This window comes from Paenibacillus sp. MABNR03 (assembly GCF_050455445.1).
GTDB classification, from domain to species: Bacteria; Bacillota; Bacilli; order Paenibacillales; family Paenibacillaceae; genus Paenibacillus; species Paenibacillus xylanilyticus.
In genome coordinates this window covers 1,095,755-1,326,440 of the sequence record NZ_JBCIYR010000001.1, presented here as the reverse complement: position 1 = coordinate 1,326,440, position 230,686 = coordinate 1,095,755, and the positions used below count along the sequence as shown (strand labels likewise).

Annotated in this window: 188 protein-coding genes and 5 pseudogenes (2 of these 193 cut by a window edge); 117 read left to right on the top strand and 76 right to left on the bottom strand. The window is 43.0% G+C overall.

The features are described from left to right. Together AAIH57_RS05670 and AAIH57_RS05665 are read left to right on the top strand one after the other, a co-directional pair. Positions 1–219, top strand: the end of a protein-coding gene (locus AAIH57_RS05670; protein ID WP_175398580.1) for a glycoside hydrolase family 32 protein. 1,368 nt of this gene lie to the left of the window's left edge; only the last 219 of its 1,587 coding nucleotides appear in the window; its start codon lies off the left edge, out of view; its stop codon occupies positions 217–219. Between the two features lie 503 nt (positions 220–722). Then, a complete protein-coding gene (locus AAIH57_RS05665) occupies positions 723–1,208 on the top strand; it encodes a hypothetical protein (protein WP_175398579.1) in 486 nt (161 codons plus the stop codon). A 166-nt stretch (positions 1,209–1,374) separates the two neighbouring features. Here AAIH57_RS05665 and AAIH57_RS05660 read toward each other — a convergent pair whose 3' ends face one another. Next, positions 1,375–2,460: a DUF3626 domain-containing protein gene (locus AAIH57_RS05660; RefSeq protein WP_430020878.1), complete on the bottom strand. Its 1,086-nt coding sequence runs from the start codon at positions 2,458–2,460 to the stop codon at positions 1,375–1,377. Positions 2,461–3,572: 1,112 nt separating this feature from the next. Here AAIH57_RS05660 and AAIH57_RS05655 point away from each other — a divergent pair. Both AAIH57_RS05655 and AAIH57_RS05650 read left to right on the top strand, forming a co-directional pair. Continuing rightward, positions 3,573–4,154: a hypothetical protein gene (locus AAIH57_RS05655; RefSeq protein WP_430020876.1), complete on the top strand. Its 582-nt coding sequence runs from the start codon at positions 3,573–3,575 to the stop codon at positions 4,152–4,154. 85 nt (positions 4,155–4,239) lie between these two features. Next, a complete protein-coding gene (locus tag AAIH57_RS05650; protein WP_430020874.1) occupies positions 4,240–4,710 on the top strand; it encodes a GNAT family N-acetyltransferase in 471 nt (156 codons plus the stop codon). A gap of 418 nt (positions 4,711–5,128) precedes the next feature. Here the strand turns inward: AAIH57_RS05650 and AAIH57_RS05645 are convergent, their stop codons facing one another. Continuing rightward, entirely contained in the window at positions 5,129–5,950 is an 822-nt protein-coding gene (locus AAIH57_RS05645) for an oxidoreductase (protein ID WP_430020872.1), read from the bottom strand. A gap of 161 nt (positions 5,951–6,111) precedes the next feature. On the opposite strand from AAIH57_RS05645, the gene AAIH57_RS05640 reads away from it, so the two are divergent. From AAIH57_RS05640 to AAIH57_RS05615, 6 genes are all read left to right on the top strand, one after another. Continuing rightward, a complete protein-coding gene (locus AAIH57_RS05640; RefSeq protein WP_127537185.1) occupies positions 6,112–6,762 on the top strand; it encodes a TetR/AcrR family transcriptional regulator in 651 nt (216 codons plus the stop codon). Positions 6,763–7,033: 271 nt separating this feature from the next. Continuing rightward, positions 7,034–7,948 (top strand): phosphotransferase, encoded by a 915-nt coding sequence (locus tag AAIH57_RS05635; RefSeq protein ID WP_430020870.1) that lies wholly within the window; start codon positions 7,034–7,036, stop codon positions 7,946–7,948. Positions 7,949–8,627: 679 nt separating this feature from the next. Then, on the top strand, positions 8,628–9,107 hold the full coding sequence (locus AAIH57_RS05630; protein WP_430020868.1) for a hypothetical protein: 480 nt from the start codon (positions 8,628–8,630) through the stop codon (positions 9,105–9,107). A 133-nt stretch (positions 9,108–9,240) separates the two neighbouring features. Then, a complete protein-coding gene (locus tag AAIH57_RS05625; RefSeq protein ID WP_430020866.1) occupies positions 9,241–9,420 on the top strand; it encodes a hypothetical protein in 180 nt (59 codons plus the stop codon). A 539-nt stretch (positions 9,421–9,959) separates the two neighbouring features. After that, the gene (locus AAIH57_RS05620; RefSeq protein WP_430020865.1) at positions 9,960–10,934 is read left to right on the top strand and encodes a phosphotransferase enzyme family protein; all 975 of its coding nucleotides are present in this window, start codon (positions 9,960–9,962) and stop codon (positions 10,932–10,934) included. 232 nt (positions 10,935–11,166) lie between these two features. Further along, positions 11,167–12,069, top strand: coding sequence for an AraC family transcriptional regulator (locus AAIH57_RS05615; RefSeq protein ID WP_430020863.1), 903 nt, complete (start codon positions 11,167–11,169; stop codon positions 12,067–12,069). Positions 12,070–12,586: 517 nt separating this feature from the next. Here the strand turns inward: AAIH57_RS05615 and AAIH57_RS05610 are convergent. Beyond that, on the bottom strand, positions 12,587–13,063 hold the full coding sequence (locus AAIH57_RS05610; RefSeq protein WP_430020861.1) for a hypothetical protein: 477 nt from the start codon (positions 13,061–13,063) through the stop codon (positions 12,587–12,589). 263 nt (positions 13,064–13,326) lie between these two features. Between AAIH57_RS05610 and AAIH57_RS05605 the strand changes: the two genes are divergently transcribed. Together AAIH57_RS05605 and AAIH57_RS05600 are read left to right on the top strand one after the other, a co-directional pair. After that, entirely contained in the window at positions 13,327–13,605 is a 279-nt protein-coding gene (locus tag AAIH57_RS05605; protein ID WP_430020860.1) for a recombinase family protein, read from the top strand. 720 nt (positions 13,606–14,325) lie between these two features. Continuing rightward, positions 14,326–14,760 carry a hypothetical protein gene (locus AAIH57_RS05600; protein WP_430020858.1) on the top strand — a complete coding sequence of 145 codons (435 nt, stop codon included), beginning with the start codon at positions 14,326–14,328 and terminating at the stop codon, positions 14,758–14,760. Positions 14,761–15,219: 459 nt separating this feature from the next. On the opposite strand, the gene AAIH57_RS05595 is transcribed toward AAIH57_RS05600, so the two are convergent. Continuing rightward, positions 15,220–15,627, bottom strand: a complete 408-nt coding sequence (locus tag AAIH57_RS05595; protein WP_430021338.1) for a hypothetical protein — start codon at positions 15,625–15,627, stop codon at positions 15,220–15,222. A 579-nt stretch (positions 15,628–16,206) separates the two neighbouring features. Here AAIH57_RS05595 and AAIH57_RS05590 point away from each other — a divergent pair. The 16 genes from AAIH57_RS05590 (at position 16,207) to AAIH57_RS05515 (ending at position 31,306) form a co-directional block, all read left to right on the top strand. Next, positions 16,207–16,557, top strand: coding sequence for a PadR family transcriptional regulator (locus AAIH57_RS05590; protein ID WP_175398567.1), 351 nt, complete (start codon positions 16,207–16,209; stop codon positions 16,555–16,557). Beyond that, positions 16,554–17,228 carry a permease prefix domain 1-containing protein gene (locus tag AAIH57_RS05585; protein WP_430020856.1) on the top strand — a complete coding sequence of 225 codons (675 nt, stop codon included), beginning with the start codon at positions 16,554–16,556 and terminating at the stop codon, positions 17,226–17,228. Before AAIH57_RS05590 ends, AAIH57_RS05585 begins: the two co-directional genes overlap by 4 nt. Next, a complete protein-coding gene (locus AAIH57_RS05580) occupies positions 17,225–17,779 on the top strand; it encodes a DUF4825 domain-containing protein (protein WP_430020855.1) in 555 nt (184 codons plus the stop codon). The genes AAIH57_RS05585 and AAIH57_RS05580 overlap by 4 nt, the downstream gene beginning before the upstream one ends. Positions 17,780–17,969: 190 nt before the next feature. Next, positions 17,970–18,443: a DinB family protein gene (locus AAIH57_RS05575; RefSeq protein WP_430020854.1), complete on the top strand. Its 474-nt coding sequence runs from the start codon at positions 17,970–17,972 to the stop codon at positions 18,441–18,443. 178 nt (positions 18,444–18,621) lie between these two features. After that, the gene (locus AAIH57_RS05570) at positions 18,622–19,194 is read left to right on the top strand and encodes a histidine phosphatase family protein (protein ID WP_430020853.1); all 573 of its coding nucleotides are present in this window, start codon (positions 18,622–18,624) and stop codon (positions 19,192–19,194) included. Between the two features lie 99 nt (positions 19,195–19,293). Beyond that, complete coding sequence (locus AAIH57_RS05565; RefSeq protein WP_430020852.1) at positions 19,294–19,716, top strand: VOC family protein; 423 nt, start codon at positions 19,294–19,296, stop codon at positions 19,714–19,716. Positions 19,717–20,032: 316 nt separating this feature from the next. After that, the gene (locus AAIH57_RS05560; RefSeq protein ID WP_430020851.1) at positions 20,033–20,407 is read left to right on the top strand and encodes a winged helix-turn-helix transcriptional regulator; all 375 of its coding nucleotides are present in this window, start codon (positions 20,033–20,035) and stop codon (positions 20,405–20,407) included. A 756-nt stretch (positions 20,408–21,163) separates the two neighbouring features. Next, positions 21,164–21,826, top strand: a complete 663-nt coding sequence (locus AAIH57_RS05555; RefSeq protein WP_430020850.1) for a nitroreductase family protein — start codon at positions 21,164–21,166, stop codon at positions 21,824–21,826. Positions 21,827–22,258: 432 nt separating this feature from the next. Beyond that, the gene (locus AAIH57_RS05550) at positions 22,259–22,684 is read left to right on the top strand and encodes a MarR family winged helix-turn-helix transcriptional regulator (protein ID WP_175398576.1); all 426 of its coding nucleotides are present in this window, start codon (positions 22,259–22,261) and stop codon (positions 22,682–22,684) included. Between the two features lie 471 nt (positions 22,685–23,155). Beyond that, positions 23,156–24,124: an NAD(P)H-dependent flavin oxidoreductase gene (locus AAIH57_RS05545; RefSeq protein ID WP_430020848.1), complete on the top strand. Its 969-nt coding sequence runs from the start codon at positions 23,156–23,158 to the stop codon at positions 24,122–24,124. A gap of 114 nt (positions 24,125–24,238) precedes the next feature. Next, complete coding sequence (locus AAIH57_RS05540) at positions 24,239–24,427, top strand: hypothetical protein (protein WP_430020847.1); 189 nt, start codon at positions 24,239–24,241, stop codon at positions 24,425–24,427. Beyond that, on the top strand, positions 24,412–25,770 hold the full coding sequence (locus tag AAIH57_RS05535; RefSeq protein ID WP_430020846.1) for an NtaA/DmoA family FMN-dependent monooxygenase: 1,359 nt from the start codon (positions 24,412–24,414) through the stop codon (positions 25,768–25,770). The genes AAIH57_RS05540 and AAIH57_RS05535 overlap by 16 nt, the downstream gene beginning before the upstream one ends. An 881-nt stretch (positions 25,771–26,651) precedes the next feature. Continuing rightward, positions 26,652–27,077, top strand: a complete 426-nt coding sequence (locus AAIH57_RS05530) for a MarR family winged helix-turn-helix transcriptional regulator (RefSeq protein ID WP_175398573.1) — start codon at positions 26,652–26,654, stop codon at positions 27,075–27,077. A 394-nt stretch (positions 27,078–27,471) separates the two neighbouring features. Next, positions 27,472–28,611 (top strand): NtaA/DmoA family FMN-dependent monooxygenase, encoded by a 1,140-nt coding sequence (locus AAIH57_RS05525; RefSeq protein WP_430020845.1) that lies wholly within the window; start codon positions 27,472–27,474, stop codon positions 28,609–28,611. A gap of 68 nt (positions 28,612–28,679) precedes the next feature. After that, the gene (locus AAIH57_RS05520; RefSeq protein ID WP_430020844.1) at positions 28,680–30,119 is read left to right on the top strand and encodes a DHA2 family efflux MFS transporter permease subunit; all 1,440 of its coding nucleotides are present in this window, start codon (positions 28,680–28,682) and stop codon (positions 30,117–30,119) included. A gap of 155 nt (positions 30,120–30,274) precedes the next feature. Next, on the top strand, positions 30,275–31,306 hold the full coding sequence (locus AAIH57_RS05515) for an aldo/keto reductase (RefSeq protein ID WP_430020843.1): 1,032 nt from the start codon (positions 30,275–30,277) through the stop codon (positions 31,304–31,306). Positions 31,307–31,728: 422 nt separating this feature from the next. On the opposite strand, the gene AAIH57_RS05510 is transcribed toward AAIH57_RS05515, so the two are convergent. Both AAIH57_RS05510 and AAIH57_RS05505 read right to left on the bottom strand, forming a co-directional pair. Continuing rightward, positions 31,729–32,085 (bottom strand): hypothetical protein, encoded by a 357-nt coding sequence (locus tag AAIH57_RS05510; protein ID WP_430021337.1) that lies wholly within the window; start codon positions 32,083–32,085, stop codon positions 31,729–31,731. Then, the gene (locus AAIH57_RS05505; RefSeq protein ID WP_430020842.1) at positions 32,048–32,212 is read right to left on the bottom strand and encodes a hypothetical protein; all 165 of its coding nucleotides are present in this window, start codon (positions 32,210–32,212) and stop codon (positions 32,048–32,050) included. Before AAIH57_RS05505 ends, AAIH57_RS05510 begins: the two co-directional genes overlap by 38 nt. Before the next feature lie 231 nt (positions 32,213–32,443). Between AAIH57_RS05505 and AAIH57_RS05500 the strand changes: the two genes are divergently transcribed. The 4 genes from AAIH57_RS05500 to AAIH57_RS05485 all read left to right on the top strand — a co-directional run bounded on the left by AAIH57_RS05500 (position 32,444) and on the right by AAIH57_RS05485 (position 37,420). Beyond that, positions 32,444–33,205: an SDR family oxidoreductase gene (locus tag AAIH57_RS05500; RefSeq protein ID WP_430020841.1), complete on the top strand. Its 762-nt coding sequence runs from the start codon at positions 32,444–32,446 to the stop codon at positions 33,203–33,205. A gap of 1,355 nt (positions 33,206–34,560) precedes the next feature. Beyond that, a complete protein-coding gene (locus AAIH57_RS05495; RefSeq protein ID WP_430020840.1) occupies positions 34,561–35,484 on the top strand; it encodes a tyrosine-type recombinase/integrase in 924 nt (307 codons plus the stop codon). Between the two features lie 83 nt (positions 35,485–35,567). Then, on the top strand, positions 35,568–36,380 hold the full coding sequence (locus tag AAIH57_RS05490; protein WP_110756241.1) for an Rpn family recombination-promoting nuclease/putative transposase: 813 nt from the start codon (positions 35,568–35,570) through the stop codon (positions 36,378–36,380). A gap of 305 nt (positions 36,381–36,685) precedes the next feature. Continuing rightward, positions 36,686–37,420, top strand: a complete 735-nt coding sequence (locus tag AAIH57_RS05485; RefSeq protein ID WP_430020839.1) for a Fic family protein — start codon at positions 36,686–36,688, stop codon at positions 37,418–37,420. Between the two features lie 430 nt (positions 37,421–37,850). Here AAIH57_RS05485 and AAIH57_RS05480 read toward each other — a convergent pair whose 3' ends face one another. After that, positions 37,851–38,168: a hypothetical protein gene (locus AAIH57_RS05480; RefSeq protein WP_430020838.1), complete on the bottom strand. Its 318-nt coding sequence runs from the start codon at positions 38,166–38,168 to the stop codon at positions 37,851–37,853. Positions 38,169–38,482: 314 nt separating this feature from the next. Here AAIH57_RS05480 and AAIH57_RS05475 point away from each other — a divergent pair, with 314 nt between their 5' ends. After that, the gene (locus tag AAIH57_RS05475) at positions 38,483–38,893 is read left to right on the top strand and encodes an RNA polymerase sigma factor (protein WP_430020837.1); all 411 of its coding nucleotides are present in this window, start codon (positions 38,483–38,485) and stop codon (positions 38,891–38,893) included. Between the two features lie 213 nt (positions 38,894–39,106). Here the strand turns inward: AAIH57_RS05475 and AAIH57_RS05470 are convergent, their stop codons facing one another. After that, positions 39,107–40,147, bottom strand: a complete 1,041-nt coding sequence (locus AAIH57_RS05470; RefSeq protein ID WP_175399131.1) for an NAD(P)-dependent alcohol dehydrogenase — start codon at positions 40,145–40,147, stop codon at positions 39,107–39,109. A gap of 68 nt (positions 40,148–40,215) precedes the next feature. Continuing rightward, a complete protein-coding gene (locus AAIH57_RS05465; protein ID WP_430020836.1) occupies positions 40,216–41,256 on the bottom strand; it encodes a zinc-binding alcohol dehydrogenase family protein in 1,041 nt (346 codons plus the stop codon). A gap of 188 nt (positions 41,257–41,444) precedes the next feature. Between AAIH57_RS05465 and AAIH57_RS05460 the strand changes: the two genes are divergently transcribed. Both AAIH57_RS05460 and AAIH57_RS05455 read left to right on the top strand, forming a co-directional pair. Next, positions 41,445–41,870, top strand: coding sequence for a winged helix-turn-helix transcriptional regulator (locus tag AAIH57_RS05460; protein ID WP_430020835.1), 426 nt, complete (start codon positions 41,445–41,447; stop codon positions 41,868–41,870). A gap of 303 nt (positions 41,871–42,173) precedes the next feature. Next, positions 42,174–42,331: pseudogene (locus AAIH57_RS05455) on the top strand (LLM class flavin-dependent oxidoreductase); the annotation flags it as partial. Positions 42,332–42,678: 347 nt separating this feature from the next. Here AAIH57_RS05455 and AAIH57_RS05450 read toward each other — a convergent pair. Further along, positions 42,679–43,554: an SDR family NAD(P)-dependent oxidoreductase gene (locus tag AAIH57_RS05450; RefSeq protein ID WP_430020834.1), complete on the bottom strand. Its 876-nt coding sequence runs from the start codon at positions 43,552–43,554 to the stop codon at positions 42,679–42,681. Between the two features lie 588 nt (positions 43,555–44,142). Here AAIH57_RS05450 and AAIH57_RS05445 point away from each other — a divergent pair. The 3 genes and pseudogenes from AAIH57_RS05445 to AAIH57_RS05435 form a co-directional block, all read left to right on the top strand. Then, positions 44,143–44,262 (top strand): annotated as a pseudogene (locus AAIH57_RS05445) (AraC family transcriptional regulator); the annotation flags it as partial. Between the two features lie 1,921 nt (positions 44,263–46,183). Beyond that, positions 46,184–46,561, top strand: a complete 378-nt coding sequence (locus AAIH57_RS05440) for a MerR family transcriptional regulator (protein ID WP_175398559.1) — start codon at positions 46,184–46,186, stop codon at positions 46,559–46,561. A gap of 282 nt (positions 46,562–46,843) precedes the next feature. After that, positions 46,844–47,587: an SDR family oxidoreductase gene (locus tag AAIH57_RS05435; RefSeq protein ID WP_175398558.1), complete on the top strand. Its 744-nt coding sequence runs from the start codon at positions 46,844–46,846 to the stop codon at positions 47,585–47,587. Positions 47,588–48,448: 861 nt separating this feature from the next. On the opposite strand, the gene AAIH57_RS05430 is transcribed toward AAIH57_RS05435, so the two are convergent. After that, the gene (locus AAIH57_RS05430; RefSeq protein WP_312884377.1) at positions 48,449–48,607 is read right to left on the bottom strand and encodes an IS110 family transposase; all 159 of its coding nucleotides are present in this window, start codon (positions 48,605–48,607) and stop codon (positions 48,449–48,451) included. A gap of 402 nt (positions 48,608–49,009) precedes the next feature. Between AAIH57_RS05430 and AAIH57_RS05425 the strand changes: the two are divergent. The 7 genes and pseudogenes from AAIH57_RS05425 to AAIH57_RS05395 form a co-directional block, all read left to right on the top strand. Further along, a pseudogene (locus tag AAIH57_RS05425) lies at positions 49,010–49,186 on the top strand (TetR/AcrR family transcriptional regulator); the annotation flags it as partial. Positions 49,187–49,189: 3 nt separating this feature from the next. Continuing rightward, positions 49,190–49,603, top strand: coding sequence for a hypothetical protein (locus tag AAIH57_RS05420; RefSeq protein ID WP_430021336.1), 414 nt, complete (start codon positions 49,190–49,192; stop codon positions 49,601–49,603). A gap of 81 nt (positions 49,604–49,684) precedes the next feature. Beyond that, entirely contained in the window at positions 49,685–50,707 is a 1,023-nt protein-coding gene (locus tag AAIH57_RS05415; RefSeq protein ID WP_430020832.1) for an MBL fold metallo-hydrolase, read from the top strand. A gap of 108 nt (positions 50,708–50,815) precedes the next feature. Then, positions 50,816–51,865: an aldo/keto reductase gene (locus tag AAIH57_RS05410; RefSeq protein WP_175398555.1), complete on the top strand. Its 1,050-nt coding sequence runs from the start codon at positions 50,816–50,818 to the stop codon at positions 51,863–51,865. A gap of 955 nt (positions 51,866–52,820) precedes the next feature. Further along, entirely contained in the window at positions 52,821–53,924 is a 1,104-nt protein-coding gene (locus AAIH57_RS05405) for a colicin E5-related ribonuclease (protein ID WP_430020831.1), read from the top strand. Positions 53,925–53,962: 38 nt separating this feature from the next. Then, on the top strand, positions 53,963–54,388 hold the full coding sequence (locus AAIH57_RS05400; RefSeq protein ID WP_430020830.1) for an SMI1/KNR4 family protein: 426 nt from the start codon (positions 53,963–53,965) through the stop codon (positions 54,386–54,388). Positions 54,389–54,790: 402 nt separating this feature from the next. Further along, positions 54,791–55,351 (top strand): pyruvate kinase, encoded by a 561-nt coding sequence (locus AAIH57_RS05395; protein ID WP_430020829.1) that lies wholly within the window; start codon positions 54,791–54,793, stop codon positions 55,349–55,351. A 1,026-nt stretch (positions 55,352–56,377) separates the two neighbouring features. Here AAIH57_RS05395 and AAIH57_RS05390 read toward each other — a convergent pair. Beyond that, complete coding sequence (locus AAIH57_RS05390; protein WP_430020828.1) at positions 56,378–56,917, bottom strand: cupin domain-containing protein; 540 nt, start codon at positions 56,915–56,917, stop codon at positions 56,378–56,380. Between the two features lie 330 nt (positions 56,918–57,247). Here AAIH57_RS05390 and AAIH57_RS05385 point away from each other — a divergent pair, with 330 nt between their 5' ends. Next, positions 57,248–57,325 (top strand): hypothetical protein, encoded by a 78-nt coding sequence (locus AAIH57_RS05385; RefSeq protein WP_244908241.1) that lies wholly within the window; start codon positions 57,248–57,250, stop codon positions 57,323–57,325. A 75-nt stretch (positions 57,326–57,400) separates the two neighbouring features. Continuing rightward, positions 57,401–57,604 (top strand): hypothetical protein, encoded by a 204-nt coding sequence (locus AAIH57_RS05380; RefSeq protein ID WP_310140507.1) that lies wholly within the window; start codon positions 57,401–57,403, stop codon positions 57,602–57,604. A gap of 1,339 nt (positions 57,605–58,943) precedes the next feature. Here AAIH57_RS05380 and AAIH57_RS05375 read toward each other — a convergent pair. From AAIH57_RS05375 to AAIH57_RS05360, 4 genes are all read right to left on the bottom strand, one after another. Then, a complete protein-coding gene (locus tag AAIH57_RS05375; protein WP_430020827.1) occupies positions 58,944–60,065 on the bottom strand; it encodes an alpha/beta hydrolase in 1,122 nt (373 codons plus the stop codon). A 427-nt stretch (positions 60,066–60,492) separates the two neighbouring features. Then, positions 60,493–61,347 carry an oxidoreductase gene (locus AAIH57_RS05370; protein WP_430020826.1) on the bottom strand — a complete coding sequence of 285 codons (855 nt, stop codon included), beginning with the start codon at positions 61,345–61,347 and terminating at the stop codon, positions 60,493–60,495. Between the two features lie 70 nt (positions 61,348–61,417). Next, a complete protein-coding gene (locus AAIH57_RS05365) occupies positions 61,418–61,786 on the bottom strand; it encodes a MerR family transcriptional regulator (protein ID WP_062329858.1) in 369 nt (122 codons plus the stop codon). A 179-nt stretch (positions 61,787–61,965) separates the two neighbouring features. Continuing rightward, positions 61,966–62,652: a TetR/AcrR family transcriptional regulator gene (locus tag AAIH57_RS05360; RefSeq protein WP_245683780.1), complete on the bottom strand. Its 687-nt coding sequence runs from the start codon at positions 62,650–62,652 to the stop codon at positions 61,966–61,968. A 143-nt stretch (positions 62,653–62,795) separates the two neighbouring features. On the opposite strand from AAIH57_RS05360, the gene AAIH57_RS05355 reads away from it, so the two are divergent. The 8 genes from AAIH57_RS05355 to AAIH57_RS05320 all read left to right on the top strand — a co-directional run bounded on the left by AAIH57_RS05355 (position 62,796) and on the right by AAIH57_RS05320 (position 76,257). Next, positions 62,796–63,764 carry an aldo/keto reductase gene (locus AAIH57_RS05355; RefSeq protein ID WP_430020824.1) on the top strand — a complete coding sequence of 323 codons (969 nt, stop codon included), beginning with the start codon at positions 62,796–62,798 and terminating at the stop codon, positions 63,762–63,764. A 782-nt stretch (positions 63,765–64,546) separates the two neighbouring features. Continuing rightward, positions 64,547–65,224 carry a response regulator transcription factor gene (locus AAIH57_RS05350; protein WP_249913638.1) on the top strand — a complete coding sequence of 226 codons (678 nt, stop codon included), beginning with the start codon at positions 64,547–64,549 and terminating at the stop codon, positions 65,222–65,224. Then, positions 65,221–66,276, top strand: coding sequence for a HAMP domain-containing sensor histidine kinase (locus tag AAIH57_RS05345; RefSeq protein WP_062329864.1), 1,056 nt, complete (start codon positions 65,221–65,223; stop codon positions 66,274–66,276). Before AAIH57_RS05350 ends, AAIH57_RS05345 begins: the two co-directional genes overlap by 4 nt. A gap of 312 nt (positions 66,277–66,588) precedes the next feature. Further along, on the top strand, positions 66,589–69,093 hold the full coding sequence (locus tag AAIH57_RS05340) for a glycoside hydrolase family 3 protein (RefSeq protein ID WP_430020823.1): 2,505 nt from the start codon (positions 66,589–66,591) through the stop codon (positions 69,091–69,093). A 6-nt stretch (positions 69,094–69,099) separates the two neighbouring features. Then, the gene (locus AAIH57_RS05335; RefSeq protein WP_430020822.1) at positions 69,100–70,128 is read left to right on the top strand and encodes an alpha/beta hydrolase; all 1,029 of its coding nucleotides are present in this window, start codon (positions 69,100–69,102) and stop codon (positions 70,126–70,128) included. An 815-nt stretch (positions 70,129–70,943) separates the two neighbouring features. Continuing rightward, entirely contained in the window at positions 70,944–72,119 is a 1,176-nt protein-coding gene (locus AAIH57_RS05330; RefSeq protein ID WP_430020821.1) for a pectin acetylesterase-family hydrolase, read from the top strand. 483 nt (positions 72,120–72,602) lie between these two features. Beyond that, complete coding sequence (locus AAIH57_RS05325; protein ID WP_430020819.1) at positions 72,603–75,089, top strand: glycoside hydrolase family 3 protein; 2,487 nt, start codon at positions 72,603–72,605, stop codon at positions 75,087–75,089. A 52-nt stretch (positions 75,090–75,141) separates the two neighbouring features. Next, complete coding sequence (locus AAIH57_RS05320; RefSeq protein WP_430020818.1) at positions 75,142–76,257, top strand: pectin acetylesterase-family hydrolase; 1,116 nt, start codon at positions 75,142–75,144, stop codon at positions 76,255–76,257. A gap of 330 nt (positions 76,258–76,587) precedes the next feature. Here the strand turns inward: AAIH57_RS05320 and AAIH57_RS05315 are convergent, their stop codons facing one another. Further along, positions 76,588–78,264: a sensor histidine kinase gene (locus tag AAIH57_RS05315; protein ID WP_430020817.1), complete on the bottom strand. Its 1,677-nt coding sequence runs from the start codon at positions 78,262–78,264 to the stop codon at positions 76,588–76,590. 232 nt (positions 78,265–78,496) lie between these two features. On the opposite strand from AAIH57_RS05315, the gene AAIH57_RS05310 reads away from it, so the two are divergent. The 5 genes from AAIH57_RS05310 to AAIH57_RS05290 all read left to right on the top strand — a co-directional run bounded on the left by AAIH57_RS05310 (position 78,497) and on the right by AAIH57_RS05290 (position 86,263). Further along, positions 78,497–80,203, top strand: a complete 1,707-nt coding sequence (locus AAIH57_RS05310; protein WP_430020816.1) for an extracellular solute-binding protein — start codon at positions 78,497–78,499, stop codon at positions 80,201–80,203. 186 nt (positions 80,204–80,389) lie between these two features. Then, positions 80,390–81,331 carry an ABC transporter permease gene (locus AAIH57_RS05305; RefSeq protein WP_430020815.1) on the top strand — a complete coding sequence of 314 codons (942 nt, stop codon included), beginning with the start codon at positions 80,390–80,392 and terminating at the stop codon, positions 81,329–81,331. Positions 81,332–81,342: 11 nt separating this feature from the next. Continuing rightward, positions 81,343–82,215: a carbohydrate ABC transporter permease gene (locus tag AAIH57_RS05300; protein WP_430020814.1), complete on the top strand. Its 873-nt coding sequence runs from the start codon at positions 81,343–81,345 to the stop codon at positions 82,213–82,215. 47 nt (positions 82,216–82,262) lie between these two features. Further along, entirely contained in the window at positions 82,263–83,435 is a 1,173-nt protein-coding gene (locus AAIH57_RS05295) for an alpha/beta hydrolase (protein ID WP_430020812.1), read from the top strand. A 17-nt stretch (positions 83,436–83,452) separates the two neighbouring features. Continuing rightward, the gene (locus AAIH57_RS05290) at positions 83,453–86,263 is read left to right on the top strand and encodes a glycoside hydrolase family 3 protein (protein ID WP_430020811.1); all 2,811 of its coding nucleotides are present in this window, start codon (positions 83,453–83,455) and stop codon (positions 86,261–86,263) included. An 82-nt stretch (positions 86,264–86,345) separates the two neighbouring features. Here the strand turns inward: AAIH57_RS05290 and AAIH57_RS05285 are convergent, their stop codons facing one another. Further along, entirely contained in the window at positions 86,346–87,956 is a 1,611-nt protein-coding gene (locus AAIH57_RS05285) for a response regulator (RefSeq protein WP_430020810.1), read from the bottom strand. Between the two features lie 249 nt (positions 87,957–88,205). On the opposite strand from AAIH57_RS05285, the gene AAIH57_RS05280 reads away from it, so the two are divergent. The 17 genes from AAIH57_RS05280 (at position 88,206) to AAIH57_RS05200 (ending at position 119,124) form a co-directional block, all read left to right on the top strand. Continuing rightward, complete coding sequence (locus AAIH57_RS05280) at positions 88,206–89,258, top strand: family 43 glycosylhydrolase (RefSeq protein WP_249912593.1); 1,053 nt, start codon at positions 88,206–88,208, stop codon at positions 89,256–89,258. 24 nt (positions 89,259–89,282) lie between these two features. Then, complete coding sequence (locus AAIH57_RS05275; protein WP_430020809.1) at positions 89,283–90,638, top strand: alpha/beta hydrolase family protein; 1,356 nt, start codon at positions 89,283–89,285, stop codon at positions 90,636–90,638. Between the two features lie 16 nt (positions 90,639–90,654). Further along, the gene (locus AAIH57_RS05270) at positions 90,655–91,749 is read left to right on the top strand and encodes a pectin acetylesterase-family hydrolase (RefSeq protein ID WP_430020808.1); all 1,095 of its coding nucleotides are present in this window, start codon (positions 90,655–90,657) and stop codon (positions 91,747–91,749) included. A gap of 545 nt (positions 91,750–92,294) precedes the next feature. After that, positions 92,295–93,875, top strand: a complete 1,581-nt coding sequence (locus AAIH57_RS05265) for a carboxylesterase/lipase family protein (protein WP_430020807.1) — start codon at positions 92,295–92,297, stop codon at positions 93,873–93,875. A 642-nt stretch (positions 93,876–94,517) separates the two neighbouring features. Beyond that, positions 94,518–95,624: a pectinacetylesterase family protein gene (locus AAIH57_RS05260; protein ID WP_249912589.1), complete on the top strand. Its 1,107-nt coding sequence runs from the start codon at positions 94,518–94,520 to the stop codon at positions 95,622–95,624. Positions 95,625–96,165: 541 nt separating this feature from the next. Beyond that, the gene (locus tag AAIH57_RS05255; protein ID WP_430020806.1) at positions 96,166–97,872 is read left to right on the top strand and encodes a hypothetical protein; all 1,707 of its coding nucleotides are present in this window, start codon (positions 96,166–96,168) and stop codon (positions 97,870–97,872) included. 458 nt (positions 97,873–98,330) lie between these two features. Continuing rightward, positions 98,331–99,881 (top strand): tannase/feruloyl esterase family alpha/beta hydrolase, encoded by a 1,551-nt coding sequence (locus AAIH57_RS05250; protein ID WP_430020805.1) that lies wholly within the window; start codon positions 98,331–98,333, stop codon positions 99,879–99,881. Between the two features lie 70 nt (positions 99,882–99,951). After that, on the top strand, positions 99,952–101,556 hold the full coding sequence (locus AAIH57_RS05245; protein WP_430020804.1) for a carboxylesterase/lipase family protein: 1,605 nt from the start codon (positions 99,952–99,954) through the stop codon (positions 101,554–101,556). 143 nt (positions 101,557–101,699) lie between these two features. After that, the gene (locus tag AAIH57_RS05240; RefSeq protein WP_430020803.1) at positions 101,700–103,139 is read left to right on the top strand and encodes a hypothetical protein; all 1,440 of its coding nucleotides are present in this window, start codon (positions 101,700–101,702) and stop codon (positions 103,137–103,139) included. Positions 103,140–103,413: 274 nt separating this feature from the next. Next, a complete protein-coding gene (locus tag AAIH57_RS05235; RefSeq protein WP_430020802.1) occupies positions 103,414–104,346 on the top strand; it encodes an ABC transporter permease in 933 nt (310 codons plus the stop codon). Positions 104,347–104,357: 11 nt separating this feature from the next. Beyond that, entirely contained in the window at positions 104,358–105,230 is an 873-nt protein-coding gene (locus AAIH57_RS05230) for a carbohydrate ABC transporter permease (RefSeq protein WP_430020801.1), read from the top strand. Positions 105,231–105,405: 175 nt separating this feature from the next. Next, positions 105,406–107,559, top strand: coding sequence for a glycoside hydrolase family 3 N-terminal domain-containing protein (locus tag AAIH57_RS05225; RefSeq protein WP_430020799.1), 2,154 nt, complete (start codon positions 105,406–105,408; stop codon positions 107,557–107,559). 113 nt (positions 107,560–107,672) lie between these two features. Further along, the gene (locus AAIH57_RS05220) at positions 107,673–110,306 is read left to right on the top strand and encodes a glycosylhydrolase-like jelly roll fold domain-containing protein (RefSeq protein WP_430020798.1); all 2,634 of its coding nucleotides are present in this window, start codon (positions 107,673–107,675) and stop codon (positions 110,304–110,306) included. Positions 110,307–110,771: 465 nt separating this feature from the next. Further along, a complete protein-coding gene (locus AAIH57_RS05215; protein WP_249912583.1) occupies positions 110,772–111,800 on the top strand; it encodes an alpha/beta hydrolase in 1,029 nt (342 codons plus the stop codon). A 715-nt stretch (positions 111,801–112,515) separates the two neighbouring features. After that, positions 112,516–114,975 (top strand): glycoside hydrolase family 2 TIM barrel-domain containing protein, encoded by a 2,460-nt coding sequence (locus AAIH57_RS05210; RefSeq protein ID WP_249912582.1) that lies wholly within the window; start codon positions 112,516–112,518, stop codon positions 114,973–114,975. Between the two features lie 333 nt (positions 114,976–115,308). Then, a complete protein-coding gene (locus AAIH57_RS05205; protein ID WP_249912581.1) occupies positions 115,309–118,137 on the top strand; it encodes an alpha-L-rhamnosidase in 2,829 nt (942 codons plus the stop codon). 57 nt (positions 118,138–118,194) lie between these two features. Next, entirely contained in the window at positions 118,195–119,124 is a 930-nt protein-coding gene (locus AAIH57_RS05200) for an AraC family transcriptional regulator (RefSeq protein ID WP_430020796.1), read from the top strand. 130 nt (positions 119,125–119,254) lie between these two features. Here the strand turns inward: AAIH57_RS05200 and AAIH57_RS05195 are convergent, their stop codons facing one another. Further along, positions 119,255–119,680 carry a TetR-like C-terminal domain-containing protein gene (locus AAIH57_RS05195; RefSeq protein WP_430020795.1) on the bottom strand — a complete coding sequence of 142 codons (426 nt, stop codon included), beginning with the start codon at positions 119,678–119,680 and terminating at the stop codon, positions 119,255–119,257. 206 nt (positions 119,681–119,886) lie between these two features. On the opposite strand from AAIH57_RS05195, the gene AAIH57_RS05190 reads away from it, so the two are divergent. The 6 genes from AAIH57_RS05190 (at position 119,887) to araA (ending at position 127,443) form a co-directional block, all read left to right on the top strand. After that, the gene (locus AAIH57_RS05190; RefSeq protein WP_430020793.1) at positions 119,887–121,038 is read left to right on the top strand and encodes a pectin acetylesterase-family hydrolase; all 1,152 of its coding nucleotides are present in this window, start codon (positions 119,887–119,889) and stop codon (positions 121,036–121,038) included. Between the two features lie 76 nt (positions 121,039–121,114). Next, positions 121,115–122,053, top strand: coding sequence for an alpha/beta hydrolase (locus tag AAIH57_RS05185; protein ID WP_430020791.1), 939 nt, complete (start codon positions 121,115–121,117; stop codon positions 122,051–122,053). Between the two features lie 353 nt (positions 122,054–122,406). After that, entirely contained in the window at positions 122,407–123,930 is a 1,524-nt protein-coding gene (locus tag AAIH57_RS05180) for an FGGY-family carbohydrate kinase (RefSeq protein WP_430020790.1), read from the top strand. 40 nt (positions 123,931–123,970) lie between these two features. Continuing rightward, positions 123,971–124,849 carry a class II fructose-bisphosphate aldolase gene (locus AAIH57_RS05175; protein WP_430020789.1) on the top strand — a complete coding sequence of 293 codons (879 nt, stop codon included), beginning with the start codon at positions 123,971–123,973 and terminating at the stop codon, positions 124,847–124,849. A 35-nt stretch (positions 124,850–124,884) separates the two neighbouring features. After that, entirely contained in the window at positions 124,885–125,934 is a 1,050-nt protein-coding gene (locus AAIH57_RS05170) for an aldose 1-epimerase family protein (RefSeq protein ID WP_413036912.1), read from the top strand. Positions 125,935–125,949: 15 nt separating this feature from the next. Beyond that, a complete protein-coding gene (araA, locus tag AAIH57_RS05165) occupies positions 125,950–127,443 on the top strand; it encodes an L-arabinose isomerase (protein ID WP_413036911.1) in 1,494 nt (497 codons plus the stop codon). Positions 127,444–127,798: 355 nt separating this feature from the next. On the opposite strand, the gene AAIH57_RS05160 is transcribed toward araA, so the two are convergent. Further along, positions 127,799–128,185 carry a winged helix-turn-helix transcriptional regulator gene (locus tag AAIH57_RS05160; RefSeq protein WP_413036910.1) on the bottom strand — a complete coding sequence of 129 codons (387 nt, stop codon included), beginning with the start codon at positions 128,183–128,185 and terminating at the stop codon, positions 127,799–127,801. 149 nt (positions 128,186–128,334) lie between these two features. On the opposite strand from AAIH57_RS05160, the gene AAIH57_RS05155 reads away from it, so the two are divergent. Next, positions 128,335–129,291: an NAD(P)H-dependent flavin oxidoreductase gene (locus AAIH57_RS05155; protein WP_430020788.1), complete on the top strand. Its 957-nt coding sequence runs from the start codon at positions 128,335–128,337 to the stop codon at positions 129,289–129,291. A 150-nt stretch (positions 129,292–129,441) separates the two neighbouring features. On the opposite strand, the gene AAIH57_RS05150 is transcribed toward AAIH57_RS05155, so the two are convergent. Further along, entirely contained in the window at positions 129,442–130,653 is a 1,212-nt protein-coding gene (locus AAIH57_RS05150) for an MFS transporter (protein WP_430020787.1), read from the bottom strand. 204 nt (positions 130,654–130,857) lie between these two features. Between AAIH57_RS05150 and AAIH57_RS05145 the strand changes: the two genes are divergently transcribed. The 12 genes and pseudogenes from AAIH57_RS05145 to AAIH57_RS05090 all read left to right on the top strand — a co-directional run bounded on the left by AAIH57_RS05145 (position 130,858) and on the right by AAIH57_RS05090 (position 146,304). Further along, positions 130,858–131,784, top strand: coding sequence for an AraC family transcriptional regulator (locus AAIH57_RS05145; RefSeq protein WP_062319802.1), 927 nt, complete (start codon positions 130,858–130,860; stop codon positions 131,782–131,784). A 1,233-nt stretch (positions 131,785–133,017) separates the two neighbouring features. Continuing rightward, the gene (gene licT / locus AAIH57_RS05140) at positions 133,018–133,854 is read left to right on the top strand and encodes a BglG family transcription antiterminator LicT (protein WP_062319797.1); all 837 of its coding nucleotides are present in this window, start codon (positions 133,018–133,020) and stop codon (positions 133,852–133,854) included. 143 nt (positions 133,855–133,997) lie between these two features. After that, on the top strand, positions 133,998–135,893 hold the full coding sequence (locus tag AAIH57_RS05135) for a beta-glucoside-specific PTS transporter subunit IIABC (protein WP_430020786.1): 1,896 nt from the start codon (positions 133,998–134,000) through the stop codon (positions 135,891–135,893). Positions 135,894–135,915: 22 nt separating this feature from the next. Then, entirely contained in the window at positions 135,916–137,328 is a 1,413-nt protein-coding gene (gene ascB / locus AAIH57_RS05130) for a 6-phospho-beta-glucosidase (protein ID WP_430020785.1), read from the top strand. 95 nt (positions 137,329–137,423) lie between these two features. Continuing rightward, the gene (locus AAIH57_RS05125) at positions 137,424–137,957 is read left to right on the top strand and encodes a hypothetical protein (protein WP_430020784.1); all 534 of its coding nucleotides are present in this window, start codon (positions 137,424–137,426) and stop codon (positions 137,955–137,957) included. A 617-nt stretch (positions 137,958–138,574) separates the two neighbouring features. Next, on the top strand, positions 138,575–139,075 hold the full coding sequence (locus tag AAIH57_RS05120; protein ID WP_430020783.1) for a hypothetical protein: 501 nt from the start codon (positions 138,575–138,577) through the stop codon (positions 139,073–139,075). A 419-nt stretch (positions 139,076–139,494) separates the two neighbouring features. Beyond that, the gene (locus AAIH57_RS05115) at positions 139,495–141,474 is read left to right on the top strand and encodes an ATP-dependent nuclease (protein ID WP_430020782.1); all 1,980 of its coding nucleotides are present in this window, start codon (positions 139,495–139,497) and stop codon (positions 141,472–141,474) included. Between the two features lie 22 nt (positions 141,475–141,496). Continuing rightward, a complete protein-coding gene (locus tag AAIH57_RS05110; RefSeq protein WP_430020781.1) occupies positions 141,497–143,434 on the top strand; it encodes a UvrD-helicase domain-containing protein in 1,938 nt (645 codons plus the stop codon). Between the two features lie 91 nt (positions 143,435–143,525). Further along, positions 143,526–143,922 (top strand): annotated as a pseudogene (locus tag AAIH57_RS05105) (ring-cleaving dioxygenase); the annotation flags it as partial. Positions 143,923–144,138: 216 nt separating this feature from the next. Next, positions 144,139–144,384: a hypothetical protein gene (locus tag AAIH57_RS05100; protein ID WP_430020780.1), complete on the top strand. Its 246-nt coding sequence runs from the start codon at positions 144,139–144,141 to the stop codon at positions 144,382–144,384. 391 nt (positions 144,385–144,775) lie between these two features. Next, a complete protein-coding gene (locus AAIH57_RS05095; RefSeq protein ID WP_430020778.1) occupies positions 144,776–144,940 on the top strand; it encodes a hypothetical protein in 165 nt (54 codons plus the stop codon). Between the two features lie 524 nt (positions 144,941–145,464). Then, the gene (locus AAIH57_RS05090) at positions 145,465–146,304 is read left to right on the top strand and encodes a hypothetical protein (protein ID WP_430020776.1); all 840 of its coding nucleotides are present in this window, start codon (positions 145,465–145,467) and stop codon (positions 146,302–146,304) included. Positions 146,305–146,349: 45 nt separating this feature from the next. Here AAIH57_RS05090 and AAIH57_RS05085 read toward each other — a convergent pair whose 3' ends face one another. Further along, positions 146,350–146,691 carry a helix-turn-helix domain-containing protein gene (locus AAIH57_RS05085; protein ID WP_179264778.1) on the bottom strand — a complete coding sequence of 114 codons (342 nt, stop codon included), beginning with the start codon at positions 146,689–146,691 and terminating at the stop codon, positions 146,350–146,352. A 129-nt stretch (positions 146,692–146,820) separates the two neighbouring features. Between AAIH57_RS05085 and AAIH57_RS05080 the strand changes: the two genes are divergently transcribed. Then, positions 146,821–147,147 carry a hypothetical protein gene (locus AAIH57_RS05080; protein WP_430020775.1) on the top strand — a complete coding sequence of 109 codons (327 nt, stop codon included), beginning with the start codon at positions 146,821–146,823 and terminating at the stop codon, positions 147,145–147,147. A gap of 56 nt (positions 147,148–147,203) precedes the next feature. Here AAIH57_RS05080 and AAIH57_RS05075 read toward each other — a convergent pair whose 3' ends face one another. Next, positions 147,204–148,238, bottom strand: a complete 1,035-nt coding sequence (locus AAIH57_RS05075) for a tyrosine-type recombinase/integrase (protein WP_430020774.1) — start codon at positions 148,236–148,238, stop codon at positions 147,204–147,206. A 56-nt stretch (positions 148,239–148,294) separates the two neighbouring features. Further along, positions 148,295–148,555 carry a helix-turn-helix domain-containing protein gene (locus AAIH57_RS05070; RefSeq protein ID WP_430020773.1) on the bottom strand — a complete coding sequence of 87 codons (261 nt, stop codon included), beginning with the start codon at positions 148,553–148,555 and terminating at the stop codon, positions 148,295–148,297. A 130-nt stretch (positions 148,556–148,685) separates the two neighbouring features. Between AAIH57_RS05070 and AAIH57_RS05065 the strand changes: the two genes are divergently transcribed. The 4 genes from AAIH57_RS05065 to AAIH57_RS05050 are packed head-to-tail and all read left to right on the top strand — an operon-like array spanning position 148,686 to position 153,811. Then, positions 148,686–149,381, top strand: a complete 696-nt coding sequence (locus tag AAIH57_RS05065; protein ID WP_430020772.1) for a Tn7 transposase TnsA N-terminal domain-containing protein — start codon at positions 148,686–148,688, stop codon at positions 149,379–149,381. Continuing rightward, positions 149,359–151,335, top strand: coding sequence for a hypothetical protein (locus tag AAIH57_RS05060; protein ID WP_430020770.1), 1,977 nt, complete (start codon positions 149,359–149,361; stop codon positions 151,333–151,335). The genes AAIH57_RS05065 and AAIH57_RS05060 overlap by 23 nt, the downstream gene beginning before the upstream one ends. A gap of 17 nt (positions 151,336–151,352) precedes the next feature. Continuing rightward, positions 151,353–152,339: an AAA family ATPase gene (locus AAIH57_RS05055; protein WP_430020769.1), complete on the top strand. Its 987-nt coding sequence runs from the start codon at positions 151,353–151,355 to the stop codon at positions 152,337–152,339. Then, entirely contained in the window at positions 152,336–153,811 is a 1,476-nt protein-coding gene (locus AAIH57_RS05050; protein ID WP_430020768.1) for a hypothetical protein, read from the top strand. The genes AAIH57_RS05055 and AAIH57_RS05050 overlap by 4 nt, the downstream gene beginning before the upstream one ends. 779 nt (positions 153,812–154,590) lie before the next feature. Here the strand turns inward: AAIH57_RS05050 and AAIH57_RS05045 are convergent. The 12 genes and pseudogenes from AAIH57_RS05045 to AAIH57_RS04990 all read right to left on the bottom strand — a co-directional run. Continuing rightward, positions 154,591–154,948: pseudogene (locus AAIH57_RS05045) on the bottom strand (extracellular solute-binding protein); the annotation flags it as partial. A 135-nt stretch (positions 154,949–155,083) separates the two neighbouring features. Next, complete coding sequence (locus tag AAIH57_RS05040; protein ID WP_175398552.1) at positions 155,084–155,482, bottom strand: RDD family protein; 399 nt, start codon at positions 155,480–155,482, stop codon at positions 155,084–155,086. A 345-nt stretch (positions 155,483–155,827) separates the two neighbouring features. After that, positions 155,828–158,338 (bottom strand): WG repeat-containing protein, encoded by a 2,511-nt coding sequence (locus AAIH57_RS05035; RefSeq protein ID WP_430020767.1) that lies wholly within the window; start codon positions 158,336–158,338, stop codon positions 155,828–155,830. A 92-nt stretch (positions 158,339–158,430) separates the two neighbouring features. Next, the gene (locus AAIH57_RS05030; protein WP_430020766.1) at positions 158,431–159,846 is read right to left on the bottom strand and encodes a hypothetical protein; all 1,416 of its coding nucleotides are present in this window, start codon (positions 159,844–159,846) and stop codon (positions 158,431–158,433) included. Beyond that, positions 159,825–160,367 carry a sigma-70 family RNA polymerase sigma factor gene (locus tag AAIH57_RS05025; protein ID WP_175398549.1) on the bottom strand — a complete coding sequence of 181 codons (543 nt, stop codon included), beginning with the start codon at positions 160,365–160,367 and terminating at the stop codon, positions 159,825–159,827. The genes AAIH57_RS05030 and AAIH57_RS05025 overlap by 22 nt, the downstream gene beginning before the upstream one ends. 132 nt (positions 160,368–160,499) lie before the next feature. Continuing rightward, a complete protein-coding gene (locus tag AAIH57_RS05020) occupies positions 160,500–160,778 on the bottom strand; it encodes a hypothetical protein (RefSeq protein ID WP_175398548.1) in 279 nt (92 codons plus the stop codon). After that, on the bottom strand, positions 160,765–162,540 hold the full coding sequence (locus AAIH57_RS05015; protein WP_430020765.1) for a hypothetical protein: 1,776 nt from the start codon (positions 162,538–162,540) through the stop codon (positions 160,765–160,767). Before AAIH57_RS05015 ends, AAIH57_RS05020 begins: the two co-directional genes overlap by 14 nt. 4 nt (positions 162,541–162,544) lie before the next feature. Continuing rightward, positions 162,545–166,105: a DUF4132 domain-containing protein gene (locus AAIH57_RS05010; RefSeq protein ID WP_430020764.1), complete on the bottom strand. Its 3,561-nt coding sequence runs from the start codon at positions 166,103–166,105 to the stop codon at positions 162,545–162,547. A gap of 45 nt (positions 166,106–166,150) precedes the next feature. After that, complete coding sequence (locus AAIH57_RS05005; protein ID WP_430020763.1) at positions 166,151–167,341, bottom strand: VWA domain-containing protein; 1,191 nt, start codon at positions 167,339–167,341, stop codon at positions 166,151–166,153. Then, a complete protein-coding gene (locus tag AAIH57_RS05000; RefSeq protein WP_430020762.1) occupies positions 167,326–169,731 on the bottom strand; it encodes a DUF5682 family protein in 2,406 nt (801 codons plus the stop codon). Before AAIH57_RS05000 ends, AAIH57_RS05005 begins: the two co-directional genes overlap by 16 nt. Beyond that, a complete protein-coding gene (locus tag AAIH57_RS04995) occupies positions 169,719–170,819 on the bottom strand; it encodes an ATP-binding protein (RefSeq protein WP_175398544.1) in 1,101 nt (366 codons plus the stop codon). The genes AAIH57_RS05000 and AAIH57_RS04995 overlap by 13 nt, the downstream gene beginning before the upstream one ends. A 407-nt stretch (positions 170,820–171,226) precedes the next feature. Then, a complete protein-coding gene (locus tag AAIH57_RS04990; protein ID WP_430020761.1) occupies positions 171,227–172,204 on the bottom strand; it encodes an aldo/keto reductase in 978 nt (325 codons plus the stop codon). Positions 172,205–172,494: 290 nt separating this feature from the next. Between AAIH57_RS04990 and AAIH57_RS04985 the strand changes: the two genes are divergently transcribed. The 4 genes from AAIH57_RS04985 (at position 172,495) to AAIH57_RS04970 (ending at position 175,878) form a co-directional block, all read left to right on the top strand. Further along, complete coding sequence (locus AAIH57_RS04985; RefSeq protein WP_430020760.1) at positions 172,495–173,685, top strand: cytochrome P450 family protein; 1,191 nt, start codon at positions 172,495–172,497, stop codon at positions 173,683–173,685. 40 nt (positions 173,686–173,725) lie between these two features. Beyond that, positions 173,726–174,070: a ribosomal protein L7/L12 gene (locus AAIH57_RS04980; RefSeq protein WP_430020759.1), complete on the top strand. Its 345-nt coding sequence runs from the start codon at positions 173,726–173,728 to the stop codon at positions 174,068–174,070. A 168-nt stretch (positions 174,071–174,238) separates the two neighbouring features. Beyond that, entirely contained in the window at positions 174,239–174,523 is a 285-nt protein-coding gene (locus AAIH57_RS04975) for an ArsR/SmtB family transcription factor (protein ID WP_175398540.1), read from the top strand. A 173-nt stretch (positions 174,524–174,696) separates the two neighbouring features. After that, complete coding sequence (locus AAIH57_RS04970; protein WP_430020758.1) at positions 174,697–175,878, top strand: MFS transporter; 1,182 nt, start codon at positions 174,697–174,699, stop codon at positions 175,876–175,878. 91 nt (positions 175,879–175,969) lie between these two features. Here AAIH57_RS04970 and AAIH57_RS04965 read toward each other — a convergent pair whose 3' ends face one another. From AAIH57_RS04965 to AAIH57_RS04925, 9 genes are all read right to left on the bottom strand, one after another. Next, the gene (locus tag AAIH57_RS04965; protein ID WP_175398538.1) at positions 175,970–176,725 is read right to left on the bottom strand and encodes an SDR family NAD(P)-dependent oxidoreductase; all 756 of its coding nucleotides are present in this window, start codon (positions 176,723–176,725) and stop codon (positions 175,970–175,972) included. Positions 176,726–177,014: 289 nt separating this feature from the next. Next, positions 177,015–178,742, bottom strand: coding sequence for a ubiquinone-dependent pyruvate dehydrogenase (poxB, locus tag AAIH57_RS04960; RefSeq protein ID WP_430020757.1), 1,728 nt, complete (start codon positions 178,740–178,742; stop codon positions 177,015–177,017). A gap of 229 nt (positions 178,743–178,971) precedes the next feature. Next, complete coding sequence (locus AAIH57_RS04955; protein ID WP_430020756.1) at positions 178,972–179,733, bottom strand: SDR family NAD(P)-dependent oxidoreductase; 762 nt, start codon at positions 179,731–179,733, stop codon at positions 178,972–178,974. Between the two features lie 101 nt (positions 179,734–179,834). After that, on the bottom strand, positions 179,835–180,146 hold the full coding sequence (locus tag AAIH57_RS04950; RefSeq protein WP_430020755.1) for a Dabb family protein: 312 nt from the start codon (positions 180,144–180,146) through the stop codon (positions 179,835–179,837). A gap of 186 nt (positions 180,147–180,332) precedes the next feature. Next, positions 180,333–180,584 carry a type B 50S ribosomal protein L31 gene (locus AAIH57_RS04945; RefSeq protein WP_095287054.1) on the bottom strand — a complete coding sequence of 84 codons (252 nt, stop codon included), beginning with the start codon at positions 180,582–180,584 and terminating at the stop codon, positions 180,333–180,335. Between the two features lie 143 nt (positions 180,585–180,727). After that, positions 180,728–180,994: an HPr family phosphocarrier protein gene (locus tag AAIH57_RS04940; RefSeq protein ID WP_312884356.1), complete on the bottom strand. Its 267-nt coding sequence runs from the start codon at positions 180,992–180,994 to the stop codon at positions 180,728–180,730. Positions 180,995–181,162: 168 nt separating this feature from the next. Beyond that, positions 181,163–182,230 (bottom strand): NAD(P)-dependent alcohol dehydrogenase, encoded by a 1,068-nt coding sequence (locus tag AAIH57_RS04935; protein WP_430020754.1) that lies wholly within the window; start codon positions 182,228–182,230, stop codon positions 181,163–181,165. A 78-nt stretch (positions 182,231–182,308) separates the two neighbouring features. After that, entirely contained in the window at positions 182,309–184,447 is a 2,139-nt protein-coding gene (locus AAIH57_RS04930) for an alpha-glucuronidase family glycosyl hydrolase (protein ID WP_430020753.1), read from the bottom strand. Continuing rightward, a complete protein-coding gene (locus AAIH57_RS04925; RefSeq protein WP_430020752.1) occupies positions 184,444–186,663 on the bottom strand; it encodes a glycoside hydrolase family 52 protein in 2,220 nt (739 codons plus the stop codon). Before AAIH57_RS04925 ends, AAIH57_RS04930 begins: the two co-directional genes overlap by 4 nt. Positions 186,664–186,881: 218 nt before the next feature. Here AAIH57_RS04925 and AAIH57_RS04920 point away from each other — a divergent pair, with 218 nt between their 5' ends. Continuing rightward, entirely contained in the window at positions 186,882–187,796 is a 915-nt protein-coding gene (locus AAIH57_RS04920) for an AraC family transcriptional regulator (RefSeq protein WP_430020751.1), read from the top strand. Positions 187,797–187,906: 110 nt separating this feature from the next. Here AAIH57_RS04920 and AAIH57_RS04915 read toward each other — a convergent pair whose 3' ends face one another. Next, positions 187,907–189,307: an aldehyde dehydrogenase gene (locus AAIH57_RS04915; protein WP_430020749.1), complete on the bottom strand. Its 1,401-nt coding sequence runs from the start codon at positions 189,305–189,307 to the stop codon at positions 187,907–187,909. A gap of 99 nt (positions 189,308–189,406) precedes the next feature. Continuing rightward, positions 189,407–189,709, bottom strand: coding sequence for an ArsR/SmtB family transcription factor (locus AAIH57_RS04910; protein WP_430020748.1), 303 nt, complete (start codon positions 189,707–189,709; stop codon positions 189,407–189,409). Between the two features lie 248 nt (positions 189,710–189,957). Here AAIH57_RS04910 and AAIH57_RS04905 point away from each other — a divergent pair, with 248 nt between their 5' ends. From AAIH57_RS04905 to AAIH57_RS04885, 5 genes are all read left to right on the top strand, one after another. Next, positions 189,958–190,644 (top strand): GntR family transcriptional regulator, encoded by a 687-nt coding sequence (locus AAIH57_RS04905; RefSeq protein WP_430021335.1) that lies wholly within the window; start codon positions 189,958–189,960, stop codon positions 190,642–190,644. Positions 190,645–190,686: 42 nt separating this feature from the next. Then, positions 190,687–191,754: a mannonate dehydratase gene (uxuA, locus tag AAIH57_RS04900; protein ID WP_430020747.1), complete on the top strand. Its 1,068-nt coding sequence runs from the start codon at positions 190,687–190,689 to the stop codon at positions 191,752–191,754. After that, complete coding sequence (locus tag AAIH57_RS04895; protein WP_175398526.1) at positions 191,751–192,614, top strand: SDR family oxidoreductase; 864 nt, start codon at positions 191,751–191,753, stop codon at positions 192,612–192,614. The genes uxuA and AAIH57_RS04895 overlap by 4 nt, the downstream gene beginning before the upstream one ends. A gap of 240 nt (positions 192,615–192,854) precedes the next feature. Continuing rightward, positions 192,855–193,583 carry a DUF421 domain-containing protein gene (locus AAIH57_RS04890; protein ID WP_175398525.1) on the top strand — a complete coding sequence of 243 codons (729 nt, stop codon included), beginning with the start codon at positions 192,855–192,857 and terminating at the stop codon, positions 193,581–193,583. Between the two features lie 28 nt (positions 193,584–193,611). Next, on the top strand, positions 193,612–193,983 hold the full coding sequence (locus AAIH57_RS04885; protein ID WP_175398524.1) for a DUF4363 family protein: 372 nt from the start codon (positions 193,612–193,614) through the stop codon (positions 193,981–193,983). A 72-nt stretch (positions 193,984–194,055) separates the two neighbouring features. Here the strand turns inward: AAIH57_RS04885 and AAIH57_RS04880 are convergent, their stop codons facing one another. From AAIH57_RS04880 to rpmG, 6 genes are all read right to left on the bottom strand, one after another. Beyond that, positions 194,056–194,763, bottom strand: coding sequence for a M50 family metallopeptidase (locus AAIH57_RS04880; protein ID WP_430020745.1), 708 nt, complete (start codon positions 194,761–194,763; stop codon positions 194,056–194,058). A gap of 55 nt (positions 194,764–194,818) precedes the next feature. Continuing rightward, positions 194,819–195,286, bottom strand: coding sequence for a hypothetical protein (locus AAIH57_RS04875; protein WP_175398522.1), 468 nt, complete (start codon positions 195,284–195,286; stop codon positions 194,819–194,821). A gap of 170 nt (positions 195,287–195,456) precedes the next feature. Beyond that, positions 195,457–196,581, bottom strand: a complete 1,125-nt coding sequence (locus AAIH57_RS04870; protein ID WP_175398521.1) for a metal ABC transporter substrate-binding protein — start codon at positions 196,579–196,581, stop codon at positions 195,457–195,459. Further along, positions 196,568–197,461 (bottom strand): metal ABC transporter permease, encoded by an 894-nt coding sequence (locus AAIH57_RS04865; protein WP_430020743.1) that lies wholly within the window; start codon positions 197,459–197,461, stop codon positions 196,568–196,570. The genes AAIH57_RS04870 and AAIH57_RS04865 overlap by 14 nt, the downstream gene beginning before the upstream one ends. Further along, on the bottom strand, positions 197,407–198,114 hold the full coding sequence (locus AAIH57_RS04860; protein ID WP_430020742.1) for a metal ABC transporter ATP-binding protein: 708 nt from the start codon (positions 198,112–198,114) through the stop codon (positions 197,407–197,409). The genes AAIH57_RS04865 and AAIH57_RS04860 overlap by 55 nt, the downstream gene beginning before the upstream one ends. Before the next feature lie 49 nt (positions 198,115–198,163). Beyond that, complete coding sequence (gene rpmG / locus AAIH57_RS04855) at positions 198,164–198,313, bottom strand: 50S ribosomal protein L33 (RefSeq protein ID WP_024631975.1); 150 nt, start codon at positions 198,311–198,313, stop codon at positions 198,164–198,166. 199 nt (positions 198,314–198,512) lie between these two features. Between rpmG and AAIH57_RS04850 the strand changes: the two genes are divergently transcribed. Next, positions 198,513–199,553 carry a permease gene (locus AAIH57_RS04850; RefSeq protein WP_430020741.1) on the top strand — a complete coding sequence of 347 codons (1,041 nt, stop codon included), beginning with the start codon at positions 198,513–198,515 and terminating at the stop codon, positions 199,551–199,553. Positions 199,554–199,657: 104 nt separating this feature from the next. Beyond that, on the top strand, positions 199,658–200,656 hold the full coding sequence (locus AAIH57_RS04845) for a TIGR03943 family putative permease subunit (protein ID WP_430020740.1): 999 nt from the start codon (positions 199,658–199,660) through the stop codon (positions 200,654–200,656). A 151-nt stretch (positions 200,657–200,807) separates the two neighbouring features. On the opposite strand, the gene AAIH57_RS04840 is transcribed toward AAIH57_RS04845, so the two are convergent. The 6 genes from AAIH57_RS04840 to AAIH57_RS04815 form a co-directional block, all read right to left on the bottom strand. Further along, positions 200,808–202,109 carry a pyrimidine-nucleoside phosphorylase gene (locus tag AAIH57_RS04840; RefSeq protein ID WP_175398515.1) on the bottom strand — a complete coding sequence of 434 codons (1,302 nt, stop codon included), beginning with the start codon at positions 202,107–202,109 and terminating at the stop codon, positions 200,808–200,810. A gap of 305 nt (positions 202,110–202,414) precedes the next feature. Next, positions 202,415–203,122: a purine-nucleoside phosphorylase gene (gene deoD / locus AAIH57_RS04835; protein WP_430020739.1), complete on the bottom strand. Its 708-nt coding sequence runs from the start codon at positions 203,120–203,122 to the stop codon at positions 202,415–202,417. A gap of 136 nt (positions 203,123–203,258) precedes the next feature. Then, entirely contained in the window at positions 203,259–204,437 is a 1,179-nt protein-coding gene (gene deoB, locus AAIH57_RS04830; RefSeq protein ID WP_430020738.1) for a phosphopentomutase, read from the bottom strand. 29 nt (positions 204,438–204,466) lie between these two features. Then, entirely contained in the window at positions 204,467–205,657 is a 1,191-nt protein-coding gene (locus AAIH57_RS04825; RefSeq protein WP_175398512.1) for a NupC/NupG family nucleoside CNT transporter, read from the bottom strand. Positions 205,658–205,841: 184 nt separating this feature from the next. Next, positions 205,842–206,492, bottom strand: a complete 651-nt coding sequence (gene deoC, locus AAIH57_RS04820; RefSeq protein WP_430021334.1) for a deoxyribose-phosphate aldolase — start codon at positions 206,490–206,492, stop codon at positions 205,842–205,844. A 203-nt stretch (positions 206,493–206,695) separates the two neighbouring features. Next, positions 206,696–207,634 (bottom strand): sugar-binding transcriptional regulator, encoded by a 939-nt coding sequence (locus tag AAIH57_RS04815; protein WP_430021333.1) that lies wholly within the window; start codon positions 207,632–207,634, stop codon positions 206,696–206,698. A gap of 260 nt (positions 207,635–207,894) precedes the next feature. Here AAIH57_RS04815 and AAIH57_RS04810 point away from each other — a divergent pair, with 260 nt between their 5' ends. Continuing rightward, entirely contained in the window at positions 207,895–208,521 is a 627-nt protein-coding gene (locus tag AAIH57_RS04810) for an FMN-dependent NADH-azoreductase (protein ID WP_175398511.1), read from the top strand. Between the two features lie 87 nt (positions 208,522–208,608). On the opposite strand, the gene AAIH57_RS04805 is transcribed toward AAIH57_RS04810, so the two are convergent. From AAIH57_RS04805 to AAIH57_RS04790, 4 genes are all read right to left on the bottom strand, one after another. Then, entirely contained in the window at positions 208,609–208,959 is a 351-nt protein-coding gene (locus tag AAIH57_RS04805) for a hypothetical protein (protein ID WP_175398510.1), read from the bottom strand. A 133-nt stretch (positions 208,960–209,092) separates the two neighbouring features. After that, positions 209,093–209,755 (bottom strand): class II aldolase/adducin family protein, encoded by a 663-nt coding sequence (locus AAIH57_RS04800; RefSeq protein WP_430020737.1) that lies wholly within the window; start codon positions 209,753–209,755, stop codon positions 209,093–209,095. Positions 209,756–209,782: 27 nt separating this feature from the next. Further along, a complete protein-coding gene (locus AAIH57_RS04795) occupies positions 209,783–211,285 on the bottom strand; it encodes a rhamnulokinase (protein ID WP_430020736.1) in 1,503 nt (500 codons plus the stop codon). Positions 211,286–211,355: 70 nt separating this feature from the next. Then, the gene (locus AAIH57_RS04790) at positions 211,356–213,146 is read right to left on the bottom strand and encodes an L-fucose isomerase (protein ID WP_430020735.1); all 1,791 of its coding nucleotides are present in this window, start codon (positions 213,144–213,146) and stop codon (positions 211,356–211,358) included. 401 nt (positions 213,147–213,547) lie between these two features. Here AAIH57_RS04790 and AAIH57_RS04785 point away from each other — a divergent pair, with 401 nt between their 5' ends. After that, entirely contained in the window at positions 213,548–214,564 is a 1,017-nt protein-coding gene (locus tag AAIH57_RS04785) for a LacI family DNA-binding transcriptional regulator (RefSeq protein WP_430020734.1), read from the top strand. A 129-nt stretch (positions 214,565–214,693) separates the two neighbouring features. Here the strand turns inward: AAIH57_RS04785 and AAIH57_RS04780 are convergent, their stop codons facing one another. The 3 genes from AAIH57_RS04780 to AAIH57_RS04770 all read right to left on the bottom strand — a co-directional run bounded on the left by AAIH57_RS04780 (position 214,694) and on the right by AAIH57_RS04770 (position 217,443). Next, positions 214,694–215,587: an NAD-dependent epimerase/dehydratase family protein gene (locus tag AAIH57_RS04780; protein WP_430020733.1), complete on the bottom strand. Its 894-nt coding sequence runs from the start codon at positions 215,585–215,587 to the stop codon at positions 214,694–214,696. Positions 215,588–215,712: 125 nt separating this feature from the next. Further along, complete coding sequence (locus tag AAIH57_RS04775) at positions 215,713–216,432, bottom strand: SAM-dependent methyltransferase (RefSeq protein ID WP_430020732.1); 720 nt, start codon at positions 216,430–216,432, stop codon at positions 215,713–215,715. 30 nt (positions 216,433–216,462) lie between these two features. Continuing rightward, complete coding sequence (locus AAIH57_RS04770) at positions 216,463–217,443, bottom strand: Gfo/Idh/MocA family protein (protein WP_430020731.1); 981 nt, start codon at positions 217,441–217,443, stop codon at positions 216,463–216,465. Between the two features lie 176 nt (positions 217,444–217,619). Between AAIH57_RS04770 and AAIH57_RS04765 the strand changes: the two genes are divergently transcribed. Continuing rightward, on the top strand, positions 217,620–218,204 hold the full coding sequence (locus AAIH57_RS04765; RefSeq protein ID WP_430020730.1) for a bifunctional transcriptional activator/DNA repair enzyme AdaA: 585 nt from the start codon (positions 217,620–217,622) through the stop codon (positions 218,202–218,204). Then, on the top strand, positions 218,204–219,022 hold the full coding sequence (locus AAIH57_RS04760) for an SPL family radical SAM protein (RefSeq protein ID WP_430021332.1): 819 nt from the start codon (positions 218,204–218,206) through the stop codon (positions 219,020–219,022). The genes AAIH57_RS04765 and AAIH57_RS04760 overlap by 1 nt, the downstream gene beginning before the upstream one ends. Positions 219,023–219,108: 86 nt before the next feature. On the opposite strand, the gene AAIH57_RS04755 is transcribed toward AAIH57_RS04760, so the two are convergent. The 10 genes from AAIH57_RS04755 to AAIH57_RS04710 all read right to left on the bottom strand — a co-directional run. Beyond that, complete coding sequence (locus tag AAIH57_RS04755; protein WP_430020729.1) at positions 219,109–220,215, bottom strand: Gfo/Idh/MocA family protein; 1,107 nt, start codon at positions 220,213–220,215, stop codon at positions 219,109–219,111. A 98-nt stretch (positions 220,216–220,313) separates the two neighbouring features. Beyond that, entirely contained in the window at positions 220,314–221,039 is a 726-nt protein-coding gene (locus tag AAIH57_RS04750; RefSeq protein ID WP_430020728.1) for a ThuA domain-containing protein, read from the bottom strand. 64 nt (positions 221,040–221,103) lie between these two features. Beyond that, the gene (locus tag AAIH57_RS04745) at positions 221,104–222,276 is read right to left on the bottom strand and encodes a Gfo/Idh/MocA family protein (RefSeq protein WP_430020727.1); all 1,173 of its coding nucleotides are present in this window, start codon (positions 222,274–222,276) and stop codon (positions 221,104–221,106) included. 39 nt (positions 222,277–222,315) lie between these two features. Continuing rightward, a complete protein-coding gene (locus AAIH57_RS04740) occupies positions 222,316–223,362 on the bottom strand; it encodes a LacI family DNA-binding transcriptional regulator (protein ID WP_430020726.1) in 1,047 nt (348 codons plus the stop codon). Positions 223,363–223,626: 264 nt separating this feature from the next. After that, the gene (glpX, locus tag AAIH57_RS04735) at positions 223,627–224,703 is read right to left on the bottom strand and encodes a class II fructose-bisphosphatase (RefSeq protein ID WP_175398497.1); all 1,077 of its coding nucleotides are present in this window, start codon (positions 224,701–224,703) and stop codon (positions 223,627–223,629) included. A 724-nt stretch (positions 224,704–225,427) separates the two neighbouring features. Further along, on the bottom strand, positions 225,428–225,976 hold the full coding sequence (locus AAIH57_RS04730) for a (2Fe-2S)-binding protein (protein WP_175398496.1): 549 nt from the start codon (positions 225,974–225,976) through the stop codon (positions 225,428–225,430). Further along, positions 225,973–228,384: a molybdopterin cofactor-binding domain-containing protein gene (locus tag AAIH57_RS04725; RefSeq protein ID WP_430020725.1), complete on the bottom strand. Its 2,412-nt coding sequence runs from the start codon at positions 228,382–228,384 to the stop codon at positions 225,973–225,975. The genes AAIH57_RS04730 and AAIH57_RS04725 overlap by 4 nt, the downstream gene beginning before the upstream one ends. 96 nt (positions 228,385–228,480) lie before the next feature. Next, complete coding sequence (locus tag AAIH57_RS04720; protein WP_430020724.1) at positions 228,481–229,392, bottom strand: FAD binding domain-containing protein; 912 nt, start codon at positions 229,390–229,392, stop codon at positions 228,481–228,483. Positions 229,393–229,784: 392 nt separating this feature from the next. Continuing rightward, positions 229,785–230,432 (bottom strand): nucleotidyltransferase family protein, encoded by a 648-nt coding sequence (locus AAIH57_RS04715; RefSeq protein ID WP_175398493.1) that lies wholly within the window; start codon positions 230,430–230,432, stop codon positions 229,785–229,787. After that, on the bottom strand, positions 230,398–230,686 hold the 3' end of the coding sequence (locus AAIH57_RS04710) for an XdhC family protein (RefSeq protein WP_175398492.1). The gene runs 953 nt beyond the window's last position; the window shows 289 of its 1,242 coding nt (coding positions 954–1,242); the start codon falls outside the window, past its right edge — the gene reads right to left on this strand; its stop codon occupies positions 230,398–230,400. The genes AAIH57_RS04715 and AAIH57_RS04710 overlap by 35 nt, the downstream gene beginning before the upstream one ends.

The window sequence follows — 230,686 nt, the reverse complement described above, 5'->3', positions numbered from 1 at the left end:
CCTATGAAGCCAGAGCATGAACGAATACAATTGAGTATTTATGTTGATTGGGCTAGTGTCGAGGTCTTCGGCAATAAAGGAAAAGCAATCATCTCAGACATGATTTTCCCGGACTTGGAAAGTAGAGGGTTAGAACTCTATACTCTTGGCGGAGAGCTAAAGATTGTTTCACTTCAAATCAATGATCTGGTAAGCATCTGGGGAAATGCTACATTTTAATGGTTACATCCCAGTTTTCGGCACCCATAGGTGTCCAAAATAATGAATATAAGATACTTCAAAAATCAGTTGAAGCATTTGTGAAAAAAATTGAATTCTTAACCGCTAATTCTAATGAGATGAGACTAGCGGTTCTTTTTTTATAAAAAGAGTGAAGAGAGCAAATTAACATCAACAATGAACAATGGAACAATATTTTTGTCCTCCGATGTCGCGCGATAAGAACATTGTACCATTGCTGAAATGGACAAGAACTTTGTACCATTGCCGAAAAGGACAAAAACATTGTGTCATTTCGGATTAGGTAGGTATATAAACAGTTGGATGATGGAACTCATGTGGCTAGATAAAAGCCACAGAACTCAGTTCCATTGCTGAAACATGGTACCAATGTCGATTTTAATTCTTATCTGTTTAATTAAACTAACGGGCAGGATAGCATAATATCTTAGCAACCTTCCTCCATTTCCGAACGTCGATAACTGATGAAAAGGGGGATTATTATGAAAAAAATGATGATTACACTGATAGTCATTTGCTTCATTCTACCTGGCTGCTTTTCTAATCAAACGGGAAATGAGCCAGTGAATGTGAATAATAAAGAGAAACTTGTGATTGAAAACGAAAACAATCTTACTTTGGATAAAGTGACAGCCGCTTTAAAGACTGAGGGAATTGAAATGTTTATAAAAGAACTGAATAATGATTGGATATTAAATAACGTTCACGCAAACAGGTTTTCTGTGTCTCGACCAACTGTAAAAGAAGTTTATAAAGAGTACATTTCAGTGTACATTTTTAATTCAGAGACAGCTCGAAGAGAAGGTCTAAATGATTTCAATCATCAAAAGGAAAAGTATGATATGCAAATACCAAACATCTATGAATATAAAAATGTTCTTATTCTGTATTGGCATAATGAAACCGTAGACAATTCGAAGAATGCGAAATTTAATAAACAAATAGAAATGGCAATTCAAAAAATTTAAATTCAGGGGTTCGACATTAAACTAACGGTGGAACGTTAGTTCAATAACAACAAGAAAAGCAGTCGATCATCGTGATCGGCTGCTTTTGTTCAGCTAACGGGCAGATTAGCTTACCGAAGGGGAAGGGTACAGAATTGCGCCATCTCCACAGAAAATTGTTCACTTTTCACTTTTCCATCGGCTTCCCATATCTCACTAAAACATGCCAGAGTAATTTTAATTCTTGCAGAACTTCTTTGTAGGTTCCTCTATCTCTCCAATTCCTTGGATTTCGTTTCAAGTCCATAGCTGCAGAGCCAATTATATTTGCATCAATAAAATTTCTTTGCGCAATTCTTTTGGCTAGTGAGGGCATGGAAGGACCTCTAAAATTTATCGGGACCTCATTAACGGAAAGTGTAAAGCCCATGTGCCAGTAAAGATCAACTGAATACTTTAAACATATCTGCTCTAAGATTCGTCCTGTATGGGTGCCCTTAAATGAAGGATCTGCAACAAGCAACGTTACGTCTTCTTTAAGAAAAATGTCACCATGAATCTGAGCTTCGATATAGTGGTTAAGATTTCGGTTGGGCTCTTTGTTTGATGGATTTTGGAATGGTTTCTCAAGATTAACTAGCATATGGTCGATTAACTTCCGAACCGTCAGATCTCTTTCACCAATGGCAAAATCACTATGGAACGCATCCCTTATCAGAGCAGCCAAAATGAGGTCAAATTCCTCATACGTCCCTTTTTCCTTGGGGTCTTGGTGAGAATCCAAATAAGTATAAGTGCAACGATGAGAGACCTTGGGGGATAAAAGGAAATAACATGATCCAAAACGTGGGGCAGGCCCATCGGGATGTAACATGACATGAAGTGCCCCATACTTGGGCCGTTCGCTATTGGTTGAGCCATTTAATTGGTACGCTCCGCCAAACATTTTATTCTCCCAAACGTCACGTTCACCACCTGAAAATGCTGATACACTTCCATTCGATAGGAAAGTCTCAAACTGACTTTTGTAAATTCCCTGCTCAAGTAGTCCTTCAGCAACGCTTTTCATGGTCGGATCTAATCGATCTGGGTGAAAGTGTAGCGCAATACTTGCATGAGATTTTAGTTTATGGACAGCATCTTCAAATGTCTTCAGCTCGATGTTCGACATACGAAGGATTTCCCTAATGGTTTGCTCTGCCTCATTTTTGCGGCTTCTTGCATAATTTGTTACATACTCTTGAGCTAATTGCTGAGACCTCGATAATTCCATGGGCAGAAGATCCCTTCCCTTTTTATAGAATTATAATACATGGTGGGTAGTAAGGGAAACTTGCAGATAGAGTTATTATGCTAACGGGAAACTATAGTTTAATGATGACCCGAAGGCAGCAGACGACTAAAATCGGCTGCCTTCGCTACGCTAACGGGGGCAGGGTAATCAATAGGATATTAGTCTTTTATGGTAAGATCATAGAACAAGAAAAAAATAGTTAAAGTCATCCAACCAGAAGATTAATTCCTCTACGCAATTAAGTAAGCGAAAGAACCGAAAATTCCAGAAGTATGATTCAAAACACAGGCAGAGAGGTCAAGAAAGTCTCGACACTATAATTAATCCTTTTGGTACTTTTAATAAGGTAGCCAAGAAGGACACCTCCCTTTCCGAAAAGGAAACCGTTGATAATTTAGATGATGTCACTGCTGATACAAAACAGATTCTTCATTACGCCAATTACTTTGTAAAAACCGATTCTTAGAAAATGTATCAAAGATAGTAGTCTGTCTGCATACTATGCCTCTTTCTTTACAACAATAGTAAAAAAATTACTATATGCTTTATAAATATGGTTGGAGTCTGTCTCTAAAGAGCTGTACTCAGCAGACATATAAAAGATATTAAGTTATACCTTTTAGGATAGTAGCGAACGGAAAAATTATATTAGACTGTGACCTCATTCAGCTACCGGGCAGGTTAGTTGAAAGCTAATGATGCTGTTAATCGAAAAAGGTTGACCAATATAGAGGGAAGCTTTCTAGCTTTCTTCCGATCAAATTCTCTAAATCCTTGGATGCATTTCCTTCTTTACTGTGGTATGTATTTAAAAAATTTGTTTCTGTAAACCTTACAGTTCGGAACGAGTGTTAATTGGACTGAATAGAGGCGCCTGATAAAATGAATCCTGCTGACGTTCGATGTTTTCAAGGCCAAAAGGATTGTCGCTTTTGTTTAATTAACGATTAGATTACCGTAACTCTCCATGGATTGGTAACGTTTAGAATGTTAAGAGCACGGAAGTGTGGCTATAGAGTAAAAAGCCAATAAAGGATGAGGAGTGAACATTATAAAAAAGTACTCTGAGGGCGCCGAAAATATCGGGTTTCGTGGTTTTTATTATTAGTGGTTCAATAGGTCTGACGGTATCCCAAAATACAAATGCTAAAAATATGATTAATTCAAGTTACATAACGCCTATCAACTATCCTGAAAATGAACATGGACAGACATTCGGTACGATTAAAGATGCCAGTTCAGTTGAAATACTACCTGACTTAATCTATGCAGGAAGTGTAGACGACATTGCTGGATATGTCATGAAAACAGATTATCTTAGTGAAAGCACACAGATTGTCCCGCTTTTTGAAGTTGATGGGAAAACCATCATTGGTTCTATTTTTGTTGGTGCTAAGAAAACGTATTTTCCTAAAAACCGTAACGGACAAACTTTCGGTTCTGCCGTGGAGGCTGCTTCTCCAGAAACAGAACCTGAACTAATTGAGGCTATAGGTGTGGATGGTACAGAAGGATATGTACTGAAAAAGGACCTGGATGGTGAGCAACCCAGTACACCTGAGGAAGCCATAAGACAGCAGAACAGTAGAGCAGCAGAAGGACGCAATATTCCGCTGTATGATATGGATGGTGAAAACATGATTGGAGTGTTTCGTGTTGGGGGAAATCAATAATCTTGGGGTTCTTTTGCCTAGCGGTATGCTACCAAAATGATGTGTCGTATTGTTAACAAGCGTCTCAATAGGAGGTGTATATTTAATGGAGGTTTCATTATGTAAAGCAGATTTAAAAGATGCTGTGACTATTCATGAAATGAAAGTCAAGGCATTTATGCCCTTGTTGGAAAAATATCAGGATTTTGAAACAAGCCCCGCCAATGAAACCGTAGAAAGAATTATTACTCAAATCAATCAATCTTATACTGAATATTTCATAATTCATCATCTTGAGGTTGCTGTTGGGGGAATTAGAGTCGTGAAAAAAGATAATCAAATCTATAGTGTTAGCCCAATTTTTATACTGCCAGAACATCAAGGAAAAGGAATTGCTCAAAAAGTCTTTACAATGGTTGAGCAGATATATGATGATGCAAAGTCATGGAGATTGGGTACCATCTCACAAGAGAAAGGAAACTGTTATTTGTATGAAAAGATTGGCTATAAAAAAACGGGTGCAACAAAAGTAATTAACGACAAAATGACAATGGTATTTTATGAAAAGCATTTATAGATGAATAGCTATTGGATTAAGTTAACCGCCTTTCAGTGGGCGGTTAACTTTTTTATGAAAATCAACAAGGAAGTTTAACAAAGCATTTCAATGTAGAAGATGAAATCCTACTCATTACGTTTAAGTACTCCCAATATGAACAAATGTGAGTTATATCTCATTAAGAACCAAATAGGAAGAGATAAGATTCAACTAACGGGAAACGTTAATTCAATAGCAAGGAGCAGTTTACCGGTTGGAAGCAAGTTTTTAGAAATGCCTGTATTTACATCGAGAAGAGTGATTGGTCTCGCTCCATACTACACCTAATTTTTTGCGTGCTAAGGAAATGCGAGAAGGTACATGAGAATAGATATTAATGTGTAGGTCAGTTTATAAAAGTCACTTAATAAAGAGCGTGATGATTAGCGTCAAGCGATCATATGTTAAACGCTCGGTAAAGAATACGATCAAACATTCTATCCGACAAGATTCTTCTTACGAGTATAACCGGTCTGGCGTTGCCCGCTACGTATCTTGTTTTCGGTTTTTTGGATCGGATCGCCTTTGAAACCAAGTGTGCAATCCGAGTAGGAGGATAAACAGCACCGGGTTTTTTTAAAGCTTTTATAAAAGCATCGGCCATGATACTGTATGCCGTACTCCCTGATGTTGTCTGCACATGTTCAAATACAACCTCTGCCCATTCACTATCAGTAGCCCCCGGCTCAATGATAATGACATCAATTCCAAATGGCTTGACTTCCACGCGCAGGCAATCAGAGAATCCTTCCAGAGCATGTTTTGCAGCATGATACCAGGCACCAAGTAACGTATAAACTTTGCCGCCTGCAGACGAAGTGTTGATAATCTTCCCTGATTTTTGTCTTCTCATATAAGGAAGAACCAATTGTGTCAGACGACTTAATCCAAAAAGATTCACTTCAAATTGTCGTCTTGCTTCCTCCAGTGGTACATCCTCAACTGCGCCATAGGCGCCGTATCCCGCATTATTGAATAAAACGTCAATTCTTCCCTGCTCCCGAATGATACGATATACACCATTACTCATGGAGGTTTCATCGGTTACATCCATTGCTATAATCCGCGCGCCTTTGGATTCAATGTCCTTCATTTGCTCTATTCGTCGGGCGGCTCCATACACTATATATCCTTCTTGTAATAGTAACTCTACTGTGGCTTTACCTATACCTGCCGATGCTCCTGTGACCAAAACGACCTTTTGTTCATTCCTATTCATCGCACTCGCCTCCTGGATGATTGGTAATCGATAAACCGAATGTAGACCATAATAACCAGTAAGTAACGTGACGTCACGTTACTTACTGGTTATTATAAATTGCTAAATAGGGATGCGCAAGGTTTATATGCTATAATTTTTTTCGAAGGAGGCTCTAAGTGATGGAATTTAACCGGGTAAGAAATGATGAACAGCGAAAGATCAGGATAGAACAGATAAAAAGTGCGGCGATCAAGCTTTTTGATACAGAGGAATTTCATAAAATTGACCTAGCTAAAATTGCTAATGAAACGACCTTTACACGTGGGAATTTATATAAATATATCTCTTCCAAAGAAGAGATATATCTTCTGGTAGCGCTGGATGAGATTAAGGATTGGATGCGTGACATCAGACATACTTTTGACTCTGATATGACTCATGATATTTCAAATTTTTCACGCCAGTGGGCAGAAGTTTTGTATCGGCATCCACGGTTTTTAAAGCTTGTTTCTATGCTTTTTACCATGATTGAGAGAAATGTTTCTCTCGACAGACTTGTAGATTTCAAAAAGCAATATCTTATCACTATGATTGAGGTAAACAACGTCATTAAAATCATTTTTCCTGCATGGGACGTCAAAACCATTGATAAATTCATTCAGTTGCAATCCAATTATGTGATTGGACTATTCCCTTATACATCGCCGACGCCTATCCAAAAACTAGCCATGGAACAATCCGGAATGAATTATGAAGCTATAAATTTTGTTGATGATTTTTCCGAATTTGTTACCTTTACGGCAAGTTATTTGAACAGCAAATTGCATTGAGCATATTCATCCTTCAATACCTCAAACATTTTAGGATTCTACGGGTGCTTTATGTATTAATGCCGACTGTCCCCTTAAACTAAATCGTATCACATACTGTGGTAAATCGAAGAAGGTCGATTATGCTAACGGGAAACGATAGCGTTATAAAACAAAGAAAGCAGCTGATCAACGTAATCGGCTGCTTTTGTACAACTAACGGGTAGTTATGCGTAACTTCCAGGGAATGTAAACATCTAAATAACGTAAGTAACGAGGAGGCAGACAATTCATGGGAGGAACGAATGTATGGGATGCGGAGTGGGAGGTTAACGAAGAGCAGGCGCGGACGCTGATCGGCAGACAATTCCCTCGGCTGTCATCGAAGCAAGTAAAGCGATTGGGCTGGGGCTGGGACAATACGGTTTTTCTCATCGGTGACGAGTACGTGTTCCGGTTTCCAAGAAGAACGATTGCAGTTGGCTCGATTCGTATGGAAGGGAAGCTGCTGCCGAAGCTGGAGGCATATATGACCATCCCCTATCCGAAACCGTTGTTTTATGGCGAAGCAAGTGACGAATACCCAGCACCATTTCTTGGCTATGCCTTCGTGCCAGGAGATTTCCCAATCGGTTTGACGGAAGAACGCCGGGCTTTATCGGCAGAGACGTTGGCGAAATTTTTGCGGAGATTGCATGAGTTTCCGGTGCAGGCGGCGCTGAAGTGCGGAGTTCAGCAAGATCATCGAAACTTGACGGACATAGCATCGCGCAAAGTGAAATTGGAGGGCTTTCTATCGAAGGTGGTTGAACACTTGTCGCCGGAGGAGTCAGGTGTGATCGAAGCGTATATGAGCAGGCTGCAAAAGGACCGTGTCGAGGCGGTGAATGCACTGCTTCATGGCGATCTTCATTTCAAAAATATGCTTGTGAATGAGAACGGGATCGTTTCCGGCATCATTGATTGGGGCGATCTGAGCGTAGGACATCCGGCTTGCGATTTGAGCGTTGCTTATAGCTTTTTACCACCTTACGCTCGCGGCGTGTTTTTCGAAACGTACGGAGGAGCGGACGAGGAAACGAAGCTGCTGGCGCGGCTGATGGCGGTATACATCCCCATACTGATCTTAATGCAAGCGGTCGATGACGGGAATGTAGCGATTGCGGTAGAGGCGAAATCCAACATCATGCGGGCACTGTCGGATTAGGCTCATTATTTCGTTGCGGCTATGGGGCTAGGCTATCGGCACCATTTTGTCGTTTAATGGACGCGATAAGGTACGATCCGCCTTCTCTGATGCCGCTTTATGTTGAGGAACACGAAATTCAACAGAGTAAGTCATTGCGCTAACGGGAAACGATAGCTCAATAAATTCATGTGAAGTCAATCGTAATAGTGGTTGGCTTCTTTGGCTTTAATGATTTCATATAAACTACAGTTTAAAGTTCCTAACTCAAATTGTACATTTTGAGGTGTTACTTCCCGCAACCGATATTTCTAGTGATTTTTCATTCATAACGAACCTGAAACGGGCAAATTTCACACTTCTTCTAGGCGAAAAAGGAAAGTGTATGTAGATGGGTGCATTGGAAGCATAAGCTTGCCAAATGGCAAACGTATGGGTTAAGTCTCAATGTTGAGACTTAACCCAGGATCAGATATTTACCCATAAGTATGTCAGAAAATGCTTAGAAATTTGGTGTTTCGTTATAATTTAAATGTATTGGTAAGCATAAGTTTGCTATGAGTCGAAATTGGAAGCATAAAGTTGCCGTTAGTCCCCATTAGGACGACTTTTCATTTAACTAACGGGCAGGTTAGTTGAATGACAAGGGAATAACACACCGCACATAGAATACTTTATCTCTAAAAGGGAGGGGAACACATTGCATGATATGATGAATAAGAGACAATTTATTGGGATGACAGTTAAAGAACAACGTTCTGTAGTATTTAAGGTTAATAATCAAGAAGAATTTTTCCGTGGTGTTTCTAGAGAACTAAATGAGGGCTACCTATTTGTTGAAACAGAAGAAGGTATACACTGTAACTTTAAAATGGATGACATCATTGAGATTTATGCTATCAAGTCTTCATCTCCAAAGCATAGTGCTATCCAATCCCACAGTTTGATGAAAGGTAGTAAGGATGACCTTGAAAACCTGGTACTCCAGTTTGAAAGTTTAAATGACGATGTAAAGAAACAAATTACCTATTCTTTATCAAAAGTGCTTGGTAAGCAAGTGATCATTTCGAAAATGGATATAACTTCATACAATTTATCTGAAATTGAAATGATTGCTAACACGATAAATGGATATATACTCACTATTAAAACACTGGATATTCAAATCCGAATTTTTTGAAACATTGAACAATATGGATTTACCTCAAAAGACTTGTTTTGGGAAAGGGCTAGATCACAATCGAGAATAGCCAAAGGAAAGGAAAAATTATAACCGCTAAAATAGCTTTCAAAAATTCCTGGGAGATGAGTATGTGAAAGAAGGAATTAGAAATGTTCTGTTAGGTACTGTAGTTTTTGTTGTTGGCTTTTCCGTTATTATTCTTCTTACAAGCTCCGATATTGAAGCTGAACTTACATATTATGCTGCCATAGCATATGCTCTTTTATACTTAGCCAGTGTTATATCCTTTTACACCGCGGTAAAAAGATGAATCAATTAAAAAAGTGAAATTACTCATTAAGCTAACGGGAAACTATAGCTCATTAATACCTAGAAGGCAACTGATCATCGTGATCGGCTGCTTTTGTTAAGCTAACGGGCAGGTTAGCGCAACGAATTTGAAAATAAGATACGGTTCACTGCCTTGTGTCTAACAGCAAGTTTTCATTCGGAGCTTCCAATGTGACGCCGTTAACGTTTGTCAATTCACCGAATGGAATGACCTACGTCTTCACGACACGGCGAGCAAGCCGCCGGCGATTGATCGAATTGATTGGCACTATGAAAAACTCCGAAAACCCACTACACTTAAGGGTTTTCGGAGTTCTTTTAAATATTCGTAGTTAATCATTCAACTAACGGGAATCAATAGTTCCATAAAACCAAAGGAGGCCGCCGATCTACAGGACCGGCGGCTTTATTCGACTACCGGAGCAGTAAAGTTTAGCTATAATCGACTTTTATCACCATAAAATAAAGGTTACTTGGTAAAATTGTGAAGTTAAAATCACATTAACTGGAGTGGATACTATGCTTTCTGAAGAAGATTATGCGAAGGTAGCGAAAGAAGCTTTACGTCAATATCCAATCGTTTGGGAAAAACTTGTGTATCTCGGAAAGAGTGATAATGTTACATTTCAAGTTCAGACCAACGATGATAATCAGAAGTTTCTTATCAAAATCCATATCGCAACGATTTCCATTCAATCAAAAGGGAATATCGCATCAGAGCTTATTTGGCTTGAAGCTTTGGTTAAAGATACAAATCTCGTCGTACCTGCCCCTGTCAGAAATCTTCAAGGTGATCTGGTAACAGAAATATCAACTGATCTTAGCGAAAATACAATCATGGTGACTATTCATCATTGGATTAAAGGAAGCGTGCTGAAAAGAGAGCCAACAAGTAATGAAACTGAAAATTTGGCTCTCTTAATGGCGGCTCTACATAAACATTCTATGCAGTGGAATGCACCTGAAGCCTTTAATAGACCAATATACAATTCTGATCATTTATATTCATCACTTCATCAATTAAAACAGTTAGTAAATTTAGAGCTTATCTCAAGCGAAGTGTTTGTTCATGTGGAAGAGTCAGCACATAAAATAGCAAATGTGATACAAAATCATAAACGTTTGCCGAGTAACTGGGGAATTATTCATTCTGACCTTCATGAGAGTAACTATGTTTTTTATGAGGATACTCCTAGACCTATAGATTTTTCGAATTGTGGCTATGGCTTTTATTTATTTGATATGGCTGAAACATTTATGCATCTTTCATCTGAGAATAGGAAAGTATTTATTTCATCGTATAGCAAAGTAAATCAACTACAAGAGAATTATTTGGAGTTATTAGAAGCATTTTTTATTTGGTCAATAATTAGGACTTTCGCATTCCATTCTCTAAATTCAAATGAACAACAATCCTTAGCGGAAAATTTCCCATTAGTTATTCAAAACTATTTTAGGAAATATCTCAAAGGAGAAAATTTTTTATTAAACTAACGGGCAACTAAAAGAGTAGTTCTATTCAAAGAAACCACTCCATTGTCAGGAGTGGTTTTCACTATGTATACTTATGTAGACATTATGGTCAAATTGTATTTTGTGCTTAGATACATTGCGTGGAGCCGTATCATAAATAAGGGCAAGTTTTTTTTGCTGACTTTTTCGTGCAGAAATTGCAAGGTATTCATTTTTTATTTCCAATAAAATTACCTTGAAGGGAGGGAATACGATGGATTGGTTGGACAGGATGAATAATGCCATGGAATATATCGAAACAAATCTAACGAACACTATTTCATTTGATGAAATAGCACAGAGAGCCTGTTGCCCTACCTATCACTTTCAAAGAATGTTTCCATTTATTACTGGCGTATCGTTATCGGAGTACATTCGACGTCGTCGGTTGACATTGGCTGCATTCGAACTGCAGACAACAGACTCAAAGGTTATTGATGTTGCTATGAAATATGGATATGATTCGCCGGAGGCGTTTGCACGGGCCTTTAAGAATCTTCATGGTATTATGCCGATATCTGCGCGCGATACAGGCGTTTCTCTAAAAGCCTATCCTCGAATGTCCTTTCATATTTCAATAAAAGGGGATATCGAAATGAATTACCGTATTGAGCAAAGAGGCTCTTTTGAGATGTTTGGAGTATATGGATTTATAAATGAAGACCAGAAAACAGCGTTTTCTGAAGTTCCTCAATTCCGTATAAAATGTGATGATGATGGCAGCGTTGATCTTATGAACGACTTACTGGGACGTTTTGATGACACCATGTTACACGCCGCCCTTTACGATCACACTAAAGAATCTTTCAAATACATGGTCTGTTATCATTTACCTAAGGGTCTTGAAATTCCGGAGAGATTTACAAAACTTTCTGTCCCAACATTAACGTGGGCGATTTTCCCGGAGCCGCAATGTGATATGCAAAAACTATGGGAACGAATCTATTCTGAGTGGTTTCCGACATCTGAATACGAACAGGTTGAGGGCCCTAGTTTCGAAATGTATTATGGAATGGCACGGCATGGAAATGTTTCAGGAGAAATCTGGATACCGGTGAAGAAAAAAATAACGCTCTTACACGAGCGAAATGTAGGCGTTAACGAAGATGACAACTGAACAAATCTAGATTAATAAAGGGTCATCCCCACAAAGGATGGCCCTTTAACTTCCCGTTACAGACAGCGCGATGAACGTTGAATTATCTTCACTCTCTACGACTAACCTACAAATCCAAGTAATATATTCTGGTGAATTGTGGTTTTGAATAGCCACGGTTCGCCGCAACGACTCCCCTCCGTGAATAAGTGTTCCCTAATTGCAGGGGACCTTAAAATTCGCTTTACTTATGATACGGTGAAGCGTATCACGAATTAAAACAGTGATTAAGCTAACGGGAAACGTTAGCTCAATAACAATAAAAAAGTAGTCGATCATTTGATTGGCTGCTTTGGTTCAATTAACCTGCCCGTTAGCTTAATGAGGTCATCAGTCTAATATAATTTTTACGCTCGCTACTGTCCTAAAAGGTATACAGAAAAGGATCGTCAGCATTTTTGCAACGATCCCTATTTTCAGTCCCGCAAGTCGAAATCAGTGGATAGAACAGGTTATGTTTCAGTATTCAGTTGCAAAGCTAATTATCCGTATACTTCCTTTGGTGAATCGGCGTACCTTTAGTGACTTCACCTGTCGCTGTATTGATTTCTAGGGGTTCTACTAAAACCTTCCACCCATTGTCGCTTTTAAAAACTTTATAAGGGAGTGGTGGTGACTGTTCGTAGCCTTGTCCTGCATATTTTTCAATCACTGAAATCTCAACTTCATTACTATTGATCTGTTTGCTTCCCACAATTTCATACCCAGTAGTAGGATTGGTTTTAAAATCCTTTACATACCCTTCTTCACGACTTTTCTCATCCAAATAGTTTATATCTTTTGAATAGAACATCATTCCCTCGGCATCCCTAGCAATGTAAGCATCATAGTACTCAGTTGCTGCCTCCATCGGAGTTTGGGCAATAACTCTTTCCGCAGTTGTATTCGTCGCTACTAAAATAGAACCAGCAACAATTCCAGCAAGTAAAAGCGGTAATAATTTTTTTCCCTTCATGGATTGAAGACTCCTTTTCCTGTTATATTCCTAAATAACGGCAAATCTCCTTTAGGTTTACTAAGTATAACGTGTTCAATTATCGGAAGGTTGTAAGATTTCTGAGAAATATTATTTTCAAAAGGGGGAAACAACTACGGTGGATAAATTTCGAGTTGTTGTTACAGTACTGCTCGTATTAATTACTGTCTTGCTGAATCTTATCTATTTCGAGTTGAGACATAGCAACAAGGTACTAGAAGGTATTCATAGAGTTTTGTATAATGCAAATTAAAGCACATAACAAGGCTGGCGGTAAAAACTGTGATCGACCGGAATATCAGTTATTGAAGCGAGTCATGCGTGAGGGAGATACGCTCTTCGTAAAATCAATTAATCGTTTTGGCCGCAACAAACAAGAGATATTGAGAGAGTGGCAATGGCTGATCGATGCAAAAATTCATGTTGTGGTGATCGACATTCCAATTCTCGATAATCGGAAGTACCAGGAGTTGGAGGGGAGCGGGCAGCTTATTTATGGATCTTGTGCTTCAGATACTTAGCTGGCTTGCTGAAGAGGAACGTAATGGCATTAAGCAAGCATAGGCTGAAGGTATTGCTGAAGCCAAGAAAAAAGGGAAGCACCTAGGGCGGCCACAAATAAATTTGAATACTCTTACACCGGCGCAAAGGAACACCCTGGATACTGACTATCCTCTATGGAAGAATAATGAGCTTTCGGCTGTAGAATTTATGAAAAGATTGGATCTGAAGAAGAACACCTTTTACAAGGTTATGAAGGAGTTTGAAACTCATTAGAAAGACTATGCAAGATAATGTTCGTCTGTACTCCTGTTTGAAGGTTTAAATGACGATGTAAAGAAACAAATTATCTTTTCTTTATCCAAAGTGCTGGGTAAGCAAGTGATCATTTCGAAAATGGATATGACTTCATACAATTCATTTGAAATTGAAATGATTGCTAACACAATAAATGGATATATACTCACTATTAAAACACAGGATATTTCTCGTTCGGAAATTTCTAAATCATACAACAATATGGATTTACCTCAAAAGACTTATTTGGGGCAAGAGTTAGATCATTAATCAACACGGGAAACGATAGCTCAATAAAACCAACAAAGCAGCTGACCATCGTGATCGGCTGCTTTTGTTCAACTAACGGGCAGGTTAGCTCAATGACTAACCTTCACATCGAAAAATATGTGCAACACTTTCCCTTGGATAATCGTTCCTAATATGTAGGAGGGTGTTGCACGATGAGGTATAAAATAGTGATAATTTGTGTTTCATTTTTATTATTACTTTCGGGATGTTTAGATGGAGGAGACATAAAAAGAAATCTGACGATGGGAAATGTAACGCAGTCTATTAAAGGACAAAGTATTAAACTAAGTGAGAAGGGAAAAATCAACGAACCATTTGTAGTTTTAGACAATGTGAAGCCCTACGGGTATTGGATCGGGAATAGCGTCAATAATGACGAATCGGTAAATTTGCTAGTTTATGTGTTACAGTCGGAAAAGGCACGAGGGGAAGCACGTGAATCTTTCAACGAGCGTTTGCAAAACGCAAATCTAATAACATATCCAAATATATATGAGAAAAAGAACATTATGATAGTTTACTTCAACGAATCAGAAGTAGATCGGTCGTTCGATGAGCAACTGAAAAAAACAATTCAAGACATGTGACATTCCACATTTTCTTAATAAAGGGGAAGTAATCTATACTGAGTTAAGAAGGCTATATTAAGAATTCCCTATTGAACTAACGGGAAACGTTAGTTCAATAATTCAAAGAAAGCAGTTGATCAAAGTGATCATCTGCTTTTGTTGAACAAACGGGCATGTCAGTTCCAATTTGTGGTATATCTCATTAAATGACATTTACTAAGCGGAGGTGCTTATGAATCCTGCTCTTGAGACCTATATCCAATCAATGGCCGGTCGGGACGTGACTGTCATCGGCGCTGGTGTCAATAACGCACCATTGATCCGCATGCTGAGCTCGACCTGGCGTGCACCATAGTGCGCGATCGTAACAAGGCCCTTTTTCGAAAGGAGTGTAATGATGGGGTCAGGTTGCACTTAGGGGAGGATTACCTGGATCACGTTGGGAGACACAGTTAATTTCCAAAGTGTTTTGCTTTATTAGTTGCATGAATTACTACTAAAAATACGTTTTTTAGCAAAGGTTAACTTCGTTAATACAGAAATAAAAGCTATTATGGCAAATAAAATTCCACTAAATAAAAGACTTCCAATCCCAAATTGAGAAATGAACCACCCGCCTATTGCAGATCCAAGTGTTATTCCTAAATTAGCGAACGATAAATATAAACTATTCCCGAATTCAGGAGCATCCTGTGTTTCAGTGCCTAGCCAGGTCTGGCTTAAGAGAAAACCTGCAGAGTGAACTGTTCCCCAAATAAAAACTATGATTATCGTCATGGTGGTATAATTTCCACTTAATACAAGTAAACCGTAAGTAATAAGGAAGATAATTGGATATATAATAACAGTTCGATTTGTATTTTTTTGTAGGAAATAACTAAACAGGAAGTTTCCTATCAGCTACGACATTGATGAAGAATTAGGTAAGTTTCATAATCCTAGTATATTTATCTTGGCCAAACAAGATTCTGTAGCCAAGTTCCAAATTTGCTTCGTTAATTAAAGACAAAGGGCATAAACGCCTGAAGTAGGGAACTTTGTGTCAATGTTGTTGCAGGACAAGAACATTATTCCATTCAAAGTCGCTTATTTAGCGGCTTTTTTGTACCATTGCCGAAAAGGACAAAAACATTGTGTCATTTCGGATTAGGTAGGTATATAAACAGTTGGATGATGGAACTCATGTAGCGAGATAAAAGCACAGAACTCAGTTCCATTGCTGAAACATGGTACCAATGTCGATTTTAATTCTTATCTGTTTAATTAAACTAACGGGCAGGTTAGTTTAAAAAGCATTGCACCAGGACAGCTATTCAAAGCGTTTTGTTACTTTTAGTTAGCAGTCATTACTAAAACAGAAAACCGGTAGTAGTTATATTTTATTCTAAGATGAATTTACTTATCATTGTAAATTACTTTGTGATACATAGTAATGTGTGGTACGATGTAAATGGGGTGAACAAAATGACAGAAAGCAGTATCAGCCGAGATTTGCTTCGCGGTAACATGGATACGATCATCTTACGGGTTTTAACCGAAGGAGATAACTATGGCTATGAAATTATAAAAGCTATTTCGAAATATAGTTATGGTCAGTATGAATTGAAAGAACCATCACTTTATACGAGCCTCAAAAGATTGGAATCCCATGGTCACATAAAATCGTACTGGGGAGATGAAAGCCATGGAGGTAGGCGTAAATATTACACAGTTACTTCTTCTGGTCATGAAGTATATTTACATAATCTCTTAGCATGGAAAAATGCCAAAAAGTTAATTGATCAATTAATTGAATCAGAGGGGGGAGCAGAATGAACAAATTAGAAAAATATGTAGACCATCTATTTACCGGATATAAAAAGACTCGGCAAGTGCAAGAACTTAGAAATGAGATTCTAAGCAATCTTGAAGCCAAAGTACATGATTTGACAGCACATGGTATGAAATACGAAGTTGCAGTACAAGAAGCAAAAAGTAGCATCAAGAGTGTAGACGGCTTGGTGGAGGGGCATTTTCCATATTACGTGAATAAATACAAAGCGGAACTTCTTCAAACCGCAGCGCTCTATTTTTTAATTGCCTGGGTTCTAACTATACCTTTAAGTCTTATCGAACAAGCAGGTATTCTCTTAAGCGTCATTCTGCCGATTTTGGCAGCAGTTTGTTATATAAGTTATCTTAAGAAAACTAATCTAAATCAAAATAATAAAGATATAGCTATCTCTCATGATGTCTCGAATAAGCGTCATCGCAATATAGCTTGGGCTATTTGGACTGTATTTTTCCTTATCCAATCGTTGTTCACGACAGCTATCCATTTTGGAAGCGATATATGGTTTGGAAGAAGTATTCAGATACTAGGACCTTATCAGTTTGCAGTTCTTGCAACCCATTATATTTGGCCCTTAATTACTGTTATTATTCCATTATTGTTCCAAGCTTCATTGAAAGTGAAACAAAAACATATGGTAGGTGAATCTTTATGAATAAAAAAAACACAGCAAATTTTGTTCTAGCTATGATAGGGATTATTCTCTTTGTCACCGTTTATGGAATCCTATTGCCGAGAATGGAACGCGAAGATCAAGTCTATGCAGCTCAACAGACTGACCCTCTAACTCACAATATTGAAGAATCCATCAGATATAAAAATAAATACATGGGTGACGCGGGGAATTTATCGGGTCTAATTCATTCTCTTCCTCTAGGCAATATTGAGAGTGAACTTGAGCTCTTTCCTGATAAGCTGGCAGCAAATATATTATATAAATCTTTTACTGCCGACATCACACCAGAACTGTTGGAACGTTCATTAATATATAATGCAACAGCAACCTTTGCATTAATTGATAACTTGCAGGAGATTCGTTATACATTTTCTGACTTATCGTATGTAGTATCTAGAGAAGATGCAGAAATGTTGCAGGGGCAAGCTAACTCTCCATTAATTAATTCCCCTAATAAATGGAGAACTGAATTTCAAAGTAAATTAGAAGATTCTAAATACGTGGAAATGGGAATGAAGACGTTGTACTAAATGGTTGATTATTATCTATGAAATTAGATTGATTGCAAAGATTGAGCTAACGGGAAACTATAGCTTAATAGAACTAAGAAAGCAGCTGGTCAATGTGATCAACTGCTTTTGTTCAACTAACGGGCAGGATAACACAATAAACTTATCGAATTAACTTGGAAATATTTCAGTTGAAACGGAGGTAATTGGTTTGAAACATGACTTTAATAGAGAATGGTTAGTAAAAAAGTTTGAAGAAATTCGGAAAAGAATTCTAAATGCAATTAGTCAATTAGATGATGAACAACTCAACTGGAGACCCCATGAATCAAGCCACAGTATATCAACACTTATTAGGCATGTAGAAGGCAATATTAAAGAAAGAATCTTGAAGGGAATATTACATCAAGAAATCCAGAGAAACCGCGAAGAAGAATTAACACATTTTTTTGTTGAGAAGTCTGAACTAGAAAAGGTCTGTGCAGAAAGACTCCAATTCGTTATCGATACGATAAGAAACATATCCGATGAGACACTAGAACAAAAGCAAATAGTGAGGAGTCGAGAAAGAACCAATCTAGATATGTTGCATCAATGCGCTGCTCACTTTTCGGAACACATGGGACAAATTTTTTACATTGCAAAACAATGTTTGAAGGAACATTACAAATCCTCATCATTGTAGTTCCTAAGCACGAACTACGCTTACGAGGAAAGATAGCTCAATAAAAACCAAAAGCAGCTTAATCAACTCGATCTGCTGCTTTTGTTCAGCTAACGGGCAAGGTTAGTTCAAGTATGTGGTACTAGGTACTATTTGTTTGGGCAATGATGGGGAAATGGTAGTCATGAAGGGGGCGGCTATGGCGACCACAATAGGTCTTATTAGACATGGGGTTACTGAATGGAATATTCTTAGCAAGGCTCAAGGAACATCTGATATACCGCTAAACGAACAAGGAATAGAGCAAGCAGCTGCACTGGCAAAAAGACTTTCAAGCGAAGAATGGGATGTTATATTCTCCAGTAATCTAACGAGAGTTAGGCAAACTGCCGAAATCATTCAGCAATGTTTAGGAGTACCTGTATTCACTGATGAACGTATTAGAGAGATTAATTGCGGACTAATTGAGGGCACCACCGAGGAAGAGCGTATCACTCGTTGGGGAGCAAATTGGCGTGAGCAAAATCTTGGTATGGAAGATTTCAAGATGGTCGCAAAGCGAGGTCTAACTTTTCTCGAAAAACTGATTAAAGAATATGTTGATAAAAGAATATTAGTTATAAGTCATGGAGCATTGATTGGGCTGTCATTACAACATCTTTTGCCGCAACATTTCCAAAAAACGAATATAGATAATACTTCTATAACCATTCTTACATACACTAACAACAAGTGGGCATGCCAATTATATAACTGTACCAAACACCTTTAGCTATTGTGGACTAAGCTAACGGGAAACGATAGCGTAATAGAACTAAGAAAGCAGCCGGTCAAGCTATATATACTACTCGAAATGGAGGACGACTAGGAAATGATTCAGTCCATTGTACATATCGCTTTGGTTGTTAAAGATTATGATGAAGCGATAGCATTCTATACAAAAGTGTTGAATTTTACATTAGTTGAAGATGTTTATCAACCAGAGCAAGATAAAAGGTGGGTAGTGGTCTCACCTCCTGGTTCGGTCGGTACTACCATCTTACTTGCAAGAGCTTCAAAACCTGAACAAGAGCCGTTTATTGGCAATCAAACTGGTGGTCGAGTATTCCTATTTTTAAACACTGACGACTTCTGGAGAGATTATAATGAAATGGTCTCAAGGGGGGTGGAATTTGTTAGAGAACCCAAAGAACAATCTTACGGAATAGTTGCTGTATTTAAAGATTTATACGGAAATTTGTGGGACTTGCTAGAAATGAATGAAGATCATCCAATTTCCAAACGAGTTAGGTGATTTATAATGAGTTAACCGCGAGATTAAACTAACGGGAAACGTTAGTTTAATGACAACAGCGGCAGTCTAAGACTTTATTTTTCAAGTCTTGGTCTGCCGCTGCTTCTTTTAATGGACTTGTCAAAAAATTATTTTCTAATAGCTGACGATTCTTCTCTTTAAAACCAACGGTAATTCAACGACTCCAGTCTAACACTTTATTTTCACCAAACAGTTACATATACTAGAATATAATCATTTCTCATCTTTTTGATGAAGCAATAAACATTCACATAGTACATTTTTTTGTACTTAACAGTAGAAAGCAGGTGAAAAGGTGTCTAGATTATATAAGGATGGATTTGATAAAGAGTGTATAAAGGAACATAAAGAAGAAGTTTATGGCATTGCCTATACCCAAAACATACTTTCTGGGCGTTGGAAATATATCATTCTTTGGTATTTAAAGACCAAAGAGCGTCGTTATAGTGAGATTAAAGCTTTTTTATGGGATATTCCACAAGGTTCTCTTACAAAGCAACTTCGAGAATTAGAAAGAGATGGCTTAATAAATCGTAAAGTTTATCCAGAGGTTCCTCCTCGAGTAGATTATTCATTAACCTCAAAAGGGAAAGAATTCATTCCTATAATTAATTTGATGGAAGAGTTCGGGAAGAAGTTCGGGGAGCAGTTCGGGGAGCAGGTAGACTAACCAAAGCGTTCTATTTATCGTTTACAATTTACCCCAAAATTTAAATGGTGGATAAAGTAAAGTTGTGGGAGGAGAGATCGTTCTAACGGCAGTTTTCTTTTACGATAAAAGTTTGTGAAGAAATGTATTAAAGTAACGTAGGAAGAAGTAAAGATCCTAAGCTGTCATTGTGGCAGCTTTATTTTGCACTAACCAAGCTATTCAGTACAAAAAATGTACTAAGGCAATTTTTATTGCCCTCTTTAAAAAAATGAGAATTGGTTTTATTCTATTGTCTGTAACAAAGTTACTCAATGCACCAAGTTGATAGGCAAACGGTGTAATAAACTGAATCTGTCATTTTAGTGTGAAACGCTGATGTGGGTTCATCTTTCAATCTTTTGAGTTAGATCCATACTTTTGCCCCCGTTCTAGATAAATTCAATCAGTTAAAATGTGAGGAGGTCCGTTTCACCATGTTATAGTTAGCACGCTAAATACATTTTGATAGTGGGGGCATACCTATGATCTTTAAGGTTGGATGCGATTTTCATGAGTCGTTAGATAAAATTTCATCCCAAATGCGTCGAGATTATAACGAAAGTCTAAGAGAACTTAATCTTCATGTACGCCAGGATAAACAACTCGCTCGTTTGTGGTTAGGTGATGGAATAACACAAATGTAACTAAGCTATGTGAACATTTAAAATGCGTACCGCCTATGGTAACAAATATGGAGAACAAAACAATCAAGTTATTTCTAGGAGGAATTTTACAATGTCAAACTCTCAAAATTCAGAAAAGATCGAACAGCAACTGTTCTTAGATGTGATTCGTGAACGTCGTTCTGTTCGTGCATACGATCCATCCGTGCAGATCTCACGTGAAGAAATGACTGAAATACTCGAACTGGCAACATTGGCTCCTTCGTCTTCGAATCTGCAGCCATGGCGTTTTCTCGTTATCGATACACCAGAGTTGAAAGAAAAGCTTTTGCCTATCGCGTTTAACCAACAACAAGTAGTCGAAGCTTCTGCCGTTATTGCTGTGCTAGGAGATTTGAAAAGCTACCAGAAGACAGAAAAAATTTATGGTCAGGCTGTTGATGCAGGTTTTATGCCGATTGATACGGCTAAATCATTCATCGAACAAAATGTTGATATGTACTCAAACATGTCTCCTGAAGCGACGCTACAAATCGTATATACGGATGGTGGCCTAATTTCGATGCAACTCATGCTTGTCGCACGATCTAAAGGTTACGACACTGTTCCGATGCATGGATACGATAAAGCAAAGTTATTTGAAGCGTTCGGAATTTCCGAGCAGTATGTGCCGGTTATGATCATTGCGATTGGAAAAGCAACAAAACCAGGACATCGTACTACACGTCTTCCTATTGAGGATGTAGCGTTCTTTAACAAATTTCCATCAGAATAAGCTTGACTTAATGCAAAGAAGTATTTCATATAAAAAGTAAAACTTTATTTTATCCCTATTAATTTATATGCCTATAAGGTGGACTCGAGATACGTGCAAAACAGGTGAAAAGGTGTCTAGATTATATAAGGATGGATTTGATAAAGAGTGTAAAAATAAGAATTAGTTTTATTCTATTGTCTGTAACAAAGTTACTCAACACCACAAGTTGATAGGATAACGGTGTAATAAACAGAATCTGAACATTTCAGTGTGAACAAGTTGATTTGGATCAAGGTTCTATCTTATCGTTGGATCCATACTTTTGACCTCCATTCTAGATAAATTTAGCCCGATAAAATGAGAGTAGGTCCCTTAAGATAATGGATACCTAAATGTCATGATGATATAGTTAGCATACTAAATATATATTTATGACTAGCGGAGGCTGGTATGAACCATAAGGTTGATTGCGATATTCGTCAGTCGTTAGATAAAATTTCATTTCAAATGCGTCGAGATTATAATGAAAGTCTTAGGGAACTTAATCTTTATGTAGGCCAAGATAATTTACTCTCTCGTTTGTGGTTAGGAGATGGGATAACACAAATGCAGCTTTGTGAACATTTAAAATGTGAACCGCCTACGGTAACAAATATGGTTAAATCATTGGCACAAAACGGATTTATATACCGTAAACGTGATGAACAAGATGCAAGGGTTATGCGAATTTATCTAACGGACAAAGGCAAAGAATTAGAGAAGCCGGTTGAGTTCAAATGGAAACAGCAGCAAGAAAAATTACTCCATTCAATCTTACCGGAGGAACGCTTAATATTGAGGGATCTTATGAAGCGATTGGAGAGAAACCTAGAATAAGGTTAATTAATAAATATATTTAGCATATTAAATATAATTGTTTACTTAGCAACCTAAGTATCTGGGTAATCACCAGTTAATTAGCTAGCAAGTTATATATCACTTCATTTTCTCCGATCTATCGAAATGCGATTGGGAATAATTTACTCCAGGCTCTTTTGCTTACTTGGAGCATATTTAAAACAAAGGAGATACATGATGGAATGAAAGAAAAGAGATGCAACTAGCACTACAATGGTTTCGGGGTACGGAGCCGAATCAGCACTTGGAGAATGCAGGGCACCGCCCAAGCAGCCGAATAGTTATGTGAAGCGGCTAAATTAGCCGAAAACGAAAACTTTCAAATGATCTTTATCGCCAATACTCCAGCATTAACCGTCGACTTAAGACCTCAGATTCCTTTTCAGACTAGCTAACCAGACTAGTCTGAGAGAAGGCGAAGTATTCTAAAATAGAAAGTGAGGAAACACAATGAAAAATCGTGTAACAGACATTTTAGGGATTGAAAAACCTATTATTCAAGGACCAATGAGTTGGCTAACAGACGGTAAGTTTGTAGGAGCTATTAGTAAGGGTGGAGGACTAGGTGTGCTTGGCATCAATGCTGGACAATCAGAACCTGCCAAGACCGTTGAAGAAACGGTGGAGAATATGCGCCGTGAGGTTCGTATTGCTAGAAGTATCACCTCAAATCCTATTGGAATCAATATCATTCCTACGGTGGCAGGTTTTGACCTCTATACACAACCCATGCTAGACATGATGGTAGAAGAGGGGGTCGAAGTGGCTGTGATGGTAGGGGCATTTTCAAAGGAATGGACTCAAAAATTTAAGGCCAACAATATCAAAATCATTTATCGAGGGGCACCAACTGTTGAAGTGACAGAGGAAGCTATCAAAGGTGGTGTGGATATTCTGGTTGCCACAGGTTTTGATGAAGGGGGACAAGTTCCAGCAAACGTTATTGGTACCTTTTCTATTGTGCCCTTGGTGGTAGATGCTGCAAAAGGTCGTGTGCCAGTATTAGCCGCTGGCGGGATTACAGATGAACGCACTGCCAAAGCTGCAATGGCTCTAGGAGCGGAAGGGGTGTTTGTCGGGACTGCCTTTCTTGCCTCAAAAGAGTCTCGTATGGCTGATAATATTAAAGATGCTTTAATTAAATCAGATGCTAATGATATGTTGCTTTATCGCACGCAACCTGCCTATTACCGTTCTCTACCGGGGGAACTCCCAAATAAATTGGCAGAATTGGATCGCAATTTAGCCAAAAATGAAGAGATTTACCAAGCATCGAATCCAGCATCGGGGATGAGAAATGGCATGCTATACGGTGATTTATCAAAAGGTTTCGCCTCATTGGGGCTTGGCATTTCAATGATCCATCAAATTGATTCGGTTGAAATCATTATCGATCGTTTAATGAGTGGCATTGAGTGAAAATATATTCTGGTAGATGCTTTAAGATAAGAAAGGACGATTTAAAATGAACAACTGACAAATTTATCGCACCTGTTTTACTGGTAAGCGGTTGTGATAGATGATGTTTATGTTGTGCCTAAAGATGCCATTGATTTTTATCAAGAAACGGCTTCAAAAAATAAAAGTTTGAGACTTTATAGCGAACTTGGACATTATTTGATGTTTGAACCAAACGGAGATGTAGTAGTTGATGATATTGTGGGATGGATCAATCAGAGAGTGAAAAAAAATAAAGGAGGAAAACGATGCACGACTATTTAGATAATTCAAACAAGCAAATCAAGCTGGCCATCATGTTTGTAACAGGCTATGGTGGTGAGGGTTATTCTTGGCGATTTAATGATAGTAATCCAAAGGCTTACACCGACATCAATGCCTATATTGAGCTTGCCAAACTTGCTGAACAGGGTAAAATTCACACGCTGTTTATTGCGGATACACCTGGGATGGTGGGAGCTGGGGTAAATGGTGATATGGCTCGAAAATCACCGATGTTTGTGATGGAACCGATGACGATGCTAGCTGCTGTTGCCACGCATACCCAGAAAATCGGTTTGGTAGCAACCTATTCTACCACTTACAACTTACCGTATAATTTGGCTCGCCAACTTAAAACGCTGGACCTCATAAGTGGTGGGCGTGTCGGATGGAATGCGGTAACAACAGGAACTCGTGAGGTTGCTTATAATTTTGGAGCTAGTCCTCTGCCTGACACTACCACTCGTTATGAAATGGCAGATGAAATGGTAGAAGCAGTGCAGTCTCTTTGGGGAAGTTTTGGCGAAAATGCCTACATTACAGACCAACAAACTGGCGAATTTATCAAACTGGATCAATTAACCCCTGCAAATTTCAATGGTCAATACTACCAGACCCGAGGCCCACTTCCCCTTCCACCAAGTCCGCAAGGGCAACCGCCTATTTTTCAGGCAGGTCCAAGTTTTGGAGGGGTGGAAATGGCAGGTAAATTTGCCAGCGGTGTTTATGCTAACCCTTTTACGATTGAAGAAGCTCGTCATTACCGTAATTTGTTAAAACAAAGTGCGATAAAATACGGTAGAAACCCTGATGAAATCAATATGTTTTCTGGTTTTATGGTTACGGTGGGCGATACTTATGAAGAAGCACTTTCCCGCCGTCATCAGTTACTAGATTTTATGGGGAAAGATGCATTTGAAGGACAAATTCGCTATTTGTCAGCGATGATTGGCGTAAATTTACATGACTTGAATTTGAATGAACCCCTACCAAAATCTTTACAATATCAAGCCACGCCGAATCCAGGCGACCCACGCTCACTAAGAGCAGTAGAGCTAATCAAACAAGGGCTAAGTCCAAGAGATGTATTGGCAAACGGAATCATCAACTATCACCCTGTAGTGGTTGGCACGCCTGAAGATGTGGCGGATTTCATTGAAGAATGGTTTAAAGCAGGGGCAACGGACGGTTTTTCCATTGTGCCAGAGAGTCAAAAAGGTGTAAAAGATTTTGTGGAAAAAGTTGTGCCCGTGTTGCAAAAACGAGGCTTATATCATCTTGATTATGAGGGAAATACTTTGCGTGAACACTTGGGTGTGCCGAAGCAATATGGAGTGAGAAAATAGATTAATTTCTTTGATACTGCTGATAATTATTCAGAAGGTGAAAGTGAAATTATTCTAGGACAATCCTTCCGAACATTTGTCACCTAAATAACGAATCATATGTTTTACTTGGATCTCAAGGCAAGCGTTTGTCCATGCGGCTGAGATCTGATGACTGTGAACGATTATCCAAATTTGCTTATTCACTTGATGTTTTAGTTCAGGGAGCAGCATCCGCATCGATCATAACCGAATTGCTCAAATAAAGAAGGTTATGATTACGTCATGGCTCAACTGATAAGAGTAACCTGGATGAAACGTCAGAAGGACAGATACGGAGATTAGCAAGCCACATCGATGCAAAGAGTCCATACGACTATGTTACCTTGAGCATGGTCTAGGGCTAAGCATGTGGAAAGATCCTAGAAGAGCAGAAGAAGGTAGGGATGGTGTTAGAGGGATGGAAGAGAAGCCGGAGAGTATAAAGGAGTGCTTTGAATAAAACCGTTCACAAATAAACCGGCTGAAAGCCAGTTCCTTGTTAGTTGGCTAGTTTGATGTTTGAAACATGGACTGCCAAGGACCAAAAAATAAAGACCTAGACTGTCGCTGTTTCATTGACTAACGCGCTTCCATTCTGCGGATCGTACGGATACATCTACGCTCTTTCGAAAATACGATATGTTACACTGTACCCTCCATTCAGATAGTTAACTCAATCCAAAAACACCTTATACCTGCTTAAAATTATAATGAATAGTCGGAACTACAAGGAAAAACAATAAAATATAAATAATGGGTATGATTTTCTCTTACGGACGAACAATAGTTGACGGCTGAACTACACACATGATATATTTAGCCTGCTAAACAATATCAATAATAAAGGTCGGGAGAACAACATGGAGAAAGAAATTGACTGTGAGATCCGTGAGCTGTTCGATAAACTTTCGGCAAGAATGAGACGAGATTACGGCGAAAGTCTTAGGGAACTAAACCTGCATGTCGGACAAGATAATCTGCTCTACCGTTTATTCTTAGATGATGGAGTAACACAAATGCAGCTAAGTGAACAATTAAACTGTGAACCTCCCACTATAACCAACATGGTTAAATCACTTGAACAAAACGGATTCATCTATCGTAAGCGTGATGAAAAAGATGCACGAGTCATGCGGATTTATTTAACCGATAAAGGAAAGGAACTTGAGGAGCCCGTTCGTATTATATGGAAAAAGCATCAAGAAAAGTTGCTAAAATCGATCTCAATTGATGAACGACTCCTCTTACGACGGCTTATGAAGCAAATGGAGAGTAATTTGTTTTAAGCACTCTCCACTTTCTGAATATTAGTTAGCAGGCTAAATTATTATTTAGCACACTAAATAATTTGATGTTTGAAAGTTTATCTAATTGGTTAGTGGGCTAACGATCTATGTCTCTTTCATACAAACGGACAAAGGAGATAAATTCATGACGACTTGAGCGGCCATTAGCAGCATCCCATGTGTATTCATATGAAGAAGAAAGAGCCAAGGCATTCAACCGTGAACGATTTGTTATCGAAAGTATTGTAAATGTGGCCAAAAGACTAAGTGAAAAAGCAAATGAAGCCTGGGTGGACGAAATTATGATTCCGATTTTTAATCCGAAAAGGCTACGAGATTAAAAGCCATTGGGATATTGGCTAGAGAGTTTGATCTTACAGAAAGAGGAGCAAAAATGAAAAGTAAAAAACAGCTTAAGATCGGCGTTATAGTTGAAGGGGTTGGTTGGAGTTACTGGGCATGGCGCCACCCTAATATGCCTGCCAATGCAAGCGAAAGTGTAGATTTCTATGTCAAGATGGCGAAACGAGCAGAAGAGGGCAAGTTCGATATGGTTTTTTTAGCAGATGTAAGCCATATAGGGCCTGGAAATATCCCGCATTTTCTAAGCATGTTTGAAGGTGTAACGATACTATCCGCATTAAGCATGGCCACTAGCCACATCGGGCTTGCTGCGACTATAGCCACGTCTTACGCTGATCCATTTACAGTGGCTAGACAGATGGCCTCTCTCGATAAAATTAGTAACGGGCGAGCGGCATGGAACGCTGTTACATCTAATTCTGGGGGGTTGGCTAACTACAGCAGAAGGCATTTGTCTAAAGAAGATTTATACCCTTTGAATAAAGAGTTCATCGAAATTGTAGAAGGCCTGTGGGATTCCTATGAAGATGATGCTTTTGTTCGTGATAAAGAGAGTGGTATCTTCCTCAATCCAAGAAAGATGCACCAACTGAATTACAGAGGCAAGTACTTTTCTGTTGACGGTCCGCTTAATATTAGTCGTTCTCCACAAGGAAGACCCGTCATTTTTCAAGCGGGTACGTCTGAAGCGTTTATGAATATCGCATCCAAACATGCTGAAGGTGTGTTCATAAATGGGGATGATTACAACTACGCCAAGCAATTTAGTAAGGAATTGAGAAGAAGAGCAGGCCTTGCAGGACGAGCTCCGGAAGACCTGTTAATTATGCCTTCACAACACATCATTGTTGGAAGAACAGAAACGGAGGCGAATGAAAAGTTTCTGGAGTTACAAAGGTTATCGCCCCCAGGATACCGTACTCCTAAACCCCTATTTTTCGGATCCGCAGAGACCGTAGCCGATAGGATTGAACATTGGCATCAAACGGGCACAATGGACGTATTGCTTCTAAGACAAGAACATCCTTCGGGAATTGATGATTTTATTGATCTGGTCGTACCGATCCTGCAGGAAAAGGGAATATTCCGAAGTGAATATGAATCCCGTACGTTGAGAGGTAATTTAGGTCTTCCTTTCCTGGAAAATAGGTATACAAAAGATAAAGCCTGACGACCGTCGTTATGGTGCAGGTAGGGCAAAAAAATAAACGACTATGTTGATTTCAAGGAGATAGTGAAATGAAGAAGCAATACAATACACGTGCCATCTTGGCATCGCTGCTTATCTGTGGTTTTGTTGGGATGTTTAGCGAGACCGCTCTAAACATAGCAATGACTAATTTAATGGAAGTGTTCCACATTTCGGCGGCTACAGCGCAATGGTTGACAACAGGTTACTTACTAACACTTGGTATTCTAATGCCGTTCACTGGTCTATTATTGCAAATGTATACAACAAGACAACTTTTTATCGTGTCAACAGCTAGTTTAACGGCAGGTACATTCTTAGCGGCTGTATCCTTAAACTTCGAAATGCTCATGTTTGCACGTGTTATACAGGCAATTGGTATGGGGTTATTATTACCGCTCATGTTTAACACATTGCTTGTGATTTTTCCTCCAGAAAAGCGAGGCGCAGCGATGGGCTATATTGGGTTAGTCTTATCGTTTGCACCAGCACTGGGGCCAGCGATTAGTGGGATGATAATCCAGTATTTGTCTTGGCACTTTATTTTCTGGTCCTTACTACCATTCATAGTGATTGGTATGTTGTTTGGGATGAAGTATTTAGAAAATGTAACAGAAGTAAGTAAGCAACGTATTGATGTGCTTTCAGCAGTTTTATCCACAATTGGTTTCGGAAGTATCGTATTTGGATTTGGTCAAGCTGGTGAAGGAGGCCATGGGGGGGAAAGTTCCGTCGCTCTGACGTTGATTATTGTTGGTGTGATTGCACTTATCTTGTTTGTATTGCGACAAAATAAGGATCAGCCGTTACTAAATTTACGTGTATTTAAATATCCGATGTTCGTTGTCGGGGTTTTCCTAGTGATGATGTGTATAGTGATTTTTATGACCACAATGATTGTTTTGCCAATGTTCTTGCAAACAGGGGCAGGGCTATCTGTATTTGTTACAGGCTTAATATTATTACCTGGTAGTGCAATAAATGGTATTTTCCAGATGGTTTCTGGACGCTTATACGATAAGTACGGACCGAAATGGGTTATAATTCCAGGTTTAGTCATTGTGATGTTGGTTTTATGGTTCTTCACAACATTAACGCCAGCTTCATCAGTTGGATTAATTATTGCATTGCATATGGTTCTAGCGGGAGGGATTGGACTCGTTTGGCCAGCCTCACAAACAAACGCCTTAAACTCGCTGCCATCTGAATTATATCCACATGGTTCAGCTGCCCTGAACACGTTGATGCAAGTCGTTGGGGCTATGGGAACAGCTGTAGCGATTAGTATTTTAACAGGTGGAAAGAATAAGTATTTAGCTTCCTCATCTACACCAACAATGCCGAATGAAATCGCAAATGCGATAACTGCGGGAGCGCAAACCGTGTTTTGGAATTTGCTTTTAATTGCTGTTATTGGCTTTATTATTGGCTTGTTCGTGCGCCGCTCCGTTATCAACCGCGGAACAGAAAAGAGCATGCATATGCATTAAATATGAAAGTTTATTTACACGTATTCACCATGCTTTTATGACAAATAAAAAAAGAAGAGGCACATTATCACGGATGTAGCGGACAGTTACGTGGATTGCAAAGCGAGTATGATTGTCATGCTATAAAATGCCCAATATTAAGGAGGATACACAGAATGAAATATAAGCAGCTTGGAAATACAGGACTTTTAGTTTCACAACTTGCGTTAGGTACAATGACGTTCACGAGTGGAAAGGATAACCATAAAATTCTCGGTTTAGTTGGGCAGGATGAAGCCGACAAGATGATAAAAAAGAGTGTCGATATCGGAATTAACTTCTTTGATACTGCTGATAATTATGCAGAAGGTGAAAGTGAAATTATTCTAGGACAATCCTTCCGCAATCTTGGTATTGCGCGGGAGGAAGTTGTAATTGCTAGCAAAGCCGCCGGACGAACAGGTATGGGACGTAACGATGTCGGTGCTTCAAGAGGACATATTATGAATGCAGTGGAAGCAAGTTTAAAGAGATTGAAGATGGAATATATCGATTTGTATCAGATTCACGCCGATGATTTCTTGACACCTGTAGAAGAAACTTTAGGTGCTTTAAATGATCTGGTAACACAGGGTAAGGTACGATATATTGGCGTATCGAACTGGCATGCTTGGAAAATTGCTGATGCTCTTGGTATTTCTGAACGCAAAAACCTGGCTCGCTTTGAAACGGTTCAGGGGTATTATTCTCTTGCCAGCCGCGATGTTGAACGAGAGTTGGTGCCTCTGATGGAAGTAAAGAAGATGGGACTTCTGGTGTGGGGTCCGCTTGCTGGCGGTCTGCTGTCAGGGCGTTACGATCGACACAATCAAAAGGCAGAGGATTCGCGCCGCTCTGCGGTTGATTTCCCGATTGTAGATAAAGAGCGAGCTTGGAATATCATTGATAAGATAAAACCGATCGCTGAAGCACATGGGACAAGTATAGCAAGTGTGGCGCTCGCTTGGCTGATGACAAGACCAGTTGTAACCTCTGTTCTTGTTGGCGCGAAACGATTGGAACAGTTGGAAGAAAATCTGGAAGCCGCAAATTTAGAACTGACGGATGATGAAATTCAGCAACTTGACGAAGTGAGTATACTGCCTCCTGAATACCCAGGTTGGATGGTTAACTATCAGAAAAGAGATCGCCTGGAACCGCTTTTTTGACAGAATATTCAGAGTCCAGAGTATCGTGAGCTTAGGTTATAACGAAGGAATGTAAAGGCAATGAACCGTTGAGATATGGGATGGTGAACCCAAGGGAATTAGTGGAGTATGTGCAGAAGAAGTAAACTAGGGAAATTTTTCTAGCTATTCCAGATGCCCAGCCCAGCCTCTTTAGAAAAGGAAAATTTCAAATGATATTCATCGCTGATACTCCAGCTTGATGGTTCTCAGGACCACAGTCTCCTATGTTCCCTCTATGGATCCTATGTTGGCACTATTGGCTGTGCAAGAGAAACGTAACATAATGGGCTTGTTGCTGCACTCTCAAGCAGCTGTTACCTAACTATGGCTCACTTTTTCGATTAGTCCAGGTTCATCATTTGAACAATATGCTCTGCTATACTTTGTTCTGTTAGTTTAATTTATTCAGCAGTATGCAAAGTAACTGCTTCATTAATCATGTTGGCATAGATTTGTACGTACAAAGTACGTTCATCAGAGGATATTTCCTGCTTACAAAGATTCAAATAATGCTTTAGTGCATTGACTAATTTTGAAGAGAGTAGAGGAATAATTCTGTTATAGTTACGGCGACATTTCTTTTTGACTTGTTGATGATACTCAAATGCTGCGAATACTAATTGCATCATATTATCTTTTGTAAAAGTACACACACCATTAGTATGTTGTTGAATAAGTTCTTCCGCTGATTTTTTTATAATCTCATCCAACAATTCATATTTATCTTGGAAATGAGCATAGAAAGTTGCCCGATTGATTTGGGCCCGTTCCGTTAAATTTTTTTGTTATTTTATCAAAATCTTTTTCTTCCATCAGTTCAAAAAGTGACTCAAAAATGGATTCTCTTGTTCGAGTTGTACGAATATTTCTTACTTTAAGTCCCATGGATCTAACTCCTTTTTTTAAACCTATGGCCCGCATTGTTGGTTGTTCCTCAATGATGTTCCGGATACAATTGAACAACTAAAGCAACTATTGTTGTAATAATATACTGCTTAGAAGGTGGTTAGTCCATTTTGAAATCTTAAAGTGCAAGATTAATAGTTAATACCGATTTCATCGAACAATGTAATACAATTTCGAAATAATTATAACCAAATATTGGAGGAATTTAAAATGAAACTTACAGGAAACACGATCTTCATTACAGGTGGCGGTTCAGGAATTGGACGTGCATTGGCAGAAGCTCTACACAACCTTGGAAACAAAGTAATCATCTCGGGTAGAAGAAAAGAGCGTCTAGAGGAAGTGATTAGTGCTAATACCGGAATGTCTGCAGTTGAACTGGACATACAGGATCTTTCCAGTATTGAGGCAACCGCTAAGCAACTTATTCAGGACTTTCCTGATTTGAATGTCTTATTTAATAACGCCGGCATCATGCTTTTCGATGAGGCTGCGGGTGTGATTGACGAAGAGGTTCTGGTTTCAACGGTCTCAACAAACTTGCTTGGACCAATTCGAATGACGTCTTCATTAATTGAACATTTGAAGTCTAAAGAAGAAGCTGTGATCATTAATACGACTTCTTCAGTCGGGTTTATTCCGTACGCAGCGACTGCGGTGTATTCGGCGACCAAGGCAGCGCTCCATTCCTATACCTTATCACAACGTTATTTGTTTAAAGATACAACAGTAAAAGTATTAGAAATCATACCACCTGGGGTTCAAACGGAACTCATGGGAGATATTAGTAACAATTCGCATGCGATGCCACTTGAAGCATTCATTGAAGAAACAATAAGATTACTCGGTACGGATGCTGAAGAGGTTCTAGTGGAACAAGCGAAAATGATTCGTGATAATCAAGGTCCGAAGGAAGGAGCTTTTGTAACCCAACTTAACGATATGGCGAGCCAAGCGCCAACAGACCATTAATTTCATTCATCTATGACTATTGGTTCCATTGTGTAACACGAAGGTGGTAGGCTTATTAGGTGTCTTTCAAGTGCCGGATGCTGAAGAATGCGAGAACACCGTATATGAAGCGCTACGCAGATTATCTTAATAAAATTCGACTGAATCCTAATAAGTACTATAGAAACAAATGGCTCAAATGGGAAGGTTAATGATTATCACAAATAATTACTATATTAAAACCTTGAGAACATCATTCTCAAGGTTTTCCTTTTTCTTATTAAATCCCTATGCCTGCATTTAGTATGTCAATTAGCCGATACCAGGCATTGTTGAATTTCATTAAGGTCTCTCCAGTAAAATAGAGGAGGTAGTGAAGAAATAATACTTTTGATAGGACTGGGTATTTTTTGTTAATTAAAATAATTCATTTTGATAGGGAGGTGTCGAGGGACAAGAACATGGTCCCATTGAAGTCGCTATTTTAGCGGCTTTTTTATTTTATCGGTACAAGTTCTTGTCCCGACCCAAGGACAAGAACTTGTACCGATTGCCGGAATGGACAAGAACATAGTCCGATTACCGATTAGATGTATATCTAAATATTGATAACATGCACTTAAAGCTTTATTAAGTACCATAATACATGAAAATGTTCACAATGTTATGGATAACTGACACAATGAGAGGTTAGACACAGTTGGCTAGGTAAAAAAAGCGAAATATCGGATTGAAACTAGCTGTTGAGGACAAGAACATGTTCCTATTGCCGGTTAGGCGTATATCTAATCGTCATCTTGCTCTTCAATTCATAAAATTAAAAATATCTCCCTTCATGTTAGGAACTTGCTTATCACTAAGCTGTATATAAGGTAACCTTTTTTTGGATTCTATTATCATAATGGAGTGCGAAAGAAAACTCCTGCCGATGCTGAGTTAGTATTCTCGGGTTGGTATATCAGAGATCGACGAAATTGCTGATAATACTTATTAAATATTCGTAGTTAATCATTCAACTAACGGGAAACTATAATAGTGTAAGAATCAAAAAAAGTAGCAGACTAATGTAATCGGCTGTTTGTTATTTAATTGGCAATTTTTAAGTTTGTGTGATATGTACTTAATAAAATTAAGAACCATATTTGCTATAATAATAGCGCCAAACATGAATTTGACGCACTTTTATTTTAAATTGATTTTCATGTATGAAGTAGACTCATTATAGGCGAACTCCCCTCTTGAAAATGACCTTTTATTTCAATTAGTATTAAATAGATGTACTATTTTTTTGAAATTGTTCAACGAAAATTCTCATCTAAATTAGTGTTTAAACGAGACCGGAGTGAGCGAAATGCGTAAGATATGAACTCGAGGATTTGTATAGCGAACAAATTCGGGCTTTTCGAATTTATCTAAAACAATCCGGATATACGGCATCAACTCAAAAAGAGTATATGAGAGAAAGCCTGATCTTTTTAGACTCGTTAAATGGATCGTTACCCCAAGATGCAGGGAAATTGCACATCATGGAGTTTCTAAGTGAAAAGCAGGGTTCTGCTGGTGATAAAACACGTAATCGATCTCTTTCTGCTATTCGAACATTCTATATGGCTCTGATTGATTTTGAACTCGCATCAAAAAATCCGGCTGCCGAAGTGAAAAAGTCTAAAACTGAAAAAAATAAGAAACCGATCTATCTTGAGGAAGAGGATCTATCGGAGAGCCTTAAGTATATTGAAGGTCGCTATAAGAACAGGAATATTGCGATATTTTTACTTATGGCCTATTGTGGATTGCGAGTAGTGGAAGTTCACAGGTTGAATTTAAAGGATCTGAAAAAGACTAGAGGAACGATTGAAGTGTTTGGGAAAGGTCGAAAGTGGAATGAGATACCTGTACCAGACGTATTACTGAACTATCTACTGGAGGTAGAAAAGGAGAGGATTTCTCCTTACAGACTTCAGGAAGAAGCATTCTTTGTATCTCAAAAAGGGCGCAGACTCTCCATAAGGCAGATACAGAAAATCGTCAATCTCACATTTGAAGCATTGAAGAAAGGCAATCCAAATGTTAGTGATATGAAACTTTCATGCCACAAATTAAGGCACTCTTTTGCTACCATGTTACTGAAAAATGATGTAGATATACGCGTTGTGAAGGAACTGATGGGGCATTCTTCGATTGAAACAACCATGATTTATACGCACGTTAATGATGAACAAAAGAAAAGGGCTATGGCTACTGTAAATGTTCCCTTAAACACAATTGGTGAATACAAACCTTATGCTGGCCAGGCATAAATAGGTCGATGCCTGCACGAAATTTGTTTTGAATGCATTGATTTTTGGTATAATGGAAGTGCATAGAGAATGGAGTTGCTGTTATGGAATTGCTTGATCCCAGAGTAGACTTTGTCTTCAAACGTATCTTTGGCAGTGAAAATAATAAAGACGTATTACTGGCTTTTCTGAATCGAGTCCTTACTGAAGCGGGAGATCCACCACTTACAGAGATCATCCTGATGAATCCTTACACGGACAAAGATGACCCCCTAGATAAGCAATCGATCTTTGATGTTTATGCTAAAACCTCAGAGGGAAAACTGATTGATATTGAAATGCAGCTATTTAATAAGTACGACATTGAGAAAAGAACGTTATTTTATTGGAGTAAACGCTATTCCAGTCAACTTCATGAGGGAGAGAAGTACCAGGAGTTGAAAAAATGCGTCACAATTAATATCCTGAACTATGCTTTTTTAGCCAATGATGATTACCATAGTACTTTTCATCTTCGAGAAGACCGGACAGGTTTAACCCTAATTGACGATATCGAGATTCATTTTCTGGAATTACCTAAGTTAGATGACGTTATTCCGTCACAAGGTGGTCTTGAGAACTGGTTGTTGTTTCTGAAAGGTGTGGATACTACACATTGGGAGGTGCTGAAGATGAATGAACCAGGATTAGAGAAGGCCATGGATACCTTGCAATTTTTGAGCCAGGATTCCGAAGCGCGTCGCTTGTATGAAGCGCGTCAGAAATATTTGCATGATGAAGCGTCAATGCTCGAAGGAGCTCGAAAAGCGGGTATCACTGAAGTGGCCAAAAATATGTTGGATTTGAATTTGGATATATCTACGATCGCCAAGGCAACTGGATTGACTGAACAGGAAATCAATCAATTAAAGAGATAAATACCTTTATTACGAGTCGCTAAATTAGCGGCTTTTTTTATAAGAAAGGAAACCGCTTTTCTTTCCAGTTGTGGAAACAGGAGAGATTACAATCTTGTCTTGTTAGGGATGGGACAGTTGTAATGAACGTTATAAAGAATATGTCTTATCTCCTGTATCCACTCGGGGGATTAAAGGAACTGAACTGAGCAAACTAAGGAGATTGCTTTGCCGATTCTTGGTCTTGGTCGAAGTTAGTATTGTACAGAATATGATTCGAGATTTTGATAAAATAACATCATAACTGTGTAGGAAGGAAAAAGGCAATGTTTGAAGAGATTGATGCTTTGCGTAAAGAAGTAGATAATAAACGACCACTTCAGCCAGATTTGATGAATATTATTAATCAAAAATTTCGTGAAGAATGGACATATCACTCTAACGCAATAGAGGGTAATACATTTACTTATAGAGAAACCGCATTTTTTCTAAGAGAAGGTTTAACCGTAAAAGGAAAATCACTCAGAGAACATCTTGAAATCGTGAATCATGCTGAGGCGATTGATTACTTACAGGAAGTTATCAAAGATAGGGATATTACAGGCCGTCTCATTAAAGATTTGCATGCGATTCTGTTCCAAGGGGTTAGGGACATTACTTTCTCTACAGGTGACTATAAGAAGGAAGATAATCATGTATTGACGATCTCAGGTAAAATCCAACAGCACACACCGGCTATTCATGTTTCAGTAGAGATGGAAGAATTGATACAATGGTACGATACTCAGAAGACGAAAATGCACTCTATAGAGTTAGCAGCAAAATTTCATCACCGACTTGTGGCGATCCATCCTTTTACAGATGGGAATGGCAGAGTTAGTAGACTTGCTATGAACTTGATTTTAATGAAAAAGGGCTTTCCGCCAGCTATCATTCGAAACGAGAATCGTGAGGAGTATTACACAGCTTTAGAACAAGGTGATAAGGGGGATCTTCAGCCCATTGTAGATCTCGTTGCAACAGAAGTGAAACACAATCTAGAGCTGATATTGTCAGTCTAAGTATTGAAATGCATCGTATGAACTTTGTTGAGATTTACACTCCCAACAAAGTTCCATACGATGCTTTTTATTTATTGCAGGTTTACTTTTCCATAAACAATTTGTTGTTTATTCTTTTAGGAAACTTTGAGGGTAATTATACAGATGTTGGAGCTTTTTCAGAGGGCCTGGCAGCAGTGATTATCAATTAAAATAGGGATATGTTTCAAATCAGGGAGATATCAAGCTAACTGCCAGTACGAAGAAGCCAAACCTTTTCAAAAGGAGGGGCCTAAAACACCTATCCATGGGAGGGAGCGTCCTTTTTCTAGTCAAGGATGGTCAGTTGAAAAACGCGACTCCGGGAAAGTTCTATCCTGTATTCTGGAGCCCTGCACACTTTGCATCGGAAGATCCTTGCGGGATTATTGTTGATTCTGCCCACCCCGCTTTAGAAGGCTTCCCGACGAAGGAGTATGCAGAGTATCCATGGAAGAACCCGCTGGATCGATCTAATACGGATACTAAGGAATCCTGCTTGTTCCAGTAAAGCAAGTCTGAACTCTAACTCGTCTTTACAAATATCAAACTTATTACTAAAGTTAGGATACATCGTGATAATTGTATTCAAAGGAGCTTCTGTGCGATCATCAACATCTAGCGTGCGAAGTACCGTTTGAAATGCCTCTATGTTCATAGAAGCGATCTCTTTCTTACTATAGCCATTATTATAACGTTCACGAGCTTGTGACATATCAATTGTGTTCATAGTAAACCCCCAGTTATATTTTTATTAGGCTCGATACAAAGCCTTTAAACAAGCAACTTCAAAAGGAGCTGCGGCTGTCATCGTAATTCCTATCATCAGCTTTTTAACTGGTTATTCAGGTTTACCTGGATAACTTGTTTGATTTTCATATTAGAATGTAAGAGCGGAGATGCTTTGAGAAGGATGAGGATTAATGTCGTTCTACAAAGATTAATTTGAATGATGAGTTTTTCTTATTTTGCTACAGCAGAGCAGGTTAATCATAGTGGATAAACCATGATTGACCTGTTTTGTTATACTCTCACTTAAACTGATTGTTAAAATCAATTCTAAGTGCCTATATTTCACAAGATTTTAGTGACGCCGAAGATATTATTCAGGACACGGTATATAAAGGGCTCCTTTATCTTGATTCCATCGTGCCAGAAAAGTTCTCAGCCTGGCTATACCGGGTAGCGCTCAATCGATATTATGATATGCTTCGCAAGCGAAAAAGAATTGAGTGGTTGGATCAAGAGCCAACCGTGGAAGGTAGTGAAATCCCGGAGGAAATCCTGTTGCGTAAGGAACGGAGAGAAGAGATCGAGCATGTGATGGATGCACTGAATCCAATCTATAGGCAGTTGCTCATTTTGAAATACGAGCTTAATTTCAGTTATCGAGAAATCTCCGATCTGGTAGGTATGCGAGAGGAGATGGTAAAGACATATTTATTTCGATCATAGGTCAAAACATTGGATTTATTTATATATTTTATATTTACAAAAGAAAAGAATCCCAATCCTCTTCTGTTTTATAGAGAGATTGGGATTTAATTCATTCAACAAGTGTTGTGGAAATATCGATAGCCTAATCATGTTAGAAGACATCAATATATATCCATAAGAAATTGTCAAAATGGCGGCTTTTCAAGTTTAACGAGATATGGCTATGATAACTTACAAGGTGGATACGTCCATAACAAATCGATAACGCACATCACTGCGGAGAACTCGCTCATAGGCTTCGGTTACTTGGTCGGCACTGATAACCTCGATTTTAGGGGCAATGCCGTGCTCCGCCGAGAAATCGAGCATCTCTTGAGTTTCCCGAATTCCGCCTACAAGGGACCCGGCTATGCTGCGACGACCCAAAAGTAAGGAAAACACATTATATTGATCGGGTCTACCTGGAGCGCCGACATTGACAAGTGTACCGTCTACACGAAGAAGCGATAAATACGCATCGACATCAAGATTCGAAGACACGGTGTTTAAGATGAGGTCAAAACGACCGGCCAGCGCTGTAAATGTTTCTGAATCGCTTGTGGCAAAGTAATGATCTGCTCCAAGGCTCAGGGCTTCGCTTTTTTTATCGATCGTGCGGCTCAAGACCGTAACTTCGGCGCCCAGGGCGTGCGCATATTGGATCGCCAGATGGCCGAGCCCTCCAACACCCAAAATGGCAACCTTTTTACCGGGACCGACATTCCAATGCTTCAAAGGAGAATACGTTGTGATGCCTGCACAAAGCAGCGGGCTTGCTACATCCAGCTCCAGGTTGTCCGGGATGCGAACTACGAATCTTTCTGTAACCACGATTTTTTGGCTGTATCCCCCGTATGTTGGATTGCCATCATAGTCTAACGAATTATAGGTCTGCACCGCGCCTTTTGTACAATACTGTTCCTCACCCTTGAGGCAGTATTCGCATTCTCCGCAAGAGTCTACAAAACAACCCACACCTACGCGATCGCCTACTCTAAATTTTGTAACATCGGAGCCCACTTCTCTTACGATTCCAGCGATTTCATGGCCCGGAACCATCGGGAACATTCCGCCACCCCATTCACCGTTTACGCTGTTGATATCGGAATGGCAAATCCCGCTAAACTTAATTTCGATTAAAACATCGTCCGGCCGCAATTCTCTCCGCTCGATCGTGGTCTTTTCGAAAGGTACTCCTGCACCTGGGGCACTTAGAACGCGTGTCTTACACATCATTTTCTACTCCTTTAATTATAGTATAGTTATTAAAGTTAACTTGAAGTCATCTTCAAAGCTTTCGATTAGTTATCGAAACCTTCCACGACCAATTTTCCAATCATGCTGCCGCTTTCGACCCGGCGGTGCGCTTCGCGCATATTCGCCGCATTGAATGGAGACAAGCGTTCGGTCAGCGTGGTCACTACTTTGCCGTCTTCAACCAGCTTGGCCACCGTGTTCAACAGTTCATGCTGAGCAGCCATATCTTTCGTCTCGAACATAGGGCGGGTGAACATGAATTCCCAGGCGAATGTGCCGCTTTTGTCTTGGAGCTTAGTCAAATCGACCGGTCCTTTGGTTTCAACGATTGAGCAGACGTTGCCTTGCGGTGCTAGTGCCTTCACGATGTTGTCCCAGTGCTTGTCGGTGCTGTTCAGGCAGAAGATGTATTCGGGTGCATCCAGTCCAAGCTTCTCGATTTGCGAAGCAAAGTCATCATAGTGGGTGATGATATGGTGAGCGCCGTGCTTCAGCGCCCAGTCGGCCGAATCTTTGCGCGAAGCGGTGCCGATGACGGTGAGACCCGCCAGATTGGCGAGCTGGGTGGCGATCGATCCGACTCCGCCGGCCGCGCCGATGATCAGGATACTTTTGCCGGCGTTGTCTTCCGGATTCTTGGATACGCCAAGGCGATCGTAAATCGCCTCCCAGGCGGTGATCGTCGTCAGCGGCAGCGCGGCGGCTTCGGCCCAGTCGAGGTTTTTCGGCTTGTGGCCAACGATCCGTTCGTCAACGAGTTGGAATTGCACATTGCTTCCGGGACGTGTGATGCTACCGGCATAGTAGACCTCATCGCCCGGCTGGAACAATGTCACACCTTCACCGACAGCTTCAACGATTCCCGAAGCATCCCAGCCGATCACGCGATACTGTTCTTCCTTGCGATCTTTCGGCGAGCGGACTTTCACGTCAACAGGGTTGATAGAGACGGCTTGGACACGGATGAGAATGTCCTTTCCTTGCGGCGTGGGTCTGTCTAGTTCCACGTCAATCAGACTATCTTCACGGTCGATTGGTAAATATTCTTTCAAGGCTACGGCTTTCATGGATGCTATATTTGTCATTTTGTATTCCTCCTATTTAAGTTATACTCTGATTATAGAATGGTAGAATCTGCTTTGTTAAGTACGCACATTCATGTGGCATAAGAACATAAATGTTATATAGTCACTTTTATGTACCTACAGCATAAAAATAATACTGTTTGCATCAAGGAGTTTGAACTTGGATTATTCAAAGAGGAGGAGAAAGCATGAGAGACAGAAAAAGCACATACGGAAAATGTCCGGGGGAAGAGAGCTGCCCGGTCGAGTTTACGCTGGATATCATCGGAGGAAAGTGGAAAGGCATGCTGCTGTATCATATGATCGAGGGACCGAAACGGTCCAGTGAATTCCGCCGCCTCTTCCCGACTATTACCCAACGCATGCTGACTTTGCAGTTGCGCCAGTTGGAAGAGGATGGCATCGTGCATCGCGAGGTCTTTCAGCAGGTCCCGCCTAAGGTCGAATACTCGCTGACTGCATTCGGCCGTACGCTGGAACCAATTATCGATAGCATGAAGACCTGGGGAGAAACTCATGGCAATGACTCAACCAGTGGATGGACGGGAAGCGGAGAAGTCGAAAGCGATCTATATAATGAACGACGGACCGCTTCAAATCACAGATATTCATAAGTAAGAAAGGCGCTGTCCCAAAAGTCATATAAATGACCGGGACAGCCCCTGTTTCCAAAATTGTAAAACAAAAAGAAACCGTTCCTTGGTAAAATGGAAGTACCACCAACATTTTTCCAAGGAACGGTTTTCTTGTACATTCAAATATGCCATGGATCAACTTTTCTTGCCAATGGATACACATAAATAGAACCATCGCTCCTCACAAACAGCATATAACATAGAGTAATCTATAGGATAAATCTAGAACTGAGGGTTGAGACAATGACAAAGATACTTAAGAATTTGGATGAATGAGGAGAAATTTGGCTCACGAGTGTCGTTACCGTTCTTTCCTCGGATATCCGGTTCGCGTATACCAATCTTTTTCCACGTTGGATAGCGTTAGCAACGGAAGGGCAGAGATTATGGTAGGTGGAGGATCCTTTATTAATTCGTTCCCACTGTTTGGCTATAGCTTGACTTTATTTGCTTCTTACGAATCACCGATTGAATCGATAGTTCTCGCATGATTCGATTTGCTCAGATACTAAGATGTGTGAGCTCATAGTGAATTCTCCTTGGAGAATATGGTGTAGGAACCATACTTTGCACAAATCCTGCCTCGGGCTCTTTTATTCCTAGCAGGTGTTACACCATCTCATAGTACCATCCATCGTGAGACAAAGGGTTAGGTGTAATACCATTAAATCTAAAGGAAAAAGATAGCTTCATAAAGAAAGTGCGGCAGCCTGGCGATAGGCTGCCGCGGTCCGAATCGGGGTCTACATGTTGCGATTACAGGCCATAATCAAAAATGTCTAGCCGTTTAGTGTGCCTTTATAACCTGGGAACGCTCAACAAGAAATTCGTGTTCATAAATCTCATGAATTCTTTCCAAAACGTTCCGGGATTGATCAATAAATTTTAATTTCGCAGTCTTACCTTTCAGCAAAAACACGCCGGTTTCATTGCGGTGTTCACCGAGGGCCGCCTCATACAACTGGTTCGCGCCGTGGGTAGGTGGAGAGAAAAACAGCTTCATTAGCCATTTAACCACTATGGGTAATCCGGAATTTTTTCCTTTTCTTATCGTATTATTGCTACCCGGGTCAACGCTGCGGATCTTGATGCCTTCTTTAGCAAGCTGCGATGAGATAGCCTGTGTCCACAGCGAAAGCGCCAGCTTTGAAGTGGCATATGGACCAAGTAGTTTGCGGAAGGTTTTGGGGCGTTCCAGGATTTCGATATTAAACTCTTTCACATAGTTTAGTGCAGCAGATGAGGTATTGACTACCGTTTTCAAGCTAGAGTTTTTTAAGAGTTCTTTCAATTCCATCAAGATGATATACGGAACGACCGTCATCAGTTCATAATGTTTCTCACGCCCTTGTTTCGAATAGCTCAGTTCGTTAAAGCTTCCACCGGCATTGTTGAACAAGGTGTCAATCCGCCGCTCCTTTCCTTTGATCTCTTCCAAAGTACGTCTCAAGCTGGCATAATCGGCAAGATCCGCTATTTTATAAATGCGAAGCCATCCACTATTGATGGCTTTTTGGATTCTCATATCATCCGCAGGAAAGTCGGATCGGTTCAAAGCAACCACCTGCCAGCCCTCTAACAGTAACTTCCGTGTTAATTCCAACCCGATCCCATTGCTTGCGCCAGTAATCAGTGCGATATTTTCTCGTTTGTTCGTGTTCATTGTATGTCTCCTCCTAATCGCGGGATATATTCCCCAGATGGCTTCCATTCTATAACTTGGAGTCGGCTCCAAGTCAAGGAGCGAAAATAAAGTTTTGTCACAAGGATTAAAGACTTGACTCCAAGCCCATCGCCCATGATTGGCTCATTCTGCATTTATGGCCATATAATTTGTTCTAGGAACTTACTATATTACGCTCTAACGGAGAACAATAGCTAAATAAGTACAGTGCAGCAGCAGGTGAGCAATGAACGTAACTCCAAAAACTAATGACAAAGCTAACTATGTTTTAATTCAATCAGACTGCGTTCAAATTGTAGTAGGTAAGATGGAAAGAGATCAAAATTGTTTAAACTAACCGGAAACGATAGCGTAATAGAACTAAAAAAGATCAGCTGATCAGATTGATCGGCTGCTTTTGTTCAACTAACGAGCAGGTTAAAGTGGTGACTAGGGAAAACATAATTAGACAAGATTTATTGGGATTGATCTTCAGGGGATGCGAATGATGCTGACAATTTGGTGCAGGAAATGCACGGAAAGTCTTTTTTATTTACGATAATATTTAACTCGAAGGGAGGGAGAACGATGGATTGGTTAGAGAGGATGAACAGCGCAATGGATCACATCGAAACAAATTTGACTGACAATATCTCATATGATGAAATAGCGCAGATTGCCTGTTGCTCTACGTATCATTTTCAACGATAGGTTTATATTAGCAACATCATGCGTAAGTACATGAGAAAGTATGAACTCTTAGGACAGGAGCGATTTATATAAAGGTCACTGGTACAAATGAGGATTACTAATTCCTTGATCAATCTGCCGTTAGGCTTTTCCGCTCCTGTGTTCAATAAGGGATACTAAAAGAGCGCTGTCAAAATGCTGGAGTGAGGAAGGGGCGCAGATGTTCCCCTCATGAATGTCGTCATTACTTTGCCCAGAAGCAGCTCCACAAAGAAATTGATATCTATAGTTTGTGTAGACTCATGGGGCAACTCGATAAACAGATAATTTCCAAGTATTTAAGAGGCTTAGAACAAGAGGATATACTTGATATAGGACGTGTCTACAGTCCATTAAATCATTTGAAGATAAAGAGAGTGTGACGCAAGTAAGGGGATGAGTAGCTGTCTGCCTTCATCTGATAATTATTGAGCTAGCTTGAGGGTGACTAAACTCACATTGGGTTCATATTAGCTACATTTATTGTGACTTTTTACATATTTCCATAGTGGATGAAGTGAGTTAGATTAGGTAAAATGATGGATGAGAAACGGTGTGATTTTATCATAAAGAAAGTTATTTCATTTTAGTGAAGTGTGCTTTAAACAAATATTTCGGCTTATTAAAAAAAGTATTACTCATGTTATAATAAGTTTCTTATTAAATATATATAATTTACTTTAAAAGGATGTTACTGCTATTAATACAGTAGGATTAGATGAATCTATCCCGGTTTACATAAACACACCATTTACTTCTTATATTCCTTTTATAGAATGGTTACTAGTCATTATTATTACACTCGCTGCTTGTATAATTCTTGTAAGAATAGGTACAAGATTAATAAAGCTACTCGATTTAATGATTATTGAAAAGACTAATAAACTTAAATTCACTTGGGAAAAGAACAATAAAAATAATGAAACTTAACAAAACCAAATCATATTTCCGATGAAGAATGCAGGATAGTATCGTATCACGAACTCATATACATATACTGATTCTTTTGATTAATAATTTGGATGATACTATGTAATAAGGGACTATGATGCTTAATTATTATTTCGTTTTGTGTTTAGGTTTAGTGTGCTTTTTTTGGTTACGGGATGGATGTTGTCAGTTTACAAGAGTGAGTGTAAAAGGGGATATTCCCGCACAAGAGTTAATCTTACTGTTAGACCATTTTTAACGTAATTTTGATGATTTAAACTGATGTATGCTTTCTGGAATCAGACTAAAAGTGAAACAAGAAGCTTTATCTTAGCCTTGCAAGAAAAAAAATGCGATAGTGACCAGTCACTCTCTGCGTTTTGGGTAGATACCTTCAAAAACTCTGCCTATGTACATTGGATCGATCTAGTTGAAGCGAAATATCCAGATGTCAAAAAAATCTCTACAAATGAATTTAAGCGAATACGCCAGTCATTTGCAGAATTGTTGGAAGAGAAGCGTGAAGTTTAATTCTGCCTTCAGTAATTAATTTCGTTATGTTCTGTAAGTCTTCTCGGTTAGGGAATTTGGTATTGAATTTAGCTTTAACTCCATAATTTTCAGCCTATTTTTGGGATTGATCCTGAGTTAAAGAGAAGAAGATTCCACCTTTTTTCAGAACAGCCCACCTCTATTAGAATCAAATTGCAATTAACTCTGCTCATATAGGAGTTTTAAAACGATTTTAAGAGAGCTTTGGAGGTAGATAATGTAGTAGACACAATACCTTCTTTCTGCGAATTTTGAATAGAATACATCTAAGTCCATATAGTAAACTCTAAGTTAAAAGCTTGTTCAATCCGCCATTAAACTAGGAAATCCCCTTAATAGTTGGTTGTTAATTCCAGAAATATGGAAATGAATGAAGGATAAAGGTTAGAGTTTACTTTGATGACTGGAGGAGAATGCGATGTCCACGATTAAAGAAATTTCGGAGAAAACCGGAATTACCCCATATACTCTTCGATTTTACGAACGGGAAGGGATCCTGCCATATGTCAAGCGCGATTCGAGTGGCAATCGAGTGTATGACGAAGAGAGTATGGATTGGTTGAATTTTATTTTGGCGCTGCGAGCGACGGGCATGCCACTTGCCGAGATCAGGAAATATGTGGGTCTATACCAAGAAGGCGAGAACACCCTAGAATTACGTAAACAAATGATGCTTATCCACAAGGAAAAAGTGGAGAAGGACCTCTCGGAAACAATTAAATCTTTGGAGCAAATCAATTACAAACTGGCACTTTATGACATGCAGGAAAAAGGATTGGCCAAGATGCTGCCCTAGATGTTGGTTTGCAACATTTCACTCTAAGATGGAGCGCGTTTCCCGGATGGAAATGCGTCTTTTTTGGTGCTTATATTAGAGTAAACTCTAATATATTTTCCGTTGTTATTTCCCTATTATTTCCACTTATTGTCTGTATCATCAAAAATTCCACGAATTTGTGGGGATTTCGCCTATGCAAATTATTTAATTTTTGAGACTTGACTTATATTAAACTCTAATTGATAACCTGGAATCAAGCCGACGATGAGTGGCTAATACAAGGACAAAGGGGAAGTACACATGAATACAAAAGTAGCAATCATCACAGGTGCAAGCAGCGGAATGGGAGCGGCCACGGCGAAACTTCTCGCTCAACACAATATTAAAGTCATGCTTGCCGCTCGCCGGGAAGACCGATTGCAGCAGCTGCAAGAAGAAATTCGTAACGCTGGAGGTGAAGCCAGCTACATGGTGACTGACGTCACTTCGCGTGTTGATCTGGAAGCATTGGCGGATAAAACGATTAAAGTCTATGGACAAATCGACATTTTGATTAATAATGCTGGGGTCATGCCTCTTTCGTTCTTCAAAAATTTAAAAGTCGACGAATGGGATAGAATGATCGATGTGAACATTAAGGGTGTTCTCTATGGGATAGCGGCAGTGTACAAACATATGGAAGAACGTAACGAGGGGCATATCATTAATTTTTCGTCCATTGCGGGACATATCATCTTCCCTTCAAGCTCTATTTATAGTGCGACCAAGCATGCTGTACGGATTTTAACAGAAGGTATGCGAACCGAATTGGGATCCACACAAAATATTCGGACAACACTCATCTCCCCTGGTGCGGTGGAGACCGAGCTGTACGATACCATTACCGATAACTCCATTTATCCGGCATTGGAGAAATTGGGCAGCCAGGAATGGAGTCAACTTGACCCAAGCGACATTGCCAGAACGATACTATTTGCAATCCAGCAGCCGACAAACGTAACCATTAACGAACTGATTGTCCGCCCCACGTCTCAAAGCTTATAACATTGTCTCCGCCAAAAACGGCAAGTAGTTCAAGCTCGCCCGGGAAGGACTGTACTAAAAACCTGGTTAGTTTTTTGAAGACTGATCCCCCTTTTATGAGACTGGGATCAAAACACCTTGAAAGTTTAAAGCAGCCAGTCGTCGATAATCAATCGGTGACTGGTTGTTTAGTTTTGTTTGAATGGAAATTGAGATTGAAGCTGCTCCTACTGCATAATCCGTTGTACACGTTCAGGGTTGATGTATGCGGTTTCTGTAAAACCAGTTAAGCCTCAGCTAGATTCAAACCGGTGTGACGTAATAGCGCATTACCATGTGAATAACCGCTTAGATCTCCAGCCTCACCGAGTATACCCGCTAGATTTGTTACGTGGATGCCTTGTATTTCAAGCAGGGTTTTTGCGTAAGGAATAGGTTCGAGAATAGTATGGAGCCCATGCTCAATCTGCTCAAGTTGTCGGAGTGCTTGAGTCGTGCCCACACTGGATTTTGCAAGTGAAATAAGCAGCTTATCGCGTTTCACTCCAGCATGGACGCTTCACATATTGCTTCCAACCAGCAAAAACTTGATGCGTAGTTAATTGACCGATCTCACTCGGTAACGGGAAGAGTCTGAGTGTGGCGATTGCACTGGTTCAGGTAAGGATCTTAGACCTGCCTCAGGAAAGACAACGTCTACCCAGCGATGAATCCGGTTGACGGCACTGTTGAGGCGCTTGGTAACTGTTTCTCGGTTAGCCATTAGAATACGTAGTTCTTCGTAAGTCTCGGAATGAAAACGAACAGAGAGTAGTACACATTTTTAATCAAGTCCGCAATAACAAGCGCATTTTTGTGATCGCTTTTAGAGGGAGTATTATCTCAGTTTTCCTTGTTCTTTTTGACAAGATCAGGATTAACTAGAACAGCTGCTAAACCTTGATCGGAGAGCCAGCGTGCTAGGTTGAACCAGTAGTGACCGGTGGGTTCCATGCCAACCAAGATTTTGTTCAGTTGGTGGGTTTTAAGTAAGTCCTCAATCCAACGTTTGAAAAGCTCAAAGCCTTCACGATGATTCCCAAATTGGAGCGGATTCCCTAGAGCATCCCACGAAAGCTGATGGCCCTGGCTACATGGGTCTCTTGAGCGATATCTACGCCGATCACTAAATGATGAACGGTAATGTTTTCAATGAATTAATTTAGTTTGTCTTGTGCTTTAAACTTCATGATAGAGCGACCTCCAGATGGGCTTTTTGAGGCAATGACCACGTGCGTAACGCGCTCTTTTTTATTCAAACTCCAAATATTCGTATTACAGGAATTCTAACGGGCAGCATAGCGTGGTAGCAGTCCCCGAATATAAAAATTATTAATTAAGCCAATTCTCTCCTATCTCACTATATATTTTTTGACCTTATCGCTGCTATTTGACTTTAATTGAATGATCGTTTATTATTCGACCATGAGATATAAGGATAAAAACAAAAATGAAGCTATTGTTCAAGCAACCATACAGCTTTTGAACGAGATCGGCTTCTCTGAAATTTCCATGTCTAAAATTGCCAAACGGGCTAAGGTTTCACCAGGAACGATCTATGTTTACTTCGAAAACAAGGAGGACATGCTGAGGAAGCTGTTTATGAATGTCGAGCAGAAGATTAGTTCGAGTATGTTCCAGGGTGTCCATCATCCAACGCCGGTCAAGGAAAGATTTGAACTGATTATGAACAACTATATTGAATTCATTCTTAACCATAAAGATGAATTCCTCTTTTATGAACAATTTTGCAATTCACCGCTTGTCGAGAATTTGTATCTTGAAGATTCCAGTATGATGTTCCAGCCTTTTTATAAATTGATTGAGGAAGGCAAAGATCAGAATGTGCTTAAAGATTACGATACCATGCTGATGCTAGTTTTGATTTATGCTCCTGTTACCGAGCTTGCCAAACAATATTACAGAAGAGAGTTTGAATTTAGTGATAAAAATGTGAAGGACTTGATTCAATCGAGTTGGGACGCTGTCAAAGCATAGGAGTCCTTCTTTTTTTAATTGTAAAATGAATGAACATTCAATTTTTATTGATTTTAATAAACCATTCGAGAGTGGGTACCTATGTCCAGTAAGGGAAGAACGGAATATCTAACATCCAAAAACTTCGTAAACGGGAGGTTTAAATATCCTGTTGAAACGCGTGTCGATTATAGCGTAAAGGCTTTACTCCCAATCTTGCGGCAATATATCAAAGGCAATCACAGGGCACGGCCGAAAGAAATACTTCCGATTCAGCGAATCGTGACACCTTTATCAAAGGAAGATGTTAACAAAGCGGCAGTTACATGGCTCGGGCACTCTACTTCGTTAATTCAGCTGGAGGGGCGGCTATTACTGATAGATCCGATATTTGAGCCCTATTCCTCTCCTTACAGGTTTGGCGGCAGACGTTATAGCGAACAACTGCCCATTGAAATCGAAGATCTTCCGCAGATTGATGCGGTGCTCATCTCACATGATCACTATGATCATTTGGATTACCGGTCGATCCGGAGATTAAAAGATAAAGTGAGAACGTTTTATGTTCCGCTTGGGGTCAGCAGTCATTTGGAAAGATGGGGTGTTGCACCTGAGAAGATTGAGGAGCTTGATTGGTGGAAGGAAGCCGGGTTTGAAGGTCTGAAGTTTCGCTGTACCCCGGCAAAGCATGCCTCGGGACGAGGTGTTTTCAAGCAAAATTCCACATTGTGGTGTTCGTGGATTATCGAAGGAAAACATACAAAGATATTTTACAGCGGGGATAGCGGCTACGGTCCTCATTTTAAAGAGATTGGTGATCATTATGGCCCTTTTGATCTGACGTTAATCGAGGCGGGACAATACGACGACAGTGGGTGGTGGCCGCTGCATATGCTGCCCGAGGAGACGGTTCAAGCCCACATTGAACTTCAAGGCAACATATTGCTCCCGGTTCATTGGGGCGCATTTACACTCGCGCTCCATGACTGGGATGAACCGATCAAGCGTGTTCTCAAGGCTGCGGCTGAAAGAAACGTCGTCATCGCGGTACCTCGCATAGGTGAAAGTGTTGAGATTGGTTCTTCTGAAATACCATCGGTTCCATGGTGGAGAGATATTATTTGAAGGGGGTGATTCATGTAAAAAGCGGCATATCCAACGATGATCATTTACTTATAAAAAATGAAAGATTTCCAGTTCGAAAAAATGAATAACTATTATTAGGAGGCATATATGAAATACTATTTCTTAGGAAAAAGCGGATTACGCGTCTCGGAGCTTGCTCTTGGCACCATGACTTTCGGTACGGATTGGGGATGGGGCGCAGGCGCGGATGAAGCCCGGAACATGCTGGACATCTACCTCGACCGGGGCGGAAATTTCGTTGATACGGCCAGTGGATATACGAACGGAAGCTCGGAAAACATGTTGGGTGAAATTCTGGGCGAGCGTCGTAAGCGTATCGTGCTTGCCACGAAATATACGATGAATACGCATCAAGGCGACCCGAATGCAGGTGGAAATCACAGAAAAAGCATGATCCGCTCGGTCGAAACGAGTCTGTCGCGAATGAAAACAGATTATATCGACCTGCTGTATTTGCATTCCTGGGACAACACAACGCCGGTTGAGGAAGTGATGCGGGCTATGGATGATCTTGTACGAGCGGGCAAGGTGCTTTATGTAGGAATATCGGATACGCCGGCCTGGCAGATTTCGCGGATGCAGACGATCGCCGACCTGAGAGGGTGGTCGCCTCTGGTTGCGCTGCAAAATGAACACAGTCTGATCGAGCGAACGTCGGAAAGAGAGCTCACTCCGATGGCTCAGGAGCTGGGGCTTGGGGTTGTTGCCTGGTCGCCTCTGGCCAACGGTCTGCTGACCGGAAAATATTCAAGAGAGGATTTGCAACAGCAAAGCAAGGAATCCGAAGGCTGGAGCTCGCGGGTAACCATGATGGCTAACCATGGTATGCTGAATGAGCGGGTATTTAATATTGTGGATGAAGTCAAAAAAGTAGCAGATGAAGTGAACGCCCCGGCAACGCATGTCGCGTTGGCATGGCTAAGAGCACAATCGTCGGTTACATCCATTTTGCTGGGGGCAAGCAAAGCCGGACAGCTTGAAAGCAATTTGGATATGCTTGATTTGCAGCTTACGGAGGAACAACTGCAAAGGCTCGACACGGTAAGCGCGATTGAGCTGGGGTTTCCACATAAGTACTTAAATGACCCTGCAAACCTGTGGGGAGTCTTTGGGGGCGTAGCCGTCGAGCGCCGCTAAGATATGTACAAACACCTTCAAGTGATGGTTACCTTGTCGTTAGATATGGTAATTAACTTGGAGGTGTTTTTTTAGTAGGGAACTTTATGTCAATGTACAGACAGATTTAATTTTTTTATGTACAGACGTACAGATTGCTTTTATATATATAAAAGGATAATCGGATAGATAACAGGAAACATAATTCAATAAACAAAATGAGGTAGCCTACATAGTGATCGGTTGCCTTTATTAAGCTAACGGGCAGGATAGTTTAAGATCATTCACGCTGTGAGGACAAGAACATTGTACCAGTGCCGAAAAGGACAGGAACATTGTGTCATTTCGGATTAGGTAGTTATCTAACTAGTATCATGAAGGGAACTCCTGTGGTAAAGAGGTTATTCAGTTTACACAAAATTCTTGACGCTGCCATGGATGAATGTAAATAGTACATATAGAGGTAATTAAATTTGAAGAGTTCCTAAGTACACACGATAGGGACGTCCGTCAAAATTAAGTAATCGCAAGATGTTTAATGCTATTCTTTATTTTGCCTAAATGTCGAGGAACAAGAACATGGTCCCATTGAAGTCGCTATTTTAGCGGCTTTTTTATTTTATCGGTACAAGTTCGTGTCCCAAGCCAAGGACAAGAACTTGTACCGATTGCCGGAATGGACAAGAACATAGTCCGATTACCGATTAGATGAATATCTAATCATTGATAACATGCACTTAAAGCTTTATTAAGTACCATATTACATTAGCGAAGTTTAATCTCACCAAGCTAGAGCCAAAAAGAGTCCCTTTTTTATGGTCCTCGTTTAATTCATTGGAGTTAATTACAATTTGTTATAATCTCCGTTTGGAAATTCTAGTAAAAAGGTTACACATAAATAGAACTATCGCTCCTTAAAAACAGCATCTAACAAAGAGTAAACTGTAGGATAGATTTAGAATTGAGGGTTGAGACAATGACAAAGATACAGATTCCTGTGGATCAAATGACACATACGGTTGGACTGTTTAAGTTAGGACACGGGCACTTGCAGCAAATTCTGGATAAATTAAACAGCCATCTTACTCCGTTGATTGGAGGATTTGAAGGGGAGACAGCTGAGCGTTTTGCCCATCTATACCGCTATGCGGAGAAAAACTTGAATAACACTCTGGAGCTGCTCCACATGGTGTCCCTACGCTTGGAACAAATACGAGATCGCTTTGTGGATACCGATTCAACTATGGTTAATATATCTTCGTTACTAGAGTATCAGGCTAACCCAGGTACACCCCGTACCAACGATCTCGTATGTGGCCCCAATGATCCACCTCCTAAACGAAGTATCGAGGAACATGTGAATGCCTTCTTTAATGAGGCTGGGGAGAATGTAGCTACAATTGGGGATTCTATCCTCCAACTAGGCAAAGATTTTATTGAACATCCTCTGGATACCACGGGGGAGCTTTTGTATGATAATACCATTGGTACGATCACTGACATAGGGAACGGAATTGCCTTCACATGGAACTATGGTTGGGACAATGGAGATACCCGCGAACAGGCAGAGAAGACAATAGCGGCTGAGTTCGATAAAATGAAGCAAGAGGGCGGGGCAGAGTATGCTGCAAATATTACAACTTCCATGCTCCTTGGCGTTTTCGGTAGAAAAGTTGGAATAAAGTCCATCGATGATAGGCAGCATCATTCACCTCATACCGATTCGGGTGGAAGTAGTGGAAATGGGATGAATTCTCCAATGGATAGTTATTCTGGAGAGCCCTTTCACTATAGCCAAGAACCTACAAAAAGAGGTGGCAAAAGTATTGCAGATCAAATTACTGAACGTGGTTGGAATGATCAACGACTGAGTGAAGCTACAAATGAACCGGCAGGGACTGTAGACTGGGTTGATCAAAGAAAAGGACAGAATAATGCACCGGTTACAGTATATTATCACAAAGATAGTGGTTATGTTGTTAGAAGAAATGATACGGGAGAAATTATTCAGGTTAGTCAAGTGGATGACCCCGATTGGAGCACATACTGGTCAGATGATGACATCAAGTGGGTTAAATAGATTCAATGAATTTAAATCATAAGTAGGGAGTAGAGCATATGGTCGATAATAATACCTGGAGCACGGAGTATTCTTCTGTTGATATGCGTGCAGTAAGGCTAGTAGAAGAAAAATGGGGTATACAGTTTCCTTCAGAATACATTAAGTTTATTCAAAAATATCACGGTGCAGAGCCTGTACAACGGACGTTGAATATCAATGGAAAGAAAGTTATGTTTTCTTCCTTCTTAACCTTCATCGCATTTGATGATCTTGATATATTAGATGTATATAATGAGCAAAAGAACAGTCTTCCTCTTAATCATTTTCCTTTTGCTATAGATGAGGAGGGTAACCTCTTTTGCTTTTATTTCAGCAACTTGCCTCATCCCAGTATTATTTATGTAGAAACTATACGTTCTGCCGATCCTCATGATATTTATATCGCCTCAGACTTTACAGAGTTCATGCAACAATTTAATTAACTGAGCTAACTTTGAATTATGGCAAAGCGGGTCAATCTTTATGTAGATGACCCCAGAGACTGTCCAGAAGGTTTCATGGTGGATCCTAGCTATGATGAAGCCATACATATTAGGTTAACATTCCACCCTAGAGCACGACTTAGGTGAAGATGTAAATGGAAATAAGTTGCGTAACCCGGTTCGACGTAAAAATATGTATGAAACTTTACTGGCTGCTCAGCGAAGAGGGTTTATCAACAAAGTTATAGAGAATTGTCATTATCCGATTACATTGAATAAATACTCCGGTTAATTTAAGACTGATGATAATCTATCTCGTACGTATTATACTGGATGGTCAGAATAGATTAACGCTTCAATAAACTTGCCCTCTTATCCATGCCAATAATGAGGAGATAATAAATGATTGATATACAGCGACTATACGAAAAATATCTGACCTTAGAGATACCCAATCCTTTTACATTAGAACAAATTCATAACCGGCTAACTGAAGCCTATTATGCTGAACAAGTAGATCTCAATGTTTTTTCTAGTTTAAGGTTTGATCCTGAAGCAGGCTTTGATCAAGCTCTTGCTGCGTATGTTTTTAAAGATGAGAGAGGTATCCAGAAAATTTTAAAGCTCAACAACGACGAGGAGATACACGAACCTTTCGAATTTGCTTGGATCATTAATTCAACGTTGCAAGGCTTTTCTCACATGTTGGTTCTTGAAATCGATGTGCTTCGAGGAAAGATAGAGGAAGAGGAAATGTATTTAGGAAATCTTCCGTTCGAAGAGTACTTAATTACACTCTATTTGACGGGGCACATTCAGTTTGAGGATGACTTGTTCATTAACAAGTTGGCGGCTCGTTTCCAGGAGGGTTACCGATTACGTTACTTTGGGATGCAAAATGGTGATGAAAAGTATTTATTGTCGAGGGACAAGAACATATTCCCATTGAAGTCGCTAATTTAGCGGCTTTTTTATTTTATCGGTACAAGTTCTTGTCCTTTGCTCGGGACAAGAACTTGTACCGATTACCGGAATGGACAAGAACATAGTCCGATTGCCGATTAGGTGTATATCTAAACATTAACCACATGCACTTCAAACTTCATTAAGTACCATGATACATAACAATGTTTAAATTGTTTAAGGAAAACTGACACGCTGAGAGGTTAAACACGATCAGCTAGACATTAATAAAGCGAAATATCAGACTGAAACTGTCAGTTGAGGACAAGAACTTCTACCGATTGCCGAGAGGGACAAGAACATGTTCCTATTTCCGATTAGATATATCTCTAAACAATGACCATATGTACTTAAAACCTCATTAAGCACCTTAATACATGAAAATATTCAAATTGTTATGGGACAACTGATACGCTTATAAGGTAAACACAAGTGTTAAAATTACGAAATATCGGTAATGGAACTATTGGTTGAGGACAAGAACATAGTCCGATTGCCGATTAGATGAGCATCAAAATAGAAAACGATGTGATTTAAATCTCAGCGTACTGTAGCACAGTTTTCAATTTTTTATGGAATAAACAGCTCGATAAAAATAAAAATAAACGGATATGTATTAAAAAAAGTGAAATATTGGCACTAGAACTAGCTACTGAGGACAAGAACTTGTACCGATTACCGAATTAGACAAGAACATGTTCTCATTGTCGATTAGGCGTTTATCTAATCGTTATTAAATCATTAAACTAACGGGAACCGATAGCTCAATAATATAAAAAAACAGCCGACCAACTTATAATGTATGTAGTTCATGAACTATCTCAAGGTACAAGTACACATGCTCAGGACAATAGCCTTGCTAAGATTCGTGAAGACCGTTACGAATGCAACGGAGTCATAACGTTACTGAGTGTATTGATCTGCAATGATTTAATTTCACATAGTATAAGCCTGATTTTTCTCCACGACGAATGAAAAGAAATCAGGCTTTGTATTATAATTTGTATTGCATTAGAATACGATCAACTAACTTTCAGAAGACATGGCAATGGCTTTCGTTTCATGAACTGTCCCGTAAGGATGCTCAGGCGGCGCATAGATCACGTACACTTTAAGAGGTATACTGCCTGTGTTGGTGATATTGTGCCATTTTCCAGCAGGCACCATAACGGCATAGTCCTCACAGGCCATCGTTTGAAAATTCAATTTGTCTTTCTCGTCTCCCATTTGCACAAGTCCCTGACCTTCTTCAATCCGTATGAATTGATCGGTTGTCGGATGGACTTCCAGACCGATATCTTCGCCAACACGGATACTCATCAGAGTCACTTGAAAATGCTTTCCTGTCCATAGAGACGAACGATAATTTTGATTATACTTTGCGGCTTGATCAATATTGATTACAAGTGGTTGTTGTCCATAATCTCTCAATTCTATATTTCCACCAGGGTGACTAAGGTTCACATTTCCATGGCGATACGGAGGGCTGAGCCCCTGTCCGTTGTTATTCGGGATGTTAGGCATCGGATTATGCCACTGATTTTGATGAAATAATCTATGGTACATACTCATTCTCCTTTTGGTGAAGTGTTTACTCACACTCTATGCAGCTGCCTATATATAGATATACAACATTTGCAAAAATGGGCAGGAGCCTATGACGTGGAACGTTTATATAAGGCTCTAGGCGTAAGAAAATGGACATGGAAAGCAAAAGCGGAGAAGGTGGTGAAGACGAGAGACAATGAAAGATATCCTGTACAAATACCTGTCAAGATGGACTTCTCTTAGTAAGAAAGATCAGCAAGCCATAGTGAACGAAATCCGTTTGGAGGAGTATCAAAAGGAACCGTTCTATTTACTCAAGGAGATAACCTTACAGCTTGCTATTTCATCTTGAAAGGCTGTGTAAGGCAGTATTTGATTGATGAGGATAGCAGAGAGACCACGTCTAATTTTTATACCGAAGAGTAAGCCATCGCGATCGTCAATCATCATAAACCAGATAAGTCTTCCGATTACACTTTTGTAAGCGTAGAAGATTCGGTTATGGTGGTGGGCGATCTGGATAAGGAAATGGACATGGACATGAAACATCCTCAATTGGAATCCATAACTCGCAGAATGATGGATGAGAATTTTGGCCAGGTCCAGAATGAATTCGTTGCTTTTATTGCTTCTTCGCCTGAAGAACGCGTCAAGACACTCTTAAATAAACGCCGCTCTCTTATCTATCATCAAAGGTTTACTTAAAAGAGGCTCTTGCAACGTGACTTGCAATCAATCCTTTCTTGGAGTTCCTCAGTAAACAGTGTCAGTCACTTGCATAAACTTCGTTGGTGCGGAATACGCCGAGAGGAATGGCCTAGAAGTAGGTTATTATGTGGCAAGCAAAAAAATGAAACAAAACTACTTATAGTATTTGAGTAAACGAGCCAACCAGCTTAGTGGTGGGCTTTTTTTATGAATTTTATTGCTCTTAACATACAAAGTTTAAAAGGGATATAGGTCAATTTCTGTTTTCCAGAGGTTTGGAGCGACATCAAGTGAAAAGATTGGCGGTTTTTTGTGTTTAACCCGGACCAGATAAATTATGAATGGAAATGGGAAAGTAAACGGCAATCGGTACATGTTCTTGACCCAGCTGAAAATCAAATAACCAAGATATTCAAAAAAACAGTCTAGATACTTGTTATAAAATCAAATTTTTGAATCCGTGAAACCGAAAAGATTAATTGTTTATTTGTTTAACCTGGACCCAGATAAATTGAGGAGTGGAAATCCTTTAACGGTATATGTTCTTGTCCTCCGATGTAGAACGACATAAAGTTAACAACCAAGAAACCCCTTATAAAACAAGGAGTTTTTGATTATTGGTAGGGAACTTTGTGTCAATTTTTAGTGACATAAAGTTCCCTACCATCCTAGAGAACAAAAGAAATTAAGAGGTAACTACATACAAAGGGCAATCCTCATGTACGTGAGGCTGAAAGTCTGAATTATATCAGCAAAACGTGCTCTTCCAAAGATTTCAATTCGTTTATTTTTAGTTTATCTTTATGAGGTAATATGTATCTGTTGAACCGATGCAGTGGTTAAAGGGAACGTGGCGAACAGTTGACATTAGGTTCGGATAAAGCGTCACGTAATGAATAGTGATACGCCGTATTGATGTTATTCCATTCAAAAGGATTTCTTGAATTCTTCTTTGTTATCTGTTGAAGATGTTAGCTGATTTGAATTAAGGTGCTAACTCTGTAGGGGAGGAGTGTATGTTGAAAATCCTGAAAGTTTGCTTGCTAATCGTTGGAATAGTCATTCTTAGTCTTATTATTGCGAAGTCCATTCAAGTTGGGATACTCACTCAGTATATAAGAATGTTTAATAAAACTAATTCACTAACAGTAAGTCTGCCAGTTAATTGGTTAGTCTTATGAAATCATTTTTTATGGATACAAACATTCATAATACCAATTACGCCTATTAATAACAAAGTCCAGCAATAATTGTGCTGGACTTTAAGTTTTTTATTAATTTTATTCATCAAGTCAAATTATTATACTAGATTTGATCTTTAATCATTTTCCAACCCTCACTTTTTATTATTGGTGTATTTGTTTATAAATTCCACCATTGCTTCATAGCTATCTTTAGCAGCCTCAGGATCGTTCTTCAAGTTTGACATATAACCATGTTTTGTTTTTCCGTATTTATTAATGTCTGGATAAAAGTACAGATTATCAACGCCAGCTTCTGTCAGTTTATCAGACATGTGCTGCATATCCTTAGGAAAACCATCATCAGTCCCTGCCGTAAGAAATGTCGCTGGATAATCGCTGTTAATATAGTTAATTGCATTATACTGATTGGCTATCTCTTTATTATTAAAGAACACAGAATCATCTAAATAATTTCCTATGAGTACTTTAATTGAAAAATTATCAAAAGAAGGAATATCAAGCGGTGCATCATCAACAACAAGCGCTTTAACATCATCTGTAGTTAATTTAGGAGATTCTGCGAAGTTAAAAGTTTTCGCGTAGTCAGAATTAGATAGGATGGCACCATACTGTGCTGTCATAATTGCCCCAGCAGAACCTCCCATGATGACAACATTATGCATATTGAGTCCAAATTCTTCAGCATGGTCGACTAGATAATTGATTGCCTGATTCATTTGAATGACTGGCACAGGAAAATGGTGATCTGGAACTAGTGCATAATCTACATTCACCAAATTATATCCTTCTAATACAAGCTTATCATATAGATAATTAGAATCATTGTTCGCTGCCAATGGATCTCCCATTGATTTTGAACCTGCAAAATATCCTCCGCCGTGGAAATAAATAAGGGTTGGTCGATCTATGGTCTTATCCTCATTTGGATAAGATATATCAAGAAAACTATTGGGATATACATCAGCATATTTCAAATCACTTACATAATACACTCCATTTTCTTTAGTTGTTTCAATAGGTTCCTGCAATGGTTCAAAGGAATTAATTGGAGAATTTCCATACCATAATTTCTGTATGCCGCCAACTATAATTCCTGGATTATAACTAACATACAGAAACAAGGATCCAAATAGTACAACTATAGTAAGTAGAGTTATACCCATAATCTTAAATAAATTTTTCCTTTTTCTTTTCTTAGGTTTAATCATCTTTCTGTTCATTTCATTTGACACGCTATCAATTGGATTTTTCATGTTAATTCCTCCTGTAAATCTTGTTAGTTTTGACGCATATTCAGCTACTAGAATCACGATGCACTTGACCAGAAACGTTCCTCATGTTTTGCATGACTTAAGTATAGCTGTATAAAATAAACTCAAGATCAACTAGAGTTGTTTTTATCTCTCAGTTTACGATCTCATCAGAAAAGACAACTGTGGGGGCTTTCACATGATAAACATTATTGGTTTTTCAGAAACAATACAAATCAAAAAAAATGCTAAAAAAACCATCAGTTTTCACCGATGGTTTTCTTGTATTATGAGGTTCGCATTCATAGAAGCCCCATTTTAAGGGGATTTTTTATTTTATCGAAACACGTTCTTCTCCCAAACGAAGGACAAAAAACGTTTTCCGATTTCCGTTTTCACAGTATGAAACGCTCATTAAATTATAGAACTTTTAATCTTGGTAATCCGCATCAAGTGTTGTTTCTTTCCATTCTTCCATGCTTTCAAGCAAGGTAGTAAATTTGTGTTTGGCTGCTTGATAAGCTTGTTGCCCAAGGAGCAAACGGAGAGGGGGCGCGGGAATTTCAACAATTTTAATGAGTGCCTCAGCTAATTTAACAGGATCGCCGGCTTCATGACCTGCCCCAAGTTGAATCCCTTGCAACATTTGACCCACAATGGATTCTTTGTATTCAGGTATAGTTGTCTCGGTCTTCGCAGAAGAGCGACCGCCCCAATCTGTGCGGAAGCCACTTGGCTCAATCAAAGACACATGAATATTAAAAGGAGCAAGTTCTTGCGCAAGGCTCTCCGAAATCCCTTCGACTGCATATTTTGTAGCGTGATAATATCCAAGCGTAGGGAATGAAGTCAGACCACCGATGGAAGAGAAGTTGATAATATGTCCGCTTTTTTGATTGCGCATGTGAGGAAGTACGGCATTTGTTACATGCATCAGCCCCCAAAAGTTGATTTCGAACATGCGGCGAGTCTCCTCTTCAATACTTTCTTCTACTGAACTGAAATATCCGATGCCCGCATTGTTCACTAAGACATCAATACGATTAAACTTTTCAATCGTTTGATCAATAGCCGTACGGATCTGATCTGGACTGGTCACATCCAACGGGAGCATGAGCGTACTTTCTTCATGACCTTCAGTAATATCTGTGATCTGCTCCACATTACGAGCAGTTACGACCACTTTATATCCAGCACGAATCGCTTGTTCAGCGATCTGACGTCCAAACCCTGTTGAGCATCCAGTAATAAACCAAACCTTATCTTGTTGAGACAATAAAATCACTCCTTCAAGTTGATAACCATACTTTAAATGTTAAAGTTAACTTGAAGTCAATACTTTTTTTACAAAGCTTCTATTTCATCTTTTTAAACATTAATACATCGTAGATCGCGATCTTGCGAATGATCTTTTCCAAATGGAATTGCGTCTGTGCTACAGACCGTTCGACCTTGGCCTTGTGCTCCAACAAGAAATACTTTCTGGCATCCAGCGATACATCACCTTGCCGAATCAACTCTGTGTAAGCCTTGATATCATCGATCGACATTCCAGTGTCTTTCAGAGCAATGACCAACTCAAGCCATTCGAGTACCTCATCCGAATATTCTCTCCTACCTGAAGTACCTCTCTTTACATGAGGCAATATACCTTCCTGTTCATAATAGCGAAGAGTAGAAGGCCGAAGGCCAGTAATTCTTTCGATCTCGCTGATACTATACATGATTGAATATCCTTTCGTTTTTAGAGTTCCCTTTATATTTAGCTCACCAAAAATCCCGTTAAAGAAAAAAAGTCTAATAAGAAGAAATACTCCCTCTTCAGAAGAAAGGAGTATTTGGAAGCGTGATGCTTTATGAAAGACAGCGTAGACTTAATATCCTAATGTTTCACAAAATGGGACTATTGTCTAGTGTCAAATAAAGTTTTTGAAATTTTTTGGGTTAAATATTCGATATGAGGAACGATGAGATTATCATCCACCAAATCGAGCTTTTCGGGTTTAAATAACTGTACCTTTTTTAATTTGTAAAAATCATAAAGTACTTGTTCGATAGTCAAACCATTCATTAACAGATATTTAGTATCTAACATCGTATTTAATAATTGATCCTGCAGAATTAGTACTTGTCCATTTAATTCATTGAATACACTATTTCTCATACCTTCTTGATAAAAGGTGAGCAATTGTTTTTCCCTTTCTTGTGTGACGACTAACAATTGTTCGTAAATTTCTGGATAAACACTAAAAAGATCATGTTTATACTCCTCAGTAACAAACATCGTTAACGAAACAGATTGTTCAAATAGCTGCTGAAAGCGCACAGCATATAAACTTTCTTCTTCTGGTGGTTCCCCAATGACCACCTCTTTAAAGTAATCAATAATGGTATTGGTAACGATCTGAATAATCTCTTCTTTTGTTGAGAAATACTTATATAAAGTAACTCTACTAATATTCATGATCTTTGCTATCTCATCCATACTCAAAGAATGAAATCCACTCTTTCGTATAAATGGTAATAATCTGAAAAGTAATTTTTCCTGGGTTTGAAGAAACTTCTGCATTTTTTTTTGCTCATCCTTCAAATTAGTCACCCCCTTATTTGAATAGTATAACTGAAAATAAACATTTTATAAACGTTACTTAGTTAACACTAAATATAAAAGTTGTAAAGTTTGTTTGATGGTGATATGCTTATCTCGATTCCACACACAAAGGAGAGAGTGCATTGAAAACAAGAAAATTAGGCAATAGTGATATTACAGTTTCTTCCATAGGTTTAGGTCTTATGGGTATGTCCGGAGTATATGGTCAGAGTAATGATGATCAATCAATCAAAACGATTGAAAGAGCATTGGATCTGGGTGTTACATTGTTAGACACTGCGGATGTATATGGAAATGGGCACAATGAGGAATTGCTCGGAAGAGCACTGAAAGGTCGTCGAGATCAAGCGGTTGTTGCTACCAAGTTCGCAATTGGCCCTAATTTTCAAGGAGTGAATGGGCATCCCGACTATGTAAGAAAAGCGGTAGAGGATAGTCTGCAAAGACTTGATCTCGATTATATTGATCTCTACTATCAACATCGCGTGGATCCGAATGTTCCAATCGAAGAAACAGTTGGAGCTATGGCAGAGTTAGTTAAGGAAGGGAAAGTTCGTTCTCTCGGGTTATCCGAAGCATCAGCACAAACGATAAGACGTGCTCATTCAGTCCATCCTATTTCTGCTCTACAGACGGAATACTCTTTATGGAGCAGAGAAGTAGAGAACGAAATTCTGCCAGTTGTCAATGAACTAGGTATTACGTTTGTTGCTTACAGCCCTTTAAGTCGTGGATTTTTTTCAGGAGACTTACGTAAATTTGAGGATCTCGCTGCCGACGATGTTCGTAGATATTTACCGAGGTTTCAACCAGATAATTTTCAGAAGAATGTTGACATTGTAGATGAGATTATAACAATTGCTAAGGAAAAAGGGTGTACTCCTTCACAGCTGGCATTGGCTTGGTCAATCGCTAAAGGTGCACTGCCTATTCCGGGTACAAGACGTGTCCATTATTTAGAGGAGAATGCCGGTGCTGCGGATATCACGTTGACATCAGATGACTTGGCACGAATTGAAGCTGTTAGCCCTGAATCAGCCGTTCAAGGGGGAAGATACGATGTGGATAGTATGAAAGGTATTAATCTTTAATATTTGAAATTTCGTATTAGACGAGAACATAATGAACTTTAAATAGAGTTTTGCTATCCAAGTTAAATAAAATGAATGAACAACATTTAGCCGTTTCCCAGTTAATCTGGGAACGGTTATTTAATTTCTACCCATAATAACAATGGCTTGATTCATTTGAATGATAAGGCACCGGAAACTTATACTCAGGCACTAAATATAACTGAGTTTAATCAGATCGCATCCATTTTCCACAACTATCGAATAGCATATTGGCATCATCTTTTACTGCCATTGGGTTTTCATTGTCTTGCCTACTGCAAAATAACCCCCACCATGAAAGGGAACGATCGTCGGTCTTTTTAATTTAGCTATCTATATTAGGATATTCCTCAGCATACTTGTGTAATACACATTGAGTATGCTATTGATTTTTATTCTTCTTCAAGGTGGATTAAAAGGTTCATAGGAATTAATCGGTTGCTCGTTGTATTAAGCATCTTGAATGAAGCCAATAATGGATGTGTACGTACATATAAGAAACAAGCTGCTATATTAACGTTAGCGATAAAGAGCGTTCCCCTATATGTTCAGTATCTTGTGCTTTTTTCTGGTAGGATTTAAATCATTTGATTTTTTCATTTGCTTCCTCCTGTTTTCTTGTCAGTAAATGCTACAATGGCTCTAATGTACCTTTACAAAATAAACTGAAAATCAATTGATTTAAACGATATTGTTTATGTTCAATTTACCTTTTAACGATAAAATGAGATAACTTATTAGTAATTGAAGGAGATATTTATATGTTAAATATATTAGTGGTAGAGGATGACGAAAGTACCAGAAAGTTAATGTGTGTGGTCTTACAAACGAGAGGATTCAAAACATACTGGGCCGAAGACGGGATAAAAGCGCTTGAGATCATTGAGAGGCAACATATAGATTTAGTGGTACTTGATTTAATGATGCCGAAGATGGACGGTTACGAATTGACACGGCAACTTCGGGTATTATCGGAACACCTCCCGATATTGATGGTTACAGCCAAACAGGAACCGAAAGATAAAAGGCAGGGATTTCTTGCTGGTACCGATGACTATATGACAAAACCGGTAGATGAAGAGGAACTGGTTCTCCGGATTAAAGCCCTCCTTCGCAGAGCGCGGATTGCCAGTGAACACAAGCTAACCATCGGGAACGTTGTACTCGACTATGATACGCTGGCAGTAACACGCGAAGAAGAAGTTAACATCCTTCCAGCAAAAGAATTTTACCTGTTATTTAAATTACTTTCATATCCAAACATGATATTCACCCGTTTGCAGCTTATGGATGAAATTTGGGGTATGGAATCGGAAACAGATGACCACACACTAACAGTCCATATCAATCGCTTGCGTAACCGTTTTCGAGAATGGAAAGAGTTTGAGATTATCGCGGTTAGAGGACTCGGTTATAAGGCGGTGCTCCAAACCAAATGAAAGAATTTTTTCGCAAACGAATAAGTCTTACGATCACGTTGGTCATGTTTGTTTTCGGTGTGTTGGTGGCTACACTGCTACTGTTAATCGGCTTTAGCATTCTCCTGCAAAATCTGGATATTATTTCGCTTGCTCCTTCTCCGAGCCAAGGATTAGGTGAACGTCTGTTTTCAATTCTTTTCCTTTTCGGCCTATGCGTATTGATAGGAACTTCACTTACTGCATTTCTCAGCAAAAAAGCATTGAATCCTATACGCAAGGTCATTGACTCCATCCATAGGGTTGCAGATGGCGACTTTAGCGTAAAGGTGAATTTGAAAGGAATTGGAGAATTAGAAGAATTGTCAGAAAGCTTTAATAAAATGACGAAAGAACTTGCGAGTATTGAGACGCTAAGAAGTGATTTCATCAATAACTTTTCCCATGAATTTAAAACGCCTATTGTTTCGGTTCGTGGTTTTGCCAAAATTCTAAAAGAGAATCCTTTATCTGAGGAAGAAAGGCAAGAATATCTTGATATTATCATCAAGGAATCTGAGCGTTTAGCTACGCTCTCCACCAATGTGCTTACTTTGGCGAAATATGAGAATCTTGAAATTCTAATGGATAAAAATCCGTTTAGATTAGATGAACAGATCAGAAGAACCATCATATTAATGGAACCTAAGTGGTCAGCTAAGGATATAACCATTAATTTGCAATTAGACAAAGTCGTTTACAGTGGAAATGAAGAAGTGATCCAGCAGATTTGGATCAATCTTTTGGATAATGCCATTAAATTTTCCCATACAGATGGTTTGATTGAAATTACCCTTGCCATCTTTAATGAAGAGATTCATTTTAGTATCCAGGATCACGGGATTGGCATGGATGAACATACGCAAGCTCATCTTTTTGATAAGTTCTTTCAGGGCGATTCTTCTCATGCTAAAAAAGGATACGGGCTTGGACTTCCTCTTGTAAAACGTATAATAGAACTGTGCAATGGCGATATTATCGTACAAAGCGAGCAGGGAAGAGGCAGTAAATTTAGCGTAGTCTTCTATAGATAAACTGGATGTATTTAACGTAAAAACAGCTGGTAACCGGACAATTCCGGCGTCAGCTGTTTTTTTGCATTTGAGCATTTCCAGCTGTATTCTCCTCATATTCGTAATAGGCTACTGGGTTGAGCCAATCACTTAAGTCACATTAAGAATGCGATACATATGATTGAATTCCTCTATATATTCGTCAAAATGCGCTCACCTATAATAAAGAGTGTAGCCGCCATAAATGATTCCTGATCATTGAGTGGTGTGCTTCAGCCTAAATTAGCTCTATATAGTGACAAAGTTAAACAGATCACCAAATAAAGGAGAACGATGTTATTGGAGTTATATCCCTATGAATTGGAGCATATTGAGACCTTGCGACGTCATGCATCAGAATGTATGGTTCTGTTGAAGGCAAATGGCGATTTCCCACTTAGCAAAAACGGCGAAATCGCTCTCTACGGCAGTGGCTCGCGCCAGACGATCAAAGGCGGTACCGGCTCAGGTGACGTAAACTCTCGGTTCTATGTCACAGTGGAGCAAGGTTTGGAGAAAGCTGGGTTTAACATCACCACCAAGGACTGGATGGATCGTTACGATCGTGTGCAGGAGCTGGCTCATCAGGAGTTTGTCGCTGGCATCAAGTTCAAAGCTCAAGCCACCGGCGTTCCAGCGATCATGCTGGGAATGGGCGCCGTGATGCCTGAACCGGAATATGAACTGCCGATTGAAGAAGCGGGCGATACTGCGATCTACGTGCTTTCTCGTAATTCGGGAGAAGGATCTGACCGTAATGTCGTAGGCGGTGACGTGTTGCTGACAGAAACCGAAATCCGCGACATTAGGGCAATTGCCAATACCTACAAACAATTCATGCTGGTCCTGAATGTTGGCGGTGTGGTTGACCTTACCCCGGTAATAGAAGTACCGAATATCCTAATTTTATCCCAACTTGGTGTGGTCACCGGCGATGCATTAGCTGACGTGCTTCTTGGCAAAAACTGTCCTTCCGGCAAGCTGACGACCACTTGGGCCGCCTGGGAAGATTATTCTCCAATCGGAGACTTCGGCCTTGAGGACGACACCCGCTATCGAGAAGGAGTCTATGTCGGTTACCGGTATTTTGACAGTGTATCCCAAACTCCGCTGTTCCCCTTCGGTTTCGGGCTTAGCTATACGAAATTCAGTATTGTTGAGTCTGTTGCCTCACTGGATGGTAGCCGTGTCAACGTAAACGTAACTGTGAAAAACGTGGGCTCTACTTCTGGCAAGGAAGTTGTTCAGTTGTACGTCTCGGTTCCCTCCGGGAAGCTGGATCAACCATTCCAGACGCTCGCAGCATTTGCCAAGACCGAAGAGTTAGACGCAGGACAGGGACAACAAATAATGCTGAGCTTTGCAATGGAAGAACTCACTTCTTACGAAACAGAGCGTACGGTTGATGTGCTGGAAGCAGGAGATTATCTGCTGCGTGTGGGCAGTAGCAGCCGGGACACCCAGATTTGCGGCATCGTTCGCATGAACCAGGAGGTAATTACGCGGCAGCTATCCCACGCAGGCGGCACGCCGGATTTCGAGGACTGGAAGCCGGAAGCTCAGCAATGGACTTATGCCGGGGAATCCGATAAAAGAGCCAATGCTCCGGTATTGATTCTTAGTGCCGATAACTTTGTTGCAGGGGTGAATCCTGCGGTACCAGAAATCGACTCTGCTGTAAGGAATATGGTCGAAGGTCTGTCAGACAGTGAATTGGCCTGGCTCTGTATAGGGAATTACCGCTCCGGCAATGAAAGCGGCAGCGTTATCGGCAACGCAGCCTTCACGGTGGCCGGCGCGGCCGGTGAGACCACTACGCGGCTAAAAGAAAAGGGCATTCCTTCTTTGGTCATGTCAGACGGACCAGCCGGTCTGCGGCTCAGCCGCCAGTACGGTATTGATGAGTTGGGTGTTTACGCCGTGGGAGAATCCATTCCACCGACGCTTGTTGACTTTATGGATGATACGGTGATGGCGGCTCTTGGATTTCAGAAATCGGGAGGAGTGGAGCGCAGCGGCAGGATTTTTGACCAGTATTGTACCGCACTGCCAATCGGCACGGCTCTGGCTCAAAGCTGGAATCTGGATTTCTGCCGGGCTTGCGGCGATATCGTAGGTGATGAGATGGAGCGATTCGGTGTGCATCTGTGGCTTGCCCCTGCATTTAATATTCATCGTAGCCCGCTGTGCGGCCGGAATTATGAATACTTCTCCGAAGATCCGCTCATCAGCGGCAGAGTGGCCGCAGCCATTACGCGTGGTGTGCAGAGTCATCCCGGGTGTGGCGTAACTATCAAGCATTACGTAGCTAACAATCAGGAAACCAACCGTTTCCGCTCCAACAGTGTCGTCAGCGAGCGAGCCCTACGGGACATTTATCTGCGCGGGTTCAAAATCTGTATTGAAGAATCGCAGCCCTACGCCTTGATGACCTCCTACAATCTGCTTAACGGGGTGCACACCTCAGAGCGTAGGGACATTATCACCGGTATTTTGCGCAAGGAATGGGGCTTTGACGGCATAGTCATGTCAGACTGGGTCGTTAACGGTGTTCAGCATGGGATAAAAAAGTATCCTTATGCCACGGCAGCAAAGAGCATTAAAGCTGGCAACGATGTGATGATGCCCGGCGGCGAAGCGGATCACACGGATGTGCTGACGGCCCTTGCCGGTACCAACAAAGCTGTCACATTGACGCGGGATGAAGTCCAGGGCAGTGCCGCACGTATTATCCATATAGTACTTAGACTGGCGGGGGTCAAGACACGACCATCTATTATTATAGAAAAGGGAGTCTGAGAACATATGAAGACACATGAAATAATTTTAAATGAAACAAGAAATGTGAAGTTTTCGGCTTGGATACAAAACGTGGGCGGTGAATTCGGCAAGCTGGAGAAGCGCCCCGCCATTCTGATTCTGCCAGGCGGCGGATACAGCTTCTGCTCCGACCGGGAAGCAGAGGTTGTCGCTGCTCCTTATCTGAAGGCTGGGTTTCAGGCCTTCATTCTCCGTTATTCAACAGGGGAGCACAAAGATTGGCCTAATCCACTGAATGATTACGAGCAGGCCATGGATCTAATCCTGAACAGGGCGGATGAATGGCATGTGCAGACGGACAAAATTGCGGTTCTCGGGTTTTCGGCCGGTGGACATCTGGCCGCTTGTGCAGCTACTAAAGGAAAACACAGACCTAATGCGGCGATCCTTGGCTATGCAGCTTTGTCGCAGGAAACGGCCGATATGTGCCAACCAGGTATGCCTTCGCCGATTAATGATGTCGACAAAGATACTTGTCCGGTTTTCTTGTTTGCTACCCGAGATGACAATATCGTGTCTGTTCAAGACACGGTGGACTTTGAGAAGGCGCTGCTTGCTAACGGCATCATGTTTGAGTCTCACATCTATGCTTATGGTATGCATGGATTTAGCACCGGCGAAAGCTATCTCAATCCCAATAAAAACTGCAGCCGTGTTTCCCATTGGGTACAGGACAGCATCGAGTGGCTGGCAGAAGTGTTCGGCACGCTGCAATCGGAGGGCTTCAGTTCCCCTGCTTATTCCAGTAGGGTCAACGGAGACTGGGATACAATGTTGTCTGCAGACTGCACCATGGCTCATTTGCGTAAGCAGCCGGAGGCGGTGCAGCAGTTACTTGCAGAGGTCATTGCGGTTATAAGCGCGATTGTGGCGCAGAAAACGGGAAAAGGGTTGAGTATGACCCCATTTTTTAAGATGATCAAGCTTCGGGATCTAATGACAATGATCGGCCAGCCGGAAAGCGCCATTGAGCGGATTGATGCTTCATTAAGGCAGTTCTCTAACATAAGGTGATCAGCAGTAAATAAGAAACGTTTGGGTCTCACGGTCCGGTATCTTTATATGTTCTCCATCATGGATGGTATGTTGGCGATCTCCAGTGTACTAAGCGAGAAATGGCAAGGAACTCCAGGAAAACTATTATACAGCGGTTGTTTAAGGACGAGATAACTAGGCCGTGAGGACATATCAAGGATAAACAAGCATGTTGGTTGGCTTTGATTTGGCCTCAGGGTTTTGCTCATTGATAGACAAGAAGTGGCTCCTTGGGCTTCTTCTCAAAATATATGATCTGAAATGCTGACTTAATAGACCAAACTCGCTTTGTTCGAAATTTTCTGAATTCTTTGTTTCATACAGTTAAATGCTTAGAACAGACTAGCGCGTGTTTGTATCGACACTAGGGGTGTTAGTTCGTTTATTTATTCATACCAATGCCTTCCTAAATATTAAACTGAATCCCCTCATTTCAATACCACTGTAAACCACTATACTAATTCAGATTCCCGGTAATCTCTTTCCCACATGTGTTTGTAAGCACGTTGATGGAAAACAAGAAAAAACGCTCAAATTCCCTAATGCTAATGTCAAAGTAGTTTTGCCTTTCTTCCGCAGTTAAAAGGATCAATGCTTTTATTGCTGAAATAAACTTATCAGTTGATCTTCAGTTTATTTTATACTGCTACGCTAGAGCCATTGCAGTATATAGAGTCTACTTGCAAGGAAAAGAGGAAGGGGTAAGTTTAAACCACCATATGCAGGTACTTTTATATTTATTTTAAACTGGAGAAGTAGATTTTTACTTGCACCAGAAAGTCAAGGAGGCAATTATGACAGTTAGGAATACAAAAAAGAAAAAACATAGAGGACTGAAAATAGCAGGTACACTTTTGCTGGTAATTATTGCAATAGGCGTTAGTGGATTCATTGCCCTCAAACATTATATAACGGCTGAATTTCCAGAAATAATGGATAATCCGAAGGTTGGAAAATGGTATAACATTTATCCAAAAGGAGCATTGTCCGCTTTGGGTGAACAGTGGCACGGCAATATTAAAATCGGAAAAGAAAATAAAGTCTTAATTAAGTTCTATGGTGGCGGAGTTAGTATAGATGATTACACAGAAGAAAGACCAAATATAAAAGGTATTAAAGATGGCTTTTATAATGTAGCTAACTTAGGCGGTGATAACTTAGCCAAAAGGGGAATTAGTGGAACTCAAAGTAAAAATCCATTTAAAGATTGGACTGTAATTACACTACCCTATTCAACAGGAGACTTTCATGCTGGAGCTGGAGCCTATGAATATGTAAAAGAAGACGGTACAGAAGATGTAAAATATCATTATGGCTATATTAACTATACCAAAATGCTCGATGAGGCATTGAAGTACATCGATAATGATCCGGAAGCTTTAGTAATTACAGGTTCTTCTGCTGGTGGATTTGGCACAGCACTTCTTGCTGATGACATCATTGGTCATTTTCCAAACACTGAAAATATTACAGTTGCCGTAGATAGTTCACTTCTTTTATATGACAAATGGCATGAGACTGCTGAGAATATATGGCATGCTCCACAAGAAATATCTGATAGATTAACAACGGACAATATAACACTAGATAGCTTAGTTGCTTTAAAAGAAAATTATAATGAAAGAGTCAAAATTTTATTTGACTGTTCTGTAAGAGACTCATTGCTTTCTAAATATCAAGGCTATATAACTAATGGAACTTATGCAGCATCTAGGGAAAGAGGAGATGAGTTTCAAAGTGATTTAAAAGAAATGGTTAATGATCTTCAAGAAAAAATACCAGGTGTTGGAGTATTTATTTTTGAAGGAGCGATTGAGAAAGATACACATTTAACTCAACATACCATATCAGTTGGGTCTCAAGTATTTAAAAAATTAACAGATGATAAAAGTATTGCTGAATGGATGGATGACGCTGTAAATGGTAATGTGAAAAGTTATGGGTTAAATCTATTAGACAAAAAATATTAGTTTGATATTTCGTTATGCAGCACTCTGTTAACATACAACAGGTGCTGCATTTTTACGGTGTTGCTTTATTGTTAGTTCAATTGCTTCTAGAGTATTGGCCAGGGCAAATGAGTGACTCAATCATGCTGCCGAACTTGAAATGCGATATGTATGTTTATATTCCTTTATATCATCGACTAATTAAGTGGACCTATAATTAAGTTGAAAAGCGCACAGGAGAGCACTTATGATGCACTTTTAAATTATAATCCGGCGAAAGTCGGATGCTCCATGACTAAGAAATGAGGGAACTTTATGCCAAACGACGGAACATTTGAGTTACTTGCTGGATTGCATGACGACAACCAGGCAGCTATGTCTTTTCTCCAAAAGCCTGTGTACAATCTTGACGAAATGGATCGCCGGGAGTCTATGATCTCCTTAGTCTATTCTGGCTGTTTCTGTATTAAATCTTCCAAGCACATCGATCCTCAGCAGCCCGGCATGGTCTATATCGATAGCAAGGCCACGGAAGCCCCACTAATCGAAAAGCCTACGGCGATGTTCGGTCAGCTGGTCGGTATCATTGTCCGGAAATACCTGTTGGAATACAACAAGGAATATGAGGTCCGCTATGCCGGCGCCTATGACACCGATGGTATGGAGATTCCGGAATTCTCCTTCAAGCTGAAGACTCTGCCCCGCATCGAGCCCGGGGTCAAATATCCGGAGCACGACGCCATCGTGCTGCAGGCTGCCCGTGAAGGCGCTGTTTTGCTGAAGAATAATAATACTCTTCCCCTGTCATCCGGAAGCTGTGTGAACGTCTTTGGCGCTGCCGCCGTGGTCTTCCGTCTGGGCTGTCTGGGTGCTGGTAAAATTAATCCCCGTTATGGCATCCGGGTTAAGGAGGGCATTGAGAAGTACTCATCTCTAGAGCTTAACCAGGAGCTGTATGGATTTTATACCGAAGAGAAGAATGTCTTTCCGCCGGAGGATGTGGTTGCACGCGCCAAGGACCGCAGCGGCACCGCTGTTGTATTTATCACCCGCGGCAGCAGTGAAGCCCATGACGCTCCAAAGGACAAGGGCGGATATTACTTGACCGATGAAGAACAGGGGCTGATTCAGAGAGTCACAACTGCCTTTGATAAAACGGTTGCTATTCTGAATGTTGCCCATCCCATTGAAACTACATGGATTGAGGAATACGGTGTGGACGCCGTCCTGCTGACTGGACTTTCGGGCATGGCCGGTGGTCGCGCCCTGGCCGAAATTCTTGAAGGCACCGTCAATCCCTCCGGCAAGCTGCCCAACACCTGGGCCTACGACTATGACGATTATCCAAGTGCTCCTAACTTTCTGACCAAGGATCAAATCGCCAATAAATCCGGAAAAGCCCCATTTCAATACGCAACCACAGTATATGAAGAAGGGCTGTATGTCGGGTACCGCTACTTCGATACCTTCCAAAAACCTGCAGCCTACCTGTTTGGTCATGGTCTTAGTTATACGACCTTTGATACCGAGCTGAAGTCAGTCGTCAAAACGGATGTATGTAGTACGCAGATGGACGTTGAAGTCAGAAATACCGGAACCAGAGCGGGCAAGGAAGTCGTTTTGCTCTATGCTCACTTTGACGGCGGAGAACTGGAGCAACCGGACAAGCGTCTGGTGGCTTTCGCCAAGACTAAGGAATTGCTCCCCGGTGAGGCTCAGATTCTCCCCCTGGAGGTCTGCGAGAAACGGCTGAAATCCTACAGCGAAGCTGAGGGAGCGTGGATCATCGAACCGGGTAGAATTAGCTTCCTTCTTGGAGGTGCGCCCAATAGGGCGAAAAAGGTCTGGTCCGTGGACGTTGCCGACAAGATCGTTGTAGCTCAGGTAAAGAATAGGGTGGCACCTCCATTCCTGGTCAAGGAGCTGTCCGCCAAGGACCTTGCCGGGACGTATCCTCAAGGTGAAATGACCAAAGCTTATACTGCGGAGGAGTGCGAGGGAAAGCTTCCTTTCAAAAACAGCCGTACCGCTGTTGGCAACGATGATGTCCCCCTTGAGCATACCACAGACCGTCTAATCCGCTTTCCGGATCTGGCGAAGAATCCTGCGCTGGTGGAACAGTTCGTGGCCCAGATGACCGACTATGAGTTAGCCCGGATGAGTGTAGGCGGACAGACTGGATGGGGCATCGAGGATAACGGGTATGCGGGAACTCTTTTTAATGAAAAGGCCTTGGATAAATATGAGATTCCGGACTATTTCTTTGCCGACGGAAACAATGGGCTCAACATGTTTGAGGTCAACATTGGCTTCCCCGTCTCCACTACGGTATGCGCCAGCTTCAACGAGGAGCTATCCTATGCCGAGGGTACAGCCATTGCCCGTGAAGCCAAAGACATGAACCTGCACTGTCTGCTGGCTCCGGCTCTCAATCTGCAGCGGAATCCACTTTGCGGACGGCATACGGAGTATTTCAGTGAAGATCCGTTCCTCGCTGGTCGTATGGCTGGCCAGGAAAGCCGTGGCTTCGAAGAGTCCGGTGTCTCCAGCTGCATGAAACATTTTTTTGCTAACAACGCCGAGACCATGCGCAACACCAACCACAGCATTATGAGCGAACGCACTGCACGGGAGTTGTATCTGGCAGCATTTGAAACCGCTTTTGAAGTAAATAAGCCGGATACGGTGATGACCGGCTACAACGCGGCAAATGGTGCTTACTGTTCAAATGATGAGGAGCTGCTCCGCGGCATCCTGCGGGAGGAGCTTGGCTTCACGGGCTATGTCATGACAGACTGGAACGGCTATGGTGATGAAGGAATGTCAGCTCCACTCGCCGCCGGGGTAAGCTGGCTGGCACCTGGGAATCCCGATGATACACTGGTTACGCCAATTGAAGCAGCGCTGAGGTCCGGGGATTTGCCACGGGCACGGGTGCAAAAGAACCTGGTTGATCTGATCAAGGTCGTCCTCAAGTATCAAGAGGCATGACAGGTCTGCCGGTATGTGTGTTCCTTTAACAATTCTCAGGAGTGTGGGTATCATGACAAAAAGTCAAGAAGAATGGATTAAGTTAGCCAAAGAACGTCAAGTCGAGGATTTAGAGGGAGAACCAGAGGAAGGACAATGGTATAGAATTCCGGTTCCTGGTGCAGTTTGCGCAGGAGGCTCACCTTACTGGGGCTACCTGCGTAAAGGTACTGAACCGAACCTCATTGTCTGCTTTTCTGGCGGAGGGGTATCCATTAATGAATATACTGCGGCTAGGCCTAACCGCTTAGGTATAACAGGGGAAACGTTTTACTCTTCTGAAGATACCATGCTTATCAACGATCTGATCTTGGGCATCGGTATATTTAATGATGAACCGGATAATCCATTTCGAAATTGGAGCCATATCTTTGTGAGCTACTCTACGGGTGATTTTCATGTAGGGAATGGAGATTACCATTATGCATCACCTGACGGATCTCCTGCTGTACTTCACCATCATGGTTACCGCAACTACCGGGGGTTAATGGATCAGGCAGTCAAGCACCTATCCCCTCCGGCGAAGCTGTTGATTACTGGCGCGAGTGCAGGTGCCTTCGGTGCTTCGGCATTGGCTTCGGATGTAATGAGTTATTTTCCAGATTGCCATGATGTGACTTGCTGTCCGGACAGTTCGTTACTTCTCTACGATCAATGGCAGTCAGTCGCTCGGAATATTTGGCAGGCGGAGGAACGGATATGGAAATCCTTGCATAGCTTCGATATCTGTCTTGACTGGATGCGCAACCTCTACGCCGAGAAGGGCAATAATATAAAGTATCTTTATACTTGCTCCATTCGGGATGCAATGCTGTCCCAGTATCAACACTTTATTGATTACGGTACACTAGAGCTGACTCGGGAGCAGTGTCTGCAATTTGAGAAGGATCTCAAGGGGATGATCGATGTTCTGAAGGCAGAGCTCCCAGGTATTGGCCTCTTCCTGACCGACAGTCCCGCAGCGGGGATGGCGCCGGAAGTTCCAGGTACTCAGCATACGAGGATTCTAGACTTCAATTTTCCTCTTTCTGACATACATGGTGTCAGTCTTCGGGACTGGATGTGGAGTGGTGTGAATGGGACCGTTTACGATGCGGGTCTGGAACTTTTAAACAGGGAGGAATCTTAAGGACCGAAACTCTATCAAGCTGTTGGACAGTGTTAAAGAGATTCCCCAGTGAGCAATGTTTTACAGCATGAGATTGGAAGATAGAAAGGCAGGAGACGATCTGGATCGTCAAACAACCAGATCGTCTCCTGCCTTTCCTCTGTTATTTCTCAATAGGTACTTTGAAAAAGATTAGTGAAGCCAAAAAAAGTCTAACCGGCTTCCGGGAACTTCGTTTATAGTTAAAATAAGTTGATAACTTTGTTTCATTTTGTTAAGTATCAATTATATAGCTGTCCTAAGCTTGTTCAAAACAATAATTTCTTTAAAGTCCTAGATGAAATGAGAACTTTATTCTTCCAGTTCACTGCTTTTATCCCAGACCAGCTCCATGCGAATTCCGCCGTGTTTACTCTGGGTGATATTTAAACTCGCTTTGGAGCCAAGCTGAATAAGCATCCGTTGCCGTATGTTCCATAACGCACAGCCCATCGTATCATCCAGTGGTTGTTCAATGCGATGCAGCAGGCTCCGAATCTCTTCCGGATTCATGCCTTTCCCGTCGTCTTCTACTACCAGAGAGAACCGATCTCCTTCATCAGTTCCTGATATGTGTATGAGCCCGGCACTTTGCTTTTTCTCAATTCCGTGGATTACGCTATTCTCGACCAACGGTTGAATAAGCAGCTTAGGAACAAGCAGGGACATCATGGATTCTTGAATATTAATTTGCGTATGCAGGCGGTTGATACGCAAACTCTGGATGTTAAGATAATTACGGACAACACCAATTTCTTTCTCAAGTGTGGTTAGCGGATCGTTGATCCGCGTTGTATATCGGAAATATTCAGCCAGATTCTGAGTCATGGCATTCACAGCTTCGTCATTTCCCATTCGGTTCATATTGTTGATAAAGAACAGGCAATTGTACAAAAAATGCGGGTTAATCTGCGCCTGCAGTTGTTTAACCAATGCTTCTCTTGAAATGATTTTTTCTTTGTATACATTTTCAATCAAATCCTCGATTTGCTGTGCCATATTATTAAAATTGTGATACAGAATAGCAAACTCAGTATTGGACGTTCTGCTGATCCGGTGCGAGAAGTCGCCCTTTTGAAGATGACGGACACCTTTCAACAATGTAAGAATCGGGACTTGCACTTTTCGATAGAAAAATATCAGGGTTATTACTCCGGACAAAAATAACAGAACACAGGTGATGTAAAAGAAGAATTGAGTCCTTACAATGGGTTGAAGTGCTTTGTCCAGAGGTACATAATCCACCATATACCATCCTAATGTCTGCGCTTTCAAAAAACTGACCATATAATCCTTATTGCCGATTGTTATTAACTCGGTTCCTTCGCTTTTATCCATCATCATTGGAGATATTTTGGAAACCAGTTCCTGGACCAGGCTATTCTGATAGGAACGGTTTGCAATGATGACGGAATCAAAGTAATAGAAGAAGGGATCATTATTTTCTATCTTGGCTGAGTCCAGCATATTTTCCAGATTAGCTTTCGGAAAAGTTACCCGAACCGTATACTGATCATATTTCCTGTACATGGAAAATAACTTTTGTTGCCCTTCCAATACCCATTGCCCATCTGCCAAGTCAGCTGAAGGGGATGTCTCGTTTTGGGATGAACCTACCCATTTATTCAGCAGAGTTGAATAAATGTCAATTTGGACATTCCAACCTTGTGTAAAGCTCTGCAGCTTTATTTTTTCCGAGAGATCCAGTATAAGCTGGTCCTGTTCGTAATTATCCATCATGTCCACAGATTTCAGTAATCCCATTTTAGATTCCGCATTTAGAGCAACAGACAACATGTTAAGCTGTTCAACATTGAAATCTAAAGAGTTAACCAAGATACGAAGTCGGTTCAGGTTGTTCGTTTGAATATCCTTTTTCACTGTATCTAAACTGGTCTCCACGGTATACGAATACATCATCAAGACTACTATTGTTGATAATAAAATAATAATTACCGCGCTGAGAAAGGTCCGGTATTGCTTTAACATGACAACAAATCCTTTATAAAGAGGTAACCCCATTATAAGAATTCGTGCTATGACTGGCAATGCGTATCGTTTGAAAACTAAATAAAACTTTAGAATGCGATATCTATGTTTATATTACTATATTAGATCTGTTTAGAATGAGATATGGAATGTTCGGAATACGTTATTTAACAGCAGGAAGCATTTTTCTATAATTAAAGACGTATTCAATAACATCATCAGGGGGTTCTGTATGAACATGAAAAACAGAGTGCTGACCGTAGCACTTGCCGCTGCAATGCTGACATTGGGAGTGCTCGGTTGCAGCAATACCAATAATCAGAGCAGCAGCGAGAATGACAAGGTCAACAAAGAAACCAAAGAGCTGAATATTGTGAACGGGAAAATTGAACCGACCGCGACGTTTACGACGATTAGGTTAGATAATCCGGCCGTTAAGTTTAGAGACGGAGAATCGATTTCAGACAATGTGTTTACTCGCTGGGTTGATAATTCGCTTGGGGTAAAGATTAAAACCTTGTGGACGGGCGGTGCTACGGACGGCTCGTTTACCACGAAGTTGAAGCTCATGCTCTCCTCGGGAGAAGAAATGCCGGATATCGTCAATTTGGGAGATCCCAATTCTATTAATCTTTTAATTGAGTCAGGCAAGTTTATGGACGTAGAAGATGTGTTTGAGAAATACGCATCGCCCGTCTATAAAGAGGCGGTTGCTGCAAAAGAAGATGCGTGGCTACCGTTCATCCGTGACGGCAAGAAAATGGCAATTCCTTCAGCCGATGAAGATTTTGGTCAAGCACAATCGGTGTTATGGATTCGCCAAGATTGGCTGGACAAGCTGAATTTGAGAGCCCCTACTACGATCGAAGAACTGGAAACAGTTATGGATGCGTTCGTCAACCAAGACCCAAATGGTAATGGAATCAAGGACACGTTTGCCCTAGATTTTGCCATGAAGGAAAGGTTGAGCGGAGCAGCCATTGGAGATGCCTCCTGGATCTTCGGGCTATTCGGATCCGTACCAGAAAGATGGTATCCGGGAGAAGACGGTAAACTCCAATACGGGTCCGTTCAGCCTGGTATCAAGCAGGGATTGGTAAAGCTGAATGAGTGGAAGAGCAAGGGATATATTGCCAGCGATGTTGCCTTACATGATACTAATACGATTGCGCAAGCGGTCACATCGGATAAGATAGGCATCGTATCTGCCCCTTCATTTTTCATGCAATATCCCGGCTCACTTCTGCTCGCGAGCAACCCAAATGCACTATATGTACCGTATCCGCTTCCTGTAGGCGCTAACAGTCAGAATATGCGCACCAATTTGAATATCGTCGGTGCAACGTTAATTAACAAGGATATTTCAGATGAAGCGTTGCAGGCTTACTTTCATTATATGAATTCAATGTATGGTGTGTTTGAGTCAGAAGACCCGTTGTACTTCAAAGGGTACCAGGAAGGGTATGATTATATCGTCAAAGACGGCAAAATTCTAACGGATGAGAAGGAAATTCCAGGTGGAAAGATTGACACGAGTGTTTATGTCTTTGGAGCAGCGCTTGCACACCCAATTAAGAATAAAGAACTGTTTGATAAAATCGCCAATCAGGAAAAACTTACGGAACAGGATCGCGCCCTGATGATCAGTACAGGTACGAGTGAGGGTTCCAATCCATTGCAAAAAACGGTCTACGATGCATATCTGGTCAGTAAGAAGCAAGCTTCTGCGAACGTAAAGCAATATTATATGGGTCCGACGACCTCCACAATGTCATCCCGAAATGAGCTGCTGCAGAAGATGCAGATGGAGGCTTTCACGAAAATCATTTACGGTGAAGCTGCTGTGAATACGTTTGATCAATTTGTGGAGAAATGGAAATCCTCAGGCGGCGATACCATTACAAAAGAAGTAAATGAATGGTATGATTCTATCAAATAAATCATGATGATTAAAAGAGAGCTTGATGCAGGTAACTGCATTAAGCTCTCTTTTTTTTGAGTGGCAGACCTTACAATTTTAATATTTGGAATGCGTTATTGGTATTTGCATTGCTTTATATCAAGCCGAAATGGCTGAAATTATAATGAACATAGATGATAAGAATTAGCTGGGAGGATTTAGATCATGGGCATGAATACTGCTGTACCTGCTGTACCGGCAAAAAAAATGAAATTATCCAGAACAAAAGGTAGCTGGGGATTATATCTGATGATCCTGCCTGCGGTGGTACTGACCGCGATTTTTGTCTATGTACCCATGAGTGGCCTCTTAATGGCCTTTCAGGATTATAAGCCTTATCTGGGGATCTCCAAATCTCCCTGGGTCGGGTTAGACCAATTCAAGTTTTTATTTGAGTATCCCGACAGCATCCAAGTTATTTGGAACACACTGAAAATTTCGTTCCTCAAATTAGTCATCGGCATGATCAGTACGCTTGGGTTTGCGCTATTGATCAATGAAGTGAAACATAAATTTCTGCGCACATCGGTTCAGACCTTTGTGTTTCTGCCTCACTTCATTTCCTGGGTGGTGCTCGGGGGCATTTTCATCCAGCTGCTGAATCCGGAGTATGGATTGGTGAACCAGCTGCTCAAAGCCTTGGGGCAGGAGCCTGTGTTCTTCCTGGGGAGCAACCACTGGTTTGTGCCCATTGTGCTATTGACGGACGCATGGAAAGAATTCGGCTACGGGTCCATCATTTATCTGGCGGCTCTGGTTGGCATTAATCCGGCTCTATATGAAGCCGCTCAAATCGACGGAGCGGGCAAACTGAAACAAATGTTGAATATCACCCTCCCAAGTCTGATTCCCACCATCTGTGTCATGCTGACGATCTCTCTGGGCGGCGTGCTCAATGCAGGCTTTGACCAGATCTTCAACTTGTACAATCCGCTGGTCTACGAAAGCGGCGATATCATCGATACCTTTGTGTACCGCATTGGCTTGATCGGTGGGAACTACAGTTTCGGTACAGCCATCGGATTATTCAAGTCTGTGGTGGGCCTGATCCTGATTCTAGTCGGATACCGGATCGCTTACAAAGTTGCAGGTTACAAGATTTTCTAAGGAGTGGACCTATGCGTACAACAGCCAAATTCAGTACATTTCAACTCATCAACAATCTGGTCATGATCATGCTGGCCGTGATGTGCATCCTGCCCTTTCTGCATGTGTTGTCTGTATCTTTAAGTTCCAGTGCAGCCGTATCCGCCAATAAAGTGACGTTCTGGCCGATTGGTTTTAACTTGGGTTCCTACAGCAAGGCACTGGAAGATACCCAGTTACTTCGTTCCCTCTGGATCTCGGTAGAGCGGACCTTGTTAAGTGTCACGCTGGGACTGCTGGTGACCAGTATGGCAGCCTATGTGCTCTCCAAAGGCGGAGGACGAAACGGGATTGCAGGCTACAAATGGTTTGTCGGATTTTTTATTGTAGCGATGCTGTTTAACGGGGGGATGATCCCGACGTATTTGGTAGTGACCAAAATCGGTCTGTATAACTCGATATGGGCGCTGATCCTGCCGACGATGGTCAATGTCTTTAATATTATCCTGATTATGAATTTTTTCAAGGCATTGCCGAAAGAGCTGGAAGAAGCGGCTTTTATCGACGGTGCCGGGCACTGGAAAGTGTATCTGAGAGTGATGATGCCCTTATCGCTGCCCGTCATGGCGACCGTGGGTCTGTTCACCGTGGTAGGCGAATGGAATGAATGGTTATCCGGTCAAATCTATATGAAGCCGGAGAACGTGCCGCTGAGTACGTTTTTGAAAGCTGCCATATCCATGCCGAATATTGATATCAAGAATGCAGAAGAGGCCGCGAAATTTAATGCCCTATCCCTGAATTCTGCGCAAATCTTCATCGGAGCTTTACCGATCTTGCTGATCTATCCGTTCCTCCAAAAATTCTTTGCAAAAGGTATCGTCATTGGTGCTGTGAAGGAGTAAGACAATCTTATTAAAAGACATTTATCTTTAAAGGAGAGAGATGAAGAATGAGTTATAGCAAAGAAGCAGTCACTAGAACTTTGGCAGGCGAAGGTATTGCAATCGTCAACGGTGCAGAGGTGAAGGTTTGCAAGGGTGCAGACTATCCTGAGGGCAAGCTTGATCCCTGGTTAATGGAAATATTGAAGCGGAAAAACAAGCTGGATGAAAAGGGTGATTCACCTGGTGTAGACATTGCAGCATTAACAGGTGTAGATATCGGGAAGTTAATTTCCGGTGAGGAAGACCCGGCTCAACTGATGTTGGTCCTGCGTCATTTACAAGAAAAAGTTAACTTGAACGCTGATAACGAAGACAGCATCAACCTCTGCGAAGGAGAAATTGAGGTTACATATGAGGACCGGGTATTTTACCGCAACACCAATCGCTTATGGCGCTATCAGAGGACAAATATGGACACTCAAAAGGCTCATCCATGCTACATTCATTTTCACGGTGGTGGGTGGTTTACCGGTTCTCCCCATGGGAGAGATAACATGTTGAAGTACATTGCAGAAAAATCGGACGCGGTCATATTTGATTTCGATTACTCGCTTGCGCCAGAACACCGTTTCCCGGAAGCCTTTAATGAATGTTATGAAGTCATTAAATACATCTATGATCATGCACAGCAGTTTCGTATTGATCCGAAGCGAATAGCAGTTGGCGGCGGCAGCGCCGGAGCGAACCTGACGGCTGGGTTGACACTGCGGGCTAAACACGAAGGGCGGAATGAGCTCATCGCTCTTCAAATTTTAATTAATCCGCCACTTTTGTGGACAGATGACCATCCCGATGGATTTATTTGGTCTATAAATCAGTTTCCTGTTACTGAAGGGGGAGAATCCTTTTTTGGAAAACAAACGGATCGCGCCACGGATTGGGCCTTGCGCTTAATGGCTCAGAATTATATGGGCAAAGAGCCACTAAGTAATATATACTTTTCACCCATGTTGGCGGTTGATCTTAGCGGGCTGCCGCCTGCGCTGGTCGTTACTGCCGAGCTGGATGGCCTGCGGCTGGAAGCGGAACATTATGCAGGCCAACTGAAAAAAGCCGGAGTTCCTGTTAAAGCTTGCCGCTACAGTGGAACTAATCACGATTCACTGGCTTACTTCGGTCATTTTCCGGCAGGAGAAGCGTGTGCAATTGAAATTGTGAACGAACTGACCAAGATGTGATAGGGGGGGTGCAAGTAATGAATGAGACAAACTTTGACTTGCAGCGCTACGCTGCAAAAGCGCGGCAGGCCGCAGCAGAAGGTGCTGTACTGCTGGAAAATGACTGTAATGCTTTGCCGCTTACACCAGGGAGTAAAGTGGCGCTGTTTGGCCGTTCACAGTTTAACTATTACAAAAGCGGTACCGGATCCGGGGGATTGGTCAATACCAAATATGTTGTTGGCATTGCAGAGGCTTTGGAAAGTAAAGACGGCTATGAGATCAATCAGGCGGTCAAGCAGTCTTATCTTGATTGGTTACAGGAGCATCCGTTTGATAAAGGTGCTGGTTGGGGTAAGGAACCGTGGTTCCAGGAAGAAATGCTGCTTGATGCTGATCGGGTTAAACAAGCGGCCAAGGAGTCAGAAGCGGCAATCATCATCCTTGGCCGCACAGCTGGGGAAGACCAGGATAACAAACCGGAAGCCGGAAGCTATTTACTGACAGAAGCAGAGGAAGTTATGTTAGAAATGGTTTGTAAAGAATTTGAACGGACTGTGGTGTTGCTGAATGTAGGCAATATCATAGATATGAAATGGGTGGAGATTTATAAACCTTCGGCTGTGCTGTATGTTTGGCAAGGTGGACAGGAGGGCGGCAATGGTGTTCTCGATGTTTTGACCGGAAGGATAAGTCCGAGCGGACGAATGACAGACACCATAGCAAGAGACATTGAGGATTATCCGTCCACGGCGAATCATGGGGGTTCAATACGCAACTTGTACCAGGAGGATATCTATGTTGGATACCGCTACTTTGAGACTTTTGCCAAAGACCGTGTCCTGTATCCATTTGGCTTCGGCCTGTCCTACACCACATTTGAAACACGGACAGAACGGATAGAGCGTTTGAACGATAGTGTCCGGATTTATGTTACTGTTACCAATACCGGAGATAGGCCAGGGAAACAGGTCGTTCAGGTTTACTGTGAAGCTCCGCAAGGCAAACTGGGTAAACCAGCCCGCGTGCTCGCTGGGTTTGCGAAAACCAAAGAACTGATTCCGGGTGGAAAACAATCCGTTGAAATCGAAATAAATTTTAAAACAATAGCGTCCTATGATGATGCCGGCATCACTGGGTACAGATCGGCTTGGATATTGGAAGCCGGGAGCTACATCTTCCATGTGGGAGATCATGTGAGGGATGCGAAATCCTGCGGGAGCATTGCCATAGACAAGCTGCAGGTACTGGAACAATTACAGGAGTCCATGGCACCGGTTGTTGCATTCGAGCGAATGCGTTGTGCCTCTGACGGCAGTCTAATCTATGAACCGGTTCCAATACGGACTATAGAACCAAAGACGCGCCGCGTGGAAACTCTTCCAAATGAAATTCCTTATACTGGAGATAAAGGATATAAGCTTGCAGATGTCAAATCGAATATGGTCAGCATGGAAGATTATATTGCTCAACTTTCGGATGAAGATTTATGTTGTATTGTGCGTGGTGAAGGCATGAGCAGTCCAAAGGTTACTCCGGGTACAGCCGGCGCATTCGGCGGTGTGACAAAGAGGTTGGAAGCTTTCGGAATCCCTCTTGCTTGCTCAGCAGATGGTCCGAGCGGTATACGTATGGACTGTGGAAATACAGCATTTTCCATGCCCAATGGGACCTGCCTGGGCTGTACTTTTAATGAAGCATTGCTGAGAGAACTGTATGCGTACGCAGGTTTGGAACTGCGGAAAAACCATGTGGACACTCTACTTGGACCCGGAATGAACATCCATCGTAATCCTCTGAATGGCCGGAATTTTGAATATTTCAGTGAGGATCCGTTCCTGACGGGCAGGATGGTGGTTGCACAACTGCATGGGATGAATCCCTATGATGTGACGGGTACCATTAAACATTTTGCATGCAATATCCAGGAGGCGCACCGCAACACGGTGGAGGCTGTGGTATCGGAAAGGGCCCTGCGGGAGATTTATCTGCGAGGGTTTGAAATTGCGGTCAAGGAGGGCAATGCGATTTCGGTTATGACTTCGTATAACCCGATCAATGGGTTTTGGTCTGCCAGCAACTATGATCTCACAACTACAATCCTGCGGGGACAGTGGGGCTTCAGAGGGATTGTAATGACCGATTGGTGGGCAAAGGGAAATGACGAAGGAGAAGAGGGGAGTGTCCAGAATGTGGCAGCAATGATACGGGCACAGAACGATTTGTTCATGGTAGTAAGTGACTCCGAGCAGAATGCCCGAGGGGATAACTCGGCCGAAGCCATGCGGGAGGGAACCGTGACACGGGGTGAGTATCAGCGCTCAGCAATGAACATTTGCCACTATTTGATGGGAACAACAGCTTTTAACCGGATGCATGGGATGGAAACAGAGCTGGACAAGGCATTGGCTGCCTTCAGGGAAGAGGAAGGCGATGTGGTCTTGGATATACTTTCGGTACCAGTGGAAAAGGAGTCTGTTGTGTCAGGAGAGATATTTGATATCTCTCGGGGACGGAGTACTTTTATACGAGCTGACCTAAAGGAGCGGGGGATATACCGGGTGGAGTTGACGTGCCGCGCTGGCGCTGAGAACAGTGAACTTGCCCAAATTCCAGTGAGTATTTTCCACAATGCTGAATTTTTGCACACAATAACGCTGACAGGTGCAGATTCTGAATGGAAAACCTACACGGTTGATATCCAGCAGCCGATTTTGCAAAAACACACACACTTTAAGTTCGTTTTTAGCCAAAGCGGAATGGAAATCAAGGAGTTTAGAATCATTATGACCAGCTCTTTGGAGGAACGTATTCAGCAGGCACTATCAGTCCCCGGCGGTCAAATTTAGTAACTGGGTACAATTTAGCAAAAAAAGGCCTCCAGTAATCAATTACCTGGGAGCCTTTTGTCGTGTGATCGATAAATAAGTTTTACCGGTTCCGATAATCCTGCGGCGTCTTGCCGAAATGTTCCTTGAAGATTTTGATGAAATGAGGGGTTGCCTGAAAGCCCAGCTGGTCGCTGATTTCAGATATTTTCAAGTCCGTATTTCGCAGGAGATGAACCGCTCTTTCCATTCGGAAATGATAAATATAATCACCAATCGTTTCATTCATAACCGTCTTGTAAATCTTGGAGAGATACACCGGATGCAGACCCACATGGTCGGCAATGATTTGCAATGAAATCCCCTCAGACAAATGTTCATGAATAAATGTTCGGACTTTGGTTGCAACCTGCTGTTGTGCATTCTCCATTTGGGTCGACGTCTTAGCCTTTAATGCAATTATAATTTTACTTGCCCAGTCGTAAATTCGTTGTCTTGAGAGATGCCCCTTCTTGCGGAGCAACAAATCGAATTCTGGTCCCATCTGATCATATAAGCTGGATCCATTCGGCTGGAAACAGATGGTGAATGAGGATGAGAGATAAAGCAGCACTGTAAATAATTGATCCTGTGAAAGATCGTAAGATTGTTCGTCTGCACTACTGCCGACAATGAGCAATTCATCAATCTTGGCAATCGCCTCGTCCCAGCTGCCTGAATCCAGCAGTGTTGAAAGTGCAGGCGGAGCATATAATTTTTTGACGATGGAGCTCTGAGGCTGCTCACTTTTTTCATTAATGGTTAGGAAGAAACTTTTATTATTTCCAATATTCCGGTTAATGGCGTTTATTGCGGCCAAATATAAGTTTTGCAGGTCGTCTGGAAACTTGGCGATGTTGCTTAGGCAGATCGAGAGCGAGCCCTTCAGGAATTTTTGGACATGGTTCTGCAGCTTCACTGCAAATGAATCCACCAAGTGCAAGTCGTCTGACTGGTTGCCTTTGATGAGAAAAACTAAGTATCCCTGCTCGGTGACGCAGTGCCATAAAGTGAACAATTTTTGGAACACTTCATCTGCAATGTTGGTAACGGCATATTCAAGGAGTGATAAGGATTGGAGGTCGTACCCCGAGAAGTCCTCCTCCATGCGAACAACCATCATCATATAGGGGTCATCGAACCGAAAGGGAACACCTACCAGAGCAAGTCTCTCATCCAAAACCTCATGGCGGATGATCTTGTTCTTAAGCAGGTCGTTAAGCAGCTGTGACCGCATCAGTGGGAGATTAGCCTCTAGGGTTTGCTTAATACGCTGGAAGGATATGACTTCCTTCCATTCCTCTTCAACATTATGAATTGCTTTCTTAACCGAGTTAATTAACTCATTATAATCGACTGGCTTAAGCAAGTAATCCTGTGTCTGAAAAGCTAAGGCTTTTTTGGCGTATTCAAACTCGTCATGTCCCGAAAGGATGATACAGCGGATTTTGCGTGAATAATGCTGCATCACTTCGATTAACTCCAATCCGGACATTTCTGGCATCTGAATGTCCGTAATCATAATGTCAATCGAATACTTGGCCGCAATGTGCAGCGCTTCTTGCGCAGAGTATGCACAATGTACCTCTTCTATTCCATATTCTTTCCATTGTACAGTCATAGCCAGACTATCTACGACAGAGGTCTCATCATCAACAATAAGTAGTTGGTACATAATTTTATTCCTCCGGTTGGTTGCTAATCTCCCATTTCTGCTTGAGGTAACCTCATTATATGAATCTGTTAGTCGGCTGGCAATGTCTATAGACTGGAATTCCGTCTTAGATTAGAAATGAGATATTTATGTTTGGATTCCTATATATCAACAGCTAAATACAGGAACCTATAATTAAGCTGTGAGGAAAGTATAGAATTTGTCAACACATGACTAAAATCTATTACCAAGAAAGGATCCAAATTATCTATGCAAACATCAATTAGACCGGGGCAAATCTGGCTGGATACGGAAGGCAAACGAATTCAAGCTCACGCAGGTTCTATCTTTTACGAGAATGATACGTTCTATTGGTACGGTGAGAATAAGGAGAAGACAACACCGGGCAGCGGAATCTGGCACTGGGGAGTCCGTTGTTATTCGTCCAAGGACCTTTACAATTGGCAAGATGAGGGGTTGATTATTCCCCCAGTGGAAAATGATCCTGCTTCTTCTCTTCATCCAGCCAGTTATATGGATCGTCCACACATTATTTTCAACAAGAATACCGGGAAATATATTTGCTTCCTCAAGATTATGGAAAAGGATAGCACCCAGACTCTGACCATCATGTCCGCAGATCAATTACTAGGGCCTTATATGATGATTAAAACCAAGTTCCGCCCTTTAAATATGAGTGCTGGTGATTTCGACCTGGCAGTTGCACGGGACGGGAAAGCGTATTATTACTTCGAACGGGTTCACAGTGAATTGATTTGTGCTGATTTGACCGCGGATTATACAGGTGTAACGGGATTTTATTCAACTCATTTCCCCAATTTTTATCCGCCTTACGTCCGCGAGGCCCCGGCATATTTTACAAGAAGAAACTTGCATTATTTGGTGACCTCAGGTACGACAAGCTATAATCCGAATCCTTCAGAAGTTGCATGTTCACGGTCCTTCCACGGCCCATTCGAAATTCTGGGTAATCCGCATGTGAATGATCCCTCAAATACTTCCTTCTGTTCCCAGATCTCTTCGGTATTCAAGCATCCGAAGAAGAAAGATCTGTATATCGCCTTGGCTGACCGCTGGATTACTGATGAAGAAGGCATGATTTCATATGACGTTCTGGCTGACGCCTATGACCGGTATTTTAATCCAGACCGCCAAGATGAACCAGTTACGTTTACCGGTTCCTCTTATAATGTGAATGAGAATACACATAAAGCAGATTATGTTTGGCTACCGTTCCGGTTCGACGGGAAGATGGCTTATCTGGACTGGAAAGACGAATGGCGGATTGAAGATTATGATTAATCATGGAGCGAAGGAGGAACATGCATGAAACGTGATATCCGAAAAATGATGGCACTATTATCGGAAGCCAATGTAAAAGAACAGGACCTGCCTTTCTCCGTTGAAAAACGGGATATTGAAATTCCTTTCATTTCAAAAAACGGCAATGTGCGCCGGCGTCCCCTTCGTATTTATGTTCCGGAAACTGGGCCGACTCCGAAACCGCTGGTGTTCATCGCGCATTATGAAATGCCCGAAAATGACGCAACGTTGAACCTTTATTTGAGGAAAGGCTGGGCTGTATCGACACCGATTGATTTTCAGTCTGAATATAATGGGAATCTGATCGATGACGACCTGATTTTCAACAGCGCCGCATTATCAGCCGTCAGGAAGCAGCCCGACATGGACCGGACACGGATCGTTGTCAGTGGGGGAAGCGCCGGCGGCTATATGACGCAGATGTTGTCTGTTCTGCATCTTGGTATCTGCTGCTCTGTTTCCTTTAGCGGAATTACCAATATATTATTTAACATGAAGTATCTTCAGTCAGCAAACGAACATAACAAGGAGATTCTTGAAACGCTAACCGCAGACGAACGAAAAGACTTCATTCGCTGTCTGGAATTAATTCCAGTGCCTATAATCGGTGCGATATTCGGACAGTTCGCTCCAATTCTGGCAAAGATCCAGGAGAATTCACACGGCGAGATTTGGAAGGCTTTATCTCCATCCTGCATGGCAAGATGTTTTACCGGTCCGGTATTATTTTCTCATTTTACCTCTGACTTGCTGGTACCCATTGATCAACTGACCAAACGATTCACATATGCCGAGCTTGACAAGTCCCTTCCCGACGGATTCCGTATCCGTATGTCAGAGTTCCCGCTCGAAGAAGAGCTGCAGCGATCAATGGCTGAAATGCTTCCTGCAGGTGATTTATTTGAGCATCTTTGTCCGCCCCCGCAAACATCAGGAGAAAATTTCAAGCTCTCCTTCGATCTCAGCAAACGCTTCAACATACTCGTATTCGATGAAGGCAATGTCGAAGCAGAGGGTGGGCATTATAAAAAAATGGATCTTGGTTCCATTGACGCGACCGCCTATATACAGGCTCAGCTTCAGAAGTCGTCCAGAGAAACAAACTGGCTGACCGCCGGAAAACTGGCGCTCATGGCTGAGCGGTATGCGGGAAAAGGCTTCCTGATTCCCGGACAGGCTGGCATCGACGATACCGTTTATGGTTCGGTTGCTATGAACTGTCAGGAGATTCTTGAGGAGCTGTCGGAGTTTGGCGAGCTTCATCCTGAGGAATTGGCCGATACGCTTCGTACAGTAATGACTGCAAGACCGGATCTTGCGGATGCACTGGGTGAGATCAAAAACCGACTATTAATCTAATAAGGAGCGCTGTCATATGTTTGATAATGACGAAGAGTTAAGGGGATATTTGCCGAAGCAATTCCCGATATTAGAGGGAAAGCCTGAAGCCGGAGAATGGTATAGGCTCCCGGTTCCCGGAGCAATTAGTGCAGATGGCTTGCCTTACTGGGGATTTCTGCGGAAAGGAACAGAGCCGGGCCTTATCGTTTATTTCTCCGGTGGAGGTGTATCGCTGAATGCATATATGGCGGCACGTCCCAATAAGTTAAATGAGATTTCGGAGACATTTTATTTTGACGGCAAAGCGTTGCCGTACATCGATGCATTCGTAAAGCAAGGCCTTTTTGACCCTTCCCAAGATAATCCCTTCCGGAACTGGAGCTGCATCTTGGTAAGCTATACAACAGGTGATTTCCATGTGGGGAATGGCGACTACCCTTATACAGCAATAGACGGTTCGCCTGCTGTGCTGCATCATCATGGCTATCGCAATTATCGGGGGCTTATGGAGCAGGCGCTTCAATTTATATCAGCTCCCACGAAACTGCTGATCACCGGCGGCAGTGCAGGCGCTTTCGGTGCTTCGGCTTTGGCTGCGGATGTCATGGATTATTTCCCGGAGTGCCGGGATGTGACCTGCTGTCCGGATAGCTCATTGTTGCTCTATAACGAGTGGCAGGCAGTTGCTCAGCATGTCTGGCAGGCAAATGAACGGATATGGAAACCGCTGCACGGGCCAAATATTTGCCTTGACTGGCTTCGCGCCCTTTATGCTGAGAAGGGTGACGGCGTAAGGTACCTCTTTATTTGCTCCATTAGGGATAGTGCTCTGGCAAAGTACCAACATTTTTTGGATCACGGCACTATGGAGCTTACAAGGGAACAAAGTCTACAATTCGAAAAGGATCTCAGGAATATGGTCGATGTGCTGAAGAGCGAAATCCCTGGCATTGGTGTCTTCCTGCCGGATAACCCCGATACGGGGCTTGATCCGGAGCTCCTGGGTACACAGCATACCTTTCTTCACACTCCCGAGTTTTTTCAGCCCGTCAAAGATGGTGTCAGTCTTCGTGATTGGCTGTGGAATGCCGTGAATGGAAGTGTTCTAAATATAGGGTTGGAACGTTGAAAAGGAAATTGAATTGTGATGGAATGAAAATTAAATCGAAAGGCTCCGTGGCAATTTAAAGATTGCTCAGGAGCCTTTTTTCATTAGAAAGCTTGATGCAATCGAATAAGTACTCTTAGAAATCTAGATGTAAACTTCCCATTAAAGATATAAATGCACACTGTACTGGATGTCCATAAGGTTCATGGCCAGCTTTAATTTTCGTTGGTAATTACAATCTATAATTAGAACACTTAGAATGAGATACCTATGTTTGTATTCCTTTATTTCGGAGGTCAGATGCATCAAATTATAATGAAGTTAACTCAATCGTGAGGGGTGATAACACACCTTTTTTTAGCATGTATACATTGTTTTTCATGGTTGGTTACGAGTTCCTCGTAAGAAAAATCTGTCAAAAATAAAGGGAGGAATGTTGAGATCAAAATGGTAGTCGTTCTTGTTGTAGGGTTAATCACGACCGCGCAGCCCATTTTGCGCATGGATTGTATTAACCATGGTGGAATGTTGTTTGATTAAGGTAATCCGAGAGAGGGGTAATGCTCGTGAAAAAGGTGATAGTAGTTATCTTAAGCGCAATGTTGATTCTGTCTGTTTTTGTACCCAACAACGCACTGGCAGTCACAAACGACAATCAAGAGCAATCAATCCGAGATCTTAATTACAAGAGAATTACAAAAGGGGAGGAAAATAATACTCTCAAACCTGACAAGATTACAAAACATGTCACTGGCGGCAAAATTAGAGGTTATCTTTCCCCAAATGATAGTTCAGTGGCAATATATAAAGGAATCCCTTATGCTGCGCCTCCTATTGGAGAAAACAGATGGCGGGCTCCACAGGATGTAAAAGCATGGTCTGGTGTAAAAGAGACGAGAGAATATGGATTTTCATGTATGCAAAAAATAAATAAAGAAGATTACACAAATTATCCTGAATATATGGTTTCAGACAAAGTATCCGAGGATTGCTTGACTCTAAATATATGGACTAACAGCAAAACGGGAATGAAGGCAAATATGCCGGTTGTATTTTACATTCACGGAGGAGGTTGGGTCGGAGGCGGGTCGGACATCGAAATTATAGACGGAGAACATCTTGCATCACAAGATGTTATATTTGTAAGTGTCAATTATCGTTTGGGTGTATTTGGATGGTTTGCGTCCTCCGATTTAGTTGAAGAAGATCCTGAGAACTCTAGCGGAAACTACGGACTGATGGATGTGGTGAAAGGATTGGAATGGGTAAATGACAATATTAGTGCGTTCGGCGGAGATCCGAATAATGTAACAATTATGGGGGGCTCCGCTGGAGCGAATCTGGTAAACACATTATTGGTATCCCCTAAAGCCAAAGGGTTATTCAAGCACGCTTTCAGCATGAGTTATCCTCTCGATATCATCAATACGTACCCTAAATTGAGTGATAGAAAGTTGAATGGTGATCGAATTGTAGAGAATGCAGGAGGCTTGGAAGCCCTCAGAAATATGTCGACCGAAGAAGTATATAATTTAGGTTTATTCGCAGCACCTTGTATTGACGGAACTTATGTTACCAAAAATTTCAGAGAAGCTCTGGAATCCGGCATGGCAAAAGATATAGATTTAATAACTGGAGTAGTTTGGAATGATATTAACGGGACTGATGAAAGTATGAGAGGTGACGGTTTGTTTACTTCATTTATGGTTCCTGTTCCCGAAGCGACCGAAGGTGAAGTGCTGGCAACGGTATTAAACGGTGTTGCTATTGCAAGGGAAAAGGGAGGTTCAAAAGGAAAGACATATGTTCTAGAGTTCAATCACATTATGCCTGGACCTGTAAATTTAGGGGCATTTCACGGGTCTGAAATCCCTTATTTCCTGAATTACTTTTCTGATTTTAGAAAAGCCTTCTGGCAGAAGAAGGATTATAACGTAGGAAAAATAGCATCCTCCTACTTAATCAATTTCAGTAAAACAGGATCTCCCAATGGAAAAGGTTTAGTCAAGTGGAATCCGAGTAAGGGAGAGTACACACATTTTGTAATGAAAGCCAAGAGCGAAGAGCAGAAAATAAAACACGCAGACATTATTGTTGAGGAGTTCAAGAAAGCAGGATTTGACTTTTTACAGTATGGAAAAAAATAAAACTCAGATCTTGTTGTTTGCAGTGGCAAATGACAAGGAAAGGGGCAAAAAAATTCTACAGCCTGGTTCCGGTGAGAATGATTTAAATTTGGTGCTCATGACGAAGCGCTAAATGTTGATGCTAAGAGCATATTCTAAAATAAACTTAATATTAATAATGTAATTGTGGGAGGACGGATGCGGTTCTATAAATGGGCCTATCAACGGCTGTTTAATGGCGTGAATACTTCCATATATCAGGATATGGAGAAAAACATGAAATACGCATTTAATAGTTAAAAGTTTAAGGATCAACATATTACAATTAACGTTAAAAATGCGGTGGTGGATGATACACCACCGCATTTTTATACTGTTTTTGAGTTTAGTGTAAAGGTATGGCGCATAAGAAATGTAACAATAGTAAATGAACAAAACTACTTTAGAATGCGATACCTATGTTTGTATTCATATATTTCAAAGCATAAATGTGCCAAATTATAATGAAGTTAATTCTGCGGTTACGTTTCTATGTGAAAACGGTATCAAGTAAGGGGTATGAAGATTAGATTGAGATGGATTTCTTTCTTATTATAGGGCCACTTACGACAGAGTTAACCGTTGTTTAAGAATGGAATGTATTAAACTAAAGGAGAGAATCCTATGTTGGATAATGTTGAGGGGTATAAAAAATATCTTGAAGAACATCAGTTACCTGTGTTGGAGGGAGTGCCGGTTTCCGGACAGTGGTACAGAGTCCCCGTTCCCGGAGCTATTTGTGCAGGGGGTTCACCTTACTGGGGCTACATGCGTAAAGGAACGGAGCCTGGTCTCATCGTCTTTTTCTTAGGCGGAGGGGTATCGATAAATGCCTATACAGCTGCCCGGCCATCCAGGTTAGCTGTGCAAGGAGAAACCTTTTATTTTGACGACAAATCATTGCCATATATGGATATGGCACTTAATCGCGGTATCTTTGATGACACACAGGATAACCCTTTTCGAAACTGGAGTTGCATCTTCGTCAGCTACGCTACAGGGGATTTTCATGTGGGAAATGGTGATTTTCATTATACAACAACGGACGGCTCACCTGCTGTGCTGCACCATCATGGGTACTCCAATTACAGTGGGCTTATGGAGCAAGCGACGAAGCATCTGTCTGCTCCGACAAAACTGTTGATTACGGGAACAAGTGGGGGTGCTTTCGGTGTTGCAGCCTTAGCTTCGGATGTCATGGGTTATTTTCCGGAGTGCAGCGATGTAACCTGCTGCCCTGATAGTGCTTTGTTACTTAATGATCAATGGAGGACAATAGCACAGAACAACTGGCAGGCAAGCAAACGGATATGGGAGCCTCTCCAGGGTCCAAATATCTGTCTTGAATGGATGCGTAACCTCTATGCCGAGAAGGGTAATACCGTTCGATATCTTTATATCAACTCCATTAGAGATGTTGCTTTTGCTATGTATCAACACTATATTGATCACGGCACCTTAGAAGTGAAGCGGGAACAATGTCTGCAATTCGAGAAGGATCTCAAGGAGATGGTGGATACCTTGAAGTCTGAAATCCCCGGCATCGGAATTTTCCTGTTCGACAACCCAATTGGGGAAATGAACCCGGAATCTATGGGTACAGTTCATACCCTAATTCACGACCCCGAATTTTATCGACCGGTCAAACATGGCACAAGCCTGCGAGATTGGCTGTGGAGTGCCGTGAATGGTAACGTGTACAATGCTGGTCTAGACCTACTAGAAGGGTAGATTTGAATAATTCAATTGTAATAATGGTTTACAAGGAAACGAGATAAAGTATGAGAATTTGCAGAAAAATAGGACATTTATGGCTGACGTTGACGCACAGACGACGTCAGTTTTTTTGTTTGTTCTCATTCTGTCTCAATTAAATATAAAATGAGATAGGTATTTTAACCGTAATACGACGATTATGGCGCTATCAGTGGGCAAATAAGGACACTCATTATTTATTTATAGCGGGCGGACTCTCCCAAGGGTGAACACGATATTTAGAAGTAAATTACGAAGAAATCCGATACTACGTCACAAAAGCATTGCGAGCATTGGCAGAAGGATCAGTAGGGATAAAAAATAACCGATATTTTGCTCCTTACATAATCCCGCTGTTTGGCCCTTCGTAGTTTAAACTATTATACAAAAGCAATACCAGTTCTGGTGCTTCCAAGTTGTTGTTTGGATTAAGATATCGGATGTTGCTTATTCGTTATTTCATAGGTGACATCATGTTTCTATAATGAAAGCGTAACCAAAAAAATAGGGGGGTTGAATGAATATGAAATGGTTAGCTACCGTTCTTTCTGTTGGTTTACTTACTACTGCGCTAATCGGTTGCAGCAATGTCAATAACAACGGCGAGGCCGAGAAGGGAAAGGCAAATCTGGAAACAACGAAGAAGCTGAATATCGTGAATGGCAAGATTGAGCCAACAGCGTCGTTTACCACAGTTATGGGAGAAAATCCGGGCTATAAATATAGAGAAGGGGAATCCGTTACGGACAATGTGTTCACCCGCTGGGTCGAAGACAAGTTTGGCGTAAAGATTAAAGCTTTATGGACAGGAGGCGGTACGGATGGTTCGTATAATACAAAATTGAAACTCATGCTATCCGCGAACGACGAATTGCCGGATATTATAAGCTCGGCTAATCCCGATAACACCAATCTTCTCATCGATTCGGGCAAGTTTATGGAAGTGGAAGAAGTATTCGAGAAATACGCCTCCCCAACTTGGAAACAGGCGTTAGCCGATATAAAGGATCCCTGGTTACCGGTCACTCGAGACGGCAAAAAGATGGCGATTCCTGGAACTGGTACAGATTATGGGCAAGCAAACAACGTTTTATGGATCCGTCAGGACTGGCTGGACAAACTCAAGTTGAAAGCACCTACTTCAATTGAAGAGTTGGAAACGGTCATGGATGCTTTCGTCAATCAGGATCCCGACGGTAATGGGCAGAAGGATACATATGCCCTGGATTTTGCCATGAAGGATAGGATGACCAGTAGTCTCCTTGGAGACGGGTCCTGGATCTTTGGACTTTACGGGGCCATGCCGGAAAGATGGTATCCAGGAGAAGACGGCAAGCTTCAAAATGGTTCGATTTTACCGGGGGTCAAACAGGGCTTAATGAAGATGAAAGAGTGGAAGGATAAAGGGTATTTTGCGAGCGATATTGCCTTACATGACCCAAATACAATTGTCACCGCGGTCACATCCAATAAGGTTGGAATTGTTGCAGCTCCCTCTTTCTTCATCCAATATCCTGGTTCCATGTTGCTTGCGACCAACCCTACGGCGATGTTTAAACCATATCCGCTGCCTAATGGGGTCAATGGTCCAGCTTTGCACACCTATTTTACGATGTCCGGCGGAATTATGATTAATAAAGATATTTCGGATGAAGCGCTTCAAGCTTTCTTTCATTATATGAACTCGATGTATGCTGTCTACGAATCCGATAACCCGCTTGAATATTTTAAAGGATTTCAAGAGGGCTATCAGTATGTTGTCAAAGATGGAAAGATTGTGACCGACGAGAAGCAAATTCCCGGTGGAAAGATTGATTCGAACAGTTACATTTTTGGGGGCATGCCGGATGTTTCATCAAAGATGAAGGAAATAATAGTAAAAGTAGCAAAGAAAGAAGAACTCACAAAGAAAGATCAAACTTTTATGCAAGCTCTTGGGATTGCAGATGACACGAATCCATTACAAAGAATCGTGTACGATGCGATGCTTCTGTCCATGGATGGAGAATCTTCGCGCGTAAAGGAACATTACAAGGGACCGGTAACGCCAACTATGTCGTCCAGAAATGAGCTGTTGCAAAAAATGCAAATGGAGACATTCTCGAAGATCATTTATGGAGAGTCTTCGATTGATGCGTTTGATAAATTTGTAGAGAAGTGGAAGTCTTCGGGCGGAGATACCATTACAAACGAAGTCAATGAATGGTACGATTCGGTTAAATAATAAGTAGAGAGGTTCTCGAGCAGATCGAGAACCTCTTTTTACATACTTGTTGATTTCACCAAAAATGGACTGCCTGCATTTTCCACCAGTTATTCTTTCAACTTTAAAATGCGATATTCATATTTAAATTCCTTTATATCATCCTTGGGAAGCGCCAACTTATAATTAGACTAATTGATTACAGGCTACATTCCAGGTGCCTTTGGTGCTACAGCCCTGGCTTCCAATTTAATCGGTTATTTCCCTGCTCGTCGCGTTGTGACCTGCTGCGAGGACATTCTCTATCATCGATGGCAGTCAGTAGCGCGACTTTTGGCAGGCTAGAAGGTCTGCAAATGCTGGAGATGGATGTTGAGATCTGTTTATCCTAAGTCAAGCGTGGACTCGTGGTTAATTTGGCATGGGATAAGCAGCTCGTTCTTCTGTACTTTTCAAGAAAAGACGAAAGGGGCACCAACATGTGTACTGAAGATGAGGCAAGAGGAAAACTGAAATCCCTGAAAATTACAAATGGAGAAATTACGCAAATCGAGTTTGTGCCAGCTGGCGTGCCTGATTTTGGTCTGGGCTTCCCATTGGAACCGCTTCCGGAGCACTGTCGCGTCTGCGTCCGAATGAGTCCGGAAGGCGAATCGAATATTCTGATCGAAGTATGGATGCCGCTCACCAATTGGAACAGTAACTTCTTGGGGACTGGAAACGGGGGCCACGCAGGCACCATGAACCGATTGTCTTTGATTAATGGAATCCGTCGAGGATATGCTACAGCCAATACAGATATGGGAACCGCCCCGGACCCGGACATGCTTATCGGTAAGCCGGAAAGGTGGGTTGACTTCGGTTACCGTGCAACGCACCTTATGACCGTTGTTGCAAAGGAAATCATTCAAGCATTTTACGGCAGAGCGCCTAAATTTTCTTACTTTACAGGAGGCTCCACTGGTGGTCAGCAAGGATTAATGGAGGCACAACGGTATCCTGAAGATTACAATGGGATTCTAGTAATGGCACCAGCCAATAATCGTACCCATTTACACATTGCTTTCATATGGAATTGGCTTGCCCTAACGCAGAATCCGGATGCAGGGTTTGACGAACAACAGGCTGCAACTGTTACGGAGCAAATCCTTGTGCATTACGGCGCTGAAGGAGGATGCATTCCAGGAGACCATTTTTTTGCACAGCCTGATCGGATAACCGTTAATACGGATATTTTTAAAGACGGTAAGCTATTGAATGATGAACAGATCCGTGCAATGCAAATCATCTATAACGGTCCTGTAAACCCTGTAACGGGAGAACGGATTTTTGCTCCGGTTGTTGTACCGGGCAGTGAGCGTTTTCCTTTGGGCCTTTCCGCTCAAAGTGATAAGGATGAGTTTGCTAAAGGTTTTCTTTACCTATTCCGCTGGATTTTTGGCAAAGACTATGACTTCGCGAAGTTTGATTTTAATCGCGATGTGGATTTTGTTGACGAACAGTTGGCCCCAATTCTAAATGCAAATAGCGCAGACTTGCAGGATTATAAGAACGCGGGCGGAAAAATTATCATGCTTCACGGCACGGCCGATCCGATTATCCCGTACACGGACTCCCTGCAGTACTACGAGCGGGTGATCGAAGCACAGAACGGCCTAGAAAATACACAATCGTTCTTCCGGTATTTCATCATCCCGGGGCTTGCCCATGTCTTCGATGGTCCAGGTGTTCAGGATATTGGAATCGGAATCCGGGCAACGCCCAAGGATAGAGAACATGATGCGCTAACTGCGCTTTCTGCTTGGGTCGAAGAAGGAATCGCTCCGGAACGGTTGCTGCCTGTTGCCTTCAAAGATGGTTCGATAGTGAACGGCTTTATTTTGGATGAATACGAGTATGAGAGACCTGTATATGCCTATCCGAGCATGGCTGTATACAAATCGGGTGATCCCAATCAGCTCGCTCATTATAGTAAAGAGAAACATATCATCAGCAATTTGCCAAAACCTGCTCTTAAGTACCTGAATTGACAGTTCAAAGAAAAACGATTCGGTTTCTATACGAAGGTTATTCTCAGCAAATGACAGGAGGATATAGAATATGAAACCTGTAGAACAAAGTTGGTCACAGGTAACTGAAGTTAACCCGGTCATAGAGATTAATACCGGAAAAATCATGGGGTTTAATCGAAATGGAAACGGCGTTTTTTTAGGAATTCCTTACGGTGATCGCTGTGATGGAGAGTACCGTTTTAAAGCACCGCGACCAGCTACGAGGTGGGACGGAATACGAGACTGTACCCGGTTTGGTCCGATCGCAATGCAGGAACAGAACTCGCTGGATACGTTGCCTGATGCAGTGAGACAAGTGCTGTTGGAATACGGTAAACACTTTTCCGGCGGGACTCCTTATGACAAGCGTGAAGAATATTGCGATGAGAACTGCTTGGTTCTCAACGTGGTAACTCCCGGAATTGATGAGAGAAAACGGCCGGTTATGGTGTATATTCATGGTGGCGGTTATATGTCCGGCTCGGGAGCGGTAACGGCGGCAATCTGCGACCGATTGGCGGACGAGGAAGATATCATTATCGTGACAGTTAATCATAGATTGAATCTGTTCGGAGGATTGTATCTTGGAGAATTTGATGAGGAATACGCGGAGTCCGGAATAGCAGGACAGCTAGACTTGGTTATGGCCCTGCAGTGGATACGAAGTAATATCGAAAAGTTCAGTGGCGACCCGTCAAATGTTACATTGATCGGCGAATCCGGTGGCGGAATAAAAATCGGGCATCTGATGTCGATGCCTGCTGCCAAAGGGCTTTACTCAAAGGCAATCATCGTTAGCGGATCGATTCAGATCGGAGCCAAAACAAAAGAACAGGGTACGGCTGAAACGCTGAAGGTGTTGAAGCAGCTTGGCATTGCTAAAAAGAATTGGCGAAAGCTTCTGGAAGTACCGGCAGAAACCTTGATAGGTACCATTCGCGGAATGAGATTGGTGCAGGAAGAAAGCACTCCGTTTTATCCAACACCCGACGGTGTACACATTCCCTTCAATCCGGATCGCGTTTATCAAACATTTGATTGTTCAGCGGAAGTGCCGCTTCTGGTGGGTGCTTCCGAGGAAGAACTGGCTATGGAAGTAAGGGATCCCATGATGACCTGGGAAGAGGTAAGAATAGAGTTGCTTAAGCAGAGCTTTGCTGAGGTTCAAAGGATAAAAGGCCTGTCGGAAGATAATGTGGATGCGGTGATTCGAACCTTTCGCGATGCATGTGAAGACCGGAAACAACCATGGAAAATCTTGGTGCAAATTATTTCCATGTGTCATTTCCTTGGTGGCGGTGCTTATAAGAATGCCATGGCTAAGGCAGAGCAAAAGGTTGCGCCGGTTTGGCATTATATGACGACCTATGATTCTCCGATGCCAGGAATGGGGGTGCTGGCTTGCGCTTGGCACACAGCTGATTTACCGTTGATTTTCCGTGCCGTCTATCATAAAGAAGCCGAACGACTTTCAAAGTCAATGGCGCACGCCTTGGCCTCCTTCGCCCGTACCGGTTCCCCGGCAACAGAAAAGTTGGATTGGCCGGCATTTACCGTAGAAGACAAAAAGACCATGCTATTCGATGAAGAATCGGGCTGGAAAGAAGATCCTTATCAAGCGATTCATAAGGTTCTTGACGAAATCAACACATGAGTAATCGAGAGGAGCCAATATGCTTCAGATCTATGATATAAGAACGGAATACTTTTCGAATAAGATGGGCTTGGATACGGTAACCTCGCTTTTTATAGAAATTAAGAAGCAACAATCGGGGAGTCCTCCACGTTATCGTATCGTTGCAAGAACATCTGCTTTTACAAAAATTAGACAAGGGGGAGGATGTATCGGATTACGGATACATCCAAAAGAAGATGAGAAAAAATCTGTTTACTGTAAATGAAGATAGATTTTTTGCAGAAGCATTTTCTAAAACGCTTGATATGAACCAGTCAGTTGAACTGGGAGGTTTAGCAATTAGTCTTTATAAATCTTTATCAGATAACAGCAAAGAGACATTAGATAATATTCAGAAAGTATATGAGGTTTATGAAAGTGCCAGTTTAACGTTCTATCCCAATGGAAAAGTAAGAGTTGCTCATAAAATTACCGATAAAGTTTATCATGCGTTGGCAGAAAATGACGTGTTCAAATACATGATGAAACAAACGGCCAATAAGGTGCTGGACTACTCGGTTGATCATGAAAAAGGGCTCATCGCTATAGGGGATGGATCGACATATGTCTACAATATGGAAGTTGACTCAATATATAGACAATCCATATTGGCTAATGAAGTATTTTTTTCTTCCGGACAAGTAGGAGATATTCCTTCGGATGAGAACGAAGCTGCTTATACTGTGATGAGGAATGTTTCGTATGGTTCTAATCCTTCAGATATACGAAATCAAATGGATTTGTATATACCTGATAATTTGGATACGAGTAAGAAAAATGGAGCTTTCCTCCTTCTTTATGGTGGTGGATGGGTATCTGGAGGGAAAGAATCCACGCAGAGTACTGCTCGGATGTATGCTTCCAAAGGATATATATCCATTGCCATTAATATGCATAATACCTACATTAATCCAGAAACTCAAAAAACAGAGACGACAGTTTTTGATATGTTGAATGATATTCACAATAGTGTTAAAAAGTTAAAAGCACTATCTGACGAAAATAATTGGAATATAACTCAAATGGCTACGTACGGTGGATCAGCTGGAGGAAATCTTGCTCTGCTTTATGCATACTCAAGAGGAACAGATATGCCGTATTTTGAAACAGAAGAGATTTTGCCAGTAAAATTTGTAGTAAATCTGGTAGGTCCAGTAGATATGCATTTTTCAGCTTTCGGAGGAGATAAAGACTGGGAGGATCACGAGGCGCATGCAGCATTGATGGGTTCAGGGATTACACTAAAATTGACCGGTGCAGCAAATAATCCGGATCTGACAGAAGAAGAAAAGGAAAAACATATACAAGCCATGTCGCCAGTGTATTACGTAGAAACGTATGGTGGAGTCCCAACGGTGATGGGGTACTCTAAGAGAGATACCGCAGTAAATCCAAAACATGGGAAAATTCTAAAAGAACATCTAGATAAGAAATCTATCCAAAATGATTTATTCACGTTCCCTAAATCAATTCATGGTTTAGATGATGATCCAGAAGAGGCTGAAGCATTCCATGCTAAATCAATTGAATATGCAGAAATCTACTTCAACGTAATGGATTAAGTTAAAAAGCAGGAATAACCTTTATGGCTGACGCTGACACATAGTCGACGTCAGCTTTTGTTGTTCATTCTGTTTTAAATTGTAAATTTTATGATTTTAAAAGATAGCGTCATTGGCGCAGATTAGAGCCTGCTACTCCTTTAAATAGCATTCTGCATATTCTATATTTAGAATGCGTTATTGGTATTTGCATTGCTTTATATCAAGCCGAAATGGCAGAAATTATAATGAAAATGAACATGGATTATAAGAATCAGCTGGGAGGATTTAGATCATGGGCATGAATACTGCTGTACCGGCAAAAAAAATGAAATTATCCAGAACAAAAGGTAGCGGGGGATTATATTTGATGATCCTGCCTGCGGTGGTACTGACTGCGATCTTTGTCTATGTACCCATGAGCGGCCTCTTAATGGCCTTTCAGGATTATAAGCCTTATCTGGGGATCTCCAATTCTCCCTGGGTCGGGTTAGACCAATTCAAGTTTTTATTTGAGTATCCCGACAGCATCCAAGTCATTTGGAACACACTGAAAATTTCGTTCCTCAAATTAGTCATCGGCATGATCAGTACGCTTGGGTTTGCGCTGTTGATCAATGAAGTGAAACATAAATTTCTGCGCACATCGGTTCAGACCTTTGTGTTTCTGCCTCACTTCATTTCCTGGGTGGTGCTCGGGGGCATTTTCATCCAGCTGCTGAATCCGGAGTATGGATTGGTGAACCAGCTGCTCAAAGCCTTGGGGCAGGAGCCTGTGTTCTTCCTGGGGAGCAACCACTGGTTTGTGCCCATTGTGCTATTGACGGACGCATGGAAAGAATTCGGCTACGGGTCCATCATTTATCTGGCGGCTCTGGTTGGCATTAATCCAGCTCTATATGAAGCCGCTCAAATCGACGGAGCGGGCAAACTGAAACAAATGTTGAATATCACCCTCCCAAGTCTGATCCCCACCATCTGTGTCATGCTGACGATCTCTCTGGGCGGCGTGCTCAATGCAGGCTTTGACCAGATCTTCAACTTGTACAATCCGCTGGTCTACGAAAGCGGCGATATCATCGATACCTTTGTGTACCGCATTGGCTTGATCGGTGGGAACTACAGTTTCGGTACAGCCATCGGATTATTCAAGTCTGTGGTGGGCCTGATCCTGATTCTAGTCGGATACCGGATCGCTTACAAAGTTGCAGGTTACAAGATTTTCTAAGGAGTGGACCTATGCGTACAACAGCCAAATTCAGTACATTTCAACTCATCAACAATCTGGTCATGATCATGCTGGCCGTGATGTGCATTCTGCCCTTTCTGCATGTGTTGTCTGTATCTTTAAGTTCCAGTGCAGCCGTATCCGCCAATAAAGTGACGTTCTGGCCGATTGGTTTGAACTTGGGTTCCTACAGCAAGGCACTGGAAGATACCCAATTACTTCGTTCCCTCTGGATCTCGGTAGAGCGGACCTTGTTAAGTGTCACACTGGGACTGCTGGTGACCAGTATGGCAGCCTATGTGCTCTCCAAAGGCGGAGGACGAAACGGGATTGCAGGTTACAGATGGTTTGTCGGATTTTTTATTGTAGCCTTGCTGTTTAACGGGGGAATGATCCCGACGTATTTGGTAGTAACCAAAATCGGTCTGTATAACTCGATATGGGCGCTGATCCTGCCGACGATGGTCAATGTCTTTAACATCATCCTGATTATGAATTTTTTCAAGGCATTGCCGAAAGAGCTGGAAGAAGCGGCTTTTATCGACGGTGCCGGGCACTGGAAAGTGTATCTAAGAGTGATGATGCCCTTATCGCTGCCCGTCATGGCGACCGTGGGTCTGTTCACCGTGGTAGGCGAATGGAATGAATGGTTATCCGGTCAAATCTATATGAAGCCGGAGAACGTGCCGCTGAGTACGTTTTTGAAAGCTGCCATATCCATGCCGAATATTGATATCAAGAATGCAGAAGAGGCCGCGAAATTCAATGCCGTGTCCCTGAATTCTGCACAAATCTTCATCGGAGCTTTGCCGATCTTGCTGATCTATCCCTTCCTCCAAAAATTCTTTGCAAAAGGTATCGTCATTGGTGCTGTGAAGGAGTAAGTACATTCAGGAATGGGAGGGCCAAAGTTCATATGAAGAAAAAAAAGAAATCAGCAGTACTGGAAGCGATGGAAACGGACGCATGGTCGTTATTTATAAATAATTTGAAAAACTCAATGTATATGTAGTAATGACTGGTAGCTAAATTTAATTTATATTTTCCGGAGGAATCAAATTGAAGAAGAATTACGAAAATGAAATTCAATCCTTATTACTTAAAATGACCATAGAAGAAAAGGTTGGACAACTTCAGCAGTGTGGACCATCTTTGGTAGGAGCATTTGATGTAAGCTTCGAAGAACTAGTTAATATGGTGTTTGACGGAAGGATCAGCAAAGCCGATTTCCAGATCATGATGAGTACAGCTAAACAGGATTTTCGCGAGGAAGACTTAAGAGCAGGCAAAATCGGTTCCTATAATGGACTAAATGATGCGAAAAAGGCTAATGAGCTGCAAAAAATAGCTGTAACTGAAACGCGTCTAGGTATTCCACTTTTGTTCGGATACGATGTGATTCATGGCTATCGCACCGTAACACCAATTCCGCTTGCAGAAAGCTGCGCGTGGGAGCCTGAATTATGGAAAAAAACAGCAAGGATATCGGCAGAAGAAGCGACTGCAGGCGGTGTCCATATGACATTCGCTCCAATGGTGGATGTAGCAAAGGATGCCAGATGGGGCCGTGTCAGTGAAGGGGCAGGAGAAGATGTTTTACTGTCATCCATTTACGGTGCTGCAAAAGTAAATGGATTTCAAGGGGATGATTTGACAAAGGAAGACGCGATGGTGGCCTGCGTTAAACATTTTACCGGTTATGGTGCAGCGGAGGCGGGGAAAGATTACAACCGGGTGGATATATCGATGCAGCGTTTATTCGAAGAATATCTCCCGCCATTCGAGGCTTGTATTAAAGCCGGAGCAAGAGCGGTCATGCCCGCTTTTAATGATATTAATGGAATGCCATGCACGGTGAATTCATGGCTCCTCACAGGTGTTCTTCGAGGTGAATGGGGATTTGACGGAATGACCATTAGCGATGCGAATGCCATTGCAGAATGTGTCACTCATGGAATTGCAGAGAACCTAGCAGATGCATCTAAGCAGGCCATTGAAGCCGGACTCGACATGGATATGACCTCGAATGCTTACATTGAAACGCTGGCTGAACTGATTGCTAACGGTGATGTGGAAGAACATGTGCTGGATAGAGCTGTGGCTGATATCCTGCGGATTAAGTTTGAACTGGGATTATTTGATCAACCGTACCGTACTTCGGAAGCACGTGAGAAAGCTGCTATATTGAAGCCAGCCTACCGTTCCCTGGCAAGAGAAGCTGCAGAGAAATCCATCGTTCTGCTGAAAAACGATAATGTGCTGCCTTTAAAAAATGGGGTGAAGTTGGGTTTAATGGGTGAGCTGGCCAATAACCGGGAGGAGATGACGGGAGCCTGGGCCATCAAAGCAGACGGACAAGACTGTGTAAGCCTTGTCGATGCTTGCAAGGCTCAAGGAATTAACTTTATTTACATGGCTGAAGATACAGTGATTCCTGAAGAGTGCGATGTTTATGTCGCTGCTATTGGAGAATTCAAAAATCAGAGTGGTGAAGCGGCCAGTCGTGCTTCTATAGAGCTGCCCACAGAACAGATCGATTTATTGAAGAGATTAATAGAAACAGGTAAACCGGTGATTGCCGTTCTGTTTAATGGAAGGCCCCTAGCAATCCCGTGGGTAGCGGACAACGTACATGCAATTGTCGAGGCATGGCATCCGGGTGTAGAAGCAGGGAATGCCATCTTAAATATACTGTTCGGGATAATAAATCCATCCGCTAAATTAACCACAACCTTTCCTTATTCCAGCGGGCAATGCCCGGTTTACTATGCACATACTAATACCGGTCGCCCGGGAGGAAAGAGTAAATTCACTTCAAAATATTTAGACACACCGCTTGAGCCGGTTTATCCGTTTGGATATGGCTTAAGCTATACAACATTCCTATATTCGGATCTGCAGGTGAGGAAAGAGCATGAAGGAATCAGAGTGTCCGTTAAGGTAAGGAATACCGGAGATCGCGATGGAACTGAGATTATTCAGTGTTATATCCGCGATATCGTGGCGAAGCGTGTCCGGCCTGTAAAACAGCTGGTTGATTTTACGAAGATTCCATTGCAGGCAGGAGTGGAAAGCGGAGTCGATTTTCTAGTCCCCTATAAGGCAATGGGCTACTATGACATGAGTATGAATTATGTTATTGAAGAAGGAGAATTTGAAATTTTTGTGGGAGGTAATTCAGAAGATTGTCTGTCAAGTAGGTTCTGGCTGTAAAACCGTAAAACTTGCTCTACTGCGATTTTTCAGAAAAAGAACATAGCGAGATCATTACTTATTTACATCGAATCGAAATCAATGAGTTAAAAATAGAAGGGAAGGGTCTTGTAGTGCCAAATAAATTAAATGATGTTCTATCCGGAAGGGAAGCTAACTATATCTTGCCGTTTTTTTGGCAGCATGGGGAAGATGAAGAGGTTCTTCGGGAAGAAATGGCCCGGATTCACGAATCGGGTATAGGTGCGGTATGTGTTGAAGCACGTCCGCACCCCGACTTTCTTGGACCGAACTGGTGGAGAGACATGGATATAATTATAGAAGAAGCCAAGACACGAGGAATGCGAGTATGGGTTCTCGATGACGATCACTTTCCAACAGGTCACGCTGCCGGCCGGTTAAAGGACGCGCCGGAAGAATTGCACCGCGTTTTTCTATCCAAACTGCATATTGATGCTCTAGGACCAAAGGCGGGCTCATCATTTGCTGTGGCCGTTCCCAATCTTCCCGGATTTTATGAAGCCGCCTCGTCCAACCTGACTGTCATTGCGGTTCAGCGGAACTCTGTTACAGGCGAATTATTAGACGAGGCTATTGATTTGACTTCACGGGTGGTGAACGGCAGATTGTATTGGGATGTACCTGAAGGATACTGGAGAATATTTACGGTTTTTGAGAATGCCATCGGAGGAGATCCTTCCAAGCGGGATTACTTGAATCCGCTTATAAAGGATTCAACCAAAGTCTTGATCGATACCGTGTATGAAGCCTTTTACTCACGTTACCAGGAATACTTCGGGAATACCTTTGCAGGCTTCTTTTCGGATGAGCCGGGCTTCTACAGTGGAAAGAATGCAATTATTACCAACTATGAGATTACCGTTGGGCAAGATAAGGCAGATTTGCCATGGTGCCCTGAGATGGAACGGCTGCTTGAGCAAGAACTGGGTTCTGACTATAAAACACTTTTACCCTTGCTATGGCAAAATGGCAGCAAGGAGGCAACTTCGAAGACCCGCTATTGTTATATGAATCTGGTAAGCATGCTATATGCCGAACACTTCACCGAGCAAATCGGTGATTGGTGTAGAGAACGGAAAATCGAATATATTGGTCATGTAATCGAAGACAACAATACACACGCACGTTTGGGTGTCGGTAGCGGGCATTTCTTCAGAGCGTTGGGGGGACAGGACATGTCGGGGCTGGATGTCGTACTGTGGCAGCTTAATCCCGGCTTTGATGAAATCCCGTCGGCATGGGTTGCGGGTGAAGCAGACAACGAGTTTTTCAACTATGGTCTTGCCAAGATGGCGGCATCGCTGTCCCATCTCGATCCGAAAAAGCAAGGCAGAACCATGGCTGAAGTATTCGGTGCTTACGGTTGGGCCGAAGGTCTGAAGCTGATGAAGTGGATGACTGACCACATGCTCGTACGTGGGGTTAATTACTTCGTCCCTCATGCGTTCTCTCCAAAGGAGTTCCCCGATCCGGATTGTCCGCCGCATATGTATGCACGAGGTAAAAATCCGCAATATCGTTATTACAAACATTTAAATCATTATACTAATCGCATGTCTCATCTCCTGACCGGCGGATTGCACATCGCATCGGCGGCGGTTTTGTACCATGCGGAGGCAGAATGGTCAGGACAATATATGTATTTTCATAAACCGGTAAAGGAACTAATGCGTGCGCAGATTGACTGCGATGTCGTGCCGTGTGATTCGATCATTGCGGATGCAGCAGTTCAGAACGAGAAACTGACGTTGTTGAGCGAAACTTATGACTGTTTAATCGTTCCATACAGTGAAGCACTTCCGAGTGAAGTATTGCTGCGGTTTATTGAATTAACGGAGAAAGGTTTGCCGGTTTTCTTTGTGGGCGGGCTACCAGCAAGAACGAGCGAGGGTGGGAAAGGGGAACTTGTAGAGCAATTAAAACGATGCAAACATGTAAAAGTAGTTGCACTTGAAGATTTAGCGCAGAAGTTAAAAAGCTCCGGGTTTACAGATATCCTCACGGACGGCAGCTACCCGTTTCTGCGATACTATCATGTACGGCATCAGGATATGGATGTATTTATGTTCTTCAATGAACACCCCATTCAGGATATATGTACGGAAGTGATTCTACCGGTTAAGGGTTCGCTTGTCTTCTATGATGCTTATTCCAATAAGGTTATCCATACGTGCAGTGTTCAGGAAGGTGATTCTACCCGAATCTCGCTCGAGCTGTCCCCATTTGAGGCGATTGTTGTGCTATCAAGCGATTGCTTTGAACCATTCGAGACAGCGCCGGGCTTGAAAAGAGATGGTGAGGAGATTCTGATTGAATCATTGTGGTCTATCTCGACAGCAATCTCAGAACAATATCCTCACTTTACCCCATGGGCCGAGCATCAAAAGTTGACCGATCTAAGTGTACCTAGTCTTCTACCCGACTTCTCAGGGACGTTCCGATATGAAACATTTTTGAACTACGATGGGCTTAACGGAAAACAACTTATTCTTGATCTTGGGAAAGTATTTGAAACAGCGGAAGTGTTCATAAACGGCACATCCGCTGGTGTCCGGATCAGCGCACCCTACCGTTTTGACGTAAGTAAGCTTATTCAATCAGGAGAAAATACCATTTCTGTTGAAGTAACCAATACGCTTTCAAAAGAGATTACGGATTTCTGTTCCCGGGTAGCACAGCATGAACCGAGTGGTCTTCTTGGACCTGTCCGGTTGAGTGCTCGATAGAATTTTTTCGGAGTTACATGGCAATAAGTAGCTACCGCATCCTGTAGCATTGGATCTCATAGACGGGTACGCTTGAAGCTGTCGCTTACAAAGATGACAAGGAATATGGACGTTAAAACTAAAGAGCTAACTTATGAATGAGGCAGTTGCCCATCCTGATTTTATCTTGAATTCAAAAGGGAACTGCCTTTTGTCAGGGTGACTTAATCCCCTTATGCCTTCCGCGTCTTACTTATACCTATGAGTTGTGAATCAATTGCACCCTTTTACATCAGTTTATTTTCAGTTTAGGTTCCACTAATAAAATATGAAAGAACAAAGATACGGAAACACCTTATTGAAAAAATCAAACTAAAAGGGTTAGGAGGATTGTCTATGAATTAAAAGTGATTGAAGCGAGAGTTAATGAACTTCAAGCTAAGCATAAGTGTTATCGTCAATTCACAAAATAAGAGAGGTTATTACATGAGTGAAAATAATGGAATTCCAGAACATACTTCAGAAAAAAAAAGCTTTTTCAAGCGTTACCGAGTTGCTATCCTTATCGCGTTTATTGCAATCGCGGGCATCGGTGCTTTAGCGTATTATTGGCTTAATACCGCAGGCGGAACGAAAGTGAGTAAGCTCGGCGTTATGAAAATAAGGGAAAACGCTATTACAATCAGAAAAGAAGCGAATGAAAAGGATACTTTGGGTAAGAGAATAGTTATTGAACGAGATGGTAAGGATCCAGTAGAAGCCATCTGGTATGAACCAGAAGGACGTACGGAAGATCTTCCGGTGTTTGTCTATGCGCATGGTGGTGCGTGGATCAGCTTTGATGCAATCGATGGAGATGAATTTAATAAAAAGATCGCAGACTCAGCTAACTGCATCGTTGTCAATCTTAACTACAGATTGCTTCAAACAGAGCCATTCCCTTACCAACAGGAAGAAATGGCTGATACGGTAAAATGGCTGCAGGAAAATGCAGAATCCTTGAAAGTTCAACCTGACAATATTGTCATTAGCGGAGGAAGTGCTGGGGGACACATTACTGCCGGTACTGCGCTGCTTCTTTCAAGAGAAAACATTAAAGTTGCTGCGCAACTCCTTGAAATGCCCTTTCTTGACTTTACAGCACCTAAAGAGGATGATTTAGGAATTTTTAGTGGGTTTATTGGACAGCTCCATGATACCTTCTTTCCTGATGTTCCCACTGATGACCCAATTGTATCTCCTCCCTATGCTTCAGCGGAAGAACTCAAGAAGCTTCCCCCTGCTTATTTTATCCTTGGAAAGCAAGACCCGCTTCATTTGCAGGGCGAACGATATGCAAAGATATTGGAGAAGGAAGGCATTTATACAAATATTAAATACTTCGATACTAATCACGGATATACAGTAGAGAAGAAGGATGAAAACGGCGAGACTGTTAGTGTAGCTGATATCGAAAATAACGAAGCGGGCGAAAAATATAAAATTGAGTTGCTCCAAAGTATATTTAATAAATGACCTATTAGCCAAAGACAGCACAATGCCTTTAGCAGCACAATTCCGTCTCCCGAGGCGCTCTCTACGAGTCCTCGGGAGTTTTTTAATCCTGTTTACATAAATAAGAACAACATTTGGAGTTCGCTATAGAAGCAGCGTACGCTATGGTCACTCTGCTGTTCAAGGGCGGACTTGCACTCACGTATCTGGTTGCAGTAGGCTCAGAGTATTTCAGTGAGGACCTCCTTCTGAAAAGCGCACCAGATACTTTGTTTCCGGACGCTACCTTTAAGCTTTGGTGCTGACGGATCAATGGTATTGAAAATCTGATATTCTTTATATTTCTTCTACTTACAAAATTAAGAGAAATAAGTTTGAAGTAACAAACGATGGAAGGTATAAATTCTCTTAAATAAAAATATGGTAGATGCAAAGTTGCGGTATCTGCCGCTGGAGGATCGGTCAAAACTAGATCTCTAAACTGAAATTAATTCATTTAATTAATCTGACTAAACCGAAAAACACCTTAGGGTGTTTTTTGTGGTGACAAAAGTCGGTAAAACACTTAGTACTAGATAAGCAAATCACAAGGCAGAGGCTTGACTAGAAATAGTTAAAATTGCGCTATCAGAGTTTCATTTCCGTTATATTAATCTATTCTAGGGGATGCCTATAATGAATTCAGATTTAGTAATCATGTTGATGCAGTTTTCTCAGTGAAATGGAGGAGAAGCGAGTGTTAAAGCTGGATTTTAACAAAGATTGGACATTCGGAAATAATATAAGCATCATTGAAGCTTCTACGAAGGGTATTAAGAAAAATTTACAGCATGTGGATTTGCCCCATGATGCGATGATCTTGACGGAGCGCTCCGCAGATAACCCTGCTGGTTCAGGAGGAGCATATTTTCAAGGCGGAAATTATGAGTATGTAAAGAAACTCATTTTACCAAAAGAGGATCAGGGGAAAGTTGTCTTTCTAGAATTTGAAGGCGTTTACATGAATGCTTTCGTTTATGTTAACGGTGATCTGGCAGGTAAAAATGATTACGGGTACACGAATTTCTATGTGCAGATCAACGATTTTCTTCGCTACGGACAAGAGAACGAAGTGAAGCTTGTGGTGAAGAACGGCTCCCAACCCAATAGCCGTTGGTATACCGGCTCAGGGATTTACCGTAATGTCAAACTGATGAAAGCGGAACCGATTTATATTGCCATGGACGGCGTTCGGATTACAACAGTAGATGCAGAACCGGATCTGGCCGTACTCCAAATTGGGATCGCGATCAAAAATGAGAATCTGGGACTGCACACCGGTTATGCAATCACCACAATCAAGGACGCTGAAGAAAAAGTAGTAAGCGAGGAGGCGACGAAATTCTCAGTAGCATCCCGAGGTGAGATATCGGCCTGGCAGAGAATAACACTGTCGTCTCCTAAACTCTGGGACACGGATAACCCGAATCTGTACACTTGTACTACAGTCATAAAGTTGAACGACAAGGTTGTGGACGAAGACATCACGACATTTGGTATACGCAAGCTGCAGCTGGACAGCGTTCATGGCCTGCGCATCAATGGTAGGACGTTGAAGTTAAAGGGAGGATGCATTCACCATGATAACGGAGTCATTGGCGCCGCTGCCTTCAAAGACGCCGAAGAACGCCGGATTCGTAAGCTAAAAGAAGCAGGTTACAATGCAATACGCGCTGCCCACCACCCGATGGGCAGAACGCTGTTGGATGCTTGCGATAAGCACGGTATGCTTGTGATGGATGAATTGACCGACTGTTGGACGCACGGCAAAATCGATTATGACTACGCCACAACGTTTATAGAGCATTGGGAACAGGACGTGGAACGCATGATTGGCAAGGATTACAACCATCCTAGTATTATCATGTATTCGATCGGTAATGAACTTGCGGAAATTGGTTCTCGACATGGTAACATTCTGGGCCGAAAAATTATTGAGAAGATTCGTTCACTGGATGACACCCGTTACATCACCAATGGCGTGAATCCAATCATGACCACCTTGGGAAGGATCAAAGAAATCGCAGTTGACCAAGGATTCTCTGAATTAAGCAGTTCGCTGGATAGCGGTGAGATTAATCAGGTTATGCAAGCGATGGGACCGCTTATGGGTCAATTTTCATCAAGTAACATCATTCAAGACATGATCGAGGAAGCACTGGGAGTGCTAGACATCGAAGGTTACAATTATTCACCTGAACGGTACCTCATTGAACACGAGAAGTCCAACAATAAAACCTTTGTTGGCGCAGAGTCACATCCGGCAGCACTGGACCATATATGGGAAATTGTGAAAAATAACGGATTTGTATTGGGAGACTTTTCGTGGACCGCTTGGGATTACCTGGGTGAGGTTGGCATCGGCAAAGTCAGTTATGAAGGAGACCCAGGCATCATTGTCTATGCTCCATATCCATGGATTACCGCCCAGACCGGGGATTTCGATATTACGGGTCACCGGCTTCCGATTTCCTATTGGCGTGAGATTGTGTGGGGTGGACGCGGTCACAAGCCCTACATTGCCGTGCAGAAACCTGAGTACTATGGTCGAGATGCAAAATTGAGCCTATGGGGCTGGACGGATTCCATAAGCAGCTGGACATGGCCCGGTTGGGAGGGCAAAGGAGTCGTAGTTGAGGTATACTCGGATGCTGAGGAAGCAGAACTATTTATCAATGGTAAATCTCAAGGCAGGAAGACGGTTGGAGACGATTTCAAGAAATTTTACTGCAAGTGGGATACCACATTTGAGCCAGGGGAAGTTGAAGCTGTTGCTTACATCGGAGGCAAGGAAGTCGGACGTTACAACCTGAAGTCGGCCGGAGCACCGCAACTGAAAGTGACCAAGGAGCGCGAAGATCTGCGTGCAGGGTCAAACGATCTTTGCTACGTTAACATTGAACTTGTTGATGCCAGCGGAATCCTTAATACGGCGGTGCAGCGGAAAGTTACAGTTGCCATAGAGGGACCAGCCGTCATTCAAGGCAGTGGAACGGGAAGAGCGAGAACGGAAGAGAACTATTTCGATTCGATGCATGAGACTTACAACGGTCGAATGCAGGTCGTCGTTCGGGCTGGTGTGGAAAAAGGAACTGCTACGCTGATTATTTCCACTGAGAAATCAGAAAGCGTAACGATTGAAATACCTGTAGTGTAAGCGATAAGCAAAAACAGTTCCCCATCCTGGATCGCCAGATGATTCGGATGGGGAACTGTTTTTTTGTCATACGATTTAATAACCTTTACAGTTTTCTTAAGGATCAGAAAACAGTTTTTATAGAAGCGTTAAAAAGAATACAAGGTTGACGGTTTCAATTGCCATTACCCATTGACGGCAGCATTTTTTGTTTTAGCTATGCTGACCCAATCATATTAAGAATACGATATGTATGCTTGTATTCCTCTATATCGTCGCCTAAATGCGCCAATCTATAATTAGGTAAGTGATGTGTGTGATGGATATTAAAAAAACTAATTCTGAGAGGTTCTCATGAAAATTATTCATTTAAAAACCAACCGTGTGGTGAATCCATTGGGCTTTGATTTAGGCAGACCGAGATTTTCATACACTGTAACCGATACGAAAGGCCAGAAGCAAGTGGCAGCCCGGTATGTCGTGGCGCTTGACGATGAATTCCAAAATGTCATATTTGACAGCGGGTCAAGGAAGGATATCAACAGTCTTGCCTTTGAGCTTCCGCTAGAATTGATACCGCGATGCCGCTATTTTTGGCGTGTGGAGGTATGGGCGGATAATGGAGAACACGCCACAAGTGAGACTGCGTGGTTTGAGACAGCCAAGCTGAACGAAGCGTGGAAAGGGACATGGATCACTCCAAAATTCAATAAGACCATTCATCCGATTTTAAAAAAATCGTTACTGCTGAAAGGCCCCGTTGCTTCGGCTCGAGTCTATGTATGTGGACTGGGGCTTTACGAAATATATATTAACGGTCTAAAAGCCGGAAACGAATTTCTGACACCTAACTTCAATAATTATCATAAATGGCTGCAATATCAAACATATGATGTGACCGAACTTCTGCAAACAGGTCAGAATGAGATATCGGTAAGGCTTGGAAATGGCTTATACAAAGGGCGTTTTGGTTTTGACGGCCATTCGAGCGAGATCTACGGTAATACGTTTGCTCTTCTATATGAAATGGTTGTGACATACAGGGACGGCTCAACTGAGATCATTGTTTCCAATGACTCATGGACTGCGGAACAAAGTCAAATTATATCGGGAAATTTATACGACGGTGAAATTTATGATGCAACTTTTCAAGCCTCTGAAAACTATCCCGTTAGAGAAGTTGAACTTGGCTATGATCGACTCAAGGCCAGGCTTAGTCTTCCTGTAGTGATCAAGGAGAAAAGGAAGCCTCTCGAAGTGATTCATACTCCAGCGGGCGAGACGGTCTTGGATATGGGGCAGAACATGGTAGGCTGGATCGAATATCGGACCAACGCTCCCAAAGGAAGTATCATTCGGTTACAATACGGCGAAGTGCTACAGGAAGGAAATTTCTACCGAGATAATTTGCGCACCGCATTGGCGGAACATCAATTTACGGCAGATGGACGGGAAACGATCGTTCGTCCTTACTTCACCTACTATGGATTCAGATATGTAAAGGTTGAAGGCTGGATCGGACAATTGAATTCTGAGGATTTTACTGGATGTGTTCTTTATTCGGACCTTGATGATACAGGGCATTTTGAGACCGACAATTCTCTGATCAACCGCTTGTTTCAGAATGCAAAGTGGGGACAAAAGGGGAACTTCCTGGATGTTCCAACAGATTGCCCTCAGCGGGATGAACGAATGGGCTGGACGGGGGACGCTCAGGTATTCTCTGGTACCGCCTGTTTTAATATGGATTCCTATGCTTTTTTCAACAAGTATTGCTTTGACCTTGGAAGTGAACAGGAGGAACGCCAAGGAGAGGTTCCGGTGGTTGTTCCTGCTGCTAATATTCGTGTGGGTGGTTCCAGCGCTTGGGGAGATGCGTCCGTAATTATTCCATGGAATGTATATCTACATTACGGAGATGTGACCATTCTTCAGCAGCAGTTTGAAAGCATGAAAGGATGGGCCGACTACATTATAAAAAAAGATACGGACTCAGGGGGACGTAGACTATGGACGGTAGGGTTCCATTTTGGAGATTGGCTTTCCCTAGACAGCAGCAATCCGGATTCTCCTTTCGGCGGAACCGATAAGGATTTCATCGCCTCTGCTTACTACTGTTATTCAACAAACATTGTGGCCAAAGCAGCGAAGGTATTAGGGCAGGAAGCAGAAGCGGCATACTATGAGCGTATTTCAAAGGAAATTAAAGTTGCAATTCAGGAGGAATTTTTTACTATAACAGGCCGGTTGGCGATCGATACACAAACTGCATACGCTGTTGCGCTGTTTATGGATTTGGTTCCAAAAGACTATATCGACAAAGTGGTTGAGGCTCTACGGAAGCGTTTAAAAGCTGACCGTAATCACCTGAAAACAGGGTTTGTCGGAACACCTTACTTAAATCATGTACTGACAAATCATGGATGTAATGATCTTGCTTATACTTTACTGCTTAATGACGACTACCCGAGTTGGCTTTATGCCGTGAAGCTGGGTGCAACGACCATTTGGGAACGGTGGAATTCAGTTCTACCAGACGGAACGATTAGCGGTACAGGCATGAATTCCTTAAACCATTATGCTTACGGCGCAATCGTAGAATGGATGTATCGTTGCATGGCGGGAATTAATCCCGTTGAGGAGGCCCCGGGTTTCCAGCGCGTGGAGCTCGTCCCGCAACCGGATAACCGGCTGAAGTGGGTGAAAGCAACAGTTGAAACCGCATCGGGCACCTATCGTAGCGGATGGGAGATTGATAAGGAAGGAAGGCTTGATTTTACTTTTGATATTCCTTTCAATGCATCTGCCCGTATACGATTACCCCATGCCCATTTAAAGGATTTAGAAATTAACGGTGTTACCTGGGAGTTTACTGACATAACCGGAGAACAACTTGAGGAAGAGGTCCTATTGGAATTATTCAGTGGAAGCTATTCGATCAGCTATTCTCCGACCAAGAGTTATTTGAGGATATTTAGCACGAAAACTCCACTAATTGAACTTTTGCACCACGATGAGGCTGCACCGCTCATACGGACAATGATGTCTGAACAGGTTAAAGTCAATCCGGATGATTTGGGCGCTTCAATGGGTAATTCCTCCCTCCGGGATTTGGCAGCGTTCTATTCATTGCCTACACATATTTTGGATCAAATGGATGAACGTTTAAGCCAAATAAAATAACATTCATCAGGTTTAACGACAGATATTCCCGAAAAAGCTATTTAGGGGATGAGAGAAATGAAGTACTTATACAAAAAAGAATTAATCAAATATACAGATAACCTGTCCATCAAAATGTACGTTTGTCGAATAGAAACTGTTCCTTTACATTGGCATCAAGAGTTGGAAATTATCATGTTAGTTAAAGGCGATCTCCAAGTTCATGTGGAAACCCATGACTATTGTATGCAAAAAGGCGATCTAATCTTGATTAACTCGAATAATGTCCATTCCTTTACGGGTACGGATTATCAAAATTTAGCCGTGATCATACAAATGGATATGAATATGTTCCAGAATCTTCATCCCCAAATTGAGAAAATGGAGTTTATTTGTAATAGTGTTACGGATCTAAAATCACTGGACAAATATGCTACATTAAAAAGTTTTTTAATAAATATTTTACGAGTATTTCATACTAAAGAGACAGGATTTATTATTGAAATTTCCATTATCCTACAGCAAATTATCCTCAGTCTTATCAGAGAATTTGAAATAAATATGATTGATGAAGAAAATCTGGAAAAATCAAATGACAATCTGAAAAGGTTAGAACGAATCCTAGATTATATCGATCTAAACTATAACAGGAAGATAACTTTGGAGGAAATATCCAATCATGAGTATCTAAGTAAGTATTATTTCTCTCATTTCTTCAAAAATAAGATGGGGATGAGTTTTCAATCCTATTTAAAATATGTACGGTTAAGAAAGGCTTATGAAATGCTCCTGCACACCAATGAAAGAGTAATTGACGTTGCAATGATGAATGGGTTTGCTAATTCCCAGATTTTCGCTTCCAGCTTCAAGGAGCAATATGGAATGACACCAAAACAGTTTAGAATAGAGTCCAAGCATGGGAAGCTGGAGTTGAAGAACGATGACAAAGTTCAAGATCACAAATATGTTGATGAAGATATTAAACAGGTACTTAATTTATTGAAGTAAAACGTAAGACCAACTTCCAAAGTTCACTTTGTAGGTTGGTCTTTATTTTAGCAGTATTACTCGGACTCGTCTTCAAACTCAAGCAAGCCACACCATAGAACGCAACACAGGCTTATGTCATTTCTTGAGCCTATTGCAATGCAGTTGTAAGTAAAGTATTCATCTCATCAGCAGATTCTTGCATGCCCCGCATCATCCACTCTACAATCCAGCCATATAGTCCATAGGCAAAGAAAGACTTTCTATAGGCATCTATGTTTGATGATTCACCCTTGGGGCCGCAGATATCCAAAATGGTATCAAGAATCAATTCTGTCAGATGGTTACGGTACAAAAGCAGATAGAAATTGTCGTTGTCCTTATAGTGCTGAAACAGACTGCCAAAAAGGTTCTGCGGATTGGAGTTTGGGTTACTTTCAAATTCAGATCCCCATTTTTGTGTCAGATACATAACGTGCTGTCTGAGGACATCTGTTTTATCAGAGAAATTACGATAGAAGGATGCTCTGCCAACCTCAGCGTTCATTGTTATTTCGCTGATGGAAATGTCAGACAAAGTACGTTTCTGCATAAGCTGAATGAGTGTAGTCGTAATCTGTTCTTTGACATATCGGTTCTTCTGTTGATTATTAATGATGATACATTCCTTTGCTTTTGTCTCATTTTTGGTGGCTGCATTGACGATCAGTCAATTAGGTTGATACAATTGTCACAACGAAAGAAGACTATAATAAACAATTCAATTTGTCAAGGGAGTAATGTATGGAAAAGTCAAATGGAAAGAAACGGCATATTCTGCGGAATACAATGATAAGCATTTTTATAGTAATTGCGGTTTTGGCTATCGTAGTTTTTGTTATGCTAAAAAACTCCGTTCTAATCAGCTTTCCGGAATTGAAGGGAAGCCCGGAAGTAGGAGAGTGGTATGCTATTACGCCGGAAGAGGCAAAATCGTCTGATGGGAGCGAATGGAATGGATTCATTCGTTTAGGAAGCGAAAATAAGGTTATGGTGTATTTCTTTGGTGGTGGAGCAAGTATAAATGAATACACTGCAGCGCATCCAAAAGACTTTTATGCAGATGTGGTAAAAAACCAAGATTTCGTCGCTAAGATGGGAATTGCAAGTGATACAGAAGATAACCCATTTAAAGATTGGACAATCCTTGTTCTTCCATACAGTACAGGCGATTTTCATTCAGGAACAGGTGAATATGCCTATTCGGATGACAAGGGGAACTCAAAAACGTTATATCATTATGGCTATACTAATTTCTCTCTTTTCATGAAAGAGGCAGTAAAGTATACTGGCACGCCGGATACACTCCTTGTTACTGGATTTTCTGCTGGGGGATTTGGAACATCACTACTTGCAGATGATGTTATTGATTATTATCCATCAACCTCAAATGTTACAGTTGCTGTTGACAGTTCTTTGCTGCTCACAGATGATTGGCAGGATATATCTGAGAATGTCTGGAAATCCCCACAACCAATATCAGAACGTCTCAATACGGACAATATCGTGCTTGACAGCCTGACGGCATTATCTGACAAACGTGGAGATAGCGTGAAAATATTGTTTGATAGTTCTGTGCGAGATGGGGAGCTGGCGAAGTGGCAGGCATATCTTGATCATGGAGAAATGTCGGCAACCGATAAAAGTGGTGATGTTTTTCAGTCAAATCTGAAAGCGATGGTTGAAGGGCTTCAAAACAATATACCAGGCGTGGGAATCTACATCTGGGATGGCCTGTCTTATAACAAGGAGCTAAACCTGACACAACACACAATCATTTCAAGTAATGTGTTTGATAAATTAAATGGTAAGAAGAGCATAAGTGATTGGATACTTGATGCAGTAAATGGTGATATCAAACAATATGGAATTGAATTATTAGAAAAAGAATATTGATAGTCTTCAGAATATTGTACCTACGGGGAAAGCAGATAAGGACAAGTTTATGAAAAATACAGGGAGATTTTTGAAGATGATAGGAAAAATTTTGTTAATCATCTTGGGAATAATAGTAATAATGGTGGTTTCCATGACTATTTATGGAAAATGGAAATCGACGCAGCCACTTTTAGATGAAGGCTATTCTGATGTTTACAAGACTGAAAGTCCGTTAGAACAAAAATATATCAAAATGGGAACGTATGATGTTTCTACTATTGAATATGATTCAAATGATGATGAAGGTGTTCAGACTAAAGTTTGGTACCCGACTAAATTGACAAATACCGATCACACTTATCCTCTAATTGTGATTGCAAATGCTAGCGACATGAGTGCGAGCAGATACGAACCCTTTTTTAAGCATCTTGCGACATGGGGATTTGTAGTTGTGGGGAATGAAGACCGTATGTCTAGTAGTGGTAAGTTTAACGCAGAAAGCCTTGACTTAATGCTCGAATTAAATTCAAATGCCGATAATATATTCTATGGGAAAATAGACATTAACAATATTGGGATAGCAGGGTATTCTCAAGGTGGTGTTGGAGCCATCAACGCCGTAACCGCTCAAGAAAACGGTCATTACTACAAAACAATTTTTACAGGGAGTGCTGCAAATTTTGAACTCTCGAAAGCATTGGGGTGGAACTACGATGTAAGTAAAATCACCATCCCCTATTTTATGACAGCCGGCACTCTCAAAAATGATACGGGAGAGGATAACGGAATAGGAGTAGCACCGCTATCATCCCTTATTAAAAACTACGATTTGATTACCAATGATGTTTTGAAAGTCCGAGCCAGGGCAGTGAATGCTGACCATGAAGATATGCTGGTACACTCTGATGGATATTTGACAGCATGGATGATGTACCACCTGCAGGGAGATGAAGAAGCAGGTAAGGCATTCCTTGGGAAAAATGCGGAGATTCTAAATAATGCTAACTGGCAGGATGTGCAAATATCAAAATAAGCGTAAAATAACCCACACCTAATTTACCAGGATGTGGGTTATTTTACGTTGTGTCGATTTCCAGCCGTCCTTCTTTCATGAATACTGTAAGTTTCCCTGTTTTCCCACTGATTCAAGCTGTAGGTAATTCCCCCGCTGCGTTCTCTTCAGCTGCAACTTATGATAGCCGGCATAGCCATTTACATGTAGATCCCCAATGAAGCTTGTCAAGTAACTGCGTGGGTGTTCCCGCCTTGTGTCGGCTGGTAATGGTAGAATAAACAATTTTTAATACATGGTTCAGCAAGTTATAGCAAGAAGTCAATCTGTTCCCTCTCTAAAATAGAGTAGTAGGGAGGCGAAGGAGGGCTGAAATGGATTTAATTGGATTGGACATTGGGTCGACAGGAGCGAAGTGCATAATTACGAATTCTGATGGTAATGTGATGGCTCAAGCGTATGAGGAATACAGTATGGAGTCGCCGATAAGCGGTTATTTTGAATTGAATCCTCAGATTGTTTGGGAAGCAGTTCAATCCATAATGCATTCTGTAATAAGAGAGTATAACAAACGGAGTACTCATCTCGCTGGTATTTCAATTTCTTCCTTTGGAGAAGCTGCAGTTCTCATCGACAAGGAAGGCAGAGAGCTTGGGAACAGCTTGCTTTATATCGACAGCAGGGGAAATGAGCAATTAAAAGCGTTTATCAAAAAAATAGAAGCGGATGAAATTATCCATAAAACAGGCTTGAAGCCTCATTCAATGTATACGCTCTCTAAATTGATGTGGTACCGGGAGGAGCAGCCGGATATTTATGCAAAGATTCATACGTTTCTTCCTTTTGGCTCCTATATTCTTTACAAGCTGGGTGCCGGCCCTATTCTGGATTATTCTTTGGCCTCCAGAACAATGGCATTTGATGTCCGTAGGCTCCAGTGGGATGAACATATTATAGAGGTGGCTGGCTTACACAAAAGGATATTTCCGGAGATTGCAGCTCTGGGAACAGTAGTCGGTCAGATTTCGCTGGAGGCAGCACAAAACTTCGGGTTACCTTCTGATTTCAAACTGGTATTAGGCGGGCATGATCAGGTGTGCGCTGCTATAGGAGCGGGGATAACAGAAAAAGGCTCGGCTGTTGATGGAATTGGAACAGTAGAGTGTATCACACCGGTTTTTAGTAAAGAGACGATAAATCAACAGGATATGGCATCCAGCAATCTAGCTCTGGTTCCATTTATCAAAGGAAAATATGCAACCTACGCTTTTAATTTTACGGGGGGTTCTTTACTCAAATGGTATAGAGATCAGTTTGGCTATGAAGAGAAAATGGAAGCGGATCTAACGGGACGAAGTGTATATGACATTATGAGTGAGAACGTTAGTGACAGTCCCACCAATATTCTGGTGCTGCCGCACTTCGCAGGATCAGGCACTCCGTATATGAACCCTTTGGCAGTAGGAGCTGTACTAGGGATTGATTTCAACACTACGAAGTCAGATTTATTTAGAGCTTTAATGGAAGGCGTTACCTATGAGATGAGGCAAAATATAGAATGCCTGGAACAAGCGGGAATCCGGATTGATAAATTACGAGCTTGTGGTGGCGGGGCCAAGTCAGATCTGTGGTTACAAATCAAAGCAGACATTATGAATAAAACGATCGTTGCACTTGATATAGATGAAGCTGGAATATTAGGCACCATCATCCTTTGCGGAGTAGCGCTTGGTGAGTTCTCTTCTTATGAGGAAGCTACACGACGTTTGGTGAAAGTGAATAAAACATTTCATCCTCAAGCAAAAAATCGGAAGCAATATGACGAGAATTACGCCAAATATAAACGCTTGTATCAAGCGGTTAACGAAGTAATGTCAAACGAAGCCATGGAAAGGTAGATTTCTGACTGAACGAAAAGTAGACAGGAGATGTATAAGAATGCCTTTAGTTACTCTGAATGAGCTGATGAAAGATGCTGAAGCCAAGAATTATGCCGTTGGTGCTTACAATGTTATTAATCTGGAATTGATCCGGGGCATCATTGCCGCCGCAGAAGAATCACAATCGCCGGTAATTGTTTCCTTCGCTGAAGTTCATATTCCCCTTGTGCCGCTTGAGGTTATTGCTCCGATTATTCTAGAAGCCGCGAGAAAAGCCAAGGTTCCAGTTGCTGTGCATCTTGATCATGGGCAAGATCATGAGATTCTGATCCATGCGATGAAACTTGGCTTTTCCTCTATCATGTTTGACGGTGCACATTTGCAGCTTGAAGAGAATATTAGACAGACGAATGAGATCAGCAAAATTGCAAGAGCTCTCGGTGTTTCCGTAGAAGCCGAGCTTGGCAAGATACTTCGCCCTGAGGGCGGCGGGGATGAGGAAGAAGAGGAAGAATATGATTCGGATGATATCTACACCAATCCAAAGGAAGCCAGAACATTTATAGAACATACAAATATCGATGCACTGGCCGTCGCTTATGGAACCGCACACGGCGTCTACACCAAAGAACCGGTTCTGGACTTTGACCGCCTGCAGTTAATTAAGGATATAACCGGCATGCCGCTGGTGATGCATGGAGGATCCGGTTTGGATGAGGCAGCCTATGTGAAATCCATACAATGCGGAATTCGCAAGCTTAACTACTATTCTAACATGGCATTTGAGGTGGCCAATATAATTCAGTCGAAATTGAATGCAAATAGCGATCAAAACAAAAAAAGTTACTACCATGATCTTTCTAAATGGGCAATGGAGGCCATTCAGGAGGATATTGTACGAACAATGAGAATTTTCGGGAGTGCGGGAAAAGCCTAGAACTTGACCAACCAAAATTTGAAGGAGCTACAGTGATGGTAAGACTTTATGGCAAGGAATGGACCCGGCGTGAATTGGAGTCTAGGGTTGGCAGAATAGATCAACTTGGAGGAGTACAGCGTTTTGTGATGAAGGAAGGACCGGAGGCAGGTCAAGAAGCGTTTCAAGTGCGTACGGGCGCCGGACTCTCCTATTGGGTTAACCCCAGCAAAGGGATGGATATCTCGTTAGCTGAATTTTGTGGTATCCCGGTTAGCTGGTCTGCAAGCAATGGAAATCCCCATTCTTCTTACTATGACGCAGAAGGAAATAACTGGCTCCGCACAGCTTCAGGCGGTTTGCTGATGACTTGTGGTTTATCACAGGTAGGAGCATCGGGACAGGATGAGTATGGAACATTTGGCTTGCACGGACAAATTCATCACACTCCAGCCCGTCAAACTTCCTATCACGCAGAATGGCATGGAAGCGATTATGAGATGTTCACTCGCGGAGTATTGGAGGAAACATCGATTTTCGGCCATACACTACGACTAACTCGGACAATCCAAAGCAGGCTCGGAGAGAACCGTCTGAAGATTATGGATACGGTCGAAAATGTAAGTTTCAAACCAGTGCCGCACATGATGCTATATCATTTTAACTTCGGTTTTCCTCTGCTAATGGAAGATACGATCATTGTATTGCCGGAAAGTAAATCTACCCTTCGTGATGCAGGAATGGATATGTCCAGGTTACACGAGTGGCAGGCCCCAGATCCTCATTTTGCGGAACAAGTTTACTACCATGAACCATTAGAGCAGCAAGAGAAGATCAGTGTCCAGATTATTAGTCCTTCATTCCCTGTAAACGATTTTAATTCTACTTCACAGGGCCTCACCGTGGAATTGAAGTGGGATCCAGTAACGTTACCCAGATTGGTACAGTGGAGAATGCCAGGTGCTGGTGAGCATGTACTGGGAATAGAACCGTCCAATTGCTGGACCAAAGGTAGAGCGGAGGAGCGCAAGACCGATTCGTTAAGGATGCTTCAGCCAGGAGAAACCGTTCAATATGAAATTGAATTAAATTTTAAATCTAACTAAGTGGAGGATAACGATATGTTGCATGCTAAACCTTATGTATTTTGGTTCGTGACAGGAAGTCAAGGTTTGTACGGAGATGATGTATTGTCCAAAGTAGAGAGTAACTCCAAAAAAATGATTGCTGAATTGAATCATGAGGCTAACCTTCCATACTCCATTCAATTCAAAGAAGTAGTCACTACTCCTGAAGCGATTCGCCGTGTTTGTCTTGAGGCAAACTCCAGTGAAAACTGTGCGGGCATCCTAACATGGATGCATACCTTCTCACCAGCTAAAATGTGGATCTCTGGATTGAATCAATTGCGCAAGCCGTTGCTTCATCTGCATACCCAGTATAATGTGGACATTCCTTGGGACAGCATCGACATGGAGTTTATGAACTTGAATCAAGCGGCGCATGGCGACCGGGAGTTTGGTTTTATTGGCGCACGCCTCGGAACGGCAAGAAAAATTATTGCAGGGCATTGGAAAGATGAAGAGGTTCGCACAAGAATTGGTGCATGGATGAAGACCTCCGCTGGTTACACCGAGAGCCAAACTATGAAAATCGCCAGATTCGGTGATAACATGCGCTATGTGGCTGTGACTGAAGGGGACAAAGTCGAAGGACAAATAAAATTCGGGTGGACTATTAACGGATATCCAGCGGGTGATTTAGCCGAACGCGTTAAAGAAGTGAGTGAAGCCAAGGTACGGGAACTGATGGATGAATATACCGAATTGTATGATTTCACCGATAACGGTCGTATTGAAGGAGCTGAACGAGAGGCAATCCGTGAACAGGCAAGAATGGAAATTGCTCTGACTGAATTCCTGAATGAAGGTGGTTATACTGCGTTTGTGACCAGCTTTCAGGATCTGCATGGTTTAAAACAGTTGCCCGGGTTGGCGGCACAGCGTCTAATGGCAGCAGGTTATGGATTTGGCGGGGAAGGAGATTGGAAAACGGCAGCCTTGGTACGGATGATGAAAATGATGGCCGATAACAAAGGTACTTCTTTCATGGAAGATTACACGTATCATTTGCAAAAAGGTAACGAGATGGTACTGGGTTCACATATGCTGGAAATATGCCCGACACTAGCAGCAGACAGACCGAGAATTGAAGTGCACCCTCTATTTGTAGGCGGTAAGGGTGACCCCGCCCGTCTGATCTTTAATGGAGCAAGCGGCAAAGGGGTTAACGCAACCGTGGTGGACATGGGTGACCGTTTCCGTTTGATCGTTAATGAAGTGAATGCGGTACAGAATGAAAAACGCATGCCTCACCTTCCCGTAGCCAGCTTGCTCTGGAAACCCGAACCGTCATTGACTAAAGCGGCAGAGGCTTGGATTCTTGCAGGGGGCGCACATCACTTTGGATTCTCTTTCCATGTAACGAGCGAGCAGCTTAAAGATTGGGCGCGCATGGCAGGAATTGAATGCCTAGTTATCAACACTTCGACCACTTTGGATTCCTTGGAGAATGAAATCCGCTGGAATGATCTCTATTATAGATTGAATCACTAGTTAGTGTTGGACTTGAAAATCATTTGAACCGAACAAAGCCAATTATAAGCTAGGGTCTACCATTAGTTTACTAAAACTGTTGGTAGACTTTTTAACTACATAGTGGCGGATTTAGTTTTACCACTCATCACTTTAGCGATTTTTCCAGTAACGTTATTTCCGATTTTCCAACCTCAAGTTAAAATGTACCCATTGTAATCGTAAAAGAAGACAACGGGGAGGACATCTTAAAGTTTAAGAAAGTCGCCAATTTAAATAGTGAGATAGTGAATTTCTTTGGTGTTTTCGTAACCGAAAATTTATACGTCCTATTGATTTTATAGTGCTTACTAGGCTGTTACTTAACGGTGGTAGGTTAGGTCAAATCATCAGATTGTTTTTTGTTAAGAGAATCTCGCCCATGCTTTTCCCCGAATTGTTCTACACTTTTTAATATAGGAAGAAAATCTATTCCTTTTTCGGTTAATGAATATTCCACTCTGGGCGGAATCTCTGAGAAAACATGGCGCTCAATAAACCCATCTTTCTCTAATTCCCTTAGTTGTTTAGTTAAGGAGCCTTGTGAAATGTCAGTGAATATGGACTTAATCTCCCCAAAACGTCGCTTTTGTGTTGAGAGAAGCCAAAGAATCATAAGCTTCCATCTTCCTGAAAGTACATGTTGGGTATGAATTATTCCATATACAATTGAGTCTCCATTGATTAAATCAGAGTTGATACCATCCTTACAGATGCGGCCCATAGTATATCTTCCTTTCTCTCCATTAGTACTAAAAAAGTGACTAGGTCACATTTTTTTGCCTACTTCCAATGTCAAAGAGATCTGTTTATTATATGAGACATCCATTACTAACTCAATCACTATTTCGATGATATGAAGGGAGTCTTTTTATGAATAGAGTAACCAAATTACTGGGGATTAAATACCCCATTATATCGGCAGCTATGAGCTGGGTTACCTCGGCTACATTTGTTGCTGCAGTTTCAAACGCTGGAGGAATGGGAGTTCTTGGGCCAAATGCTGGTCAACACAACTCGGCGAAAAGTTTAGATGAATTTATAGAAGGTGTACGAAGTGAGATCAGGAAAGTAAGGGAGTTGACGGATAAACCGTTTGCAGTCAATTACATTTTACCCTTCGATGTTAATGGGACAAGTTTATTCACTAACGCGTTGTTTGATGTTTTAGTTGAAGAGAATGTAAAAATTGTTGTAGTTATTGGAACTATAATGCATCAAAACGAAATAGAGAAACTAAAAAAACACGATTTCACAGTAATTTATCGCCCAATTAACCCCACAGTTCAAAATTTGATTGAAGCTGAGACTGCAGGAGTAGACGCCCTCATTGTAACTGGGAATGAAGCAGGAGGTCATATTAGCCAGTATGAAATTAGTCTGTTCACACTTGTTCCTCAAGCTGCAGATTCTTTAAATATCCCCTTTATTGCAGCAGGAGGAATTATCGATGGCAGAGGAGTACAAGCTGTAATGAATCTAGGCGCAGAAGGAGTATACATGGGCACTCGTTTTGTAGCGACTCATGAGAATCCAGCAAGTGATGCGGCCAAGCAAGCAATTCTTCAAGTTACTAGTGACGAATTCCTTAGACTTGAAGGAGCTAATGAACGAACCGTTCCTACAATTGGAGGAAAGAGAGCGTTTCAACTCATTAAAGAAGGAAAACACGCTGAAGCTGGAACTTATATAAAAAATGGGTTTAAAACGGGATTACTTGACGGTAATCTGGAGGTTGGTACAATTTCCATCTCTCCATCGGCAGGAGGGATCAAAGAAATTAAAACTTGCAAACAGGTTATAGATGAGATTGTTAATGCTATTTCATAACGAAAAAAATCTTCTGAAACATCTAAAAACGAAGAATATCATTTCATAAACCAAAAGTGGTGACCATTTCCGGAATCCACTCGGGAAAAGGTCACCACTTTTATGAAGTTTTTTTGTCTTTATCTAGATAATTATTTAAGATATTAACTTTTAAGAGGATTTAGTTTCAATTTTCTTGGCAGCTGGAGAGAACAATCCAGCGATCAATACAGCAATTATTACTACAAGTAGGGCATAGAGCAGCCCTACTGATTCACCTAAAAGTCCAATGAAAGGGGGCCCAACCAAAAAAGCTAAATAACCTAACGTGGAAACGAAAGCAACTCTCTCTGTTGCACCATTGGGATTATCTCCAGCAGCGGACAAACCTACCGGAAATCCTAAAGATGCACCGATTCCCCATAAAAAAACTCCTGCTGCAGCAAAGTAGAAATTAATATCAAGTATCACAACAGCTAATCCCGATACGGCTATGATTGCAGCTGATACCATTATTGGAACTCGGCCAAAGCGGTCTAGTAAGAAGCCACCGGACATTCGGCCGATTAGCATAGCTAATAAAAAAACACCGTATACAATCGTACCTGTAACATGAGTCACCTGGTAAGCATCTACAAATAAAATGGGTAACCAATCATTTGCCGTACCTTCTGCCAAAGCCATTCCCATAACAATAATACCAATGTAAACTAGTCTTAACTCTTTGAAGATGCTAACCTTGGTTTGTGGAGAACTGACTGAATGATGATTAGTTATTAGGTCTACTTTTCCTGTAGCCGTCGGTAAATACTTTATACAAATAACTCCAAACAAGATAATCACAAAAGCAATGATTATAAAATGTATAAAGACAGGAATTTTTACCGATATGGCAAGTGAGCCTAAGCCTACTCCTAAGAGAGTACCTCCACTAAACGATGCGTGAAGAGCGGGAAGTAATGTTTTATTGGTACTTCGCTCAAGTGCTGCTCCTTCCACATTTTGAGCTACGTCTATAATTCCATAACCAAGCCCGAAAACAACAAGACCTGAGAAAACAAGCAGCTTTATAGCCAATAGAATACTAAAACCCGCTATAAGCAATCCTAAAGACAAAATGATAACGCTTAAGGCAATTGCTTTTCGTGCTCCTATATGACGGATCACCGAACTTGCAGATACAAGACCAACAATTGCGCCCGCCGCAATTCCAAAAATGATCCAGCCCATTATTGACGTAGATGCATGAAGAATATCTCTTACCTCAGGTGTTCTCGAAGTCCACGAAGAAAAAGCCATTCCCGACAGAGCAAAGAAAACAAACAAAGAAATTTTCCACTTGTTAATATTAAGAATTATTGTTTTATTATTATATTGTTCCACAAGAGTACCTCATCTTTAGTATTTTTTGATTCTGATATTCGTTACTGATATACCTTGACCTTGTTACTGCCTCCGTTTCATTCATAATTAGAATTATTGTTTCTCTAAACTCTTTTTATTAATTTATCTCTATTTTTCAATACATACTTGCAGTATAAAGTGAATTTGTAGTACAATATCGCCGAATTTCAGGAGGTGTTTGGATTGCAGGGGGCCATATTAACTAACGAACAATATAGGGAAGTTGCCACTCACGGTTCAATCAATTTCCCCATTCAATATTATCTAGACGATACGTTATATTTTCATAATCAAACCATTAACCGTCATTGGCATCCTGAGTTAGAGTTTGCTCTCATTCAAGAAGGGAAAGTTGATTACTGGATAGGTGGGAACAAACGAACACTTGAAGCAGGGGATGGGATTTTCGTCAATACTCGAGTCATTCATGGTTATGAAGCTATAGAAAGGGCGTTGGTTCCAAATATCGTTTTTTCTCCGGAATTCATATCAGGTGGAAATCATCTTGTCTTTCAGAAATTTGTGCAACCCATAATGTTTTCAACGATTTCAGGACTTTTCTTAAATAGAAAAGTGAAATGGCAAGACGAGATTCTTCATTCTTTAAACATAGTGTTTGAATTAATGAATTCTAAGAATATGACAAAAGAACTTGATCTTCAGGTATTAATGTCTTCCATATGGAAGACGCTGTACTTGCATCAAGAGTCTTATGAAAATTCATCACATTCTTCAAATTATTATATTCTTCAAACCCGACTGCAACTGATGTTAGATTTCATATATAAAAATTATGAAAGAAAAGTTCGCCTTACCGATATTGCAGATGCAGCGAAAGTAAGTAAAAGTGAGGCATTACGTTGTTTTAAACTAGGTGCTGACATCACCCCAGTTGAGTACTTAATACAGTATCGATTATCAAAAGCAAAAGAATTACTCTTAAATTCAGAAAAAAATGTTACCGAAATCGCCTCACAAACAGGCTTTGAAAACGTTGGATATTTTAGTCGAATGTTTAAAAAATATTATGGAGCGACACCAAGATTACTACGTAAAACAAGTCTACAAAAAACAGTAGATGTCTTACCTAGCAATCATCCACATAGGTAAATAAACTATGGTTCTGAGGTCAGCGGCTAATCAAAATACCAAACTTGTGCTTCGGATTCCAAAGTAAAAGGCTCTTAAATGTTTAACCGTAGATTCGAACAATCCGAAGAACTACAGAAGCGGTAAGCATAACGTGAGTATACAAACACCTGCTGAAAAATATCTGGTTTAGGAGATATCCGTTATGAAATAGTATTGCGCTACGACTGCTTCGGAGTTTTTTGCTGCGAATAATCAGGAAGTCAATCGAACATTTACCAATGAGATAACTTAAAAATCGTGAAAAGAGTTTCATTAAGCAGACATCAGCAGACACTTTAGAGTGTCTGCTGTATTTTTTCGTGAAGCTTAAAATAACGATATTATTGTTTCGATTTCTTTATATCTGCTTCCTTTCCTATAGTTTACTATTTAATTAACACACATATATATGACGGAAAAGGAGTAACTTTATAGGGGCTGCTTTTAGCCTATTTTGGACTTCTCTTTTTTTGCTCGAAGGGTATCCCTATCATTATTCGAGTCAGACTGTCTGTTTGGATTAGTTGGTGTGGTTGGAGCCTTGGGTGTGCCATGGATTGGATGCTTTATTGATCTGTTTATGCCATCGCAGGTCATCGGCATCATGACATTAATTCTCTTGCTTTTGTTTGCTTTATTTGTCTGGATCGTCAGTGTTCTCATTCTAATTTTGAGGATTATACTTGTGGAGTTGGGCGTTCAAGGCGCCCAAGTCATGAATCTAACTCGCATTTATTCGCTAGATAAAGGTGCTAAAAGTAGACTTAATACTGACTTCATGGTTAGCACATTTTTCGGCGGAACTTATGGATCAACGTTAAACAGTTATTTGTGGAGTATCGGTCAATGGACTTGCTAGATGCTGTGTAGTCCCAGCTTCAATTGTTGTATGGGGATTTTCATATCTTAAGAACCGGAAACTTGATTATAATATCTGATGAACTTCTTGAATCATTGTTCAATAAAACAATGAAGTAGGGAGTTTGATCAATGATATGTAAAGTAACTCGCTCTCATTTAGTATGAGGCACCAATTAAATATTTGAATTTTCCCTTGATAGCGCTTTTAAAATCGTATATAATGTGTTTACAATAAATATTAGGGTTGTTACTGCACAGCAGGCAAAGCCTAAACTAATCCGTGCTAAGTGATATTTAGTTCTGGATTGTTTAGGCTTTTTTGTTATTAAAAAAAACAAAGTGGGCGAGATTTTGAGAATAAAAAAAATATTTAACAATAATGTTGCTCTAGTTGAAGGACCCAATCGATCCGAGGTTATTGTTATTGGGAAAGGACTGGCATACCATAAAAATCCAGGTGAAGATATAGATCTGGCTAGAATTGAAAAAACTTTTGTAATGGAGACCAAAGAATTATCTGAACGGCTTTCAACATTATTAAGTGAAATTCCTCCAGAGCATCTGGAATTAACGGATCAGATTATTCGATACGCAGCGAGCGATCTGCAAACTTCCTTTAGCAACAATATTTATTTGGCTCTCACCGATCATATTAGTTATGCAATAACTCGCTCTGCACAGGGAATGAGCCTTAAAAATGCATTGCTTTGGGAGATACAAAAATTTTACCCGAAAGAGTATCAAACTGCTTTGCATGCTCTACAAATTATCGAAAACAAAACCGGGTTTACGCTGCCTATTGATGAAGCTGGTTTTATCGCCATGCATTTTGTGAATGGACAGCAGGACGGTCAGGAAATGGAACAGACCGTGCTCGTTACCCAAATGGTTCAGGGAATCCTTAATATAGTGACCCTTCACTACGGAATCGAATTGGATGAGAATTCGTTAAACTACAGTCGCTTTGTGACTCATTTGAGATATTTTTCGTATCGCACTATGCGTAATGAGACGATTCCGAGCGAAGATGATGAACTCTACAAACAAGTGGTTTCCAAATATCCCGAAGCTTTTGACTGTAGTGAGAAGGTTAGAACTTACTTACAGGAAGAGTATAAGATTGAAACGACCGAAGCTGAAATGGTTTATTTCATGCTCCATATCAGGCGCGTGACCAGCAGGAACTAATATTTACAATATAGATCAGGGTTGTTACCATTCGTTGGGCAAAGCCTGGATAAGTGATAAGTACATTTTATTGGTGTGCTTCCTCACCTATTCAGGTTTTTTTATTTTATATACACCCAGAATAAGTTAAAAGGAGCAATGTGATGAAGTACGAAAAATTAGCAAAGGACATTATGCAAAATATTGGTGGGGAGGAGAATGTATCCAATCTTGTCCATTGTGCAACTCGGTTAAGATTTAATCTTAAGGACAACCAATTGCCAGATAAAGAGAAGCTGAAAAGCCTGGAAGGTGTACTGACCGTTGTCGAAAGTGGCGGTCAATTTCAAGTGGTTATCGGAAATGACGTTTCACATGTATACCAAGAGATCAAGAAGACCAGCAACTTGGATCATGGGAATTCTGACTCCGCAGATGCGGAACTACCGAAAGAGAAGTTGATGTCCAGAATTTTTGCAGTAATTTCCGGGAGTTTGTCTCCACTGTTGCCTGCAATGGCCGGGGCCGGAATTCTTAAAGCCTTTTTAACTCTGTTCATTTCTTTTGGGTGGATATCTGCAGAAAGTGGAACTTATCTTATTTTGGCTGCAGCAGCGAATGCCGTCTTTTATTTCTTGCCTATATTCCTAGGTGTCACTGCATCCATCAAATTTGGTGCTAATCCTTACGTCGGTGGAGTGATCGGTGCATCGTTAATGGAACCAAACTTTACTGGGTTATTGGCCAATGGAGATACTTCATCCTTCTTGGGTATCCCTGTAGTTTTAATGGATTATTCCGCAACGGTCTTCCCGGTATTTGTTGCTATTTGGATTTTCTCTTACGTCGAAAAATGGTTTAAAAAAATCATTCACAAAGAGCTTCAGACGTTTTTGGTTCCATTGTTGTGTATGGTCATTATTGTGCCACTCACCGCGATGATTTTTGGTCCGTTTGGAGTGTACATCGGAAACGCTATCGCAGATGCCATTAATTATCTTATGGGTGTAAGTGGATTGTTAACAGGCGCTGTCATTGGTGGATTAATCTTTTTCCTTGTTGTTTTCGGTCTTCATTGGGGCATCATTCCGATCGTTCTAGCGAACCTAACGAATGGAACAGATCCCATTCTTGCAATGTGGGCAGCCTCCAACTTTGCCATGGCTGGTGTAGCACTTGCTGTCTTCCTTAAGTCTAAAAAAGAAAAGGCACTAAGATCCATTGCCGGTTCTTCTACGTTAAGTTTATTGCTAGCCGGTGTCTCTGAGCCAACGGTCTACGGAATATTGCTGCGTTACAAACGTACAATCCCGTATGTCATTATTGCCGGAGCTATTGGTGGGGCCATTAATGGTGCATTCCATACGTATGCTACAGCTTTTGTTTTCCAGAATGTTTTCTCCATTGGTGCATTTGAACCGGTTGGTTACTACTTAATTGGAATCGCCGTTTCGATGGCAATGGGCTTGATTCTGACGATTCTCTTTGGTTACCAAGACAAAAAAGAAGTTGCAGCGAATGAACAAGTCACGGTGAACACTACTGAAAATGAAAAAAACATGGATCAATCTGAAGTAAGTGCAAGTCCTGTTGAACCGATTTTGAAAAAGGAAGTACTTCTCAGCCCATTAACTGGAGAGGTAAAATCATTGACTGAAGTTCCCGATCCAGCATTTGCGGAAGGTGCTATGGGGAAAGGGATCGCTATTGTTCCGACCGTTGGGCAAGTACTGTCTCCAGTGAACGGCATCGTGGGCACCGTCCTCAAATCAGGACATGCCGTGATTCTAATGTCCGAGAATGGGGGGGAAATATTGATTCATGTAGGCATCAACACCGTTCAATTAAAAGGTCAACATTTCACGCCACGAGTGAAGGCAGGAGATCAGGTCAAACAGGGAGATCTATTGATTGATTTTGATTTGGAGAAAATAAAGGAAGCGGGCTACAACCCGATCACCCCTATTATTATTTCGAATACTGCCGACTACCTGGACGTTATTGAAACAACAAATTCTTCGGTTACAGCACAAGATAAATTGCTAACGCTTGTTGTCTAACAAGAAGAGAGGAGGAAATACTTTGAAAACTGTACCATACACATTTCCTGAAAACTTTTTGTGGGGCGGCGCAGTAGCCGCCAATCAGGTCGAAGGGGCTTATTTGGAAGATGGAAAAGGATTGTCCACGGCAGATGTATTGCCGCATGGGATTACAGGTCCAATCTTGGAAGTGCCCGAAGGCAAATATCCTTCTCATGAAGCCATAGACTTCTATCACCGTTACCAAGAAGACATTGCACTGTTCGCAGAGATGGGTTTCCGCTGCTTTCGTACATCCATTGCGTGGTCAAGGATTTTTCCGGAGGGAGATGAGGCGCTTCCTAACGAAGAAGGACTTCAATTCTATGAGCGGTTAATCGACGAGTTGCTGAAATACAACATAGAACCTGTCATTACCATCTCTCATTATGAAATGCCATTAGGACTATCTAAGAAATATGGTGGCTGGAGAAGTCGGAAGATCATTAGATTTTATGAACGTTATGCAAAAGTTCTGTTCGAAAGATTCAAGGGAAAAGTCAAGTATTGGATGACGTTTAATGAAATAAACATACTTGCTCACTATCCTTTTACAGGCGGTGGAATCATCGCACGTGAAGGAGAAAATAAGAAACAGCTTCAATATCAAGCTGCACATCATCAGTTCATTGCGAGTGCTCTTGCTGTTAAAGCATGCCATGAAGTTATGCCAGAGGCTCAGATTGGATGTATGTTAGCCTATATTCCTGCATATCCGTTAACGAGTGCCCCTGAAGATGTTTTTGCTGCGCTACAAGGAGAGCGGGAAATCCTGATGTTCGGAGATGTACAAGCTAGAGGGGGATACCCTTCATATGCTGCACAATTTTTCAAAGAGAATGACGTGGTGCTTGAAACAGAAGCCGGGGATGATGATATTTTAAAGAGTTATCCTGTGGATTACATTGGTTTCAGTTACTATATGAGCCGTGCAGTTAGCGCAAATCCGGATGGGAAAGAAACGACGGCCGGCAATCTATTCGGTGGAGTGAAAAATCCATATTTACCTTCATCGGAATGGGGTTGGCAAATTGATCCGCTTGGTTTAAGAATTGCTCTAAATCTATTGTATGATCGCTACCGGAAACCGTTGTTTATCGTGGAAAATGGTCTGGGAGCAATAGATAAGGTAGAAGCAAACGATGTTATTAATGATGATTATCGGATTGACTATCTGCGCGAGCATCTCTTGCAAGTTTCCAAAGCAATTCAAGACGGTGTTGATCTGATGGGATATACTAGCTGGGGGCCTATTGACCTGATTAGCGCATCTACGGGAGAAATGAAAAAACGGTACGGATATATCTACGTTGATAAAGATAATGCTGGCCAAGGAACTCTAAGAAGAATAAGAAAGAAGAGCTTTAACTGGTATAAGAAAGTTATTGAATCAAACGGTTCAGACTTAGACTAGAAGAACCAAGATATACTATAACTGTTGAGAAGAATCTTATTATCAACCTCTTGGATCTCTTTCCAGGAGGTTTTTTTCGAAAATTTTATGGGGCTATGTTAAGTAAAACAAAGGATAACAACCTAAACCTGAATTTGCCGATAAAGATCTTCTTTACACAAAGCAAAATAGCGGGCTGGCTGGTTCGGAGGCTTCTTCGTGTCGAGAAAGTCCGACTTGAAGCAAAAGTCAAAGTCAATGATTATGCTCATAAATGGGCTGGCGGAGAGGAAGATGCTAAAGTCATTTTCGGCCAGTTGAGAAAAGCCGGGTTGGACTACATTCATGTAACCGAATATAAGGCTTGGGAACCTGCGTTTGAGAAGGAAGAACCTTCACTGGTGGAACTTGCAAAGAAATACGCAAGAACGATAATTATTGCTAATGGTCAACTTGAGAGCCCTTCAAAGGCATCCAAAATTATCGGACATGATAAGGCGGATCTCGTAACATTAGGCAAAGGAGCTTTGGCTAATCATGATTGGGTTGAAAGAATCAAACAAGGAAAGTCGATAGCCGAGCTGGATAAGGACAAAATATTAAGACCTTATGCAACGGTTAAAGATTATGAGATCCTTGCTAACTGGTAACCCACATTGTTTTTAGGCAACATTCTTTTATTGGAAGGGACAAACTCAAGTGACAACTGTAAATGTGGACAGACTGACTTCCCTATTAAGAATGTATACTCAGGCCATATCAGAGTGAGCGACTATTAAAATTAAGCAAAGAAAATCCGACTACCATCGGATTTTCTTTGCTTAACAGGAGATACACTACCTTTTAGGATAGGGTATCGAAGAGCAATGACTTCTTTTGTTGAAGGTTTTGTCCAGTCTGACTAAAGAACCCACTCTACCCAGTCTTCCCAGATGTAACTTTAGAGCAGCTCCAATCAAAATGTAGATTGGGGCTTTAACTAGTCTTAAGTATTTTATATTCTCTGAACAGAAATAATTTATTTGGGAACATGAGTGATTTATGAAATCCAAATAGAAAATAATAATCCATTGATCTGTTTAGCATTGCCGAGTGCATTTTTATAAAATTTCGAATAAACAATGCATCTTCCAAGTTAGGGTAAAAGTTGAAAGATGCTCATCCATGATGTAGAATTCAGTCGAAATGATAAAGGAGTTCGAATGGGAAGTAGGGAATATTTACTATTATAGAATCAATGAATAGCTACGAAGAAAAGAGTGATAAAGTGGCAAAGAAAAATAATCCCTTTGATGAGAAAAGCTCAAAGCAGCTTACCGATATACTAAAGGATTTATTTGGGGACAGCGATCTGCTTCTTATGTTGAATAGAGAATACAAACCGCTCCCGTTGAAGAAAAAGGGCGATATTGAGTATGATATCAGGTGGCACACGACTGATCTCGAAAAGTATGGACATAAGATCATTCATGTAGCCCAGAACCAATTTGGGGAGAGTGTCATGATTTACCGCTTAATGTATGGTGACGGGATGGATGATGTAAACATTCATCTTAGGGTGAAGGTCATTTCCAAAGATGGGGTAAAAGTACCTGATTCGAACGTCCACGTACATGTTGAGAACAAACATATGGATATTGCAGATATAAAGATTGAAGGAGAGCGGGTTAATAGGGGTTACGGGTCAATCATGATGGAAGGGCTAATAAAAATAGTCCATGAGATGCAAAACAAAGTTATTACCGGATGGATTTCCTCAGTAGACTGAGATCACATCGACAGGTCGGAACATTTCTACAGAAAGCATGGTTTCGACTGTCAACTCGATCATCATAATAAGCGAGGTACCATAGTTTGGGTTAACCGAGAACTTGGATTTACTCAATATTGACAATGGTGATTTATCAGCCTGATAACAGACGAATGAAATCAAAAATTATTGTTCAGAGTAAAATGTCGAGGTACAAGAATATATTCCCATTGAAGCCGCTAATTTTAAAGGAGAGGGTTATAGCATTCAAGTTAATGAATGCTATAACCCTCTCGAAAGAAACCGGTGAAAGTGAATTATCTTTAATGTTTCGAAACATTAATTTGAGTTTCACTTAACACTGGGGCGTTCGACAGGTTTGTCAAGGGAATGTTTAAATTAATATAGACTGACTATAACTTAATGGAGGCATTCAAATGCATATATCTAGGTTGAGTATCTCAGGGTATAAGAATACTAAAGAGAAATCTGAAATCAAACTTAACAAAGGACTTAATGTACTTGTTGGGGAAAACGGCTCAGGCAAAACCACTATTATTAATGCATTGAGACTTGCTTTACGAGAAAATGAATTCTCATATATGAATATAGATGAGGATGACTTTTATCGTTCTTTTGATAATAAATACTCCGCTCCTGAAATTAGAATCGATCTTTTATTTGAGTCTCTTAATTCAGATGAACAAGTAACTTTTCTATCATGGTGTGATGCAGATTTTAAAGCACAGTTGCATCTAGAGATTAACGCGAATCCTAATCGAAAAGGCTACTACAAGAAAGAAATATGGGGTGGTGCTGCCAAATCTAGCATTTTTGAAGAAGAAACATTTGAATGCATTGATTGCATATATCTACCGCCTCTTAGAGATGCAGAGGAAAAACTCGTTAATGGTAAGAGATCCCGATTGGCACAACTTTTAAAAAAGCAATATGGTAACAATAAAGATACACTCGTGCAGAGCGTAAGCGAATTTAATAAACAAATTACAAATAATTCTGAAAATAAATACAATGAGATTGAATCAGCAAAGAAAAAAATAAATACAAAACTTGAGGAAACACTAGGACAACGGTTAGGTCAGAGTATCAATCTGCAATTCGCAGAAACGACTTTTAATAAGATAGTAGAAAGTATCAAAATGGTCTTTTTCCCTGGCATCCAGCAGAATGATCCAGATAAGTACAGAGATATTGCTACAAATAGTTTGGGATATAATAATCTGTTGTACATAGCTACTGTTTTTGCTGAACTCGAATTATTAAAAGATAACAATATGATGACCGTGTTGTTAATTGAAGAACCAGAAGCACACCTTCATCCTCAACTTCAGGTGAAATTCATAAAATATTTAGAAGAGATAACACGTAAACTTGAACACGCACAAGTTGTTATTACAACCCATTCACCAGTGCTTGCTTCTTCAATAAATACGGACAATTTAATTCATATTACTCAAAAGGAAGAAAAAATTATTGCGACCTCATTGAAAGAAATCAATTTGGGTGAAAGTAAAAACTATATTAACCGGTGGCTTGATGTTACAAAGTCTACGTTGCTTTTTTCTAAAGGAATCATTTTGGTGGAAGGTATAAGTGAAGCAATGCTAATTCCCTCTTTAGCAAAGATAGTATTGGCAAGACATAATAAAGACTTGACTGGGACAACGAGAATGTTGCCCAACTCTTTGGAAGAAGCAGGTGTATCTATAATCAACATCAATGGTATCAACTTTAAACATTTCATGAAGCTCTTTGTAAATTTCGACAGTTCCACAAATTCGAATCAATTACCAATCTACTGCTCTGGAATTACAGATAATGATCCTCCTAAAACCAAAGAAAATATTTATGATAAAAATGGTGTATTAAAGTTAGATGAAGACCAAGAACCGTTATTCACACTCGTAGACATTTTTCCTTTACCTGGAGAAGAACCTTTAGGTGCAAATAGCGCATTACTACTAATTGAGGAAGTTAATAACAGCATTTGGGGAAGATTGTTTCACTCACCTTTAAAGACGTTTGAATATGACTTAGCTATTGAAAAAAACACTAGTCAGATGGCTGAAGTGCTTTTTAATTTATGGCCAAAACCCGGAAAAGTAAAAACGCGTTGCGAAAAAATTTCATTGAAAAACAATCTGTACGATGAAAACGATCAATTATTAGCAGAGGATGCTAAATACATTTTTAAGCATATAGATGTTGAAGAGGTTGGGAAAGGCGTTTACGCACAGAAATTGACAGATTACTTAGAGTTACAAATAAATAAAGAATGGGACCGTGTTGATGATACCAAATCCAATATCAAAAGCGTTTATTCAAATATAGGTGATGTAATAAAAGTTCCAAGTTACATAGAAAAGGCTATTCTCTGGTCATGTGGCGGTGAATAAATAAATGGATAATAAATATAGGATGGAACAAGAAGTAATAAGAACTTTATGTGGAAATAAACATGAAATTAATGATGCATATATTTCACTTATTGAAACTAAAGTAAAGGAGAAAACTGAACAGCAGTTAGAATATGTTCTTTCTCCTTTAACTGAAAACATTTATTTGGAAGCTTGTGCTGGCAGCGGAAAGACCGAAGTTGTTGGCATGAAAACTGCTTATGAAATAAGTAAATGGGACTATAGGAACCAAGGAATTGCGGTGCTCACCTTTACTAATGAAGCTATGGACACTATAAAAAAACGAGTGGGAATGTTTTCTGATCTAACTTCCTTATATCCTCACCATATTGGAACTTTATCGGGATTTATACATGGGTTTATTGCACAACGTTTTGGATACAAATATTCGAAACATAAAAATAGATCTGGTGATACTTCATATACGTTAATAGATAAAAATATGGAGATATTTGATAATCACTGGTTAAAAAAATATGAGCTTCCTTATACAAATCGTAATACAACTCATCAGTATTCTTATGCTAACCAAATTTACTATGATCATGAAAACAAAGATATAATTATTTATAATTCTGAAAGTAACAAGTTCACATTGAAAGAATATTATGAGTCTGCCGAATTCCAAAAGTTTATTCGAAATTATAGAGAAAAAACTGGCAATAATCAAGCCTTAGGAATCAAATATATACGAGATGAGATAATCAAAGTAAAACAAAATTTTTTAAAAGATGGTTTCGCGAACTTTGAGGACATCAACAATATGGCGTTCAACGTCTTAACAAAAAATCCCAAGATTGCAAAACTAATAGCAACACGATTTCCTTACATTTTTATAGATGAATGTCAGGACTTATCATTGGTTGAAATAAAAATTCTCAATCAATTAAAGGCAAGTGGTGTCATTCTACATTTTATTGGAGATCTAAATCAATCAATTTACGAATTCAAAAATGCGAATCCTAACACCACTAAGCAATTTTTGTCTGACTTCAAAAAGTATTTCCTGACAGATAACTTTAGAAGCTGCAATTCAATAGTACAAACATCGAACCAATTGTTAGGCATCACATTATCTATCCGTGGTCATGAAATAGATAAGTTAGGGGAGAGAAGTGTCTGCTACTTGGAATACACTGATCGATCTTTAATAATCAATCAATATCTTGAGTTTCTAAAAAATGTAGATATTCCTTTTGAAAAATCAGCTATTTTGGTAAGACAACTGACAATGAAACAAGATTTAGAAAACGATTCTCGAATGAGTAAACATCCAATTTTGGATTCTTTACAACTTTGGATTCAAAATACACCAAGTTCAAGACTAATTGCTCTTGAACTTGCAAGCAAGCATATACAAAAATGGTTTGGTGGTGCTAGAGCAAAACACAGTTTTTATTGTCCAAATTCAATCGATTCTGTTTTTAGATGGAGAATTTTTATTAAAGACTTTCTAGAAGGTTGCTTAGCATATGATGATTTAACGAAATTTGACAATGTTGAGTATACTACTTGGTATAAAAATTTCAATAAAAATTCCTATAAGATACTAGATAAAGCTTATCAAAAGTTAAAAAAATATGATAAAGAAAACAGAGATTTCAGCACACTACCTAAATTAAATGCTCCCCGAGGTACTGCTAAAAGCAAAATTTTGAAATATAACAAAAAGGATAATTTAAATTTGATATCAATAAATACGATCCACTCGGCTAAAGGTAAAGATTTTGAAAGTGTTATGGTAGTCTCAAGCAGTCATAATTCAGGAAGTGGACATTGGAAAAAGTGGATTGATAAAGAGCTTGAAGCTGGAAGGATAGGTTATGTTGCTAACACCAGAGCAAAATTTTCTTTAGTGTGGGCTGTTCCAGTGATGAAGGATGAAGAAAGAGATAGGCTTGAATCTTATGGATTCGTTAATGCTAATAATTTTTCTTGAATACTTTAATTTTAAGTTATACCCGCACGATTGTGAAATAGTTTTCGTTTGGAAGTATTGGCATGATGCTCCTCAAAACTTATCTTATCAAGGACGTGAAGATGATATTGCTTGTTATCGTTCGACAGCGGATATTGAAAATGTAATTGATCTTAAGATGTCTGCTGTACAGCGTGGAGAAATGGGCGTTGCACAGTTCATCATATCGCGTGGAGAGCAGAGGATGATGAGGATCAAATCAATTGGCAGCAATATGTGCATAACAACGGATATGGAGTGACCTTTGTACAGGATCGTAATTACTTTAATGCAATCTACTTCAGAGAGCATGGTGAAATCTTGTTCGAGAATGCTACAGATCCTCCAGGTTTCGCTCATGATGAAACTCCACAATGGGCTCTCATTTAATGTTACCACCACAGTATGAGACTCACAAAGCCAAACTTGAACAAGGATTACTTCCCTTTGCGGTAAGAGAGTTGAATTAATTCCAGTTCAGAAGAGAAAGTTTGTAGTGCACATCATGGAACGGCACAATTGTACAAATTCACTTTGTGGACGATATATTTCATCATAAAACTGGTTAGTCAGGAGAATGATTATAATGAAGAAATATGAGAAAACAAAAGAAAGGATCCAAAGCAAGTTTTCTCCCCTCATTCAAACCGCCGGGCAGATCATTGGGGTGGATCTCTGAAAATAGAATGAACTTGCCACGGGCAGTTGTCGATTCTGTCCTTGATAATGTGAAGCAACATTCCAGTAAACCATTTGTTGTCGGTTATCGCATTTCTCCAGAAGAACCGGTTATTACGTTAGAGGATACGTTCCAGTTGGTTGATCAATTGGCTGAAAAAAATCTGGACTATACCCATCCTCTGAATGAAATTTGGCGAGAATCCATTTGTAATGAGCATGAGACCCAACCTGTTCTTGAGCGTCTTCAATAGCGAATTGACCATAAGATGCCTTTGATCGGTGTCGGTTCCATCAAGAAGGCAGATCAGGTTGTTGAGGCGATAGACAAAGGAATTCGGCTTGTAGCAGTTGGGCGCGCACTGATTCTTGACCCGGGTGGATATAATGCATTTAAACCATTGTTTTCTTCTCCCAAATGGGTAAACCGACCTTTGAAGTTGAAGGGTCGGTATTTTTTGTTTAATTTGACATTCAATTATTATGGCAGAGTGTCATTTGCATATGAATTGTGTTATCCTTTGGGTAAATTGTCACTCTTCATATCCGAGGTCAGGACGAAGTTTCGATTGAAGAGTTTGCTACTTTAAATGAAGAAAATCAAGAACTGACCACCACATTAAATTATCTCTATGGGGGATTAAAATGAGTAAAACGAATGAAGAGTTTATTAAACAACAGCAAGTTGGTGACCTCCCGAAAGTGAAACTCATGGCTCCTTCGTTAGATGGTGGTCCTGATCGCGAAGTAACTGTTGTTTACCAGCGAAAGGCAAACTATGGTACGCCATCATTCCTCAAAGATAAATGAACGATTTGTAATGAAAAGCCAGCATTTAAATGCTGGCTTTATTCGATATATGTGATACTGGAAGTATTACGTCATGTTGATGTTTTCCTCAATCAATCCCATTTTGAAATAGAAAGTTTCTCAACAAAATAATTCTAATAACGTTCAAGCAAGTGTGGAACACAAAATTTCAGAACTCATTTAGCTTTATAAAATAATGCTAGGTGAAAGGCAACAACAATTGCTTAGTTGAATTGAATTCTACAAGTTTAAATGAATAATTTAGTACGCTTAAAAACCTTGGATTGGATGTTTTGCTTAATAATTGGGGTTATCAGGCAGTACTCCATAGCAGAAATATCTTCATACAGTTGGCATATTAAACCATATGAAATGAGAAAAATTACGAGGAATATAGATAAAGATAGACACATTTATCCATATATTGAGACCAATTCCGATACTCACTACTCTTTACTTTGAATAAAATATATAAAAGTAGTCAATACCACTCACTAATTGCTGAGGCAAAGGAGAATAGATTAGTGAGCATAGAAAAAATCATTCATTTTGTTCAATCATCAAACTATGAGCAAATGCACAGTTCAGGTGCAAAAGTACAATTTCTGAGACAAGCCATAGGTGAATATCAATCATCCCTTGGACTTCAGAGACTTGAGTGGACAGAACAAAATGTGGTTGGCAAATTTATTGCAACTAAAGAGTACGATCTGAAAAATCAGCAATTGTTTGATTTATTTGATAATCATGGTGTTCTATCTAAGGTGGTCCGAATTAAATTAAACAACCTAAATGAGTCAGAGAAATTATCACTTCAAGAATTCTATACAGCTAGCAACCAATACTTAAGATTTTCTCCGATTAGAGCTAATAGTGGCCACAGAGAAGAGGAACTCTGTGCGTATAGAAAGAACATCACAAAAAACAACATATACTGGCTTTTAGATCAATGGAAACATTATAAAAGGATTTACTCTAGCTTTGTTGAACAGTGGGAATCCATACGTAATCTGGTATTTAAGGAGATGCTACGAAAGAGCCAGCACAAAGTAACCTTACCTATAGGGAGGCTAAGTGTAGTAATTCCAAATCCATACATTGATTCTGATGCTGCATATAGGTTAGGAGGGAAAAATCTGATACAACGGATTGGAAAGATTGATATGGAGCAAGTAAAATTATATGCAGCTAGAAGATACTTCTCATTATCACAAGTGTATGAGCTTCTAAATGTTCAGAACATCCAAACGAAATATTTGCTTTTAACATTAACGAGTGAGCGTAATATGATGGAGGGATTAGTACAGCAGAATAATAGATACTCTTGGATTAACATACAAAGTGAAGCAGCCTGGAAGGAATAAATGAAACACAAAAAAGCCGATGTCAGATACATCGGTTTTTTTGCGTTAACTATCGAAAAATTCAGATAAGAGCAGGTTAACCTTTTTTAAATCGGAAGATTTCATAGGCCAAAGCTTCTCATTAATTTCGTTTAGCAATTTCTCTTTATCATTTTTGCCAGTCTTAACATACTTGCTGTAAAAAAAGAGTTCATGGACATTGACTTGAAGAGCATCCGCAATTTTCTGAAGATTTAACAAGGTAATATTTTTCTCAGCACGTTCGACGCCCCCGATGTAGGAGAAGTGAAAACCAGCCATTTCGCCTAATTCTTCCTGTGAATATCCTTGTTTCTTTCTTAATTCGCGGACACGTTGTCCTACTAATCTTAAAACAGGTTCGTTCATTGCCACACCTCTAATTCAGTCTAAACAATGGGAAACCTCCGATACATTAATGTATATAGATTATTTAATTAAAATGATAAGTTTATATATCAATTTGTCTGGGCATAAATGATAAAGGAGGTGTAGAGGATGACAAATCACTTAAAAGCAGATGTTGGAATTGCTACCATAACAGCTCAAGGAATTTTGTTTAACGGAAGATTATATACCAATCGGGAAGTGATCAAGAAAAGGTGGTTTGACATGGCTAGAAATCAAGGAGAGTGGAAGATTCCTGTTGTTCATATTGATAACTATCAAGAAGCAATTCTAATTATTTCAGTAAAATATCAAGAGGTGAGTGTCGCTACTTTGGTAAGCCTAGAAAAGAGAAATTTAAATTATGTGGAGGAATACCACCATCGATTGAAACAACTCAAGCAGCTTAGGAAGAACATTACAAAACAAATCAAATAACCTAGAAATAAAAAATGCCTTGCTTTAATGCTAACAAGGCTTAGGGTAATTATTGTTCATTCAAGTAGGCTCGACAAAATGAAGTATTTCTCGAGAGATTCAATATTCCGTTGAGCCAGCTGTTGTTTCATATTACGTATGTTATTTCTTTCTGCATATTGAAATCCAAAAGAATGTGTAAGCTGGCGAACAGTAACTTCTGAAGCTCCAAATTTTGAAGCATATTTTTTAACCATAACTTGAATTGTACGCTTTGAAATTCGTTTGCCATACAATTCTCCGTTAGGTTTAGCTAAAAATAAGGCTGGTTCTTCAGGTTTAGGAGCATAAGTGTCAATTCTATCTCTTAAATATTTATGCAAATAGGTTTTGGCACTTTCTCCAAACAAAATGCGATGTTTTGTTCTTATTTGGGAGTGTTGCCTAGTCACGATAATATAGCCATTCTGTAAGCAGATATCATTGAGATCCAAATTGACAAGATCGCTTACTAATATTCCAGATTCCAATAACAAGGTGATCATACTAACATCGCGATCACGGTTTTGATTGTGAAACCATTGTGCTTGAGAATTGTTCATCTTTGTTACGTCTTCCTGAACAAACTTAATGAATGCGGGGATTTCGTTGGCACGTAAAATTTTTTTCTGCAACTGATGTGCAACTTCACTATGATTCCTAGGTCTACTCATGGTAAATGAAGCAAAAACATTACGTCTCAGAATAGGGTAGCCGTCGTTCCCAAATTCTTGATGTAGAAACCCAAACAGCGACCTTAACGAGTGCATCTTTCGCAGCATCGATGAATATTGTAAGTTCCTAGACGATGTTAAGTAATTCATATACTGTTGAACATGATCTGGGCTTATATCATTTAAAAATTGTAATGTCAGTACACTTATATCAACATCTGGCCATAGTTTTGGCGATGCCCAATTAAAGAATATACCAAAATCTCTTACATATTCTAAAGCAGAAGAAGGGGACAGGCCATTGTCTATTTTAGTTTTAATGAAACTCTGTACTGAAGGAGGTACTTTATCTAATCGGATTAATAATTTTTCTAGGTCTTTACATTCCTGAACTTTCATAGTTATCACACCTTTGGTATCGTTTTTACAGCTTTTGTTCCCAATATACTTATATTTTATACATTCCTAAGGTTACTTTCTTTGTTAGAATCGTTTTGAAGCTGTCCATTAAAAAGTGTTTCAAGTGGTATGTTCAAAACTCCTAGAAGTAAATAGAGGTTGTAAGCACTAATTACACGCCCACCCCTTTCAATGTTAGCTAAAGAAGATCGAGCAAGATGAAATTCTTGGCAAAGCTCCTCTTGTGTTTGGTTTCTCATCTTACGAAGTTCTCGTAGACGTCCCCCGAGCCATTTATAGAACTCTTTTTCAGACATCCAAAACTCCTCCTCCATCTACTAGTCTATTACTTCCTAGTATGTTCATAGAGAAACAGCACTTATACATAGGCAAGTATAAAAAGTTGGTTTTTTGTTCATACATTAGAACAAGAATGAAGGGATGATCATGTTGAACAAAAATGAATTCATGAAGTACGAGCCAATCAAGGTTCCGCGAGGTAAAAAATACGGAAGCAATTATTGGATTCCACGTGGAAATAAAGTGGGGAAACGTACTCTTGAGCTTTATAGTGATCTAGAGTTTGAGCACTGGCTCACCGTAGAAACAAACTCAGATGTAATTACATATTGTGAGCAGCCTTTAGAGGTAACATATCTACGAAATGAAAGAATTCACAAATCAATCTTTGATATGTGGATTCTAAATCGAGATTATTCGGAAACGTTTGTCGAAGTTAAATATGAAAGAGAACTTACTTCAACAGAACCGAAGTATGATCGAACTAAACGTCAGATTGAGGCCCAACAAGAGTGGTGTAGAAAGAATAATGTGACCTATGAGGTTCGCACAGAAAAAACAATTAGAAAGGGGAGACATTCCATTGAGAATAGGATTGCTATTACATCAGCAGTACTCAACAGTAAAAAGCCAATATGTACGTTAGAGGTACTAGACTGTATCTCCTTAGACCGAAAAAAAATTTCAGATATATTTCAAGGTTTATCACATTATCCTGAAGATCAGATAAACCTAGCAATTAAATGGTTGTACTATGAAGGGCATGTGTGTGCAAATATTGAAGATCAAATCTTTGGAAGAAATTTGGAGGTGTATAAATGTGAGCAGAGAGCGGGTATATGAACAAATCGGCTTAGCAACTGAGCAAACGAACTTAGAACTATGGCCATCGGTGGATGAAACTTCCCTAACTGAAATAGAACGTTTTATCTATAATAACCGTAAAAAGGCTGTGACAATGTATTTTCAGCGAGTTAGCTTAGAAGAAATCAAGCAAGAAACGGGAATAGTACGTCAAAACGTTAGAAGATTCGTCAAACGATGTATGCAATATGATCAGATGGGTATTGTTTGGGGGTTTAGAGCTCTAATTCCCCAGAAAAATGTAAAAGAATATCAATTGAATGTCTTCAATAAGAAACAAAACAAAATGCGGAGGACTGGTGAATTTAATCGTTTCCTTGAAAGATACCCTGATCTTAAAGAACTCATAGAGGATCTATTCCGTGGAAGAAAGGGACGTTCCATAGAGCCAGTCATGAAAGTAAAGTACATTCACAAACGTTTCGTTGAAGAATGTCGTAAGAAAGGAATTACACAAGCTGATTACCCTTTGAATACGGAGTGGATGGGATACAAAGCAGTACAGCGTTATGTTAGACGTATTAGTTATGAGGATTTCACGAGATCTGCAGAACGATTTGGCAACGACGCTCTACAAAAAGCGAGACACGTTGGAGAAGGGCAACAGAATCAACTCTCAAACTTATTTCCATTTCAAAAAGTCCAATTTGATGCCCATAGAATTGATGGTTATTTTGTGGTTGAAATGCACACTCCTGAAGGGGATATCGTAACAAAAGTATTAGAACGTTTCTGGGTTCTAACGATCATTGATGTAGCAACAAGGAGTATTTTGGGATACCATATCAGTTTAAGTCATGAATATAGTGCAAGTGATTTTATGCAATGTGCTCGAAATGCTGTTAAACCACATAAACGACTAGAACTTACGATTCCAGGGTTGTCTTATCATCCAATAGGGGGATTTCCCTCAGAGAAGTTTCCAGAAATAGCATGGGCTGTGTGGGATGTTATTTGTTTAGATAATGCTAAATCTCATTATGCTCGAATGGTAAAAGATCGCCTTGAGAATTTAATTGGTTGTTTTATGAATTTTGGACCGGTAGCTCTCCCTATGAGAAGGGGGATTATAGAACGTTTTTTCAAAACATTAGAGGAAAATGGATTTCATCGTTTGCCAAACACTACAGGAAGTGGACCAAAGGATCCGAGAAGAAAAGATCCTGAAAAACAAGCTATTCAACTGAACATTACATATGAGCACTTAAAACAGCTCATTGATGTATTAATCTCAAATTACAATGGGACACCTCACGGTGGAATATACCATCAGACTCCTTTAGAACTCCTTGAGAAAAGATTGAATGTTTCTGGGCTAACGCCACGAATTTTAGAGGAAGATAAACGATCGGAGATACTCTTTATGCAAACGATACAAAAACGAACTATCAGAGGGTCACTGGGATCAGGTAAGAAACCGTATATTCAATATGAAGGGGTGCCTTATCGAAGTGATAAACTTGCAAATTCAGCATTTTTGATAAACACGGAGGTTACCCTTCATGTGAATGTTGATGATTTAAGGACTCTAAAAGCATTTCTACCGGATGGAAGTGAGTTCGGATATTTGACAGCAAGTGGGAGGTGGTCTTTAACTCCACACTCATTACAAACAAGAAAAGCGATCAATTCCTTAGTAAAAGAAGGTTTGATTCATTTAACAACGTGGGATGATCCTATCTATATTTATACTCAATATATTATGAATCAAAAAAAATCAAAAAAGATGGTAAATAAACATGTCAAACTAATGGAAGAGAGTACGTACAAACCGGATAATTCACCAAGTGATCGAAAACAAGCTTTGGAAGAAGCTTTAGTCCAGCATGAAATGCTGGATAAAGTACGCGAAGAACAAATGAATAGAGAAAAGCTAGATGAAATGGGCAATTACGATCGTTTAGCAAAACAATTTAAAACTAAAATGTATTAATTAAGGAGAGATCAGTAATGAGTAAACAAGTTGTACCTGTAGGAACACACCCCATTGAAGTGGGACACTACAAGCTCCCAACTAAAGAAGTGCTTCGATTAATGGAAAACATTAAAAAAATTGTAATGAATCGATTACCTGGAATGATTGTATACGGGCGCCCCCGTTTAGGAAAAACAACAGCATTGAAGTTTGCAATAGAGAACTTACCAAATTATCTTCAATCACCAATCCCTATATTTATTGCTAACAGTAATTCATACAGGGTTCCTAGCGAAGAGAAGTTTTATTCTGATCTCCTGTATGATTTCAACTTTCCGTTTATAGCACGAAGAAAACCGGGTGAAATGAGAAATCAAATCGTTAATTTGCTAAAAGAGAAGGCGGAGACATCTGGCACAAGGAGGGTCATCGTCATTATGGATGAAGGACAAAATTTAACCGAAGCTCACTATCATTGGCTAATAGACATATACAATCAACTTGATCGTGCAAGGATCAGTATGTCAGTGATCTGTGTAGGGCAAGAAGAGTTACTGACTAGGAGGACTTTTTTTCTTGGACAAAGAAAGTCACAAATTATCGGGCGATTTATGACACATGAGCACCGTTTCTTCGGTATCACTTCACTAGGAGACATCAAAAGTATTCTTCGCTGCTACGATTCATCTGAAATTTCGGAATACCCGGAAAACAGTAATTGTAGCTTTACCCAATACTTTTTTCCGGAAGCATATGCTAATGGGCAGCGTCTAGAGAAAGATGCTGATATTATTTATCGACAATTTATGGACCTTCGCAAGCAACATGGTGTAACATCAAAGCTTGAAATTCCTATGGAGTATTTTACTTATGCCGTGGAAAACGCTCTGAAAATTTACGGAGCACACGGGGATAAGTTTGAATGGATTACTTCACAACAATGGTTGGAGGCCATTAAAATAACGGGTTATATCGAATCTGAAATCTATATGGCTTTAGCACTTAAGGAAGGTACAAAATGAATATCGTGTGGAGAAAGGATTGGATTTATGAATACGAATCACCTTGGTCAATATTTGAAAAAGTATCTTTAGCTAATCTCGTAGGTCGAAACGAGATATTACATGTATTTGGCACGCCTCAAGTTAAAGGTATGAAACAACATATTGGTGACGTTCACAGAGAACTTATGTGCTTGACTGGGTTTAATTTAGATCTACTAGATGAAATACTTGGTTTTAATTTAAAGGAGCACAATCAGAAAATTATTCAGTCGTTGATCTCACCATTTCATGCTTATTTTAATAGTCCAGATCCATGGTTCTATAAAGATTTACATTGGTGTTCAAAGTGTTTGGAGGGGGGATTTCACTCTTGGTTACACCAGTTCAAGTTACTTGATGAATGCGTATTTCATGAGCTTAAATTGAACAATATATGTCCAAATTGCAAAGAAGGGATACCCTTTCTTTTGTCTAATAAAAGATTAGACTGTGCTTTTCAATGTAAGTGCGGCCACAGGCTTGCTATATTTCATGAATCTAGTTGGAACGAATGGATGGGGGCAGAACATATAAACCAAGCAGTTCTGCGTTGGATTCAATCGAACATGAATCAAGAAAACTTGGAGACAAAATGGATTGTCCATCCTAATCATTGTAATCTAAAAATGTTAATTGAAGAAGAACCTGAAGAAATTAAACATATTGTTTCAAGCGAGCCTATTCAGCAAAATTATTTTCACTCGAATCTCTTTCGAAAAGAACAATTAAAAATCTGCTCAAAAACTTTCCAGAAAATTGAGAAGAATTTACTTCAAGGAATTCTTCGGAACCATCATCATTGCATCCATCAACTATTGGAACTTAAAAAGAAGGATGACTTAGCGGAATTTCCTTTAATTTGTCCCTATGCATATGCTTATGTTTTTTGGAGAAAATCTTTACTGAAGGAAGTGCTTTTCTATGGGTTTGATCCTACAAGAGATGACCTAACATCGAATACTGCTCCTATGTTAATTGAAGATCACATAGAATATTTCGTAACACAACTTATAACGTTTCAAAAATTGACATATGGAACTATTGATAGAAATATTATATTTTGGTTTCTTGAGAAACTGGTTAGTGAATTTAGTGAGAGTTTCTTCAGAGCTTGGTTTGAAATAGCAGGGAAGAGAAGTGAGAAAATCAATGTTCCTAAATGGGGAGAAATTCTTGAGATGCGAGATAAATCATTTCCGAAAGTAGCTCTCAAGTGTAGCATTAACAAGCAAATAAATTATATTGAGTATCACCTTTCAAAAAGTAATGAGTCTATATCGATTAAATTCGATTGTCCTAACCAAAATGAGACTGCTCGTAGCAACATTAAAGCAATGAACTCGTATACACCACATGCAGTTGCACTGATGGTCAGAGGAAGCAAACCAGATATGGATCTTATTAAACTCCAAAAATCAGTTGAAGCATATGTGAAAAAATTGAATTTTTAAAAACGTTAATCTTCGTGGTAAAATTGATTAACGTTTTTTTGTTTGTTCTTGTTAAGAAGGTGAGAAAGAGGAACTTAAGCCTAAGGAACAATGTTCTTGTCTTTTAAGAAACAATGTTCTTGTCCTCAGACATTATGATTGTTAATACAATAGTTAAGTGGAGAAACATCGGAGATATACATATGTACAAAATACGAGTTTTGTGAAACAGTACTAAAGTTTTTGACGACTCATCATAAATATGTCTTTCCTATATTACAATTCAACTACAATTCAAATCATACCGTCTTTCGATCTTTTAACATGGATAAATGTGGCTTTTGTTATTTATAACCCCCGAGAAATTTTCAATTTCATATGGATAAATATGTGATCCATATTTTAATCACAACAACATCTCTAATATCGTATTATCTCCACAATTCAGCTATCCAATCTAATCTATCCAAATATAATATGCACCCATTACAGTTTTATAGTGAGCGCATATTATTAATACCGAATATTCTTTTGATTCTTTCCTACGTCATTTTTAATCCTCATGCACCCAAAATACTGTTCCAGGTATTGGATTTGTTTCCTTGCCCGACATAACGAATGAATTTGGCCTGAACCGGTTCAAATTCAAATGTTTTATAGGCAGCCTGTTATTGACTGGCCACGTTACTTATGACATATTGGTAATTAATACCATCTTTTGTTACTTCCAAATCAAAATAATTGGATCGCGTATGCCCATTAAATGAATGCTTACCTGCGCCACGTGCCGATCCCTGCCCGGCTCCCTTCTTATCCTTAAATGCCTGAAGCACCGTATGCCGTTCGTCGATCGTAGTCCCTACATCGAGTCCAGGCTCATCCAGCCAGTCTTTTCGGATAATCGGCTCTTGATAGGTTCGCAGCTTATCATCTCCCTGAATAAAGGGAAACGCGTAATAACTTCCACTCGCTGTGCGAATCTGCATATCAATGTCCGGATGCACGTTCAGGTACTACTTCAGATGAGGTGCGTATTGATCAATAACATCGTTTAAATCGCAAAATATATCCGGCTTTGATCTCTTTCTCCGGCCCACCGGGATAATTGCTCCACTCGTATTCAATCATATCCGGCAGTTCTCCGGACGTAAGAAGCACAACGCGGGTTTGTGATTATACTGCTGAAATCACAAAAAAACAGACCATAAATACCGCCATGGTCTGTGACAAGGGATATGATTGGATCCGATGATAAAGAATATATTGCGCCTGATCTCGCTCGAATTTTCATGTTTAGTCCCAGACGACTTCGGTACCTGCGATAAAATCATGTATTGCACGTTTGTCTTCACGTATCGCCACCATGAACACACTTACGATGAAACCAATGCCCAATGTGATTCCATATACAAGTCCTGCAACAATTACTCGCATAAGCATGGTTCCAATTCCAGGAGGCTCATGTGTATCGTATTTTCGAATTCGAATTCCGCAGATGCGTTTTCCAATGGTTCTACCGTACCAGAATGCTGGCAATAAAATGGAATACAATGCACTTAATATTTTGGCGATCGGTTCATCACTATCAAAGTTTCCTGTAATGAGTCCTGCAATAATCATTAAAGGCAATGCAATGATAATACCATCCAAAATACTGGCACCGAGCCTTATCCAAAAACCTGCTTTGTACAAAATGTTTCCTCCAAACTTTCTTTACTAATTTCGATGATTTTTCAGCTCACCTTATACCTTTGCAAAACCCTCTGTTCTACTATGGCGTAAATCACTCCCGCAAGAGCAAATAGCCCATGGATATCGTTCTGTTCAGATGATATGTCGCAACGATGTGGTCTCTAAACATCTGATCAAATACCCACGACCCTAGTAAACCGCAACCGACACTATATAGAAGCACCCTGGCAAAGATCTAGGGACATATTTACGCAGAAGCCGTGAAATCGGACACAAACAATCTAAATCCCCTCCCATATCTAAACACCATTCGTAGGCATTAGGTTACGGAGGTAATGGATTGGTTTACGATTGCTCGTGAAACGCTCTCCAAAACGAGCCCTCGGTATTAATGATATCTCTGATCTGAGTAAAAGGAATCGTAAACGTTGGAAATCCCGCCGCATAAGGAGCAATATCATAAGGATTGAAATATAGATGCAGCGCGTCTGCCGTGACAAAAAAGGGCTGATTCGGACTAATCCCTTCATAGGTATCCGGAAATACATAAGAATACTGCGGATCATTTTTGATCTGATCCCCCACAATCTGGCTCAACACTTTCACATAGTCACTATTGGGTTTAAATAAGTCCTTCAGTTCATACATCTGTCCAGTAGTGAGGTTAATAATGGCATAGATCATCGTTGGCATGCCATGTGCAGCTCCGAAAGGATAGTTATACCCCGTGAGCTGCAGCTGCAGCAGCTGTTGCTGGTAGAACGTAAGTTCAAAATCACCTGTATAGCTATAGTCCAGCTTCTGGTCGGCAGGTATCGCTTTGACCTGAGACAAGGTCCTCAATTTCAGATTAAGTGCTAGTTGTGCGGCTTGATCGGCTAATCCTTCCACCTGCGGGTAGTAGACGAGGTAATCGGGATTCGGTTTATACTTCTCTTCACGTACACGGTAAGGCGGATGAAGCGGAACGATCGTATTTTGCCGCCAAATGATCTGCCCGGCACGATTGACATAGGATAAGCGCTGATCTACATTCGCCTTGATTAAATCCGGTGCCACAACTTCGAGTGTACCTGACCCTTCCACACGAGGAAAACCTGGTGCAGGTCGCCCGCTTAGATCCAAAAGAACCGTCTGTCTTCCATCTGATGCAGAAGCTAAGCCTCCTCGATAATTGCTGACATCACGATATAGGAATTCCGTAAGTCTCCTGCCGGTGACATCTGCAATGGCATACAGAGAGCCTACGTAAGGCTGTTCCGGGTCGATCGCTTGCCCCAGCGCAAATCGCTGCTCTCCCAGATCTCGAATGTCATTGTAGTCGGGTTGTATGACAAATGCTCCCTGCGAATTGATTACACCATAGAGCGACTTGTAACCCTCCGCTGTGTTCACAATGGCGTGATCGCCGCTAAAAGGAAAGGCTGAAGTAAATTTCGGTTCAATGTGGACCTGACCACGTTCCTCCAGGTACCCGTATTTTCCCGAGGTTTCCCTCTGAAATGCCAGTAAACCATCTCCGAGAGGACCCACATACACGTAAGGATATGTCGCCAGTCTCTGCCCATTACGATCAATGAGTGCAAATTCATTGTCTTTGATCTGAACAACGGCTTTTCCGTTACTGAAATCGTAGGCTGATACGAATTGTGCCCGGATCACCTCATTGCCAGCAGCGTCCAGGTAGCCGTAACGACTGACATCCCCGCCTGTCTGACCTCCGGAAGTATCATAGAAAAGCGCACGCCCCTCCTTCAGATCCGCAATAAACGGATACGCCCGTTTGGTTAGCACATGACCTTGTTCATTGATCATTTTGAATCCTTGAGAATCTATGACGATTGCCCGTTCTTCTGCGAACGCATTAATGGATTCGTATACAGGCTGAACCACATACTGCCCATTCAGATTAATAACGCCTGCATTTCCGTCCTTAACAACGACTGCCAGACCATTTGGCTGAAAATCACGTGCATCATCAAGCACAGGTTCTAGTCGGATACGACCTTCTGCGTCCATATACCCCCACTTGGTTCCACTAACGGTTCTTACCGATATGGGGAATAACCACGTCGTTTCACGGACATGACTGCCTCCCATGCCCTGTTTAATCCGTTTCTCCAGCTCAAACAGCACTTCACGCGATGGATACGGTTCATGGAAGCTTAGCGCTTTCTGAACCGACATCAGTGCAGCAGGCAATAAACCGGCTCGGTACTGGGCATCGGCAAGGTAGTACCAGTAAAAGGTGTAATCCTGATATTGTTGGGTTAGTTGTTCATAGTAATGGACGACCTTGGGAAAGTAATACATGTACACATCCGTGGCGGGTACCCATTTCCCATTTTGCCACCGGATGATGTCTACCCGGTAAGCCTCCCCTGTATCATGTGTCCAGAGGGCAATCTCTACTTTTCCATCTCTTCCGTGCTGACCTGGCATATCAATAATCTCGGCATGACTGAAATAGAGATCTTCTGGTGCCACATCAGTTAACCCTGACTCCGTCCATTCATATACAGCAAGTTTGGACCAGATTGAACCGAGCTGCCAGCCAACGATAAGATTGTTTCTTGCAGTAGATGTCACAGGTGCAGCTGTGAGCAAGGTTACATTGTATCCCATGCCTTTGGTGACGGACATCTTCGTCCACTGACCTTGCACAAATTTCAAAATGAACAATGTCAATTCTCCATCCAGTTTATATACCGCAGCAATCTCCGGCATCCCGTCTCCGGTCAGATCTGCTGCATAAATAGCTGGATGTTCGACAGGTTTAAGTATAGTAACAACAGCAGCGCCAGCCGGAAGTTGTTGTTTTACAATTTGAGTTAACAGCGGCTCGCTCATGGACATATCTGTTTCCTCCCTTATGACCGCATTCGCCTAATGGTATGCATCATAACCCGGGATATGACATCTGAACGAATAAAACTGCTAACATCTCATTAAGAGATCTTATCGCGTAGTATTACTTTCTGACCGTTAAACATAATGTGGTTAACCTCTTGTATCGGAATGGTCTGGGTCGATATCCATTTCGTTATAGTATCCTCAATCCTCACAAACCCTCCTTTTGGTGTAATCTGTGTACCATCATTTAAATAGATCTCCAGACGAAGATCCTCGAGGGGAATTCGATTCATATCCATACCCTTCAGTGTTACACCTACGGAAGAAACGGTTACTTTGACATCTGTATCTTTATCAAGATGGACCGTAGCATCCCCCGTTTTGCTTAAAGCCTCTTCTTTCAAATTAAAACTTGTTTCCCACTGCCCCTTAATTATCTGATCATAGGTAGTAAACTTCCCTTTAAGCTGAAGATTTTCGAGTTGACTGATATCGGATATATCGAAGATATACTCTATATAGTCTCCACCGTAACCGATACCGTCTTTCATAAAAGAACCATAATAAATCGTATTCATTGGAATATTTTGTGGAGTACCTTGCTTATCGGTAAAGAAAAAATGACCATAATTGTAACTGCCCATTTCAATGTTGGGATTCACCTGAATATGCAGTTTTCCATCCACGAAACCTATATTGGAGATATATAACCAATCCATTCCCTCCAAAGGAATATGAGTTTTGTCACGTTGCAGTACATGAATTGAGCCCTCTTCATTAAATATCTTTGAGGATTCTCCACTCCACCCACTGATATCGTCTTTCATTTGATTCAGGGTAACGTAGTCATTCTGTTGATGCGTACTTAAAAGACTGGAAAGATTAAGTTGTACATCATAATTCTCATCTTTGGATGCACCAGACAAAAATGAACTTACACTCAACGTCATCCGGCTCTTCAGTTTTTTTCCTTGTATCAGAAATCGTACAACCGCTGTTTTTTCTTCGGCATCATAATATACGATCTGAGCGTTATTTGCCTGACCACCAGATACATGATAGCTATATATATCAAGTGTGGCATCAATTCGATCTTCCGTAAGATCCGTGAAAGAAACATATATTTCCGCAGTATTTCCATCTCTCACTGCACCAAGTGTCTGCATCCGTATGCCTTGATCTTCACTTAGCTTGTTTACTGGTTGAAGGATATTAATACGATCCGCACTCAGAAAGCGGAGAACGGATGACAGATCAATAACCCCTAAGGCTGCTGCTGCACCAGTAACAACCGTTAAGGATAAAACGGACGCAGCAGAAATATAGATGATCTTATGTCTCATTTTACTATTCGAGGATGTTTTCGAATTTTTCATTTGACTTTGAGCATCTACTTGAAGCCCAGCCTTCTCATAAAATATATTCTTGATATTCATTAGATTTTGTTCAGTTAAATGATCCTTTGAACGTGAAATGTAAATCACCACCTTTATTTTCTTTTCATCCACCAATCTCGCAGGTGCTTTTTAGAACGGTAAATTTTATTGTGGACCTGTCTAACTTGTAGGGATAATGCTTCTGAGATTTCATTAGGCTTTTGCCCATCGTAAAACCGGCGTTTCATAATCTCTCGATCCGGTTCAGGGAACGCTTCAATGGCTTGCTGTAAATCATTCTGTTCTTCTCGGCTGATGATTTGAGAGAGTGTATCTTCTGTTTCAACAACATGGATGCTTTCTTCGTACAGAAGTTCACTCCTTCGGTTCAATTTTCGATATCGATCAATCGCCTTGTGCTTAGCGATGGTTGCAAGATAATTTTTTAGACTACTACGTTCAGGCTGGAATGCTAGTGGATTTTGCCAAAAAGAAAAAAAGGTGTCTGCCACGCATTCTTCTATATCTTCTGTCGATGCCTTATGTAATATGGAATAAATGATCTTCCACAGTAAACCCGCGTAATGATCCATAATCCACGTCATGGCACCAGGATCGCGCCTTGCGACTGCTTCCCTGATCTGTTCCTCACTCATCGATGTTCATTCCTCCTCTCATTAGCTTAAAATAGCACTCCTACTTAAATTCGATTTAAAATTCCAATTTACTCACAATCCACAAAAAAAGATTTGCAGAGGCATACGCTTCTACAAATCTTTCAGTGCGCTTCAAGATGTTTCCTGAACACTTAGTTGCACATATTGAGTTAACCGGCAATAATATCGCAGCAAGAGCTCTTCATCACCGTTTCCGAGAGCCAGATGACGTCCTTCCATAATCATTGGCTCAACCACTTCCTGAAGAAACGTTAGTTGGAACCGCTTGGTCTCCTCGAGGAACTGTTCCAGTACTTCCACATCCCTCAGTGTAAATTGGGATATTCCCCGCAGCAGCAGTTCTTCTGCCCAACTGCCTACCTGCTGTATGAACTGACTATAGTCTTCCAAGTCTCCCCGTCCTTCCGTAACCCAAATCCATTTTCAGGCTGATTACCTGTTGACCCTTCAGGAAACTGATCGGATAAAACTTGCTCTGTTCAATTCGAACAAAAGCATAAAAGTGTTCGAGTGATGTGGCTCCATATCCTGACTCCAGACGCTGAAACATCGTTTGCCAGTCCATTGAATAAGGGAACGTCAGGGGAAGCAGCTCTCCGTCTTCACTTTCAACCGTCAGAATAAGATTCTGGGTTTGTTTATCAAAGCTGTGATCTACGATTCGGGCCACCCGAAGGATCGCAAGACGCTCCTTCGGTGGTGTGAAGAGATCAAATACCCGGGAATCCTCAAGGAGTACAGAAGATACATCCTGTAGGTATTTGCCCAGGTTCACATCTTCCACTTTTGTTCGCGTCATTAGTTCTAGTTTCGCGCCTTCTCCGGAGGATAGCCTGCGGTCTTCATTCACTTTTACCGTGTGAAATTGCAGCTCTTCCCCAGCGAATTGACGGAAGGTTACGTTGGATAACCAGGGAGTATATGCTCCATAGTGCTCTGAGTAGGAGAACGATTGATCGTCATAATAAACGGCTCGGACATCACTATACGTATACATCTCCTGGTCATCGAGGCAGTAGAAATAATACGTTATTCCGCGGTAACCGGACCGAGTCTCCCAAGCGTCCGCCCCCAGACCGTACAAGTGCAGCTGCGGAACCGTGAAGTATTTACTGCGAAAACTGCCTATGAGCTGACTCTGTTTAAACGCAGATACATTCTTCTGCTCCAACACCTCCAGCGCGAGATACAGTTTGGTGATCCGATCTAGCATGGACTGCATGGAGAAACGGATATGCCGGTTAAAAAACAGCTGCAGTTCACCCTGAATTCCTCGTAAACTGCGCTCAACGTCAGGAAGGTTGCCACTATGAGCCGCAATAGCCAATGTCTCGAGCTGAGCCATATAGGTTTGAGGCAGCCTGGCGAGTCCTGTGTTTAACATACCAGCAAGTATGCCCCGACTTTCGCGAACGGTTTGAATGGAAAACTTGGCTTCATATACCTTTCCGCTTAATGCTTCCGTATCGTCTACATTTTGTTGTCTTCTATATCGCAGTAAAGCTTCCAGCTTCGCCATGGTTCCAGCGGTCTGTTTCACCTTGCATAGAGCCTTGGCCAGGCTCGGTTCCTCGGTAAAAGAAACCTCAATGTCTTGTCTTACAAGCCGTACCGTAAGGAGTGAATCCTCCAAAATTTCAATCTGTTCGGGGTATCGCAACCTGAACAAAACCTCTTCGATCATTGAAGAGCTGTACGACTTCATTAATGTGGACAGGTCATACTCCGTCATCCAGCGGAAACGGGGGTCAATAACTGGAGATACCGCTTCCTCTCCTCTACCGAGGGAATTGACACTGGACTCGTCAGAACCTGCTTCAAGTTTTTCCACCTCTGTCTTATTAGCTCCTGCAGCATCTTCGTCCGTCTGATGCTCACGCTGATAATACAGGATGGAGATCAGAACATGTTTGCAGACATGATCTGACGGACAAGAACACGCCCAATGATCCAGCGTATCTTCCAGCGTACACAGGGTTCCATCGCTCAACTGGCAGCTCACAGAGGATGCATTCCACGTATATTGCACACTCACACCGTTATCCATATCTTTTAAAGACCGCTTGTATAATCCCTTGTTGGCATGCCGTATAAGAAAATCTTCGGTACACAGCTTCACGAATGTCCTGAATTTATGTTCAAAGTCATTCACGTCATCAACGCCCTGTCGCTCTCAAGATATCGTAGAGCGTTTCACTGAAGACACGACCTGGAATTTGTCCCAAGGCAATGCTCTTGTTGTTGCCATAATAATAGTTTTTCTTGCTATCCGGTCTAAAGAAATGCAGGTCTTCCAGCGTAATATTATCCATTCCCTCATAATAGGAAATACTCGTACCGCTGAAGCGCAATTCAGCAACAAATTCATCGTATTCTTTGTAAAACTCGTGATACCAGCCGCCGTCCATTGCCGGCCCTTTAATCCAACCGTATTTCTCCAGTGCTTTAGGGAAAGCAGTTGGTGAGAATTCTGCTTCAGGAAGACGATTATATTCCTCAAGCTTAAAATCTTCTTCCTCAGGCAAATGAATTTCACGCTCAAGCTGCTCAAAAGGCTGATTGATCTCGTAATCTTCAAGCTGTGTTTTCCAGCCTTCCAAAATGGATGCTTCAAGTTCAAGAGGGTGTACAAGTCCGACCTGCGCATCAGAAGGCAGTTCGTATTCATCCTCATCCACAGTATTAAATGTGCCATCCTCCATATAGCGGAAGGTGCTGATCAGCTGTCCATCTTGATACGTGCCCCAGATCAGACCTACAGCGAATTTCTGCATGATTACATTTTGAACAAACAGCGCCTTCCACTCATCTGCGGACCACAGACGCTGCTTGGACAGTGATTCTTCCAGGCGCTCCGCCTGAATGCCGACCATCGTTTTGAGGTCTTTCTTCAGCTGTGTGAAACGTGCCTTGGACTGTGCAGCGAGTTCGGCATCGTCTTTCTGTGCAGGGGCAGGCAGGCTTTTCACGGTTTTACCAGTTTCTTCATTCAAGGCAACCACCTGCAGATCCCCATTCACTTTAATCAGGAAGGAACGCTCTCCGTAACTAAGCCGCATCGTTCCTGACTCGTCAAAACCGAGCGTAGTGACAAGCCGATCTTCCAACTGTTCCGGGGTAAGTCCCAAATTGTCGGCTGCTAGCTGCAGCGCTTCTTCTGCAGCGCCCTTAACCTGCCTGTTTTTCACGCTTCGTTTAATCTTGTCAATGGCCATGAGCGCAGATGGCTCTTTCAGATAAGCCAGTACCTTTACAGCGTCTGCTGCAATGGCTCCCCGGCTGTTTTCCGTCCATTCCTTAATTTGAGGGGCTACAATGTTCACGATCTGGATATCGCCAAAGAGTGCCGAGACATACATCACCCACTTCTCTTTGGCAGGCGCACCGTCCTGGATCCACAACTGGAGCAGTTCACTTGCAAATCGCGCTAACGATTCTTCGCTAACGTATTCACGCAGTTCCTTCAGCCTTTCGTTCGGCGCAGCTGTATGATCTACCGATTGCACCAGGATGTATTGCTTGATTCGTTCGTCCAAAGGCTGATTGTCCCCGAAACGAATAAGAGAAGGTAGATCCTTCAGGGATAGCCAGCCAAGCCTAGCGAGCTTTTTGGCATCCGCCTGATCAGCAAGTGCTGCGTGGGCATATTCAGGACTTTGGTCCGCGGTATCCAGCAGAATTTGGATCAGGTTCTTCCAATCCTCTGACTTCTCAGCCTTCAGAAGCTCATGGTACAGATCCTTATTCTGTTCCAAGCTGCGGATGGCGCTGAGAGCCATTTCTTTCACGCCTGCTTTCTTCTCTGAGCGGTATATGTTCGTAAATAAGTCGGGGTCTGGCAAGCGATTAAATTCGGATAACGCGAGTCCGTTTGCCTTTTTGGACGAATCCTGCAATCCGGCACGAATCGCTTCGGCAAGCTTGTTCGTTGAGAGTTCGCTCCGCTGTTCAAAGGTGATCTCCAAAATCAACACCCGAGTGTCCGTTGGAAGCTTCTTATACTGTTCCAGGGCATAGTCCAGATTTTGCTGGATGATCCTGCGGTACTCCTCCTGGGGCATGGATATATATCTGTAATCCGTCATGCCATTGAGCGAGATCAGGCTGGTTAACAATTTCTCATGCTGCACCTCCGGATCTTGTCCATAACGTTGAAGCAGCTTCTCTCCACTAAACGCGTATGACCGATACATATCAGAGACAATGTCCAGCGTCCACTCCGGATGTGTTGCCAGAATCACGAACCGGCGCATCGCCTCCGAATCCACAGGCAGGAAACTAATGGCAACCAGGCTCTGAATGCGCTTTTTGTCACGATTCAGGTTATTAAACAGACCACGGCTGTTTGGATCCTTCCAGTACTCCTCAAACGGAGTTTTGCCTTCCAGATACCGTGCGATCGCAAGACCGCTGCGACCTCCATCCAAAGGCTCCCGCAGTACGGCAAAGACAGCTTGTTCAACCGTTCCGTCAGCGTTAGGCAGTTCTAGACCCTGATCCTCCAATATCTTTTGTATAATCAGCTTGAGATATGGGGTTTTGAGAATCTGGTATGCTCGTCTGGATTGATCGGGCTCACTCGTAATCGCCGACTGTAGAGAATGCCAGGATATGGAATACATGTTGAGCTCGCTCAGCATTAGCTCGATCAACTGGTAAGGTTCTTCGAGAGGAAGCAGACCAGCAAGCAGCGCATCGGCATTCTTGGTTCTGGAATCCATACTCAGCAGGTACATGCGCATTTCAAAAGGATAGATCTCATGCAATTGCGTTATTGCTTCCAGTAGCGCATGACCCGTGTCGCCTTTGTTTTCAAGAAACCGCTCTTTGCCCCCGCTGATATTAATCAGATATAATAACGAATTGCTCAGCAATACCATGGTTTGGTGGAACACGTTCTGGGACAATTGCTCTTTTTTATTCAATGAAGTATTGGGATAATGCTCTGCAATTAGTCGATTCCGCTTTTGTTGAAGGAATTCCGGATCCAGATCATGAACGGACCGATTAGACCGGGTCTGCATGGTGCAAACAACCAACGGCTCTATTAGCTTATGTAACATCGGACGGAGCTGTTCTGCATCATCAGCTATTACCAGTTGAAGCAACTCATGCAGATTTTGACTGAGTAAATGTACCTGTGCCGGATGTGTGGCAATGCCATTCAACTGGGAATACAGTTTCAACAGAAGCAAAGCATCAATAATTTCACTTTGGTGGTTTCCGTAGCCATTTCCTTTTTTGGAATCAACAAACAACTGAACACGGCTTAGCCTGCTTTTCAGTTCCTCTACAATCTCCTTCTCTCCGGCAAACTGACGGATTTTCTCCAACCGGGACCGCAAACCACCCAGCCGATCCTGACTTTTGCTCTTTCCGCTTAATCCGTAAGCTTCTGAATCATTGCCGAGACAGACGGTGAAGCCATCTGTACTCCACGAATTGCGTCTGGAATATTGGGATTCCAGATGAATGACAATCGCCCCCGCCCGAAAAAATACATCTCCATCGTCTTTCTTGGCAAGTTTCATGAGAGCATCAATCGTATAGTACACATAGTGACTCGAATTTCCCAGCATTTCAGGAAACTTGTCCGTTATTCCCAGGACATAATCAGTGATTTCTTGACTCCGATCTGTTTTGAGTGAGTAATCCTTCGAGCACATCTCAGCAAACTTCTCTACCAGTGCTTCAACCGCGCGGTCTGTTGTAAGCATTACGCATTCCTCCTTTAGTTTTAAGTCTCATTTTATATCCTCAAATTACGTCATAATCTCGCCAATCCAATTTGCCAATTCATTGGGAGTAATCGCAGCTACATGCGCTCCCATATTGGTTAACGTTTGTGCAGCATGTTTGTTGTAGACGGTATCCCCATTAAAGTCGAGTGCTGTGAGGACAAGCAATTTGCACCCTGCGTCGATGATATCTTTGCACGCCTTGTACATCTGCTGGATCGGATATCCCTCTTCCAGATCACTCACTAGGATATAGATCGTTTTGCCTGGATTATCGATCAACGTTTCTCCATAACGCAGCGCCTTGGCAATATGAGTTCCTCCACCCAGCTGTACACTCATGAGCACGTCTACCGGATCTTCCAACCTGTCGCTCAGATCGACAACCTGGGTATCGAATATAAACAGATGGGTACGCAAAGCATTTAAGCGATAGAAGATACTAGCCATCACCGAGCTGTAAATGACCGAGTCCATCATACTGCTACTTTCATCCACAGCGATGATGATGTTCCATTTGTTATGCGGCTGGATGTTACCATCAAAATATAAACGATCAATCACAAATCTGCGGTTAGTTCGGTCATAATTCTTCAGGTTCTTGGTGATGGTTTGTTTGAAATTCAGATTGCGCAAGGATCGTACAGAACTGGGCGTGTACCTGCTGCGTTTCCCCATGATACTGGCTCTGGTCTGAGACTCCAGTTTACGGCGCAGATCTTCAACTACGGTTCGCACAATTTCCTTCGCACTTCGGAGTACGTCGCCCTTCATTCGCCCTTTGAACTGCATGATGTTTTTCAGCAGGTTCATATTGGGTTCGAGAGATTCAAGCAGCTTTTTATCTGTTAACAGCTCTGTCAGACCGTAACGGTCCAATGCCTGTTTTTCCAGCAATTCCACGGTTGGTTTGGGAAACAATTCCCTGACCCTATGCAGCCAATTGGGGACCGTGAGATCCGAAGAACCACGTCCGCCTTCTTTTCGATATCCCTGTTCCTCGCCATACTCGCGATTGTACAGATAACCCAAAATTTCATCGATTTCGGTGTAAGCAAAATGATCCGCATCGTAAGCCTCTGTATTCGACAACCCTTTTTCTGCAGATTCGCCCAGGATCAATCGCCACCGGTTTAAGGTTTCCGCCTGTTTCGGATCCGGAGTCTCTTTCACATGATCGGGAGATGTACTGCCTCTGTTCAAATCAGCTTCCATGCCTCAAACTCCTTCCGAATGGCATCGTCCCATGCTTTCGCCTGAATTAGCATTTGTTCGTCTACCCCGGGCTTGGACATCTCTTCGGCCTGCACCTGATGCAAACTCGCAACCCGATCCGCAATCAGTGCCGTCTCCATGGGGGTGAAATAAGTAAAAGCAAGTCGCAGTTCCGGGATCATGACGATAAATTCATCGTGATCTAACTGCTCTATCATATAATTCAATTCTGATAACAGCTGATCTTCGTATAGAAAAGCGTCTCGTGCCACGGCAAACACGCCCTGTAAATAATGTGCTGTCTGCCGCATTTGTTCCGGCGTTCCACGGATGTATCCCCGAGCGCGATTAACAATCTCTTCCCTTGACCGGTCACCGAGACCCGAAGATATGGCCAGGCATACCCCTTCGAGTTGAGCCGGAAGCTTGTGGTCTGCCAGCAGTTCATTCAGGTGAGCCCTGAATGTTTCATCCTGATAACGTTCCTCAGAGGACTCAGCAAGCATCGCGAGCAGCTTCAGTCCCTGAATAATCGCTTTATGCTCATCCGGATTTGTTTTCGAGAGCTGCAACAGCTTATCCACGGCATTGTTATAGGCTTCAGCAACCAGTTCGGGAAGATGGCTGTCTTCCGATAAACCAAGCAACCTTCGGTGTTGATGAATTCGATCCAAAATATGAAGGCTCCCGCACAGGGACAGGAAATTCCCATCCTTTCTTAACGCAGAACGCACCTGGTCATACAATTGCTTTGCCGTATCCTGCAACCCCATTAGCAGTGCCTGGAGCATGGATTTCGCAAGTTCTCCGCTATGGTGATCCGGGATATGCTGCATATGTTCTGCCATTTTCCGAGTAGCTGCTTCCTGAATCGTGCCACCGTAGAGGGAATTTTCGATTAATCTTGCTTCAATTCTGGACGAATAGGTATAGATCCACGTCTCCCGGACCAGGTTCATGTCTCGCTGTGCAATCCAGTCCGGACCTGATTGACGCTTCGCAAATTCCGGCACCAGATAAGTAATGCATTGAAACAATTGACTAAGCTGCCGGTGCTCCGGTTTGGCATACAGGTCCAGCACCTTCTTGTGCTGCCCGGTCGTCCGAAGATGAAGCTTCGACACGGCACAACGTGCTTTGAAATCTTCAACAATCGGAATACTGAACGAATTGGGAGCGACACTCCCAATTACATCACCCGTAAGGAGACGCTGCAGTTCCTGCAGAGGTTTTTCTGTAGCGAGCGTTAGCTCTCCTTTGACAAAAGAAGCGAGAGCTGCATCCATCAGCTCGTAGACACCGCCCTCCCTTTTGCCACGAAGTGTCGCCAGGCCCTGAATCATGCTGTAAGCTTCTATCGCGTCACTCGTTGATACATGCTCATGACCTTCGCGCAGTTTACGAGTAAGCTGGGACAGCAGATCAACTGCCGTCTTGTTATATGCCGCATTTTTCTGGCGGAGCAGTTGGGACCAGATCATATCGTAGTAATTCACATAAGGCATTCCGCTCGCATAGCCATTCAGACGATCCGCCTCCGCAAAGGTATATACCATGGGATACATCTGTTGATGGACCGAATCCTTCGGTGAAGAACTCATGCTATCGGGCACAGCCTTGTTCTGATTTGCGCTAAGTTTCAAGTCCAGCAGTCCATAGGTATGGAATCCACCTGTAATGACAAGCACACGATCATATTTCCGGGAAGCCTTATCGATACAAGTTCGCATATGGGTTTCTCTAGCAAGGTCACCAGAACGGTTTAGTCGCTCCGTTGTATAACACATGCGGGATAACGTACAATACGTGAATACATCCTGCACAAACTCCTGCGTTGATTTCTCCAGGCCGCCAATCTCAAACACTTTCTCCCACAGTTCATCGAAGCTGCGACAGTTCGTTTTTTGGCACAAACGGTCGATAAAGTCCGAACCAGCCAGCAGTGTTTCATCCTGGATGGATATTTCCCGTTGTTCTGATTTTTCTTCCATAGAGAAATGATAGTAATCAAGATCAATAAACTGAGCCGGAATGCCCAGCCGGGATGCTTCTCGCAAAGCTACATATTCAGGAGAGTAACGCAGCATGGGATAGTAGCATGCTGCCCGATCATCCTCAGTCTCATAGGTGTAATACAGACTGACCGGGGGAAGCGTCGCTTTATCGGCCAATACGGAAATGAATGGATTTCCGCTCTCAGGCCCTTCAATCAGAATGCTGTCCGGCTTGTACGCTTCAATCAACTGCAGCAAATGATAAGAACACACCGGGCTGTGGTGCCTTATGGGAAAATAGATGATGCCGTTGTTCAGGTTATACACCTGAGATTCAAACAGGATCTGTAATTGGCTAACGTCCAGCTCCTCCAATTGGTGTTTTACCCGATCCATTTTTTCTCCTCATAATAATCCTTCCAGATGCCCTCTTCCCTGGAGCGCTCTTTCACGACCTTGGAGAAATAGGTTTTGAGAATGGACAGATCCTTGTCATTTTCCTTGGCGATGGTTCCGAGCATGTTCTGAACCAGCCGGTCCAGTGCAATCCCTTTATCTTCGTAATAATACGAGGTCATTGCACTTTGGACGTAAACGGATACGGCTTCGGCGGTACTCATGGAAGCTTGGGGCGTATCCAGCTTGTACCCCTCGCGTGTCATTCCGGTACGAAGCTCCATAAAAGTTGTAGCAAGCAGTTCAACTACATCCGGATTAATTTCGATGTCAATATCACTATGTAATAACAGGCTGCGTGCCTGGGATTCAATAATTTTCGCTTCCATTTTTACACTGCTGATCGGTTTGATCGTTTCAAAGTTGAAACGGCGTTTCAGTGCACCGCTCATCTCGTTAACACCTTTATCACGAATATTCGCTGTCGCAATGACGTTAAATCCTGGTTTGGCAAACAGAACACCGCCATCCAGTTCAGGAATGCTCATCACCTTGTCGCTTAAAATACTGATCAGACTATCCTGTGCTTCGGCGGGACAACGTGTAATCTCTTCGAAACGGGTGATAATGCCTTTCTTCATGCCACTGTACAGTGGGGAGGGTACCAGCGCCGCTTCGGATGGACCTTTATCAAGCAGCATGGCATAGTTCCACGAATATTTGATCATGTCTTCCGTTGTACCTGCCGTCCCCTGAATGGTATTGAGACTGGTTCCCGAGATTGCTGCGGTAAGCAGTTCACTGAGCATCGTCTTGGCCGTTCCTGGTTCTCCCACCAGCATTAACCCACGATTGCCCGCCAGCGTTACTACTGCGCGTTCAATTAATACGTCATTGCCGTAAAATTTACGCGTGATCGCAATGGCCTCCCCATCCAGAATTGCAGGCTTGTCCCTGCCAATGATGAAATCCCGCACGTATGCCGGGGACAGTAGCCAATTGGGAGGCCGCTTTCCCGTATCTTCCTCCCGAAGTGCGCGTAACTCAGCCTCGTATAGTGTCTCGGCAGGTGGTTTAAGCATTTCCATCGTCAACAGTATCCCCTCTCACAAAACAGATCGTATGTTCTTATTCCTATTATTTTATCACAGAGGTCTCTCAACTACCCTAGAAACCGAGAAAAATGGTTGAAACGTCCCTCTTATCCGAACTCTGTACTAAGTCGATGGACATGGAAATAGCACATTTATGAACAAAGAGGCCAGTCATTAATTCCGTTGTATCGGCATCATGTTCCCTCCAACTCAGATTCTTTCAAGGCTTTTGCATAAAAGGTCCTATGAACTACTAATATCATTACATTAACAATATGATGGTTTAACCAAAGAATGCGAACAACGCAAAGAAACACAGACTGTCAGCCTGCGTTTCATCCTTCTCACTACTATTTATCGAAAAAAATGGTTCTACATTCTACCATTCGCATGTTTCCTGCTTACATTCTTCGTCCACAGGATGCGGAATAGAGCTCATACCACTCATATCTTGTCAATTCAATCCGGGTTGCATCACGGCAGGCACGAATACGCTCCGGTCGTATTGAACCAATGACAGGTTGAATACCGGCGGGATGCTTCATTAACCAGGCGAGCACTACAGACTCAGCCGTAACACCACGTTCCCCGGCTATACGATGAACAACTCTGGCTGTATGTTCAATTTCGGGTCTTTGCCCCTCAACCACCCTGCCTGTGAATCTTCCCTGAGCCAGCGGCCCCCATGCTTGCAGCTGGATATGCTCCGCCTGACAATATTCCATCGTACCGTAAGGAAAAACGTTATCCTTGGCTTGTGGACGGTTCACGGTAACCCCTGCTTCGACGAATCCGATTTTGTCCAGACTCATCTCAAGCTGATTCACTATGAGAGGAACGGTACAGTTCAGCTGAAGCAGACGAATCTGTTCTGAACCCATGTTGGACACACCAAAATGCCTGACCTTTCCTGAATGATGGAGCCTCGCAAGTGCCTCACTGATCTCCTGCGGATGGGCAAGAGGGTCCGGGCGATGGAGCAGCAATATGTCCAAATAATCTACCCCGAGGCGTGTAAGAATGCCGTCAACACTGGCTTGAATATGTGCTCCGGAAGAATCATAGCGCTGTGGGCCTTCGTCATCTCCCACCAGGCGTATGCCGCATTTCGACTGAATAATGATCTGTTCTCTCAATCCTTGCCGCTCTGATAGTATTCGCCCAAAAACATGTTCTGCTTTGCCACGTGTATAGATATCGGCCAGATCATAATGATTAATGCCTATCTCAAGAGCTGCTTCAACAGCGTGGTGCCCTTCGAGTACAAGATCATCAGTGATGGGCAAACCATCCCATTCCCCTCCGAATCGCATGCATCCAAGCACAAGAGGACTTGCAGGAATCTGGTGTTGATGCAGTGGGAGCCTTAAGTCTGTCATGCAGAATTCACCTCTTTTTCATTGTTTTTAAACCGCTTTCAATAGATATACACTTTCTTCCCAACCATTCTATTTTCCTTCCTTTACAAGCAAATTTGAACGAACTTTGATATCATTATCTATAATTATAGCTGCAAATAACATAATATGGACAAAAACAAGGTTTCTGTCGTTCTCTATTGAATATGTAGAAGGTGCATGCTTTGCAAATTAAGCCATAGAATTAAACGTGTGCATACTTTGGAAAAGGAATTCATATCTGAGCTCTTGGATGAGAGGAGAGAATTGAATTGAACACGAACGAAACTCCACAAACAACGTTTTTTACCAAGGAATTTACGCAAAACCCCTATCCTGTCTACGAAAAATTAAGAGAGACGGACCCTGTCTTCAAAGTCATGTTTCCTCATGGTGAGTTCGGATGGATTATTACCCGCTACGAGGACGCAGCCGAAGTGCTTAAGGACCCTCGCTTCAGTAAGGATGTCGCCAAACGGTACGGTCCTGAGAATCAATCCATTTTTGTGAATAACATGCTATTTTCTGACCCGCCGGATCACCGCCGTCTGAGAGGACTTGTACAGAAAGCGTTCACGCCAAAGCTGGTTGCGGACATGAGAAGCCATATCCAGGAAATCGCAGACGACTTACTGAATAACATTGGATCCCGGGACAAAATGAACCTGATTGATGAGTATGCTTTTCCACTCCCCATTATTGTCATTAGTGAAATTTTGGGAGTACCTCTTGAAGATCAGGACAAGTTCCGTTTATGGTCCAATTACATTATTGATGCGTCGAATTCGGATCACGCCGAGATGTTTGAACAGCATGCCCGGGAGTTCACCGAGTATCTCACTGCCTGGTTTGCAAAAGTGCGAGAGAATCCTGGCAAAGACCTGATCAGTCAGCTCGTGATCGCAGAAGAATCCGGACAACAACTGACTGAAAATGAATTGCTCGGCGTAGTTTCCCTGCTCATTATTGCGGGACACGAAACTACTGTTAATCTGATCGGTAATGGAGTGCTTGCCCTACTGGAACACCCCGAACAGCGTGATCTGTTGATTCAACAACCGGAGCTTATTCATAATGCAATCGAAGAAATGCTTCGCTACAACGGTCCTGTCGAATTCAGTACGTCCCGCTGGGCGCTGGAGGATATTGAATTTCGAGGACAGAACATCGCCAAAGGTGAGCTTGTGATCGTCGCGCTTGATTCCGCGAATCGGGATGATGCCAAATTCAAAGATGCAGATGTCTTTGACATCACACGGGAAAAGAGTTCGCATCTCGCTTTTGGGACAGGCATTCACCTCTGTCTTGGTGCGCCCCTGGCACGTCTGGAAGGCGAGATTGCCATCCATACCTTGCTCGCCCGTTTTCCCGAGATACAGCTTCAGACAGACGTTACTCAACTGGAGTGGAGACCTGGCATGATTGTGCGTGGAGTCAAGGAGATTCCAGTGCAACTCAAATAAATCAAGTCATAAGCGTAATGAAAGAGAGGCTTTTTGCATCATGGAAATCAACACTGTAATACTCATTGTTTTGTTGCTTCTAGTTCTGGTGTTAACCATTAGAGTTCTTAGTCTTCAAAGCCAGCTAAATGAACTCAAACGGGATGTGGAGCGGATTGAAAATGGCACCGGCATGACGCCGCGTTCCAACGTGAATTATTCATCCTTAGCTTCGACCCTGTCGTCTGCTCCGGATACACAAACGGAGTTGTCCCGGCTTGATCATGAGTTGCTGGAACTTATACAACAAGGGCAAAAGATAAAGGCCATCAAAAAGCTGCGCGAAGCCAGAGACCTTTCCCTCAAAGATGCCAAAGATTATGTCGATGCTTTAGATCGCACATAAAGTCTTGGAGATTTTATTAAACTCCCTGCTAAATTCAATTTACTCAAATCATTTCTACATGATTAAAGTAACGAATTTAAACCAGGGAGTTTACTTTTGAATACATCAGTGATACAGTTATTTCAATATTACTAGAAATAAGAAATAAAGACGAAAGGACAGATCGTTATGGAATATACATCGACTGGAATAGAACAAGCGGTCAAAATTCACAAAGCACTGGGTGAGCAAACGCGGTACAAAATCATTCAGATTTTATCTGCTGAAAGCAATCTGTGTCCTGCTGATCTGGAAAATCGACTTGTAACCGTGGCCCTTTCCACGTTGTCTCATCACTTGAAGCAGTTGTCTGATTGTGGTCTGCTTACATCTCAAAAGAAAGGAACCTACATCTACTACAGCTTGAATACAGACACAGTTCAAAAATTTGCTCCCTATCTGCTGAACAGATAAAAATTTTATTCTATATTTCAATAAAACTAGAAATATAGAATAATACAATTAAACAGATATAAGATATAGAGCCTAACCCCTGGTCGATAAAAAATGATTGAAGCTGTTTGTCTCGTCTTTATTTCTATATTTCTAATAATATAAAATTAAAATAGGAAAGAGGTTATTTTCTCATGTCCAACACCTGGAAAATCTATGTACTTGCCTTAGTCAGCTTTCTTGTGGGAACCTCCGAATATGTCATCGCGGGTATTTTGGATCGTATTGCTGATACCATGCATATTTCGTTAATCGCTGCCGGGCAGCTGATCACCATATTTTCACTTGTTTATGCACTTGGCACACCGATTATCATTGCCTTGACTTCCCGCTTCGATCGTCGCAAGCTATTGCTCTACTTCCTTGGTCTGTTTGTTGCAGCCAATGTTCTCGCTTATCTCCTGCCAGGGTATGAGCTTTTCGTCGCCGCCCGTGTATTGATGGCTCTAGGGGCCGGAGTTGTTGTAGTAACCGCATTGACGGTTGCTTCCAAAGTTGCTGCTGAAGGCAAACAAGCGAGTGCTATCGCCACGGTCATCACTGGATTCACAGCCTCTCTGATCATTGGTGTACCTTTGGGAAGAGTCGTAGCAGCCTCATGGGACTGGAAACTTGTTTTTGCAGGCATTGCCGTACTCGGTGTGATTGCCATGATTGTTATTGCATTATCCATTCCATCATCGGAAGGAGAAGCACCTGTCCCTCTGAAAAAACAGTTATCTCTGCTGAAGCAACCTCGAATTGGATTGGCGCTGCTGGTGACGTTTTTCTGGCTTGGTGGTTACTCCATTGCATATACTTACATTTCACCTTATCTGGTCTCTGTCGCAGGCATGAGTGAAGGTATGCTAAGTTCCGCCCTGCTTGCCTTTGGCATTGCAAGTTTGATCGGCTCCAAAGTTGGGGGATACAGCGCGGATCGTATAGGGGTGAAACGTACTCTTTTCATCGGTATGGCACTGCATATTGTCAGTTTGGTGATGCTGAACTTGACGGCCCACGCTTCTGTGACCATTTTCGCCATCCTCATTCTCTGGTCATTTGCAGCGTGGTCTTCCGGCCCAACTCAACAATATAATCTGGTTACCATGGCACCCGAATCATCAGGCATCATGCTGAGTCTGAACAGTTCGGTGATGCAGCTCGCAATGGCTGCCGGTGCTGGAATTGGCGGAATCGCCGTCAACTCGGTTTCGTTGTCATCCATTACCTGGATTGGAGCTGTCGGTGTAGCTATTGCATTGATCATCATGATGCTTTCTTATCGTCCTACCTCACTTAAACCTTCACAAATAGACGCAAATAACGCTGCATGAAAAAAAGATGTGTAATTGAGTTTGTAGACAACAGCAAAAAGAGAGGGACTGTATACTTACAGGACCTCTCTTTTTCTTACTTATTCAACTATTATTGTGCTGTTACAGCGCCATCGATCGGGTACACGGCACCATTAATATAGGGAGCTTCATCTCCAAGCAGGAAGGCAACCAGGTTAGCGATTTCTTCCGGTTTGCCCAGGCGTCCGGACGGAATGCTGTCCACGGTCGCTTTGAACACTTCCGGATTGTCCTTGCCGAATTGGATGACCATTGGCGTCTCGATCGTTCCTGGCGCAATCGCATTTACCCGAATATTGTCTTTGCCATATTCAATGGCTGCGGTGCGCGTTAAGCCTACCACGCCGTGCTTGGTAGCTGCGTAAGGTGCAACTGCCGGAACACCAACAATACCTGCGGTCGAAGCCGTATTCAGGATGGCACCACCACCAGTTTTGAGCATTTCGGTAATCACATATTTCAGTCCATAAAATACACTTCTCAGGTTGATATCGATAATTTTGTCGAATTGCTCAATCGTATGTTCAATGAGCTTAACTCCAGGTCCTGCGATCCCTGCATTGTTGAAGAACATATCAATTCGTCCGAACTCTTCAACTGCTTTTTTCACATAATTCTCAACGTCACTGGCCTTGCTCACATCTGCTTGTACAAAAATAGCTTTGGCTCCGAGCTTCTCAATCTGTTTAACTGTTTCTTGACCGGTCTCTTCGACGAGATCAACAACCACAATGGATGCGCCCTTTTCAGCCAGCTTGAGTGCAGCTGCTTGACCCAATCCACTTCCTGCTCCAGTAATAATGGCTACTTTTCCTGTGTGACTCATTCTGATCTCCTCCATCTGTGTTAGTCATCTTGTCATCGGATCGGCTCATGGATATGAAGCGTAATTCAACAATTTGCGACATATGTAGGTTAAAACTGACATAAATCCTGCCTGACATTACCTATTTTAATAGACTTACGACATAAAAACAAACCAAATCATATGTGTGCATACCATGATATGGATCATATCCCTGCCATCTCGCGAAGGAGAGCTTTGATAATTCAGTGAATATCATGCTCTCCATTCATGTGAGATGTATATTTCAAGCTTAAAAACAAACACATCTTTATCTAAGCAAATTGGTTTTCGCAAGTTCGATCAATTCATCGCCACGTCCGTTGAGAACCGCCTTCATCATCCACAAGGTGAAGCCTTCCGCCTGTTTGATGTTAATCTTCGGAGGCAAGGACAGCTCCTGACGATTCACAACCGCATCAATCAGGACAGGACCATCATGCTGAAGGGCACGCTCTACCGCTCCCTCTAGTTCGGCAGGATCTTCAACCCGTATCCCTTCCATGCCCATCGCCTGTGCAACCATGGCAAAGTTGGGATTCACCAGTTCCGTGCCGGATTCGAGGAATCCTGCTGCTTTCATCTCCAGTTCCACAAAGCTCAGTGCTCCGTTGTTGAACACGACAACTTTCACTGGAAGGTTATGCTGTTTCAATGTCAACAGATCCCCCATTAACATCGCAAGGCCACCGTCACCGGACAATGAGATGACTTGTCTTCCCGGATTGGCTGCTTGAGCTCCAATCGCCTGTGGAAGTGCATTTGCCATGGTACCATGATTAAATGAACCGAGCAGTCTTCGATTGGGACTCATCTCCAGATACCTTGCCGCCCATACCGTCGGTGTTCCCACATCACACGTAAAAATCGCATTTTCACCTGCTGAATCACTAATGACTTTGGTTAAGTACTGCGGGTGAATAGGCTTCTTCCCCGGTTTTCCTATGGCAAGTTCATCGAGTTCCTTGCGTACTTTCATGTAACGGTCCACACTTTTTCTCAGATGCTTGTCATTGTGCTCTTCCGTCAATAAAGGCAGCACAGCCTCAATGGTCGCTTTGATATCCCCGCATAATCCATAATCCACCTTCGTGCGCCGCCCCAGATGAGAGGACTGGATATCCACTTGAAGCACAATCGCTTTCTCCGGGTAAAATTGACGATAGGGAAAATCCGTTCCCAGCATCAATAACACATCACAGTCCATCATGGCGTGATAACCGGATGAATATCCAATCAATCCAGTCAGCCCTACGGAATACGGATTATCATACTCCAAATGTTCCTTGCCCCGAAGAGCCATGACCATCGGAGATTTCAGTCGATCACACAGCTGCATAAGAGGTTCCCGTGCACCTGCGCATCCTGCCCCGCACAGCAACGTAATTTTTTTATCCTGATTCAGATAATCTGCCAATTTCCGCAGTTCCGGTTCTGAAGGTTGCACCACTGGCTTGGTCACGTGAAAGACATGTTCAGGTACAGGCAGATCGGCTGCTTCAAGACCAGCTACATCTCCTGGTAAGACAATGACCGATACCCCGGAACGCGCCACCGCAGTTTGCAACGCCATGGTAACGGAACGAGGCATTTGTTTGGACGTAGTAATGACCTCGCAATAATGACTGCATTCCTGAAAAAGATATTCCGGATGAGTGGATTGGAAGTAATCACTGCCAATCTCATCACTTGGAATATGAGCAGCAATGGCCAGTACCGGCACCCGGTTTCGGTGGCAGTCATACAAGCCGTTAATTAAATGCATATTTCCTGGCCCACTGCTGCCTGCACAGACAGCGATACTTCCACTTACCTCGGCATCAGCTCCAGCGGCAAATGCAGCCACTTCTTCATGGCGAACATGAATCCATTCAATTTTGCCGGACCGCCGGATAGAATCCAGCACTGCATTCAGGGAGTCTCCCACGATACCGTATATTCGATTGATCCCTGCATTTAATAATGCCTCGACAAGTACGTCTGCGATTGTTTTTTTCATGCCAGATCTCCTTTAATCGCTTATTTTGAGTTATCCTTCCACCCCGTTAATATACCTATTCTTATACCCCGTTCTTTTGAAAATCGAATCAATTTCATATGTATTTATGGATATATAGACAGAAAAACCACCCCTACCTTCCGTGTACACGGAGCAATGTAGGAGTGGTTTGAGCATTCTATTTGTTTATCCATAATTTCAATATTTAGACCAATTCATTTTGGTTGATTTAAATGGCAGGCATAACGTTACCGCCGCTTACCGGAATGTAGGCACCTGTGATAAAAGAGGACAGATCCGAGGCCAAAAATGCAACTGCATTGGCGATCTCCTGGTCTTCACCCCGACGCTTCAGTGGAACCGATTGAGTGTAAACTGCATCATGTCCAGGTTCACTATTGCGGTCACGCTCGCTTATTGTCCAGCCTGGGGCGACCTGATTCACGGTAATCTGATATTCACCGACTTCCTTGGCCAGTACCCGATACAACCCGTCCATCCCACGTTTGCCGGCAGTATAAGCAGATTGTGTCGCGAAGTTCTGCATGGCGCATTCCGTGTTGATGCCGATAAATCGACCGCCTTTGGCTTCTTTCATATAAGGAATGAAGGCTTTGGCCAGGTACACACTCTGCATTACGCAGGATTCAAATTGACTGATGTAGTCCTCAGGAGATTGTTCCAACACAGTTTTCCATTCATACTGAATGACTGCATTGGCAACCACAATGTCAACTCCGCCGAGACTGGACTGAATCCCATCCCGCATCTGAATAGCAGTTTCCTGTCTCGTGATATCTCCTTGAACGATAACTGCTCGCTTCCCGCCCGCTTCAATCTCCCGTTGAAGTTCAAGTGCTTTCGTTTCATTGTTTATGTAATGCAGCGCGATATTTGCACCACAGTCGGCCAGCGTGCGGGCGATCACTCTCCCGAGTTGTCCAGTGGAGCCAGTCACCAGCGCGGTCTTGCCTGTGAGATCCAATTGCATGTAGACAGCACCTTCCTTGGTTCAAGATCTACCAATATATAAAATTCTTCATGACTAAAACGATTTCGAATATTCCATTTGCTTGCCATAAGGGCTGTCTTTTATGCCAGATCCTCATGCTGAATCAGATCAATTTCCTGAAAACGGCTAACTTCCTTTTCCCAACGTTCTTCCACATATTTGCGGTGAACCGGGTGATCATTATAAGCATCATAAGCCGCCTGATTGGCGAAAACCATTGAGAAACTGTAGTCAAACTCATTTTTGGAGCTTACCTGGCGCAGTACCTGAAAATTCTCCACACCCGGAATTAATGCAAGCGTATTCGCACTTTCCTTCAAAAAAGCTTCAGCCCCCGGTGTATCCTTGCCATCGTAAAGTGTAAACGTCACCATATGTGTAATACTACTCATCTCTATTTCCTCCTCCAATATGATTTCACTCTATTTCCTAGTTTACCTCTGATTGATATGTAAGCGCAATCCTTAATAAAATGGTTTAGAATTGGATCGTTCATATGCAGTCATATTCCCATTCTTGAAACAAACAAAAACCCCGAGAACAAATTCCCGAGGTTTTTCTTGTCATCTATGGACAGACTAGTTTTTAAGGTTGTATTTACGGTTGAACTTGTCAACACGACCACCGATGTCCACGTTTCTTTGTTTACCAGTGAAGAACGGGTGGGATGCGGAACTAGTGTCCACACGGATTACTGGGTAAGAGTTACCGTCTTCCCATTCCATAGTCTCGTTCGAGAATTTAGTCGAAGAGCTCAGGAATTTGTAATCAGCACTTGCATCGTAAAAAATTACGGTTTGTGTCTTTGGATGGATATCAGCTTTTGGCATAATCTATTTACACTCCTTTAAATGGGTACTTCCTTGAATAGAACTAAATTTTATTATACTCTTTTTTTGGACAAAGTACCAGCAGGAATTGAAGAAACGATAAATTAATTTACAATACGCCACAATCCACACCTGATTTAACTTTACGTTATACCTTTCTCCAGTACATTCAGCATGTACTCCAGAGCCTCCAATTCATCTCTTCCTCTTGTCTGCAATCTGACTACACTGCCGTGACGGATCGGAAGAAGCGCCATACCAAGCAGGCTTTTGACATCTACACGATGCTCATGATCAGACCCCACAAACGACAATGAAATATCCGAGGCAAAACGTGACGCTTGAGAAGATACAGACATCAAATCATCCCGGTGAAAATCAGAGTGAATCGTAAATTCATGTGTTCTCACAATCTTCAGTTCCTTTCGCTAAGTAGCTTACCAACTTGAGTGGTTTGTAATATTTTATATATTAAAATCTCCATGAATTATACCACGTTATGGAAGCTTGTATCATCTTTATTGGCGAAAAAAAACAAAAAAAGAAGCCCCCAAAATCGGGACTTCCTTCGCACCGACTCACATGCCGTTTGGATATACCATCACTTTCAGACTGCCGCTCTTGTTGTGAAGTGCCCGTTCCATCGCTTGTTGAGTTTCATCCAAAGTGTAGCGGTCAGTGATCAAGGACATCACATCATGCTGACCAGAGCTTAGAAACTCAATACCTGCCGGATACGTGTTGGCATATCGGAAAATACCGTAAATATCAACCTCATTGTCCGCGATAAAAGGGACATTCAGTGCAATTTCGTCCTGTGCCGGCAAGCCTACGATGGCCAGTTTGCCTCCCCGCCTTAATGAATATAATGCAGATTGGAGTGCCTTGGGGTTCCCTGCAGTTTCCCACGCTGTATCAACGCCAACCCCGCTCGTTAACTCACGGATGACTGCGATTGCATCTTCGTTTCGCACATTAACGGTATGCGTGGCTCCCATCCGGCGAGCGGCTTCCAACCTGACCTCTTCCAAGTCCGTAACAATGATCTTGTCGACACCGAAAGATTTTGCAGCAGCCACTGCCATCAGTCCGACTGGTCCCATGCCCATAATTGCAAGTGTTGTTCCAGGAGCCAGCTTACTGCGACGTGCTGCATGAATGCCCACTGAAAATGGCTCGTTCATGGCTGCTTCCTCAAAGGACAGATGATCCGGGATCGGAAAAACCATATCTTCTCGAATGGTCATGTACTGAACAAATGCACCATCCACCGGAGGCGTTGCAAGAAATTGTACATCAGGACACAGGTTATATCGTCCTTCCTTACAAGCCGGACAGCGTCCGCAAGTGACGCCTGGTTCAATAGCGACCCGATCCCCAGCCTTCAACCGCGTTACGGTAGAGCCTACAGCGGCAACGATACCTGCGCATTCATGCCCGAGAATGATCGGCTTCTCTACTACAAATCTGCCGATTCTTCCATGTTCAAAATAATGTACATCCGACCCGCAGACGCCCACTGCCATGACCTGAATAAGAACTTCGTCCTCTGCAGGCTGTGGTACAACCTGTTCTTCGATGATGATTCGTCCCGGTTCAGTCATTACAGCTGCTTTCATGGACTCTGGTAATTGATGCTGTCCCATACGTTTCCGCCTCCTCATGGTTGCTGATGATGTCCCTTATAATTTAAGAAGACACGGTATGTGTGTTTCCCGGCTCTATTAATAAATGGTTCGCCCCTGTTCGTCCTCAATACCGCTCTTGCGATAGAAATACGTATTGATCATATCCCGCCATTCCTTCGCATGTTCAGCCTGGTCTTCCTGACGCGAAGCAACCTTTTCAAATATTTCAGGATCTATTTTGCCCTCAAGCTTTCTCCATGTATCTGCCAAAACTTCTGCCTGCTCAGCACCTAAGAAGTGTGTGTCATAGATATGTTGAATGACCGTCTTGCCTGTATGCAGCACATGCGTATATGGAACATGGTGGAAAAACAACAACAGCTCATCGGGGCACGTTTCTACAGATTCATATCGTTCAGCGTTCTCCCGATGATACTGCGAAGTATAGCCTGTACCGCTTTTCACGGTTCGATCTACACCAATGCCATGACAGTCGGCAAAATGATACGTTCCCCATTTGGAATATTCGTAACCATCCACGTTGGGACCGTAATGGTGATCCGGATTAACCATCCAGCCTACTCCGAGTGGTGCCGTATAATTCTCATAAATGTCCAAAGAGTTTAAAAGCATGCCGGAGATCTGCCCAACCACCTCTTCATCGTGACCAAATGTAAGTCTGACCCATTCATCGGCGATCTCCTCAGAAGACAGCTCCGGATTCCAGGCAAGTCTGCCATATCCGTACAGATTGGCTTGGGCAAGCGGGTGTCCGGTCCAGCAGGCATCTGCACCAATATTGGATACGGCTGCAAAACCACTGTGAGGCCGGTTATACAGCGATCCATCTGCAATACGTTTAACTTCCGATCCTTGACCTTTGGCATACGTATCAAAATCCAAAACTACTTTCCACTGTGGAATCAGATAACACAAGTGCCGCTGCTGGCCCGTATACTCCTGAGTAATCTGAAATTCAAGGACCTGATTCGTCTTCTCCATCGCTCCAAACAGTGGGGAAACAGCCTCCCGAACCTGAAAATCCATCGGACCATTCTTGATCTGCAAAATGACGTTATCTGCAAATCGTCCATCCAGCGGCTTAAAGTGGTCATATGCAGCCCGCGCACGGTCCGTGGAACGATCACGCCAATCCTGCTTGCAGTTATAGACGAAGCAGCGCCAGATAACCAGCCCTCCAAATGGACGAAGCGCTTCAGCGAGCATGTTCGCTCCATCGGCGTGGTCCCGATTATACGTGAAAGGACCTGGGCGGTTTTCAGAATCTGCTTTGATCAGGTAACCCCCAAAATCTGGGATAGCGGCATATACCTTGGCGGTCTGGATATTCCACCATTCGCGTACCTGTTCATCCAGTGGGTCTGCCGTAAGCAATCCGCCAACCTCCATCGGGCTAGCATAGTTGGCACTGAGGAACAGTCGAATGCCATAGTCTCTGAATTCGGATGCCACCCGGGCAACATCGCTCAAAAAGCGTTCCGTCAGAAACAGCGTTTCACGCTGATGCACGTTGACATTGTTGATCGATATGGCATTGATACCGGTGGAGGCAAGCAGCCGTGCATAATCGCGAATGCGTCCGATATCACGTGTGAATTCTCCATTTTCATAGAAAATGGATTCGCCGGCATATCCACGTTCAATGCTGCCGTCAACGTTATCCCACTGGTTGATCATTCGCAGTGCATTGCGGGGCTGCTCGGTAATATAGCTCCATTTTTTCGCAGATGGATCTGTTTCACTTGAACGGCCTTGGTCCAGAACCAGCTCCCTAAGCAGATGGAATGTAGCATACAACGCACCTTGAGGTGTCTCTGCACCAACCCAAAGCCTGCCTTGTTCCTCGTCTTCTCGAATGACATACCCTTCGCCTTGAACCGCAGCACGCTCACTTTCACTAAAGGCTTGTGCAACGAATGGATTCTCTGACCATGTGCCAATCCATACACCTGGAGCATTCAAAGCCTGTTCATCCGCTTGGTTGACAGCTGTTACAGTCTTCGCTTTCACACCAAACAGTTTCTCCAGTCCCTGAGTTAGTTCTCCCAGAGCGGTAGAGATAACTTTGTGATTCTCAATCGCATATATTCGTTCCGCCCAGGCTGGGGCAGCCTTAATGCTAGCCCCTTGACGACTATAATCACCTGAGAGATATCCCAGCCAGGCATCATACTGGGGGCCGACCAAGCTTTTTTGAATGACTGAACGACTCATTGTACCGCCTCCTTGCTAGCATAGATCTGTTCCAAACGAGTGCCCTTGCCTTCAAGCAGCCACAGAATGGATGTGACTCCGCGCGGATAGTATTTGCTGCCCACGGCAACACCGGACAGGATCTGGTCACTCCAGCACCAGTACGACTCTTCCGGATGCAGCAGCCAGTTCACATGCGCCGCATCGGATGCCTGACCGGATTCATCCCACTCCATGCCCAGTAATTCTCTGGTAATAAACTGGGACAGATATATTTTGCTTAACCATGAGTTATTGCTTGTCGAGGAGAGCTTCCATCCCCCATCCTCAAACAGACAAGTACCTGGTACTAGGACAGTTTTGAGGTGAGTTTGGAGTGCTTGCAGGTAAGGACCGAACCGGCCGTTAGCATCGAGAGCACCTTCACAACCTGTAAAGTAAGGGAATACCAGACCTTCAATTGCCGGAATTATACGTGAATCGTTATTTTCCGCAATGACGGCTGGAATGTAGCCACCTTCCGTCAATTGGGCTGCAATACTCGCTGCACATCGGTCAGCCTGACGTCCTGCCTGAAGAGATAGCTCAGGGAGCTTCTCAGCGGCAAAGAGTTTTTCCAAAGCCACATATACAGCCCAGCATTTGCCCGCCAGATAAATATTGTTCCGCGATTGTCCAAGCGATACATCAAGGCTGTCATAAGTTGTTATTTCTGCTCCGCCTTTGGTTCGGGTGCTATCCAGTCCCATCAGTCCATTGCGCTGATCCTCATCCGGATGATCCCGGTTCAACATGCTATCGAAGCAATCCCGAATCACAGGAAGCATTTCCTTCACAAATACCTGATCCTTGGTCTGTTCGATGTACACCGTTGCACAGCACAGCCAGTTTACAAGTTCCTCATGGCTCATCTGAGAGAAACAATCGTCAATCCCCACGAGTTCATAAGCTGAATGTCCCGGACGAGAGAATACATTGGCTACACCAATATCATGGGTAAAGGTCAATCCGCCTGGATACTCCTTCTCTTCCCCAGGGAATCGAACCTGATCGGTATAACTGTAACGTTTAACAAACCACTCGAGCTCGTTACGAACCGTCCAAGGGTTCAAAGCGAGTTCGAAGTACAGCTGATCTGCTGTCAGATCAAGGGTATTCATCATCCGGTATTCCCCTTCATTGACGATCCAGAACGGTTCGCCATCCGCATCCAGTAGTTGTGTACTTGCATAGTAACTATGGATGGAATGAGCGAGCATGAATGCCTGATCATCCGACAAGGCAGCCGTTCCCAGACGCTGTTCTGCCTCCACACAAGAAGAGGTCAGTGCATCGAAACGATCCAGCGCATACTGCCCTGCCTCTTGAATATCCTCGAAATAGCGGGTGTACCAATACGTCGTGTCCAAACCCGAAGTGACAATTCCACCGCGATAAAAACATACCGCAAACCGATATGTACGCTTCTCTCCGGCTGGAACCTCCATCAACAGTGCAGCCGTACCACCCAGGCCAAAGGCCAAATTCTCCACGTGTTTTTCCTGTAAAATTTTATCCAATGTGAACCCGAGAGCTGGCCACAGACCGTCATCAGCAGACATAATCGCTGTCAGCCTGCCTTGTCCAACTCCTGTAAGCTTTCCACCTTCAGGTCCACCAATCATGCGCATCGCAGAGTACGGGTCATTACCCTGATAGCCAAAATATGCTTTGCGTGCCTGCTTCCCTTGCGTATTATCAATTGTCATCTCCACGAGAACCGCTGGCACCAAAGCGTCTTTTAATTCTTCGAGATCACCACTCTTCGGTTCGGGTACGGGACGTACAGGCGAATAAATCCGGAAGGTAAGATCTCCTGCTGTCCACGTATCGGTTCCGGACTTGAATTCACGCGTAATTTCATCATCCCGAAAAGTTGAGATCAAGGGACGTTGAGTTGGGGTTGAAGCTGCTGATTGTGACGCTGATCCTGCCTCATCTCCTGAAGCGTTATCCGGATTTTCCAGTTTTTCGACATCGTAACGTACACTCTCATCCTCGGTCGCTTCGAAGAACGGCAGTGCCTCATAATGTCCACCATCACGGGATTGTAATCCGATATATATATTTTGGTCTGCAGGTTTTCCCAGCTCTAAGCCGAGACCACCTTTGGCACCCTTATATCCAAGTGTAAAACTTGCAAAAGCCCCAATCGGTGAATGATGGGCGTTATAAAAAATCGATTTGGATGTGCTCATGAACGATGACCCCTCTCAAAATGGTTTGCATGCGTTTTCATAGCCTCATCCTACCACGGGCATTCTGCCCTAGACCATGGACAAATCAATCGGATATTTACCCAAATCAAGCTGTTGTATTATAATAAATTAAAGCGATTACATTTTCGAATGTTTGCAAACGATCCGTTAGATCCAGCCTGTCATTTCGATTCATACTATTATAAAGGAGGTTTCCAATGACTTCTACGTACTTGCCTCCCGCTCTTGGTGAAAGTGTGCATGAAGTGTTCTACCCGGATGTGCAAACCACCGTCAATCTGTTCGCCATTCATCTGCGGAGTGTTGGAACAGACTGGAATTACCCGGCGCATGAACACCCCCAATACGAGCTGAACTATGTGACAGAGGGTGTGCAGCACATGACGGTTAACGGTCAGTTGTATACACAAAAGGCTGGCGAGCTGCTCCTGATTCCTCCGGGAAGCGTTCATTCCAGCCAAAGCCAGAACGGCCAGGGATTCACCTATTTCTGCATGCACTTTGATATCGATGATCAATTATTCCTTTCATTACTTGCCCGAATCAAGCAGGTTCTCTTTCATGCAGACAACCCGGTTACGTTAAAAATTGAGCCAGTCCTACGGAAATTAATGAGTTCCACAAATGAAGATACAGCTTCAAATACGATGGTACAGCGCATGCAGCTGCAGTCCGCCGTGTTTGAATTGTTCGGCCACCTGTGGGAAGCTGTCTCCCACGAGGCTGCGCACCTGTTTAATGAAGGATACGAGCGGATTGAACTGGCCCACCAGATTCGCAATCGTCTGCAAGGACTGGTGAGCCAACAGTTTAAACAAGGCCATGAATCGGATACCCACTATGGAATTGACGACATTGCAGCCGAGCTGGGGATCAGCTCCTCGCATTGCAATCGTGTGTTCAAGCAGGTATTCGGTCAGTCTCCGCGGGCAGTGCTCTCCGAAATGGTTCTGCACGAAGCGAAGGTTCTGCTTGGAAATCCGAAACTGTCGGTTCAAAGTATCGCAGCCATGCTCGGGTACAGGGATATTGCCCATTTTAGCCGCCAATTCAAGCGTTGGTCAGGCATGTCTCCGTCACGGTACAGACAGGAACAACCCGTCGTGCAGTGAGTCCGATTGTAGTATCGCGAAGCAGAGTAGCATGCAATTATAGAAGAATAGAAGCATTTTGATCCATATCATGGAGATTGGAAGCCGTTTATTGGATATATGCACGAATCTTATTTTAACAGTCGTTTAATCGTCTTCAGCTTGCCTTCATATGGCGGGTACAAAATGGACAAATTCAGTTTCGTGCTTTTTTTAAGCACACTTTTCATGTGGGAGAAGGTTTCGAGGCTATAGCGCCCGTGATAAGAACCGATTCCCGAGTGCCCTACACCTCCAAAAGGTAATAGCGGGTTGGCTACATGGGTAATCGTATCATTAATACAGCCGCCTCCAAAAGATACTTCACTCAGCACTTTCTCCTGAATTTGTTCATCTGATGTAAAGAGGTAAAGGGCCAGCGGCTTGGGACGTTTTAAAATTCCGGCAATCGCTTCATGAATGTTGTCATAACTGATGATCGGCAGAATCGGTCCGAAGATCTCATCCTCCATGCTGGCAGCTTCCCATGACTCGGCATCAATGAATGTGGGTTCAATGAAACGATCCGCTTCATCAGCATGGCCACCATAGATCACTTTATCTTGATCCCGTTCGATCAGGTTCGTTAATCGTTTAAAATGAACTTGGTTGACGATTCGTCCGTAATCCGGATTGTGCTGAATGTCTGTACCGAAGAACGATTTTACCACTTCTTTCATCTCAGAGATCAGCTGTTCCTTCACCTGTTCATGCACAAGCAGATAGTCTGGTGCGATACAGGTTTGCCCTGTATTAAGCAGCTTGCCCCATATGATGCGCTGGGCAGCCACTTTAATGTCCGCCCTCTCGTCCACAATGACCGGGCTTTTGCCACCAAGCTCCAACGTGACGGGAACGAGATTTTTGGCTGCTGCCTCCATGACAATTTTTCCTACCGGCACACTTCCAGTAAAAAAGATATAGTCAAATGGAGCGTTAATAAGAGCTGTTGTTGTATCCTTCGCTCCTTCCACCACATGTACGTAGGCTGGTTCGAAAACCGAGGCGATCATTTCGCGAACAACTGCTGAGACGGCTGGCGTGTTTTCTGATGCTTTTAACACTGCGGTATTTCCCGCGGCAATGGCACCAATCAACGGTTCCATCAGAAGCTGAAACGGATAGTTAAACGGACCGATGATCAATACCGAGCCATATGGCTCGGGAATAATGTAGCTTTTGGAGCCGATCAGGGCCACGCGGGTTTTTACTTTGACGGGTTTAACCCATTTCTTCACTTTTCGTATTGTGTGTGTAATGCTGTCCATCATAAAACCGATTTCGGTCGTATATGATTCAAACTCACTTTTACCCAAATCCTGATACAGTGCTTCAGTTAGCCTCGACTCATACTTCTGAATAGCCTGTTTCAGATTAGTTAAACGTGCAATCCGGGTCTCTGCCGAACACGTGGCTCCCGAGTGGAAGAACTGATGCTGCTGCTCCAAAATGAGCTTTACCTCATGACTGTCTAGTTCACGCAGGGTACTCATATTTCAACTCTCCTCTACATATTATTGATGAAAGGTTTAAACGAACGAACATATTGACGAGGCTGCATGCCTGTTTACATGAACGAGTGTAATTACTGGCTACAGACATTCTTTTTCCAGCGCTGCAACCAGTTCTTTCAACCGCTCGACAGACGGCTTCAAGGAAGCGGAATAATAACGCTGAGTGCCTTTTTGTTCTACCGAGATTAGCCCTTTTTCAAGCAGCAATTTGAGATGGTGGGATATCGCGGGCCTGGACAGGCTGGATTGTTCGGTGATTTCATTAACGGTCATCTGGCCTCGCTCGGTTAGTGTGAGTAAGATTCCTTGGCGGTGGTTATCACTAAGCACCTGGAACAAAGGAATGCAGGAATGGAAAATGGTTAACGCTTCTTGTCCCATGGTTTCACCTCGATCAGTTCATTATTATATTACTGGCTCTTTCCTAACTGTCAGTTGGTTTAAACATTTAAACGCATATGATTATTGTACCCTCATCGTGAACAAATCTCAATAATTCTACACTTTCGTCTAAAATGACATAAAAGCGCTTCCATACTACCATACTTGTATGGTAGTATGGCAATAAAGGAGTTGAAGTTGTGGAATATCCCCCAAAGTTCTCATCCAAAGCCGGTTTGTCATCTTCCATAAATGGTCTGTCGTCCAAGAGTAAGCAGTCCTCCTCGACACGGGATGTGGTCTATGCCACGTTGAAGCAATTGATTCTAAGTCTCAAGTTGCCTCCGGGAACGGCCATCTCCGAAAAGGAGATATCGCTCGAGTTCCAGGTTAGCCGGACCCCTGTTCGGGAGAGTTTTGTAAGGCTTGCTCAAGAAGGTCTGCTTGAAGTGTATCCCCAGCGAGGTACATATGTTTCCCTGATTCAGGTAGATCTCGTAGAGGAAGCACGCTTCATGCGCGAACAGCTTGAACGAGCCGTGATTCGGCTTGCATGCTTGCAGTTTCCAGATCGGGAGATGCAGGCTTTGGAGCAAAACCTTGCTCAGCAGCAGGCATGTTTGCTCAAACCGGATGATGAACGAATGTTCCAACTGGACGAGGAATTTCATAGCACCCTTTTTGCAGGTTGTAACAAAAGCAAGACATGGACCGTGATCCAGCAAATGAACGTGCACCTTAATCGGAGCCGCATGCTTCGTTTGTCATCAGATCACCAGTGGGACCACTTGATCCATCAGCACCGGTCCATGGTGGAGTCCATTCGGCAGCATGATGCCAAGACGGCAGAGCGAATTATGCAGGAGCATCTTCATCTGACTGTCACGGATTTGGCCATCCTGCGGGATACGTACCCTTCTTATTTTCAACAATGACAAGTCCTGCTCCTTCTAACTACACTTGATGAGGTGAACGTGATGAAAATGGTTTTTCGCTGGTTTGGCGAAGGCAATGATACGGTGACGCTTGATCATATCCGGCAGATTCCGGGTGTGGAAGGCATCGTATGGGCGCTGCATGATGTACCAGCAGGTGATGAATGGCCGATGGAGAAAATTTTGGCTGTCAAAGCAGCTGCGGATCAGGCAGGATTGCATCTGGATGTGGTGGAAAGTGTCAATATTCATGAAGATATTAAGCTGGGTCTGCCTACACGGGACCAATACATCGCCAATTACAAAAAAACGATGGAAAAGCTCGCTCAGGTTGGGGTAAAAGTCATCTGTTACAATTTCATGCCCATCTTCGACTGGCTGCGTACGGATCTTCATAAGGAAATGGAAGACGGCTCCACAGCCCTCTTCTATGAGAGCAGCAAACTTGCGGATATTGAACCGCTTGAGCTCGTTCGGCGTATTACTGAAAATTCCGCATTAACCATGCCTGGCTGGGAACCTGAACGGCTGCAGTACCTAACAGGTCTCTTTGAAGCCTATAAAAATGTGACAGAGGAAGATATGTGGGAGAATGCCCGGTATTTCCTGCAGGAGATTATTCCTACGGCGGAAAGGCTCGGCATTCGAATGGCTATCCACCCGGATGATCCGCCATGGCCTATCTTTGGATTACCGAAAATTATTATCAGCCAGGATAATCTTCGCAAATATCTAAACCTTTATGACAGCCCTTCCAACTGTGTAACTTTATGCAGCGGCTCTCTTGGAGCGAACCCGGCGAACGATATTATCGGCATGATTCATGAGTTCCGGGACCGGATTCCGTTTGCTCATATTCGCAATGTCAAAGTGTATGAAAATGGCGACTTTATTGAAACCTCACACCGCAGCCAGGATGGTAATGTGGATATTGCAGGTGTGGTTGAGGCTTATCACGACATCGGTTTTGAAGGATATGCAAGGCCGGACCACGGACGTCATCTCTGGGGTGAACAGTGCAGACCGGGTTACGGTCTCTACGATCGCGCTCTGGGCATTATGTATCTCTGGGGCGTCTGGGATTCTCTGCAAAGGAGGGCAAAAGCATGAGCAACTATTTATCTGAACCATCTTCCCGTCTGAAAGGCAAAACGGCTGTAATTACAGGTGGTGCCGGTGTGTTGTGCCGTTCCATGGCTGAAGAACTTGCACGACACGGGGCCCGTGTCGCCATTCTCAATCGTACTGTATCTAAAGGCGAAGAAGTTGCTGCAGCAATTGAAGCTTCTGGTGGAATAGCCATTGCCGTTGCTTGTGATGTAACCCAATCGGATAGTGTGAAGGCCGCTGCGGCGACTGTACTGGAACAGCTGGGTCCCTGCGATATTCTGATCAATGGTGCAGGCGGTAATCATGCCAGTGCCAATACCACCAATGAAATTTTCAGAATGGAGGATCTCGAACAGCCTGAGGTTACTACTTTTTTTGACGTCAGTGTGGATGGGTTCCGTCAGGTGATGGATCTCAATTTTGTGGGATCTCTTATTCCTACCCAGATCTTTGCAAGGCAAATGATTGAGCGTGATGTTCCCGCTACTGTCATTAATATTTCGTCCATGAGTGCACCGTCCCCCATGACCAAAGTTCCAGCGTACAGTGCAGCCAAAGCGGCAATCAACAATTTTACACAGTGGCTTGCCGTGCATCTTGCCGAATCGGGTATTCGAGTAAATGCCATCGCACCAGGATTTTTCCTGACAGAGCAAAACCGCAACCTGCTGCTTCATCCGGATGGCTCTCCTACGGAACGCTCCAGCAAAATCATTGCGCATACGCCAATGCGCCGATTTGGCAAACCGGAAGACCTGCTCGGTACGTTAATGTGGCTGGCAGATGAGAAACAGTCTGCATTCGTCACAGGCACCGTCATCCCTGTCGATGGTGGATTTATGGCATACGCTGGCGTATGAATGCTCTCTTAAACTTTTGAATATAAACGATAAGCTACACTAGCCAAATTTGGCTGATGTATCGCATGTAGACCCGAAACCAGTAGTGCAAACCCGGTTTCGGGTTTTTGCGTATTCAGAATAAGATCATCCAGCCAAGGAAAAGCTTGTATTAGTCCAAAAAAATGCTTGGCGGCCTAGTCGTTTTGAAAGAACAGATGACATGCACCCGTTTGCCAAGCGAAGGAAGGTGATACATACATGATGGAAGAAACATGGGTTGTTGCTGTACGCTCCATTATCGCTTTTTTGACCCTGATCATCTATACAAGAGTGCTTGGCAAACAGCAGATGGGCAACCTGACGTATTTTGATTACATTAACGGCATTACCATCGGCTCCATTGCAGGTACTTTTGCGACCGACTTATCCTCTAAAGCATGGATTCATTTCGTGGCTTTGACCATTTTCACCATAATAACGATCATTTTTCAATTCATTACCTTAAAAAATCGAACCATCTCCAAACTGATGGACTCCGATCCCACTTTAGTGATTCAGAACGGCAAAATCCTGGAACAGAATCTCCATAAAATGCGTGTAAAGTTTGACGAGCTAACCATGATGCTGCGGCAAAAAGATGTGTTTGACATTACGACATTGGATTACGCAATTCTTGAACCGAATGGTAGTCTCTCCGTTGTACTAAAACCTGAGAATCAACCTGTTACTGCCAAAGACATGCATATGCACCCACCCAAAAGTAAGCTGATGACCGAACTGATCATTGATGGTGTCTTGATCAAGCAGAATTTGAAGGAGCGAAACAAGGATATAAATTGGCTAACGGAACAGTTGAAAAAGCAAAATATCACGGTCCAGGACATTGCTTTCGCGGCTATTTTGCCTAACGATAAATTGTATATCGACCTTTTCAAAGATCAATTTCAAGAAAAAACGGATATGGGCGATTACAAGGGACCTTTCTAACGTTCAATATTTGCAAGGAGGCGGCTGAATGAAAACCCGTTTTTGGTTGCTGTATGTGGTTCCAATTTTTTTACTGATTTTGTTTGTGGCTATCATGGTCAGTGGACCCTTTCTCAAAAAGCCCTTTGGCGCAGATGATCGGTTGCTGGAATCCGTACAAACGCTGGAAAAGCAGGTGAAAGGGAAACAGTGGACTGAAGCCAAGTCTCAAATTGATTATGCGATGCAGGCCTGGGATCGAATCGTCAACCGCATTCAGTTCAGCGTGGAGCGTGAAACGATTTATGATATTCTGGGTACACTCTCACGGATTAAAGGTGGGGTTGCCGCCGAAGATGATAAGGCGATTATGGAAGAGCTCCATTATTTCTACGTATTATGGGAAAACCTTGGCGACTAATGGTGAGACAAATTCATTACGTAAAGGAAAAGGCACCTCCTTTATTTTAAAGGAAGTGCCTTTGTCTTGCGTTTAAACGTTTCGCTGACGTAATCCCCGTGAGCGTGGCTTGCGTACCGCACCCTCTTTGCGGAAAAAAAGACTCAGGGCGCCCTTCGCACACCAGAGAGAAAATAACGCAAATAGGGTTCCCCAAAACAGGGCCGGCAGGAAAGTCTGCTGTGCGAGATTGGCTGCATCTCCTGCCCGTGAAGGCTGCGTCCAGGACATCAGTCCGACATACATGGCACTCACCACGGACTCTTCCAGCGTCAGGAAAGCCAGTAACAGATAATAGAACTTCACTATTTTGGCGCCAAAAATCATCATCACGACATTCAGGGCAATGAACCCTGTGAGCCATAACATCCCGAACTCTCCTCTTACGTATAACAAAAGAGATACAAGTGCAACAGCGGTCATGATGCCCAAACCCCAGATGTGCAAGCCTTTGCGATACAAGTAGAATAGTAGCCAGGCAAATAGTGATGCCGTTATATATCCTGCCAGAGACACCAATATGGATCTGCCTGGTGTCAGCATGGATGAATAGGTAACGCCGCTGTGATCCGCGTATAATTCGATACGCAGGACTTTTCCTGATAATAGCAGGGTGACCAACGCATGGCCGAATTCATGAATCATCGTATCCAGATTTCGGAACAACGAAGAAAACGGAATAAAACGTGTGAGAAAAACGGAAGCCACCAGAAACAATATGGTTTTGAGCCATTTATTCAATTCTGTATCCCTCCTTGTCTCCGAGTAACAATTCCCAACGTTTATACTACGCTTCTTAGCTCAACTCGTTTCGTTCCATGAAATGGGCAGCACAATATTCCATCCACCAGCAGAAACTTCGATTGTGTCCTATGAAAAAAGAAGACATATCATACCGTCCCCTCTCTACTTCCAGTGTAACAAGCAGTCGATTTCGCATACGCTTCAGCGCATATTGAACAAATTGATCTGCAGTTTCAGTTTGCACTAGTGTAACATAAGCATACAGCGAATGGTCTACAGGTTCATCAAGCGGACTAACACCTGCACACGAAAACTCGGTCTCTACACCAGCTTGCTGAAGCAAGGATAGTGCCTTGAGCAGCTCCGCATCCACTTCTACTCCGTTCCACACCACTGTTTTCTTCGCTGATATCGTATGTTTTTCACGCTCCGTCCAGTGCATAAGCTCCTGCTTGCGTCTTCTCCAAAGATGGGGTGGCTGCTGACTTAGCAGAATTTCCTGTTCTTCACTTCGTTCCATATGCGTCTTCTCCTCCTGTAACCCCAATCGTTCTCCGGTCCCCTTATACAACGAAAAGAGCACATCACTGTGCTCTCTGCGTGGCAAAAGGCAAAGGAATGGCATCGCCATTCCTCAGCATGTTGTATCATTGTACCTCTTTCGATGACTGGCATCAAATGGATTTATGTTTATTCATTCAGTGCCCGTTCCAGGGCATCCAGATTCTGCTTCATAACACTGATATAGTCCATTCCTGCTGCAATCTCCTCTTCGGTTAATCCTTCAATCGGGTTCAACACAGCCGTTTGGGCACCGACTTCACTGGCGATGGTCTCGGATACTTTGGAAGATACCAGAGTTTCGAAGAAAATCGTTTTGACCTGGTGTTCCTTGGCAAAATCAATAACGGATGCCATCTGTGCTGCAGAAGGCTCTTGTTCTGGAGATAAACCCGCAATCGGCACCTGTTTCAGTCCATACTGCCGGGCAAGATACCCGAACGCTGCATGCTGAGTAATGAAATCTTTTCGTTTGCTGTCTGTCACAGCTGCTTTGAATTCCTGATCCAATGTTTCCAGTTTGGCAATGTACGCATCAGCATTTTGCTTGAACTGTTCAGCATGCTCCGGTGCAGCCTTCGCCAGTCCTGCTTCAATATTCCGCACCTCCTGAATGGCCAGAACAGGCGACAACCACACGTGCGGGTCAAGTCCACCATGATCATGTGTGTGCCCTTCTTCTGCCTCAGTATCATGTTCGTGGTCATGGTCTTCTGTAGCGGCTTCATTGGCATGCTCGTGATCGTGTTCTTCAGTGGCTGCTTCTTCACCATGATCATGATTATGGTCATGCTCTTCTGCAGTTGCTTCATCTGCACTTGACTCCCCATGATGATGGCCATCTTCTACGCCTTCAAGCAGATCAATGCCTTGGCTTGCTTCTACTTGTACAAGCTTGTCATTACTCAGAGTATTCTTCACTTGATCGATCCATGATTCCATACCAGCGCCATTATAGACGAGTACATCTGCTTTCTCGATGCTTGCTATATCCTGGGGTGTTGGCTCCCAGTCATGGGGCTCCATTCCGGCTGGAACGAGTGTATGTACATCAGCCAGATCGCCTGCTATATTTTTGGTGAACTCATACATAGGGTAGAAACTGACTTGTACGTCCAACTTCTTCTCAGTCGCTGCCGGAGCGTTTGCCGAAGCCGCATCCGATTCGGATGCCGTTTTCGTTTGACCGCAGCCGGCTGCAATAAGTGTGAGACTGAACAATAGTCCCAATGTTGATCTTTTACTGAATTTCATGTGGTATATTCTCCCTTGATTGTATGGATATAATTGCGTGCTGCTGCTTTCTTTCCTTGCGATGACGCTTACGGTTGTATTGTTGAATCAGCTTCTGTGCTGATATTCCAGTCAATAGAAAGGCCAGCAGAATGAGGGCGATCGTCCCTCCTGGGGGTGTATTCAAGTGGTAAGATGTTGTCAACCCGCCGAAGATCCCGATTAACCCGGTAAGGACGGCGATCACTATGGCTGCTGCGAAGCTGCGTGAGACTCTCAGAGCCAGCGCAGCCGGCAGCACAATTAGGGCAGATACAAGCAGTACACCGACAATGGGCATGGCTGAAGCAACCGTCAGACCCGTAAGTACTGCAAATGCAAACGATAAACCTTTGACCTGAATGCCTCCGATAGAAGCTGTCTCTTCATCAAACGTCAAATTGTATAAAGGTCTACGTAGTACAATGAAAAAAATCAAACCGGTCACACACACCGCCGCCATCATCCATAGCTGTGTATCGCTAACAGCTACAATGGATCCAAATAAATAGGAACTAAACGTCTTGGACAGACTGGATTTCAGACTCATAAGCACAACAGCTAGCGCCAAGCCTGACGTCATGATGATCGCTACAGGGACCTCACTGTAAGTCAGGTAATTACGCCGCAATTGTTCCACCAGCAGTGCGCCAATGACTGCGATGGCAAAACCACAAATGACTGGATCAAGGTTCAAAACTGAACCAAGTGCAACCCCGGCAAGTGAAACGTGAGACAATGTATCCGACATTAATACCTGACGCCGAAGCATCAGATAAACACCCAGAATGGGAGCTATGATTCCAATCAGTCCGCCTGCCCAGAAAGCACGCTGCATGAATTCGTACTCAAACACTGCCATTCCTCGCTTTCTTGCCGTTCCAGGACAATGGTTCGATCCAATCGGTTGCCCATCTCTTCCAGACCATGTGTCACCATAATAATCGTCAGCCCATGCACATCTGCATAGTGACGCATCAGATTATGGAATCCTTCCCTGCTGCGGCGGTCCATTCCCGTTGTGGGTTCATCCAGTACAAGCACTTGGGGCTGTCCTGCCAAAGCTCTGGCAATGCATATTCGCTGTTTCTGCCCACCAGACAGTTCACCTATCCGCGTATTCCGGTGTTCCCACATGCCTACCTCTCGGAGACTTCTCTCCACGATAGCTTCCTGTTCAGCTCTGAATCTGCGGAAGAGACCAAGCTTGCGGTAACATCCGGATCGAACCAGTTCAATGACTGTACTGGGAAATCCGCTATTAAACGATGCCACCTGTTGGGGCACATATCCGATCTCCAGTTTGCTGCCACGGATGTTCTGAACATTCATATGTACCGTGCCGCTCCAGGGCTGTAACAGCCCCAGCAGCAACTTCAGCATGGTTGTTTTCGTAGAACCGTTCGGGCCGGTAATGCCTACGAACTCACCCACGTGAATATCCAGCGACAGATGGTCAATGACAGGCTCTTTGCCATAGCCAAAGACCACATCGCGCATGGAGGATAGAATCATGACGTTTCCTCTTTTCGTAAGTATTACGATGTAGAAAAGACAAAAAAATTTACCTTGTTTCCCGGTGAATGGTCATTTTCTTCAAACGCGGTGAGTATTTTTTCAACTCAATCCGTTCAGGGTGGTTACGCTTGTTCTTCGTTGTCGTATAGTTGCGGTCTCCGCACTCGGTGCAGGCTAAGGTTACAATCACTCTCATGGTAGTGCCTCCTTTGGTTTAATCGTAATATTTACTATTAACACGTCAAACTATACATGACCCTTCTTTCGTTTGTCAACTTTCTGGTAAAGAGAATTATTAAATCGTAACAATTATGATTAAAATGGCAAAGCGTGTGTATGTTGCTGAATGTACAGGCATATAGTTTATTAAAAGTCCGGTTGTGGAGGTCTGCCTAATGAAGCTTGCGGCCAATCTGAAGCTCCTCTCATTCCTTATTCCCTGTGCCTTTCTTGTTCCCGTGATGATTACAATGGCTCCGGATCTCAAACAGGCATGGAACAGTGAAGCTTTGCAAAATATGAAAACAGTATTCATAGGCATCTTCCTTGAAGCAGTCCCATTTCTACTGATCGGTGTACTACTGTCTTCGCTCATGCAATGGTTCGTATCCGAAGAAATGGTACGCAAACTCACACCAAAGAATCCCATTGGCGGTGTGCTGGTGGCTGGATTGCTCGGGATCATATTCCCTATCTGTGAATGCGGCATGATTCCAGTAGTACGACGGTTGATGCATAAAGGAATGCCAGCTTATATCGCGGTAACGTTTATTCTTAGTGGTCCTGTTGTTAATCCGATCGTGTTTACCGCAACTTTACTAGCTTTTCCATCCCATCCCGAAATAACAATCGCCCGCATGGGACTGGCGTTTGCCGTCGCAGCTTCAATTGGGGGGCTGGTCTATCTTTTTGTTCGAAAGAATCCTTTACGTAAGCCAAAGGTTGCCGTGACAGAGGTCAAGACTCATCCTGGATTCAAAATGGCCCAACCCCATACGCATGCCGAAGGGCATGATCATAACCATACCCATGAGAAAAACTGGCGCAGCTTCTTCATTCATGCCGGAGATGAATTTGTAGATATGAGTAAGTACCTGGTCATTGGTGCACTGATTACAGCTTGCATTCTGACGTTTATCAGCCGCAGTGATCTGATTGCACTTGGGAACGGCCCTGTGGCCTCCTATGTATTTATGATGGGATTTGCATATGTATTATCTCTGTGCTCGACCTCTGATGCCTTTGTGGCTTCTGCGTTCTCTCATACTTTTGCGCTGGGACCGCTTTTATCATTTCTTGTTCTCGGGCCCATGCTTGATTTTAAGAGCACACTCATGTTGCTTTCCACCTTCCGCACAAGGTTTGTCATTGGGTTAAGCATGGCCATTATTGTTCTCGTCTTCGCCGGATCGTGGTTGATAAACCTTCTGGTATAGGATAAAAAACAAATTACATTCCGGTATTCATACATCATGAAGCAAGTGGAAAATTAAATTCTGCAGCATATATGTTCACTTCAATAATGATAAGAGGTGATTAGATGACTCATCCTGCATCCTTTCAAATCCATACTCCCAGCTCCAGAAGACATGCCGTTCAATGGCACTCATTGATTCGTGCCGTCTGGATTGGTGGTCTTGCCGTATACATCTTCCATTTGAACGCAAATGATTCTCTTCACTATTATCTGGCCCCTACGATGCAGCGACTGTTATTATGCAGTCCTATACCGCTTTTGTTCATCGCGGTCGTTATGGCTTGGCATGCACTCATTGGTCATGGTCAAGTCCATTGTGATTGTGAGCACCCTCCTCCGTCCGGGTGGTTTCGCAGTTCGATGACCTACAGTCTGATTATGTTTCCCTTACTGCTCGGTTTTTTGCTGCCCGATCAGGCACTGGGCAGTTCGATGGCTAGTCAGAAAGGCATGTCGCTGTCTTACACCCCGCCAGAAATCCGGCGTAAAGAGCCTGCACCCGAAGATACGGTCAAATTGGATATTCAAGATCTTGCACAAATTCAGACGACCGTTGTTTCCGGGTCAGCCAGTAAAGTGCAAGTGCAATTCATTCCTCCCGATGAATACAGCCGTGAATTCGCTGAGTTGGCCGAAAAATTGTATGCCGAATCGATCATCAAAGTATATCCAGAAATATTTTCAGAAACGCTTGGGACCATCGACATGTTTCAGCGTCAATTCGCCGGCAAGGAGATCTCCCTCACTGGATTTGTCTATCGTGATCAGAGCATGAATCACGAATCACACTTTGCGCTCGGTCGTTTCCTTGTCATGTGTTGTCCTGCAGATGCGGCGCCCTTTGGAGTCATGATTCACATCCCTGACGCTGATACATTCCCAACCGACAGCTGGGTACAAATAGACGGAAACATCGGTTCCGCTCAGGTAAATGGCAAGGACACCATTGAGATTCGGGCAACGAAAATAACTCCTGTTTCCGAGCCATCCACCCCGTATATTTATACCAATGCGGATTCCGTAATGACCTATGATAAACTGAAGGGCAAAAGAGAGGGATAGCTCAAGCTCAAGCTTAAGCTTAAGTTTAAGTTTAAGTTCTGGATCCATTCTCACTTTCAAAAACAAGGAAGAACCCGAAACCATAAAAATATGGCTTCGGGTTCTTCGGTTTCAGGTTCAATATGAAAAACCTCTTGGCATCACCTGATATTTATTCCGTTACGATATCATGAACGAGCACAGGAGCATCAGCATGATCTGCAATCGTAATATTTTCTTTGATCTTGGCAATCACGTCTGCCACATCCTCACGATTGGCATGGATCGTTACCAGTGACTCGCCAGCTTTGACCGGGTCGCCCACTTTTTTGTTAAGCATCAATCCTACGGCAAGATCAATCTCCGATTCTTTCGTTGCACGCCCTGCGCCAAGCAGCATCGCAGCGGTTCCGATTTCGTCAGCTACGATTCCGGCAACATATCCATCCTGATCAGCCGGGACTTCAATCAGATATTTCGCTTGTGGCAGACGATCTGGATGATCTACAACTGATGCATCGCCACCCTGGTTTGCCAGGAAATGCTTGAATTTCTCCAGTGCCTTCCCGTTCTGGATCACTTCTTTCAACTTCTCCTCAGCTTGTTCCAGGGAGTCTGCTTTGCCAGCGAGGAATACCATTTGACGTCCAAGAGCCAGACACAGTTCTTCCAGATCTTTCGGTCCTTTGCCTTGCAGCGTCAGAATCGCTTCTTTTACTTCGAGGGCGTTACCGATGGCCAATCCGAGTGGTTGAGACATGTCGGAGATAACCGCCATCGTTTTGCGCCCAACATTGTTACCGATGCTTACCATGGCATGTGCCAGTTCTTTTGCATCTTCGGTTGTTTTCATAAAGGCACCCGCACCTGTTTTCACATCCAGTACGATGGCGTCTGCACCCGCTGCAATTTTTTTGCTCATGATGGAGCTGGCGATCAGTGGAATGGAGTTGACCGTTGCTGTAACGTCACGGAGTGCATAGAGCTTTTTGTCAGCAGGCGTAAGGTTTCCGCTTTGACCAATAACCGCTACCTTGTGTTCGTTAACGAGCCTGATAAACTCTTCCTTCTCCAGCTCTACGTGGAAACCGGCAACGGATTCGAGTTTGTCTGTCGTTCCGCCTGTATGGCCCAGACCGCGTCCGGACATTTTGGCTACGGGAACATCCAGGGCAGCAACAAGCGGTGCTAGAACCAATGTTGTTGTATCGCCTACGCCACCCGTCGAGTGCTTGTCTACTTTGATGCCTTCAATGGCGGACAGATCAATCGTTTCGCCCGAATTTACCATCGACATCGTCAGATCTGCGCGTTCCTTGTCGGTCATATCCTTGAAGAATACTGCCATCGCCCAGGCGCTGACTTGATAATCCGGGATATCACCTTGTGTATATCCTTGAACAACAAAATCAATCTCAGCTGTTGTCAGTTCTTTTCCGTCACGTTTTTTGGCAATAATGTCTACCATTCTCATGATGATCTCTCCTTTGTTGTGGTGGGTATTTACACGGTCACTCCGATGGCAGAACAACCTTCCGACCGCTGTTATCCCCAGATTTTTCGATTCCCTTTTTATAAGGGGAAAATCCGGTGATAAAGGCGGACGCTTCACTTCTTCAGGTTCCTTCTGCCCTCTCCGTTATCGTGTAATTTTGTTTGTTGTTGTGGTGAAAACCTTGAGATAGAGTCGAGGCGCTTCGCATCTTCAAAATGGATCCGTTTCCTTCACTACGTGCTAATAACAAAGTTTCAATTCAAATCAATGGATATTAGCGTAATTTACAGCGTGATTGCTGTTTCAAGTGCTACAACCATCATGTCGTTGAACGTTTTTTGACGTTCTTCGGCAGTGGTTTCTTCGCCTGTCAACAAGTGGTCGCTCACAGTCAGGATCGTCAATGCATTCACGCCAAACTTGGCAGCAATGGTGTAAAGGGCTGTCGTTTCCATTTCCACACCCAGTACGCCGTGCTGCATCAATTTTTCTGTAACGGAACGATCGTCGCGATAGAATGAATCGGAGCTAAATACGTTCCCGACATGGATCTTCAGACCTTTTTCTGTTGCGCGGTCATATGCTTCTTTCAACAGGGAGAACGTTGCAATTGGAGAGAAATCATATCCGCCAAATACAAGCTTGTTCATGCTGGAATCCGTACAGGAAGCTTGTGCCAAAATGACGTCACGAACACGTACATGCTCCTGCATACCTCCGCATGTTCCCACACGAATGAGGTTTTTGACGCCATATTCGCTGATCAATTCGTTGGCATAGATGGCGAACGATGGAATCCCCATGCCTGAACCTTGTACCGAAATACGGTGTCCTTGATATGTACCGGTGAAACCAAGCATTCCGCGAACTTCGTTGTAACAAACCACATCTTCAAGATACGTATCTGCAATAAACTTTGCGCGCAGCGGGTCTCCTGGCAAAAGGATCGTTTCTGCGATATCTCCAGGTTTGGCTCCGATATGTGTACTCATGGTTAAATCTCCTCCAGTTTATCCATTGGTTTAGTGATGGCCAGGAACCGGAGCGGCCGCAGCTGCTCCATGGTTACCTGAACCATTCTTTATTAATTTATCTAGCGACTTTATTGCTTCCGTTGACTACGGAAATTTATTTTAAATCTTTCAGGAAGCTTGTACCGTACTCCGGCAGTTTAACACCAAAGTTGTCAGCAACCGTTGCGCCAAGATCGGCGAATGTGCTGCGCAGTTCAAGCTGCTTGCCCTTGCTGAAGCGAGGGGAATACACAAGTAATGGTACATACTCACGTGTATGGTCCGTACCACGGTACGTTGGGTCGTTACCATGGTCAGCTGTAATGATCAGCAGGTCATCGTTCGTCATTTTGTCAAAAATCTCAGGCAGACGCGCATCATAATCCTCCAGGGCTTGAGCATATCCTTGCGGATCACGGCGATGACCAAACAATGCATCGAAATCAACCAGGTTCAGGAAGCTGAGACCTGTGAATTCTTCATCCATCGTTTCGGACAACTTGTCCATACCGTCCATGTTGGACACCGTGCGAACAGACTTGGTTACCCCTTCTCCGTCATAGATATCTGCGATTTTACCAAGGGCAATGACGTCAAATCCTCCGTCCTTAAGCTCATTCATAACTGTACGGCCGAACGGTTTGAGCGCATAGTCATGACGGTTCGCAGTACGTTTGAAATTCCCTACTTCGCCAACAAACGGGCGTGCAATAATGCGGCCCAGCATGTATGGATCGTCGAGCGTGATCTCCCGGCAGAATTCACAGATTTCGTACAGCTCTTTCAATGGAACCACATCTTCGTGTGCAGCAATCTGCAGAACGGAATCCGCCGAAGTATATATAATGAGGGCACCTGTTTTTACATGCTCCTCACCCAGCTCATCAATAATTTCCGTGCCACTGGCTGGCTTGTTCCCAATGACTTTACGGCCTGTCTTCTCTTCAATGCGCTGAATCAGCTCATCCGGGAAGCCGTTTTCGAATACGCGGAAAGGCGTATCAATATAGAGTCCCATGATCTCCCAATGGCCTGTCATGGTGTCTTTGCCCCGGGACGCTTCCTGCATTTTTGTATAATACGCTTTAGGTGAATCCGAGACAGGAATGCCCTCAATTTCTTTAATGTTGGACAGTCCGAGACTTGCCATATTAGGCATGTTCAAACCTCCGCGTTCACGTGCAATGTGACCAAACGTATCCACATCGTAATCATCAAATTCTGCCGCATCCGGCGCTTCACCGATACCTACAGAATCCATAACAATCAGATGTACTCTTTTAAATGTTGACATAACTTACGCACTCCTTCCAATAATCCGGGTTACAAGAACAGTCCGGTGATGATCGCAGACAGCACGCTGACAAGCGATGCACCGTAAAGCAGCTTCAGACCGAAGCGGGCCACCACATTGCCCTGTTTTTCATGAAGTCCCTTCACCGCACCAGCAATGATACCGATGGACGAGAAGTTGGCGAACGATACGAGGAAGACGGATACGATACCTGTTGTACGAGCAGACAGCGTAGTTTGTTTGGTCAGATCCAGCATGGCGACGAATTCATTCGACACCATTTTGGTTGCCATAATACTTCCCGCCTGAATCGCTTCCTTCCAGGGAACGCCCATAATAAACGCAAAGGGTGCAAACACATAACCAAGCAGTTCCTGGAACGAAATGCCGAGAACAGCACTGAATATCCCGTTAACGAGCGCTATCAGGGCGACGAATCCGATGAGCATTGCTGCAACAACGATTGCCACTTTGAATCCGTCCAGAATGTACTCACCGAGCATCTCGAAGAACGATTGTTTTTCCTCTTCCTGCACTTCCAATATATCTTCTTCCTCGGTTACCTTATACGGATTCACGATGGAAGCGATGATAAAACCGCCAAACAGGTTCAGCACAAGCGCTGTAACCACATATTTCGGATCGATCATGGACATATAGGCACCGACGATGGACATCGATACCGTGGACATGGCTGAGGCACACAACGTGTACAGCCGATGCTTTGGCAGCAAACCGATTTGTTTTTTAACGGATATGAATACTTCAGATTGCCCCAGAATGGCGGAAGCAACCGCGTTATATGATTCCAGTTTGCCCATTCCGTTGATTTTGCTTAATACCAGACCAATATATTTTATAACAAAAGGTAAGATTCGGATATACTGCAATATCCCAATGAGGGCGGAGATGACAACGATTGGCATCAATACGCTGAGGAAGAACGGTGTTCCTACGGTCTCTGCACCTACGGTAGTCAAATCACCAAATACAAACGCAATCCCTTCATTCGCATAATCAAGCAAACTTTTAAATACGGTCGCGAATCCACCAATCAGCCATGTGCCCACTCCTGTATTCAACAGAGCATAAGCCAGGATCACCTGCAAAACAATCATGACGGCCAGCGGCCGATAACGAATATTCTTTTTACCGTTGCTTGCGATATAAGCCAGTCCAAACACAACGAGTAAACCCAGAATGGCAATCAGAAATTTCATTGTATCTCTCCTTTGAAGGTAGTTAAGCCAGATGTTCGTTTCAACTCAAAGGCTCATACGGTAAGATTAAACTTTCAGAAAATTTGTGAAGCGCTTACAAATAATTCATTGGATAAGGGTCAGGACCTGCTCCCCATAGCCGGCAAATACCGGATTCTGGAGAACAGATCTTTAACCTTTAGAATTAATAAGAAGATGTGGACTGTCCACCCTGCATGATCTTCACGCCTGAGCTTGCTCCAATTCGAGTTGCTCCTGCTTCAATCATTTTTTGCATGTCTTCCAGACTGCGTACCCCACCCGATGCTTTTACGCCCATATCTGGTCCGACTGTGCGACGCATCAATGCGATATCTTCCGGCGTTGCTCCGCCTGTGGAGAATCCCGTTGACGTTTTGACAAAGTCAGCACCAGCTTTCACGGCTGCCTGACACGCGCGTACTTTTTCGTCATCCGTAAGCAGACAAGTTTCGATAATGACTTTCACCAAAGCTTTGCCTGCAGCGGCTTGAACAACAGCACGAATGTCTTGCTCAACGTAATCGTCTCTGCCATCTTTCAGCGCGCTGATGTTGATGACCATGTCAACTTCTGTTGCACCTTTGGCAATAGCGTCTGTCGTTTCGAACGCTTTGGTTTCAGAAGTCGAAGCTCCAAGAGGAAAACCGATAACGGTACAAATATCCACGCCACTGCCTTGAAGCTGCTCTGCTGCATAAGAAACCCAACCCGGATTCACACATACAGAAGCAAATTGATACTGTTTCGCTTCTTCGGTCAGTTTGTCCATTTCACTTTGCGCAGCATCCGCACGAAGCAAGGTATGATCGATCATTTTGGCTAATTGAGCTGAAGTCAATTGAATCTCTCCCTTATCTGAACTGATTATTTATAGCCTTACACTAACATGAACATATGTAAAAATCAATATGAACTTTTGTTCATCCGCTTTAGTAAGCGAAACAACGGTTATAGCTTCTGCCTAAAAAAGCAAAACATCCGCCGAATTTCCGTGGCAGATGTTGTCATCATATTGAACTAGAATCGGAGCAAAGCCTGCGCTGTATATTGGTCTGTTACCAAAATGTTAGCATAATGCCCTTTGAGCGCAGCGTGAATGGCTTCAATTTTACGTTGCCCCCCGGCAACAAGGATTGATTTTTCCTTATTCCGTAATTCGGCCAGGTCAATCCCTACGGTTCTGCTGTTGATTTCTTCACTGATTAATTGTCCTTCCGCATCAAAAAATCGTGAGCAGATATCGCCTGCACCCGAATTCATCAGCAATCGCTGTTCTTCCTCGTTAAAGTATCCAAGTTTAAACAGGAGTGCATCTTCCTTTACGGTACCCACGGTAAACATGGCAATATTCGCCTGTCTGCCGAGTTCAACGATTCGTCCGATGTGTCGGTCGGCTTCCACCATTTTTTTGACTTCGATATTGTCGAAAATCACGGGCAAAGGCAGGTATCGCGGGACGGTATGATACGCTTCTGCAAACAGATGCACGATCTCTGCCGCATACGTATTCACGTGTGAATGGCTTACGCCACCCTTTAGCTGCACCACTTCAACACCTTTGACCTGCTTGGCTCGAAGCTGTTTGGCTACCGCGTACATCGTCGTTCCCCAGGTCACACCAATAATGTCTGCATCCTGAACAGTATCCTGCAGATAGTCAGCTGCTCTTTTACTAATATGTTTCTGTATTTCTTCATCACTCTTCAGTGGAGCAAAACAGACGAGTGCGGTATCCAGATCATATTTGGCTTTGAGTTCTCCGGCAATGATATCAATGTCCTCGAGCGGGTCCATAATTTCAATGCGCACATAACCGCGGTCTTTCGCATACTGGAGCAGCCGGGATACGGTTGGACGGGACACGCCCAGCCTGACGGCAATATCCTGCTGGCTGTAATCCGACTGATAGTACAATTTGGCTGCTTCAATGCTTAATCGTTGTTTCTCCAGATCCATTCCCATTTGCGCTCATCTCACTCATCCATGGTATCGTTAGAAATTCTTTCTCACATTGCTCACTCACAATAATTACGCTGCTTGTCCTGTTCATTATACATCATTCAGTACCAGGTCACTATTCCTCTTCTGAAGCTTGTTTTTAGGCAAGATACCCGAATCAAGGATTAAAAAGAGATCCATGATGCATACTACTGCGGTCGCTTTATCGTTTAGGAAATCATTCTTCACCAAAATACATTACTGAGAGGACGAATTGCATGCCCACCCTATTGTATATTACTGCCCATCCTCACGATCATGAGACCTCCTTCAGTATGGCTGCAGGTCAAGCATTCATAGAAGCATACCGGGAGAGCCATCCTTCGGATGAAGTTGTACATCTCGACCTGTACCGATCCAGCATCCCGCATATTGATGCAGATGTATTCAGTGGCTGGGGAAAACTCCAATCGGGCAGTGAGCTGACTGCGGAAGAGCAATCCAAAGTTAGCCGTCTGAACGAACTGTCAGATCAATTTGCATCAGCAGACAAATACGTTTTTGTTACACCCATGTGGAATTTCTCGTTCCCTCCGATCATGAAGGCTTATATCGACTCCATCTGCGTGGCTGGCAAAACGTTTCGTTACACGGAGCAAGGCCCAGTCGGATTGTTGACCAATAAAAAAGCGCTGCATATTCAGGCCCGCGGCGGCATTTATTCCGAAGGACCTGCGGCACAAACCGAATCCGGGCATCGTTATCTGAGCATCATCATGTCCTTCCTCGGCGTTCCCAAACTGGAAGGAATTTTTGTGGAAGGCCATAATCAATTCAAGGAACGGGCTGATCAGATTAAACAAGATGCGATTGAACAGGCTCGTAAGGTAGCGAAGCAGTTCTAAACCTCTATGTGAACAGTAAAGCCCGCTTGCCTCCCTTTCAGTTCAAGGGTCAGCAAGCGGGCTTTTATATGATGACGATGTTATCCCTTACTGTTGACCAGCACGGGCACGACTTATGGTTTCTAGTTTTCGGGTTATGGCGTTACGGTCTACTTTCAGACCCCAGATCATTTCAATAATTTGTTCTTTCTCTTCCGGAGAATCCGCATGCTTGAGCTGCATTAACAGATCATGCATCTGTTCGTTAATGCCTTCAAACTGGTTCCAGAGATCCTGCCTTATTTCTTGGGAATCCAGATGACGATTAGCATCCACTTCTTCTTTTAGAGCTTGCAGAATGGAGTTTTTCCATTCATCATCGCCTAACTGTGCCGCTATGTTCAGGAGATCCAGATAATCGTCAACAAGAAGTGAGTTCAATTCAGCGTGTGTTTTCATCGTTTATTGCATCCCCTTTTCGTCTATTTACCAAGTATTATACTCGGTATTTCAGGATATGCAATAGTTGTCGGAAAAAGTTGCAGTATCTAGTGGTTCATGTCATGTTTTGACGAAAGCGCTTGCTGAGACCTCAGGACTTGAGCTGCTGTAACAGCTGCACACGATAAGCTTCACTTTCAAGCGACTGAATCTCCTTGTATTGTTCAGCGGTAAGTACTTTGGGTTCGCCCGCTGCCTTTGCAATCATATACACTTTCGCACTCTCTTCCACCACTTGGGTCCGGTAATAGGCTTCCCGCAAATTTTTTCCCGTAGTAACCAGCCCGTGATTCACGAGAATAAGCGCTGAATGAACCTCTACCTTAGCTGCCACTGCATCGGCAAGCAGTTTGGTTGTGGGAAGAACATACGGAACAAACCCGATATCTCCTACAAGTGCAGACTGATCGGGGAAAAGGTGCGGCAGCTCATCGAACACGAGACTCAGTGCAATGGTGTATGCAGGGTGAGTGTGAACGATCGCCTGGATGTCAGGGTTTACGCGATAGCTGTACAGATGCATCAATACTTCGGAAGAAGGACGTGTCGATCCGGCACGTGTCTCACCTGTCGTGATATCAACGGCAATCCATTCGTCGGGATCGATATCCTCAAGTGCATAACCACTCGGAGAGAGCAGCATCGTACCCTCTGCACGAGCACTCAAATTCCCTCCGGGACCTACCACCAGACCTTGTGCAACCGATCTGCGCGCATATTTTGTCAGCTCTTCTCTTACCTGCTGTTCAGTCATGTTCTTCCCCACTCCTTCTTATTCTTTTTAGTTGGACCCTTTTGCTAACTGCTGATTCAGACTTTGATAGATTTCATAGGCTTCCTGCCATGGTTCCCTATCTTCAGGCTCATACGTTTCCAGTGAGTAAGAAGCGGCTACGATGTCCCTGACCTCGGACGAACTGCTCACTTCGCCATGCGCCACCAATTGCAGCATGCAATTCCCTGCCGAAGCTGCCTCCACTGGACCCGCCACTACCGGGATTCCGGTTGCATTAGCCGTGAACTGGCATAGCAGACGATTTTGCACACCACCACCGACCATATGAATCACATGAGGTCTGCTCCCGGTGACAAGCTCCAGTTCATCCAGAGTCTGTCTGAATTCCAGCGCCAGGCTTTCCAGAATACAGCGTACAATTGCCCCGATCGAGTCCGGAATGGTCTGCCCGCTGGTTCTGCACTGACGACGTATTCGCTCAGGCATATCACCTGGTGGTAAATATACTGCATCTCCCGGCAGAACAAAGCATTGGTGTGCTGAAGCCGTGTCGGCCAATTGAACTAGTTCTTGATGAGTGAATGCTTTGTTTTCGCGTTCCCATTGCCTTTTGCACTCCTGCAAAAGCCAGAGACCGGATCGGTTTTTCAAGGTTCGCACTTTGCCGCTGACCGTTCCTTCATTCGTGAATCCCAGTTTGCGGCTCTGCTCATCGAGTATGGGGGTATCGCGTTCCACACCCATTAATGACCACGTACCACAGCTGATAAAAGCAAAATTAGGATCTGATGCAGGAATGGCTGCGAGTGCAGATGCAGTATCGTGTGAGCCAACCGATATGACCTGCATCGGTCCGGTCCGCAGCTCCTCGCGAAGATCATCTGTCAGCTGTCCCAGCACCGTGCCTGCCTGTACCAGGGGCGGAAGTAATGTTTCAGGCACACCAAGACGGCCAAGCAATGATTCATTCCACTGGGCCTCTCCTGCATGCAATAAACCACTCGTACTAGCAATTGTATATTCACAAGCCTGCTGGCCTGAGAGATAAAAGTGAAACAAGTCTGGCATGAACAACATCCGCATATCCGGTCGTAAACCTTCAGCATTTTCCCGCAAACTTCCGATCAGTTGAAATACCGTATTGATTTGCTGTGGCAAAACGCCGGACATGGTGTATAGCTCCTCTTCATTGACAATATGCAGAGTCTCTTCCATCCATTTTGAATTACGCGGTTCCCGGTAATGACGGGGATTCGAGCACAATCTTCCTGCGCCATCCACCAGGCCATAATCAACACCCCAGGTATCCACAGCGATCGAACGTACCGGTTGAGTCAATTCTTGGGTACCCTTCCTAATACCTTGTTTAAGTTCATGGAACAGTCTTAGAAAGTCCCAATATAAACCGTCTCGGAGCTGCACGGGGTCATTGCTGAATCGATGCACTTCCTGTAACGAGATCTTATTTCCGTCAAAACTACCTCTGACCATCCGGCCGCTTCCAGCACCATAGTCAGCAGCAAGTACATGTGTTGCCTGAGTCCCCATCTCTCATGCCTCCTTCTTTTGAAGAACGCCACGTTCAGGTCAGGCTGAACATGGCGTCTGACATGCTGGCTTATCGGTATAAAGGTCCAAACACGCTACATGCGCGATAATCAGCGCTTTCAGGTTCACTTGTTCCAAATAATCCCCAGGCTCGCGGACGGAATATCTCGGATTCAGGGACATTGTGCATACTCACCGGAATCCGCAGGATTGAAGCCAGTGTCAGGAGATCGGCTCCGATGTGTCCATAGGAGATAGAGCCGTGGTTCGCGCCCCACTGATTCATCACTTCATAAACAGAGGTAAAGGCTCCTGCTCCGGTCAAAATCGGGGCAAACCAGGTTGATGGCCACGTCGGATCCGTCCGCTGATCCAGCGTATCATGCACTTCTTCAGGCAAATCCACGGTGTATCCCTGCGCGAGCTGTAGTACAGGGCCGAGACCTTTGACCAGATTCAGCCGAGTCATGGTTACGGGCATGCCGCCTTTGGTCAGGAAATCAGCGGAATATCCGCCGCCTCTGAAATATTCGACCGAGGCCGGTCTCCACGATGTTGCTTGCAGACAGCTCTGCACTTCTGCGTCTGTAATTTCCCAGAACGGCTTGAGGACCGGCTCGCCATCTTTTGACTGCTGTCCAGTTCCGTCTAATGCCGCAGAGCCCGAATTGATCAGATGCAGAATCCCGTCCTTTGCTTTCCCTTCCAATTGGTGTCCTGTAACCCGTGCAACCGAATCCGGGCTCCAGTAGGTCCGTACATCCGCAAAAATCTGCGCCGTATGGGTGAGCAGTGAGCCGAATAACATCGACACCCCGTTCAGACTGTCGTTTTCTGTGGCAACCAGATAAGGTGAACGTGTACCGTTCCAGTCAAAGGATGAATTCAGGATCGATTCCAGGAAATCACCATTAGGTGCGTGATCCGTCCATTGCCGCTGCCCCTGGAAGCCGGATACAATCGCATGGTGACCCATCGATTCCTCTGTGAAACCAAGCTCTGCCAATTTTGGATTGCCGGCCATGAGGTCACGTACGATTTGAGTCATTTTTACAACGGTTTCCCACTCATATTCTTTGCGCTTGCGGTCGGTCTGGAGGTGAGCCGGATTATTATCCGGTCCTTCACTGCAATTCTCTTTCACCCATGCCAGCGCCAGCTTGTATTCTTCGGGATCATAAATTTCTTCCTCAATCCGCCGGGTCAACTCGCTCATGTCCACATATTCGTTCCGCATGCCGAGATATTCTTGAAAAAACGAATCATTCACAATGGAGCCTGCAATCCCCATGGACACCGAACCAATAGACAGATAAGCACGACCCTTCATTGTAGCCGCTGCAAGCCCGGCTCGGCTGAAACGAAGCAATTTCACACGAACATCTTCAGGAATGGTGGTGTCCCCGCCATCCTGAACATCCTCCCCATAGATTCCAAATGCCGGTATCCCCTTCTGGGCATGGGCAGAGAGTACAGCTGCCAGATAAACCGCACCCGGTCGTTCCGTACCGTTGAAGCCCCAGATGGCTGTAGGAATCGAAGGCGACATATCCATTGTTTCCGTACCATAGCACCAGCAAGGGGTGACGGTGATCGTAACACCAACATTGGAACGGTTAAACAGCTCTGCTGCCGCTGCTGCTTCAGCTACACCGCCAATACAGGACTCGGCAACAACACATTCAACCGGGGTACCATCGGGATAACGAAGCTCTGCAGAGATCAGCTCAGCAACTGATGTCGCCATGCGCATCGTCTGTTCCTCCAGTGATTCCCGGACTCCCTTGCGTCTGCCATCAATAGTGGGACGAATACCAATCTTGGGAAATGCCTGTTTATAACGGTAATCCTGATGTGTCATACTAAACGTCCTCCTCAAATGTTTTCTGGATTGGTACGAATTGATTACACGTTGTCTTGTCAGGATGCAGTTAAAGCAGTCAGACCACGGCTTCAGTTGGCCCGATACCCATTGATGCGCCAGCCCGAAGCAAGAGATTCAGAATAATTGAATGCGTTTACATAATGCGATTTAACAAAATCCACTCTATTTATCGATTTCAATATGTAGTCCCCATGGCCGCGGAACAGAACTCGCTAGAGCAGAAAAGTACACGGTGATATGAAGTTTTATTCAAATAAAAAAGGTTCATTTCCAAGTCTGGGTTATCGGTAACCCTAACATAGCATGCACCCATATTGCTGTCAATTGGCATTTTCCTATAAAATGATAAGACTATGTTGCGGAAAGGTTAGATTCCATTGATCACTATTTATGATATTGCCAAGAAAGCCAACGTTTCTGCCATGACGGTCTCCAAAGTGATTAATCAAACAGGTCGAATCAGTACGGCCACCAGAGAACGTGTGCAGAAGGTCATAGATGAGCTCGGATATATCCCCAATTCGAATGCACGCAGTCTAGTACTTCAGCGAACACAGATGCTGTCTCTATTGATCACAGATATTACCAACCCTTTTTATACCACACTTGCCCGAGGAGCCGAGGATGCAGCCAATGCTCGCGGTTATCGGCTCTTGTTCAGTAATAGTGATGAAGACTACAACAAGGAAAAGAATTATGTGGAGACGATTCTGTCAACACGCGTGGACGGTGTACTTTTTGCACCTGCGGGGGATCGCTCTATTGACCACTTGAAGCAGTTACAGGAGAGGAACATCCCATTCGTCATTCTGGATCGTACCGTGCCTGGTATTACATCGGATGTGATTGCCGGGGATAGTCGGGAAGGCGCGCTTCTCTTAATCCGGTATCTTACGGAGCTGGGTCACCGGCGCATCGCTCTCGTCAACGGTTCTTCCGAGGTTTCTACTGCCAGACTAAGGGAAGAAGGCTATGTAGAGGGCTTACGGGAAGCAGGAATACCTGTTGATCCGGAACTTGTCCTTCGGACCGGTTATCGCGATTTCAGTGACGAAGCTGGAATCAAGCGATTACTTGCACAACCGGAGAAACCAACAGCTATTTTTGCTGCCAATAATATGCTGGCCATTGGAGTTATTCGTCTTTTGCGTAAAAGAGGGCTTCGTGTACCGGAAGACATATCTGTCGTCTGTTTTGACGATTTGGATCTGGCTTCCGCTTTTGATCCCTTTCTGACCGTAGCAGCGCAGCCTGCATATGACTTTGGTGCGATCGGCATGCAAATGCTCATCGACAGAATTGAGGGAACGGCACCGCCTGAATCCCAAACGGTCATTCTGCCATCGGAACTGCGCATTCGTGCTTCAGCTTCTGTACCTCCCGCTATTAACTGATCACTTGGATTAAAAATAAGCTGCATAAGGAACTAATCATTTTTGTGCTCACAAAATACACAAACAGGACGCCACAGAGCTTCTCACTCCCGTGCGTCCTGTTTTTGGTACTTGAATTTGGTCCGGGGTTCAACCCTCAGACTGAAGGGCCAGGGCCACTTCGCGAACAAGACCTGGAAACCAGTCCATCAGAGCTTCGAACGTATAACCGGCCTCTTCTGCCTTGGATGTCTCCATCGTCCATGATTCCGAGATGCCGAAGGGGGACATATCTTCTTCGGCGGTTTGGCGTAACACCTGGGACTGCATGCCTGTAACGGTCTCAATCAGATTCATCATGGCAGATAACGTAATGGAGCCTTTCGATGCTGCATTCACGGGTCCAGTAATCGTTGAATGCCCCAGCCAGGCGAGAAATCTTGCTGCTTCTGTTGAATTGATAAACCCAATCTCGGCTTCCGGATTCGGCATACCGATCGGTTTGCCTTTTTGCACATGCTCAATATGAAAATGCAGTCTTCTCGTATAATCATCAATTCCAAGTACAATTGGAATTCTCATCGCCGCAACCGGGAAGCTCGCTTCCTGAAAGAACACTGCTTCAGCAAGGCGCTTACCTTCCCCATATGAAAAATCTTCGTGGTTCCCATATTTCAATGGATACGTGTACGGGTCAAAATCCGCTTCCGTAAAACCGGGTTTGGGATCGCCATACACAGAAAGCGTCGATGTAAGTACATATCTTTGGGTGCGTCCCGCAAATGCTTCACATGCCGACTTCGCTGCATCCGGCGAGTAACAGATATTATCGTACACCACATCCCACATGTCGGTCTTTGCTGCCTCAGCCAGAGATTGCGGATCCTCCCGATCTATCTTGATCCGGTTCACTTCTGGCCCGAAGTCCACGCTCGTTTTGCCACGCGTCGCAACCGTAATTTGCGATTGGCCTTCCCACAGCAAATGATCAACCAGACGTTTGCCGAAGAATCGTGTCCCGCCAAGTATGAGTACTTTTTTCATCCGATAAACCTCCTACCCTCTTCTGGTGTTTCATTCATTATAACGAGGTTTGCCATGCTACAACAAATATACCCCATAACGCAACCGCTAACCTTGTCCTAAGCCAGGATGGTGAATGGCCAATTTTAAAAGCTGGTTTTCACAATATGGAGCATGGTATCGGCACCCTGTTGAAATTCATACCCCGTCTTTACTTCAGAAACCGTGCAGCCTTGTTTTTCAATCAGAGTCTTCAGCTCATCCATCTTCTCATAACGTATTCCGGAAAGCCCTACTGTAGGGAAAATCCGAAGCTCGTATCTGGTTACACGCAGCAGCTCAAGAATGGTTTGCGCATGAAAATTGAAGTCCAATCGATCTGCATACGTAAACAGAAAATGCGCGGATAACGTCAAATCGAATCGTTCATCAGCGAAAGGAAGGACGGGCAGTTCAGAATAGACATAGCGATCAGGAAATTCTCTCATATCTGCCGTAGAATCCTGTAGTGCACGTGTCCTAGCTTGTTTCAAACCATCAATCGAACCGAAATAGTCCCATCTGTATCTTTCACGCACCTGTTCCAATTGCTTGATGGTGTGCTCAATGTCCTGCTGCCCTTTGTATTCCAGATTATTAATCGCGAACTGGTAGGCAATATCCGATGCCATGGAATCCGCACCCTGTCTGCGGGAATGGCTGCTAAATGAACAAGCTCCGCCCGGACAATCCAGAATGGATCTGCCTCTGAGATCTTCCGGGGTAAGGCCGAACATCAGCATATATTCCTCGTAGGTCCTTCCAATAAAAATAATCTGCTCCAGTTCAAGGCTTAAGTCCTTGTTGCTCAGCTCTTCTCTACTCATCTCGTCTCAGCTCACTTTCTTGTTCTCGAATTAATCGTTCGGGAAAACCAGACCGATCTGCTTGCGGATCTGATCCATCACCTGCATGGTGGTATAGGAACGTTCATAGGTATTCATCTCCGATTCCGTTTTTCCCTGCTGAAGCAGGTTAACGAACTCCTCTACCTCATAATACATGGCCGGATAGGTCTGCTCGACGGTCAATGGTTCTACCGTACCGTCATTGTAGCGAATTTCCGCATGTTCAGGGGAGCCAATCTTATCGATGATGATGCTCCCGTGCTCTCCCATAATTTCGCTTGGTACATGGGAATTTGAGATTTTGGAGTAAGTCACTATGGCTTCCATCCCATCGTAACCGAGAAGCACGCTACCCTGACCGTCAACGCCCGATTCCAGCATCATCGCCTGGGCTTGAACCTGATTTGGCGCACCAAATAACGTGACTAGCGGGTACAGGCAGTATACACCCAGATCCATCAATGCGCCGTTTGCAAGTTCCGGTTTGAATGCATTGAGCACAATACCCTCTTTGTACTTATCGTAACGCGATGAATACTGACAGTATCCCGCTACATATTTGCGCACGGGTCCGATTTTATGTAGGTGCGCTTGTACCATTTTGAACGTGGGAACAAGCGTTGACTTCATGGCTTCCATCAGCAATACATCATGATTACGCGCCGTGTCTATCAAACGGCGGACCTCAGCAGCATTGGCAGCCAGCGGTTTTTCACACAACACGTGCTTTCCGTTTTTTAGGAAAATCTCTGTCTGATCAGCGTGATACGTATTGGGTGTAGCAATGTAGACGGCATCTATCGCATTACTAGCAGCCATTTCCTCCAAGTCCGTAAACCGATGCTCTGCATTATATTTATCTGAAAATGCATTCGCCTTATCAGCAGTCCGTGAATAGACAGCTGTCAGTTCAAAGCCCTTTACTTGTGAAGCAGCTTCTAGAAGCCTTTCTGTAATCCAGTTGGTACCTACCACTCCGAAACGAACCATTCTTACCTACCTCTTTCATGAATAAATTTCGCATGTACACCATCCTGCTCATTGTAGCATATTTCATTCCATGTGAAAGAAAGACGGGATGTCTTGCTATTGAAATCTTGCTTTTTCATGTTCAATTCGGTTGAACATTGTTCAAACAAGGGTATAATGTGTCGAGAGGTGATCCTATGGAACGTCAGGAAAAATCCCAATCCGATTCCATTCCCATAGATGAAATACGATGGACTGCCATTATCAGCAATGACAGTGCCTACGACGGCAAATTTTATTACGGAGTCAAGACGACAGGCATTTTTTGCCGACCTTCCTGCAAATCCAAAGAGCCCAAATATACAAATGTGCTGGTTTTCAGCCATCCTGATGAAGCGTTGGCGCAGGGCTTCAGACCATGCAAACGATGCAAGCCTACAGGTGAACGTGTGCCTGATCAGGAATGGATCTCTACGGTAACGGACTATATCGAACTTCATTATGCGGAAACTCTTACACTTGATGTGCTTGCCCAGATTAGCCATGGAAGCCCGTATCATCTGCATCGCGTATTTAAACGGATTACCGGAATGACTCCGGTGCAATATGTTCAGGAAAAACGAATGACTGAGGCGGCCGAATTACTGGTGAGTACCTCGCTAACGGTCACAGATATTGGTCACCGTGTAGGCATAGCCAATTCTGCCTATTTTATTGCTGTATTTCGCAAGCATACGGGACAGACGCCAGCCCATTATCGCGAACAGAGGCATCCCAAATGATGAAAACCAATCTGCTATATAAAACACCCAAAACATTGTTGAACAAAGGATCCGGTTTTCTCAACGGTTACACCCATACGCTCAATCCCTATACCGGTTGCTCTTTTGCATGTTCTTACTGTTATGTACGAAAAATGCCCGTTTCCTTATTCCGCAAGGAGGATTGGGGAACTTGGGTTGATGTTAAACAAGAGGCTGCGAGCATACTCGTTAAGGAGTTAAAGCGTGCTCGCTCGAAAGGCAAGATTACGTTGTTTATGTCCTCAAGTACAGATCCATATCAGCCTGCAGAATATAAAGAGCAGATTACCCGTTCATTGCTGGAAGTCATGATCGACCATCCGCCGGATTTCCTGTTGGTTCAGACCCGGAGTCCTCTCGTAACGCGGGATGTGGACCTACTGCAGCAGTTAGGTGAACGTGTGCGTGTAAGCATAACGATCGAAACGGATCTGGATGAGATCCGTAAGCATTTCAGCCCCGCTGCACCACCCATTGCTGGAAGATTGCATGCACTGGAACAATTAAGGGATGCGGGCATCCCTACCCAGGTTGCGATTGCACCTGTGCTGCCCAGCAGCGAGAACTTTCCAACCATCCTGAGGCCGCTAGTTCAACGTGTATGCATCGATGATTATTTCATGGGCGATGGCAGCGAAGGCAAACGAACCCGAAGACTGGGTATGGAATCGCTCTATCAACAAATTGGCATGGAAGACTGGTATCATCCAGAAGCCTATCGCATCCTTGTGGAGCGTATGAAAAAGCATTTTGCGGACCATGAGATCTGGATAAGCCAGGCCGGGTTTGAGCCCTAGATAACGTTGTATGCCAAAAAGAGCCCTGCTTCCTTCAATGGAAGACAGGGCTCCTTTATTACTATATCGAGCGTGTGAACGATGTATTATTGATCAAGTGTATATAATGCCAAACCTTCAGGCAGTGCAGCAGGGCGCTGACAAGTGCTCCTCATTTTATAGAAAGTCTGCTCATCGCTTGAATCATGGAAGGCCCACATCGCTTCAAGAACGTGGTAGGCGAGGTCTCCACTCGCTCTGTGAGCGCGACCGCTTTGAGCGGCGTAGGCCATATCAGCTACACCAATTCCGCGTGTGTTCTCCTGGTATCCTGGAAGTAACGGAACTTCCGTCCAATCCTGTTCACCCAGCAACCGGTAGCGCACAGGGCCCCCAAACGTGTTGGGATCCGGTACCTGCAGAGTGCCATGCGTCCCATATACCTCTATCGGAGGCAATGCACTTCCTCCAAAAACATCGAAGCTGGTTATCAACGTGCCAATGGCTCCTTGCTCGAACTGCAGCAGTCCTGCCACATGCGTTGGAATGTCCACGGGGATGGTTTGCCCCCTCTTTTTCTCGCTGGTAATTGTACGCTCTTCCATTGCTTTGCCTGTCATGCCAGCAATCGAACTGATCGGCCCCAGCAATTGTACCAACGCTGTCAGATAGTATGGTCCCATATCGAACATCGGTCCGCCACCTGAGGCATAATAGAACTCCGGATCAGGATGCCAGTGTTCATGTCCACGGCTCATCATAAACGCTGTAGCGGCCACAGGCTTGCCGATCACGCCATCCTCCACCAGCTTGAGCGAGGTTTGGATGCCAGAACCGAAAAATGTTTCGGGTGCGCATCCAACCAGTAATCCTTTGCGTTTGGCCGCTTCAAGGACAGCCTGCCCTTCTTCCCGAGTGACTGCTAGTGGTTTTTCCACGTAGACATGTTTCCCCGCTTCCAGCGACCGCAGACAAACATCTGCATGGACAGCAGGAATCGTCAAATTGATGATCAGTTCAATCTCGGGATTGGCCAGCATTTCATCTACCGTGTATACATTGGGAACATTGTAGGCTGCTGCCTGCTCCTCGGCCCTCGTACGGTCGATATCCGCTACGGCAACCAATTCAAGAATTTCGAACCGATGACAGTTTTCCATATAAATACTGCTGATTTTTCCACAGCCAATAATGCCTACTTTCATAGTTTTCATGCATGTGGGCCCCCTTCACGCGGATCGGATTTGTGAAATGCTGATGAAGTTTATCTTTTTTTCGTATGATACTTGGTTATCATAGAGCGAAAGCAAAATTAAGTTTGGTTATCGGCCATTCCCGTGTAAACTGCAGCTGCTTTCCCTGCGTTGTTCTTCGCAATTACTTTGCCTGCCGCAGTCCATCTAAAGCCACTACGCATCATTTCAGTGACTTGCTCCATCTCTACGATGTCTGCATGATGACCGAGCGAGTTGTAGAATACACGGCCGGCACCCCAGCGCTTCGTCCATACAACAGGCATATCCACAGGTCCATTGGCTGAATGAGGACCTTCTACGACAGGAAAACGCGTTGTTGCCAGCACTTCCACTGCAGGGTCTACGTGCAGGTAGTACTGCTCGCTTTTTACTTGAAAATCTTCGATGTGGTCCAGCAGCGGACTCGAACCGCGCTTGATGTTTACCGTGTACTCCACGCCATCATTACCCGGGTGTGCAACCCACTGCCCGCCAGTCATGAACTGCCAATCCACGTTGTTCCGGAACGCGTCACACATCCCGCCGTGAATACCTGCCAAGCCTACGCCACTCTGAACGGCAGCCGATACGTTGTTGACCAGCTCCTGTTCAATCTGTCCCATCGTCCACAGCGGAACAATCAGATCCAGACCGAGCAGTTTCTCAGCGTCTGCGTAAGCTTCCAATGTATTCGAAACTTCAACCTCAAACTGCTCTTCCTTCAGAATGCGTTCAAAAATCGCTGCTACCTGCTCCGGTTCATGTCCATCCCAGCCGCCCCATACAATCAGTGCCTTGCTCATCGCTATTCACTCGCTTTCGATTAGTTTGGTGTCGCTTTACATCTGTACCGTCTGCCTTCCCAGCTCACATCTCTTCAAGCGATACCCAGCGCCGCTCTGTGACGGAACGTTCCACGGCTTCCAGTACAGCCTGACAGGCGACCCCGTCATGGAAACTTGGTGAAGGCTGCCGTCCTTCGGAGATGGCTGTAACGAGTTCCAGCATTTCATGGGTAAACGTGTGCTCAAATCCAATCGTATGTCCGGCAGGCCACCAGGCCTCGGCATATTTGTGTGCCGGATCCGTAGCCAGGACACGGCGGAACCCCTGTACATCCTCTTCATCTTTTGTAAAATACACTTCCAGCTCATTCATCCGTTCAAAGTCAAATCGGACACTGCCCAGACTGCCATTGATCTCAAACGAATTGGTGCTGCGGTGACCTGCTGCAAAACGTGTAGCCTCGAAGCTGCCCAGCGCTCCTCCTGCAAATCGCGCCAGAAACAGTGTGGCATCATCAACAGTCACTTCGCCTTTCGGCGCATCTGCATTGGAGCTGCCCTTCGCACTAAGTCCAGTCATTTCGGAAGCAAGCGGACGTTCTTTGATAAACGTCTCGCTCATACCGATCACTTCCTTGAATTCACCCACGAGGAAGCGTGCGAGATCGATCAAGTGTGCTCCCAGATCTCCGTGCGATCCGGAACCAGCCACTTCTTTTTGCAGGCGCCAGACGAGCGGAAACGAAGGATCCATAATCCAGTCCTGCAGGAAAAACGCACGGAAATGGTAGATTTTACCCAAACGACCGCTCTGCACCAGCTCCTTGGCAAGCTGCACAGCCGGGGAGAAGCGATAGTTGAACCCAACCATGTGTGCCACTCCGGCGTCTTCTGCTGCTTGAAGCATCTCTCTTGAATCAGCGAGCGACAAGGCCAGCGGTTTCTCGCAAAACAGATGTTTACCCTGGCGTGCCGCTTCCAGTACAATTTCCTTGTGAGCATCACTTGGTGCATTAATATCGATCAGATCAATATCATCACGCTGTACCAGCTCACGCCAGTCAGTTACACTTTCGGACCAACCGAACTGGCTCGCAGCTTCCTGCACTCCCTGTTCATTGCGACCGCAGATTACGGACATTTCCGGCTGCAGTGGTGCTGACGGGAAAAACATAGGCAGACTTCGATAAGCATTGCTATGGGCCTTCCCCATAAACTTGTATCCAACCATTCCGACACGTAGACGATTTGACATGGTTATTTCCTCCTTTTGGAATTCAAATCATGCTCTAGATTACTTGCGAATCGAAGAAGCCCGGATGATCAACTCCGTGGGTAATAATTCTCTGAGCCATTCGGACGGCGAGCCTGAAGCTTCTGTTGAAGCGCTTCCAACCAAAGATCCATGAATTAGCTTCGATACCGCGAGTTCCCCCATTTCATAAAAAGGAACCCTGACACTTGTTAGCGGTGGAACAGACATCTCGGCAGCATCGGAATCGTCGTATCCGACAAATGCCGGAAAATTCTGAACCTCAATCCCGCGCTCACGCAATCCGTGCATAACACCGATAGCCATTCGATCATTTGCAGCAAAGACCGCATCGATCTCGTCTAGCCTCGCTGCGATTGTGGCGGCCGCCTCCACGCCGCTTCTTCTGCTGTAATTCCCCTCAAGCAGCAGACCAGGATCCAGCTCCATTCCCGCTTCTTTTAACCCAATCTGAACGCCCAGAAGCCGCTCCTGACTGTTCGAATAACTGTCCGGACCGTTAAGAAAAGCAATTTTGCGATATCCTTGCTCGGCAAGGTGATGTATTGCGAGCCTGCTGCCCTCTACATGATCAGCATCCACTTCCAGGAAGGATTCGCCTGCAAAATGCTGATTCATTACGCAAAAAGGATGTCCTTCCTCCTGAAGCTGCTGCATGGCTGCCAGTTCTCCATGGTCATCTCTGGCACCGAGAATAATGCAGGCATCCACTTTCTGACGTCGGAACAGGTCGGCATAATTCATTACTTCGCCAGGTGATCTGAACATGACGAGCAGGTCCATGCCGCTGTCTCTGGCTTTATTCCCAATGCCGCTTAGCATTTCCGAGAAAAAGTAAGCGGAGAACAAATGTGCCTTCGGGACATAGGGTAAAACAACACCGAGATTACCACTTTTGCTTCTGGCGAAGCTGCGTGCTATTGCACTGGGCACATATCCAAGCTTCTCAGAAGCTTCCAGTACCTTGCGGCGAGTCTCCTCTTTGATCGGTCCAACGCCATTAAGCACACGGGATACCGTAGCTTCGGAGACCCCTGCAAGGTCAGCCACTTCTTTGCGGGATGCCATGGATTTCACCCCCTTACATTATTGAATTATGATGTTATTGTGTAGAAGATGTTTTTATGTACGCGCGTACATTTTCTCATGTGTTGTAACCGTTGTCAATGCTTTTTACATAAAACAGAAAGAGAATCTGAACCTGCAGATTCTCTTTCTGTTTTGATTATTCATATAGCGAAAATCTCGTCCGACAAATTGTGAAAAGAGTCCTTTTGCCAGCTGACCCATCGTTCGTTTGGTGACCCTGAGACTCAGGGAATTCAGGGCTGTTTAAGTCGTTACACCATAATCCACGGATGATTGGCTAAACTCGGCTTGCTCCACTATTTTGGCCGGGCTCTGGATGCGATCCGAAGGTTCCGGCGTGGCCTGAAGCTCTCTTACCTTGTGCAGCACTTCCTTATTGGGCAGGAAATGCACTGAACGAATAAAACGGATCGTTTTGGTTTTGGCACGCATGACAATCGAATCCGTCTCGGCCCGGTCATCAGCAAGATAACGTACGCCTCCCAAAATTTCACCTGGCGTAACGCCTGTTGCCGCAAAGATGACATCTTCGGTGCCGATCATGTCCTCCATCGTTAATACTTTGTAAGGATTGTCAATGCCCATCTGAAGGCAGCGCTGAAACTCATCTGCATTGGCCGGCATTAACCGGCCTTGAATCTCGCCTCCGAGGCATGAGAGTGCGGCGGCTGCCAGCACACCTTCAGGAGCGCCGCCGGAACCAACATACAGGTCAATGCCAGCCTCGGGGAATGCAGGAGCCATGGCACCGGCCACATCGCCATCGCTGAGGAACTTGATCCGTACGCCGACTTTACGCAGCGTTTTGATCGTGCTCTCATGCCGGACGCGGTCCAGAATCATGACGGTCAGATCCGAGATATTTTTATTCAATGCGGCTGCTGCTTTCTCCAGTGTAACCTCAACCGGGTCTTCGATGCTGACCTTGCCGACCAGAGCCGGGCCTACGGCCAGTTTCTCCATATACATATCCGGTGCATGGAGCAGGTTTCCTTTTCCCGCCACTGCAATAACCGATAAAGCGTTGTTCAGGCCCTTGGCCACGATTTCTGTACCTTCGAGAGGATCTACAGCAACGTCTACCTCGGGTCCTTCAGCGTTACCCACTTCCTCGCCGATGTACAACATGGGTGCTTCATCCATTTCTCCTTCACCGATTACCACCGTGCCGCGAATGGACACGGAATCGAACATGGCGCGCATGGCCAAAGTAGCCGCTTCATCTGCACTATTCTTGTCTCCCCGCCCCATCCAGGGGGCTGAGGCTAACGCAGCCAATTCTGTTACTCGGACAATTTCCAACGCCAGTTCGCGTTCCATTTTTCCCACTTCCTTTCCAGTTTTCAAAAGCATACATTGAAAGCGGTGCTAAATCCATCGCAAATCCATATGAAATTGATCTATAATCAGGTCTATGTACTCCTACTGGGAATATATACCTTTTAAATTTGAAGTTAATAAGTTGTGAAATTTACTCTCATTTTTAATGACTTTTTAAAAAAAAGAACAATGTTTTAACGTTGATAAACCTAAAATTTCCATACCGTTTTTCGATCAAAACTCGATTATTCTCAGGCACAGGTTAACATAGACTGAAATCATTACTTTCATTTCCTCAAACAAGGCTTAATCAACATATATGCTGATATTACTCACGTTCAGGCCCTTTATCTGACCTTACAGCGAAAACGATTTACTCCAGCACGACTTTGGTAAGATTACTCCATGTATTGAAAGGATTTCAAGAAGAAATTCCGCAATATATACTTGTATACTTTTGAATAAGAGCAGACTCGTTCATCAGATTGACCGTCTTTAATATTCTTTTTGCAATATAGATACAGCTTATAGGGGTCATTGAAAATAATTAGTTTACATAATATTATTTATGTAATATAAATCATTGAAATCTGCCCTTTTCAATTTCGACCTCTCTGTTTGTCGGTTCGCGAGCTTCGAGCATCATTCGTAAGTTCATGTGAAGTAGACCCAAAAAAGACCAGAAAAGGAGAACATCTTCTCTGGTCTAAACTTTTCCAATTCGTTAATCATGCTGCACGACATTCGTATGCTCATTCTTAATTTCATTCGATGATAATGAATAAGGCTCACTGCAACTCTCCCCTGCCTTGCGCACCGCCCGTATAATACCTCCATAGCCGGTGCAGCGGCACAGATTGCCGCATAATCCCGTTTCGATCTGTTCCTGCGTAGGCTGCGGATGCTGATCCAATAGTGCTTTGGTGGCAATGACCATCCCGGGTGTGCAGTAACCACATTGGAAACCGCCTTCTTCAACAAAAGCCTGCTGAATTGGATGAAGACTATCAGGCTGCTCACCATGAAGTCCTTCAATGGTCGTAATCTCGCTTCCTTCACATTGATAAGCCATGACCAGGCAGGAATTGACCGGCTCGCCATCCATAAGCACCATGCATGCACCGCAGCGACCGACTTCGCAGGATACTTTCGTTCCGGTCAACTTCAAATGAGTCCGAAGCACATCTACAAGCCGGGTCGTTTGAGCAATGTGCAGCTGCTTCTCTTCCCCATTCACAACAGCTGTCCATCTGTTTCCTAGTGGCTCACTCATGAGGGACTCACTCCTTCCTGTAAAGGTACATCAAGCGGTTTGACCAATTGTTCTCGCGGCACGGGCAATCGGTTCACCCAAACCCCCGTAGCCTGGTGAATCGCTGCAGTTATCGCCGGAGCAAGCGCCACAGATCCGATCTCTCCAATCCCTCTTGGCCCAAAAGGATCACCTTCCGGCAGGTCCTCAATAGCCTCGACCTCCAGGTTGGTATGAATATCCCGAATCGTTGGAATCAGGTATGTGTCCAGATTGGTTGTAAGATATCGACTATCCTGCATGACCGCATCTTCTGTTAATGTAAAACCAAGTGCCATCACACTCCCGCCTTCGATCTGTCCGATGAAGCCCATCGGATTAATGACAGGACCTGCGGCTACCACATGGCGTGTATCGAGCAATTTGGCTTCGCCAGTCAGGGTATTCACTTCCACCTCTGCCGCAACCGCCGCATACGTATATAAATAGTGACCACCCACCACATGATCCGGTGTGGTCGGATAATCGAAATGAGTATCAAAAATCCATTCTTCTTCTTCGCCCTGCTTCACCAGCTCTGCATATGGGATAACCAAACCTGAGGATACCACCGGATCCTTCGATGGCTCTAATGTTTCAGCAGCTGCACCGAGCTGTTCTTCCTTTTCTCCGCCTCTTTCAGAATGCAGCGTTGAATTGATGTCCGTTGCATCTTCAGGAAGCGCACCTTTGCGCCATACGCCACCAGCCCCTGTCACCAGTTCTTTGACGGGAATACCTGACAATGCAGAAGCAACCGACAGAACTCTGGAACGGAATGGTGTCTGTAATCGCTGCAGAGCCATCCAGGCCATGGTTGTTGAACGTGAAGCCGTACTCGAGCCGCTGTGAGGAACACGGTCCGTATCGCCAATGATGATGCTGAGATCGGCAGTGCTGCATTGAAACAGATCGCAGAGCATAATTTCCAGTGTAGCAATCAGTCCCTGACCGAACTCTTCGTAACTGAATGCTGCCTCAATCTTGCCATCGGCGTTCAGGGATAGACGTCCTCCCGCCGGATCTGGAATGCCGTAACCGAGTCCCGCACCGTGCATGGCGAGGGCTGCCCCCACTCCGCGTTTGATCCATGGAGGCAGAGAGTGATCGGCCGGAGGATGTTGGTGTTTTTGCCAAAGCTCTGAGCGATCCATCGCTTCCCATACTTGTGACAGTCCATCTGTAACCAGAATCCGCTGATTCAGCGGTCCTAGGTCAGTCTTCTCTCTCATGTTCCGTCTCCGAAACTCCCAGGGGTCCATGTTCATAATCTCCGCCAGCCGATCCATCTGTCCTTCCACCGCGAAGATAGCCTGATTGCCGCCGAATCCACGAAACTCCCCCGAGAGTCCATTATTGGTATACACCGACACGCCCTCCACATCCACATTTGGAATGGAGTAAGGTCCTAAACAATGCTCCGTGCAGAAGTTCAGCACAGGTGCTCCAAGCGTGGCATACGCTCCGGTATCTGCTGTAATGCGGACCCGGTGAGCCTGAATGATGCCTTCACGGCTGATTCCGGTTTGCATTTCGATTTTCATCGGATGCCGCTTCAGACCTACACGTACGGATTCCTTACGGGAATTGTGCATTTTTACAGGGCGTCCACTTTTCAAGGCAAGAAGTGCACCATAAGGCTGTACGTTCAGTTCATCTTTCCCACCGAAAGAGCCACCAATGGGAGACGATACGACACGGATATTTTCTTCAGGACAGCCGATAATCCGCGCAAGCTGCATCCGGTCTTTGTACCCGTGCTGGGTCGCTGCGTAGACATTAAGCCTTCCTTCATCTGGAACAAACAGACCACCTTCAGTCTCCATATACGCGTGCATCTGACGAGGCGTATAGTACGTTTCCGTGACGATATGTTCACACGCATCAAAGGCCTTCTCTGTATCACCACGTTTGATCTCGGTGCGATGAAGAACATTGCCCGGGCCATGCACATGCAACTCTGGAGCGCCAGGGGCCAGTGCAGCCTCGGTGCTGTCCAGCGGAGTAAGCTCCTCATACTCAACGCGGATTGCATCCAGAGCCAGTGCCGCCCGTTCCGGGGAATCCGCAGCGACCGCAGCAATGGCATCACCGACATAACGTACGACATATTCGCAAAATACAGGCTGATCCGGCGTCGCGATGCCAAACCGATTCAATCCGGGTACGTCCTTGGATGTCAGAACGGCATATACCCCTTCCATTGCTTCTGCTTCAGTGGTGACTATAGACAAAATGCGTGCATGCGGGTATGTGCTGCGCAGAACTCTTCCATGGATCATATCGGGTAGAGTCATATCTGTCAGATATTGAAGTTGCCCGGTTACTTTTGGAACCCCGTCGGGTCGCAGATGCCAGCGTTTACCGCTATGTTCCCGATTCAGCAGCATGGTCTCTCTCCCCTTTCATGAATGAATTTGAACCATCTATATACGACAAAAGAATACTCAACACTTGACCGCTGTTCGGATTGAACAACCTCAATTCTACCTATGGAGTGCTTCCCACAGCCCAGCTCCCAACATATTACCAGCTGTCTGCTTGCGGTAATGTTCAGTAGCAAATGCATCGCTATAAGTCACGAATTCTGAAGCTGCAGTGCTTCCGAGAGCTGTGGCTTGCATGATGGAAGCTTCTCCGCTGCGAAGCAATTGCTCCGACTCCGGAAGGCGCATGGCCATGCCCGAACCCCCGCCTGCTGCAATCGCAACCTTATTCCATCGACCATCTGAACCCATCTCACCGTGAAAAGCGATCGTCACCAGAGACGCGCTGAACGTCTCCCGCCGACCCACCTTACGGTAAAATGCAATTTCTCTCTCACCAGGTGTTTGGAAATCAGTATCTGATTTGGACAACATGTTCATCGGGATACGGATGGAGATTAACACATCATCTGGATTGCGACTGCCGTCGCGTCCACCATTCAGCCAGGAGGCCAGAGAGCGGATCTCCATTCCTGCGTCCGTCAGCCAATGCAACTCTGCGTTGTATACAAGCAATGCGGGAAGGGTATCCCCCACTCCTGACACAATATTGCCGCCGATTGTTGCTACATTTCGAATGGACGGGGCTGCTATGTTATTTACAGCCTCTTGCAGTAACGGGAGCTGGCTCAGTAACCTGTCCTTGGCACAACTATTCAATCGGGTCAGAGCCCCGATGACGATTCGGTCTCCATCAACATGTACTCCACTTGCACCCGGAATATGAACCAGGCTAATCATATGCTCCGGTGCGGGGACCAGGCCGCCTTCCCACTGGGTCCGCAGCAATGTTGCGCCTGCTGCAAAACAATAGCGTCCCTTCAACCTGTTCTTCAACATCTGGAGTTCTTCCAGATCTCCAGGCTGCCATACCGATGGCATCGCTCCTGATCCATACGCTGGTATAACCATCGTTCCATCCCCTCTCTCTTTCTTCAATCTTCGGGACGTTGGATGTCACCAAGTAACACTTGGCATCGCTGGATCCATTCCGTCCAGGCGTGGCCTCATGGCGCAAATTCATGCGGCATGATCCAAATAATTCTTCAAATCATATGGGACTGAAGGGACTACGTCAATTACCTTCACATCGTTTTGGATAAATGTATAAATACATCATGTCTTTTGTGCTTGATGCATTAATTATGATCAGAACCTCACACTTGATTTCTAGAATAACGATACAAATAACATCAAAAAAGGCCACCCAACTGTCTGGATGACCTATTCATGTCAAGATATAATCCACAAGGAGTATCTAATTCTGTTCAGTATTATTTATGGATTTGTATCCTGCACAAACATTAATTCGTCAGATTTGATTCACTTACAAAATCCATAATGCGTTTTAGTTCCGGCTCGGTATCAGCGTCCCAGAAACAGAACTCAGGCAAAGCTACCTGTATACCCGTGTATTTGCCGTTACTCATAATTTTGCGAGCACCCTCATCTCCATGGAGGGATCGGAGGTGTCCTGCCATATGGGAGCGGAAGGCTACAGGCGGCTTGCTTCCCTCACTGTCTGCAGCAGCTGCGTAATCAGCCAGTTTGCTCGCAGCAAGGGCCGCAGATACCTGATTAATATCCTGTGCCCTCAATAAAGGTTGATCCCCCAAAAGAATCATAACTCCTTCCATACCGTATTCCATGGCTGCCTTTATGCCGCAATGAAGTGATGCCGCCATGCCACAAGCATAATCTGTACAAAGAGCAATTCGAAGTCCTGTCCCCGGCCTGTAGCTGTAGGAAGCTGAGTTAAGCAAGTTTTCGGGAATCCATGCCAAGGAATCTTCTGGCTTCACCACACAGATAACCTGTTCCAGCTCAGAATCCAATGCCGCCTGCAGTGACCAGGCTGCCAATGCTCTCCCATCCGGCATGGCAAGCGATAACTTATCTCGTCCAAGGCGGGTGCTCTTACCTGCCGCGAGCACAATGCCCGTCACTCGCATGCATATTCCCCCTTTGGACTGAACGATTTCCAGTGGACACAGCACGTCTGCAGGCGACCAGTTCTGCAGCAATACTAATGGCGATCTCCTCTGGACCATCTGCTCCAATACTCAGGCCAACGGGAGAATGAACATGCGGAAGTGGCGGCAAATCGTTCAGCAGGCGTGCTGTCCGTGTTTTGGACCCCATAATGCCGAGGTAAGAATAGTCACAGTCCGACATCAGCTCCAGGAATTCGCGTTCACGCGGGAAC

Coding starts and splice junctions, on each gene's coding strand:
- AAIH57_RS04850 (WP_430020741.1), top strand. CDS start 198,513: ATGAAGCTTGCGGCCAATCTGAAGCTCCTCTCATTCCTTATTCCCTGT.
- AAIH57_RS05175 (WP_430020789.1), top strand. CDS start 123,971: ATGCCTTTAGTTACTCTGAATGAGCTGATGAAAGATGCTGAAGCCAAG.
- AAIH57_RS05305 (WP_430020815.1), top strand. CDS start 80,390: ATGGGCATGAATACTGCTGTACCTGCTGTACCGGCAAAAAAAATGAAA.
- AAIH57_RS04825 (WP_175398512.1), bottom strand. CDS start 205,657: ATGAAATTTCTGATTGCCATTCTGGGTTTACTCGTTGTGTTTGGACTG.
- AAIH57_RS05650 (WP_430020874.1), top strand. CDS start 4,240: ATGGAGGTTTCATTATGTAAAGCAGATTTAAAAGATGCTGTGACTATT.
- AAIH57_RS05480 (WP_430020838.1), bottom strand. CDS start 38,168: ATGAACACAATTGATATGTCACAAGCTCGTGAACGTTATAATAATGGC.
- AAIH57_RS05025 (WP_175398549.1), bottom strand. CDS start 160,367: ATGAGTGAGGAACAGATCAGGGAAGCAGTCGCAAGGCGCGATCCTGGT.
- AAIH57_RS04805 (WP_175398510.1), bottom strand. CDS start 208,959: ATGAAAACACACGCTGAATTGAACTCACTTCTTGTTGACGATTATCTG.
- deoB (WP_430020738.1), bottom strand. CDS start 204,437: ATGTCAACATTTAAAAGAGTACATCTGATTGTTATGGATTCTGTAGGT.
- AAIH57_RS04925 (WP_430020752.1), bottom strand. CDS start 186,663: ATGAGCACATCCAAATCGATTTTTTATAACGCCCATCATTCACCGATT.
- AAIH57_RS05125 (WP_430020784.1), top strand. CDS start 137,424: ATGTTAAGTAAAACAAAGGATAACAACCTAAACCTGAATTTGCCGATA.
- AAIH57_RS05115 (WP_430020782.1), top strand. CDS start 139,495: ATGCATATATCTAGGTTGAGTATCTCAGGGTATAAGAATACTAAAGAG.
- AAIH57_RS04755 (WP_430020729.1), bottom strand. CDS start 220,215: ATGAAAACTATGAAAGTAGGCATTATTGGCTGTGGAAAAATCAGCAGT.
- AAIH57_RS04945 (WP_095287054.1), bottom strand. CDS start 180,584: ATGCCAAAAGCTGATATCCATCCAAAGACACAAACCGTAATTTTTTAC.
- AAIH57_RS05215 (WP_249912583.1), top strand. CDS start 110,772: ATGAGTGAAAATAATGGAATTCCAGAACATACTTCAGAAAAAAAAAGC.
- AAIH57_RS05570 (WP_430020853.1), top strand. CDS start 18,622: ATGGCGACCACAATAGGTCTTATTAGACATGGGGTTACTGAATGGAAT.
- AAIH57_RS05550 (WP_175398576.1), top strand. CDS start 22,259: ATGAACCATAAGGTTGATTGCGATATTCGTCAGTCGTTAGATAAAATT.
- AAIH57_RS05520 (WP_430020844.1), top strand. CDS start 28,680: ATGAAGAAGCAATACAATACACGTGCCATCTTGGCATCGCTGCTTATC.
- AAIH57_RS04840 (WP_175398515.1), bottom strand. CDS start 202,109: ATGAGAATGGTAGACATTATTGCCAAAAAACGTGACGGAAAAGAACTG.
- AAIH57_RS04860 (WP_430020742.1), bottom strand. CDS start 198,114: ATGATTCTATCCTCCATGCGCGATGTGGTCTTTGGCTATGGCAAAGAG.
- AAIH57_RS05435 (WP_175398558.1), top strand. CDS start 46,844: ATGAATACAAAAGTAGCAATCATCACAGGTGCAAGCAGCGGAATGGGA.
- AAIH57_RS05420 (WP_430021336.1), top strand. CDS start 49,190: ATGCTGAGGAAGCTGTTTATGAATGTCGAGCAGAAGATTAGTTCGAGT.
- AAIH57_RS05565 (WP_430020852.1), top strand. CDS start 19,294: ATGATTCAGTCCATTGTACATATCGCTTTGGTTGTTAAAGATTATGAT.
- AAIH57_RS04965 (WP_175398538.1), bottom strand. CDS start 176,725: ATGAGTCACACAGGAAAAGTAGCCATTATTACTGGAGCAGGAAGTGGA.
- AAIH57_RS05075 (WP_430020774.1), bottom strand. CDS start 148,238: ATGAAAGTTCAGGAATGTAAAGACCTAGAAAAATTATTAATCCGATTA.
- AAIH57_RS04890 (WP_175398525.1), top strand. CDS start 192,855: ATGATGGAAGAAACATGGGTTGTTGCTGTACGCTCCATTATCGCTTTT.
- AAIH57_RS05460 (WP_430020835.1), top strand. CDS start 41,445: ATGAGAGACAGAAAAAGCACATACGGAAAATGTCCGGGGGAAGAGAGC.
- AAIH57_RS05640 (WP_127537185.1), top strand. CDS start 6,112: ATGGAATTTAACCGGGTAAGAAATGATGAACAGCGAAAGATCAGGATA.
- AAIH57_RS05275 (WP_430020809.1), top strand. CDS start 89,283: ATGAAACGTGATATCCGAAAAATGATGGCACTATTATCGGAAGCCAAT.
- AAIH57_RS05290 (WP_430020811.1), top strand. CDS start 83,453: ATGAATGAGACAAACTTTGACTTGCAGCGCTACGCTGCAAAAGCGCGG.
- AAIH57_RS05645 (WP_430020872.1), bottom strand. CDS start 5,950: ATGAATAGGAATGAACAAAAGGTCGTTTTGGTCACAGGAGCATCGGCA.
- deoC (WP_430021334.1), bottom strand. CDS start 206,492: ATGATCGATCATACCTTGCTTCGTGCGGATGCTGCGCAAAGTGAAATG.
- AAIH57_RS04975 (WP_175398540.1), top strand. CDS start 174,239: ATGGAATATACATCGACTGGAATAGAACAAGCGGTCAAAATTCACAAA.
- AAIH57_RS05070 (WP_430020773.1), bottom strand. CDS start 148,555: ATGTCTGAAAAAGAGTTCTATAAATGGCTCGGGGGACGTCTACGAGAA.
- AAIH57_RS05095 (WP_430020778.1), top strand. CDS start 144,776: ATGAGTAAAACGAATGAAGAGTTTATTAAACAACAGCAAGTTGGTGAC.
- AAIH57_RS05000 (WP_430020762.1), bottom strand. CDS start 169,731: ATGGATCGGGTAAAACACCAATTGGAGGAGCTGGACGTTAGCCAATTA.
- AAIH57_RS04970 (WP_430020758.1), top strand. CDS start 174,697: ATGTCCAACACCTGGAAAATCTATGTACTTGCCTTAGTCAGCTTTCTT.
- AAIH57_RS04995 (WP_175398544.1), bottom strand. CDS start 170,819: ATGGAAATGCTTAAACCACCTGCCGAGACACTATACGAGGCTGAGTTA.
- AAIH57_RS04920 (WP_430020751.1), top strand. CDS start 186,882: ATGACTTCTACGTACTTGCCTCCCGCTCTTGGTGAAAGTGTGCATGAA.
- AAIH57_RS05190 (WP_430020793.1), top strand. CDS start 119,887: ATGGAAAAGTCAAATGGAAAGAAACGGCATATTCTGCGGAATACAATG.
- AAIH57_RS05380 (WP_310140507.1), top strand. CDS start 57,401: ATGGTGGTGGGCGATCTGGATAAGGAAATGGACATGGACATGAAACAT.
- AAIH57_RS05300 (WP_430020814.1), top strand. CDS start 81,343: ATGCGTACAACAGCCAAATTCAGTACATTTCAACTCATCAACAATCTG.
- AAIH57_RS05270 (WP_430020808.1), top strand. CDS start 90,655: ATGTTTGATAATGACGAAGAGTTAAGGGGATATTTGCCGAAGCAATTC.
- AAIH57_RS04720 (WP_430020724.1), bottom strand. CDS start 229,392: ATGGTTATACCAGCGTATGGATCAGGAGCGATGCCATCGGTATGGCAG.
- deoD (WP_430020739.1), bottom strand. CDS start 203,122: ATGAGTACACATATCGGAGCCAAACCTGGAGATATCGCAGAAACGATC.
- AAIH57_RS05325 (WP_430020819.1), top strand. CDS start 72,603: ATGGTCTATATCGATAGCAAGGCCACGGAAGCCCCACTAATCGAAAAG.
- AAIH57_RS05185 (WP_430020791.1), top strand. CDS start 121,115: ATGATAGGAAAAATTTTGTTAATCATCTTGGGAATAATAGTAATAATG.
- AAIH57_RS04765 (WP_430020730.1), top strand. CDS start 217,620: ATGGAACGTCAGGAAAAATCCCAATCCGATTCCATTCCCATAGATGAA.
- AAIH57_RS05395 (WP_430020829.1), top strand. CDS start 54,791: ATGATTGATATACAGCGACTATACGAAAAATATCTGACCTTAGAGATA.
- AAIH57_RS05530 (WP_175398573.1), top strand. CDS start 26,652: ATGGAGAAAGAAATTGACTGTGAGATCCGTGAGCTGTTCGATAAACTT.
- AAIH57_RS05245 (WP_430020804.1), top strand. CDS start 99,952: ATGAAACCTGTAGAACAAAGTTGGTCACAGGTAACTGAAGTTAACCCG.
- AAIH57_RS04795 (WP_430020736.1), bottom strand. CDS start 211,285: ATGGGGACTCAGGCAACACATGTACTTGCTGCTGACTATGGTGCTGGA.
- AAIH57_RS04910 (WP_430020748.1), bottom strand. CDS start 189,709: ATGGGACAAGAAGCGTTAACCATTTTCCATTCCTGCATTCCTTTGTTC.
- AAIH57_RS05615 (WP_430020863.1), top strand. CDS start 11,167: ATGGATTGGTTGGACAGGATGAATAATGCCATGGAATATATCGAAACA.
- AAIH57_RS05035 (WP_430020767.1), bottom strand. CDS start 158,338: ATGTCCATGAGCGAGCCGCTGTTAACTCAAATTGTAAAACAACAACTT.
- AAIH57_RS05375 (WP_430020827.1), bottom strand. CDS start 60,065: ATGAAAAATCCAATTGATAGCGTGTCAAATGAAATGAACAGAAAGATG.
- AAIH57_RS05660 (WP_430020878.1), bottom strand. CDS start 2,460: ATGGAATTATCGAGGTCTCAGCAATTAGCTCAAGAGTATGTAACAAAT.
- AAIH57_RS05405 (WP_430020831.1), top strand. CDS start 52,821: ATGACAAAGATACAGATTCCTGTGGATCAAATGACACATACGGTTGGA.
- AAIH57_RS05500 (WP_430020841.1), top strand. CDS start 32,444: ATGAAACTTACAGGAAACACGATCTTCATTACAGGTGGCGGTTCAGGA.
- AAIH57_RS05330 (WP_430020821.1), top strand. CDS start 70,944: ATGACAGTTAGGAATACAAAAAAGAAAAAACATAGAGGACTGAAAATA.
- AAIH57_RS05415 (WP_430020832.1), top strand. CDS start 49,685: ATGTCCAGTAAGGGAAGAACGGAATATCTAACATCCAAAAACTTCGTA.
- AAIH57_RS05200 (WP_430020796.1), top strand. CDS start 118,195: ATGAAGTACTTATACAAAAAAGAATTAATCAAATATACAGATAACCTG.
- AAIH57_RS05085 (WP_179264778.1), bottom strand. CDS start 146,691: ATGAACGAACCTGTTTTAAGATTAGTAGGACAACGTGTCCGCGAATTA.
- AAIH57_RS05340 (WP_430020823.1), top strand. CDS start 66,589: ATGTTATTGGAGTTATATCCCTATGAATTGGAGCATATTGAGACCTTG.
- AAIH57_RS05250 (WP_430020805.1), top strand. CDS start 98,331: ATGTGTACTGAAGATGAGGCAAGAGGAAAACTGAAATCCCTGAAAATT.
- AAIH57_RS05255 (WP_430020806.1), top strand. CDS start 96,166: ATGAATATGAAATGGTTAGCTACCGTTCTTTCTGTTGGTTTACTTACT.
- AAIH57_RS04865 (WP_430020743.1), bottom strand. CDS start 197,461: ATGGCAGTGTTTGAGTACGAATTCATGCAGCGTGCTTTCTGGGCAGGC.
- AAIH57_RS04815 (WP_430021333.1), bottom strand. CDS start 207,634: ATGGATCTGGAGAAACAACGATTAAGCATTGAAGCAGCCAAATTGTAC.
- AAIH57_RS05600 (WP_430020858.1), top strand. CDS start 14,326: ATGAGGTATAAAATAGTGATAATTTGTGTTTCATTTTTATTATTACTT.
- AAIH57_RS04950 (WP_430020755.1), bottom strand. CDS start 180,146: ATGAGTAGTATTACACATATGGTGACGTTTACACTTTACGATGGCAAG.
- AAIH57_RS04935 (WP_430020754.1), bottom strand. CDS start 182,230: ATGGGACAGCATCAATTACCAGAGTCCATGAAAGCAGCTGTAATGACT.
- AAIH57_RS04845 (WP_430020740.1), top strand. CDS start 199,658: ATGACTCATCCTGCATCCTTTCAAATCCATACTCCCAGCTCCAGAAGA.
- AAIH57_RS05135 (WP_430020786.1), top strand. CDS start 133,998: ATGAAGTACGAAAAATTAGCAAAGGACATTATGCAAAATATTGGTGGG.
- AAIH57_RS05505 (WP_430020842.1), bottom strand. CDS start 32,212: ATGGGACTTAAAGTAAGAAATATTCGTACAACTCGAACAAGAGAATCC.
- AAIH57_RS04870 (WP_175398521.1), bottom strand. CDS start 196,581: ATGAAATTCAGTAAAAGATCAACATTGGGACTATTGTTCAGTCTCACA.
- AAIH57_RS05440 (WP_175398559.1), top strand. CDS start 46,184: ATGTCCACGATTAAAGAAATTTCGGAGAAAACCGGAATTACCCCATAT.
- AAIH57_RS04875 (WP_175398522.1), bottom strand. CDS start 195,286: ATGGAACGAAGTGAAGAACAGGAAATTCTGCTAAGTCAGCAGCCACCC.
- AAIH57_RS05585 (WP_430020856.1), top strand. CDS start 16,554: ATGAACAAATTAGAAAAATATGTAGACCATCTATTTACCGGATATAAA.
- AAIH57_RS05350 (WP_249913638.1), top strand. CDS start 64,547: ATGTTAAATATATTAGTGGTAGAGGATGACGAAAGTACCAGAAAGTTA.
- AAIH57_RS05205 (WP_249912581.1), top strand. CDS start 115,309: ATGAAAATTATTCATTTAAAAACCAACCGTGTGGTGAATCCATTGGGC.
- AAIH57_RS05010 (WP_430020764.1), bottom strand. CDS start 166,105: ATGCTTACAACAGACCGCGCGGTTGAAGCACTGGTAGAGAAGTTTGCT.
- araA (WP_413036911.1), top strand. CDS start 125,950: ATGTTGCATGCTAAACCTTATGTATTTTGGTTCGTGACAGGAAGTCAA.
- AAIH57_RS04730 (WP_175398496.1), bottom strand. CDS start 225,976: ATGAGTGAGCCACTAGGAAACAGATGGACAGCTGTTGTGAATGGGGAA.
- AAIH57_RS04810 (WP_175398511.1), top strand. CDS start 207,895: ATGCCCACCCTATTGTATATTACTGCCCATCCTCACGATCATGAGACC.
- AAIH57_RS04955 (WP_430020756.1), bottom strand. CDS start 179,733: ATGCAATTGGATCTCACAGGCAAGACCGCGCTGGTGACTGGCTCCACT.
- AAIH57_RS04990 (WP_430020761.1), bottom strand. CDS start 172,204: ATGACAGACTTAAGGCTCCCACTGCATCAACACCAGATTCCTGCAAGT.
- AAIH57_RS05365 (WP_062329858.1), bottom strand. CDS start 61,786: ATGTATAGTATCAGCGAGATCGAAAGAATTACTGGCCTTCGGCCTTCT.
- AAIH57_RS05160 (WP_413036910.1), bottom strand. CDS start 128,185: ATGGGCCGCATCTGTAAGGATGGTATCAACTCTGATTTAATCAATGGA.
- AAIH57_RS04750 (WP_430020728.1), bottom strand. CDS start 221,039: ATGAGCAAGGCACTGATTGTATGGGGCGGCTGGGATGGACATGAACCG.
- AAIH57_RS05295 (WP_430020812.1), top strand. CDS start 82,263: ATGAGTTATAGCAAAGAAGCAGTCACTAGAACTTTGGCAGGCGAAGGT.
- AAIH57_RS05605 (WP_430020860.1), top strand. CDS start 13,327: ATGCAAATTAAAGCACATAACAAGGCTGGCGGTAAAAACTGTGATCGA.
- AAIH57_RS05005 (WP_430020763.1), bottom strand. CDS start 167,341: ATGGAAGCTGATTTGAACAGAGGCAGTACATCTCCCGATCATGTGAAA.
- AAIH57_RS04895 (WP_175398526.1), top strand. CDS start 191,751: ATGAGCAACTATTTATCTGAACCATCTTCCCGTCTGAAAGGCAAAACG.
- AAIH57_RS04775 (WP_430020732.1), bottom strand. CDS start 216,432: ATGAGTAGAGAAGAGCTGAGCAACAAGGACTTAAGCCTTGAACTGGAG.
- AAIH57_RS05100 (WP_430020780.1), top strand. CDS start 144,139: ATGAACTTGCCACGGGCAGTTGTCGATTCTGTCCTTGATAATGTGAAG.
- AAIH57_RS05620 (WP_430020865.1), top strand. CDS start 9,960: ATGCTTTCTGAAGAAGATTATGCGAAGGTAGCGAAAGAAGCTTTACGT.
- AAIH57_RS05230 (WP_430020801.1), top strand. CDS start 104,358: ATGCGTACAACAGCCAAATTCAGTACATTTCAACTCATCAACAATCTG.
- AAIH57_RS05170 (WP_413036912.1), top strand. CDS start 124,885: ATGGTAAGACTTTATGGCAAGGAATGGACCCGGCGTGAATTGGAGTCT.
- AAIH57_RS05315 (WP_430020817.1), bottom strand. CDS start 78,264: ATGTTAAAGCAATACCGGACCTTTCTCAGCGCGGTAATTATTATTTTA.
- AAIH57_RS05055 (WP_430020769.1), top strand. CDS start 151,353: ATGAGTAAACAAGTTGTACCTGTAGGAACACACCCCATTGAAGTGGGA.
- AAIH57_RS04725 (WP_430020725.1), bottom strand. CDS start 228,384: ATGCTGCTGAATCGGGAACATAGCGGTAAACGCTGGCATCTGCGACCC.
- AAIH57_RS05665 (WP_175398579.1), top strand. CDS start 723: ATGAAAAAAATGATGATTACACTGATAGTCATTTGCTTCATTCTACCT.
- AAIH57_RS05590 (WP_175398567.1), top strand. CDS start 16,207: ATGACAGAAAGCAGTATCAGCCGAGATTTGCTTCGCGGTAACATGGAT.
- AAIH57_RS05345 (WP_062329864.1), top strand. CDS start 65,221: ATGAAAGAATTTTTTCGCAAACGAATAAGTCTTACGATCACGTTGGTC.
- AAIH57_RS05555 (WP_430020850.1), top strand. CDS start 21,164: ATGTCAAACTCTCAAAATTCAGAAAAGATCGAACAGCAACTGTTCTTA.
- AAIH57_RS05335 (WP_430020822.1), top strand. CDS start 69,100: ATGAAGACACATGAAATAATTTTAAATGAAACAAGAAATGTGAAGTTT.
- AAIH57_RS05065 (WP_430020772.1), top strand. CDS start 148,686: ATGTTGAACAAAAATGAATTCATGAAGTACGAGCCAATCAAGGTTCCG.
- AAIH57_RS05525 (WP_430020845.1), top strand. CDS start 27,472: ATGAAAAGTAAAAAACAGCTTAAGATCGGCGTTATAGTTGAAGGGGTT.
- AAIH57_RS04780 (WP_430020733.1), bottom strand. CDS start 215,587: ATGAAAAAAGTACTCATACTTGGCGGGACACGATTCTTCGGCAAACGT.
- AAIH57_RS05545 (WP_430020848.1), top strand. CDS start 23,156: ATGAAAAATCGTGTAACAGACATTTTAGGGATTGAAAAACCTATTATT.
- AAIH57_RS05310 (WP_430020816.1), top strand. CDS start 78,497: ATGAACATGAAAAACAGAGTGCTGACCGTAGCACTTGCCGCTGCAATG.
- AAIH57_RS05110 (WP_430020781.1), top strand. CDS start 141,497: ATGGAACAAGAAGTAATAAGAACTTTATGTGGAAATAAACATGAAATT.
- AAIH57_RS04740 (WP_430020726.1), bottom strand. CDS start 223,362: ATGGCATCCCGCAAAGAAGTGGCTGACCTTGCAGGGGTCTCCGAAGCT.
- AAIH57_RS05280 (WP_249912593.1), top strand. CDS start 88,206: ATGCAAACATCAATTAGACCGGGGCAAATCTGGCTGGATACGGAAGGC.
- AAIH57_RS04715 (WP_175398493.1), bottom strand. CDS start 230,432: ATGCGAGTGACGGGCATTGTGCTCGCGGCAGGTAAGAGCACCCGCCTT.
- AAIH57_RS05320 (WP_430020818.1), top strand. CDS start 75,142: ATGACAAAAAGTCAAGAAGAATGGATTAAGTTAGCCAAAGAACGTCAA.
- AAIH57_RS05485 (WP_430020839.1), top strand. CDS start 36,686: ATGTTTGAAGAGATTGATGCTTTGCGTAAAGAAGTAGATAATAAACGA.
- AAIH57_RS04885 (WP_175398524.1), top strand. CDS start 193,612: ATGAAAACCCGTTTTTGGTTGCTGTATGTGGTTCCAATTTTTTTACTG.
- AAIH57_RS05610 (WP_430020861.1), bottom strand. CDS start 13,063: ATGAAGGGAAAAAAATTATTACCGCTTTTACTTGCTGGAATTGTTGCT.
- AAIH57_RS05390 (WP_430020828.1), bottom strand. CDS start 56,917: ATGTACCATAGATTATTTCATCAAAATCAGTGGCATAATCCGATGCCT.
- poxB (WP_430020757.1), bottom strand. CDS start 178,742: ATGAAAAAAACAATCGCAGACGTACTTGTCGAGGCATTATTAAATGCA.
- AAIH57_RS04930 (WP_430020753.1), bottom strand. CDS start 184,447: ATGAGTCGTTCAGTCATTCAAAAAAGCTTGGTCGGCCCCCAGTATGAT.
- AAIH57_RS05080 (WP_430020775.1), top strand. CDS start 146,821: ATGACAAATCACTTAAAAGCAGATGTTGGAATTGCTACCATAACAGCT.
- AAIH57_RS05470 (WP_175399131.1), bottom strand. CDS start 40,147: ATGTGTAAGACACGCGTTCTAAGTGCCCCAGGTGCAGGAGTACCTTTC.
- AAIH57_RS04745 (WP_430020727.1), bottom strand. CDS start 222,276: ATGTCAAATCGTCTACGTGTCGGAATGGTTGGATACAAGTTTATGGGG.
- AAIH57_RS04915 (WP_430020749.1), bottom strand. CDS start 189,307: ATGAGTACCCTGCGTGAACTAGACAGTCATGAGGTAAAGCTCATTTTG.
- rpmG (WP_024631975.1), bottom strand. CDS start 198,313: ATGAGAGTGATTGTAACCTTAGCCTGCACCGAGTGCGGAGACCGCAAC.
- AAIH57_RS04790 (WP_430020735.1), bottom strand. CDS start 213,146: ATGACACATCAGGATTACCGTTATAAACAGGCATTTCCCAAGATTGGT.
- AAIH57_RS05155 (WP_430020788.1), top strand. CDS start 128,335: ATGAATAGAGTAACCAAATTACTGGGGATTAAATACCCCATTATATCG.
- AAIH57_RS04770 (WP_430020731.1), bottom strand. CDS start 217,443: ATGGTTCGTTTCGGAGTGGTAGGTACCAACTGGATTACAGAAAGGCTT.
- AAIH57_RS05635 (WP_430020870.1), top strand. CDS start 7,034: ATGGGAGGAACGAATGTATGGGATGCGGAGTGGGAGGTTAACGAAGAG.
- AAIH57_RS05285 (WP_430020810.1), bottom strand. CDS start 87,956: ATGTACCAACTACTTATTGTTGATGATGAGACCTCTGTCGTAGATAGT.
- uxuA (WP_430020747.1), top strand. CDS start 190,687: ATGAAAATGGTTTTTCGCTGGTTTGGCGAAGGCAATGATACGGTGACG.
- AAIH57_RS05235 (WP_430020802.1), top strand. CDS start 103,414: ATGGGCATGAATACTGCTGTACCGGCAAAAAAAATGAAATTATCCAGA.
- AAIH57_RS05410 (WP_175398555.1), top strand. CDS start 50,816: ATGAAATACTATTTCTTAGGAAAAAGCGGATTACGCGTCTCGGAGCTT.
- glpX (WP_175398497.1), bottom strand. CDS start 224,703: ATGGAACGCGAACTGGCGTTGGAAATTGTCCGAGTAACAGAATTGGCT.
- AAIH57_RS05050 (WP_430020768.1), top strand. CDS start 152,336: ATGAATATCGTGTGGAGAAAGGATTGGATTTATGAATACGAATCACCT.
- AAIH57_RS04800 (WP_430020737.1), bottom strand. CDS start 209,755: ATGACTGAACAGCAGGTAAGAGAAGAGCTGACAAAATATGCGCGCAGA.
- AAIH57_RS05490 (WP_110756241.1), top strand. CDS start 35,568: ATGGAATTGCTTGATCCCAGAGTAGACTTTGTCTTCAAACGTATCTTT.
- AAIH57_RS05515 (WP_430020843.1), top strand. CDS start 30,275: ATGAAATATAAGCAGCTTGGAAATACAGGACTTTTAGTTTCACAACTT.
- AAIH57_RS04760 (WP_430021332.1), top strand. CDS start 218,204: ATGAAAACCAATCTGCTATATAAAACACCCAAAACATTGTTGAACAAA.
- AAIH57_RS05400 (WP_430020830.1), top strand. CDS start 53,963: ATGGTCGATAATAATACCTGGAGCACGGAGTATTCTTCTGTTGATATG.
- AAIH57_RS05580 (WP_430020855.1), top strand. CDS start 17,225: ATGAATAAAAAAAACACAGCAAATTTTGTTCTAGCTATGATAGGGATT.
- AAIH57_RS04980 (WP_430020759.1), top strand. CDS start 173,726: ATGGAAATCAACACTGTAATACTCATTGTTTTGTTGCTTCTAGTTCTG.
- AAIH57_RS05465 (WP_430020836.1), bottom strand. CDS start 41,256: ATGACAAATATAGCATCCATGAAAGCCGTAGCCTTGAAAGAATATTTA.
- AAIH57_RS05450 (WP_430020834.1), bottom strand. CDS start 43,554: ATGAACACGAACAAACGAGAAAATATCGCACTGATTACTGGCGCAAGC.
- AAIH57_RS05260 (WP_249912589.1), top strand. CDS start 94,518: ATGTTGGATAATGTTGAGGGGTATAAAAAATATCTTGAAGAACATCAG.
- AAIH57_RS05535 (WP_430020846.1), top strand. CDS start 24,412: ATGCACGACTATTTAGATAATTCAAACAAGCAAATCAAGCTGGCCATC.
- AAIH57_RS05180 (WP_430020790.1), top strand. CDS start 122,407: ATGGATTTAATTGGATTGGACATTGGGTCGACAGGAGCGAAGTGCATA.